This is a genomic window from Kitasatospora sp. NPDC057595, assembly GCF_042800875.1.
In the GTDB taxonomy this organism is placed as follows: Bacteria; Actinomycetota; Actinomycetes; order Streptomycetales; family Streptomycetaceae; genus Kitasatospora.
In genome coordinates, this window is sequence record NZ_JBHVGL010000004.1 from 154,015 (window position 1) to 379,820 (window position 225,806).

Here is a 225,806-nt window from a genome sequence, read left to right on the forward strand (position 1 = left end):
GCGCAGTAGCGCGGGCGCCGCCGGGGTTTTCAGGCGTGGGTGGGGAGTTCGCCGGTGTGGATGGCGGTGAGGAAGGAGTGCCAGGCGGTGGTGGTGAAGGTGAGGGTGGGGCCGTCGGGGTCCTTGCTGTCGCGGACCGGGACTATGCCGGTATGGCCGTCGGCGACTTCGACGCAGTCGCCGTCACCGTTGCTGTAGGTGCTCTTGCGCCATTGAGCACCTTGGAAGTCATGCGTCATTTGCTGTACTCCTCCGCGACCTTCCTCAACCACGAGATCGACCTCTCGGGTTGAGTCGATGAGGCCATGAGCCGATGGAATATGTCTTCATGGCGGGAAATCTCAGGCTGTTGCTCGATGTAGGTCTTCGTGGTGACCGTCTCTGAATAGACGATGCTGCCTGGGATGTCGCTGAAGGAGAGGACCGAGAACGATGAGCCCATTGCGGCATGGGCGCCCGCCGAGAACGGGAGCACCTGGACCGTGATGTTCGGGCGTTCCTCTGCCATCGCCGCAATGTGGTTCAGCTGTTCGGCCATGACGCTCTCGTCGCCGACCGGCCGTCGCATGGCGGCTTCGCCGACGATCGCCCAGAGCTGAGGTGGGTCGTGGCGATCGAGGATGGCCTGCCGCTGCATGCGGAGGGCCAGCCTCAGTTCCAGTTCCTCGGTGGACTCGGTCGGTTTCATTGAGCGCATGATGTTCCGTGCGTAGTGCTCGGTTTGAAGCAGGCCGGGAACAAGCTCGCACTGGAAGGTCGAGATTCTCGTGGCGTCTGCTTCAAACCCCACATACGCACGGAAGCGCTCCGGTAGCGCGTCGCCGTAGGCATGCCACCAGCCCTGTTGCCGGCTCTGCCTGGTGAGGCTGAGGAACTGCTTCACCTCATCGGGTGAAGTGATGCCGTAGTGGGCCAACAGCTTTGCCGCGTCGCGCTCTTGTAGGGAGACCAGGCCGCTCTCGATGCGGCTCAGCTTGGAGGCGGACCACCCCAGGGCGGCGGCCACGTCCTTCGCGCTCAAGTCCCGTTGCGCGCGCAACTTGCCAAGCTCCCCGCCGAGCCTACGCCGCAGCACGGTCGGACTGCTCACCCGTCACACTCCCTGGCTGTTCGGTTCCTTGCATAGTTTGCCACCCCTCCTGAAGCCTCAACCATGCTGGCAGCGGATGCAATTGCAGATTGGATGCGCTTGCGCGCAATCTGCCGCGAGGTGCATGCTACATCCAGTGACTCGACGGTTCTTCTGGGTGACTACCGGGCATTTCCATGCCCGTCCGGCCGTCTCCGTGGCAGCACCACGCCTTCAACTCCCTGCATCAGGAAGGTGAATCCGCCATGTCCTCCTGCCTCCCCTCCTCTCCCTCCCTCTCCTGCTGGCTCCCGCGCAGCAGGCGCTCGCCGGGCGAAGCGCGCCGGTTGCTCGAAAAGCTGCTCGACGGTGCGCCCGGGGGTGAACGCTTCCTCGAATCCGGGCGGTTGCTCGTCAGTGAGCTCGTCACCAACGCCGTTCTGCACGGCACGCCGATGGGGCGGCGGGTGCAGATCGTCCTCAGCGTCGACCGTCAACGCCTCCGCATCGAGGTGCACGACGCCCGGGGCGAGCGCGGCCCCGTGCTGCGGGCGGCCGGTGGGGAGGACGAGTCCGGGCGCGGGCTCGCGATCGTCAAGTTGCTGGCCCACCGCTGGGGTTGCTGCCCGCGCGAGGGTGGCGTGGGCAAGATCGTGTGGGTCGAGGTCGAGGTCGAGTCGCCCGTCGGGCGTGCCCGGTGACGCCGGCGCGGCTCGTCACCGTCGAGGTCGTCGGCCTGGTCCCGCCCGCGACCTACGCCCTCCTCTCCGAAGCCCTGTCCGACCTCTGGGCGGCCGTCCGCTTCCAGCCCATGAGCAGACCGCAGTGGCAGCAGCTGGAATGCTGCCTCGTCGGCCCCGGGGCCGAGCGCTTCGTCGCCGAACGCCTCGACAGCGACGGAGTGTTGGAGCTCCCGGCCGGAGAGATCCGGATCCGGCTGGGATGGGTCACTCCGTGAACTCGCCCCCCGCCGGCTCCGGGCCGGTGGCGGGGTCGCGGGTCAGCAGGTAGCGGGCGCCCGGGCCGGCGGCGGCGGCGCGGTCGGCGGCGTTGTAGAGGCCGCAGCGGGTCAGGGACAGGCAGCCGCAGCCGATGCAGCCGGTGAGCTTCGCCTTGAGCCGCTCCAACTCCGCGATCTGTTCGTCGATCCGGCTCTGCCAGGACTGCGCGACACCGTCCCACTCCGCCCCGCTCGGCGCGCGGTGCTCGGGGAGGCGGTCCAGGGCGACCTTGGCCTCGTCCAGGGACAGGCCGACCCGCTGGGCCGCCCGGACGAAGGCGATGCGGCGCAGTGTGCCGCGGGTGTAGCGGCGCTGGTTGCCGGTGGTGCGGGTGGCGTGGATCAGCCCCAGCTTCTCGTAGTACCGCAGGGCGGAGGCGGCGAGGCCGCTGCGGTCGGCGAGCTGGCCGATGGTGAGGAGGTCGTGCCGGCCGGGGGTGTGGGCGCTCATGTGTGCACTCTAGCGCTTGACTTGAAGTCGACTTCAAGTAGCAGCATCGAGGGCATGAACACGACGCCCCCCACTTCCCTCAGCTACCCCGAGCTGTCGGGTCTGATGGCCTTGATGACCGGCGACGAGAAGCACGGTCCGGCCGCCACCTCCACCCTGGACGCGCTGTGGGTGCTCTACGACCGGGTCCTGCGGGTGACCCCCGCCACCGCCGACGACCAGGACCGGGACCGCTTCCTGCTCTCCAAGGGCCACGGCCCGATGGCCTACTACGCCGTCCTCGCCGCCAAGGGCTTCCTCGACCCGGCGGTGCTCCCCAGCTTCGGCGCCTACGACTCGCCGCTCGGCCACCACCCGGACCGCCTGCTGATCCCCGGGGTGGAGATCAGCTCCGGCTCGCTCGGCCACGGCCTGCCGATCGCCGTCGGCACGGCGCTCGGCCTGCGCGCTCAGGGGCTCACCGACCCGGCGGTCTGGGTGCTGATCGGGGACGCCGAGTTCGACGAGGGTTCCAACCACGAGGCGGTGGCCTTCGCCGGCGCCTACGGGCTGGACCGGCTGCACGCCCTGGTGATCGACAACTCCTCGGCCACCCACGGCTGGCGGGGCGGCATCGCCGCGCGCTTCGCCGCCGAGGGCTGGTCGGCCGAGACGGTGGACGGCCGCGACCACGACGCGCTGTACGCCGCGTACACCGCCGCGCACCCCGGCCGGCCGCGGGTCGTGGTGGCCCGCGTCGAGCCGAAGAACTCCTGAGCCGGAAAGGGCCCGAACACCCCATGGACACCATGCGCGACCGCTTCATCGCGACCGCCTCCCGTCTGCTGGACGAGGACCCGCGCCTCGCGCTCGTCCTGGCCGACATCAGCGCCGCCGGCTTCGCCCCGGCCGCCGAGCGGCACCCGGACCGGCTGATCAACGTCGGCATCCGCGAGCAGCTGCTGATCGGCGCCACCGCCGGTCTGGCGTTCACCGGGCTGCGCCCGATCGCCCACACCTTCGCCAGCTTCCTCGTCGAGCGCCCCTTCGAGCAGGTGAAGCTCGACCTCGGCCACCAGGGCGTCGGCGCCGTACTGGTGAGCGCGGCCGGCTCGTACGACTGGCCGGCCGGCGGCCGGACCCACATGGCGCCGGGCGACGTCGCGCTGCTGGCCACCCTGCCCGACTGGACGGTGCACGTGCCCGGCCACCCGGACGAGGCCGAGCGGTTGCTGCGGCACGCGGTGGCGGACGGTGACCGCAAGGTGTACGTGCGCCTGTCCGACCACAGCAACGAGCGCGCCACCGCGATCGAGCCGGGCCGCTTCACCGTCGTGCGCAGCGGCACCCGCGGCACGGTGGTCGCGGTCGGTCCGATGCTGGACGCCGTGCTGGCCGCCACCGAGAACCTGGACGTCACCGTGCTCTACGCGGCCACCGTCCGGCCGTTCGACGCCGCCGCGCTGCGCGCCGCCACCGGGAGCGCCGCCACCGGGCGGAGCGCGGACGTGGTGCTGGTCGAGCCCTACCTGGCCGGCACCTCCGCCAACGAGGCCCACGAGGCGCTCGCCGACCGCCCGCACCGGCTGCTCGCCCTCGGCGTGCCGCGCGCCGAGCACCGCCAGTACGGATCGATCCCGGAGCATCTGGCCGCCTACGGTCTGGACGCGCACGGGCTGCGCGACCGGATCGGCGCCTTCCTCGGGTGATCCGGCGTCAAAGACGCACAATCACAACGGAGTCAGGTGCGAGTGTGATCGCTCCTTCGGAGCCGGAGTGCCCGCCGAACGCCGCCACCACCTCCCCGCCCAGCGGCAGAGCCGCGGCCGACGCCCCGAGGTTGACCGCCACCCGGTAGGGCCCCCGGTGCACCACCAGCCACCCGGCGGCCTCGTCGGCGTCGACCCGCACCGCCGCCAGATCGGGGTCGGACAGCTCCGGGCTGTCCCGCCTGAGCCGGACCAACAGCCGGTACCAGTGCAGCAGTTCGCTGTGCGGAGCGCGCCGGGGCTCGGTCCAGTCCAGGACGGAGCGCAGCACGGTGGCCGGCTCCTGCGGGTCCGGTACCGCGTCCGCCGCCCAGCCGTGCTCGGCGAACTCCCGCCGCCGGCCCCGGCGGACGGCCTCGGCGAGGTTGGGGTCGGTGTGGTCGGTGAAGTACTGCCAGGGGGTGGCCGCGCCCCACTCCTCGCCCATGAACAGCATCGGCGTGAACGGTGAGGTCAGCACCAGTGCGGCGCCGCAGGCGAGCCGGCCGGGGGAGAGGCCGGCGGAGATCCGGTCGCCCAGGGCGCGGTTGCCGATCTGGTCGTGGGTCTGCAGGTAGCCGAGCAGGCGGTCCCCGTGCGCGGGCGGGAACGGCCGGCCGTGGTGGCGGCCGCGGAAGGAGGACCAGCTGCCGTCGTGGAACCAGCCCCGGGTGAGGGCCTTGGCCACCGCGGCGAGCGGGGCGGCGGCGAAGTCCCCGTAGTAGCCCTGGGACTCGCCGGTGAGGGCGCAGTGCAGGGCGTGGTGGAAGTCGTCGCTCCACTGGGCGGCGAGCCCCTGCCCGCCGGCCTCGCGCGGGGCGGTGGTGCGCGGGTCGTTGCGGTCGGACTCGGCGATCAGGAACAGCGGCCGGTTGGTGGTCACCGCCAACCGGTCCACCGCGCGGGCGAGTTCCTCCAGGAAGTGGACGGCCCGGTCGTCGGCGAGGGCGTGCACGGCGTCCAGCCGCAGGCCGTCGATCCGGTAGTCGCGCAGCCAGGCGAGGGCGCTGCCGATCAGATAGGCGCGCACCTCGTCGGAGCCGGGCGCGTCCAGGTTGACGGCCGAGCCCCAGGGGGTGTGGTGCCGATCGGTGAAGTACGGGCCGAACATCGGCAGGTAGTTGCCGGCGGGGCCGAGGTGGTTGTGGACCACGTCGAGGACGACGCCGAGGCCCTTGCGGTGTGCGGCGTCGACGAAGCGCTTCAGTCCCTCGGGCCCGCCGTAGGGCTCGTGCACGGCCCACGGCGAGACGCCGTCGTAGCCCCAGCCGTGCTTGCCGGGGAACGGGCAGACCGGCAGCAACTCGACGAAGTCCACGCCCAGTTCGACCAGGTGGTCCAGTCGCTCGGCCGCCGCCTCGAAGGTGCCGGCCGCGGTGAAGGTGCCGATGTGCAGCTCGTACAGCACGGAGCCGGCGAGCGGGCGGCCCCGCCACCCGGTGTGGGACCAGTTGAACGCGGCGTGGTCGACCGCGCGGCTCGGCCCGTCGGGGCCGTGCGGCTGCCGGGGCGAGCGCGGGTCGGGCAGCGGCCGGCCGCCGTCCAGGACGAACGCGTAGTCCCCGGCGGGCGCCTCGCCGTGCCACCACCCGGCGCGGGCGCCGTCCCGGGCCAGCGCGTTCGGTCGGCCGTCGACGGCCACCTCGACCCGCTCGGCGGCGTACGGTGCCCAGACCTCGTACCTCATGCCGCACCCCTCCTGGTCAGCAGGGCCACCGGGAGGTCGGCCAGCAGGTCCTTCACCAGCACCGGCCCGGACGGGACGGGGCGGCCGGTCAGCGCGTCGGTCCACTCGCCCCCGGTGGGCAGGTGCAGTTCGGTGCCGCGCCAGCCGCCGTCCCGGGCGAGCCCGTACGGCAGCCGGGTGACGACGGTCACGACGTCCGGTCCGCGCCCGAAGGCGAGCAGGTGTCCGGCGGCCGGGCCGACGGCGGTGAGCGGCCGGTGGGCGCCCAGCGGACGGGTGCGGCGCAGGTGCAGGGCGGTGGTGGTGAGGTGCAGCTTCTCGCGCGCGAGGTCGCCCGCGCGGGCGGTCGCGGAGTCGGTGAGCCGGACGGCCAGCGCCCCGAGGTCGACGGCCCGCCGGTTGTCCGGGTCGACCAGGGTGTACAGCGGCTCCTCGCTGCCCTGGTAGAGGTCGGGCACGCCGGGCACGGTGAGGTGCAGCAGCGCGGCGGCCAGCGTGTTGCTGCGCGCGTACGGGGCGAGCGCGGCCACGTACCCCTCGATCCGGGGGAGCAGCCCGGGGTTGCCGAAGACGGCGTGCACCCGGTCGGCGAGGGCGCGTTCGAAGCGGACGTTCTGGGTGGTCCAGGAGGTGTGGACCTTGGCCTCCCGGGCGGCCTTGAGCACGGCGGCGACCAGCCGTTCGGGGGTGGCCGGCCAGGCGGCGACCAGGGTCTGCCAGAGCAGCCAGTCGCTGTCGGGGTCGAAGCGGGCGGCCGGTCCGTGCCCCGCCGCGGTGGACCAGGCGGCGGCCTCGGCGGCCCAGGCCTCGGGCTGCTCGGCCAGCACGGCGAGCCGGGCGCGGGCGTCGGCGCTGCGCTTGGTGTCGTGGGTGGAGAGCGCCGTCATGGTGTGCGGCCAGTGCCGTTCGACGTAGTGGCACCAGGCGTGGAAGTCCTCGGGCCGCAGCCCGGGGTGGGCGGGTTCGCCGCCGACCTCGTTGAGGCTCAGCAGCGCGTTCCACCGGTAGAAGGCGGTGTCCTCGACGCCCTTGGCGGCGACCGCGGCGGCGGTCTGGGCGAAGCGGACGGCGAACTCGTCCTGCTCGGGGCCGCGCCCGAGGGTGCCCTCGGCGAGGGCGGCGACAAAACGGTCGGTGGCGTCGGTCGGCCCGCCGTCGGAGGCGAGCGCCTCGTGCAGTTGCCGGGCGGAGGCCTCCGGCAGCGGCTCCCCGGGGCGTACGTACGGCCGGTAGGCGGGGTAGCCGGTGAGCAGCCGGCGCAGCGCGGCGCGCAGCCGCTGCGGAGGGTGGTCGGCGTGCGCGGGGTCGGCGGCGCCGAGCCGGGCGGCCAGCCGGGCCAGACGCTCCACCTCGGCGGCGAGCTCGCCCTCGGGAGCGGTCATGTCGGCCCGCCCCTGCCGGGCGGCGGCCAGCGCCGGGTGCGGGTCGGCGCAGGGTTCGCCGTCCGGCGGTGCGCCGGTGAGGAACGCCTCGTACGCCCCGGCCAGCCGGCAGGCGCCCGCGTGGTGGGTGAGCACGCCGTCGATCCGGCGCAGCGCGTCGTACCCGGTGGTGCCGGCGCACGGCCAGTCGGCGGGTAGCCGCTCCTCGCCGGTGAGGATCTTCTCGACCACGACGTAGGCGCCGCCGGTGGCCTCGGAGAGCCGTTCCAGGTAGCCGCGCGGGTCGGCGAGCCCGTCCGGGTGGTCGATCCGGAAGCCGTCCAGCACCCCCTCGCGGTGCATCCGCAGCAGTGTGCCGTGGGTGGCCTCGAACACCTCCGGGTCCTCGACCCGGACCGCGATCAGCTCGTTGACGGTGAAGAACCGCCGGTAGTTCAGCTCGGTGCGGGCCAGCCGCCACCAGGCCAGCCGGTACCACTGCCGGGCGAGCAGGTCGGGAAGCGCGAGGCGCTCGGTGCCGGGGCGCAGCGGCAGGACGTGGTCGTGGTAGCGCAGCGTGTCGCCGTCGACGGCGAGCTGGTCGAGGACGGCGCCGAGCCGGTCGCCGAGCAGCGGCAGCAGCACCCGGCCGCGCCCGGGGGCGTCGGGCGGGCCGGGCTGGGCGGTCCAGTCGATGTCGAACCAGCGGGCGTAGGGCGAGTCGGGGCCGTCCCGCAGGACCTGCCAGAGCGGGCGGTTGAGGTGCTCGGGGGCGGGCACGGCCATGTGGTTGGGCACCACGTCGGCGAGCAGCCGCAGGCCGTGCCGGTGCGCCTCGGCGGCCAGGGCGCGCAGGGCCGGCTCGCCGCCGAGCTGCTCGGCGATCCGGCCGTGGTCGACGGTGTCGTAGCCGTGGGCGGAGCCGGGCACGGGCTCCAGCAGCGGGGAGAGATGCAGGTGGGAGACGCCGAGGGCGGCCAGGTAGGGGACGGCGGCGGTGGCGTCGTGCAGGGTGAAGCCGGGCTGGAGCTGGAGCCGGTACGTGGCGGTCGGGACAGTGGTGGTGGTGGCGGTCGGGGCGCGGGTGGCGGCGGGGGTGGGGACGGAGGCGGCCGGGCGTGGCTGCGCGGGCTCGGCGGCGTGGGTCATGCCTCCATGCCTACCCGGCGGGGAGCGGGGGCAAGACCCGTTGCTGATCCGAACAGGTGAGCGGGGGTGTCGGGGCGCTCACCGGCCCGGTGCTCAGTGGCCCCGGCGCCGCCGGCTCCGCGGCACCGTGAAGTAGCCCGGACGCTGCGGTCCGCCGGCCCCGGAGCGTTCGAGCCTGAGGATCAGACCGTGCTCGGCCCTGGCGTCCGCCACCCGGGCGGCGGCGTCCGGGTCGTCCGCGTACTGGGTGATCGCGCTGTTGAACATCGTCGCGGTCGGCTCGGTGATCGGCCGGCCGGCCGGGTCGTCCCAGACCAGGGTGGTTCCCGCCGCGTACAGCCGGGGGCTGTCGCGCGGCGAGCCGTCCGGGTGGCGGCCGTCGCTCCGGTAGTACGCCAGCGCCTCGGCGACCGAACCGCGCGGGTGCGGCCGCCGGGGGTCCTGGTACAGGCCGCTGCCCCAGTCGGCGACCCCGGCCGCCTCGATCCGGCACAGCAGTTCCGGGACGTCCGGCCCGGCGGCGAAGTAGGCGGTCACGGCGAGCTGGCAGACCAGCTCCAGGCGGTGACCGGGGTCGAGCCCGAGCTCGGGCCGGAACCGCCGGTCGTCCACCTGGGTGACGACGTGGACCACCCCGTCGACCGCGCCGAGCCGCTCGATCAGGCCCTCGACTGCGGCGCGCTCGGCGGCCAGGGCGGCCTCCGCCTCCGGGGTGCGGGCGCGTGCCAGCACCCGCTGGTACGGGGGCGGGCGGCGGATCGTCGCGTCCGCGATCCGGCCGGGAACGGAGAGCAGGGTCCCGATCAGGAACTCCGTCGTGGTCAGATGATCGCCCGCCATGCCGGCCGCCCCCTCGGTCCCCGGTTCCTCCGGGGACCACCGTGGCCCGGGCGACGGCCGGTGCGCAAGATCCGCCGGTGAACCGCGACACCGTTGTTGCTCAGGCGGGACGCTGCAGCACCATCAGCGCGCGGTCGGTGAGCCACAGGGTGTCGCCGGCCTTGACCCGGGCCCCGGCGCCGGGGGCGGGCAGCCGGGGCAGGGCGGTGTCCACCACCACCTGCCACTCCTGGCCGTGTCCGGCCGGCACGGTGAACTCCAGCGGCTCGAAGTGCGCGTTGAACATCAGCAGGAAGGAGTCGTCGACGATCCGCCCGCCGCGCCGGTCCGGCTCCGAGATGGCGTAGCCGTTCAGGAACACGGTGAGCGACTTGGCGTGGCTGGCGCCCCAGTTGCGCTTGGTCATCTCCTCCCCGGCCGGGGTGAACCAGGCGATGTCGGTGAGGTCCTCGTACTCGCCGCCGCCCCCGCCCTCCCCGGCGGGCCGCCCCGGGACCGGACGGCCGTGGAAGAAGCGCCGACGCCGGAACACCGGGTGGTCGCGGCGCAGCCAGACCATCCGCTGGGTGAATTCCAGCAGCCTGGTCCGCGGCCCGTCCCCCTCCGGCCAGTGCACCCAGGTGAGCTCGTTGTCCTGGCAGTAGGTGTTGTTGTTGCCCTGCTGGGTGCGGCCGAACTCGTCGCCGTGGGACACCATCGGCACGCCCTGGGAGAGCATCAGGGTGGCGAGGAAGTTCCGCTGCTGACGCGCCCGCAGCTCCTCGACGGCCGGGTCGTCGGTGGGGCCCTCGGCGCCGCAGTTCCAGGAGCGGTTGAAGGACTCGCCGTCCCGGTTGCCCTCGCCGTTGGCCTCGTTGTGCTTCTCGTTGTAGGAGACCAGGTCGCGCAGGGTGAAGCCGTCGTGGCAGGTGACGAAGTTGATCGAGGCGATCGGGCGGCGGCCGTCGTCCTGGTAGAGGTCGGAGGAGCCGGTGAGCCGGGAGCCGAACTCGGCGAGGGTGGCGTTCTCGCCGCGCCACAGGTCGCGCACGGTGTCCCGGTACATGCCGTTCCACTCCGTCCACAGCGGGGGGAAGTTGCCGACCTGGTAGCCGCCCTCGCCGAGGTCCCAGGGCTCGGCGATCAGCTTGGCCTGGGAGACCACCGGGTCCTGCTGGACGAGGTCGAAGAACGAGGAGAGCCGGTCCACCTCGTGGAACTGCCGGGCGAGGGTGGCGGCGAGGTCGAAGCGGAAGCCGTCCACGTGCATCTCGGTGACCCAGTAGCGCAGTGAGTCCATGATCAGCTGGAGCACGTGCGGGCTGCGCATCAGCAGGCTGTTGCCGGTGCCGGTGGTGTCCTCGTAGAACCGCTGGTCCTGGGCGAGGCGGTAGTAGGAGACGTTGTCCAGGCCGCGCAGCGAGAGCGTGGGCCCGAGGTGGTTGCCCTCGGCGGTGTGGTTGTAGACGACGTCGAGGATGACCTCGATGCCGGCCGCGTGCAGCGCCTTCACCATCGACTTGAACTCCTGCACCTGCTGGCCGCGGTCGCCGGTGGAGGAGTAGGAGGAGTGCGGGGCGAAGAAGCCGACGGTGTTGTAGCCCCAGTAGTTGGCCAGCCCGAGGTCGCGCAGCCGGTGGTCGCGGACGAACTGGTGCACCGGCATCAGCTCGATCGCGGTGACCCCGAGCTTGGCGAGGTGCTCGATGACGGCGGGGTGGGCGACGCCCGCGTAGGTGCCGCGGATCTCCTCGGGGATCCCCGGGTGCAGCTTGGTCAGGCCCTTCACATGGGCCTCGTAGAGCACGGTGCGGTGGTAGTCGGTGCGCGGCGGGCGGTCGGTGCCCCAGTCGAAGTACGGGTTGATCACCACCGAGTGCATGGTGTGCGGGGCGGAGTCGAGGTCGTTGCGCCGCTCGGGGGCGCCGAAGTGGTAGCCGTAGACGGACTCGTCCCAGTCGATGTGACCGCTCATCGCCTTGGCGTACGGGTCCAGCAGCAGTTTGGCGCTGTTGTGCCGCTGGCCGAGGCCCGGGTTGTACGGTCCGTGGACGCGGAAGCCGTAGCGCTGGCCCGGTTGCACGCCGGGGAGGTAGGCGTGTCGGACGAAGGCGTCGGTCTCGCGCAGTTCGACGGCCGTCTCCGAACCGTCCTCGCCGAGCAGGCAGAGCTCGATCCGGTCGGCGCTCTCCGAGAACACCGCGAAGTTGGTGCCGGCCCCGTCGTAGGTGGCACCGAGGGGGTAGGGGGTCCCTGGCCAGACCTGCATGGTTCCTCGACTTCCTGGTCCAGAAGGAGAACTGACGGGCATTGCGGTGGTCGGGGCGGCGGACCGCGGGGCACACTTCCGCCCGGCCGGGCGGAACCGGGCGCGCGTGCCGGCCGGGCGCCGTGACGTACGGCACACAGACGGCACAGTCCGCCATACTCCCCGACGCTCTCCCCGACGGCGGGGCCATTCGCGTCGTGTTCGCCCGAACGGGTGTCCCCACGGGCCCCGGTGGCGCTGCTCCGGCGTCGCGGCTCCGCCGTGGGGCCTGCGTGCCGCACGGGGCGGGTGGGACGGGTGGGGCGGGCGGCCCGGGCGGGCCGACGCCGTGGCCCAACCGGCTGCGGGGGGTTCGCGGCGGGCAGTACCCTTGATCGTCCGGCCGTCCGGGGCTCATGGCGGTCCATCAGGCGAACCGACGGCGAACCGCCGGTGCGTGCGCCGACGGCGCGCCGTGCGGCCGACCGGCCGGACGGCAGGCAGACAGCTCCGAGCGGCCCCGGCGGCTCCCAGCAGGAACCAGGTGAGGTGGCGCATGGTGTTCCCCGCCGGCGGCCGTGGCGGTGGGCCCGGCGGCCCCGACCGGGGCAGCGCCCGCAGTGAGGCGCCGACGGTGGTCATGCGGCCCGCCCTGACCGGCGGACGCTCGCTCGTCCCGGCCCAGGGCGGACCGGTCGAGGTCCCCGCGCTCGCCTGGTCCGGCACCGAATGGGAGGACGCCTACCAGCGGGTGCGCCTCTCCGGCCGCGCCTACGTCTGGCTCAACCTGGTCGAGCAGCGGCTGCGCTCGCTCGTCGACGAGGTGCTGCACCCGATCTACGCGCCCGCCCACGGCGAGGACTGGGTCACCGCCGCGGCCGGACCGGCCGGCGAGGAGTGGGCGCACCGGGCCGGCGCCGTGCGCGAGGTCAGCCGGCGCAAGGGCTACCTGCTCGACCCGGCCGACGACGACCCGCTGGTCTTCCTCACCCTGCCGCAGCTGCGCGAGCTGATGGTCCAGCACTGGCCGTGTTTCGAGCCCTACCTGGCCGACCGCCGGGAGATCGAGCTGGCCCTCGACGAGCTGGAGGTCGCCCGGCACGTCGTCTCCCGCAACCGGGTGCTCACCGCGACCGTCCTCGCCCAGACCGAACGGGCCGCCGCGCGGCTGCTCGCCCTGTTCGACGGCGGCGCCGGCGCCGTCCCCGCGGACGTCGTCGAGTCGCTGGTGGCCGGCCGGTACGCGGACGTCGTCGCCGTCCACCCCGACCGGGTCCGGCTCCAGCGCGACCTGCCGGTCGAGGACCTGCTCGACGGCGCCCGGCGGCTGGACGCGCTCGGCATCGGCCTCGGCATGCTCTGCCAGAACTACACCGGCAAGCGGCTCGTGCGGCTCGCCACCGACGGCTGCCGGGTCCGGCTGCTCTTCCTCAACCCCGCCAGCAGCGCCGTCCGCCGCCGTGAGCGCGAGCTGGGCCTCGGGCGCGGCGAACTGGGCCGCTCGATCCAGATGAACATCCTGCACGTGCGCCGGGTCCGGGCCGCGCTGCGCGACCAGGGCGGCTTCGAGATCCGGGTGTTCGACGAGACCCCGCGCTTCACCGCCTACCTGGTCGAGGGCGTGCCGTCCGCGGCCCCGGCCCCCGGCGGCCGCCGCCAGACCCGCGACCTCGGTGTCGTCCAGCCCTATCTGCGCCGGGCCCGCGGCATGGAGTCGCCCGCCCTCGTGCTGCGCGGCGGCGCCGGACAGCAGCCGGGCGGCACGGACGCGGGGCTGCTGGAGGTCTACCGCGAGGAGTTCGAGGGCGTCTGGGCCGACTCCCGGCCGGTGTCCTGACCACTGCTCGGGGGGCGTTCGGGGGCGGCCTCAGCGTCCGGGGCCGCCCGGCCGGCCCGCCGCCGGGCGGACCATGAACACGTCGACCGGGTCCTGCCCCTCCACCGTGAAGCCGTGCCGCTCGTACAGCCGGCGGGCGGCGCTGCCCTGGAGCACCACCAGCCGGACCGCGGCCCGCGCGGCATCGGCCTCCGCGAGCACGTGCCGCAGCACGGCGGTCCCCAGCCCCCGGCCCTGGTGCGCCGCGGCGAGGTAGAAGTGCTCCAGCAGCCGCGCGCCCGGCTCGGCCGGCTCGCCCGGTTCGGCCGTCGGCCCGTCCGGCCGGACGGTGACGCAGCCCGCCAGGGCGCCGTCGACCTCGACGACCCGGGTGTACCGGGTGGAGAACGTCTCCCGCAGCCGCCGGCGCACCCGGTGCTCGTCGTAGCGGCCGAGCCGGACCAGATCGGCCCGCATCACCTCGGCCCGCAGCTCGGCGATCGGCTCGACATCGGCGGACCTGCCCGGGCGCAGGCTCCATTCGGGGGTGCTGGTCGTCGTGATGGCCACCCGGACATTGTCCCGGCCGGGCCGCCGAGAACGGGCGCCGGTGCACGGGCGTCGAGCCCCCACCGGCCGGATTGTCGGAGGGGCGGGTGATGATAGGGGCTGCTTCGCACCGGAGGACGGAAGGACACACCCCTATGAGCTGGTGGCAGCAGCCACTGGTCGGCTTCGACCTGGAGACCACGGGCACCGACCCGGCCGTGGACCGCATCGTCACGGCCGCCCTCGTGGACACCGTCGGGGACCGCCGGGTGGGTGTCACCGGATGGCTGATCGATCCGGGCGTCCCGATTCCGGTGGAGGCCGCGGCGATCCACGGGATCGGCGACGACCTGGCCCGGGCCAAGGGACGGCCGGCCAAGGAGGCGGTGGAGGAGATAGCCGCGGCGCTGTGCGAGCGGCTGGCCGCCGGGCGGCCGGTGGTCGCCTTCAATGCGCCCTTCGACCTGTCGCTGCTCGACGCCGAGCTGCGCCGGCACGGCCTGCCGTCGCTCGCCGACCGCCTCGGCGGGCCGGTCGCGCCGGTCCTCGACGCGCTGGTCATCGACCGCGCCGTGGACAAGTACCGCAAGGGCTCCCGCACCCTCCAGCGGGTCTGCGAGGTGTACGGGGTCGAGCTGACCGACGCCCACGAGGCGGGCAGTGACGCCCTGGCCGCCGTCCGGGTCGCCGTCGCCCTCGCCGAGCGCTACCCCGACCGGGTCGGGGACGTCCCGGTGACCGAGCTGCACACCCGCCAGATCGACTGGTTCCGCGCCTGGGCCGAGGACCTCCAGACCTGGCTGCGGCGCGGCAAGGACCCGGAGGCCGTCATAGACCCCCGCTGGCCCCTGCGCTGAGCCCGGTGCCCAGCAGCCGGGCCTTGGCGGCGGTGAACTCGGCGGTGTCGAGCGAGCCGTCGCGGTGCAGGGCGGCGAGGGTTTCGAGCTGGTCGCCGAGGGGGCGGGAGGTGGCCGGCAGGGCGGTGGCGAGGGCGGCGGACGGGTCGCGCGGGTCGTGGCGGACGGCCAGCTCGCCGCCGACGTTCGGCAGGGCGTACACCGGGAACGTCCCGGTGTGGACGAGCGTGTACGACCGGCCGTCCGGACCGGGGTAACGGATGTCGAGCCGCAGCCGGTGCGGGTCGGTGAGCCGGCCGCCCTGCGCGCGGTCGATCCGCTGGACACCGGTGATCCGGCCGGGGACGGTCACGCCGGTGCGGTGCAGGCGCTCGGCGAGCCGCCGGGCGCGCAGGTGGTCCGCGTTCTCGCGGCGGATCCGTCGTTCGCCGCGGACCCCCGTGACCACGGTGAGCAGCGCGAACGGCGCGGCCGCGGCGAACATCCAGGGGTGCGCCACGCCGTTCGCGGGGGCGGCGCCGAGCAGCCCGAGCGTCAGCACGCCCGCGGAGGTCGTCCCCAGCGGGAGGCGCTGCGGCTTCTCCACGGCGCGGTTCTCGGCCAGCCCGAGGGCGCCGAACAGGGCGATCAGCCACAGCAGCAGTCCGCCGGTGATGAGCAGCGCCGTGAGGCCGTCGTCGCAGGGCCGGCCGGGCTCGCAGGCGTCGGCGGTGAACGAGCGGAGGTAGCCCGTGCCGGCGCCGAAACCACCGAGCGCGGCGAACAGGCCGAGGTCGAAGGCGACGAACTTCCGGGCGCCGCTGACCCGGGGCGTGGTGGTCATTCGCGGATGCTAGTGCGGACCCTCCGTACCGGGACGGACGGTTCGCTGAACGACGGCGTCCCGAGGGGGATACGCCGGGTGGACGGAAGCGGAGCCGCCGCTCAGCACCCGGGCCTTGGCGGTGGCGAACTCGGCGGTGTCGAGCGAGCCGTCGCGGTGCAGGGCGGCGAGGCGTTCCAGGGCGGCGATCAGGTCGAGGCCCGGGGTCGGCGGGGCGTCCGGTCCGGCCGGTCCGGCGTCCGGGGCGGGGCCGGTGACCAGCGAGGCGCGGGCGTTGCCCGGGTCGGCGGGGTCGTAGCGGACCTCGGCGGCGTCGCCCCGGCGCGGGGCGTCGTAGGCGGGGAAGGCCTCGATGACGGTGGCCGTGTGCTGCTCGCCGTCGACGGTGGTGAAGGCGACGGTGATCCGCAGCTCCGGGCAGTCGTTGTAGGTGCTCCCGGTGTGGCCGAGGTCGGTGATCCGCCCGGGAACGGTGACGCCGTGACGCTCCAGGCGGTCCTCCCGCTCGGCCCGGATCCGGCTGTCCCGCTGGAACGCGCGCCAGCGGCGGGCGCCCCACCGGTCGAGCACGGCGGTGAGCAGGGCGAGCGGGAGGACGGGGACGAGCAGCCAGGGGTGGAAGGAGCCGTTGGCGAGGGCCGCGCCGAGCAGGCCGAGGGCGAGGCAGGCCAGCAGGACGCCCCGGTCGGAGGTGGCCGACGGCTCGGTGGTGGGGGCGTCGCCGTGCGCGGTGGTGGCGGTGGCCACCAGGCACAGCAGCCAGAGCAGGATGCCGCCCGCGAGGTACAGGGTGGTGCCGAGGGCGCCGCACCCCTGCTCGGGGCCGCAGGCGTGGGTCGCGAACGCGCGCACGAAACCGGTGGCGGTGAGCCATCCGGCCGTCGCGGTGAACGCCGAGACGACGACGAGTCCGACGATCCGACCGCTGCTCAGACGCGGTCCGGGGACGGTGGGCTGATCAGTGGCCATGGGGCGGAGTGTAGGGGGTCCGGCGGGCCGGATCAGTCGGCGGGGAGGTCGAACCGGTAGCCCTGGGCGGTCAACCAGGGCAGCAACTGCCGTAGCGCGGCGACGGTTTGTGTGCGGTCCCCGCCGCCGTCGTGCAGCAGGACGACGCCGCCGGGCTTGAGCTGTGCCTGGACGGCGGCGACGATGGCCGCCGTACCCGGGCGGGACCAGTCGCGCGGGTCGACCGACCAGCCCAGCGGGCGCAGGCCGTGGTCGGCGGCGATCGTCCGGTTGTCGGCGGTGAACGCGCCGCCCGGGGCGCGGAACCAGCCCACCGCGGTGCCCGGCCCGCCGGCCCGGACGATCATCTGCCGGGCGTCGGCGATCTCGTGTTCGGCCCGGTCGTGGGGGAGCGCGGCGAAGGGCTGCGGGTGGTCCACGGTGTGGTCGCAGAGCCGGTGGCCGGCGGCGAGGATCCGCTGCACGGCGGCCGGGTCGGCGGCGGCCTGCTTGCCGATCACGCAGAACGTGGCCCTGGCCCCGTACTGGGCGAGCAGGTCCAGCACCTGACCGGTGGCGGGGCCGGGGCCGTCGTCGAAGGTGAGCGCGACCGTCCGGCCGCCGGAGGCGGTGGAGTGGACGACCGCGGTGGGGACGCCGGTGGTGGGGGAGACGGCGGGCGGCGGGGCGGGCGTGGGGGTGGCGGCCGTCGGGGTGGGGGCGGGCTCCGGGGAGGCCGGGGCCGGCGCGGCGGAGGACGGGGCCGCCGTCGGGGAGGCCGGGGCCGGCGCGGCGGAGGACGGGGCGGTGGTGCTCGGCTCCGGCCGGAGCGCGCCGTTCGCCGTGCCGCAGGCGGCCAGGGCCAGCGTGGCGAGCGCCGCCGCGATGCCCCTCGCCGTCCGGCGCAGGCCGCGCCGGACGGCGGGGGAGAGGGACCGCGGGGCGGCGGGCTCCGACATGGCGGCGGCTCCTGAGGGGCAGAGGCGGTGCCGATCCTCGGTCAGGATGACTGTCCGACAAGACGCACTTCATACCGCCGTTGGTTCCCGTTCCACGGCCCGACACCCCCGCCGACCGGCGCGTTCCGGCCACCGCGACCCGGGCCGGAACCGGTCAGAACGGGTACCAGCGCACCTCCGAGGCCCCCGTCCGCAGCGAGTCCACCCGCCGCCGGAACTCGGCCAGCGCCGCCGGATTGCCCGGCGCCTGCTGCGCGACCCAGGAGGCGCTCGCCGTCTCCCGCGCCCCGCGCAGCACCGTGAAGCCGGACCACTCGCGCACGTCCCAGCCGTACGCCTCGGTGAACGCCCGGTACTCCTCGCCCGGCACGCCGTACCGGTCGTGGCTGAGCGCCAGCACCACCAGGTCGTGCTCGCGCAGGTCGTCGGCGACGAACTCCAGGTCGAGCAGGACCGGCCCGTCCGGGCCGATGTGGACGTTGCGCGGCAGCGCGTCGCCGTGGATCACACCGGTCGGCAGGTGCGGGACGAGCGCGGCCGCCTCGGCCTCGAAGGCGTCCCGGCGCCGGCGCAGGAAGTCGACGTCGGCCGGGTCGACATGGCCCTCGGCGGAGGCGAGCCAGCGCCCGACGGGTGCCAGCAGATCGCGCCGCCCGAGCGTGAACGGCGGGGCGGGCAGCCGGTGCAGCGCGTGCAGCAGCGGGGCGAGGTCGACCGGGCGGGCGGGCCGCTCGGCGGGGGCCAGCCGGTGCCAGAACGTGACGGGGTGCCCGTGGGCGAGCTGCGGTTCGACGGGGACCGCGTCGTACGGGCGGACCACCGGGACGTCGTGGCCGGCCAGCCAGTCGGCGACGGCGAGCTCGCGGCGGGCGCGCTCGTGCAGTTCCGGGCCGCGGCCGACCTTGGCGACCACGGCCGGGTCGCCGAGGTCGAAGACGGCGTTCTCGCCGAGGGCGAGCAGCCGGGCGTCGGCGGGGCCGGGCAGGCCGGCCGACTTGCAGGCGTGGGCGAGCAGCGTTCGGGCCCGCCCCTCGTCGAAGGGGAGCATGAGGGTGTCCGTTTCCTTGCATGACAGCCGGGTGTGGGTGGGCGATCATTCTGGCAAACGGCTGCCGGGCCCCGTGTCGCACGGGGCCCGGCATCGTCCGAGGTCCGAGGGTCCGAGGACCGCTGGGGAAGGTCAGACCTCGATCCGGCGGTGCCGGGCCTGGTGGGCCTGCGGCTCCGTCGCGGTCTGCGGGACCGGGGCGGCCTGGGCGGCGGCGCCGGTGCCGAGCGGCGGGACGCTCTCGCCGTGCGAGAGGGAGGGCAGCCAGCCGAGCCAGCGCGGCAGGTACCAGTTGCGCTCGCCGAGCAGGGTCATCACCGAGGGCAGCAGCACGGCGCGGATGATCGTCGCGTCGATCAGCACCGCGACCGCGAGGCCGACGCCCATCTGCTTCATGGCCTGCATGGACAGGGTGCCGAAGACCGCGAACACCGCCACCATGATCACCGCGGCGCTGGTGACCACACCGGCCGTGGAGCGGATGCCGTGGGCGATCGCGGCCCGGGTCGGCAGGCCCCGGTCCCGGCCCTCCTTGATCCGGGAGACCACGAAGACGTGGTAGTCCATCGAGAGGCCGAAGAGGATCACGAACAGGAACAGCGGCACCCAGGACTCCACCGCGCCGACGCCCTCGGTCCCGAGCAGCGAGGCCCCCACGCCGTGCTGGAAGACCAGCGTCAGCACCCCGTACGCGGCGCCGACCGACAGCAGGTTGAGCACCACGGCGGTGCCGGCGACGGCCAGCGAGCGGAACGAGGTGAGCATGAGCAGGAAGGCGAAGGCCACCACGAAGCCGAAGACCAGCGGCATCGAGCCGGTCATCTTGGCGTTGAAGTCGTACGAGCCGGCGGTGCGGCCGGTGACCGGCGCCTCGGTGCCGGGAACCTTGAGCACGGTGGCGGGCACGAGCTGCTCGCGCAGGGTCTTCAGCGCGGCGTTGCTGACCTCGTCGTTGCCGGTGCCGTTGAGCGGGATGTCGACGGTGGCGACGTTCTGCTGCCGGTGGACGGTGACGTCGACCGGTCCGTGCATCTGCCCGCCGGCCAGCGCACGGGCCTTGAGGTCGGCGATCGCGGCGGTCATCGCGGGGGAGCCGATGTCGGTCGCCTTGATCACCACGGAGGCGGGCGCCGGGCTGCCGGGGAAGGCGGCCTCGATCTTCTGCGAGACGGCGACCAGCTCGTTGCCCCTGGGCAGCTGCTGCTGGAAGGTGAGGTTGGCGGTGTGCATGGTGAGCAGCGGGGCGGACAGCCCGATCAGCACGGCCCCGGCGAGCACGGTGGCGGCCAGCGGGCGGTGCAGCACCGGGGTGAGCACGGCGTTCCAGAACCGGCCGCCGGTGGTCGCGGCGTCCGGGTGCCGGAGCCTGCCGAGGAACGGGACCCGGCCCTTGCCGACCCGGTCGCCGAGCATCGAGAGCAGGGCGGGCAGCACGGTGAGCGAGCCGAGCACGGCGGTGACGACGACCACGATGGTGGCGTAGGCCATGGCCTGGAACTCGGCGATGCCGGTGAGGAACATGCCGGCCATGGCGATCACCACGGTGACGCCGGAGACCAGCACGGCCCGGCCGCTGGTGGCGGCGGCGATCCGCAGGGAGGTCTCCAGGTCGCGCCCGGCGGCCCGCTCCTCGCGCTCGCGGCGCAGGTAGAAGAGGCAGTAGTCGACGCCGACGGCGAGGCCCACCAGCAGCATCACCGAGCTGGCGTTGTTGCTGGTGTGCAGCAGTCCGCTGCTCAGCGCGACGAGTCCGCCGGCCGCGACGAAGGCGGTGAGCGCGAGCACGACCGGCAGCACGGCGGCGACCAGCGCGCCGAAGGCGACCAGCAGGATGCCGAGGGCGAGCGGGACGGCCGTCCACTCGGCGCGGGCGAAGTCGTCGGAGAACTGCTCCTCCATCCACTTGCCGGAGCTGGCGTCACCGAGTTCGACCACGGTGAGGTCGGGGTGCTGCTTCTGGACGGCGGCGACGGCGTCGACCACGGCGGTGACGTTCTTCACCGCCTCCTCGCGCTCGCCGTTCACGGTGAGCTGGACGAGGGCCGAGTGGCCGTCGGCGGAGACCGCCTTGGTGTCGTAGGGGGAGCGGACGTCGGTGGCCTTGCCGGTGCCGTTGACCGCGGCGACGACCTGCTCGACGGCGGTGCGGAAGGCGGGGGCGTCGGTGGTCAGGCCGGTGCTCTGGACCAGCACGGTCTCGGTGGACGGCGGCTTGAGACCGGCCTGGTCGAGGATCTCGGCGGCCCGGGAGACCTGGCCGGGCATGGATTCGGCGTCGGTGACCTTGGTGCTGCCGTGCAGGCCGCCGAGGAAGGCGGCGAGGACGACGAAGAGCAACCAGCCGAAGACGGCGGTCTTTCGGTGCCGGGCGCTCCACGCGCCCATGGCGGCGGCCATGCCGAGCTTGGTCTTCACGGGTTCCCCCTGGGAATGCGGCCGGCGCCGGGATCGGTGACGGGCGTGGCCGGGTCTGCGGCGGTGTTCGTCCGCCGGGCTGTCGCCGCCGGGGTGCGGCCCGGCGTCGCAACAGACAGTAGGGAAGCCGCAGGTGATGGGGTATCCGGCTGGCGGGGGAGTCCGCCCTGTGGTTCTCCTCGGGGGCGGGGTGGGGTTTTCCCTACCCGGCAACCCTGATATCTCCTCCCAGGGATAGGGGCGCCGACTCCACCCTGAGGGGGAGTCAAATCCACCCGGAGCACGAGGTCCGGGGCGTCGTACGGGGGCGAAGATGGGTCAGGGCCGCTTTTCGCGTCCCCGAGGGGGTCGGCCTGCGGCAACGGGGTCGTGGGGAAAACTGCTTGCCGGTCGGCAAGCAAGTAGCCGTAGGATGGCCTCCTCTGAGTACTTACCTGCCGACCGGCTAGGCCCGTGCCCCCGCACCGGCCGGGGCCGATCCCGATCCGTCGCCCGGCGTCCCGTCCCCCAAGGGCTGCGGTGAACCATGCCCAGGAGGCATCACGAGCATGTTCCACCGACTAGGACAATTTGTCGTCCGTCGCGCCTGGTGGGTGATCGCCGGGTGGATCGTCGCGATGATCGCCATCGCGTTCAGCGCGCCGAAGATCACCGCCCAGACCGACGAGGCGGCGTTCCTCCCGAAGCACTACGAGTCCATCCAGGCCGCGCAGTTGCAGGAACAGGCGTTCCCGGCGAGCTTCACGCCCTCCGCGCTCGCCCTGTTCGAGCGCAACGACGGCGGCCAGCTGACGGCCGAGGACAAGGCCGCCGCGGCGAAGGTCGTCCAGGGCCTCACCGACAAGAAGATCGAGCACGTCGAGCAGATCATCCCGGTCAGCGAGCAGACGACGTCCAAGGACGGCAAGTACGCGCTGGCGCCGGTCGCGATCGACAAGGCCACCCAGAACTCGGAGAAGTTCGGCGAGGTCGCCAAGAAGGTCCGTGACGAGGGCAAGGCGCTCGCCCAGGGCACCAGCCTGAAGTTCCAGCTCGGTGGCCAGGCCGCCCAGCAGCTGGACCAGCAGGAGTCCTCCGGCGCGGCCGACGCCGTCATCGGCATCAGCAGTGTCGTGCTGGTCGCGATCATCGTCGGCCTCATCTTCCGCAGCGTGCTGGCCGGCCTCCTGCCGGTGCTGCTCTCGCTGATGATCGCCATGCCTACGGCGAACGGCCTGATCGCCTACGCCACCAAGGCCTTCGACCTGAAGTCCACCCCGGTGCTCTCGGCGATCCTGATCGTGGTGGTGCTCGGCGTCGGAACCGACTACTTCCTGTTCCTCGCCTTCCGCTACCGGGAGCGGCTGCGGGCGGGCGACACCCGACAGGAGGCCGTGGTCAACGCCGTCGCCCGGGTCGGCGAGGCCATCGCCTCCGCGGCCGGCGCGGTCACCGTCGCCTTCGCGGTGCTGATCCTCTCCAGCCTCGGCATGTTCAAGGCGCTCGGCCCGGCGCTGGCCATCGCGGTCGTCGTCACCGCCTTCGCCTCGCTCACCCTGGCTCCGGCCGTGCTCACGGTCATCCCGGCCCGCGGGGTGTTCTGGCCCGGCAAGAAGTGGATGCGGGAGCCGAGCGACGCCCGGTTCGCCGCGCTCGGCCGCGTCGTCGAGAAGCGTCCGGCCGTCGTGGCCCTCGCCTCCGGCGGCGTGCTGCTGGCCCTGACCGCCGGCGCGCTCAACTACAACGGCACCTTCGACCTCGCGGGCAGCTCGATGCCCAAGACCAAGGAGTCGATGGTCGTCCAGGACAAGCTGGTCACGGCCTTCTCGGCCGGCGCCGCCGACCCGACGCACGTCTACCTGACCAACACCGGCGGCGGCAAGCTCGACCAGGCCGCGTTCGACGGGTACGCCGCCAAGCTCGGCGCCGTTCCCGGCGTCGCCGAGGCCCAGGCGAAGCCGGAGGTCAGCAAGGACGGCGCGACCGCCGACTTCACCGTGCTGCTCAAGAACGAGCCGTCCGGCAACGAGGCGATCGACACCGTCACCAAGCTGCGCGAGGTCGCCCACGCCCAGGCGCCGTCCGGCACCGAGGCCAAGGTCGGCGGCATCACCGCGATCTACAAGGACATCAACCTGGCGATGAGCCACGACTACAAGCTGGTGTTCCCGATCGCGGGTCTGCTGATCCTGCTGATCCTGGCCCTCCAGCTGCGCAGCGTGGTCGCCCCCTGGTACCTGATGGCCTCGGTCGGCCTCGGCTTCACCGCCACCCTGGGCTCCTCGACCCTGCTGTTCCAGAACATCAAGGGCGAGCACGGCATGATGTTCATGCTGCCGATCCTCATCTACCTCTTCGTGGTGGCGATCGGCACCGACTACAACATCCTGATCATCGCCCGTCTGCGCGAGGAGGCCCGGGAGGGCCGCAACCCGCGCGAGGCGGCCCGCGAGGCGGTGCGGCACGGCGGTCCGACCGTCGCGGCGGCCGGCTTCATCCTGGCGGTGTCGTTCGCGACCTTCATGCTCGCGGGCAACATCTTCATGCTGGAGTTCGGCTTCGGCATGGCCTTCGGCATCTTCCTGGCGGCCTTCGTGATGGCGATGTTCTTCACCCCGGCGCTCACCGCGCTGGTCGGCAAGGCCGCCTGGTGGCCCGGCCACGGCGGTGACGCCGTCGGCGGCCACGGCGGTCACGGCGGCCCGACCGCCACGCCGGCGAGCCCGTACGGCGCGCACGGCCTGCCGGAGTCGGCCGGACGGCACTGAGGCCGCTCGACCGTCCAGGTGACAGCAGGGCGGCAGTAGGTGCCGCCGGGGAACGGCGCCCGCTTCGGCGGGCGCCGTTTGCCCGTTCCGCGGGGCCTGCAAACGTGATCTGTCGGGCAGAAAATCCCCGGTCAATCGGGGTGCGACCGTGCTACAGTCGACTCAGTTGCAGTTTTGGTTCCCATGAACGCTTGTGTGCGCCTGCTGGTCCCAACCAACAGGCGCATTTGTTTTGTCCGGTGTTTCAGTCTCCGGATGGGGATCGCGGCTACTTGGGGTCCACGAGGTGTGGGCTCCGATGCCCCAGTTAGAGGAGACGGTTATGGCTACCGGCACCGTGAAGTGGTTCAACAGCGAGAAGGGCTTCGGCTTCATCGAGCAGGAGACCGGCGGCCCGGACGTGTTCGCGCACTACTCGAACATCGTCGCGCAGGGCTTCCGTGAGCTCGTCGAGGGCCAGAAGGTCGAGTTCGACGTCACCCAGGGCCAGAAGGGCCCGCAGGCCGAGAACATCCGCGTCATCTGAGTCCGGCTTCCGAGCTGACTCGCGATCTCGCGTAGCGAGGGCCCGCACCGCACGGTGCGGGCCCTCGCCCATGCCGCCGAACGGCCGGGGCGGCGAACTCCTTTCCGACGGCCGACCAGCCCCTGACCGGGGCTGTGTGCTACGGACGGAGAAACCCCGTGACCACCCCTGCCCAGCCGCCCCGTGACGGCGCCCGCAAGCCCCGCAGTCGCTCCGGTGCCCCGCGCACCGGCGCGGGCCAGCGCTCCGGCTCCGCCGCGCGCTCCGGTGGCGCGCCGCGCTCCGGCGCGTCCTCCCGCCCGCCGCGTCGCAACGCGCCGCGCGTCGCCGAGCCCGCCGACTTCGCCGTCGTCGAGGGCACCCCGGCCCGCCCGCCGGCGGCGAGCTTCGCCGAGCTGGAGCTGCCCAAGGCGATCCTGTCCGCGCTGACCCGCGAGGGCGTCACCGAGCCGTTCCCGATCCAGGCCGCCACGCTGCCCGACTCGATCGCCGGCCGCGATGTGCTCGGCCGCGGCCGCACCGGCTCCGGCAAGACCCTCGCCTTCGGCCTGCCGCTGCTCGCCCGCACCGCCGGCAGGCGCGCCGACGCCCGCCACCCGCTGGCGCTGGTGCTGACGCCCACCCGCGAGCTGGCCCAGCAGGTCACCGAGGCGCTCACCCCGTACGCCACCGCCGTCAACCTGCGGATCGCCACCGTCGTCGGCGGCATGTCGATCACCCGGCAGGCCAACGCGGTGCGCCGCGGCGCCGAGGTCCTGGTCGCCACCCCCGGCCGGCTGGACGACCTGATCGGCCGCGGTGACGTCCGGCTCTCCGACGTCGCGATCACCGTGCTCGACGAGGCCGACCAGATGGCCGACATGGGCTTCCTGCCACAGGTCACCAAGCTGCTGGAGCAGGTCGCCGAGGGCGGGCAGCGGATGCTGTTCTCCGCGACCCTGGACCGCAACGTCGACCGGCTGGTCAAGCGCTTCCTGACCGACCCGGTGACCCACTCGGTCGACCCCTCGGCCGGCGCGGTCACCACCATGGACCACCACGTGCTCCAGCTGGACCCGGCCGACAAGGCGTCCACCACCGCCCACATCGCCTCCCGCGACGGGCGCGTGATCATGTTCGTGCACACCAAGCACGGCGCCGACCGGCTGGCCAAGCAGCTGCTCGCGAACGGCGTGAAGGCCGCCGCCCTGCACGGCGGCAAGTCCCAGCCGCAGCGCAACCGGGTGCTCGACCAGTTCCGGGACGGCCACGTCACCGCGCTGATCGCCACCAATGTCGCCGCCCGCGGCATCCACATCGACGGCCTCGACCTGGTCGTCAACGTCGACCCGCCGATCGACCACAAGGACTACCTGCACCGCGGCGGCCGCACCGCCCGGGCCGGCGAGTCCGGCACCGTCGTCACCCTGGTGCTGCCCGACCAGCGCCGCGAGGTGGGCCGGCTGATGACCGTGGCCGGGATCCGCCCGACCACCACCAAGATCCGCCCCGGCGACGCCGAACTCACCCGGATCACCGGCGCCCGCACCCCCAGCGGCGTGCCGGTCAGCGTGGCGGTGCCCGCCCCGGCGGTGCCCGTCGACGCGGAGGCCGGGAAGGCCGCGCCGAAGACCTCCTCCGGCCCGCGCCGGCGTTCCGGCAAGCGCTCGGGGCTGCCGACCGACGTCGACATGAACGGCAACCCGCGCCGCCCCCGGCCCAAGCAGCGCGTGGGCGGTGCGGGCGGCGGCCAGGGCGGCGGCGCGCCGCGCCAGGCGGCCGGCTTCATCGGCCGCTCCTCGGGCCGCGCGAAGCCCGGCAGCGGCTCCAAGTCCGGCTCCAACTACGGCACCGGCCGTCAGCGCCGCCAGGGCGACTGAGCGAACGGCCCCAGTGATCGGTCGACCGAGCGACCGGCCTGCTGAGCGAACGGTACGACCACGGCGCCACCCGGCGTCCGACGGCCCGGTTCACCCCGTTGCGGGGTGAACCGGGCCGGGTGCTTTCCGGCCGGATCCGCCGCGGCCCCGGCCTGCTGCCGCGTCCGACCGTCCGTTCGGGCCACACCCCGTCCGTGGACGGACGACTGGCGTGATCGTTCCCCCGCGCTGTTGACCGTGGCCAGACATCCCCCGACGCTTTCACGCGGCCCGCACAACCGTCGCACCGTCATCACGGTTCCCCCGGGCGGGCCGTCCGGTTCACCGTCCACGGAAGGACCTTCCCGATGCGTCGTACCGCCGCCCTCCTCTCCTCCGCCGCGCTGCTCGGCGCGGCCGCCTCGCTCGCCGCGCCGGCCACCGGCGCCCAGGCCCTCTCCGGGGGCTGTGGCGCCTCCGTCGCCGGCTGGAGCGCCTACGGCACCTGTTCCGGCATCGACCCGCTCCAGACCTGGTACGTCTCCGCCACCTGTCAGTGGTGGAACGCCCAGCACACCGTGCAGTTCAGCCGCGGCACCTTCAGCGGTGTGGTGGTCGGCGACGGCAGCGCGGTCGCGCCCTGCGGCGTCAACGAGACCGTGTCCTTCCCGTACATCGTCTTCGGCGCCAAGCTCCCCCCGCAGCCCGCGGGCCCGGTCGGCCAGATCACCGGCTACGCCGGCAAGTGCGTCGACGTGAAGGGCGCCAGCAGCAACGACGGCACCCCCGTCCAGATCTACGACTGCAACGGCACCAACGCCCAGCAGTGGAAGATCGGGGTGGACGGCACCATCCGCGACTTCCTCAAGTGCATGGACGTCTCCGGCGGCGGGACCGCCAACGGCACCAAGGTGCAGCTCTACACCTGCAACGGCAGCGGGGCGCAGCAGTGGCAGGTCCGGGCCGACGGCTCGATCTACAACCCGCAGTCCGGCCGCTGCCTGGACGACCTCGGCTTCTCCACCGCCAACGGCAACCAGCTGGGCATCTGGGACTGCAACGGGGCCGAGAACCAGGTCTGGCACGTCCCCGCGTGACCGGGTCGGTGGCGGCGGCGGTCGTGACCGCCGCCGCCACTGGGCCGCCGACCGGACCGACCCCCACCCCGAGGAGCCATCGCATGCGCCGTACCGCCCTGCTGTTCTCCACCGCCGTGCTCGCCGGAACCGCCGCGTTCGTGGCCCCGTCCGCCGGCGCCGCGCCGAGCGCCGCGCCGACCGCCACCTCCCAGGCCGCGACCTCCCAGGCCGCCGCTCCGGCCGCCCTGGCCGTGTCCTGCCCCATCAGCCGGACCGCCAACGGCTTCATCGCCACCTGCTCGGGCCTGGACCCGAACCAGACCTGGACCATCAACGGCGTCTGCGTGACCATCGATTCGAGCGGCTTCCCGGCCTACCGGCCCGCCTCCGGTCCCTACCGCGCCGGTGACGGCACCAACACCGCGACCTGCGTCTACGGCGGGATGCCGTCCTCCGCCAACATCTCCTGGGGCCCGGTGCCCCCGGCCGGCCCGGTCGGCCCGATCGTCGGCTACGTCGGCAAGTGCGTCGACACCCGGACCGCGGCCACCGGTTCCCCCGTGGCGATCTGGGACTGCACCCCCGGGCTGGTCGGCCAGCAGTGGAAGGTCGCGGTCGACGGCACCATCCGGACCTACGGCAAGTGCCTGGACGTCACCAACGGCGACACGGGCAACGCCACCCGGGTGCGGCTCTACGACTGCAACGGCTCCGGCGCCCAGCAGTGGCAGCCCCGCCCGGACGGCTCGATCCTCAACCCGCAGTCCGGCCGTTGCCTGGACGACCTCGGGTACTCCACCACCAACGGCAACCAGCTGGGCATCTGGGACTGCAACGGCGCCGCCAACCAGGTCTGGCAACTTCCGATCTGACGCCGGGTCAGCCCAGTGCGCCGTCGGCCAGCGCGGCCAGGCCGGCGGCGATCCGCGCCGGGGTGACGCCGCCCTCGCGCTGGTGGCGGAAGAGCTCGGGGGCGAGCGGGGCGAGCAGCTGGTCGGCCAGGACCTCCGGGTCCGGCCGGCCGGCCGCGCGCGCCAGGTGGGCGACGTGCAGCCGCCAGAAGGCGTAGGCGCCGGTCCGGTAGCGGGCCGCGCCGGTCTCGGCGCCGAGCACCAGGTGCACATGGGTCTCCAGTAGCTCGACCATCGCCGCGTAGAACGCCGCGAGCCGTTCGGCGGGGGCCGGCGCCGCGCCGGCGTCACCCGGGCCGAGCGGCGGCTCCCCGCGCAGCAGCCGTTCCTGGAGGGCGCGTTCGTGCTCGTCGAGCAGGGCGCGGGCGATCGAGGCGCGGTCCGGGTAGCGGCGGTAGAGCGTGCCGCGGCCGATGCCGGCCGCGCGGGCGATGTCGTCCATGGTGACGGCGGCTGGGTCGCCCGCGGCGAAGAGCCGTTCGGCGGCGGCGAGCACCTTGGCACGGTTCCGGGCGGCGTCGGCCCGTTCGCGGGGCGGCGGCCCGTCGGCCAGTGGGAGGTTCGTCGTCATGGGTTCCAGCCTAGGAGGCAAGTGGACACACCGTCCACTTGCCTCTACGGTTTGGGGAGCCGATAAGTGGACGACGTGTCCACTTCTATCGCGGCTCCGTCCTGCCCAGACCCGCCCCGGGGGTTCACCGTGTCCCACCTCCTGCACCTCGACAGCAGCGCGCGCACCGACTCCTTCACCCGCCGCCTCGGCGAGGCCTTCGCCGAGGCCTGGGAGGGCGGCGGGGGCGAGGTCACCCACCGCGACCTCGCCGCCGACCCCGTCCCGCCGATCCGCGAGGCCTGGACCCGGATCTGCGACACCCTGCTGCGCGAGGGCATCACCGACATCGCCCGCTACCCCGAGGCCGTCCGCACCGAGCAGGAGCACGAGGCCTGGGCGGTCGTCCGGCCGCTGCTCGACGAGCTCGTCGCGGCGGACGCCGTGCTGATCGGCGCGCCGATGTACAACTTCGGCGTCCCGGCCGCGCTGAAGGCCTGGATCGACCAGGTGACCTTCCCGAAGATGGTGCTCGCGCCGCGCAGGTTCGTGGTCGTCGCCGCCCACGGCGGCGCCTACGGACCGGGCACCCCGCGCGCGCCCTACGACCACAACGGCCGCTACCTGAGCGACTTCTTCCGCGGCCACTACGCGGTCGAGGACACCGAGGTGATCGCCGCCGAACTCGTCAACTCGCTGGTGGACCCCGCGCTGGCCGGGCGGCTCCTCCAGCACGAGGAGTCCTTCGCCGACGCGTTGTACCGGGCCGGGGAGCTGGGCGCGAAGCTGGTCGGCCACCGCGTCCCGAGGGAGGGCTGAGCGCCGTGCCGTGGATCTGGCTGCTGCTGGCCGGGGTGGTGGAGGTCGCCTGGGCGCAGTCCATCAAGCCGACCGAGGGGTTCACCCGCCTCCCGCAGACCGCCCTGTGCTTCGTCCTCATGCTGGGCGCCGTCTACCTGCTCTCCCGCGCCCTCCAGGACCTCCCGGTGGGCACCTCCTACGCGGTCTTCACCGGCATCGGCACCATCGGCACCGTCCTGACCGCCCTCGCCGTCCGCCACGAGGTCCCATCCCCCACCACCCTCGCCGGCCTCGCCCTCATCACCGCCGGCCTCCTCACCGTCCACCTCGGCACCCCCACCCCCTGACCCCGTCACGCCGGCCCCCGGCGCGACGGCGTCGACCGAGCAATGTTGGTGGAATACAATGGCTTGTCCATCACCAACATCACTCCTCGGAGGTGCGGGATGTCCGTGACACAGATCGACATCGACGAAGAGGCGCTGGAGCGCGCCATGGCACTGGCGGGAGTGCGGACCAAGAAGGAAGCCGTCAACCTCGCCCTCCGCTACTACGCCGAGCAGCGGGAACGCGCGGCGAGGATCGGCCGGCACTTCGAACGGGCCCGGCAGTGGGGAGCGGTGGAGGACGCCGAGCGGCTGCACCGGGTGGAGAAGGACGCCCGGTGATCTACCTGCTCGACACTTCGGCCCTGGTGCGCCTGCTGCGTGACCCGAAACTTCAGACCACCTGGTACGACGCGATCGACGCCGAGTCGATCGCGTCGTGTTATCCCCAGCGCGCGGAGTTCCTCTACAGCGCGCGGGACGCCCGGGAGTACGACGAGATCGCCGAGATGTTCGCCGACCTCTATCCGGACGTCACGGTCCCCAAGAGCGCCGGACGCTGGATCGACACGGTGCAGCGTCGGATGGCTCTCGCGGGCCAGCACCGCAGTGCCTCTGCGGTCGATCTCCTGATCGCGGCGACGGCGGCGCACCATGGACTCACCGTGCTGCACGACGACGCCGACTACCGGACGGTGGCCCGCCACGCGTCCGATCTCACCGAGCACAGCATTCTGGACCACGGCTGACCACGGAGCCGAGCTCCGAGAAGCTCAGGCGGTGAGGGCCGGGGTGGTCTCTGCCGCTGTGCGCGCCTCGTCGTAGCGGGTGAGGAGGAGGCGGGCGAGGTCGGGGGTGGGGGCGAGGGGGGCGGCCAGGTGGTCGGCCCCGGCCCCGGCCCCGGCGGCGGCTTCGGCGATGCGGTCGGGGAGCAGGCCGGGGGCGAGGAGGTAGGGGGAGACGGCGACCCGGTCGACGGCGGGGGTGCGGCGCAGGGTCGCGACCGCGTCGGGCACGCGCGGGCCGCCCGCGGAGGCGTAGGCGACCTCGACGGCGGCCCAGCCGCGGGTGCGGCGCCACTCGGCGGCGACCGCCCGGGTGGCGGCGTCGGCGGCCGGGTCGGAGGAGCCGGCGGCGGCGAGCACGACGCCGGTGCGGGCGCGCACGGCGGGGGAGGCGAGCGCGGGGGCGGCCTCGGTGAGTCGGCGGTCGAGCGCGCACAGCAGCAGCGGCGACGGGCCGAGCACATCGGCCACCGGCAGGTCGGCGCCGGCCGCGCGCAGGGCGGCGGGGATGTCGTGCTTGGCGTGGAAGGCCCGGTTGAGCAGCAGCGGGACGGCCACCGCCGCCGGCCCGAGCCGGTCCAGCACCTGCGGGATCCGCGGCGCGCAGTGGTCGAGGTAGGCGGTGGCGACGTCCAGGCCGGGCCGCAGCGCCCGCACCTGGGCGACCAGCGCGGCGACGGCCGCGGCGTGCCGGGGGTCGCGGCTGCCGTGGGCGATCAGCAGCAGGGCGGGGCTGCCCGCCGCCACCGGGGTGGCGGGGGCGGCGGACAGCCGTCGGTCGGTCATGCGCGGGGCCTCACTTGCCGCCGGCCAGCAGGCCGCGGTTGCGCAGGACCCGGCGCTCGACCGGGGTGAAGACGAGCAGCTCGATGGCGATGCCGACGAACAGGATGAGGATGATGCCGAGCAGGACGCCGGCCATGTCGGAGAACTCGCGCTGGTTCTCCAGGAACCGGCCGAGGCCGAGGCCCAGGTCGGGGGAGGAGGCGACGAGTTCGGCGGCCATCAGCGAGCGCCAGGAGAAGGCCCAGCCCTGCTTGAGTCCGGCCAGGTAGCCGGGCAGCGCGGCGGGCAGCAGGATGTGCCGGGCACCGGTGAGGCCGGTGGCGCCGATGGTGCGCCCGGCCCGCAGGAACAGCGGCGGGACCTGGTCGATGCCCGCGACCAGGCCGTTGGCGATGGACGGGACGGCGCCGAGCAGGATGACCGCGTACATCATCGAGTCGTTGATGCCGAGCCAGATGACGGCGGCCGGCACCCAGGCGACCGAGGGCAGCGACTGGAGGCCGGAGAGGACCGGGCCGAGCGCGGCCCGCACCGGCTTGACCCGGGCGACCAGCAGGCCGATCGGGGTGCCGATGACAAGCGCGACCAGGAAGCCGGACAGCCCGCGCCAGACGCTGGTCCAGATGATCGAGAACAGGGTGCCCTTGTACCAGAGGTCCTCGGCGGCGTGCCAGACGTCCAGCGGGCTGGGGAGCTTGTACTCGGTGGTGACGTGCAGGCTGTAGGCGCCCTGCCACAGGGCGAGCACCAGGACGACGCCGAGCAGCGGCGGCAGGACCTTCTGCCGCAGCGTCTCGGCGGTGGAGTTGCGCTGGGTGACGACCGCGTCCAGGGCGTCCAGGCCCGACCCGACGCTCGCGAAGTCGGCGACGGTGCCCGCGTGGGCCGACCCGGCCTTGGTGGTGGTGTCAGTGCTGGCCATGGCGGCGGATCTCCCCACGCAGTTCTTCGGTGATCTCGATGGACAGGTCGGCCACGCCGGAGGACTCGATCCGGCGCGGCTGGGGGAGGTCGATGTGCCACTCCCGGTTGACCCGGCCGGGGCGGGAGGAGAGCAGCACCACGCGTTGGGCCAGCCGGACGGCCTCCCGCACGTTGTGGGTGACGAAGAGCACGGCCAGCTTGCGCTCGGCCCAGATCCGGGTGATCTCGTCGTGCAGGACGTCACGGGTGATGGCGTCCAGGGCGGCGAACGGCTCGTCCATCAGCAGCACCTTGCTGCCCTGGGCGAGCGCGCGGGCCATCGCGACGCGCTGGCGCATGCCGCCGGACAGCTCGTGCACCCGCTTGTCGTAGGAGCCGTCGAGCCGGACGAGTTCGAGCAGCCGCTCGGCCTCGGGGCGGCGCTCGGGGCGGGGGACGCCGGCGAGCTTCAGGGCGAGTTCGATGTTCTTGCCGGCGGTGAGCCAGGGGAAGAGCGCGTGTTCCTGGAACATCAGCGCGGGGCGTCCTCCGGGCACCTCGATGCTGCCCGCGGTGGGCTTGTCGAGGCCGGCGACCAGGTTGAGCAGGGTGGACTTGCCGCAGCCCGAGGCGCCGAGCAGCGTGACGAACTCGCCCGGGGCGACATCGAGCGTGATGTCGTCCAGGACGTGGGTCTGCGCGCCGGGGCGGCCGAAGGACTTGTGCACGTGCGAGATCCGGACGGCGGGGGCGCCGTCACGAGTGCCGACGCCGGGGGCGTCGTCCGAGGTGGTCAGTGCCGGAGTCATTCCGGGCACCTCCTGCGTGGTGTGGTCTGGCATCTGGTGTCAGGGAGAGGACCGGGGTCCGGGCCCCCGCCCGGCCCGAGCTCGGGGCATCGAGCGGGCATCGGTACGGGCGGGGCGGGGGCCGGACCGCGGGGTTCGTGCGCGGTGGTGCGGTCCCGCGGGCGCTACTTGGCGCCGAGTCCGGCGTCCGCGACGGGGCTCTGCCCCTTCTCCTTCAGCACCTTGTTGAGCAGGGTGAGGTCGTAGATGCCGTTCAGGTTCGGCTTCTTGAGCAGGCCGGCGGTGACGGCGTTGTCGGCCTCGGTCTGCAGGGTGGCGGCCAGCGGGTCGTCCAGGAAGTCGATGTCGGCCCAGGCCGGGTCGAGGATGGCCGCGTCCAGGGCGTTGCCGGCCTCCTTCTTGATGGCCTCGTTGGCGTCGGCCTTGGCCTTGTCCGGGTTGGCCTTGATGAAGGCGTTGGTGTTCACCGAGCCGCGCAGCACGGCCTCGACCACGTCGGGGTGTTCGGCGAGGAACTTCTGCGAGACGATGATGTTGGTGATCACGAACTTCTTGTCCGGCCAGATGTCCTTCTCGTTGAGCAGGACCTTCGCGCCGAGGGTGACCAGCTTGGACGCGGTCGGCTCGGGCACCCAGGCGGCGTCGATGGAGCCCTGCTTGTAGGCGTCCGGGGTGACCTTGTTGTCGCTGCGCACCACGCTGACGTCGCCGGCGCCGGACGCGGCGTCGACCTTGAAGCCCTTGCCGGCCAGGTAGTTGAGCAGCGCCACGTCCTGGGTGTTGCCCAGCTGCGGGGTGGCGATCTTCTTGCCCTTGAGGTCGTCCAGCGAGGCGATCTTGTCCGGGTTGGCGACCAGCTTGACGCCGCCGGAGGCCGAACCGCCGACGATCTTCAGCGACTTGCCGTCGGACTTGGTGAAGCCGTTGATCGCCGGGGAGGGGCCGATCCAGCCGATGTCGATGGAGCCGGCGTTGAGCGCCTCGATCTCGGCCGGGCCCGCGTTGAAGACCTGGGGCTTGATCTGGGTGGCGCCCAGCTCCTTCTGGAATATGCCCTCCTGGAGGCCCACCAGCGGGGTGCCGTGGGTCAGGTTGGCGAAGTAGCCGATCCTCACCGTGTCGGCGGAGAGCTTGGCGCCGGAGGCGCTCGCCGAACCGGAGGCGGAATCACCGGCGGGGGCGGCGGCGTTGGTCTTCTTGTCGTCCTTGGAGCCGTAGCCGCAGGCGGAGAGCAGCGCGACGGCGGTGAGGCCGGCCACGGCGGCCGTGGCGGAGCGTCTGATCCGGCCGGCGGTGGGGCGTGCGAGGGTATGCGGAAGTGCCTGGTTCGGTGCCATGGGTGAGTCCTGTTCGCGGACGGACCGTCAGGAGCGCGGTCTCGGGAGGACGTTCGGTCAAGGTTGTGCTTGCGGCACCGCGCGGGGTGCCGGGCAAGCCGGGCCGGGGGACGCTGCTGCGCCTGCTGTGGGGAGGGACAGCGGCGGCCGGCCCGGTGACAGGGCGTTCTCAGCCCTGTCGGCCCACACATCGCGTCAGGCCGCCCTGGCCGCTGCCGAGGACGCCGCTGCCGATGCGGCCGCCTTCCTTGTCCATGCCCGAGAACGCCTCGCTGGGCATCAGACCCAGTCCTCCTCGTCGGGTTCGTTCGCGTCGGTGCTGCGTACGGTCTCGAAGGCCTCGCCCGCCATGCCGGCGGTGAGGGTGGTGCCGTCGGCCGGGTCGATCAGCAGGAACGAGCCGGTCCGGCGGTTGTCGCGGTACTCGTCGAGCGCCAGCGGCTCGGCGGTGCGCAGCACCACGTGGCCGATGTCGTTGACGTTCAGACCCTCGGCGCCGGAGCGCTGCTCCAGCGTGTCGATGTCGATCCGGTAGGTGATCTCCTTGACCAGCGCGCGCACGGTGCGGGTGGTGTGCTTGAGCAGCACCTTGTCGCCGGCCCGCAGCGGCCGCTCGTTGAGGTGGCTGACGGTGGCCTCGATGTCCTTGGTGGGGACGGGCGCGACGCCGGCCGCGATGAGGTCGCCGCGGGAGATGTCGATGTCGTCGGCGAGGCGCACGGTGACCGACTGGGGGGCCCAGGCGATGTCGGTGGCCCGGCCGAGGGCGTCGATGCCGGTGACGGTGGTGGTGTGGCCCGACGGCAGCACGGTGACGGCGTCGCCGACCCGCAGCACGCCGGAGGCCAGCTGGCCCGCGTAGCCGCGGTAGTCCGGGTGCTCCTCGGTCTGCGGGCGGATCACGTACTGGACCGGGAAGCGGGCCGGCTCGGAGCTCGGGTCGCTGCCGACCGGCACGGTCTCCAGGTGCTCCAGCAGGGTCGGGCCGCCGTACCAGTCCATGTGCGCGGACGGCTCGACGACGTTGTCCCCGGCGAGCGCGGAGATCGGGACGGCGACGACGTCCTTGACGCCGAGCGAGGCCGCGTAGGCGGTGAACTCGGCGGCGATGGCGGCGAAGACGGGCTCGGCGTAGTCGACCAGGTCCATCTTGTTGACGGCCAGCACCACGTGCGGCACCCGCAGCAGGGCGGCGACGGCGGCGTGCCGGCGGGTCTGCTCGACCACGCCGTTGCGGGCGTCGACCAGGACGACGGCCAGCTCGGCGGTGGAGGCGCCGGTGACCATGTTCCGGGTGTACTGCACGTGCCCGGGGGTGTCGGCGAGGATGAACCGCCGCCGGGGGGTGGCGAAGTAGCGGTAGGCGACGTCGATGGTGATGCCCTGCTCGCGCTCGGCGCGCAGGCCGTCGGTGAGCAGCGCGAGGTCGGGCGCCTCCTGGCCGCGGCCCAGGGAGACGCGCTCGACGGCCTCCAGCTGGTCGGCGAGCACCGACTTGGAGTCGTGCAGCAGCCGCCCGACCAGGGTGGACTTGCCGTCGTCGACGGAGCCCGCGGTGGCGAAGCGCAGCAGCGAGGTGGCGGTGCCGGTCCGGGTCGTGCCGGTCTGGGTGGTGCTCATTAGAAGTATCCCTCGCGCTTGCGGTCTTCCATCGCGGCCTCGGAGAGCTTGTCGTCGGCGCGGGTGGCGCCGCGCTCGGTGAGGCGGCTGGCGGCGATCTCGGCGATGACGGCCTGGATGGTGGTGGCGTCGGAGTCGACGGCACCGGTGCAGGACATGTCACCGACGGTGCGGTAGCGGATCAGCCGCCGTTCGACCGGCTCGTTCTCCTTGGGACCGCCCCACTCGCCGGCGGTCAGCCACATGCCGCTGCGGGCGAAGACGTCGCGCTCGTGGGCGTAGTAGATCTCCGGGAGCTCGATGTTCTCGCGCTCGATGTACTGCCAGACGTCCAGCTCGGTCCAGTTGGAGAGCGGGAAGACGCGCACGTGCTCGCCCACGGCGTGCCGGCCGTTGTAGAGCGACCACAGCTCGGGGCGCTGGCGGCGCGGGTCCCAGGCGCCGAACTCGTCGCGCAGCGAGAAGACGCGCTCCTTGGCGCGGGCCTTCTCCTCGTCGCGCCGGCCGCCGCCGAAGACCGCGTCGAAGCGGCCCTTCTCGATGGCGTCGAGCAGCGGGACGGTCTGCAGCGGGTTGCGGGTGCCGTCGGGGCGCTCGCGCAGCACGCCGCGGTCGATGAAGTCCTGCACCGAGGCGACGTGCAGGCGCAGGTTGTGCTCGGCGGCGACGCGGTCCCGGTAGGCGATGACCTCCGGGAAGTTGTGGCCGGTGTCGACGTGCAGCAGCGAGAACGGGACGGCGGCCGGCCAGAAGGCCTTGAGCGCCAGGTGCAGCATGACGATGGAGTCCTTGCCGCCCGAGAAGAGGATCACCGGGCGCTCGAACTCCCCCGCGACCTCGCGGAAGATGTGCACCGACTCGGCCTCCAGCGCGTCCAGGTGGGACAGCGCGAAGGGGTTGTCGTCGGCCTGCACCAGGCTCTGGGTCGCGGTGGTCATGCCAGGCCCCTCTCGATCAGGAAGGCGTGCAGCTCGGCGGCGGACTCGGCGACCGCGCGGCCCTGGGTCTGGAGCCGCAGCTCCGGGTTCTCGGGCGCCTCGTAGGGGTCGTCGACGCCGGTGAGGCCGGAGATCTCGCCGGCCGCCTGCTTCGCGTACAGCCCCTTGACGTCGCGCTCGGCGCACAGCTCGACCGGGGTGGCGACGTGGATCTCCAGGAAGTCGGTGCCGTGCTCGGCGTGCCGCTCGCGCACGGCGGCGCGGGAGTCGGCGTAGGGCGCGATCACCGGGGCGAGCACCTTGACGCCGTTGGCGGCGAGCTTCTCGGCGACGAAGCCGATCCGGGTGACGTTGGTGTGCCGGTCCTCGCGGCTGAAGCCGAGGCCCTTGGAGAGGAATTCGCGGATCTCGTCGCCGTCCAGGACCTCGACCTTGTGGCCCTCGGCGCGCAGCCGCTCGGCCAGGGCGAAGGCGAGCGTGGTCTTGCCCGCGCTCGGCAGCCCGGTCAGCCACACGGTGGCGCCGCGCTCGCAGGGGCCGGCCGCGCGGGCCGCCTCTGCGGCTCCGGCGGCGGCCAGGGTGTCGGCTGTGGTCACGTTGCAGTCCTTAGAACGGGAGGGTGTTGACGGTCGGTCTAGAGGTGGATGCCGCACTCGGTCTTGCCGGAGCCGGACCAGCGGCCGGCCCGGGCGTCCTCGCCCTCGCCCGGCTTGCGGGTGCAGGAGAGCGGGGAGCAGCCGACGGACGTGTAGCCCTCCCACAGCAGCGGGTTGAGCAGCACGCCGTTGGCGTTGACGTAGGCGTCCACGTCGTCCTGCGTCCAGCGGGCGATCGGGGCGATCTTGACCTTGCGGCGCCGGGCGTCCCAGGCGACCACCGGGGTGTTCGCGCGGGTCGGGGACTCGTCGCGGCGCAGCCCGGTGGCCCAGGCGTCGTAGCCGCCGAGGCCGCGGTTGAGCGGCTCGACCTTCCGCAGCGAGCAGCACAGGTCGGGGTCGCGGTCGTGCAGCCGCGGCCCGTACTGGGCGTCCTGCTCTGCCACCGTCAGTGCCGGGGTGAGCGTGATGACGTTGACCGGCATGGTCGCCGCCACCGCGTCCCGGGTGCCGATGGTCTCGGGGAAGTGGTAGCCGGTGTCCAGGAAGACCACGTCCACGCCGGGGAGGACCGAGGCGGCCAGGTGGGCGACGACCGCGTCCTCCATCGAGGAGGTGACGCAGAAGCGCTTGCCGAAGGTGTCGGCCGCCCAGCGCAGGATCTCCTGCGGGGTGGCCTCCTCCAGCTCGCGGCCGGCCCGGGTGGCCAGCTCCTCGTGGTCAGTCGTCGTGCCGGTCACTCTGGTTACCCCCGTTGGTCGGTGACAGCAGGCCGAGGAACTTCAACTGGAAGGCCCGGCGGCACCCGTGGCATTCCCAGGCCCCGTGCCCGGCCTCCGAGGGGCGCAGGTCCTCGTCCCCGCAGTACGGGCAGAAGAACGGGGCCGCACGCTCACTCACGACAGCTGCTCCTCGCTCGCCCGGGCCGCCCACTGGGCGAAGCGCTCGCCCTCGGCGCGGTCCTCCCGGTACCGGGTCAGCACCCGCTCGACGTAGTCGGGCAGGCCCTCGCTGGTGACCTTGAGGCCGCGGACCTTGCGGCCGAAGCCGGCCTCCAGGCCGAGCGCGCCGCCCAGGTGCACCTGGTAGCCCTCCACCTGGTTGCCCTGCTCGTCCGTCACCAGCTGACCCTTGAGACCGATGTCCGCGACCTGGATGCGGGCGCAGGCGTTCGGGCAGCCGTTGATGTTGATGGTCAGCGGCTCGTCGAAGTCGGGCAGCCGCTTCTCCATCTCGTCGATGAGGGTGCGGCCGCGCTCCTTGGTCTCGACGATGGCGAGCTTGCAGTACTCGATGCCGGTGCAGGCCATCGTGCCGCGGCGGAACGGCGAGGGGGTGACCCGCAGGTCCAGCGCCTCCAGGCCGGCCACCAGCGACTCGACCCGGTCCTCGGGGACGTCGAGCACGATCATCTTCTGCTCGGCGGTGGTGCGCAGCCGGTCGCTGCCGTGCGCCTCGGCGAGGTCGGCGATCTTCCCGAGCAGCGCGCCGTCGACCCGGCCGACCCGCGGCGCGAAGCCGACGTAGAAGTTGCCGTCCTTCTGCCGGTGCACGCCGACGTGGTCGCGCCAGCGGCCGGCGGGCTGCTCCGGGGCCGGGCCGTCGACCAGCTTGTACTTGAGGTACTCGTCCTCCAGCACCTGGCGGAACTTCTCGGTGCCCCAGTCGGCGACCAGGAACTTCAGCCGGGCGCGGTTGCGCAGCCGGCGGTATCCGTAGTCGCGGAAGATGCCGATGACGCCGCCGTAGACGTCGGCGACCTCGTCCAGCGGGACCCAGGCGCCGAGCCGGACGCCGAGCTTCGGGTTGGTGGACAGGCCGCCGCCGACCCAGAGGTCGAAGCCGGGGCCGTGCTCGGGGTGGACGACGCCGACGAAGGCGACGTCGTTGATCTCGTGGGCGACGTCCAGCAGCGGGGAGCCGGAGACGGCGGACTTGAACTTGCGCGGCAGGTTGGAGAAGTCCTTGTTGCCGATGAAGCGCCGCTGGATCTCCTCGATGGCGGGGGTGCCGTCGATGATCTCGTCCTCGGCGATGCCGGCCACCGGGGAGCCGAGGATGACGCGCGGGGTGTCGCCGCAGGCCTCGGTGGTGGACAGGCCGACAGCCTCCAGCTTCTGCCAGATCGCGGGGACGTCCTCGATCCGGATCCAGTGGTACTGGATGTTCTGACGGTCCGTCAGATCGGCGGTGTTGCGGCCGTACTGCTCGGAGACCTCGGCGACGGCGCGCAGCTGGGCGACCGTCAGCCGGCCGCCGTCGATGCGGACGCGGAGCATGAAGTACTCGGCGTCGAGCTCGTGCGGATCCAGGATCGCGGTCTTGCCGCCGTCGATGCCCTCCTTGCGCTGGGTGTACAGACCCCACCAGCGCATCCGGCCCCGCAGGTCGGCCGGGTCGATCGAGTCGAAGCCCCGGTGTGCGTAGATCGTCTCAATACGTGTCCGCACATTGAGACCGTCGTCGTCCTTCTTGAACTGCTCGTTGGCGTTCAGAGGAGTGAAGTGGCCCATGCCCCACTGGCCCTCGCCGCGGTGACGGGTCACCTTGCGAGCGGCGGCGGGGCGGCGCGCGGGGGCGCGGTCGGCCGGGGGCTCGGCGGTCTCGGGGGTGGTGGCCATGGTGAAGTCCTTCGGGGCAGGTGGCTCTGACGCCGGGTTGGTCGCTGGGCGTGCTCGGCGGTGCGGTACTGCTGTGACCTGCGGATTCCTCAGGGCCGGGAGAGCAGTCGCGGTGGCCGGGCGGGCGCCTGCGCATCCGCTTCGGCGGGGATGGCGGGGAAGGTGGCGCCGGGTGCGGTGGGAGACGGCGGGATCGGGCTCAGGTCACCGGACAGATGGCGCTGGACACGCGAAGGAGATCGACGTGCAGTCGACCTACTAGGGTGGTTCCGGCGCTCGGCATGGCAAGAGATTCGCACGGCGCACGACTCGCGGTCCACTAACGTCCGTATTCTGGATGCCTGAGTTTCGGATCGTGAGATGTCGGAGCGTTCCCGCCGCTCCCGCCGACGGGGGTCCCGCAGGACCCCCGAACGGCGCCCCGACCCCGGGAGATCGGTCGACGGGCCCAGGCCCGATACCGTTACCCCTGTGCAAGCAGCAGGCGAAACGACCAGGCCGAACCCCGAGCGGCCCTCCCGTCGTCGGGGCAAGGGCTCCCGGCGCAGGCGGGCGGCCAAGCAGGCCGCCTGGCGGACCACCGGCTGGGCCCTGGTCAAGGACACCACCAACACCTGTGTCGAGTACCGGGTCACCGGCCTCGCGGCGGAGGCGGCGTTCTTCACCCTGCTCTCCATCCCGCCGCTGCTGCTCTGTCTGGCCGGCACGCTCGGCTACCTGGACGACTTCGTCGAGGCCGGCACCATCGACAAGCTGAAGGCCGACATCGTCAAGGCGGCCGGCACGGTCCTCTCGGACTCCTCCATCACGCAGGTGGTCCAGCCGCTGCTGGGCCAGGTCTTCGACCAGGCCCGGCCCGACCTGATCTCGATCGGCTTCCTGCTGTCGCTGTGGTCCGGATCCCGGGCGCTCTACATCTTCATCGACACCATCACCGTGATGTACGGGCTGGACGGGCGGCGCGGCATCGTCAAGACCCGGCTGCTGTCGCTCGGCCTCTACCTCGGCGCGCTGGTGATCGGCTCGCTGGTGCTGCCGCTGCTGATGGCCGGCCCCGAACTGGTGACCAACGCCGTGCCGGAGAGCGCCTGGCTGCTCAGCGCCGCCTACTGGCCGTTCGCGATCGTGTTGCTGATCGTCTCGCTGACCACCCTGTACCACCTGGCGGTCCCGGTCTCCACGCCCTGGCGCGAGGACATCCCGGGCGCGCTGGTCGCCCTGGTGGTGCTGGTGTTCTGCAGCGTGGCGCTCCGGCTCTACCTGGTCAGCTCGATCGAGGGCCACTCGGTGTACGGCTCGCTGGCCGCGCCGGTGGCGGTACTGCTGTGGATCTTCGTGGTGGCGCTCGCGGTGCTCATCGGCGCGGCCATGAACGCGGCCATAGACCGTCGCTGGCCCACCCTGGAGACCGCCGACGCCCGCGCCGAGAACGAGCGCGCCCACGAGGCGGCGGCCGCCGCGGTGGTCCGAGAGGTGGCCGCCCGGCGCGCCGTCGAGCGGGCCCGCCGGGCGCGCGAACTCGGCCTCGCCGAGGGCGGCGACGAGGAGTACGGGGAGGACGAGGGCGAGGACGGCGACGTGCCCTCCGAGTACCCCGAGCGGTGGGCCGACGTGCTGGCCGCCGACAACGTCCGCGGCCGCCTCTCCGCCCGGGGCGGCCCGCACCACCGGCCCGTCCCGCCGCCGCCGGACAGCGACCGTCCGACCGCCCCGCCCCCCGAGTACCCGCTGCCGACCCGCCCGCCGCGCCCGCCGTGGGACGAGCGCTGAGCCGGCGATCCGCCCCGAGGGGACCCGCCCGGGGCGGAAATCCACAGGTGAAAAACCGGTTGGCAGGGTGGGGCCGGGCCGCTAGCGTGTGAGCGTCCGGTTCGGGCGGCGTAGGCGCCGCGCCGAGGAGAGAAAGCAGGAGGTGAGTCCCGTGGCCACGACTGTCATGACGGCTGCCCTGGGCAGCGCCCGCGTCCACCTCTCCCTGCCGGCCGCCGGCTGACGTAGCCACTCGCGCACGCAGCCGCAGCAGCCCGGCGGGATCGCTTTCCTCCCGAAGGGCCCACTGCGTTGTTCAACGCTGCCTCCGTTCCGTCTTCCTCTGACCTTTCCTCCCCGCTGCTCGGCTACGGCTGGACGGCCGAGCTCGACGAGCTGTTCGCGCCGCTCGCCGAAGCCGGGCTGGTCGCCGCCCGGATCGTCCGGGTCGACCGCGGCCAGTGCGACGCCGTGCTCGCCGACCCCGAGACCGGTGAGCTGCGCACCGTCCGCGCCGACACCCGACAGGTCGGCGACGCCGACATGATCAACTGCCCGTGCACCGGCGACTGGGCCGCCGTCGACCTCTCGGCCGGACTGCCCATGCCCGCGGTCGCGGCGCTGCTGCCGCGGACCACCGCGATCATCCGCAAGGTCGCCGGCAAGCGCTCCGACGGCCAGGTGCTCGCCGCCAACGTCGACACCGTGGTGGTCGCCGCCTCGCTCGCCGCCGAGCCCGACCTCGGGCGGATCGAGCGCTTCCTCGCCCTCGCCTGGGAGTCCGGCGCCGAGCCGGTGGTCGTGCTCACCAAGGCCGACCTGGTCGACGACGCCGACTTCATCCGGGCCGACGTCGAGGCCGCCGCGCCCGGCGTCACCGTGCTGGTCGTCAGCGCCGAGACCGGTGAGGGGATCGACGTGCTGCGCGCCTGCACGCCGGGCACCACCGCGGTGCTCGGGCAGTCCGGCGTCGGCAAGTCCACCCTGACCAACGTGCTCGCCGGGATCGACGTGATGGCCGTGCAGGAGGCCCGCTCCGGCGACCAGAAGGGCCGGCACACCACGACCACCCGCGAGCTCGTGCTGCTGCCCGGCGGCGGGGTGCTGATCGACACGCCCGGGCTCCGCGAGGTCGGCCTCTACGGTGGCGAGGGCGTGGCGCTGGCCTTCGCCGACATCGAGGAGCTGGCCGGGCAGTGCCGCTTCCACGACTGCAACCACGAGAGCGAGCCCGGCTGCGCGGTGCGGGCGGCGCTCGCGGACGGCTCGCTGCCGGAGCGCCGGATGGAGAGCTACCGCAAGCTCCAGCGGGAGAACGAGTGGATCGCCTCCCGCTCGGACGCCCGGTTGGCCTCGGCCCGGGTGAAGAAGTGGAAGACCATCACCAAGACGATGCGCGCGGCGGGGGGAACCGTGAAGTGGTGAACTCCGGGGTGCCGGCGGCGGGACGGGTGCCCCTCCCGCCGCCGGCGGCCCGGCGCAGACGGTGTCAGCGGAGGTCGGCCACCAGCCGGAAGCGCTCCAGGACGACGGGCGTGGTGTCGTCGACGGTGAAGGCCGGGTCGCCGAGCGAGGCGCGCAGCTCAGCGCCGTGCCAGAACCGCTCGTGCCCGGCCCGCCACTCGGCGACCGAGGCGTACCCCTCGCCCTCGTCCAGGGCGTGCCGCAGATCGACCTCGCCGAGCGGGACGACCCGGACCTCGGTGTTCTCGATCACCGCGACGATCCGCCCCGCCGAGTCGACCACCGCCCCGCGGGTGCCGGCCTGCGGCAGCGGTGCGTTCTCCCGCTCGTACTCGGTCAGCAGGCCGGTGGTGCTGGTCTTGGCGCCGGAGAGCACGGCACCGACCAGCCGGTCCCGCAGCGGTCCGGGGAAGGCGAACTCGTCGACCCGCAGCGCGGCGACCCGCGGGTCCTCCGCACCGGTGTAGGGCTGCTCGGACACGCGTGCTCCTGGGGGTCGGGGGCGGGTCGTGCGCAGGCTATCCGGCGGGAGGGCGCCCGGGCGCGCGATTTTCCGCCCGCCCGCCCGGCCGCCCGTCCGCCGCTCTCCAGGCCGCCCGCCCGGCCGGCGACCCGGTCCGCGACGCCCATGTCCGATTTCCGCCAGTCGCGGGCCACCGGGTGCCGCAGACTGGACAGCGTGATCGACGACGACATCCGGTACCGCGCCGTGGACAGCCGGGACGCCCGCTTCGACGGCGTCTTCTTCACGGCCGTCACCTCGACCGGCATCTACTGCCGGCCGAGCTGCCCGGCCGTAACCCCGAAGCGCGTCAACTGCACCTTCTACCCGAGCGCCGCCGCCGCGCAGAGCGCAGGCTTCCGGGCCTGCCGCCGCTGCCGCCCCGACTCCGTCCCCGGCTCGCCCGAGTGGAACCACCGGGCCGACCTGGTCGGCCGGGCCATGCGGCTGATCGGCGACGGCGTCGTGGACCGCGAGGGCGTGGCCGGCTTGGCCCAGCGCCTCGGCTACAGCTCCCGCCAGCTGCAGCGCCAGCTCACCGCCGAACTCGGCGCCGGCCCGATCGCGCTCGCCCGCGCCCGCCGTGCCCAGACCGCCCGGCTGCTGCTCCAGACCACCGAGCTGCCGGTCACCGACATCGCGTTCGCGGCCGGCTTCGCCTCCGTGCGGCAGTTCAACGACACCGTCCGCGTGGTCTACGACCGCACCCCCAGCGGGCTGCGCGCCGAGGTCGCGGCCGGCCGCCGCACCGCCACCCCGGCCGGCGGTCTCGCCCTTCGGCTCGCCTACCGGGGCGCCCTGGACAGCGACCACCTGATCGACTTCCTCGCCCTGCGCGCCGTGCCCGGCGTGGAGGAGGTCGTGCCCGGCGTGCGACCCGGGGTGCGCACCTACCGCCGCACCCTGGCGCTCCCGTACGGCCATGGCATCGCCGAGGTGGACGGCCTCGCCCCCGGTGAGCCGGCCACCCGCGGCTGGCTCGACTGCCGGCTGCTGCTCACCGACCTGCGCGACCTGCCGACCTCCGTCCAGCGCCTGCGCGTCCTGTTCGACCTGGACGCCGACCCGGTCGCGGTCGACGAGCAGCTCGGCGCCGACCCGCTGCTCGGCCCGCTGGTGCGGGCCCGGCCCGGGCTGCGCTCGCCGGGCCACGTCGACCCGCACGAACTGGCCGTGCGCGCCGTCCTCGGCCAGCAGATCACCGTCGGCGCGGCCCGCACGCTGGCCGGCCGGCTCGCCGAGAAGTACGGCACCGCGCTGCCCGAGCCCAGCGGGGGGCTGCGGCTGCTCTTCCCGACCGCCGCCGCGCTGGCGACCGCCGACCCGGAGGACTTCGCGATGCCGACCGCCCGGCGCCGCGCCCTCACCGGCCTGTGCGCCGCCCTCGCCGAGGGCGTCGTGCGGCTCGACGGCGGCGTCGACCGGGAGGAGGCGGCCGCGCGGCTGCTCGCCCTGCCCGGCATCGGCCCGTGGACCGTCGGCTACCTGCGGATGCGCGCCCTGGCCGACCCCGACGTCTTCCTCCCGAGCGACATCGGCGTCAAGCACGGACTGCTCCGGCTCGGCGCCCCGGGGGACCCGAAGTCCGCCGCCCTCGCGGCCGGGGCCTGGGCCCCCTGGCGCTCCTACGCCGTGCACCGCCTCTGGGCGGGCCCGGCCGTCGACCCCGGCACCGGAGTCGACCCCAGTACCGGAACGGAGAACACCGCAGCATGAGCACCACCGTCTTCACCTACATGGAGAGCCCGTTCGGCCGGCTGATGCTCAGCGGCATCGTCCCGGACGGCGGCGGCCCGGCCGGACTGGCCACCGTCACCGCCCCGGGCCAGCGGTACGCGCTCGCCGAGCCCTCCGACGACTGGGTGCACGACCCGGAGGCGCTCGCGGCGCCGGTCACCCAGCTCACCGAGTACTTCGCGGGCGAGCGCACCGCCTTCGACCTGGAGCTCGCCCCCGTCGGCACCGAGTTCCGCCGCCGGATCTGGGCCGCCCTCGACAAGATCCCCTACGGCGAGACCGTCACCTACGGGCAGCTCGCCGACCTGGCCGGCGAGTCGCCGCGCGCGGTGCGGGCGGTGGGCGGGGCGGTCGGCGCCAACCCGCTGCTGATCATCCGCCCCTGTCACCGCGTCCTCGGCGCCAACGGCGCCCTCACCGGCTTCGCCGCCGGCGTCGACCGCAAGCGCTGGCTGCTCGACCTGGAGCACGGCACCTCGCTGTTCTGACCTGCCGAACCGCTGACCTGCCAAAACCGCTGATCCGCTCAACCGCTCAACCGCTCAACCGCTCAACCGCTCAACCGCTCAACCGCTGAGCCGCCGAGCCGCTCCGCGTGCCGGGCGCTCCCGGTCAGTCCGCCGGGAGCGCCCGCAGGTCCACCCGCCAGTCGTTGCTGCGCATCCGGCGGCCGGGCGGGAACTCGAAGTCGGTCTCGCCGAGGAGGGTGAAGCCGGCCCGGCGGCACACGGCGTTGGAGGCCGGGTTGTCGACCGAGGGGAAGGCGTGCAGGTACCGGTGGCGGCCGGTACGGGCGGCGGCCTCGACGGCGGCCCGCGCCGCGACCGCGGCGATGCCCCGGCCCTGGTAGGGCGGCAGGACGTTCCAGCCCATCTCGTGGACGGTGTCGCCGCGCCAGGTGCGCTCCGCGTAGCCGACGGTGCCGACCGCCACCCCCTCCGGCTCCAGGACGACGCGGTACATGCAGCCGGTGCCGGAGGGGACGAAGTCCAGATAGCGCCGGTGCCGCACGAGCATCCGCTCCTCGTCCTCCGGGCCGCCGGTGTGCCTGCGCATCTCCGGGGTGTTGACCAGGCGCAGCAGGGCGAGGTCGGCGTCGGTCCAGGGTTCGAGGCGGAGCAGCGCGGGATCCATGACGGGACGGTAGCCGGGCGGGCGCCCGGCGGGGTACCCGATTTCCGCGGGAGGCGGATCCGCCGGTCAGCCGCCCGCGGGCTCGGCGAGCGCGCGGGCCAGGTTCTCCAGTGCCGGCAGCGCGTGCATCACGGCGTCCCGGTCGGCGGGGGAGAGGGTGTCGAGGGCGGAGGCGATCCGCCGTTCGTGGGCCCGCTGCCAGTCGTCGAGCTGGTGCCGCCCGGCCGGGGTGAGCGCGATCCGCGCGGTGCGGCGGTCCCCGGGGTCGGCCTGGCGGTCGACGAAGCCGGCATCCAGCAGCTTGCCGACCAGGCCGCTGACGGTGTTGGGGGCGAGCCGCTGGCGGGTGGCCAGTTCGCCGACCCGCAGCGGGGCGGCGGCGAGGGTCTGGAGGAGTTCGACCTGCGCCATCGGCAGGGACTCCCACGGGTAGTCGGTGCGGATGCTGCTGCGCAGCGAGCGCCGGAGCCGGGTGACCGCGTCGGTGAGCCGTCGGGCGCGCTCGATCGCCGCCGGCTCCACGGCCTGCGGATCGGCGGCGGGTTCGGGAACGGACGGTGACGACGGCATGGCCGACAGCGTAGCGCCTGGTGGGGACGGGGCCCGAACGCCGGGGACCGGTCGGGGACGACCGACCCCGTTCCGTGAGCGGCCGGTCGCATGCCGATCAGATCGTAGATAGAACATATCTGTATCCGATATATTTCGCCGTATGAACGCGGCGTCGACCCTCACCTCCCGGCTGCTCACCACCGGGCTGCTCACCGAGCGCCCGCGGCCACGCGGCATAGCCGGCTGGCGGCACGCCCACTGGCTCGCCGTCGGCACCGTCTGCCTGGGCGCCTTCCTCGGGCAGCTGACCGCCAGCGTCACCGCCCTCGTCTACCCGGCGCTCCAGCGCCACTTCGGCACGGGCTTCGCCGCCGTCGAGTGGGTCGCGCTCGCCTACCTGCTGGTCCTGGTGGCACTGCTCGCGCCGGTCGGCCGGCTGTCGGACCTGGTCGGCCGTAAGACCATGTACATCGGTGGGTTCGCCGTCTTCGGCCTCGCCTCGCTCGGCGCCGGATTCGCCGACGGCCTCGGCACGCTGGTCGCGCTCAGGGCCGTCCAGGCCGTCGGCGGCGCGATGATGCAGGCCAACAGCGTGGCGCTGGTCGCCCGGGGCGTCCCCGAGCACGCGATGCGCCGGGCGCTCGGCATCCAGGCCGCCGCCCAGGGCCTCGGCCTGGCGCTCGGGCCCAGCCTCGGCGGGCTGCTGGTGGAGCACGCCTCCTGGCGCTGGGTGTTCTGGATCAACGTGCCGGTCGCCCTGGTGGGCATCCTGGCCGGCTGGTTCCTGCTGCCCCGCACCCACCGCCCGGACGCCCGGCCGCTGAACCGGCCGCTGAACCGGCCGTTGAACCGGCCCGCGAACGAGCCGACGACCCGTCCGGTGCCCCGGCCGCGTGGGGCCGCCCGGCCCGATCCGGACGGCGGGCGCTTCGACCTGGCCGGCCTGCTGCTGCTCGCCGCCTCCACGACCGCGCTGCTGCTCGCCCTCTCCGCCGCCTCCGGCCTGCCGCTGCCCGGCTGGGCCGTGGCCGCCCTGCTGCTCGCCACCGTGCTCTGCGCGCTCGGCCTGGTCCGCCAGGAGCGCCGGGCCACCCGGCCGATCCTCGCCCCAGGTCTGGTCAACACCCCCGGCGTCCGCCCCGGCCTGGCCGTCTCGCTGATCGGCTACCTGCTGCTGTTCTGTCCGCTGGTGCTCGGTCCGGTGCTGCTCGCCGAGGCGGGCCTGCCGACCGGGCAGGTCGGCCTGGTGATCACCCTGCTCCCGGCCTCGTTCGCGGTGGCCGCGACGGCCGGCGGCGCACTGCTGCCGCGCGGCTGGTCGGACGTCGCCCGCTGCCGCTTCGGCGCGGCCCTGGCCGGCGCCGGGCTGCTGGGCTGCGTGCTGCTGCCCGTCGCGGGTGCTCCCGCGCCGGCGCCGGCGCTTCCCCTGCTGGTGGCCGGCTGGGGGCTCGGGGTGCTGCTGCCCGCCAACAACGCCCTGGTGATGCGGGCGATACCGGCCGAGTGCTCGGCGGTCGGCGGCGGCATGGTCAACATGGCCCGCAGTCTCGGGACGGCGCTCGGCACCGCGCTGCCGGTGCTGGGCGTCCACCTGGCCGGACCGGTGCTGGGCGGCCGGGCGGTGCTGCTGGCGCTGGCCGCCGTGGCGGTCCTGGCGGTGGCGCTCACCCGGCCGGTGCGGCGCCGCTGAACGAGCCGGCGGGGGCGGGCGGCGGCGGGGACGACAACGGCCGGGGCGGTGAACGGAGTTCCGTTCACCGCCCCGGCCGTGCGAGCCGCGGTGCCTCAGGAGGCGGGCACGCCCGGGGCGGCGCCGCGCTCCTTGAGCATGTCGGTCATCAGCTCGATCTCCGAGCTCTGGCCGACCACCATCGACAGCGCGAGCCGCTTCTCCGCGTCGTTGTGCGCCATGTCGACGTAGCCCTGGGCCATCTCCACGCCGCCCTTGTGGTGCTCCACCATCAGCTGCAGGTAGAGCACCTCGGCGTCCCGGCCGCTCAGCGAACGGAGCTTGGCGAGCTGCGCGTTGGTGGCCATTCCGGGCATCAGCGAGCCGTCGTGCGCCTGGTAGTCGGCGCCGTGGCCGTGGCCGCCCATCGCCGTCATCCAGGCCATCGGCTTGGCCGTGGAGTGCTGGGTGAGCCCCCACTGGTCGAGCCAGCCCATCATCATGCCGCGCTGGTTGGCCTGGGTGTTGATGATGTCGAAGGCCAGGGTGCGGGTCGGCTCGTCCGACGTCCGGTCGCGGACGATGAACGACAGGTCCACCGCCTGCTGGTGGTGGGTCGACATGTCGCGGGCGAACCCGGCCTCCGGGGAGCCGTCGGCCGGAACGCTGAGCGAGGACGTCCCGGAGGCGGAGGTGCCGCCCGCCACCAGGGCCGGCACACCGAGGGCGAGGGCGAGCGCGGCGGCCAGCGCGGCCGGCCACCAGATCCGCCGGCGCGCGGCCGCGCGGTCCGCGTCCTGCGCGGAGTGGTCGGCGCTCTCCGGGGCGTGCTCCGTGTTCTCCTCGGCGGCGGTCACATCGCGCCCATCGTGCAGGAGGCGCCGGGCTCCTGGGTCTGCTTGCCCTGGACGTACTTGGTGAAGAACTGGTTCACCCGGGGGTCGCTCGCGCTGTCCACGGTGAGCTGGGTCGACCAGGCGCTCAGGGTGATGGTGCCCTGCTCGTCCGGGTACGGGCTCATCAGCGAGTACGGGGTGGCCTTCACCTTGTCGGAGAGGACCTTGATGTCGTCCGGGGTGGCCTTGCCGTTGTAGGTCACCCAGACCGCGCCGTGCTCCAGCGAGTGGACGGCGCGCTCGTTCTCGACCGGCTGGTCGTAGACGGTGCCCATGCAGTCCAGCCAGACCGCGTTGTGGTCGCCGCCGACCGGCGGGGTCTGCGGGTAGGTGACCTTCTCCTTGACATGGTTGCGGGTCAGGTCGCCGAAGGTCTGCACGCCGTCGATCGGGGCCGCCGCGGCGGCCTCCTTGGCCTTCTTGTCCTTGTTGGCGTCGACCACGATCCAGGTGCCGGTGGCTATCGCCGCGATCACCAGCACACCGGCGACCGAACCGGCGAGGATCTTGTTGCGGCGGTCGCGGCGCTGCTCGGCGGCGCGCAGCTCGGCGATCCGGGCGCGGCGGTCGTTGCTCGCCTGCTTGGCGCTCGGCTTGTTGCTCTGGGCCTTGTTCGGCTGCGTCTGCTTGGAGGCGGAACCCATGTGGTGTCCTAGTCCCCACCGCGCATCGGGCGCGGCGGTCTGAAAGAAGTGACGGGAAGGTGCGGATCCGTCGGTCCCGCCCGCCCGGTGACACGGTGGTCGGCGGGGGAGGGCAGCGCCCGGCGGCGGGTTCCGCTCAGGACCGGTGTACTTGGAGTTCGTGCAGGTCGGGCGCGGGGTGCGGGCCGACCAGCAGCCCGGCGGGCACCACCCGGGGCTGCGCCTCGGGGGTTTCCGTCAGAGGCGCCGCCGCGGGTTGCGGTTGCGGCGGCGGGTTGGGGAGCTGGGCGTCCTGGGCGCAGTACGGGTGGCTGGAGCAGCCGTTGTTGCGGTGCGGCGGATCGCCGTCGACCGAGCACCAGGTCCAGTGCCGGTGGCTCTCCGCGCGGATCCGGTCGCCGAGGGTCTGCGGCGCGGTGGCCGGACCGGTGGCGGCGGAGCCGTGGAGTTGGGACGGGACGCCGGCCTCGACGTCGGCCGGGATCGCGGTCACGCCGGACGGGGGACCCACCGGGGGGTCGGCCGGGACGGTCACCGGGAGGCCTGGCCGTTCGGCCGTGACCGCCTTGGCGTGCGCCGTGCAGGGCAGCGCCATCAGCAGCCCGACCAGCAGCAGGATCCACAGCGTGCCCACCGGGCGGACCACGAGTGCGGCCCTCCCCGGTCGGGGGTTGCTGGGGGCCGACACGGTCATGCGCACATTTAATCAGCCGAACGAGTGAAGCGAGCCCTTTCCTCGGCCCTCATTTTCGAGGGCGGAGGCTTCCTAATGCCCCGGAAACGCCCTGGTCGGGGCGGTTCGGTCGACTGCGGGAGGAACAGAAACGAAACGGGCAGCGAAACCGGTGATCGATATCGGCCGATGTGGGTTCGGTTGTCGTCGAAACCCGGACAGCGCCCCGGCCCTTCGGGACAATGACGTCGAGCCAGCGACCAGGAGCCGCCAGATGACCAAGCAGGGTGCACCCGCGCAGCAGCACCACCGGCCGGACGACGGCTGGTGGGACACGGTCTACGCGGGCCCGGCCGGCACCCTGCCCGACACCCCGGACGCCGAGTCGGGGGAGGGCAGCGTCGACGACTGGTTCGAGACGGCGGCCGGCCTCATCGGGCAGCAGCGGAGCGCGCCCGCCGAGGAGACGACGGCGGCCGAGGAGGCGCCGGAGGCCGGTGAGGCGCCGGAGGCCGGGCCGGTGGCCCCGGCCGGCGAGGAGGTGCTGGAGCGGGACAGCATCGACGACTGGTTCGACACCGCCGCCGGTGTGATCGCCCCGCAGCCGCCGGCTGCTGAGCCGGCGGCCGCCGAGGTGCCGACCGCCGAGGTGCCGGTGGCCGAGGTGCCGGTGACCGCAGCTCCGGCGGCCGACGAGACGCGCCGCTTCCCCGCCCCCTTCTGGGCGGCGGACGCCCGGGTGCCCGAACCGCGCCCGAAGCCCGAGGCCGCGTCGGCTCCGGCGTCCGCCCCCGTCCCGGAGCCGGAACCGGAGCCGGAACCTGAGCCGGAGCCGGCCGTTGAACCGGAGCCGCCCGCCGTCGAGCCGACCGCCGCCGAGGCCGTCGAGCCCGAGCCGCCCGCCGCCGAACCGCCCGCGCCGCGCCCGGCCGCCCGGCCCGGGCGGGCCGAGGCCGCGCCCACCGTGCCGCACGTGGGCGAGCGCCCGCCCACCTACGGTCCCGAACCGACCGCCGTCCCCGAGGCCGACCCCGGCGCGCTGGGCGGCGTCGTCGCCGACACCGTGCTGGAAGGCGCCCAGTACGGCGCCACCACCCTGCGGGCGGCCTCCGTCCGCGGTGACTCCGCCCGCCACCGGGGTGAGACCCGGCGGGACTCGCTGCTGGTGACCCGGTTCGGCGAGGGAGCGGACGGCCTGCTGCTCGCCGTGCTCGGCGGCTTCGACCACTCGGGACCCACCGCCGAGGCGGTCGCCACCGCAACCGCCGAGGCCTGCCGTCAGCTCGCCGGCGCGGTCGGCCGCAGCCGCGAGAACCTGGCCGCCGACCTGCGCGACGGCGCCCGTGACCGGCTGCGCTACGGCCTCCAGCGGCTCGCGCTGAGTTCCGTCGCCCCGCTGCGGGCCCTGGCGCCGGAGAGCGCCGTTGACGACACGGACACCGCGGACGGCGAGCCGTCCCCGGCCTCGCTGCACTGCCTGCTGGTCTCGCTCGACCCGACGGCCGGCCACCGGGCGGCGTTCGGGGTCGGCCCGGGCGGCCTGTACCTGCTGCGGTCCGGTCACTGGATCGACGCCTACGCGGCCCGGCTGCTGCACCAGCCCGACGGCCAGCCGCCGGCGCCGGAGCCCCCGGCACCGGGTTCGAGCCCGTTCCGCTACCGGATGGTCCCGGCGACGCCGGGTGACATCCTGCTGCTCTGCACCCCCGGCCTGGCCCGCCCGATCGCCGACGAACCGGCGGTCGCGCACTTCCTGGCCTCCCACTGGGCCCACCCGCACCCCCCGGGCACCGTCGACTTCCTCCGCCAGGTCCAGGTCCGCGCCAAGGGCTACGCCGACGACCGCACCGCCGCCGCGATCTGGACGGAGTAGCCCCCCGGCCCCGCCCACCCCGTCCAGGTCCGTTCGGTCCGCCGGCCGTCTGTCCTTCTATCCTTGCGGCCATGACCGCCCAGCTTCCGGAAAGCTCTCCGCGCCCCCTTCCCCCGGGTGGACTCCGCGCGTCCCACGCCGACCGGGAGGCGGTGGTGGAGCTGCTGCGCGACGCGGCAGCCGAGGGGCGTATCGACCTCGACGAGCTGGACACGCGCCTGGAGGGGGCGCTGAAGGCGAAGACCCACGGTGAGCTGGCGGTCCTGACCGCCGATCTGCCCGGCCCGAAGCCCGCGGAGAGCGGACTGCCGCTGGTGCTCAAGGGCGGCATGTCCGGAGCGTCTCGCGGTCCCGGGCGCTGGGAGGTTCCCGGGCGCGTGATCGCCCACGGAGGACTCGGGGGCGTGAAGCTCGACTTCACCCGGGTCGAGTGCCGCCGCGCGGAGATCGTCGTGGAGGCGTACGGGGAGATGGCCGGTGTCACGATCGTCATCCCCGATGCCTGGGCCACGGACACCAGCGGCATGGATCCCGGCCTCGGTGGCCTCAAGGACAAGACCACGTCCGGTCGGCTCCCGGGAACCCCGCTGATCCGGCTCACCGGGTCCGGCGGCATGGCGGGAGTGGTCGTCCGCCACCCCGACCGCCGGGAACGGCGCAAGCTGCTCGGCGATCCGGCGCAGCCGTAGCCCCCGGATCCTCGCCCAGGCCTTCAGGCCGGCACGGCGCCGAGCAGGGTGCCGCAGGCGGTGGTGGCGAGGTGGTGGGCGCGGGGGCGGGTGGCGCCGGGCAGGCCGAGGGCGAGCGGGACGGCGAGGCCGTCCAGCAGGGCGCGGATCTGGATGGCGCGCTCGGCGGCGTCGCCCGGGGCGAAGCGGGCGGCGGCGGTGCCCTCCTCGATCAGCGCGACCAGGTCGGCCTGCCAGGGCGCCTCGATCTCCAGCTGCCCCTGCCGCAGTTCCTCGCTGGCGGGGGAGCGCCCCCACACCTCGACCCAGAGGATCCAGCGCGGGTCCCCCGGGCCTTCCGGGAGGTACAGCCCGGTGTACTCCGCCAGCCGCTGCCGCACGTCGCGGCCGCCGTCGGCGAGCATCGCCCGGCGGCGGGTGCCGAGCTGCTCCTCGCTCCACCGCAGGGTCTCCAGCAGCAGCTGGTCCTTGCTGCCGAAGTAGTAGAGCAGGTGCCCGGCGCTCATCTGGAGCCGGCGGCCGAGGCCGGCCATGGTGAGCTTGGCGAGCCCGTGCTCGGCGATGGCGGCGCGCGCGGTGGCGAAGACCTCCTCGCGGGGGCGGGCCGGTCGGCGCGGGCGGGCGTCGGCCATCGGTGCTGCTCCTCCGGACTCAAGGGGGCCTTCACGATACCGGCCGTGGCCGGGCGGCCACGGAGCGGGACGTCGGCCGTTTCGACGCCCCGCTCCTGCGGGTACGTACCGATCGGGGTGCCGACCGGGGGATTTCCGACCCGAGGGGGTGGCCGATGGCCACGATGATCGCCCTGTTCGCCGGTCTCGCCGTCCTGGTGACCGGCCTGACGGTGTACCTGCACCGGCGCCGCAACGGCCCGACCGAGAACCTCGACGGCCTGCTGACCGAGCAGGAGCGGCTGGCCCAGCTACGGGCCCTCCGCTCCTCCTACAGCTCGATCGCGATGCACAGCTCCCACGGACTCACCACCGACGACCTGGGGAGGTACCACCGCTAGAACCCGAGGGGGTCAGGCCTTCGGCTGCTGCTGGGTGATGCAGTGGATGCCGCCGCCGTTGGCGAAGATCTCCCGGGCGTCGACCAGCTCGACCGTGCGGCCGGGGTAGGCCTCGGCCAGGACGGCGGCGGCCTCCTGGTCGCGCGGGTCGTCGAAGGCGCACAGCACCACGGCGCCGTTGGCGACGTAGTGGTTGATGTACGAGTAGTCGACCGGCTCGCCCTCCTCGTCCAGCAGGACGGTGGGGGCGGGCAGCTCGACGACCTCCAGCGGGCGGCCCTGGGCGTCGGTGGAGGCCCGCAGGATCGCCACCAGCTCCCGGCACACCTCGTGGTCGGGGTGCGCCGGGTCCGGCTGGACGTGGGCGACGACGACGCCGGGGCGGACGAAGGAGGCGACGATGTCGATGTGGCCGCGGGTGCCGAACTCGTCGTAGTCGCGGGTGAGCCCGCGCGGCAGCCAGATCGCCTTGGTGGTGCCGAGGAAGGCGTGCAGCTCGGCCTCGACCTGCTCCTTGGTCCAGTCGGCGTTGCGGCCCTCGCCGAGCTGGACGGTCTCGGTGACGAGCACCGTGCCCTCGCCGTCGACGTGGATGCCGCCGCCCTCGTTGATCAGCCTGGAGGCGAAGCGCCGGACCTCGGTCAGCCCGGCGATGTGCTCGGCGATGTGCTGGTCCTTGTCCCAGCGGGCCCAGGACTGCGCGCCCCAGCCGTTGAAGATCCAGTCGGTGGCGGCCACCCCGCCCTTGCCGTCGACCAGGAAGGTCGGGCCGATGTCGCGCATCCAGGCGTCGTTCAGCGGCCGCTCCACGATCTCGACCGCGTCGGCGACGTACTTGCGGGCCTCCGCCGTCTCGCCGGTGTTCACGACCAGGGTGACCGGCTCGTACCGCACGATGGTGTTGGCGACGTTCGCCCAGGCCTCGCGCGCCGCGTGCAGGTGCTCGGGCGTGTCGAAGGTCGGGTTGTCGGTCGGGAAGGCCATCCAGGTGCGGTCGTGCGGGTGCCACTCGGCGGGCATCCGGTAGCCGAGCGAGGCGGGGGCGGGGGTGGTCATCGCGGCGTCCTTCGGTGGGGCGGGGGAGGGTCAGAGGAAGTAGAGGCGGCTGAGCGAGACGCTGTCGGCGGGCTCGGAGCGCAGCGGGGCGCCGTCGAGCGAGACCAGGCCGGTCTCGGTGACCTCGACGCGGCCGACCCGGGCGTTGCGCACCATGTCGCGCGGGCCGATGCCGCGGGTGCCCCGGACGCCCACGCGCCGGCGCCGGGTGGGCAGGCCGTCGGCGGGGCGGTCGAGGTACGCGCCGTCGGCGGCGGCCTGGGCGACGAAGGCGACCGAGATGTCGGCGGCGGTGGCGCCGTGCGCGCCGAACTGCGGGCCCAGCACGAGGGGCTCGCAGCGGTCGGTGGAGGCGTTGGGGTCGCCGACCACGCCGTAGGCGGGGAAGCCCGCCTTGAGGACCAGCTGCGGCTTGGCGCCGAAGTGGTCCGGGCGCCACAGCACGATGTCGGCCAGCTTGCCGATCTCGATCGAGCCGACCTCGTGGGCCAGGCCGTGGGCGATGGCGGGGTTGATGGTCAGCTTGGCGATGTAGCGCAGGACGCGCTCGTTGTCGTCCCCGCTCTCGACGGTCCCGAAGCCGCCGTCGAGCGGGCCGAGCTCGGCCTTCATCTTGCCGGCCATGGCGAAGGTGCGGCGCACGGTCTCGCCGGCCCGGCCCATGCCCTGGGCGTCGGAGGAGGTGATGCCGATGACGCCCAGGTCGTGCAGCACGTCCTCGGCGCCCATCGTGCCGGCCCGGATCCGGTCGCGGGCCATCGCGGCGTCGCCGGGCAGGTCGGTCTTGAGGTCGTGCGCGGAGACGATCATGTCGAAGTGTTCGCCCAGCGCGTCCCGGCCGAACGGCAGGGTGGGGTTGGTGGAGGAGCCGATGACGTTCGGCACGCCCGCCATCTTGAGCACGTTGGGGACGTGGCCGCCGCCGCAGCCCTCGATGTGGAAGGCGTGGATGGTCCGGCCCTCCAGCACCTTGAGGGTGTCCTCGACGGACAGGCACTCATTGAGGCCGTCGGTGTGCAGGGCGACCTGGACGTCGTACTCCTCGGCGACCCGCAGCGCGGTGTCCAGGGCGCGGGTGTGGGCGCCCATGTCCTCGTGCACCTTGAAGCCGGAGGCGCCGCCCTCGGCGAGGGCCTCGATCAGCGGGGCCTCGTCGGAGGAGGAGCCGCGGCCGAGGAAGCCGATGTTGACCGGCCAGGCGTCGAAGGCGTTGAAGGCGTGCCGCAGGGCCCACGGCGAGTTGACGCCGACGCCCCAGACCGGGCCGAACTCCTGGCCGATGATCGTGGTGACGCCGGAGGCGAGCGAGGCCTCCATGATCCGCGGCGACAGCAGGTGGACGTGGGTGTCGATGGCGCCCGCGGTGGCGATCATGCCCTCGCCGGAGACGATCGTCGTCCCGGTGCCGACGACCACGTCGACGCCGTCCATGGTGTCCGGGTTGCCGGCCCGGCCGATCGAGGCGATCCGGCCGGCGATCAGGCCGATCGAGGTCTTGCGGATGCCCTGGACGGCGTCGATCACCAGGACGTTGCTGATCACCACGTCGCAGGTGTCGCGGACGGCGGCGGGCTTGAGGTGCAGGCCGTCGCGGGCGGTCTTGCCGAAGCCGGCCAGGAACTCGTCGCCCGGGGTCTGCGAGTCGGACTCGACGCGGACGATCAGCCCGGAGTCGCCGAGCCGGATCCGGTCGCCGGCCCGGGGGCCGTGCACGGAGATGTAGTCGAGCGGGGTGATGGACGTCACGACTCGACCTCCGCGTCGTCGAAGTGGATGAGGTAACCGGTGGCGCGGGCCTTGGTCAGCGCGGCCTCCTTGGCGCCGGGGGCGTCCAGCGGGCCGTCGACCAGGCCGGCGAAGCCGATCGCGACCCGCGCGCCGCCGATCGGCACCAGGCCGACCTCGACGGTGGCACCCGGGTCGAAGCGCACCGAGGAGCCGGCCGGGATCGCCAGGTGGGTGCCGTAGGCGGCGGCGCGGTCGAAGGCCAGGCGCGGGTTGGCCTCGAAGAAGTGGAAGTGCGAGGTGACCGAGATCGGCACCCCGGAGGTGTTGTGGACGGGCAGGACCACGGTCTCCTCGACCGGGTCGTAGCCGGCGCCGTCGCCGAGCAGCGCGCCGCCGGGGGCCTCGTCGCCGAGCGAGCCGGCGCCCCGGAACGGGTCGTTGACCACGGCGAGGCGGGTGCCGTCGTCGAAGACCGCCTCCACCTGGACCACGGTGACCACGTCGGGCACGCCGGGCAGCACGTCGTCGGCGGTGAGCACGGAGCGGCCGGCCTCGATGGCCTCGGCGAGGCGCCGGCCGTCCCGGGCGGCCTCGCAGACGGTGTCGGCGATCAGCGCGGTCGCCTCGGGGATGTTGAGGCGGACGCCTCGGGCGCGGCGGGCGCGGGCCAGCTCGGCTGCTGTGAAGATCAGCAGCCGGTCCCGCTCGGTGGGGGTCAGTCGCACGGTTCCTCGCTCGCGGTCGCCGGGTGAGGGGGAAAAACGTTAGAACGGCGTTCAAACATCTCCGGTCATTGAACCCGGAGCGGTCCGCCCTGTCCAGCCTTGCCGCTCCCGCGGCGATCGGCTCGGCGGAACGCCGGGGCGGCGGCGCCGGAGACCGAAAACCGCCCGTACGCTTCGCAAACCTGTCCGGCGGGGGCAGTTGGATCACGTGAACCGCCCCGTGCCCCTTTCACCCCAGGTGATCGCCTGGGTGCTGTTCCAAATGCCGAAAGCTGGGCATGAGGATGATTGGTCAGTACCAAGTGGGCCGACCGGCCGGCGGGGGATACCGGACCGGTGACCCGGAGCGAGGGCGGGGGCAGGGGTGATGGACGGTCAGTCGCGATTCCCGCGGCAGCGAACGAGTTCGGGGGGCGCCTTCCGGGTGACCGGAACCGGCCAGGGCGCCCCGGCGGGCACCACGGGCCCCGTGAACGCGCTGGGCGTGCCCGGCGTCACCCGCCCGGGCGTACCGGCACCCGGGTGTGCGCTCAACCGCCGGCTCCACCTGGCACTGGAGGCCGCCGACCTGGTCGGCGTCGGCGCGGTCCGCCGCCGGCTGCGCGCCGCGCTCGGCGTGTGGGGCGTGCCCGAGCTGGCCGACACCGCCGAGCTGCTCACCTCCGAACTGGTCACCAACGCGTTGCAGCACACCGGCCAGGGCGCGGTCTTCGACGCGGTGCTCACCGGTGACCAGCGGCTGCGCATCGAGGTCCAGGACGGCACGGCCCGGCTGCCCGGCCGCCGCCGCGACCAGGACGCGGAGTACGCCACCTCCGGCCGCGGGCTGATGCTGGTCGAGGCGCTCGCCGACTCCTGGGGCGTGCAGCTGCGCGGCGACGGCAAGGTCACCTGGTTCGAACTGGGCATCGTCGGCGCCTGAGCCGCCGCCCGCGGACCGCGGTTCGCCGATCGCCGTCCGCGGTTCACCGATCGGCCCCCATCGCGCGCCGTTTGTCGTACGAGCACCGTTCGCTGTCGAACGATGCCCGGAAGTGAAGGCACGCGACAAGGTTTCCGGCCCGTTGCCATTGCCGCTCGGCCGAACATTGGCCAGGATGGTGGGAATGTGTGCCCACGTGCGAGAAGCGGCGGGGAAAGACCACCTCGACCGATGACCGCCCATGGGCGCGCGACCGTCGAGCACCACCCACCACCCGCCACGCGGCCCGTCCGGACGGTCGGCGCGGTCCGCCACGGCAGCGGCAGGAGCAGCATGCCCACAGAGCCCGAGTCACCGGGGCCGGCCCTTCCCGCCGGTCCGACCACGACCGGCTCCGGGCGGGCCAGACCCCCCGCGCAGGCGGTCCGGCGGCACCCGCTGCGCACCGCCCCCGGCCTGGCGGCCGGTCGGCTGGCGCCGATGCTCTCCGGTGGTCTGCCGCTCTCCCCGGGTGACTCCACACCGGACTGGCTCGAACCCGCGATGGCGGCCAACGGCATCGGCTCGTTCGACTGGGACATCCGCCGCGACGTTCTGGAGGGTGACCAGCGCGCCTGCGCCATCGTCGGCCTCGACACCGCCGAGAAGGGCCGCTTCGACCGCACCTCCGCCTCCTTCCTGGCCCTGCTCCACCCCGAGGACGCCCCCGTGGTGCGCCGCCGGGTCGAACGCGCCGTCGCCGAACTCGGCCAGTGCGGTGCCTACTACCGGACGGTCGGCCGGGGCGGTGCCACCCGGGCCGTCCGGTTCCGCGGCCGGGTCCTCGCCGACGCCTTCGGCCGCGCCTCCCGGATGGTCGGCTTCGTCTGGGACGCCACCGTCGAGCTGCACAAACGCGACCGCGCCGACCGGCTCGCCCTGCTGCGCGAGGAGCGTTCCCGCTTCATCAAGGAGGCCGCCCGCGCGCTCTCCGAGGCGGTCACCGTGCGGGACGTCGCCCGGGTCTTCACCGAGCTGCCGCTGCCCGGCCTGCCGCCGGACGGCCTGGTGCTCGCCTCCTTCGAGGCCGGCCGGGTGCAGATGCTCGGTGCCTCCGGCTACCCCACCGAGGAGCTGGCCGGCTACGACCGCTCGGTGCTGCCGCCGAGCCACCCCGCCGCCGAGGCGCTGCGCGGCCGCGCCCCGGTGTTCTGCGCCAGCCGCGAGGAGTACCGCGAGCGCTACCCGGACGTCTGGGAGCAGGCCCGCCGCACCACCCGCAGCTCCTGGGCCTTCCTGCCGCTGGTCGCCAGCGGCCGGGCGATCGGCCTCTGCGTGGTCAGCTTCGACGACGACCGCCGGCTCGACGCCGACGAGCGCACCCTGCTCTCCACCCTCGGCGGCCTGGTCGCGCAGTCCCTGGCCCGGGCCCGGCTGCACGACGCCGAGCACGAACTGGCGGCCGGCCTCCAGCGCGTCATGCTGCCGCGCACCGTGCCGTCCGTGCCGGGCGTCACCACCGCCGTCCGCTACCTGGCGGCCGGTTCCGGCCTGCAGATCGGCGGCGACTGGTACGACGTGGTGCCGCTGCCCGGCGGCCACGTCGGCCTGGTGATCGGCGACGTCCAGGGCCACGACGTGCACGCGGCCGGCATCATGGGCCAGCTGCGGATCGCGCTGCGCGCCTACGCCGCCGAGGGCCACCCGCCCGCCGCGGTGATGGCCCGGGCCTCGCGCTTCCTCGCCGACCTCGACACCGACCACTTCGCCACCTGCACCTACGCCGAGGTCAACGTCGACTACGGCGTGGTCTACGCCGTCCGGGCCGGCCACCTCGACCCGGTGGTGCGGCGCGGCGACGGCACCGCCACCACCGTCCCGGTGGCCGGCGGGCTGCCGCTCGGCATCGCCCCGGACGAGGAGTACCGGGTCACCCGGTTCAGCCTCGACCCGGGCGAGACCGTGCTGCTCTGCACCGACGGCCTGGTCGAGGCGCGCGGCATGGACCTCGACGAGGGCATCGCCCGGCTCACCGCGGTGCTCGCCGAGCCGCTCGCGAGCCCCGCCGCGAGCGGCCGCGACCCGCTGGACGAGCTCGCCGACCGGATCGCCTCGCAGGCCGCCGACTCCAGCGAGCGCGAGGACGACATAGCGCTGCTCCTGCTGCGCTGGGACGGCCCCGAGGGCGGCCTGGCCGCGCAGCAGCTGCGCCGCCGGATCGGCCAGGCCGACCTCGCCCGGATCTCGGAGGTCCGCGCCGAGCTGCGGGACGCGCTGCGCCGCTGGGGCGTGGCCGAGCTGATCGACACCGCCGAACTGCTCTCCTCCGAGCTGGTCACCAACGCCATCCGGCACACCGACCGGGACGCCATGTTCACCGCCCGCCTCTACCGGGAGCCGGTCGCGGACGGCGGCCGGGCGCGGCTGCGGGTCGAGGTGGAGGACGAGTCGGACCTCTGGCCGACCCGCCGCACCCCGGGGGAGCAGGCGTCGTCCGGGCGCGGGCTGATGCTGGTCGAGGCGCTGGCCGACGGCTGGGGCGTGGAGCCCCGGGGGACGGGCAAGCGGATGTGGTTCGAGCTCAGCGTGACGCCCGCGGACTGACGTTCGGCGGGCGCTCGACGGGCGGGCGTTCAGCGGTTCCGGGGCGTCAGCCGAACTGCTGCTCCAGGTCGTTCAGCTTCTGCTCCAGGAAGTCCAGCCGGGGCAGGGCCGCGGTGTTCTGCTCGGTCGTGAGGTCGACGGTGCGCCGCTCGGGCCCGGCCGGCAGGCCGGGCTGGGCGGCCGCGCCCCCGGCGCCGGGCCCGTCGGCGCCGGCCGCCCTGGCGGACTCCGGGCCGGACTCCAGCTGCCGGGGCGCCGCCGGGGGAGCTCCGCCGCCGCGCTGGCGCCAGACGCTGTTGGTGCGGTTGATCGCCCGGATCTCGGCCCGCTCGCGGCGCCCCGCCAGCCTGCGGCGCTCCTTCTCCCGGATCCGCTCACGCTTGTCGTTGCGGACGTCCTCGACAGCCTCGTCCAGGCTGCGGACGTTCTCCAGCAGCATCAGCGACCAGGCGGCGTAGGTCTCGCGCGGGGCGCGCAGCCAGCGGACGATCCGGATCTGCGGCAGCGGTCGGGGGACCAGCCCCTGCTCGCGCAGCGCGGCGCGGCGGGTCTGCTTGAGCGCCCGGTCGAACAGCACGGCGGCCGAGAGCGACATCCCCGCGAAGAACTGCGGCGCGCCGGCATGGCCGAAGCCGCGCGGGGCGTGCACCCAGTTGAACCAGGCCGAGGCACCGGCGAACAGCCAGACCAGCAGCCGGGAGCCGAGCGCCGCGTCGCCGTGGCTGGCCTCGCGCACCGCGAGCACCGAGCAGAACATCGCGGCCCCGTCCAGGCCGAACGGCACCAGGTACTCCCAGCCGCCGGACAGGTTGAGGTTCTGCACCCCGAAGCCGACCAGGCCGTGGAAGGAGAGCGCGGCGGCCACGGCCGCGCAGCAGAACAGCAGGGTGTAGGAGGCCCCGCCGTACAGGGACTCCTTGCGGCGGCGGCGCTCCTCGGCCCGCTCCCAGGAGTCCGCTCCGCTCCCGCCGCCGGTGCCTCCCCGGTACCGGGCCAGGGCCACCAGGAGTGCGGTGAGCAGCAGCACCGCGACGCCGGTGACGGCCCAACCCAGCGGTATGTCGGACAATTTCATCGCCTGGACCAGCCTCGCTTTCCTGCGTTTTCCCGCGCCGCGATTCCTGCGCCGTGATGGCGGGGACCATCATGGCGGATGCGCGGTCGGAGAGCGGCTGATTTCCTGTCAATGCACCGGAGCGAGGGATTTCTGTCGGGGGATAAGTCGTGCCGTCATATTGATATGAGAAAAGGGGAGCCGGGAATTCCGGACCCGTCGAAGGTCCCGGTCCGGCCCGCGTCGGCCTGCGTAGAACTCCGTCAAACCCGCGCGACGCGGGGGCAGCCCGCGCACATCGCCTCGATCCGCGCCGTGTAGACGAGGCAGCAACTGGCCCGGCACCGCTCGGACTGTTCGATGCGTGCCGGGGAGCCGGGCGCCGGAGCGGTGAACCCGGCGCCCGGTGTGAAGGGCGCGCACTCCGGCGCGCCGGGGCCGTCCGCGCCGAACAGCGCGGTGAGTTCCGTCCGTACGCGCTCCTCCTCGCCGAGCCGCCGGCCGACGTACCAGAGGCCCTCCACCACCGAGTCCGTGGCCATCGCCCAGAGCGTGCGCGGCCCGCGCCGCACCTCCGGACGGAAGGCCGTCAGCACCGGGGTGAGGAAGTCCGCGAGCGCCGCCCGGAGTTCGGCGGCCAGCGCGGTCTCGTCGGCCACCGTCCGCGCCGCCCGGACCGCCGCCGGATCGTGCGACAGGCAGACGAAGGCGTCCTGGCTGACCGTCAGTTCACCGCTGCGGCGGCGGACCGAGACATCGGCGGGCGCGAGCAGCGGCACCCGGCGCTCCAGGAACCACGGCAGGGTGAACAGCAGCGAGGCCTGCCAGACGAACCGGTGCAGCCCGATGCCGGCCGCCACGTCCGGCCGCAGCGCCCGGCCGTAGCGGGCCAGGCCCTGCCGGGCGTCGTGCGCGACCAACTCCCGCAGTGCGTCCGGGTCGGCCGTCAGCTGCGCCCCCGCGATCCAGCCCCGCCCGGAACGCGGCGGCGCACACCGCACCCGCAGCTCGGGAACCACCTCGCCGAGCCGCCGGTAGACGCCCGACCCGGGCGGCAAGGGGACCTCGGCGCCGGCCTGGTCGGGCCGGTGGACGTGTGCGGCGGCCACCGGTTCCGGGGCGGTGCGCGGGGGAGCGGTGGTGAGGGAGGGGGCGGGGCCGTGGCGGCGGGTGGTGGGGTCGGCCCGTTCGGCGGCGGGTCGGGCGCTGCTCGCGGTCATGGTCGTGCCCCTCGGGTCGACCGGGCCGACCGGACCGTCCGGTCCGTGCCCGGCCGGGGCGTGCCGTGACACCGCTGCGCCGTACGTCCGGGCCCGGCCGGCCGGGGGCCGGCGGAGCCCGGGAACGGCAAGGCTGACCCGGCCGGGTCACTGCTCGACCCGGCCAGGTTAGCCTCACCTTAGCTGATCGGCCCCTGGCTCTGCCTCTCGACGCGTCCGTCCGAGGGGGCGCCCGGCGCGCGCCCCGCACCGAGCTGGCGCGCGAGCCAGACCGGTACGCCTCCGAGGGCCTGCACCAACCGGGCCGCCTCCGCCCGCAGCCGTGTGGCCTCGGCCGGCTCGGACACCTCGGCCAGTGCCGCCAGCGCCGGCGCCACCCCCACCGTGAAGCCCAGTTGCTCGCGCAGCCGCAGCGAGGCGTCGAACCCCTCCCACGCCCGCTCGCGGTCCCCCGCCGCGAGCGCCAGCGCGGCCAGGTGCCGCCAGGTCGACGAGCGCAGCAGTTCGTCGCCCCGCTCGCCCGCGCCGTCGTGCGCCCGCCGGTAGGCGATCCAGGCCGCCGTCGGGTCGCGCAGCAGGTTCTCCGCGACCAGCCCCCGGCGGAAGTCCAGCAGTGGCCGGCCCGGTGCGTCCGGCGGCAGCAGGGCCGAGGTGCGGCCGAGCGCCGCCTGTGCCTCGTCCAGCCGGTCGCGGGCACCGAGCACGCTGGCCACGTACGCCAGGAAGCCCCGGGCGCAGGCCGCCGAGGCGCGCTGCTCGGTGGTCGCCGCGACGGCCTCGGCCAGTCGCAGCGCCTGCTCGGCCTGACCCCAGTGGGCGGCGGTGAACAGGCACTGCTCGATCAACAGTTCGGCCCTGACGAGCGCCGCTGACGGGTCGCGCTCGGCGGTCGGCCGCAACAGCTCGGCGGCCTCCCGCCAGCACGCCCGGGACCGTAACCGCCATACGGTGTCCCCCGGCTCCGGAGGCGCCGCCGGCCCCCGTGCGTCCCGGCCACTAGGGCCCCATCCGTGCTCCGACAACGCCACCTCCTTGTGTGCGCCATCCAGCAGGAAAGCGGGCCCCTCCCCACTCGTGGCATGACGCGCCACAGGCCCGCGTTGTGGCGGCAATTCAACACGGGGGCGAGCTTGTGCACCAGATCACGAGCGGAGGTTGTTGCGCTCGGCCGGGTTTTCGTCTAAACGATCAGCGGGCGGGCGGCCGGGGCCCGAACGGGCCTCAGGACGTCCAGCCGGTCTCCATCAGAGCCTCCGCGGCGCCGTTCGCGGGCTGCGGCACACCCGCCAGGTCCAGGCTGAACAGGGCGACCAGCAGCTGCTCCCCGCGCACCGTGGCCTGGTGCGAGTAGCCCGCAAGAGTGAACATCGCGGCGGCCATCTCCTCCGCGTGCAGGGTCTGCAGCCAGAGGCACTCGACCGACTTCACGTCCGCCGGCTCGGTCCAGGTGTCCACCTGGGCGACCATCCGGCTGCCCAGCAGGGTGACCCCGTCCCGCTCCTGGGCCTCCGTCAGCTCCAGGTCGTCGAAGCCCAGCCATTCCAGGTAGCGGGCCGCGGTGAACACCGCGTCCTGCGAGGTCCGCACCGGGTGCGGGCGGAACGGCGCGCGCCGCCGCCAGGGCGCCGCCGGGGTGCCCGCGCCCGTGGCGGGTGGTGCCGCGGCGGGGGCGTCCAGTGAGTGCGCGGGCCGCGTCGGGTGCGGGTGGGAGGCCCGCGGGCCGGCGGCGGTGCCCAGCGGACCGGCGGTGGAGCCGCCCAGCCGGGTCGTCCGGTCCACCGGGAGCCGCACGGTGGCTCCGCAGTTGCAGGTGAACTCGGGCTGCGGCCACTGGTCGGAGCGCCCGCAGTGCGGACAGCGCATGCTCAGCCAGGAGTCCTCCCAGGACCGGAAGCGCACCTGCACCGGCACCCCGCCGCGCAGCAGCGGCACCTTGAGCGAGGCGCCGCAGGGGCAGGGCAGTGACGGCGGTTCGTAGAGGTGCTCCCGTCGGCAGGCGGGGCAGCGGATCGCCCGGGCGCCACCCGCCGCCCCCGGGCCGCGGCCGGCCGGGTCGTGTCCGGTGAAGTCGTCGGGCAGTCCGGGCATGGCGGGCACCGTCCGTTCGAGTCGGGGGTGGGTGACGTGTCCCATGCTCCCCGAAACCCGCCGGACACGGCGCGGAATGCGGCAATCCTCAGGGAGGAATCAGGGGTGTGCGCTCGATCGATCGGCGGTGAGGAGGAGAGGACTCCCCCTCGCGTGGGAGCCGGGGCCGTTCCCGGGGCGGACCGGGGTGAACGTGTGCGGCCCGGTCCGCCCCGTGAGTCACCCCGCGCCCCAGCGGGCGAGGTCGGCCGGGGTGTCCAGGTCGTCCGGGGCGGCGACGTCGGCGCACTCGACGAGGACGAGCTCGTCCGGGTGCGCCGCCAGCAGGGCGCGCGCCCCCGCGTCGCCGTGTGCGGCGGCGAGCGCCGCGGCGAAGTACCGGGCGCCGATCAGCACCGGATGCCCGCGCCGCCCCTCGTACGCGGCGGCGGCCAGCTCCGCCCCGCCCCGGTGCGCGGCCAGCAGCCGGGCCACCGCGGCCGGGCTCACCCCCGGGGTGTCCACCAGCATCACCAGCGCGGCCGAGGAGCGGGCCGGCAGCGCGGCCAGGCCGGTGCGCAACGAGGAGCCCATGCCGCTCTCCCAGTCCGGATTGGCCACCAGACGGCAGCCCGGCAGGTGCGCCGTCGACCGCACCCGTGCCCGGTCCGCGCCCAGCACCACCGTCACCTCCCGGCAGCCGCCCGCCCGGGCCACCGCCGCCGCGTGCTCCACCAGCGGCCGGCCCCGGTAGCGGAGCAGTGCCTTCGGCCGTCCGCCCAGCCGCCGTCCGCCCCCGGCGGCCAGCACCACGGCGGCCACCGCATCGCCCTGTTCCATGCGCTCAGCGTGCCCGCCCGGGGCCGTCGCCGAACAGCCCGTCGGACGGCGGTCGGTCGCGCGCTCAGCCGCCCGCGCGGGCCGTCGGCCGGGCCGTCGGGCGGGTGAAGTGCGCGCGGTAGGCGCGTGGGGTCATGCCGACCCGCTGGAGGAGGTGGCGGCGCAGCGAGTCGGGGGTGACGAAGCCGGTGCGGGCGGCGACCCGCTCGACCGCCAGCTCGGTGGACTCCAGCAGCTCCCGGGCCTGTTCGAGGCGCTGGGTGAGCAGCCACTGCAGCGGGGTGGTCCCGGTCTCGGCCTGGAAGCGGCGGTTGAGGGTGCGCACGCTCACCCCCGCGTGCGTGGCCAGTCCGGCCAGGGTGAGCGGCTCGGCGAGCCGGGCGAGGGCCCAGGCCCGGGTGGCGGCGAGCGAGCTGCCGTCCGGGGCGGCCACCGGCGTCGGCAGGACCTGCCCCTGGCCGCCGTCGCGGACCGCCGAGACCGCCGCCAGCCGGGCCACCGCGTTGGCCACCGCCGCGCCGTGGTCGGTGCGCACCATGTGCAGGCACAGGTCGATGCCGGCGGTGAGCCCGGCCGAGGTGAGCACCGGGCCGTCGTCGACGAACAGCGCTTGCGGCAGCACCCGGACGTTGGGGAAGCGGTGCTCCAGCGCGCCCGCCTGCACCCAGTAGGTGGTGGCGCTGTGCCCGTCGAGCAGTCCGGCCTGGGCGAGCACGAAGGCGCCGGTGCAGATCGAGGCCATCCGCGCGCCCCGGCCGGCCGCGGTGCGCAGGGCCGCCAGGATCCGCTCGTCGGCGTCGGCCCGGGACGCCGATCCGGTGACGAGGACGGTGTCGGCCGTGCTGATCGCGTCCAGGCCGTGCGGGACGACGACCTGGAGGCTGCCGGTGCTCGCCACCGGGCCGGGCTCGACGGTGCAGATCCGCACCCGGTAGGCCGGGCGGCCGTCCACCTCGGCGGAGCCGAAGACGATGTCGGGGATGGTGAGGTCGAAGGCGGTGACCGGCGGCACGGCGACGACCGCGATCCGGTGGACGCCCGAGGGGGCGGGCGTGGGCGCGGACGAGGGCATGGCCAGAACCTCCGGAACCTTGGCAGCCGGAGCCCTGCCGCGCGGCGGGGCCCTGGCCGAGAGTTGATCACGGCGCCGCGCAGTCCGGCGCCGCCACCCCTCAGGCAACCAAGGAGCCTTCCATGTCCTTCCACGTCGTCACCGGCGCCGGCCCGACCGGTACCGCCACCGCCCTGCGCCTGGCCGGGGAGGGCGAGCAGGTCCGCCTGGTCACCCGGCGGGGCAGCGGTCCCGAGCACCCGGGCATCGAGCGGGTCGCCGCCGACGCCACCGACGCCGACGCCCTCACCGCGCTCGTCGAGGGCGCGCACTCGCTGATCAACTGCGCGGCCCCGCAGTACCACCGCTGGCTGACCGAGTTCCCGCCGCTCGCCGCCGCCCTGCTGGCCACCGCCGAGCGGACCGGCGCGGGCTACGTCATGCTCGGCAACGTCTACGGCTACGGACCGGTGGCCGGCCCGCTCACCGAGGACCTGCCGGCCGCTCCGACCAGCCGCAAGGGCACGCTGCGGGCGGCCCTGTGGGCGGACGCGCTGGCCGCCCACGAGGCGGGCCGGGCGCGCGTCACCGAGGTGCGGGCCAGCGACTTCGTCGGCCGCGGTGCCACGTCGCTGTTCGCCTTCACCGTGGTGCCCGCCGTGGTGGCCGGCGAGCCGGTGGGCTACCCCGCCGACCTGGACGCGGCGCACAGCTGGAGCTACGTCGGCGACGTGGCCGCCACCCTGGTCGCCGCCGCGCGCAACGAGACGTCCTGGGGCCGGGCCTGGCACGTGCCCAGCACCTCCGAGGTGTCCGCCCGCGAGCTGGCCGGGCGGCTGGCGAAGGCGGCCGGGGCGCCGGAGCCGGCGCTCACCGAGGTCTCCCGGGCGGAACTGGCCCGCTCCGGCAACGAGATCCTCGCCGAGGTGGAGGAGATGGGCTACCTGTACGACCGGCCGCTGCTGCTCGACTCGACGGTGACGCGGGAGACGCTGGCGGTGGCGGCGACCCCGCTGGAGACGGTGGTGGAGGAGAGCGTCCGCGCGCTGCGGCCCTGAGCGCGGACGCGGCGGGGCGGCGGGGCGCTCGGGCGTTCGGTGTGAGCTTCGCCATGATCGAAATGCTCCCTGTTGTGGTGGCTTGACCGCCCGCTGGGCGGCTGGTCTGCTGGTGCGCCGTCAGCCGCCCGCCCACCTGGGGAGTCCCCGTGCCCGCCCGTCGTTCCACCCTGTCCGCCGCCGCCGCCGTCCTCCTGATATCCGCCGTGGTGCTGAGCAGCTGCTCGGACGACAAGAAGTCCGGCGGCGGCGCCTCCGGCGGGGCGGCGGGTGCCGCGAGCCGGGGCACCAGTCCGCTGGAGAACCCCGACGGCACCAAGCCCGGTCTGGCGCCGCTGACTTCGGCCGCGGACCAGAAGGCGGGCCGCGAGCTGATAGCCAAGGTCGCCACCGCCGCCGCCGGTCCCAAGGACGGCTACGACCGCAATGAGTTCGGACCGGCCTGGACCGACAACGTGGACGGCATACCGGGCGGTCACAACAACTGCGACACCCGCAACGACCTGCTGGCCCGGGACGGTTCGGCGGTCGAGCGCAAGGACGGCTCGAAGTGCACGGTCACCTCGATGACCATCTACGACCCGTACACCGGCAAGACGGTCGACTGGAACAAGCAGCAGGCCTCGAAGATCCAGATCGACCATGTGATGCCGCTGTCCTACGACTGGCAGATGGGCGCCAGCAAGTGGGAGAAGCTGAAGCGGGTGCAGATCGCCAACGACCCGCTCAACCTCATCCCGGCCGACGGCTCGCAGAACGCCTCCAAGGGCGACTCCGGTCCGGCTGCCTGGCTGCCGGCCAACCCGGAGATCCGTTGCTCGTACGCGGTGCGCTTCGCGCAGGTGTCGCTGAAGTACCAGCTGCCGGTGACGGAGGCCGACAAGAAGGCGATGCTGCAGCAGTGCGGCGGCTGACGGGGGCTGAGGAGTAGCCGAGGAAACGTTTCCTCGGACGGTTCGTCGCTCTTTGTCCCGAAGCGGGCGGGACGGGCGGGGTGCGGCGGGTGGGGCACCGTCAACCGTGTGATCGTCAGGTGGTATTCGTATGCGGTGCATTCGATGATCACCCGGTTCTCGCGACGCGCCCTGCCCGCCGTCGCCGCGGCCGCCCTGCTGGCCGCCTGCGCCAGCTCGGGCGGCTCCACCGACGCGGCCTCCGGCACGCCGTCCGCCGCCGCGACCACCACGCCGTCGCCCACGGACCCGGCGACCGCCACCCCGACGCCCACCCCCATTGCCACGCCCACGCCGACCGTCAAGCCCACCGGTCAGGCGGACCCGGCCCTCCAGGCCTTCTACGGTCAGCAGCTCGCCTGGGCGGCCTGCAAGGACGACCCGAAGACCGCGAAGATCGACGAGTCGGCGGTGCAGTGCGCCACCCTCAAGGTCCCGCTGGACTACGCCGACCCGTCCGGCGGGAGCCTCGACGTCGGCGTCGCCCGGATCGGCAGCGCCAGGCCCGGCGAGCGGACCGGCTCCCTGCTGGTCAACCCGGGCGGTCCCGGCGGCAGTGGCGTCAGCATGGTCCAGCGCGGCCAGAAGGACTACGACGGCCCGCTGCGCGACCACTACGACATCGTCGGCTTCGACCCGCGTGGCAGCAGCCTCAGCTCGCCGATCAGCTGCCTGGACGACAGGACCCGTGACACCTGGCTCACCACCGACGACCTCGGCCCCGAGCACGGCAAGGTGCTCGCGGACGCCTGCCAGGCCAAGTACGGCAAGCTGCTGGAGCACATCGGCACCCGCGACACCGTCCGCGACATGGACGTGCTGCGGGCCGCGCTCGGCGACCAGAAGCTCAGCTACCTCGGGCTGTCCTACGGCACTTACATCGGCAGCGTCTACGCCGAGGAGTTCCCGGACCGCGTCGGCCGGCTCGTCCTGGACGGCGCGGTCGACCCGGCGAAGCCGCTGGTCGAGAACAACATCGAGCAGTACGGGGGCTTCGAGCGCTCGCTGCGCGCCTTCGCCGCCCACTGCGCCAAGCAGAAGCAGTGCCCGCTCGGCAAGGACCCGGACAAGGCGCCCGAGAAGCTCGCCGACTTCCTCGACGGGCTCAAGCAGAAGCCGCTCACCACCAAGGACGGGCGCGTCCTCACCTCCGCCGCGGCGTGGACCGGCGTGATCGAGGGCCTCTACGGCGACGAGAGCGGCTGGGAGGAGCTGCGGAACGTGCTGGCACAGGCCATGGTCAACGGCAAGGGCGACTACCTGTTCATGTACGCGGACGGCTACAACAAGCGCGACAAGGACGGCCACTACCCCGTTTCGGCCGACGCCTACACCGCCGTCTACTGCGCCGACGGTGCGACCGGCGTCCCGACCGGTGACGCGCTGCAGGCCGCGTACGCCGAGATGGCGTCCAAGGCTCCGCTGATCAGCCGGCGCGAGCCGGGATCCGCGCTGTTCGACCCCGACTGCCGCAGCTGGCCGTTCCGCTCGCCCGAGAAGGCGCACGCGATCACCTCGAAGGCCGCGACGCCGATCGTGGTGGTCGGCTCGACCGGCGACGCGGCCACCCCGTACGCCAACGCCGAGAAGCTCGCCGCCGAGCTCGGCAACGCCGTGCTGCTCACCCGCGAGGGCGAGGGGCACACCGGCTACGGGCGCAGCGAGTGCATCCGCACGGCCGTGAACGCCTTCCTCGTCGACGGCACGGTGCCGGCCGCCGGGACGCGCTGCGCGACCGACACCGCGAAGTGATTCCTCAGCACAGCACAACGGCGGGGCGCGGTACGGTCGTTCACCGTGCCGCGCCCCGCCGTCAGGGTCAGGACGTGGGGGACCGGGTCAGGTCGTAGAAGGTCGAGCCGCCGACGGTGCGGGCGGTGTAGTGGCTCGCCACCCACTCCTCGATCTGGGCGGTCTGCGACCCGGACGACTCGCCGTCCGGGGCACCGGGCATGCCGTTCACGCCGGTCGTGGTGGTGCTCTCGCCGCCGACCGCGCGGCGCGAGCCGCCGCCGATGAACCAGTGCACCTTGCCCTCCCGCACGTACTGCTGGAAGGCCTCCAGGCTCAGCGAGGGGTCGCTGCTGTTGAAGCCGCCGAGGGCCATCACCGGGACACCGGAGGCGAGTTGGTAGCTGGCGGCGTTCTGCGAGCCGCTGGTCGCGGCGGCCCAGCGGTAGCCGTCGGCGCCCTCCTTCAGCAGGGAGGCAGCCTCCTCGCTCACCTTGGCGCCGTTCAGCAGCCCGCCCATGCCGCCCATGCCGCCGGCCATGCCGCCCGGGAAGCCGCCGCGGGTGCGGTTGCCCCGGTTGCCGTCCTGGCCGCCGTTCTGCTGCGCGGAGCCCGGGACACCGCCTTGGCCGCCGTCCTGGCCGCCGCCCTGCTGTTGCGGGGCGCCGGGGAAGCCGGGGAGACCGCCCGTGCCCCCCGGACCGCCCGCGCCGCGCCGGCCGAAGCCGCCCGGCCCGAAGCCGCCCTCCACGGCGGGCCCGGCCAGCACGATCGAGCCCTGGTGCGGGGTGTTGACCGTCTCCACCGCGTACGCCGCCGGACCGCCCAGCGCCGCCGCCGCGCCCAGCAGGCCCGCCACCGCGGTCAGCCGTCCGGCGAGCCGCGAGGACCCGCCCGCCGCCCCGTCCGCGGCCCCGTCCGCCCGGCGCGCGAGCCGCGCGGCCAGCGGTCCGGCGACCAGCAGCGCCACCGCCGCGAGCAGCCCGCCGGCCAGGACCGTCGGCCGCAGCCACGGCAGGAAGTCCTTGCTGCGTCCGAGCAGCACGTACGCCCACACCGCCGTCACCGCGAGCGTGCCGGCCAGCATCGCCGCGTACGGCAGCCGGTGCCGGGCCCGCCACAGCCCGTCGACGCCGATGCCGACCAGCGCCGCGACCGCCGGGGCCAGCGCCACCGTGTAGTACTGGTGGAAGATCCCGGACATGAAGCTGAAGGTCAGCGCGGTGCAGAGGAGCCAGCCGCCCCACACCAGGAACGCGGTGCGCGCGGTGTCCGTCCGGGCGTGGCGGCGGGTGGCCCACAGGCCGAACAGCAGCAGGATCAGCGCGGCGGGGAGCAGCCAGGCGATCTGCCCGCCGATGTCGCCGTCGAACAGCCGGGTGATGCCGGTCGTGCCCCAGCCGCCCCCGCCGCGCATCCCGCCGGGCGGGCCCCCGGCCGTCGCGCCGCCGGGCCCGGCGCCGAACGCCGCCTCGAACCCGCCCGCCATCCGGTTGCGGCCGCCGCCGACGCTGCCGGTCTCGTTGCCGTTGAGCCGGCCGAAGCCGTTGTAGCCGAAGGTGAGCGAGAGGAAGCTGTTGTCCTGCGAGCCGCCGATGTACGGCCGCGCCGAGGCCGGGACCAGCTCGACCACCGCGACCCACCAGCCGCCCGCGAGCACCATCGCCAGCCCGCCGGCCAGCAGCTGGCGCACCCGGCGCCACAGCCCGGTCGGCGCCACCACCAGGTAGACCAGCGCGAACGCGGGCAGGACCAGGAACGCCTGCAGGGTCTTGGTGAGGAAGGCGAGTCCGAACATCACCCCGGTGAACACCAGCCACCGGGTGCCGGCCGCCTCGACGGCCCGCAGCAGCCCGTACGCGGCCAGCGTGAGCAGCAGCACCAGCAGCGCGTCCGGGTTGTTGAAGCGGAACATCAGCGCCGCCACCGGCGTCAGCGCGAACGCCACACCGGTCAGCAGCCCGGCGAGCGGCGAGAAGCGCCGGCGCACCGCCGCGTACAGCACGGCCACCGTGGCCACCGCCATCAGCGCCTGCGGGGCCAGCACCGACCAGGAGGAGAGTCCGAAGACGCGGGCCGAGAGCGCCATCGGCCAGAGCGCGAGCGGCGGCTTGTCGACGGTGATGAAGTTCCCGGCGTCCGAGGAGCCGTAGAAGAGGGCCTTCCAGCTCTGGCTGCCCGCCTGGGCGGCGGCCGAGTAGAAGGAGTTGGCCCAGCCGGAGGCGGACAGGCCCCAGAGGTAGAGGACGGCGGTGGCCGCCAGCAGCGCCAGCAGCGCGGGCCGCACCCAGCGCGGGTCGTCGGCCCGCCCGCGCCAGGTCCGGCCCGGCAGGGTGCGCAGCCGCTCGGCCCAGGAGGCCGGCCCCTTGGGACCGGTGGGCGGCGGCGGGAGCTCCGGGAACAGCGGCGGCCCGGCGGGCCGCCCGGGCGCCGGCCCCTCCGGCGTGGGGGCGGGCGGCAGCACCGGGGGCGGGTAGTCCCCGGCCTCCGGCCAGGGCTCGCCGGCCGGAGGGGTGAGGCTGGTCGTGGTCATGGGCGCTACGCTCGGGCGCCCGGGTGAGAGAACCGTGAGACGCGGGTATGAGGCGTCTGTGATCCGACCGGCGCGGTTCCGCCGCTCGGCGCTACGCGGCCTGCGGCATCGTCAGGTGCTTGCCGAGCCACTCCAGGGCGGGCGGGATCTCCCGGGTCCAGGTGTGGAAGTTGTGGCCGCCGGTGTCGAGGGTGATGGTGGAGAGCTTGGTCGGCGCCTTGAAGGAGTTGACCATGGCCTGGGTGCCCTCGTAGTTGTTCTCGTCGTAGCTGGTGGCGAGCAGCAGCGAGACCGGCTCGGCGGGCTTGTTCTTCAGCCGCCAGACCAGGTCGTTCTCCTGCTTCAGCTGGGCGTTGCCCGCGAACAGGTCGCCGGTGGTCTCGTCGATCGGCGCGGTGTAGTAGCCGGAGAGCGAGATCGCGGAGCGGTAGGCGTCCGGCTTGCGCAGCGCGAACTTGAGGGCGCAGTAGCCGCCGGTCGAGTTGCCGATCACCGCGCGGTTGGCCGGGTCGGTGCCGATCCGGTAGTTGGCGGACAGCGCCGTCGGCAGGTCGCTGGTGAAGAAGGTCTCCACCTGGGGCCCGCCGGGGATGTCCATGCACTCGGTGTCGCGGTTGCCGGAGAGCGTCGGGCGCATCAGCACCAGGACGGTCGGCGGCAGCTTGTTCTGCTCGATCGCGGTCAGCGTGGACGCCGGGTACTGCATCAGCGTGATCAGCTTCTCCGCCGAGCCCGGGTACCCGGCCAGCACCAGCGCCATCGGGAACTTGCGCTGCGCGTACTCCGGCTGGAAGTACTGCGGCGGCAGGTAGACGAAGGCGTCGCTGTTCAGCCCGCTCGCCCTGCCCCGGACCGACACCTCCTGGATCAGCCCGGAGCGGTCGCGGGCCGAGCCCTGCGCCGAGTACATGTTCTTCTCGCCGGTGACGGCCAGCGCGGCGGCCGCGTTCGGCTGGTGGTCGACCACCTCGCCGGGCTTGCCGTTGGTGCCGAGCAGGTCGCTCCAGGAGCTGTAGAAGCCGAAGTAGCCGTTGGCGATCAGCCCCATGGCGACGAGCACCGCGACCTGGGTGGCGAGGAACGCGCCGAGCCGGCCGCTCCAGGCCTTCCAGCCGCCGCCGCCGAATCTCGGCCAGAGCCACATCGTGGCGGCGAACACGCCGATCGCGATGACGGCGGCGATGATCTGGAGGGGGAGACCCGTGAGGCTGAGCACGGACCGATCGTAGTTGACGTCGGAGACCGCTCCGTGCGCTCCGTCGTACGCCCCCGCTACGCTTCGGTGCGCTGCAAATGCGCCCTGTTGACCGCGTCTTGTCGGATCGCAATCATGTCCGCGGGGACAGCAGACAGCACGGAGTGTGCATGGATCAGTACCGAAAGATCAACCGGGGGAGCGGCATGAAGTCCTTCACCAAGGCCGGCGTCGCGGTGGGCACCGCCCTGCTGCTGGCGGCCTGTTCGAGCGGTGGCTCGGGCGGCGGCTCGGGCGGCGGATCCGCCAGTGGTTCGGGCAGCGGACCGGCATCGTCCGGCCCGTCCGACGGCTTCAACACCGCCCTGCCGGCCCCGACCCGCACCGCGACACCCACCCCGACCCCGACCCCGACGCCGTACGGGCCCGTCCTGGCCGGCTACATCGACCCGGTCGGCGTCGCGCTCGGCAAGATCAACCCGTCGGCCAACCTGAACAACTTCATGATCGGCCTGCAGGAGGCGGCCGGCGCGGCCAACTCCGCGAGCAGCGGACTCGGCCTGAGCGACACCCCGGCCACCGTCGGCACCACCAAGCGCCAGCTGGTGAACGCGCTGTCGCAGCTCGCCACCGACCTGACCAAGATCCGGACCGGGATCAAGTCCAAGACCTACTGCACCACCGGCTCCGCCTACGCCCAGGTCGGCCTCTCCGAGGGACTGAAGGCGATACCGGCCTCGCTCGCCGAGATGGCGGCCGCCGGGTACACCACCAACTTCACCGTCCCGCAGACGCCGCAGCCGCAGACCCGCTCGCTGGACAACGGCGCCTTCGTCACCAAGGGCCGGCTGCGGGGCGGCGGCGAGTTCCACGTCGACAACACCGCCGGCACCGTCGACTCCGTGGTGTCGCTCTACAAGGGCGGCAAGACGGTCCACTCGCTGTACGTCGGCAAGGGCAAGGAAGCGGCGATCGAGGGCGTCGAGGACGGCGACTACGACGTCTACTTCTCCGAGGGCGTCGACTGGGACTCCTCGCTGAAGATGTTCACCCAGAGCTGCAGCTACACGAAGTTCGACGACTCGCTGTCCTACACCAGCGGCCGGAACTACGTCTCCTGGACGATCACGCTGACCGCCAAGGTCGGCGGCAACGCCAAGACCAGCGACGTGGACGAGGAGACCTTCCCGCAGCAGTAGGCGCCACCGCGTTCAACGGACGGGGCACCGCCGGACGGTCCGGCGGTGCCCCCGGGCCCGTTGGACGGCGCCCCGCCCAGGCTCGCGGATCGGCCAAATCGCCTCCGGGGGACGGACTTCGGCGACGGCCCGGACTGTCGCGCGCCTCTTGCGGGGCAAGTGTCGGTGCCGCGTGCCAGACTCCCGGCATGGCCCCTGAACCGCTCGCCACCCTGACCTTCGCCGCCTGGCGCCGTCTCGACCGCACCGCCGCCAGCCGTCTCGCCACCCAGATCGCGGGCAGCGTCGGCGGCCGGCTCGACCGCGTCGAGGAGGTCGAGCACCTGGGCGCGCCGCTGCACCGGGTGCTGGTCGAGCGCGGTGGGCGGATGTTCGCGCTGATACCGGGTGGGCGGGTCACCGTCGGCTTCGACACGGCGAGTTGGCGGCCGTCCGCCGAACTCCTGGCCAGTTACCGGGAGGAGAGCGTCAGCCAGGGCTTCGGTGACGGGGACCTGCACGCCCACCTCGCCCGGGTCCTCAGCCCGCGCCGGACCGTCACCGTGCCGACGCTGCTGATGGCCGTCGAGGGCGAACCGCTGGAGGAGGAGCCCGCCGACCTGCCGGCCGTCCTCGCCGACGAGGGCCTGCGCCTGCCCACCCCCGACGAGTGGGAGCACGGCTGCGGGGCCGGAGCGCACACCCTGTTCCGCTGGGGTGACGAGTGCCCGCTCGACCGCATCCCGTACGGCCCCGAGCCGGGCCCGCACACCGGCCCCAACGCCTTCGGCCTGCGCATCGCCCACGACACCTACAGCTCGGAGATCACCAGCGATACCGGCGCCATCTACGGCGGCGACGGCGGCGAGTCCGTCTGCGGCGGCTACGGCACCGTCCTCGCCTGGCTGCCGCTCGCCACCGCCAACCGGCACCCGGACCTCGCCGCCATGGTCTTCGACGAGGACGGCGACTACTGCACCGAAGACCTCTCCGCCCGCCCCGTCCTCGCCCTCCGCTGACGCCTCGGCGGTTACTCCTCCTCGACCCACTCCGGAATGGTCCACCGCAGCACCGTCCCGCCGTCCGCACCACGGTCCAGGGTGACGGGGTACACCCGCCCCCAGTCCCGCTCACCGTGGTGCCGGACGGCGTGGTCGCCCTGGCACCACCCGAAGCCGAGCACGGGGCAGCCGCCGACCTCGATCTCGCCGACGGTCAGCGGGCGGGTGCGGCCGGCGCACTCGAAGCGGTGGAAGTCGGTGTGCGGGTCGACGGAGGAGACCACGCCGACGCCGTACGCCGAGATCTCGGCGGCGAGCGCCGTCGCCTTCTCGACGGGCAGGTCCAGGAAGCCGTACGGACCCCGCTCGTCCCCCTCGTACTGGGGGATCCGCACCCCGCCGAACCGCTGGTACGCCTCCTCCTGGTCCCGCCCCCAGTAGCTGACGTCGGCGAGCCCGTCGGCCGGCTCCCCCTCAAGCCCGATCCAGGCGTCCAGCCCGGCCGCGTCCCCGAGCATCATCCCGCCCCGGTCCACCGGTAGGTCCCCGACCGGCACCGGCGCCTCCCGCCCCGCCGGCCACGGTACCCCGAGCTCCACCTCCAGCTCGGCGATCGCCGGCTCGTCGTCGAACGGCGACGGTGCCGTCCGCGCCCGCACCGCCAGCGCCCGCGTCCCGTCGACGGCAACCGCCACCGCCTCCGCCGGCCCCTCCAGGAGGTGCCCGCTCCCGCCTCCCCGCGCCACCGCCTCCCGCGCCCGCTCGGACAGCGGCGGCCCGATCTCGGGCCAGTGGTCCAGCCAGAGGGCCATCCCGAAGACGAGCACCCCGGAAGGCGCGGTGACGGTCCCGAGGTGCGTGAAGCTGTCGTTCATGTGTCCGATTCTGCCGCGCTCGCGCACCCGCTCGGAACTCGCCCGGCTCCGGCAGTCGCACCGGTGATCCGGCGCCTCCGGGCGGATTTCTCCACCTGACTTCTGCTCGCACCGTTGACCAATTGATGTGGTCATGGCACTTTCGTGCGGCGCGGGCGTCCGCAACCGGTCGTACGCCCCGCATCCCCCACAAGGAGAGCCATGTTCAAGAGACTTGCCGCCGCGTCCGCCGCGAGCGTCGTCATCGCGGGGGTCCTGACCTCCGTGGCGGTCGCGCCCGCGCAGGCGGTGCAGGCCGGTGACCTGACGTCGACCATCGCGCTGAGCAACTGCTCGGCCTCGCTGGTGCGTTACCCCTCCTCGGTCGACGCCGACCGGGCCCTCATGCTCACCAACGGGCACTGCCTGCCGACCATGCCGTCCGCCGGCCAGGTCATCCAGAACCAGTCCGCCAGCCGCAGCGGCACCCTGCTCAACGCCACGGGCGGCTCGCTCGGCACCGTGACGGCCGACAAGATCCTCTACGCCACGATGACCGGCACGGACGTCGCGCTCTACCAGCTCACCGACACCTTCGGGTCGATCACCTCCAAGTTCGGTGCGACGGCGCTGACCATCAGCGACACCCACCCGGTCGACGGCTCGGCGATGTTCATACCCTCCTCGTACTGGAAGCAGACCTGGAACTGCTCCGTCAACGGCTTCGTCGGCACGCTCCGCGAGGACGCCTGGACCTGGCACGACTCCCTCCGCTACAGCTCCGGCTGCAACACCACGCACGGCACCTCGGGTTCGCCGATCGTCGACGCCGCGACGAAGAAGGTCGTCGGCATCAACAACACCGGCAACGACGACGGCCAGATGTGCACGCTCAACAACCCCTGCGAGGTGGCGGCCGACGGCACCACCGCGGCCTACCAGGGGCAGAGCTACGGTCAGGAGACCTACTGGTTCACCACCTGCCTGGGCAACGGGCGCGTCATCGACCTCAACGTCAGCGGATGCCTGCTGACGAAGCCCGCGGGCAGCGGCTCCGTCTCGGTCGTCAACCCGGGCAACCAGTCGACGGCGGTGGGCGGTTCGGCGAACCTCCAGATCCAGGCGAGCGGCGGTTCGACGCCGTACACCTACACCGCCACGGGGCTGCCGGCCGGCCTGTCGATCAACGCCTCCACCGGCGTGATCAGCGGCACCCCAACTGCGGCCAGCACCTCCAACGTCACCGTGACGGCGAAGGACTCGGCCGCCAGGACGGGCAGCGCGAGCTTCACCTGGACCGTCACCGGCGGTGGCGGCGGCACCTGCACCCCGGCGCAGCTGCTCGGCAACGCGGGCTTCGAGACGGGTACCGCCGCGCCGTGGACGACCTCCAGCGGCGTGGTCGACAACTCGTCCTCGCAGGCGCCGCACGGCGGTACCTGGAAGGCGTGGCTGAACGGCTACGGCTCGACCCACACCGACACGCTGTCCCAGACGGTGAGCATCCCGGCGGGCTGCTCGGCGACGCTGAGCTTCTACCTGCACATCGACACGGCCGAGTCCGGCACGACGGCGTACGACAAGCTGGCCGTCCAGGTCAACGGCACCACGCTGAAGACCTACTCGAACGTCGACGCGGCCGCCGGCTACCAGCTGCGGACCTTCGACCTGTCGGCCTACGCGGGCCAGACGGTGACCCTCAAGTTCACCGGCACCGAGGACGTCTCGCTGCAGACCAGCTTCGTGATCGACGACACCTCGATCGCCACGAGCTGACCTGTCGGTTGACCCCTCCCGCCTGCCGCCCGGCCCCCGAGCCGGGTGGCAGGCGTGTTGTGTGGGCGCTTGCGCGGCGTAGGAAGTCGGACAGGCCGACTTCCTGCTCCCCGCGCACGCGGGTGGCACCTGCTGGTAGGTAGCCGGCCGTGGTTGGCGGCCGATCGGGATGGGTGCCGGTGTGACGTGGCGGTTCCTGCCGTGAGCGCGTTCCGCTGTGCCTGGGTTGCCCGAAGCCAGGATGGTCGGCTTTGGAGGACCGGGGAACCAGGGGTTGCCGGATCCCGCTGATCTGCGGCGTCCGGCCACCGCAGGCACCATCCGTTGCGGCGGGCCGCCGGCTCACCGCGGAGGGGGAAGTTCGCCGAGGAGGACGCGCCCGTCCACCGTCCCGAGCACGAGCCGCCCGGGCGCGGTCGCGGCGAGGGAGAGGGCCACCGTCGGGACACCGCCCACCGAGAGCGGGGCGCGCCGGCGAACAGTGCCGTCGGCCGCGTCGAGGGCGAGGATCTCGCCCGAGAGGAGGGCGGCGAACACGGTGTCGCCGGCGGAGTCGAGCGCCGTGACCGGGTGCTCCACGGGGAACACCCACCGCGGCGCGCCGTCCGGGAAACGGCGGCAGGCGACGAAGGCGGGGTCGGCCTTCGGCCCGCGGTCGACGTGGATCTCGCCGGCGTGGACCAGGGCGCCGCCCGTTCCGTCGCTCCCCGCGAGGCGGACGGCCGGGCCGCCGGTGAGACGACGGGAGCGCTTGCCGTCCCAGTCGAGCGGGAACAGCCGGCGGATCTCCGGCCTGCCGCCCTCGCGCTTCGCGGGGTCGACGGCGACGACCCACTGGTCCTTCCAGTACGTCTTCCTCCCGCCCTGGAGGAACAGTGGTTCGGGGCTGCGCCGCACCCCGAAGTACATGTTGACGGAGTCGAAGCAGCCGAGCGCCGGCCCGGCGGACCGCGTGCCGTCGGGGGCGAGCAGGGTCATCGGGGTGTTCCGCCGGTCGAGGCGGGTGTCGCGGAGGGCGAGCCGGCCGTCGAGGCCGGCGGCGAGGGCGGCGGGGAAGTCGACGTCGACGGTGTCGAGCGTGCTGCCGTCGGCGAGCGAGACCTGTTCGACGAGGCCGGGGACCTCCTCCCATCCGACGCCGTGCGCCCAGCGGCCCGGGCGGGTGACATTGACCCAGGCGGACGTCCGGTCGGGGGAGACGTGCAGTTCGCGTGCGCCCTCCGGGTCGGGCACCGACCACTGCGACTCACCGGACGGCGACCAGCTCTCCAGCTTCGTCCCCTCCAGCGCGGCCAGCACCCGCCCGTCGTCCAGCGCCTCCACCGCCCACACCTGGCGCCGCGGCGACCACGTCACGCCGTGCGCGTCGGCGAGCGCGGCGAGCGCCTCGCGGGCGGCCTGCTCGGCGCCCTCGGGGCGGCGCGACGCCCGGACGCGTGGGCCGGTGAGGTCCCGGTAGGAGATGCTGCGGGGGGCGACCCGGCGCCAGTCGTCGCGTTCGAGGACGGGGGCGAAGCCGTGGGTCTCGGGGGCGTCGTCCGCGTCATCGTCGGGCGGGGCCACGACCAGCTCCAGCGCGCGGCCGTCCTTCCGCCAGCGCACCCGGCGGACTTCCCAGTGGCCTTCGAGCACGGAGGTGGTGGTGCCGTCCTCCAGGTCGACGAGCAGGAGTTCGCCCTCGTACAGGTAGCCGCCGTCGTACGCGCCGGTGCCGACGGCGAGCAGGGGGAGGCGGGGGTGGAGGGCGAGGTCGAGCACGGGCCACCGGCTGTGGACGAGCTGCCGGCAGCGGAGGTCGTCGAGCCCGAAGACGCCGACGCGGTAGCCGTACCAGGAGCCGAGCGCGCGGCCGCCCCACTGCAGGTGGCCGACGCTTCCGCCGACGGCGACCAGCCCGCGCGCGTCGTCACGGACGAGGGCACTGGGCTTCCCGGCCTCGGCGAACGGCCCACCGCCGAGGATCCGGCGGATGTGCAGGGGCTCGTGCATGGGGCTCCTCCGGGCAGATCGTCGGAAGATCCTCGCACGTCATCGGCTGGAGCGGTCGGACGGTCGGACGATGCCGCGCTTCGGGCTCACTCGGGTACTCCGGGCCGGGTACGGGCCCGAGGTCGCCGTCGGGCTCGCGGGGACATCCACAACTCAGCGAGGGATGCGGTGGTGCCACTCCTTGGTGAAGACGACGTTGCCGGCCTCCTCCGCCCGCACCTGGGTGCGGGCGAGGAGGTGGGTGGGGTCGCAGCGGAGTTCGGCGCGGGTGTGGACGGTGACGTCCCAGCCGAGGGCGGGGCGTTCCAGGCGCACGGTGCGGTCGGTGCGGGCCAGCGCGCTGAGCGGGGTGGCGGTGAGGACGCGGTAGGCGGTGACGGTCTGTTCGGCGCGGACCAGGCCGTCGGGGTGGGTGCGGGTGCCGTCGGTGGCGGGGGAGAGCTCGGTGCGCCACTCGCGGCGGCCGATGTCGTGGACGGTGACGCGTTCGGGGTGGGCGGTGAGCGGTTCGGTGAGGTGGAGCGGCGGCGGCAGGGGAAGGGTGGGGGAGCGGAAGGTGAGGTCGTCGGCGTGCGGGGCGGGGCGGTGGACGACGGGGACGGTGAGGGTGGAGCGGGAGGGGTCGAGGGCGAAGCCGGCCGGTTCGGGGCCGGGCCAGGTCCACGGCCAGTAGGTGGAGGAGAGGGCGAGCCGCAGGCGGTGTCCGGTCGGGACGGTGGTGCCGGTCGGGGCGAGTTCCACCACGGCTTCGGCGGGGTCTTCGGCCGGGCCGGCGAGGGCGCGGATGCCGCGGGTGAGCAGGGTCGAGGTGCCGTCGGGGGCGACGGCGCACAGGCGGGCGGCGATCAGCGCGGGGCCGGCGGCCGGTTGGAGGTGCAGGGTCAGCGACGGGGTGCCGAGCAGGTCCAGTGGCTCGGGCAGCGGGCGGGAGTCGAAGCAGACCGAGCGGCCGTCCTCCTCACGCTGGTCGGGCGGCTGGTCGGCGGGGCGGCCGAGCGGGACGTAGGCGCCGGCGTCGAGGCCGGTGTGCTGCGGCGAGTGGACGTGCACCCAGCGGTCCTCGGAGGCGGTGCCGGCGGCGCGCAGCGGGCCGTCCAGGCCGTAGTGGACCTCGCGGAGCCCGGGCGGGGGCCAGGGATCGACGCCGGACCAGTGGCCGGCGCGCCAGCTGCGCAGGGCGGGGGCGGCGAGGGCGCCGGCGTCGATGTCGCGCAGCCAGTGGTCGTACCAGCGCAGCGCCTCGGGGAGGAGTTCGTCGGGCAGACCGTGCGGCCAGGGGCCGAGGACGGCGCGCACCGCGGGGGCGCCGCCGGCGGCGGCGAGGGCGAGCACGGTGGCGGCGGACGGGTCGGACCAGCCGGCGACGGCCAGGGTGGGGACGGCGGCGGCCGGCACGTCGGGGGACGGGGCGGCGAGCCAGTCGGCGAGCGGTGGTTCGAGGGCGTCGAGCCGGGCGAGCCACATCGCCCGCCAGCCGTCGCCGACGTACTGCGGGTCCGGTGGGCGGGCCGCGTCGGCGAGCCGGTCGGTGGCGCGGGTGTGGCCGTCGGCGGCGAGGACGGCGCCGCCGAGGCGGTGCGGGCCGTCGGGGCAGACGACGACCGCGGCGTGCACGGCGTCGGGGGCGAGCGCGGCCAGGCGCAGGGCGGTGTCCCCGGCGGCGCCGGTGCCGAGCAGGCCGACCCGGCCGCTGCACCAGGGTTGGGCGGCGAGCCGGCGGACGACCTCGGCGCCGTCGGCGGCCAGGGTGTCCGCGGCGGCCGGACCGTCGGCGGCCGGGGCGACGCCGCCGGAGTTGCCGTGGCCCCGCGCGTCGACCCGGACGGCGGCGTGGCCGTGGCCGGCGATCCAGGGGTGGTGGCGGGCGTCGTCGGTGGCGGTCCAGTCGGTGAGGCGGCCGGTGGAGTACTCCAGTACGACGGGGACGGGCTCGTCGGTCACCGGGCGCCAGAGGCGGGCGAACAGTTCGGTGCCGTCGGGGAGGGGGACGCGCAGGTCCTCGCGGGTGGTGCGGTAGGGGTACGAGGGCATGGCCGCTCCATCGGGTCCCGGTCGGTGCGCACCGCCGTGGCTCACGCCAGGCCGGTGCGGATCATTCCGACAGTAGGGGAGGAAGCGGGCGCGGGGGCCCCCCGGGGCCGGGCCGGGGCGGCCGGGCCCCCGGGGCGGGGGGGGGGGGCCCGGCCGGCGGAACCCCCCGCGGGGGGGGGTGGGGGGGGCGCCGGCCGCGGGGCCCCCCCCCCGGCGGGTGGTTATCTTCCCTACTTTGGGGGGGCCCGGGGGGGCGCGCGGGGGGGGGGCCGGGCGGGGCGCGCCCGGGACCGGGAGGCGGCAGGGGCCGTCAGGCCTTGCTCAGCCAGGCGGTGGCGTTGAGGGCGAGCGCGGCGTTGGTGCCGGCCGGGTCGTTCCAGCCGTTGAACAGGTTGTTGCCCGGCTGGCCGGTGCCGTCGTCGGCGGGGGAGCTGTCGCCCCAGGCGGCGACCCGGCCCGTGCCGTAGCCGCTGGTGAGGAAGAAGGCGCCGGTGTTCCCGGAGTAGCCGGTGCGGTAGACGATGCCCTTGACCTTGGGGTTGTCGGCCGGCTTGAGGGTGAAAGTGGTGCCGGAGCGCAGGATCGACCCGGTGACGGTGCCGAACGGGCCGTGCAGCACCGGGTCGGCGGCGTCGTTGACGGCGCGCGGGTTGTCGGTGGAGATGTTGGCGATGTCCACCGAGAAGCCGAACGGGTCGTTGTTGTTCACGCCGTTGTTCGTCAGCAGGTCGTTGATGATCGCCGGGGAGTCCCAGCCGTCGTTGTTGCGGTCGCTCTGGTTGTGGTCGGAGATCAGGAAGAGCCCGCCGCCGTTCTGCACGAAGCGAACGATTGCCGACTTTTCCGACGTGGACAGCCGGATGTTCGGCTCCGGCAGCACGAAGGTGTCGAAGTTGGCGAGGTCGAGCGCGGCGCCGGTGCCGTAGCTGATGGTGGAGCCGGCCGGCAGGGTCTTGAGGCTGTACTGGCCGGTCCTCTGCAGGGCGACGCCCCAGGCGGAGAGCGCGCCGGTCCAGCTCTTCTCGGTGGTGGGGTTGGCGTTCTGGGCGAGCGGGTCGGGCTGGGCGGTGGAGATGATCCAGTCGGCGTTGCCGGCGGTCTCGCCCTTGCTGTTGTCGAACAGGACGCGGTGGGGCGGCGCGGTGGTCGCGGCGGAGGCCGGGGCGGGGGCGCCGAGGGTGGCCAGACCGGTGGCGAGCAGGGCGGACGCGGCCAGCGCGGCGGCGGGTCGAAGGTTCATCATATGCCGTCCCTCCAGAGGGGGTTGGGGTTCGGGGCAGCTGAGTATCCGCGCGTAGAACGGCGCTCGCGGGGCACTCCGGGTTACCGCCACTTGTACGGTGCATGACGATCTCGGCGCGGCGGTCCCGCTCCCGGGCCGGCGGTGCCGCCGGCCCGTTCGACCGCTATCCGGTGACCAGGTTGTAATTGCGAATGACTTGCAACTATTTGCGACAAGAAGGAAAGATGGCCCAGCTCCGAGGGCCGGACAGGACCCCGGAGCCCCGACGGCCTCATGAAAGGACCCCCGATGACCGGCCCCCGCTGGCGCGATCGGCTCACCCGTGAGGAGTGGATCCGCCTCGCAGGCATGGGCGGCTTCATCCTCGCCCTGCACGTGATCGGCTGGTTCACCCTGCTCGCGCTCGTCGCGCCCGAGCACTACGACGTCGGCGGCCAGGTCTTCGGCGCCGGCATGGGCCTCACCGCGTACACCCTCGGCATGCGGCACGCCTTCGACGCCGACCACATCGCCGCCATCGACAACACCACCCGCAAGCTGATGGGCCAGGGCAAGCGGCCGCTGTCGGTCGGCTTCTGGTTCTCGCTCGGCCACTCGTCGATCGTCTTCGGCCTCTGCGCGCTGCTGGCCTTCGGCATCCGCTCGCTCGCCGGGCAGATCGAGACGGACGACTCCACCCTGCACGAGACGACCGGCCTGATCGGCGTCACCGTCTCCGGCACCTTCCTGCTCGCCCTCGGCCTGATCAACCTGGGCGCGTTCAACGGCATCCTCAAGGTCTTCCGCCGGATGCGCGAGGGCGAGTTCGACGAGGCCGAGCTGGAGGCGCAGCTGGAGAAGCGCGGCTTCATGAACCGCATCCTCGGCCGGGTGACCAAGGCCGTCACCAAGCCCTGGCACATGTACCCGGTCGGCCTGCTGTTCGGCCTGGGCTTCGACACCGCCACCGAGGTGTCGCTGCTGGTGCTGGCCGGTGGCGCGGCGGCGTTCCAGCTGCCCTGGTACGCGCTGCTGGTGCTGCCGATCCTGTTCGCCGCCGGCATGAGCCTGCTGGACACCATCGACGGCTCGTTCATGAACTTCGCCTACGAGTGGGCGTTCTCCAAGCCGGTCCGCAAGATCTACTACAACCTGACCGTCACCGGCCTGTCCGTCCTGGTCGCCCTGGTCATCGGCTCGATCGAGCTGATCGGGCTGCTCGGCGAGAAGCTCGACATCACCAGCGGGCCGGTCGCCTGGATCGGCGAGCTGAACCTGGACCTCGTCGGCTACGCCATCGTCGGCCTCTTCGTGCTCACCTGGGCGGCGGCGATCGCCTACTGGAAGTTCGGCAACGTCGAGGAGAAGTGGTCGGCCGGGCTCACCGCCGCGGCCGCCGAGAAGGGCGAGTGACGCCACCCGGCGGCCTCGGAGCCGAACGCGGGAGGCCCGCCCGACCTGGTGGTCGGGCGGGCCTCCTTCTTCAGCCGGGTGTCCGGATCAGCAGCTGGTCGTCCAGGACCGCACGCCCGGGAAGGGCAGCGAGTTCCAGCCGGCCGCGCCGATGGCGATCGCCAGGCACCGGTGGTTGTAGTACGCCTTCGAGGCCATGTGCTGCACGTAGCCGGAGTAGGCGCCCGCCGCGAGGGCGAAGCCCGCGCCGACCGGTCCGAGCAGGCCCACGCCGACCCAGATCGGGCCGTAGACGTAGTGGGCGTTGCGGCCGATCTTCCCGGTGTACGCGCGGTTGAAGTAGAAGGTGAGCTGCGCCAGGTACTTCAGGCCGCGCCAGCCGATGTGCGCCTCCAGGTGCGCCCAGAGGCGGCCCCAGGAGTAGTAGCGGGTCTTCGACCAGCTCCAGCGCCCGTCCAGGTCGAAGGAGTTCACCGGGTCGGTCGGGTAGGTGTAGGCGTTGGCGTTGCCGCCCGGGACCGGGTCGGCCTGCAGGAACCGGCCGAGGCTCGGGTCGTACAGCCGGGAGCCCATCAGGACGACGCCGCTGGCGGTGGAGGAGTCGCGCTGCTCGCCGCCGACCCAGCCGTAGCCGGTCACCGGGTCACCGAGGCTGACGCCGTACTCGTCGAAGGCCCGCACGCTCAGCGCCTGGGCCGGGTCCAGCGGCAGCTGGACGGACACGTCGCCGTGCAGGTTGGTGAGCTGCAGGACGGTGCCGTCGGTGGCGCCGGTGATGGCGCCGAGCGTGCCGCCGAGGTCGGTCACGCCGCGGGCGACCGCGCCGTTGCCGGCCTTGGACCAGCTGGGGCTGTCACAGGCGCAGCCGTAGTGGTTCAGGCTGGTGGCCGTGGTGCTCCAGGTGCCGTCGGCGGCCTGGGTCTCGGTGCTGCGGGAGGCCTGCCGGCCGGCCGCGTCCAGCGCCCAGGTGTTGCGCTGGGTGCCCGAGGTCTCGGTGCGGACCAGGTCGTTGGCGTAGTAGCCGAACTGGGCGCCCCTGGGGTGCGTCGTGGTGCGGCCGAAGGCGTCGTACCCGGCGCCCTTCAGCCGGTCGGCCGCGTCGTACTGGGAGCCCACCGTGCTGCTGGTGGAGTCGACGGTGGCCGGGTCGCAGTCCTCCTTGGTGGTGGTCAGCGCGGTCCGGTTGCTGTTCCTGTCGAAGGTGTAGGCGCGGGTGGTGCAGCCGTCCAGGGACTTGTCGGCGGCCTTGGTGAGGCGGCCGGAGGCGTCGTAGCCGAAGACCGACTCGGTGCTGGCGCCGGCGGTCAGCGTGTGTCCGGCCTGCTGGCCGTGGACGGTGAAGTCGGCGTAGTCGGCCAGGACGACGGTGCCGTCGGCGGCGGTGTAGACCTTGCCGGTGAGGGTGCCCTGGGTGTCGTAGCCGTTGGTGAGGACGTAGCCGCCGGGCAGGGTCTGCCTGGTGAGCTTGCCCTCGGAGTCGTACTCGGCGGTCATGGTGCCCGCCACCGAGTCGGTGAGCGACTGCGGCCGGCCGTAGCCGTCGTAGCCCGTGGTGGTGGTGGACGGGGCCGAGTCGGCGCGCTTGACCGGGCGGTCGGCGACGTCGTACTCGGTGGTGGTGACGCTGCCGGCGCCGTCGTCGTAGCCGATGACGCGGCCGAGCCGGTCGAAGGCCGTCCGCACGGTGGCGGTGCCGTCGGTGCTGCCGACGACCCGGCCGGTGGCGGCGTCGTAGGTGGTGGTGGTGTCCGGCACCGCGGTGCCGGTGCCGCCGGTCACCGCGACCTTGGTGGTGCGGCCGGCCGCGTCGGTGGTCGTGGTGGTGGTGCGGGTGACGCCGTTGGCGGTCTCCCGGACCACGGCCGGGCGGCCGTAGCGGTCGTACTCGGTGGTGCTGGTCGGGATCTCCGCCGGGTTGGCGCCGGCGTCGGCCGCCGCGGCGGCCGGGCCGGTGGAGCAGGGCAGGTCGGCCCACTCCGGGCGGCCGGCGCAGGCGCCGGTGCCGGTGGCGGCCCAGTAGGTGGTGACGGTGGTGCCGACGTCGGTGCCGTTCGACTTGGGCAGGGAGGTCCTGACGGCCCGGCCCTGGGCGTCGTACGCGACGGTCTTGGTGAGCTTCAGGCCCGCCGGGTCCTCGGTGGTCTGGGTGGCCAGGCCCTTGGCCCAGTCGTAGGCGGTGACGGTGGTCCGGACGTCGGCGTCGGCGGCGTAGCCGTCGACGCGCGCGCCGATGGTGGCGGTGGTGGGCTCGTTGCTGACCGCGGCGTCGGCCGGACGGCCCTCGTCGTAGGCGGTCGCGGTGTGGGTGCGGGCCGGGACCTCGTCGCCGGCCGGGCGGGCCGGGCTGGCGCCGGAGGCGGCCAGGTCGTGCTCCAGGGTGACCAGGTGCAGCGGGCCGAACTCGTCGGTCTGCCGCTCGCCGTCCGCCGAGTAGGCGGTCAGGGTGGACAGCGCCTGGGCGCGGTCGGCGGTGGTGGCCTTGTCGAGGCCGAGCGCGCGCAGCTTCGCCAGGCCCTCGGCGGAGGCGGACAGGGCGAGCGCCCGGTTCTCCGCGCCCAGCTTGCGCACCGCGTTGCCGTAGGCGTCGTACTCGGTGGTGGTGACGCCGCCCGCGGAGGCGGTGTTGACCTCGCGGCCGGAGGCGTTGGTGTACGTGATGCCCGCCTTGGCGAAGTCGCCCGAGCCGAGCAGCCGGCCGTCGTGGCTGGCCGGCGGCGCGTCGGCGGGGAAGATCGCGGTGGCGTCGGTGGGCGCGTTGGTCTGGCCCCAGGCGGCGACGTCCGCGGTGCCCAGCTTGTACGGGGCGTTGGCGCCGCTCAGCGGCACGTCGTAGACCAGGTTGGTGGCGGCGGTGCCGTTCACCACGTCGGCGCTGCCCTGCTGGAGGGACGGCCGGGAGGCGGCCAGCAGCATGCCCTCACCGGCGGTGGCGGCGTTGCCGGCCTTGCCGTAGGTGAAGGTCCAGGCGAACTCGCCGGGCGGGGTCAGGGTGATCACCCGGCCGGCCGCGTCGTAGGTGTACGCGGTCTTCAGCGCGGGGCTGATCCGCGGGTCCCACTCCTCGCGCAGGCGGGTCATGTCGTCGTAGCGGTACTCGGCGACGGCGACCGGGGTGGCCGCGGTGGCACCGGGCAGGTTGGACCAGAGCCGGACCTGCTTCACCTGGCCGGCCACGTCGCCGAGCGCGGCGGTGGTGGCGGTGGTGGCGTCGGCGTAGACGTACTCCAGGACCCGGCAGCCGTTGGCGGCGGGGTTGGCGGCGCAGGTGGAGTTGGCGACGGCCGTGGTCGGCGCGACGACGAACTTCGGGCGGGCCAGGGTCTTCCCGCCGGTCACGACCTTCTCCGAGACCACCGTGGTGGTGGAGTTGTCGGTGGCCGTCGAGGAGGTGGTGACCTGCCAGGTGGTGGCGGCCGGGTCGACCTTGGCGAAGGTCGTGGTGGCGCCGTTGGTGCTCTTCAGGGTGAAGGCGCCGGTGAGCGCGCCGGTCAGGGTGAGGGTCTCCGCACCGGGCTCGGGCTTCCAGCCGCCGCCGGTGGTGGCGGTGAAGCCGGTCTCGTGGCCGGTGGCGTCGACGACGGACACCGAGGTGGGCGAGGTCTGCCGGACGTACGCCCAGTCCGAGGAGGTGAGCTCGGCCATGGTGCCGGCGCTCCACTGCGGGCCGAAGATGGCCGCCTGGCCCTCCTGCGCGGCGCCGTTCTCGGGGTGCCGGGAGGAGAAGGTGCGGCCGGTGCTCAGGCCGAAGGCGGAGGCGTCGGTCGCGCTGAGGGTGTAGTCACCGGTGAGGGTGTTGACCCGGCCGGGGCCGACCTCGGCGTCCGGCGCGTTGCCGCCGTTGCGGTCGACGGTGATGGTGTTGGGCTCCGAGGCGTCGGTGCCGGTGCCGACGGTGAAGACCGCGCGGACGTCGACCGGGCCGTCGGTGGCCAGGGTGTCGGTGATGTTCCAGGTCAGCGGCGCGGGCTTGCCGCCGGTGACCGCGAACGGCCAGGCGGCGACGGCGCCGCCGGCGGCGGTGGTGACGTTGGCGACCGGGATGTCGGTCCAGGCGGCCGTCTCACCGCGGCGGTACTGGTAGCGCACGCCGGTCGCGGTGGTCTGGCCCTCGGCGGCCAGCGTGGTGCGGCGGGCCGGGCGCTCGCCGGCGCCGGGCGAGGCGAGGGCGGCGCCCTTGCCCGCGTTGAACACGTACGCCTTGTCCGCGGAGACGTTGCCGGCCGCGTCGCGGGTGTGCGCGGTGACGGTGTGCTGGCCGCCCTTGAAGCTGAGCACGGCGGTCACCGGCGTGCCGCTGGTCGCGACGGTCACCCAGGTGCCGCCGTCCAGCCGGTACTGGATGTCCTTCACGTCGCTGGTCGGCGGGGTGAAGGTGAAGCTGCCGGTGAAGGTGCCGGAGGCGTCCGGGGTGCCCGCCCACTGGCCGGCCGGGAAGTCGCCGGAGGAGACCGTGGTGGCCGCCGGGGCGGTGGTGTCGACCGTGAAGGTGCGGAAGCCGGACCAGGCGCTGTTGGCGGTGCCGTCCCAGGAGCGGGAGCGCCACTTGTAGGCGCCGGCCGGCAGCGCGGTGCCCGGGGTCCAGGTGAAGGTGGAGCCGGAGGCCGCCATCGCGGTGCGGCCGGACTGCAGCGCGGCGGTGCCGGCGGACGTCCAGACCTCGAAGTCCAGGGCGATGTTGCCGCCGTCGGGGTCGGTCGCCTTGGCCGACAGGGTCGGCGTGGAGTCGCCGGTCACCGCGGCGTTCGCCGGGGAGACCAGGGTGGAGACGGCCGGCGCGGTGTTGTAGGTCACCGACAGGTAGGGCGTGTTGGAGGCCGCGTTGCCGGAGTTGAACTTCTTCCAGCCGTACGGGTCGGTCTCGTCGGTGGCCCGGATGCCCAGCGTGTTGTTGGCGTTGCCGTTGCCGGCCCAGGCCTGCACCAGCGAGGTGATGTCGGTGTTGGTCCAGCCGGCGGCGCAGGAGCTGGAGTAGCCCTTGGTCGCCGTGGTGGTGGCCCACTTGCGGTTCCAGCCGGGCTGGGCCGTCCAGCGGGTGGCGGTGGTCGCCGTGCCGGTGTCCCAGACCTCCCAGCTCTTGGCGGTGCAGGACCAGGAGTGGAACTCCCACAGGTTGAGCTTGGCGGCGGTGACCTGCTTGCCGCTGATGGCGGCCATCGGGAACTGCAGGAAGGAGCGCGCCACCTGGCTGGAGCCGTTGTTGCCCAGCTTCAGCTCGGTCTGGGAGGAGACGTCGGTGCCGTAGCCCTCCTGGACGAAGGTGTCGAAGCCGACGCCGATGTTGACCGCCGGGTCGATGGTGACCGGGTAGCGGGTCTTCGGGTCGTTGAGGAACGCCGCGTCCGGGGTGAGCGTGAGGTCGACGGCGCTGCCGTTCTGGGTGACCTTCAGGGCGACCGGGGCGGTACGGGTGTGATCGCCGCTGCGCTCGTCGACCTGCGCGTCCCACATCACCGGGGCGGGCAGCTGGCCCTTCTCCTCGCCGGTCTTCGGGTCGAGGAAGGAGACCGAGTTGTCCGCGTTGTGGCGGGCCTGCAGGCCCGCCGCGTCCAGGGTCATCGTGACGGTGCCGTTGGCGCCGACCGCCGTGCGGTCCTTGAGCTCAAGGAACTGCTCGAAGCCGGTCCGGGTGGACTCGATGACGAGGTCGGTGGCGGTGAGCGCGTTCTCGTAGCGGGCCTTGGTGCCGTCCACCTCGGGGGCGGGCAGGGTGCCGCGCCAGGACAGCGACATGGCGGTGCCGTTGCCGTTGTCCAGCGAGACCAGCGGGACGGCCGGGGCCTGCCGGTCGCCCGCGGGGGCACCTGCCGCCTTGAACTTGGAGGCGGCGGCGGCCGGGGTGGCGCCGGCCAGCTTGAGGCCGAGCGGGTGGCCCTTGGCCTTGACGGAGCCGTCGGGCTGCTGGGCCAGGTTCACGTCGATCGGCTGGAGCCTGCCGGAGCCGTCCTTGTACCGGACCGGGCTGGTGGCCATGTCCAGGGTGGTGGTGCCGTCCGGGTTGATCCAGGTGGTGGTGGACTCGGTGCGCTCGCCGACCACCTCGATCCGGCGGTTCTCCAGCCGGGCCTTGAGGTGGGCGGAGGCGATGTCCGCGGCCTCGGCGGCGCCGAGCACCCGGGTGGTGTCGGGCGCGGCGGGCCTGTCCGCGCCGAGGGCGAAGGACTGGCCGCTCGTCAGGGCGACGACGGCGGCCTCGGCGGCCAGGACCACGGCGAGCGCGACCGCGGTGTTGCGCAGGACGCCGTTGCGGCGGCGTGACGCGGGGGCGGCTGGCACGCCGTCCCCGGCGCGGGGCCGGGGTGGGGTGCCGGTCGGGTGTGACATGGGGCTCCTCGACGGTCTTGGTTGAGCGGGGGTTCGTTCTCGACGGCGACATGCGCCCGTCCACGCGGGCAGGGCAGGGCAGGGCAGGGCGAGGCAGGGCAGGGCGGACCCGGAGGCCGGGCTGCCTGGAGATGCCTACGGGCATGCCCATGTCAGTAACGCGCCGGTCAAGCCGTAGGCATGAATCGGCCAAATTTGCGGGTGAGGGGAACCGTCCGAAAACCGGACGGAAGGTCAGGAAGCAGCCGGCGGAGGGCCCCGCGGCCTACGGTGGAGCCGCCACCGCGTAGCGGCGCGCGGGGCCGTCCGCCAGCGCCCGGCCGAGCAGGGCGTGCGCCCGCAGCTCGGCCGCCTCCCGGTGGGCCGCGCGGACGTACAGCACCAGGCCGACGCCTCCCGGGACGGCGCGGGCGCGCACGTGCTCCAGGCCGTCACCCGGAACCGCGCGTGCCCACAGGGCGGCCTGGACGTCGTCGGCTCCGGCCTCGCCCGTCGGCGCGGCGGAGACGTCCAGGAGGGTCAGCTGGACGGCGAACACGGAACGGTCAGTCCCAGCCGATGCCCGGGCCGCTGACCGGGCTGTCCCAGCCGATGGTCCCGGCACCCGCGGCGGTCCGGCCGGTCCCCGGCCCGTCCCAGCCGATGCCGGGGCTGTCCCAGCCGATCCCCGGCCCGTCGGCGGGGGTAGTGGCGGCGAGGGTGACGGCGGACGGAGCGGTCCGCGGGGCGGCGAAGGCGGGGGCGGCGGCGGTGGCGAGGGACAGTGCGAGAGCGGTGGCGGCGAGCAGTCGGACGGTCTTCGGCACGGCGGTTCCTGTTCTGTGCACGGTGGTTCAGGGCGTGTTCGAGAAGGGCGGAGCGTTGCGCGCAGACCGCATCCTCCCGCCGCCCGCCCCCCGTGGGGAGGGAGTGCGGCGGGCAGCATCCGGCCAGGCAGCATGCTGCAACCCCGGGCCGGCCGCCGGGGGTGGCGCCGCCCGCCCGGTTCCCTCCACGGAACAGACCGGACGGTCCGGTTCGGCTCGGCTGACCGGATCAGGCCTTGTGGGGGTGGGGCGGCCGACGGAAGGATCGGGGCTCGGCGGACCGGACGGGTATTCATTCGCTTGAGGCGATGCTGTGACGATCAGGGGTCGTTGACGTGCTGGAACTGCTGGGCCTGGACGCCACCGCGGAAGCCGTGTACCGCGAGATGCTCGCGGATCCGGAGGGCGGAGTGGCCGAACTCTGCGAACGCCTCGAACTCCCCGAACCCGAGGTCCGGGCCGCTCTCGACCGCCTCGCCGACCTCACCCTGCTACGGGCCTCCCGGGAGCGCCCGGGTGCCCTGTGGCCGGTCAGCCCGGAGCGCGGACTGGAGCTGCTGCTGCGCCGTCAGGAAGAGGAACTCGCGCGCCGACAGCAGGAGTTGGCTGTCTCCAAGGCGGCCGTGGCGCGTGCCGTCGCGGAGTACGCCACGCTCCGCTCGGCCACCCTGGTGGACGGCGGCGAGCGACTCGTCGGCCTCGACGCGATCCAGGCCAAGCTGGAGGTGCTGACCGCCCGGCTGACCACCGAGTGCCTGGGCGTGATGCCCGGCGGCGCGCAGTCCGCGGCCAGCCTGGCCGCCTCCCGCCCGCTCGACGAGGACGCCCTGCGGCGCGGCGTCAGCCTGCGCACCATCTACCAGGACAGCGTCCGCAACGACCCGGAGACCTTCGCCTACACGCAGTGGATGACGGACCTGGGCGGCCGGGTGCGCACCGCCCCGGTGCTGCCGCCGCGGATGCTGGTCTTCGACGGGACCACCGCCGTGGTGCCGATCGATCCGGAGAACACCCGGGCCGGCGCGCTGTGCACCGAGGAGCCGGGCATCGTCGCCTCGCTGGTCGCGCTGTTCGAGCAGACCTGGGAGACGGCCGCGCCGCTCGGCGGGGACCCCCGCCCCGAGGACACCGCCACCGGTCTGAGCCCCGGTGAGCGCGAACTGCTGCGGCTGCTGTCCACCGGCCTGACCGACGACGCGGCGGCCAAGCGACTCGGCGTCTCGGTGCGCACGGTGCGCCGGCAGATGGCGGCGCTGATGGAGCGCCTGGAGGCGGCGAGCCGCTTCGAGGCGGGCCTGAAGGCGGCTCAGCGAGGCTGGCTGTAGCCGGTCGCGGCGGTGACCGCGGCGGTGGTCGCGGCGGTGGTCGCGGCCGTGGCGACGATCGTCGGACGTCAGGGAGAAGTTCACTTCCGGGCTCTTGTCCGGCCATTTTCTACGCGCGTATCTTTGGGCGCTGCGGGGGTGGATCCCGGCCCCCGCACGACTTTCTACGCGGGTAGCGGGGCGGGGCGCGCGGTGCGCCCGGCCCGACCGACCCTCACCCACAGCTAGGAGTCCCGTTCCGGTGACCACCCCCACTGCTCCCCGTCCGCGTTCCCGCCGCGCCCTGCTGCGCGCGGCGATCGTCCCGGCCGGTCTCGCCGCCTCCCTGGTGCTGGCCCCCCTGCCGGCCGCCGTGGCCGCGCCCTCCGCCGACGTGCTGATCGCCGAGGTCTACGGCGGTGGCGGCAACTCGGGCGCCACCCTGAAGAACGACTTCGTCGAGCTGGCCAACAAGGGCGGCGCCGCCTTCGGCCTGGACGGCTGGAGCATCCAGTACATATCCGCCACCCCGGGCGCCGGCTCCCAGTGGGGCGTCACCCCGCTGACCGGCTCGATCGCCCCGGGCGGGCGCTACCTGGTCGCCGAGTCGGCCGGCGCGGCGGGCACCGTCGAGCTGCCCACCCCGGACGCGGCCGGCTCGCTGGCGCTCTCCGCCACCAGCGGCACCGTCGCGCTGGTCCGCGGTACCGACCCGCTGACCTGCAAGACCGCCGCCGACTGCGCCGCCGACCCGCGGGTGCGCGACCTCGTCGGCTTCGGCACCGCCGTGGTCCACGAGGGCTCGGCCTCGGTGCCCGGCGCCTCCAACACCGCCTCGGTGGCCCGCAAGGCCGGGCTGCCCGACACCGACGACAACGCGGCCGACCTCGCGGCCGGCGCCCCGACGCCGACCAACAGCCGCGGCGAGGTCGCCGAGGGCTCCACCCCGACCGGTCCGACAGAGCCGGGCACCGTGCGGATCCACGACATCCAGGGGAAGACCCGGGTGTCCGAGCGCACCGGCAAGACGGTCGCGGGCGTGCCCGGCGTCGTCACCGGCGTGCGCGCGTACGGCTCCAAGGGCTTCTGGATCCAGGACCCGAACCCGGACGCCGACCCGGCCACCAGCGAGGGCGTCTTCGTCTACACCGGCTCCGCCAACCCGACCGTCAAGGTCGGCGACTCGGTGCTGGTCACCGGCAAGGTGACGGAGTACTACCCGAACTTCAACGGCGGCTCGCAGTCGCTCACCCAGCTGACCAACCCGGCCGTCACCGTGCTCTCCTCCGGCAACCCGCTGCCGGCCCCGGTGGTCGTCGACACCCGCAACATCCCGGGCACCTACAGCCCGCAGGCCGGCGCCGACGGCACCGTCAACGGCGTCGCCCTGGACCCGGAGAAGTACACCCTCGACTTCTACGAGTCGCTGGAGGGCATGCTGGTCGAGGTCCGCGACGTGCGGGTGGTCCAGGCCACCGACAAGTACAACGAGCTGTGGGTCGCCGCCGACAAGCAGGACCAGAAGAGCAAGCGGGGCGGCCTGCTCTACGAGTCCTACGCCGAGCCGAACGTCGGCCGTCTGATGGTCCAGCAGCAGGCGCCGGTCTCCCAGCAGCCCTTCCCGGTCGCCAACGTGGGCGACGTGCTGACCGGCACCACCAGCGGCCCGCTGGACTACAACCAGTTCGGCGGCTACACCCTGGTCGCCGGCACCCTCGGCGCGCTCCAGGACAACCACCTGCAGCGCGAGGTCACCGCCCAGGCCGGCGAGCGCGAACTCACCGTCGCCACCTACAACGTGGAGAACCTGGCCGCCACCAACCCGGACGCCAAGTTCGCCGAGCTGGCCGCCGGCATCGTCACCCACCTGCGCTCGCCCGACATCGTCGCCCTGGAGGAGATCCAGGACAACAACGGTGCCAAGAACGACGGCACCGTGGACGCGAGCCAGACCGTGGCCAAGTTCATCGCCGCGATCAAGGCGGCCGGCGGCCCGGCCTACGACTGGCGCTCGGTCGACCCGCAGGACGGCAAGGACGGCGGCGAGCCCGGCGGCAACATCCGCCAGGTCTTCCTGTTCAACCCGCAGCGGGTGTCCTTCACCGACATCCCCGGCGGCACCGCCACCACCGCCGTGGACGTCGCCGGCACCGGCGCCGCCGCCTCGCTGACCGCCTCGCCCGGCCGGATCGCCCCCACCGACGAGGCGTGGACCAGCAGCCGCAAGCCGCTGGTCGGCCAGTTCTCCTTCCGTGGCAAGAAGGTCTTCGTCATCGCCAACCACTTCAACAGCAAGGGCGGCGACCAGGGCATCGACAGCCGCTTCCAGGCCCCGACCCGCTCCTCCGAGGTCCAGCGGATCAAGCAGGCCACCGTGGAGCAGGCCTTCGTGGCCAAGCTGCTGGCCGCCGACAAGGAGGCCAAGGTGGTCTCGGTCGGCGACTTCAACGACTACCAGTTCTCGCCCGCGCTGGCCGCGCTCACCAAGGACGGCGTGCTGCGCGACCTGGTGAACGAGCTGCCGGAGAAGGAGCAGTACTCGTACGTCTACCAGGGCAACTCGCAGGTGCTGGACCACATCCTGGTCAGCCCGGAGGTCGGGTACGCCAAGTACGACGTGGTGCACATCAACGCCGAGTTCGCCCAGCAGGCGAGCGACCACGACCCGCAGGTGGTCCGCATCAAGCCGTGAGGCCGCCGGGCGCACGACCGAGGGGGCGGTGACCGGGGTCCGGTCACCGCCCCCTCGGGCAGTTCCTACCGGAGGGCGGCCAGTACGGCGTCCGCCATGACCCGCTCGCCGGTCGCGTTCGGGTGGAAGGGGACGGCCGGGGAGCCGGGCAGCGCGCCCTCGATCCAGGGGGCGTCCGAGCAGACGTCGTGCCCGCGGGTCGGGGCGGCGGTGTCCACGTAGCCGGCGCCGACCGCCGCGGCAGTGGACCGCAGCATCCCGTTGAGCCGGTCGAGCACGCCGTGCAGGTACGGGACGTCGCCCGGGGCGAGCGGCTGGCGCAGCACGCAGGACGCGCCGTCGGCGGGCAGTACCGAGGGGTAACCGACCAGCAGGACGCGGGCGTTGGGGGCCTTGGCGCGCAGCTTCCGCACGGTGTCCGCGAGCCGGGGTCCGGTGGCGTCGATCCGGTCGGCGAGGTCGTCGTCGCCGTACTGCCAGGACCAGGTGGACCAGTCCCAGTAGCCGTGGTGGTAGACGTCGGTGCACGGGGTGCCGAGCGGGTTGACCACCGCGCCGGCGATGCAGGTGGCGATCACGTCGCCGATCCCGATGTCGCTGTCGCCGAGGTCGTTGCCGCCGATCCCGAGGGTGATCAGGTCGGTGTCCGGGGTCACCGCGTCGATCTGCGGGTCGTTGACCCGCAGGAAGGCGTCGTACTGGGCCTGGGTGATCGACTTGACCTTGGCGGCGGCGCAGGTGACGTCGCGGTAGGCGGCGGCGTTCAGGGCGGCGGCGACCAGGTGGCCGTAGTCGCGATCGGAGCGCAGGCAGAGACCGGCCGACTGGTTCGGGACGCCGGCGCCGGACGCGTAGGAGTCGCCGAGCGCCACGTAGCGGTGCGGGGCGGGAGTGGCGGCCTGGGCGCCGGTGGCGGTCATCGCGAGGGCGGCGCCGAGTGCGGTGGACACGAGCAGCAGGGAATTCCGGGCACGGCGGAGCACGGTTCCTCCTGGGGGAGAGAAACGGGTGGGGGACGTACCAGCCGGGCCACAGCTACTACCGACAGGTAAGTTACTGGCAGGTTTCGCCGCCGTCCATGCCGCGCGCAGACATTTCCGGAAATCCGCCAGAGGTTTCGCCGATCGGTTTCGGAGGGTGTCCCGGCGGGAATTTCGAATTTCGCTCCACGGTGTGTCGAAGTCATTTCCGAAACGGGGCGGAGCGGAATGCGCGCGACCGTCCGCCGCCGGTCTGGAGGAGCTGCCGGATGGCCATGGACGCCGACGTCGTCGTCATCGGAGCCGGACTCGCGGGCCTCGCCGCGACCGCCGAACTCGTCGACGCCGGGCGACGGGTGATCCTGCTCGACCAGGAACCCGCTTCCTCGCTCGGCGGCCAGGCGCGCTGGTCGCCCGGCGGGCTGTTCCTGGTCGGCTCGCCCGAGCAGCGCCGGCTGCGGATCCGCGACTCGCACGGCCTCGCCCGGCGGGACTGGCTCGGTTCGGCCGGCTTCGACCGGCCCGAGGACCGCTGGCCGCGCCGCTGGGCCGAGGCCTACGTCGGGTTCGCCGCGGGGGAGGAGCGGGCCTGGCTGCGCGCGCTGGGCGTGCGGTTCCTCCCGGTCGTCGGCTGGGCCGAGCGCGGCGGGCCGCTCGCCGACGGCCCCGGCAACTCGGTGCCGCGCCTCCACCTCGTCCGGGGCGCCGGCCCGGCACTGCTGGAGCCCTTCGTCCGCAAGGTCCGCGCGGCCGCCGCTCGCGGGCTGGTCGACCTGCGCTTCCGGCACCGGGTCACCGGCCTGGCCACGAGCGCGGGCGCCCTCGACACGGTGACCGGCGAGGTGCTGGTGCCGAGCGCGGCGGCGCGCGGCGAGGCCGGCTCCCGGGAGCCGGCCGGCCGCTTCGAACTGCGCGCGCAGGCCGTGATCGTCGCCTCCGGCGGCATCGGCGGCAACCTCGACCTGGTCCGCCGGGCCTGGCCGGCCCGGCTCGGCCCCCCGCCCGGGCGGCTGCTGCGCGGGGTGCCCGCGCACGTCGACGGGCTGATGCTGGGCGTCGCCGCCGGCGCCGGGGCCGCGCTGGTCAACGGCGACCGGATGTGGCACTGCGCCGAGGGCGTCACCGACCGGGACCCGGTCTGGCCCGGGCACGGCATCCGCATCCTGCCCGGCCCCTCCTCGCTCCGGCTCGACGCCCTGGGCCGCCGGCTGCCCGCCCCGCTGTTCCCCGGCTTCGACACCCTCGGCACCCTGGAGCACCTCGGAACCACCGGGTACGAGCACAGCTGGTTCGTGCTCAACCGGAGGATCGTCGGGAAGGAGTTCACCCTCTCCGGCTCGGGGCAGCGTCCCGGTCCCACCGGCGGCTCACTGCCCGCCGCGCTCCGGCGGGCCCTGCCCGGCGTCCCCGGCCCGGTGCGCACCCAGCTCGCCCACGGGCCCGACTTCGTCGTCGCGGGCAACCTGCGCGACCTCGCCCGCGCGATGAACGCCAGGGCGCGGGCCCCGCTGATCGACACCGCCGAGCTGCGCCACGTCGTCGAGGCCCGGGACCGCCGGCCGGCCGACCCCTCCGCCGAGGACCCCCAGATGACCGCCCTGCGCGGCGCCCGCCGCTACCTCGGTGACCGGCTGCTGCACACCGCCGCCCCGCACCGCATCCTCGACCCGGACGCCGCCCCGCTGATCGCCGTCCGGCTCTCGGTGCTCACCCGCACGTCGCTCGGCGGTCTGCACACCGATCTCTCGGCCCGCGCCCTGCGCCCCGACGGCTCCGTGCTCGACGGTCTCTACGCCGCCGGCGAGGCCTCCGGTTTCGGCGGCGGCGGCCTGCACGGTCACCGCTCCCTGGAGGGCACCTTCCTCGGCGGCTGCCTCTTCTCCGGCCGCATCGCGGGCCGCGCGGCCGCGCGGGCCACGGCGTGACCGCCGGGGCGGCGTCCGCGACCACGAAGCGCACCCGGACGGAGTCCTCGACGACGTTGCTGTCGCGCTCGGTCCCGCCCCGGACGCCGATCACCCGGGCGCGCGGCCGTGCTCCGCAGCGGCGGATCCGGTACGTCGTCGAGGCTTGCGCCCCGGCGAGGTACGAACTGCCGCCCACGAACGTGACGACCGCGAGCGCTACGAGGTTCACGGCCCGGAGCCTGGCCGCCGGGGCGCTCCCGCGGTCACCGCCGCTGCACTCAACTGCCGCTCTTCGGCGCGGAGTTCGCCATTCCGTTGTCGACGATGCCGAGGCGCAGGTGGTCGACGTGGTAGACCGCCTGGTCGAGCAGGGCCGCGACGTGGTCGTCGTGCAGCGAGTAGACGACCGAGCGGCCGCGGCGCTCGCCGACCACCAGGCCGAGGTTGCGCAGCAGGCGCAGCTGGTGGGAGCAGGCGGACTGCTCCATGCCGACGGCGTCGGCGAGCTCGGTGGCGGCCCGCGGCCCTTCGCGGAGCTCGGCCAGGATCAGCAGGCGCGAGGGGGTGGCGAGGGCCTGGAGGGTGCTCGCCACCTTGGCGGCGTTGGAGGCGTCCAGGCGCATCCGCGGCACGGTGTTCTCGGCGGCTGCGTGTCCCATGGGTGAATCCTACGGGGCGCGGATGCGGGGGGACGCGGGCCCGGGGGAACGGCACCCTGGCCCTCTCCCGGCGGGCCCGCCGGCCGGTGGTGCGGAACCTGGTGATCGCGGGGGCGGCCATCGCCCTGCTGGTCACCCGGGACCCGGCGGGTACGCTGCCCCTGCCGCTCGGCGTCGCCGGGCACGAGGGCTCCACCGTGATCGTCGGCCACCACGGCTTGCGGCTGCCGCGCGAACGGGGGTGGCGGCGGGCCCTGCGGAACGAGGAGGGCCGAGGACGATGAGCCGACGCGAGCGCGAGCGTGAACGGGCCGGGGGGAAGGCCGAGGGGAAGGCGGGCGGCCGCGGCCCGGCGTCCCCGGTGACCGTCACCGTCTGCCGGGGCTGCTGCTGCGGCACCCAGGAGAAGCACCCCGGTGTCGACCACGCCGGCCAGTACGAGCGGCTGCGCACCGCGGTCGGCGACACGGGCCGGGTCCGGGCCGTCAAGTGCCTGGACACCTGTGCGCACTCCAACGTCGTCGTGGTCGGCCCCTCCAGCGAGGGCCGCGCGGCCGGCGGCCGACCGGTCTGGCTCGGCTGGGTGCTCGCCGACGACATGATCGAGGAGATCGCCGAGTGGGTGCGGGCCGGCGGTCCCGGCCTCGCCGACCCGCCGGGGATGCTCGACCTCCAGCAGATCGCCGTCTCCCGCCGCGTGAGCGCGGGCCTGCCGGGCTGAGCAGGGCCCGCCCGGGAAGCGGCGGTCAGCGCCTACCATGACCTGGGCCCCCTCCGTCGGGCCCGGGTTCCGACCGGGAGGAAGACGATGACCACGGTCTGCCGCATCTGCGCGGGCACCGGCCGCACCGCCGGCCTCAGCTGCCGCACCTGCCAGGGCACCGGCACCACCGAGGTCGGCGGCGGCGGGGGCAACTGCTTCCTCTGCGACGGCACCGGCGTCTACGTCCGCTACCGGGTCGACGCCACCGGCGCCAAGCACGCCTACCGCGACGAGATCTGCCGCACCTGCGACGGCACCGGCAACCGGGCGGCGTCCCCCTGGGACGAGGCGTCCTGAGCACGGCCCTCTGACACCCCGTCGAGCCCTCGGCCCCGCGCCCCGTCCGCGGTCCCGGCCGACGGGACGCGGCAGGTGACGGTTGGTCTGTGCGGGTGCGCGCGTTTCATCATTCAGCGTACGTGGACGCGTCAACGGCGACCTCGCGCACATGGCCTGTCGGACGCTACGACCATGGCTTCCCTCAACCGACTGTTAGCGCGCGTCCGCCGAAAGGCTCTCGCCCTGGCACTGCCGTGCACCATCGCCTCGGCCCTCGTCCCCGTCCTCGCGCTCGGCCCCGGAGCCGTGTCCGCCGAGGCCGCGACGCTGCCCGGTGGCCTGGGGCCCTGCGTCCCCGGCAGTTGTCCCGAGCCCTTCCCCCCGATCAACAACGGCCCGTTCGCCGGGCGGGACAACGGGATCAACATCTTCGTCGGCTCCGACTTCCTGGTCCGCGGCCGCGCAGCCGAGGCCGAGGGCCGTGTTGTCGTCCTCAACGACTTCAACCAGTCCAAGGACCCCGGGGCCAGCTCCATCTACAACATCGGCATCGTCGGTGTGGGTTCGCGGGTCCCTCCGCCGGACGGCGCCGACTTCCTCACCACCGGTGACGACGTCGTCATCGCCCCCGGCCAGAGCCTGGTGGCCGAGGGTGGTGTGGTCCGGCACGCGGGCACGGTCACCGGCACCGTGATCGGCACCCTCGTCCAGGACCCCAACGCCATCCAGCCCTACGCCGGCCTGCGCGACCAGCTCACCGCCGCCTCCGACTGCTACGCCCGGGTCAACGGTGTGCCCCGCACCGCGACCGGCACCGCGGTGAACGCGGGATTCGAGACCCTGTTCACCGGTGACGGCGTGTCGGCGCTCCAGGTCTTCAACGTCGACTTCGACCTCACCGGCCGGGGCGGCGCCCAGCAGGGCATCACCTTCGCCAACATCCCGGCGGGCGCCACCATCCTCGTCAACCTCACCGGTGCCGCCCGGACCATCAACACCTTCAGCGGCGGCATCACCGACGACGACCCGCTGAACGCCTACCGCGAGCGTCTGCTGTGGAACTTCCCGGACGCCACCACGGTCACCCTGGCCGGCACCGGCCAGTTCCAGGGCAGCGTCCTGGTCGGCGAGCAGGCTTCGCAGACCACGGTCACCCTGCCCGGGGTCAACGGCCGCTTCTTCACCACCGGCGGGCTCATCCACACCAGCTCGCCCACCGGAGGCGGCGGCCAGGAGTTCCACGCCTACCCCTTCAACGGCGACCTGCCCGACTGCGCCGCCGCGGTGACGGGTGAGGTGCGGGTGCTGAAGACCGACTCGGTGACGGGCGCGCCGCTCGCGGGCGGCGTGTTCGAGCTCTGGGCGGAGACCAACGGGGTCCCCGGTCTCCAGGCCAGTGGCGCGAACCCGGACACCCAGCTGGGTCGGCCCTGCACCACGGGTGCGGACGGTCTGTGCAGCCGGACGGTTCCGGTCGGCACGTACTACTGGCGGGAGACCGCGGCTCCGCCGGGCTACGAGTTGCCGACGGATCCGGTGTTCGGTCCGTTGGTGCTGACGGCGGCGAACGCTGCTGAGGGCGTCCAGGTGACGGCTCCGGACGTGGCGCAGGCGCCGGTGACCGGTGAGGTGCGGGTCCTGAAGACGGACTCGGTGACGGGCCTGCCGCTCGCGGGTGGTGTGTTCGAGTTGTGGGAGGAGACGAACGGGGTTCCCGGCCTCCAGACCAGCGGTAGGAACCCCGACACTCAGGTGGGTACCACCTGCACCACCGGTGCGGACGGCATCTGCCGTCAGACGGTGCCGCTCGGTGCGTACTACTGGCGGGAGATCGCCGCTCCGCCGGGCTACGAGTTGCCGGCTGATCCGGTGTTCGGTCCGTTGGAGCTGACGGCGGCGGATGCCGCCCAGGGTGTGCAGATCACCGCCCCCGACGCGCCGCAGGCGCCGGTGACCGGTGAGGTCCGCGTTCTGAAGACGGACTCGGTGACGGGTCTGCCGCTCGCGGGTGGTGTGTTCGAGCTGTGGGAGGAGACCAACGGGGTTCCTGGTCTTCAGACCACTGGCGTGAACCCCGACACTCAGGTTGGTACGGCCTGCACCACGGGTGCGGACGGTCTGTGTAGCCGGACGGTTCCGGTCGGCACCTACTACTGGCAGGAGACGGCCGCACCTCCCGGGTACGTGCTGCCGGCCGATCCGGTGTTCGGCCCGCTGATCCTGACCCCCCAGAACGCCGCAGCGGGTGTGCAGGTGACGGCTCCCGATGTGCCGCAGGCGCCGGTGACGGGTGAGGTCCGCGTTCTGAAGACGGACTCGGTGACGGGCCTGCCGCTCGCGGGTGGTGTGTTCGAGCTGTGGGAGGAGACCAACGGGATCCCCGGTCTTCAGACCACTGGCGTGAACCCCGACACTCAGGTGGGTACCACCTGCACCACCGGCGCGGACGGCATCTGCCGTCAGACGGTGCCGCTCGGTTCCTACTACTGGCGGGAGATCGCGGCTCCGCCGGGCTACGAGTTGCCGGCTGATCCGGTGTTCGGTCCGTTGGAGCTGACGGCGGCGGATGCCGCCCAGGGTGTGCAGATCACCGCCCCCGACGCGCCGCAGGCGCCGGTGACCGGTGAGGTGCGGGTCCTGAAGACGGACTCGGTGACCGGTGCGCCGTTGGCCGGTGGTGTGTTCGAGTTGTGGGAGGAGACCAACGGGGTTCCCGGTCTTCAGACCACTGGCGTGAACCCCGACACTCAGGTTGGTACGGCCTGCACCACGGGTGCGGACGGCATCTGCCGCCGCACGGTGCCGCTCGGCACGTACTACTGGCAGGAGACGGCCGCACCTCCCGGGTACGACCTGCCGGCCGACCCGGTGTTCGGTCCGTTGGTGCTGACGGCGGCGAACGCCGCCCAGGGCGTGCAGGTGACGGCTCCGGACGTGGCGCAGGCCCCGGTGACGGGTGAGGTGCGGGTCCTGAAGACGGACTCGGTGACCGGTGCGCCGTTGGCCGGTGGTGTCTTCGAGCTGTGGGAGGAGACCAATGGCATCCCCGGTCTCCAGACCACCGGCGCGAACCCCGACACTCAGGTTGGTACGGCCTGCACCACGGGTGCGGACGGCATCTGCCGCCGCACGGTGCCGCTCGGCACGTACTACTGGCGTGAGATCGCCGCACCTCCCGGCTACGAGTTGCCGGCTGATCCGGTGTTCGGCCCCTTGGAGCTGACGGCGGCGAATGCCGCCGCAGGTGTGCAGATCACCGCCCCCGACGCGCCGCAGGCGCCGGTGACCGGTGAGGTGCGGGTCCTGAAGACGGACTCGGTGACCGGTGCGCCGTTGGCCGGTGGTGTCTTCGAGCTGTGGGAGGAGACCAACGGGATCCCCGGTCTCCAGACCACCGGCGCGAACCCCGACACTCAGGTTGGTACGGCCTGCACCACGGGTGCGGACGGTCTGTGCAGGCGCACGGTGCCGCTCGGCACGTACTACTGGCAGGAGACGGCCGCACCTCCCGGGTATGTGCTGCCGGCTCAGCCGGTGTTCGGTCCGTTGGTGCTGACGGCGGCGAACGCCGCCCAGGGCGTGCAGGTGACGGCTCCGGACGTGGCGCAGGCCCCGGTGACCGGTGAGGTCCGGGTCCAGAAGACCGACTCCGTGACCGGCAACCCGCTCGCCGGTGGTGTGTTCGAGCTGTGGGAGGAGACCAATGGGGTTCCCGGTCTTCAGACCACCGGCCCGAACCCCGACACTCAGGTGGGTACCACCTGCACCACCGGCGCGGACGGCATCTGCCGCCGCACGGTGCCGCTCGGCACGTACTACTGGCGTGAGATCGCCGCACCCCCCGGGTACGTGCTGCCGGCTCAGCCGGTGTTCGGCCCGCTGGTGCTGACCGCGGCGAACGCCGCGTCCGGCGTCCAGGTCACCGCGCCCGACGTCCCGCAGTCGGTGGTCACGGGTGAGGTGCGGGTACTGAAGAAGGACGCCGAGACCGGTGCGCCGCTCGCCGGTGGTGTCTTCGAGCTGTGGGAGGAGACCAACGGCATCCCCGGTCTCCAGACCACCGGCCCGAACCCGGACACCCAGGTGGGTAGCACCTGCACCACCGGTGCGGACGGTCTCTGCCGCCGCACGGTGGACCTCGGCATCTACTACTGGCGGGAGATCGCCGCACCTCCCGGGTACGACCTGCCGGCCGACGCGGTGTTCGGCCCGCTGGTGCTGACCGCGGCCAACGCCATGGCGGGCGTCCAGGTCACGGCCGCCGACTGCCCGTCGCCGAAGCCGCCGGGCAAGGGCTCGATCCACCTGACCAAGAAGGACAAGTGGTCGGGCGAGCCGCTGGCCGGCGCGGTGTTCGAGCTGTGGCGGGAGAGCAACGGCGTCCCCGGCCTGCAGACCGGGGGTGCCAACCCGGACACCCTGGTGAGCGGCTGCACCACCGACGCCGACGGAAGGTGCGAGTTCGACCACCTGCCGGCCGGGCAGTACTACCTGCGGGAGACCGAGGCGCCCGACGGCTACCAGCTGCCGCGCGACCCGGTCACCGGTCCGATCGAGGTGAACTGCGACGACTGCGTCCCCATCTGCCTGACCAACGAGAAGGAGAAGGACGAGGACTGCTGGTAACCGGCTGATCCGACGGACCGCCCGGAGCAGGCTCCCTGCTCCGGGCGGTCCTGTGCGGTCGTGACGACGGCCCGGGGCCCGCTCAGCCGAGCACGTGCCGCAGGCCGCCCAGCAGGTGCCCGCGGAAGGCCCGGTCCGCGTAGGCCTCGGGCGCGTGGCCGAGGGCGGTGTAGAAGGTCGGCACGCCGTCGTGCTCCCCGGACCAGGCGAGTGGATGACGGTCGGCCAGGCCCATCGACGCGCCCGTGTAGTCGGCCTCGTCCACGGTGAGCAGGACGCGGACGCCGCGATCGCGCGGGTCGGAGCGGAAGTCGTACCACTCGTCGGTCCACTCCCAGCGGGCGGGCAGGTGGGCGGTGGCCGGGTGATCGGCGTCGGCGACCCGGACCGGCGCGGTCTGGATCGCCGGGTGCCGGTCGAACCGGGCACCGACCAGTCCCTCGAACCACGGCCACTCGTACGCGGTGCTGGACGCCGCGTGCACGCCCAGCCAGCCGTGACCGGCGGTCAGGTGGGCGCGCAGGGCGTCCTGCCCGGCCTCGTCGAGCACCGGGCCGCCGGTGGAGAGGAAGACCACGGCGGCGTAGCGGCGCAGCGCGGCGGGCCGGAAGACGGCCGGGTCCTCGGTGGCGTCGACGGTGAAGCCGTGCCGCTCGCCCAGCTCGCCCAGCGCGCGGGTGCCGTCGACGACCGAGGCGTGCGGGAAGCGGAGGTTTCGACGGTAGATCAGGATCCGGGCCATGGTGGACGATCCTGCCAGCCCCGCCCGGAGCGCCAGTGTCCGGGCCCGTGGGACGCGTTTCGCCTGCGTACGGCTTTGCCGAGGCATGGTCGAACATTGGTGTTCGACTGACCGGCGCGCCCGGGCGCGTTCACCGCGTGTCCGTGTCGGGTCAACGCGTGGCTGGAAGAGTCCGGTCCATGGAAACTCCGAACATGGGCGTGCCGGTCGAGCTCGCCGAACGCATGAGCATGGCCGAGCAGCACGAGTACCTGCGGGCCCGCTTCTCCCGCCGCCGGATGCTGCGCGTCGGCGCCGTCTCGGTGGGCGCGCTGGCGGTGGGCGGTGCGTTGGGCAGCGGCACCGCCTCGGCCGCCCCGGCGACGCCTCAGCTGCTGGCCGGCGGCGCCACCGCGAGCGTCGACGGTTCGCTGGTCGCCCCGATCGGACGTCACCTCGCCTTCGGTTCCGAGCCGGACACCCAGTTCCGGGTCTCCTGGCAGGTGCCGGCCCCGGTGAAGCGGCCGTTCCTGCGCTACGGCAAGAACCCGTGGGACCTCAGCCACAAGATCGAGGCGGAGGTGCGCACCCTGCACACCCCGGCGCTCACCCCCACCGGCCAGCCGGTGGACCAGTACTACCTGCACGTGGCGCTGGAGGACCTGCACCCCGACACCACCTACTACTACGGTGTCGGCCACCAGGGCTTCGACCCGGCCTCGCAGCAGGCCATCTCCACCCTCGGCACCTTCCGCACCGCGCCCTCGCGCGAGCACCGCTGGGGCAAGGTGTACGAGCCGTTCACCTTCACCGCCTTCGGCGACCAGGGCGTCAGCGACCACGCCAAGGGCAACGACCACATCATCCTGGCCCAGAACCCGGCCTTCCACCTGCACGCCGGCGACATCTGCTACGCCGACCCGGCGGGCTCCGGCCAGGACTCCGACAAGTCGGTGTTCAACGCCACCACCTGGGACGCCTTCCTGGTGCAGACCGAGACGGTCGCCTCGAAGGTGCCGTGGATGGTCGCCTACGGCAACCACGACATGGAGGCCTGGTACTCGCCGAACGGCTACGGTGGCGAGAACGCCCGCTTCTACCTGCCGGACAACGGCCCGGACAAGCGCAGCGTCCCCGGCGTCTACTCCTTCCGCTACAAGAACGTCGGCGTCATCTCGCTGGACGCCAACGACGTCTCCTACGAGATCCCGGCCAACCTGGGCATCTCGGCGGGCAAGCAGACCCGCTGGCTGGAGCGCACCCTGAAGGACCTGCGCAACGACGAGACGATCGACTTCGTCGTGGTCTTCTTCCACCACTGCGCCTTCTCCACCACCCACCAGCACGCCTCCGAGGGCGGGGTGCGCGAGGCCTGGGTGCCGCTGTTCGAGAAGTACCGGGTCGACCTGGTGATCAACGGTCACAACCACGTGTACGAGCGCACCGACGCGATCCTCGGCAACAAGGTCTCCAAGACGGTGCCGAGCGGCGCCTCCGTCGAGCCGGCCAAGGACGGCGTGGTGTACGTGACGGCGGGCGCGGCCGGCCGCAGCCTCTACCGGTTCGACGCCCCGGACACCTACGAGGGCCACGAGAACCGCCTCGACTCGGTGGACACCTACTACTTCGCCAAGGGCGGCGGCAAGGTCACCGAGAAGGTCGAGTGGTCGCGGGTCCGCTACACCGGTTACTCCTTCATCAAGGTCGACGTGAAGCCCGCCCATCTGGGCCGGAAGTCCGAGATGACCGTCACCGCCCTGGCGGAGGACGGCACCCGGGTGGACCACTACACCATCCTCCGCGAGGTCGGCGAGGGCTGGGACGGCAACCGCGACGACGACGGCCAGGGCGGCGGCTGGGGCTGGTAACCGCCCGCACGGCAGCAGCCCTCGCAGCCCGCGAAGCCCCCGCAGGCACCGCCTGCGGGGGCTGCGTGTCGGAACCGGATCACGGTTCGCGGACGTCCCGTTCCCTGGAATCCGCGGGGGAGACGCGGCGGGGGTCAGACCTGGCGGTAGGTGGCGAGGAAGCGGCCGATGCGGTTGATGGCGGTCTCCAGGTCGTCGGCGCGGGGGAGGGTGACGAAGCGGAAGTGGTCGGGGCGGGGCCAGTTGAAGCCGGTGCCCTGGACCACGTGGATCTTCTCGCGGAGCAGGAGGTCCAGGACGAAGCGCTCGTCGTCGACGATGCGGTGGACGGCCGGGTCGAGCCTGGCGAAGGCGTAGAGGGCGCCACGCGGCTTGACGCAGCTGACGCCGGGGATCTCGTTGAGGGCGCGGAAGGCGACGTCGCGCTGTTCGGCGAGGCGGCCGCCGGGCAGGACCAGGTCGTTGATCGACTGGTGGCCGCCGAGCGCGGCCTGGACGGCGTACTGGGAGGGCACGTTGGGGCACAGCCGCATGCCGGAGAGCATGGTGAGGCCCTCCAGGTAGTCGCTCGCGTGCTGCTTGGGGCCGGAGACGACCAGCCAGCCGCTGCGGAAGCCCGCCACCCGGTAGGACTTGGAGAGGCCGTTGAAGGTGAGCGTGAGCACGTCGTCGGCCAGGGCGGCCAGGCAGTGGTGCTCGACGTCGTCGTAGAGGATCTTGTCGTAGATCTCGTCGGCCAGCACCATCAGCTGGTGGCGGCGGGCGAGGTCGAGGATGCCCTCCAGCAGTTCCTTCGGGTAGACGGCGCCGGTGGGGTTGTTGGGGTTGATGACCACGATCGCCTTGGTGCGGGCGGTGATCTTCGCGGCGATGTCGTCGAGGTCGGGGAACCAGTCCGCCCCCTCGTCGCAGAGGTAGTGCACCGCCTTGCCGCCGGCCAGCCGGACCACCGCCGTCCACAGCGGGTAGTCGGGCATCGGGACGAGCACCTCGTCGCCGTCGTCCACCAGCGCGGTGACGGCCATCTGGATCAGCTCGGAGACGCCGTTGCCGAGGTAGACGTCGTTGACGGTCACGCCGTCGACGCCGCGCTGCTGGTAGTACTGCACGACCGCACGGCGGGCCGGCAGGATGCCGCGCGAGTCGCTGTAGCCGTGTGCGCGGGGGAGGTTGCGGATGATGTCCTGGAGGATCTCCTCGGGCGCCTCGAAGCCGAACGTGGCCGGGTTGCCGGTGTTCAGCCGGAGCACGCTGTGCCCGGCCTCCTCCAGCGCGTTGGCCTGGTCGACCACCGGGCCGCGGATCTCGTAGCACACGTCATTCAGCTTGCTGGACTGCCGAAACTCCATCTGCGGCCTCCCGACCGTCACCCCGCGTCGACCCTGCTCGCTTTGTTCTACCAAGTAGGCACTTGGAAAGTCCAACCTCTTGGCTATGCTGATCCACATGTCACGCCGAAGCTACGACCAGTACTGCGCCGTCGCCCGCGCCCTGGACGCGGTGGGGGAGCGCTGGAGCCTCCTGATCGTCCGTGAACTCCTGGCCGGTCCGCGCCGCTACACCGACCTGCACGCCGACCTGCCCGGCGTCTCCACCGACATCCTCGCCGCGCGGCTCAAGCAGCTGGAGGGCGAGGGCGTCATCGAGCGGCGGCGCCTCGAACGGCCGGCCAACGCCACCGTCTACGAGCTGACCGAACGCGGCGCCGCGCTGCGGCCGGTCGTGGCGGCGCTCGGTGTCTGGGGGCTCGACGCGCTGGGGGAGCAGCGGCCGACCGATGCCGTGCGAACGCACTGGATCACCGGCGGGGTGGAGGAGCCGGCGGGGGAGCCGGCGGGGGAAACGGTGGCCGAGCCGGCGGGGGTCTGACCGGCGCGGACGAACGGTGGATCGGTGCCGCGGCCCCCCGCCGGCTCCGCCCGATCCCGCCCGATCCCGGCGCCGGCCGCGCGCGTACGATCGTCGGGCCATGGAGAACACCCAGAACACGCCCACCGCCTTCCGCAGTTACGTCGCCGTCGGGGACTCCTTCACCGAGGGCATGTGCGACGACCTGCTGCCCGACGGCCACTTCCGGGGCTGGGCCGACCGCGTCGCCGCCCGGCTCGCCGCCGACCACCCGGCCGGCGGCTTCCGGTACGCCAACCTCGCCGTCCGCGGCAAGCTCATCGGCCAGATCCACGACGAGCAGCTCGACCGGGCCGCCGCCATGGGCGCCGAGCTGGTCACCCTGGCCGGCGGGCTCAACGACGTGCTGCGCCCGCGCTGCGACGTCGCCCGGGTCGAGGAACTCCTCGGCGCCTCCGCAGCCCGGCTGCGCGCCACCGGTGCCACCGTGGTCATGTTCACCAGCACCGACCCGACCCGGCGGATGGCCGGCTCCGCCCGGCTGCTCCCGGCGATCCTGCGGATGAAGGCCTTCGTGCACGAGCTCGCCCAGGATCCGGGCATCGCCGTGGTCGACCTGTTCTCCGCACCCTGCTTCGACGACCGCCGGCTCTGGGCGGAGGACCGGCTGCACCTCTCGTCCGAGGGTCACCGCCGGGTCGCCGAGGCTGTTCTGGAAGCGCTCGGGCGCCCCGCCGGCTTCGACTGGCGCGCCCCGCTGCCGGTCGCCGCCCCGCCGACCCGCGGCGAGAAGCTGGCCGCCGACGCCCGCTGGGCCCGCACCCACCTCGGGCCGTGGATCGGCCGCCGTCTGACCGGCCGCTCCTCCGGCGACGGCCGCCCGCCCAAGCGCGCGGAGCTGCTGCCCTACGAGGGCTGAGCGGCGTACGGGCCGCCGGGCGGCGGCGGGTGCCGCGGTCTACCGGCGGCCGTCAGCCCCGGAAGAGGTTGTGGCCCACGTCCGACGGCACCTCGTCCTGGTACGGGGTGGCGTCCGGACCGGGCACCTGCTCGCCCGGGACGGACTCGGTGCCCTCCCGGTGCAGCAGGTACACGCCGTCCTCCGACCAGACCGTCCGGTAACCGTGCGCCAGCAGCAGCTCGATCCTGGCCGCCTGCTCGTGGTCGGTCCGGAACGGGAAGGACCGCTTGTCCGCCCGGATCAGCACGTACTCGCGTCCGCGCGGCTTCTCGTCGACCAGCACCACGTCCGCGCGGGCGGTCAGCCGCGGCGCCGCCTGGTTGTCGGCCTCGACGGAGGCGCCGTCCGGGACCAGCGCCGCGCCGCGCAGCAGCGCCGCCTCGCTCGCCTTCGGCTGCCAGTAGGCCGGCACGAACAGGTTCGCCACCCCGAGCGGCAGCGCGGCCGCGACGGTCAGCGCGGCGGCGGCCACACCGAGCCGTCGGGTGAGCGCCCGGTCGTGGCAGCGGCCCAGCACCTCCACCGCGGCGACCAGCAGGATCGGCCAGAGGAACGCGTCGTAGTGCCGGGCGATCGACCAGTGGTTGGGGTTGCTGGAGAGCACCCGCTCGGCGAGCAGCGGGACGGCCAGGAGCACGGTCGCCGAGCGCAGCGGGAGGAGGAACAGCGTGCCGAAGATCCACAGCAGCAGCAGCGGCTTCAGCGGGGCGTCGAAGAGCGTCGAGACGAGGCGGGTCGGGTCGGCCAGCACATGGGCGACCGCCGAGCCGCCGTCCTCGCCGAGCGCCTGGTAGTTCCAGTAGTAGCCGGGCACCCCGCCCATCGCCGGGATCAGCTCGGCGATCGCCACCGCCGAGGCGAGCGGGCCGCCGAGCAGCAGGCCCAGCCCCCAGCGGACGGCCGGTCGGCGCCGGTCGGCGTCCGTTTCCCGGCGCGCCCGCAGCAGCAGCACCAGGCCGTAGGCGCCGACGGCCAGACCCATGTCCTCCTTGGTGCAGCAGAGCAGCAGGCCGGCCAGTGCGGACGCCCAGTACTGCCGGGCCATCCCGCGCTCCAGCATCAGCAGCGTCAGCGGCACGGCGAACGCCACCTCGTGGAACCCGCCGCGCGAGGCCACCAGCAGGGGCCAGCCCAGTCCGTAGGCGAGGGCGGCCAGGTCGGTGGCGCGGCGGGCGGTGCGGGGGTCGGCGTCGGCGAAGCAGCGGTCGGTGATCCGGCGGATCAGCGGCACGCCGGCGGCGAAGCAGAGCGCCTGGCCGAGGAGCAGCGAGCGCGGGTCGTCCCAGAGCCAGTAGAGCGGTGCCATCAGCGCGATCACCGGCGAGAAGTGGTCGCCGAGGAGCGAGAAGCCGGGCGGGAACTCGTGGTGGAAGCTCTTCAGCGTGGACACCGGCAGACCGAAGTGCGCGTAGCCGCGCACGCCCTGGTCGAAGATGCCGAGGTCGAAGCCGCCGAGCTGGAGGGTGGTCCACTGCTGGAGACCGATCGCCAGGCAGACCGCGAAGCAGAGCAGGGTGAATCCGACGGTGCGGGCGCGGGGCGGGAGGCGCAGGGCGGGGGGCCGTCCGGCGGCGGGCCGCTCGGTGTCCCGGGTGCTCCCGGTGGCCGGGTGCGGCGCCACGTCGTGCCGGGACATGCCTTGGTTCCTCCGCTGGTGCTCGGTGCTCGGTGTTCTGGTGCTGCGGTGCTGCTCGTGCTCGGCCGACCACACTAACCGACGGCCGCGCGGCGGCGGTCGGTACGCTCTACAGCTGCACCGGTGCACAGCCGCACCGCCGTCGCACCGTCGTACCGGAGGAACAACAGCACCGTGAGCATCCCGAGCCTCAACCTCGTCTCCGACTGCGGGAGCTGCTTCGGGCTGTGCTGCGTCGCGCTGCCGTTCGCCGCCGGGTCCGACTTCGCCGTGAACAAGGCCGCCGGCACCGCCTGCCGCAATCTGCGGACCGACTTCACCTGTGGCATCCACGAGCGGCTGCGGGACAGCGGCTTCCCCGGCTGCACCGTGTACGACTGCTTCGGGGCCGGTCAGCAGGTCTCCCAGGTCGTCTTCGGCGGGCGCAGCTGGCGCGAGGCGCCGGAGAGCGCGGGGACCATGTTCGAGGTGTTCCCGGTGGTGCGGCAGCTGCACGAGCTGCTCTGGTACCTCACCGAGGCGCTCACCTTCGAACCGGCCCGGCCGGTGCACGACGAGCTGCGCCGGGCGCTGGAGCAGACCGAGCGGCTGGCCGGCGGCACGCCGGAGGAGATCCTCGCGGTCGACGTGCCCGCGCACCGGCAGGAGGTGGCCGAGCTGCTGCTCAGGGCCAGCGAGCTGGTCCGGGCCGGCGTTCCGCGTCGGCGCGAGCACCGGGGTGCGGACCTGTTCGGCGCCCGGCTGCGCGGCGCGGACCTGCGCGGGGCCAATCTGCGGGGCGCGCTGCTGGTCGCGGCGGACCTGGCGGGGGCGGACCTGCGGCTCGCCGACCTCGTCGGCGCGGACCTGCGGGACGCCAATCTGGCGGGCGCCGATCTCACCGAGGCGCTGTTCCTCACCCAGGCGCAGCTCAACGCCGCCCGCGGCGACGCGGCCACCCGTCTCCCGGCCACGCTGAAGCGCCCAGCCCACTGGCCCGACACGGCCGACGCCGCGGCGGCCACCGACGGCGGCAACCCGCGCGCGCCCCGCCCGCCCCGCGGGCCCCGCGGCCCCCAGGGCGGCGCCCGCTCGGGCCGGCCCCGACGCCGCTGAGCCGCCCGCCCGGCCGGGCAGAGCACTCAGCCGGCCAGGAGGTCCGGCGTACTGGGCGGGCGCTTGTGGAGCAGGGCGACGGCCGCACCGGCGAGCAGCAGCAGGGCGACGGCGGCGAGCGCGGGCGCGGAGCCGGCCGGGTGCAGCGGCCAGGCCCAGGGCCGGGGGCGGCTGTCCGGATACCAGCCCGCCGCCGAGCAGAGCAGCGGGACGGCGGCCAGCGCGGCGGCGGCCGGACGGTGGCCGACCAGGGGGTGGAACAGCAGCGCGAGGCCGAGGTAGCCGGCGATGTTGCGGGCCAGGACCACGGCGAGTGCGCCCTGCCCGGCCGCGTACGCGAGGCCGCCGCAGATCGTCCCGGTGGCCGCGAGGGCGAGCGCGAGTCCGACGTCCAGCCCGCGCAGGAACCGCGCGGCGACCGTCTCGGTCCGCAGGTCACCCCGGCCCAGCCCGTACAGCAGGAACACCGCCGGGAGCAGGGCGATGACGTGCGCGAGCAGGAAGTGCCCGGTCTGCCCGCGCAGGGCGGGCACCGGCAGCTCGCCGTCGCCGAACGGCAGGCCGACGGCGAAGGTCGCGGCGAGCACGGCCGCGAGCACCGGGACGGCGCGCGCCTTGCACCACCAGATCACCGCCCACCCCCGCCCGCGGTGGCCGTCCCGGCGTACGGGACCGGTGGGGGCGGGGTGCCGCAGTCGGCCAGTGCCGCCGCGGTGGCGCGGTACCAGGCGAGCTGGGCCTCGTCGGGCAGCCGGAGCAACTGGACGGCGCGGGCGGCGTCGGCCTCGGTGAACCGGCCGCCGACGCCGGCCGGTGGCGGGGTGCCGCCGTCCGGGCCCGCCCGGGCGGTGAGCCAGGCGGTGGCCGTGCCGGCGGCGACCGCGGCCGGGTAGGGCTCGCCGCGGCGGGCGCAGTCCGGGGCACGCGGGAGCAGAGCGCCGACCACGGCGGGGAGGACGTCCTGCGCCCGGGCGTCGGCCGGGACGCCGAGCCCCGCCTCGCCCGGTCCGGGGCGGGCGGCCGTGGTGAAGGACTCCGGGACGGTGACGCCCCGTCCGGCCAGGGTCTCGGCGACCCGCCGGACCTCGGCGCGGACCACCGCCGAGCGGGCACTGCCGAGCTCCGGCCAGAGGCAGACGCGGGGCCGGCCGCCGTCGCAGACCAGGGCGCCGGCGGGCCGGGCGCGTACCGGCTCGGGGCCGAGGTCGCGGACGGTCCAGCCGCCGACCGCGATGCCGCCCGCGGTGACCACCAGTGCGACGGCCAGGGCGAGCGGGGTGCCGCGTCGGCGGATCAGCAGCACGGCGGCCGCGCAGACCGCGCCGGAGAAGGCCAGTGAGCCGGTCACCGCCCGACCGTCCAGCACCTGGTCCACGGCGCAGCAGTCGGACAGCCCGCCGCCGACCAGGTGCCGCAGCCAGTAGCTGTCGAACGCGGCGGGGTAGGAGGTCAGCACGAAGCTGCTGACCAGCGCCAGCGGCACGGCGACCACCGGCGCCAGCACCCGGCCGACGAGCGAGCCGACCAGGGTGGCGGCGAGCAGCAGTCCGGCCCAGACGGCGAACGGACCGGGCTGCGGGAGGCCGTGCACGGTGCCGCCGGCCAGTGCGGCGGTGCCGAGGGCGACGGCCATGCCGAGCGCGCCCATCACGGCGACCGGCAGCAGCACCGGGGTGGTGATGGCCGTCGCGGAGCGGACCGGCGAGCGGCCGAACGCACCGCCCCGCTGAAGCCGTCCGCCCTCCCAGGCGCCGCCGGCCGCGCACGCCGCGCAGGCGAACGGCAGCGCGAGGCCGGCGTGTCCGGCGGCGGCGAGCCCGTAGGCCGGGGTGACAAAGGCGGTCAGCTCGTCGCCGAGCGCGACCAGCACGAAGCCGAGCAGGAACGGCAGGATCCGGGTGCCGGCCGAGATCCGCAGAACGGTGCGCAGCAGCATCGGTCACGTCTCCCGTTCGATCAGCCGCGCGTACGCGGCCTCGGCGCTCGGCGTGCGGGACCCGCCGTCGGCCCCGGAGAGTCCGCCGGGGGCCGCGCGGCCGACCGCCGCCAGGGCGTGGAACTCCTCGGTGGCGCCCTGGAACCGGACCTGCCCGCGGTCCAGCACCACCACGTGCCGGTAGGTGCCGGCGAGGTCCTCGGTCCGGTGGGTGGAGACGAGGATGCCGACCTCGCCCGTCAGTTCCTCGACCAGGGAGCGGAACACCGCGCGCTGGGTGGGGTCGAGCCCGGCGGTGGGCTCGTCCATCAGGATCAGCTCGCTGTGGTGGGCGAGGCAGCCGGCGATGCCCATCCGTCGCAGCTGGCCGCCGGAGAGCTGGTGGCCGGGCCGGTCGGCGAGCCCGGAGAGACCGACCCGGGCGAGCGCACCGGCCGAGGCCCGCCAGGCGGCGGTGCGCGACATGCCCTTCAACCAGCCGCAGTAGGCGACCTGTTCGCGCACGCTGAGCCCGGGGACGGGGGTGATCTGCTGCGGCAGCCAGGCCACCGCGCGCCGGTAGGCCGCCCGGTCGCCGTCGCCGGCCGCGGGGTTGACGCCACGCCAGGTGACCAGCCCCCGGTGCGGGCTCAACTGCGAGGCGGCGAGCGCCATGAGGGTGGACTTGCCGGCGCCGTTGGGGCCGAGCAGGACGGTGGCCGGGTTGTCGATCCGCAGATCGAGACCGGTGAACAGGAGCGCCTTGCGGCTGTACTGGAAGTCGATGCGGTGGAATTCAAGGGCCATGGCGGGGTCGACGCATTTCGCTCGGAACGGGTGCGGGGGCGCCGGCGGACGGGCGTGTCCGCCGGAACCACGGCCGGGGCGAGGGTCAAGGGGCGGCGGGTCGGGGGCCGGTGGGTCAGGGGACGAGGGGGCGGGGTCAGTACCGGGTGGTGACGGTGTCCACCCAGAGCTTGCCGCCGCTGCGCACGCCTTCGAGTACGAAGTAGTAGCTGCCGGCGCTCTGGTCGCCCCAGCCGGAGGTGCCGCAGTGGTTGGTGCGGTGGCCGTAGGCCTTGTCGGGGCCGAAGACGTCCTTGTAGAGCTGGAGGTCGGCGTCCTTGAAGTCCTCGGTGGCGGTCGCGCAGCCCTGGAAGGTGACGGAGGTGACGACGTCGTCCCGGTCGGCGTCCTCCCAGCGGCGGGACTCCGAGCCGGGCCCCCAGTTGCTGATGTAGGACGTCCAGGAGCCCTCGGCGAGCGCGGGGGCGGCACTTGAGAACCCGAGCAGTGCGGTGGCGACCAGGACGCCTCGGACGAGCGCGCGGTCGGTGCGGCGGGGGCGGCCGGCGGGGCGGGGACGGTCGGCGCGGTTCTTTGCGTGCATATTCCGTCCGATCATTTCGGTGACGCCGCCGGGCGGGCGGAGTCATGCAGGCAAAAGGAAACGAGCGGAGGTTCGACCCGAAAGGTCGCGGTCACCCGATCGGCCGAGCCGCCACGGAAATGACCTTAGCGTGCACGAACAGGCGCCCAGCACTATTTTTTTCGGCCATTCGGCCTGGTGAGGCTGAGGATCCAGGCCTTGGCAAGAGGCTGATCGACGTTTGTCGAAAATTCCCTTTCCTGGATTCTTTCGGTCGAGTATCGATCAGCCTTGCCTGTTTTTGATTCTTCGGACGATTGATTTCTTTTTCATGCGATTGTCGTTCTGGTCGGGTGCTGGCCGGTTTCCGCCGCCGCCGGGCTACGCCGTGAGCAGCCGGGTCCGCAGCCGGCCGATCAGCTCCTCGTCGACGCCCAGCCGGTCGGTGGCGTAGCCGTGGACCGAGCCGTGCGCGGCGGTCAGGTCCGCGAGCGCGAGCCGGATCACCTCCTCCGGCGCGCGCCCGAAGGCGGGCCAGCGCAGCGTGCGCCCCGGGTTGGCGGCGCGCCAGTCCTCCACCAGCCGGGCGGTGACGAGCTCGGTGAGCGCGAAGTCGGCGGCCACGTCGTCCTCGCCGACGCCGAGCAGGCTGAGCACCAGGGCGGCGATCAGTCCGGTGCGGTCCTTGCCGGCGGCGCAGTGGAAGACCACCGGCCGCTCGGCCCCGGCGATCAGCTCCAGGGCGTCGCGGATCTCCGCGACGCCGTCCTCGGCCACCTCGGCGAACCGGTCCGCCAGGTACCGCCACGGGTCGAGCCCCGGGTCGATCTCGGCCTGGTCGTACGGCCGGTGCTCGATCGACAGGTTGTGGTACGCGACGCCCTTCAGCTCCGGTATCCGCCCCCGGCGGTCGATCTCCCAGGGGTAGCGCAGATCGATCACGGTGCCGATGTCCAGGGCCCGGAACCGCTCCTGGTCGGCGGCCGAGGTGAGCCTGGCGAGCGAGGAGGAGCGGTAGAGCAGCCCCCAGCGGACCGTCCGTCCCTCGGCGGCCGGATAGCCGCCCAGATCGCGGAAGTTGTACGGGCCCTCGAAGTCCAGATGGCGTGTCATGTTCGCACCCTACTGGGCCCGTCGGGTACCCCGTCGGCCGGGCTCGGCGGCGCTGGGGCGCCGCGATCAGCGCGTCGAGCAGGCCCGGGAAGGACTCCTCGAACTCCTCGCGCCGGCCGGGGTGCCGCCTTCGCCTTCGTGGCCGTCGCCGGCCCCGGCGACGGCCACGGCGCCCGAGCCCCCGGCGGAACGGGTGCAAACCACCCATATGCATCGGTGACATGACATGACATCAGAAGTTGGTCGTGTGCGATTCATCGTTATCGAATCGATACGGGTGAGCACCACTGGGACGTGTGCGACTGGGGAGATCCTCCGGCGGGCCAGAGGGCCTGAACAGTCATGGCACCCTCTCCGAAGAGGAACTGATGTTGCGACGTTCCAAGACTCCCTCCGCAGCCGCGGACGGGACTTCCACCGCGCGCTGGAGAAGGCCGATATCGGCCGCTCTGACGCTCGGCCTGCTGGTGCAGGGCGGTGTGGCCGCCCAGGCGCTGACCGCCTCCTCGGCGTCCGCGGCGCCGAAGCCGGCGGATCCGAAGAGTCCGCAGGCGCCCGCCACGCCGACCGACGAGGCGCCCGACGAGGCCTCGGCGCTGCTGGCGGCCCGGCTCCAGGGGCACCGGATCGAGGTGACCGGGGCCCGGACGGAGTTCACCACGCTGTGGGCGAACCCGGACGGGACGCTGACCGCCGACCGGTCCACCGGGCAGATCCGGATGAAGGCCGGCAAGGACGGCAAGGACTGGGTGGAGGTCGACACCACGCTGGTGCAGACCCCCGACGGCAAGGTGGCGCCGAAGGCGCACCCCGGCGGGCTGGTGCTGGCCGGCGGCGAGGCCGGGGTGACGGTGGGCGACAGCGCGCCGGGCACCGGGGCACTCGCGAAGGGGGCGTCGGCGGCCGCCGGGGCACCGGAGTCCGGGCCCGCCGAGCGGGAGCTGGTGAAGATCGGCACCGGTGGGCAGCAGGTCGGCTTCGGCTGGCTCGGCAGGCTCCCGAAGCCGAAGCTGGAGGGCAGCCAGGCGACGTACGTCGACGCCCGCCCGGGCGTGGACCTGGTGCTGAAGGCGACCCGCACCGGCTTCGAGCAGTTCCTGATCGTGAAGGATCGTTCCGCCGTCGGGCAGACCGGCGCGGTCACCATCCCGCTGGACACCACCGGCCTGAACGTCGCCCCGCAGCAGGACGGTTCGATCCAGCTGCTGGACAGGGCGACCGGCAAGGAGGCCGTCAAGATCCCAGCCCCCGTGATGTGGGACGCGGCGCTCGACGAGGCCTCGGGCGAGCACCTCAACCGGGCCCCGGTGACGATGCAGGTGCGCGGTGAGGGCGCGGACACCGAGCTGGTGTTCACCCCGGACGCGGCGTTCCTGGCCGACGCGAAGACCCAGTACCCGGTGACCATCGACCCGGTCGTGGACATCGGCAGCACCTTCGACACCTACGTCCAGAACAACGAGAACTTCGACGCCTCCGGCTCGGACGAGCTCAAGCTGGGCAGCTACAACGGCAGCGTCAAGGCACGCTCGTACGTGACGATCCCGGGCGGGTCGTTCAACGGCAAGCAGATCATCGACGCCAAGCTGCACCTGTACAACTTCCACTCCTCCTCCTGCACCCCGAAGCAGTGGGAGGTCTGGAACGCGGGCGGCGCGGCCTGGTGGACCCGGTGGGGCAACGAGCCCCAGTGGGGCCAGATGTGGACCCGGACGTACGAGACCTACGACGTCGACGGCGGCGACGCCCACCAGTGCGCGGCTCCGGACGGGTCCGGCTGGACCAACACCGACGTCACGGAGATGATCCGGTACTTCGCGCAGTACGGTTCCAACGACTACGGCTTCATGCTGAAGGCGACGGACGAGAACAGCAGCCTCTCCTGGAAGAAGTTCGGTTCCGCCCAGAGCTCGGCCCCGCCGTACATCTCGGTCACCTACAACTCGGTCCCGCGGACCCCCGCGTCGGTCGAGATCCAGCCGTCCCAGCCGGGCACCCCGAAGTACGTCTCGGACGCCAACCCGCGCTTCCTGGCGCAGGCGGCGGACGACGACGGTGACAACGTCAAGGTCTACTTCGACCTGTGGCGCGGCGGCACCTTCATCGGCAGCATCCCCAAGGACACGCCGAGCGGTTCCTGGGCCTCCGTCAAGGCGTCCGACTTCGGGATCGCCAAGCTCGACGAGGGCGTGCAGTACTCGATCTCCTCGATGCTGGACGACGGCAAGTCCCGCTCGAACTGGGTGACCACCCCGTTCGTGGTGGACACCGTGGCGCCCGGCACGCCGTTCGTCACCTCCGCCGACTACCCGGCGGACTCGCTGTGGCACGGTGCGGCCAACCAGGCGGGTTCGTTCACCTTCACCCCGGCCGCCGGTACCGACGACCTGACCGCCTACGTCTACACCCTGGACGGCGGCACCGCGGTCACCGTCAACGCCACGGCGGCGCTGACCACGTCGATCACCCCGACCACCGAGGGCCGGCGCGTGCTCAGCGTGCAGGCCAAGGACCGCGCGGGCAATCTCTCCCCGCCCGCCGAGTACGTGTTCCACGTCGGCCAGGCCGGCATCAGCTCGCCGGTCAACGGCACCCAGGCGGCCAAGCGCGTCAAGCTGGCCGTCGACGCCCAGGCGCAGTTCAAGCGGGTGGTCTACGAGTACCGCCGCGGCCCCGGCGCCACCGAGTACACGGTGCCGCGCGTCAACCTGACCAAGGCCGACAACACCCCGGTCACCGAGGACCGGCCGCGGCTGGCGGACCTCGGCCCGCACGCCAACTGGAACGTCCTGGACACCCTCGGCAACGTCGGCGGTGTCCTCCAGGTGCGCGCCAGGCTGTTCCCCGAGGACGGCTCCGGCACCGGTTACACCACCGTCTGGAACACCCTGACCGTGGACCGCAACGCGGACGGCGCCGCGGGCGCCGACGCGGGCCCGGGCTCGGTCAACCTGCTCACCGGTGACTACAGCACCAACCGGACCGACGTCACCGCGTCCGGCATGTCCGTCACCCGCACCTCCTCCTCGCGCGGCACCGACCGCGGTTGGCAGCCGCAGGGCGAGCGCCTGACGGCCAACCAGCGGCAGGTCGGCACCGACACCAACGGGTTCTCGGCCGGCCTGGCGACGCTGTCGCGCTCCACCGCGCGCGGCCACGACAGCTCGACCGACTCGCTGCTGATCACACCGACCGGCCAGATCGACTCCTACGCGGGTGTCGGTCCGGACAACACCATGGCGCTCGGCATGAAGCCGGGCCGCACCTACCGGCTGACCGGCTGGATCTACGTGCCGGGCTCGACCGGTCTGAACCCGGACTTCGGGGATCGCGGCCTGCGGCTCGTCGGTTTTGTGAAGACCGGGGCCGGCTACGCCAAGACCACCTCGGCCAAGGCGGGCTTCACCGACGGCTGGCAGCAGCTCAGCGTCGACCTGGCCGTTCCGGCGGACGCCACCGAGGCGTTCTTCCGCCTCTACAACGGCTTCACCGCGGCGGACAAGCAGGTCTTCTTCGACGACCTGTCGATGAAGGAGATCGTCGCGCCGTTCGGTCCGCAGTGGGCCGGCGGTCCGGACGCGGGCGGCGGTTCCGACTTCCGTTCGCTGTCGTTCCCGCAGTCGGACCTGGTCGAGATCAAGGGCAACGACGACGGCACGCTGACCTTCGCCAAGGGCTCCGACGGCACGTTCTTCCCGGAGCCGGGCGCGGAGTCCTTCTCGCTCAAGGCCGTCCCGGCGACGGCGGGTTCGATCTCGCTGTCCGCCAACGGTCTGTGCCTGGAGGTGCCGAACGGCGACGCCGGCAACGGAGCGGTGCTGCAGACGGCGCCGTGCACCGGTGCCACCAACCAGCAGTGGACCCGTGACGACCAGCAGCGCATCCAGATCCTCGGCCGGTGCCTGGACAACCCCTGGGGCGCGGTCGACGACAACACCCGGATCGTGCTCTGGGACTGCAACGGCGGCACCAACCAGAAGTGGGACGTGCGCACCGACGGCCAGCTGCTGAACCAGCAGTCCGGCAAGTGCCTGGACGCCTACAACGGCGCCACCATCTGGGTCTGCTGGGCCGGTCCGAACCAGGTCTGGAACGTGCAGACCAACGCCACCACCTACGAGCTGACCGAACTGAACGGGACCAAGACGGTCTTCGCCCAGCAGGCCGGGGCGAACAGCTACCAGGTGGTCAGCGAGACCGGTCCGGGTGCCCCGTCGGCGACCCGCTACCTGTACGACATCACCGACGGCCGGGCCCTGGTCAAGCGCGTGATCCCGCCGGTCGAGCCGGGCGTGGACGACGTCAACCGGTGCTCGGTGGACCCGCTGCCGCGCGGCTGCGAGGTCATGGAGTACGAGTACGCCAAGGTGACCACCGCCACGGCCGCCGCACCCGGTGACTTCATCGACCGGGTGAAGGCCGTCAAGCTGTGGTCGTGGAACCCGGCGACCTCGAAGGAGGAGGCCGTCGAGGTCGCGCACTACGCGTACGACGACAAGGGCCGCCTCGCCGAGACCTGGGACCCGCGCCTGGCGCAGCCGCTGAAGACCACGTACGGCTACGACGACGCGGGCCGGGTCACCCGGATCACCCCGGCGGGTCAGCTGCCGTGGAACTTCGACTTCGGCAAGGCCGCGGCCGACCAGGACCCGGGGCGCCTGCTGAAGGTCCGCCGTGCCGCCCTGACGCAGGGCAGCAAGGACCAGGTCAACGGCGAGACCGCGACCAACGTCGTCTACGACGTGCCGCTGACCGTCGGCGCGGGCGGTCCGTACGACCTGTCCGGCGCGGAGGTGGCCAAGTGGGCCCAGCTGGACGCTCCGACTGACGCCACCGCCGTCTTCGATCCCGAGGACGATCCGGGCACCAACACGGCGACCGCCGTGAAGCCGGGCAAGGACGGCTACAAGCCGGCCACCGTGCACTACCTCAACGCCAACGGCCAGGAGGTCAACACCGCCACCCCGTCGGTCACTCCGGGCGGTGACATCGACACCAAGGAGTACGACCGCTACGGCCACGTCGTGCGGGCCCTGGAGGCGACCAACCGCTCGATCGCGCTCGGGACCCACCCGGACGCGGCCCGGTACGCGACCGAGCTGAACCTCCCGGCCGACTCCGCCGCCCGCGCCCGGCTGCTGGACACCCGTACCGGCTACAGCCCGGACGGCCAGGACGTCGTCGAGACGCTCGGCCCGGTCTACCGCGCCTCGCTCGCCGAGCAGGTCAACGGCCAGACCACCCCGGCCACCGTCACGGCGGAGGCCGAGAAGCTGCCGCAACTCGGCGCGAACGTGCCGGTCAAGATCGACACCGACTGCTGCGGCCTGACCTGGTCGGGCGGTGCGCACCTGAGCGTGCGGGCCACCGCGGCCGGCGGCTACGACGTGGTGCGGGTCAGCGTGCCGGAGGAGGGCGAGTACCTGCTCTCCGGTCAGCTGACCAAGTACAACGACCACGGCATCGTGCAGTTCGCGATCGACGGGCAGAACCTCGGCCAGCCGATCGACACCTACTCCGCGAACCCGGCGGTGGTCCCGTACGCGACCGGCCAGGCGATCCGGCTGGCGCGTGGTGACCACGAGCTGAAGATCACCATCACCGGCACCAACCCGGCCAGCACCGGCGAGCGCTACCACGCCGGCCTGGACACCGTGACGCTGACCAAGAGCACCGTCAACCCGACGCTCGCCGCCGGGACGTCCGTGGTGGTCCGTGACCACAACACCAGCACCTACGACGAGGGCAAGCCCGACGGCCGGGCCTACCACCTGGTCACCACCCAGACCGACGGCGCCCGGATCGACGGCTACGCCGACGACGCGGAGCTGCGGGTCACCAGGACCGGCTACGGCACCCCGATCGGCGGCACCGCCGGCTGGACGGTGAAGAAGGCGACCTCGGTGACCACCGACGCGCTGGGCGCCAAGCTCACCACCACCAGCCGGTTCGACACGCAGGGCCGCGCCGAGGAGGTGCGGGTCCCGGGCAACACCGAGGCGGACGCCGCCACGGTGAAGTCCGTGTACTACACGGCGGGCGCGAACGCCGCCGACCCGGCCTGCGCCAACCGTCCCGAGTGGGCGGGACTGCAGTGCACGAGCGGTCCGGGAGCGGCGGTGACGGGCGCGGACGCGGCGCGGATGCCGACCACGCTGCCGGTCAAGCAGACCACCCGCTACTCGCGCACCGGCCGTCCCGAGGAGGTCGTGGAGACCAACGCGGGCAAGACCCGGAAGACCGTCACCGCCTACGACACCACCGACCGGGTGGTGTCCACGGAGGTCACCGGTGACGAGGGCCTCGCGGTCCCGAAGGTGACGGTGGCGTACGACCCGGCGACGGGTGAGGCGACCACGAACTCGGCGGCGGGCAAGTCGATCACCACGGTGAAGGACGTCCTCGGCCGGGTGATCTCGTACACCGACGCGGACGGCGCGACCACCACCACGGAGTACGACAAGTTCGGCAAGCCGGTGAAGGTCACCGACCCGACCGGTACGGCCGCCTACACCTACGACCGGGCCAAGGAGCCGCGCGGTCTGCTCACCTCGGTGAGCGACAGCAAGGCCGGTGAGTTCACGGCCAAGTACAGCCCGGACGGCCAGCTCGTCGAGCAGACCTACCCGGGTGGCATCGTCCGCAAGGACACCCTGAACGCCTCCGGCAAGGCCGTCGCCCGCAGCTACACCCGGGCCTCGGACGGCAAGGTCGTCTGGGCGCAGAGCTCCGAACTCTCCACCCAGACCCAGGTCGTCAAGGACAGCAGCACCAACGGCACCAAGGCCTACGGCTACGACCGCCTCGGCCGGCTGACCAAGGCGGAGCAGTCCACGGCCGCCGCCGGCTGCACCACCCGCACCTACAGCTACGACGTCCACTACAACCGCACCGCGAAGGCGGTCTCCGGCCCGGCCGGCGACGGCACCTGCACCACCGCCGGTGCCACGACCACCGCGTCGGCGTACGACAGCGCGGACCGGATCACCGACCCGGGCTACGCCTACGACGCGTTCGGCCGCACGGTGCGGACGCCGTCCGGTACGGCCGTCGGCTACCGGGTCGACGACCTGGTGGCCTCCCAGGAGACCGCGACCACCCGGCAGACCTGGACCGTCGACCCTGGCGGCCGGATCAGCGGCAGCACCACCGCCGTCAAGCAGGCCGACGGCACCTGGGCCGGCGGCGCCGGCAAGCTCAACCACTACGGCGGCAGCGCGGACAGCCCGCGGTGGACCGTCGAGGACACCGCCACCGGCGCCTGGACCCGCAACGTCCCCGGTGTCGACGGCGACCTGTCCGCGACCGCCACCAACCAGGGCGTGGTCAGGCTCCAGCTCACCAACCTGTTCGGCTCGGTGGTGCTCGTCACCGACACCGCGCTGACCGCACCGGTGCTGCTGGACGCCGACGAGTTCGGCAACCCGGCGGCCGGCCAGGCCGCCGTCCGCTACGGCTGGCTCGGCGGCAAGCAGCGTTCCGCCGAGACGCTGGACGGCGTCGTCCTCATGGGCGTGCGCCTCTACAACCCCGCCAGCGGTCGCTTCCTGTCCGTGGACCCGGTCTACGGGGGCAGTGCCAACTCCTACGACTACGTCTACGGCGACCCGCTGGGGCAGTACGACCTCGACGGCCGCTGGTGCGCCTTCGGCAAGAACCCGAACGGTTCCTGCCGAGGGGCCAGCAAGGTCAAGGCGGCGGCGAAGTGGACCTGGGACAACCGGGGCAAGATCACCGCGGCCGCGGCCTTCACGGCCTGCACCGTCGCCAGCGCCGGCGCCTGCGCGGTGGCCGGCGGCATCGCCTTCGGTGTGTCGGCGGCGAACCGGACGTACAACTACGTGAGGGGTGGTGACTACTCGTGGAAGTCCACCGCCAAGTTCGGCGTCGGACTCGGCATGGACTTCATCGGGTACAAGCTCAAGGCCGTCCGCGCGGTGGGCATGTTCGGCAACCGCATGCTCACCCTGGGGCTGGCCATGGGCACCCGCCTCGGTCAGGCCCGGTTCTTCCGGCAGTTCATCGGATATACCTGGAGTATTTTGGGATGGTAAGATCCACTGGGCTCTTTGGACTCGTTCGGACCTCGGCCCCGTGATCGCCGGCCGCGGACCCGTCGCAGTCCGACCAGAACCGGATCGTGATCCACGCTCCTCGCGCAGAGGGTGAACACAAGGCGGGCCGGGCGCCGGAAGGCGTCCGGCCCGCACTCTTGGAGCCGGCGACACCTGATCGGGAGCGGCCGTGGAGACCGGTTCCTCCACAAGCTCGGGAAGGACGAAGACCATGTGGCTGGCGGCGACTCTGACACCTCAAGGCATGCCGGTCGGAAGTTTCCTCATCCTGCTCGCCATACTCGGCGCCTGCGTCTGGGACGCGACGCGGGTCGCGGGCGAACCGTGGTTCCGCTGGCTGCTGCCCAGCGGGGGCGCCGTGCTCATCCTCGCGATCGCCACCGGCCTGGTGCCGCTGATCGTCGTGGGTGCGGTGCTCGCGGGGGCGGGGCTGGGGCTGACCAACTACTGGCGCTGGACCAGGCGATAGGGCTGTTGCGGCCCGTCGCCGGAGGCCCTGGGTCATGATGGAGGCGTTGTGACGGGGCGTGGGGACGGACGGTTCGTCCCGGTCCGCCCCGTGCACGCCGACCGCACGGAGGCCTCCATGGAGCACCGCCCCGAACGCCCTTCGTTCCGCGCCCTCGACCGCAACCTCGCCACCTCCGCCGACCGGGCGGACTATCTGGTCGAACTCTCCAACGTCGTGCGGCGGACCGACCTCGGCGGCTCCGCGGCGCGGTCGCTGCACCGGCTGGGGCTGGTGGTGGACGCGCTGGTGCGGCTGACCGGGGACCGGGACGTCGCGGTCTACTGCGTGGCCGACCGCAGTCTGCTGGGCGGGCGGCGGGAGTTCGAGGACGCGGCGGACGGCCGGACCCTGGCGCGCTGGGTCGCCGAGGGGCTGGTGGAGGAGGTGCCGGACGCCGACGAACGGGTGCTGGAGATCGCCGGTATGACCGGGATCCAGGTGGTCACCGCCGACCACTACGACGACCACCGGATCGAGCACCCGTGGATCCAGGGCAACACCTGGCAGTTCCTGCGGCCGGAGGCGGCCGGGCGCGGCGCGGTGCGGCTGGTGCCGCTGGACATGGGGTACCGGACGGGCGCGGAGATCTCCAAGAAGATGGAGCTGTCCGCGCTGAAGAAGCAGGGACTGCTGACGGCCGCCCGCAAGCCGCTGGTCGAGGTGGTCGGACGGGCGTGGCGCTGCCCGGAGGCCCGCTGCACCCTGTACAGCCCGCACCGCGGCGGGCGGGTGATGCTGCCCCGGATGCGCCGGGGCGTGCCCACCTGCGAACTGCACGGGACGCCGCTGCTCGACGACGGGGCCCGGCCCGGTGCCGCGCAGGTCAAGGTGGTGCTGGACGGGGAGTGCGTGGCCCGGTACACGCTGGACGAGGGGTCGCGGACGGCGGTCGGCCGGGCGCCGGTGGTGGCGGAGGACGCCATCGCGCTGCTCGGCCTGCTGCCGGCCGAGCGGGCGGCCCTGGTCAGCCGACGCCACCTGGTGGTCTCGGTGCGCGGCGGCGCGGTGACCGTACGGGACGCCAGCACGTACGGCAGCCGGCTGCGCGCGGCCGGGCGGCGCGGCCACCTGGGCCCGTGGGAGCGGCTCCCACCGGGCGCCGACCGGCCGTTCCGCCCGGGCGACGAGGTCGAGTTGACACCCGGGCTGGTGCTGACCCGCAGTGGCCGCCGCTTCCCGGCCGAGCTGGCCGGGGCCTGGCAGTCGGAGTCGGCCCGCACGCCGTTGCCGCCGGGGGCCGCCGAGCCGACGCGCTTCATCTGACCGGGGCCGGGGGCGGACACCGGGGTCACGCGCTGCCGCCGTGCGCTGCCGTCGCGCGCCGGGGTCACACGCTGCGGTCCGCCAGGATCTCCCGGACGATGTGCCGGGCGTTGGCGGCCAGCGGCGGGTTGGTGGTGCGGTAGTAGGGCAGTTGGACGAGAGCCAGGGACAGCGCCCAGGCGCGGCCGCGCTCCCAGGTGGCGTCGTCGACGGCCAGGGAGCTGCGGAAGGCCGGGCGGGCGCTGGGCGGCAGCAGGCTCCAGGCGGGCAGCAGGTCGACGGTCGGGTCGCCGACACCCAGCAGGCCGAAGTCCAGGACCGCGCTCAGCCGTTGGCCGGTGACCAGCAGGTTGCCCGGCGTGAGGTCGCCGTGTACCCAGACCGCCGGACCGGTGTGCCCGGGCAGTCGCAGCGCCTTGTCCCACAGGGTGGTCGCCGTCTCGGTGTCGATCACCCCGCGCAGCCGTCCGATGGCGGCCCGGGTGGCGGCGTCACGGCCGGCCAGCGGTCCGCCGCGCAGCGCGGCGGGGGCGCCCGGGGCCGGCTCGACGCCGCGCAGCGCGGTGAGGAAGTCGGCGAGGTCGTAGGCGAGTTGGACGGGGTTGGGGATGGAACCCGGGGCCGGGTTGGCGCCGTCCAGCCAGCGCAGCACCGACCAGTTCCAGGGGTAGCCGACGGTCGGTCGGCCCTGGCCGACCGGCGCCGGGACGGGCACCGGCAGGTGCCGGGCGAGGCGGGGGAGCCAGTGCTGCTCGCGCCCGAGGTTCCCGGCGGCCCAGGCCGCCCGGGGGAGGCGGACGGCGAGTTCGGGGCCGAGCCGGAACATCGCGTTGTCGGTGGCCGTGAAGCCCGCCGGCGCCAGCGGCAGGCCCTTCCAGTGCGGGAACTGGGCGGCGAGCAGGCGCCTCACCAGGCCGGTGTCGATGGCGGGTTCGTCGTCGTGGAGACGGTCGTGCAGCGGGTCGTGCAGAGGGTCGTACGGGTGGTCGTCGTCGTGCAGGTGGTCGGGCGTCCGAGCGGCTGCGCACATGCCCGGCACTGTACGCCGGGAGGGGCCCCGCGCTCAGGTGGATTTCGAACACCAGGGTGAGAACATGAGGATTTCGCGGGGGCGTTGGGTTTCGTGGGGGGCGCTCGGGCTCGCGGCCGCGCTGGCCGGAGCCGCCGTCCTCGGCCGGGTCAACAGCGGCTCCGGCGGGCTGCTGGTGCTGCGCGACCGGCTGGACCACCCCGCGTTCCTCGGAAGGCCGGTGCTGGCGCTGTTCTTCGGCGGCGTCCTGTTCTCGCGCTGGTGGCTGCCGGTCAGGATCGTGCTCACCCGCCGTTGGCACCTCGTGTACGTCAACGGCGACCGGCAGGGCGGGCCCGAGGTCGCCCGGGACGGCCCGGACCGGATCAGGCTGGTGGAGGAGAAGGAGACCGTGCTGATCGGGCTCGGTCCGGACGGTTCCCCGGAGCGCACCGTCGACGACGGCTGCTGACCACGGCCGGAGCCCCCGGCGCGCCACGCCCGGGGTGCCGGGGGCGGGGCGGGGTGTCGGGGGTTGCTGCGAGAATGCCCGGGTACGGACAGCAACTCTGAAGAAGGTGACCGGCTTCGTGACCACGCCAGTCGAACAGGCGGCCCAGCAGGCCCAGCAGGCGATCGAGCGGAAGATCGCCGAGGAACTGGGCGTCCGCGAGGGGCAGGTGAAGTCGGCGGTCGAGCTGCTGGACGGCGGCGCGACGGTGCCGTTCGTGGCCCGCTACCGCAAGGAGGTCACCGGCTCGCTGGACGACGCGCAGCTGCGCACCCTGGAGGAGCGGCTGCGTTACCTGCGCGAGCTGGAGGAGCGGCGCACCGCCGTACTGGAGTCGATCGAGGCGCAGGGCAAGCTGGACGACGCGCTGCGCGCGCAGGTCCTGGCCGCCGACTCCAAGGCGCGGCTGGAGGACATCTACCTGCCGTTCAAGCCGAAGCGGCGCACCAAGGCGCAGATCGCCCGCGAGGCCGGTCTCGAACCGCTGGCCGACACCCTGCTCGCCGACCCGTCGCAGGACCCGGCGGCGCTGGCGGCCGGCTACCTGAACGAGTCGGTGGCCGACGCGCCGGCCGCGCTGGAGGGCGCCCGGGCGATCCTGGTCGAGCGGTTCGGCGAGGACGCCGACCTGGTCGGCTCGCTGCGCGAGCGGATGTGGACCCGCGGCCGGATGGTCGCCACCGTCCGCGAGGGCAAGGAGCAGGAGGGCGCGAAGTTCGCCGACTACTTCGACTTCGCCGAGCCGTACACCAAGCTCCCCTCGCACCGGATCCTGGCGATGCTGCGCGGCGAGAAGGAGGAGGTGCTGGACCTCGACCTGTCCCCGTACGACGGCGAGGAGGCCGGCGACCTGCCCGGCGCGAGCGACTACGAGCAGCGGATCGCCGCCCGCTTCGGCATCGCCGACCACGGCCGCCCGGCCGACAAGTGGCTCGGCGACACCGTCCGCTGGGCCTGGCGCACCCGGATCCTGGTCCGGCTCGGCATCGACCTGCGCGGCCGGCTGCGCGCGGAGGCCGAGGACGAGGCGGTCCGGGTCTTCGCCGCCAACCTGCGGGACCTGCTGCTCGCCGCCCCGGCCGGCACCCGCGCCACCATGGGCCTGGACCCGGGCTTCCGCACCGGCGTGAAGGTCGCCGTGGTGGACGCCACCGGCAAGGTGGTCGCGTACGAGACGATCTACCCGCACCAGCCGGCCAACAAGTGGGACGCCGCGCTGGCGACGCTGGCCGCGCTGGCGAAGAAGCACGACGTCGACCTGGTGGCGATCGGCAACGGCACCGCCTCCCGGGAGACCGACAAGCTCGCCGAGGACCTCATCAAGCGCCACCCGGAGCTGAAGCTCACCAAGGCGATGGTCAGCGAGGCCGGGGCCTCGGTCTACTCGGCGTCCGCCTTCGCCTCGCAGGAGCTGCCGGACCTCGACGTGTCGATCCGCGGCGCGGTCTCGATCGCCCGCCGGCTCCAGGACCCGCTGGCCGAACTGGTCAAGATCGACCCCAAGTCGATCGGCGTCGGCCAGTACCAGCACGACCTGAGCGAGGTGAAGCTCTCCCGTTCGCTGGACGCGGTGGTCGAGGACTGCGTCAACGCGGTCGGCGTGGACGTCAACACCGCCTCCGCCCCGCTGCTGACCCGGGTCTCCGGCATCACCGGCACCCTCGCGGACAACATCGTCGCCCACCGTGACGCCAATGGCCCGTTCCGCACCCGTAGGGCGCTCAAGGACGTGTCCCGGCTCGGTCCGAAGGCCTTCGAGCAGTGCGCGGGCTTCCTGCGGATCCCGGGCGGCGACGACCCGCTGGACGCCTCCAGCGTGCACCCGGAGGCGTACCCGGTGGTGCGCCGCATCCTCGCCGCGACCGGCGGGGAGCTGCGCGAGCTGATCGGCAACAGCGGGAAGCTGCGCGCCCTGCGGCCGGGCGACTTCGCCGACGACACCTTCGGCGTCCCGACCGTCACCGACATCCTCGGCGAGCTGGACAAGCCGGGCCGCGACCCGCGCCCGGCGTTCCGCACCGCGACCTTCAAGGAGGGCGTCGACAAGATCGGCGACCTGGAGGTCGGCATGGTGCTGGAGGGCGTGGTCACGAACGTGGCCGCGTTCGGCGCCTTCGTCGACGTGGGCGTGCACCAGGACGGTCTGGTGCACGTGTCGGCGCTGTCGAAGAACTTCGTCAAGGACCCGCGCGAGGTGGTGAAGCCGGGCGACATCGTGACCGTCCGGGTGACCTCGGTGGACGTGCCGCGCAAGCGGATCGGGCTCACCCTGCGGCTGGACGACGAGGTGGGGCGCGGCGGCGAGAGCGGCGGGCGCGGCGGCGACCGGCAGGCCCGTCCGCCGCGCCAGGAGCGGCGCGGCGGTCAGGGCGGCGGTCAGGGCGGCGGGCGCGGGCAGGACCGCCGCGACCGTGGTGACCGCGGTGGCTCCGGCGGCTCGGCGCCGCTGGGCAACAGCGCCATGGCGGACGCGCTGCGCCGGGCCGGGCTGGCCGGCGGCGGCGCGGCGGACGACCGCCGCGGCGACCGTCGCTCCGGGCGGCGCTGAGCATCAGAGCGGTGGCCGGTGGCCGGTGGCCGGTGGACACCCGTCCACCGGCCACCACCGCTCCTGCTCCACCGCCGCCGCCGCGCCGGCCGGCGTCACACCAGCAGCTTGTCCTTGGCCTTCTGGTACTCCTCCTCGGAGATCGCCCCGCTGGACTTGAGGTCGGCCAGCCTGGCCAGGTCGTCGACGTGGCTCCGGGCGGGCGCCCCCTCCCCGGGCTCCGTCCCCGGCGCCGGGCCCGCCGCGTCCCGGATGTACGCCTTGAACGCGGCGTCCGCCTTCTGGGCCTGTTCGAGGTCGCGTTGGCCCATGCTCTTGCCGCGCACGATGACGTAGACCAGCACGCCGATCAGCGGCAGCAGGATCACCAGGAGCAGCCAGCCGGCCTTGGCCCAGCCGCCCATGTCGTGGCTGCGGAAGATGTCCGTGATGATCTTGAAGAGCAGGAAGAACCAGAGGATCCAGAGGAACAGCTCCAGCATCGTCCAGAAGATGTTGAGCAGCGGGTAGTTGTCCATGACGGCTCCCGTCGGTGCGGGCCCGAGAGGGACCCGAGTCCCTTCGAGTCATATCACCGGATATCGGACATCGCGGCCCGCTGCTGCGCCATTCCGGTGGTCTTCCGGCCGTCCCCCGGTGTTCACCCGAGGTGGCGGGAACAATCGCGGATCAGCGCGGATGCGACCGCAGCTCGACCGCCAGCTCGATCAGCTCGCCCCACCACGCGTCGCGGCCGGTCAGCAGCAGCCGCTGCGCCTCGGTCGGCTCCGCCGCACGGACCTCGACGACCTGCTCGCCGTCGTCCGGGTTGGTCGGGACGGAGTCCACCGCGACCTCGGCCCAGCCCCAGAGCCAGGCCTTCTCGGGGTGCGGCTGCCACGGCCGGTAGGGCACCGGGTCGTCGGTCACGCAGCGGTGCGCGCCCAGCCAGACCGGCTCGCCCAGCAGCCGGGCGCCGGCCTCCTCGCGCAGCTCGCGGACCAGGCAGGAGGCCACCGACTCGCCGCTCTCGCGGGTGCCGCCGGGCAGGAACCAGTGGTCGCGCTCGTCGCGGCAGAGCACCACCCGGCCACCGTCGGTGAACCCCACCAGGTGGATGTTGGTGACCAGCTCGTCCGGCGGCAGGACGGTGGAGAACTGGGCGTCGTAGCGGCCCCAGTCCCAGTACTGCGGGGCGTGCAGGGTGGGGAAGAGCGCGGCCAGCTCGGCGGCCCGGCCGGCCTCGGCCCGGTGGGCGGCGGCCCGCTCGGCGTCGTTCCGGCCGGCTTCGTCCCGCTCGGCGTCGGCGGGGCCGGCCGGTCTTGGGATCGACGGGGCTCCGGCGCCGTTCGGTGACCCGCCGGCCCCCTCGATGGTGGTGCTGTCGGTGGTGCCGGTGGTACCCGTGGCATCCGTGGTATCGGTCATTCGGTGATCGTAGTCCCGGCCGGACGCGGCAGGGGGGCTGTCTGGTGAGCGATCGTCAACTCCGAGGTGTCGATCGCGCGCGGAACGCGCGCGGCCACCGTCTCCAGTGGCCTGCCGACCCAACTGCCCAGCGAGATCTCGGCGGTGATGCCCGGGCCGAAGCCCGCGATGAGTCCCTGGGTGCCGTCCTCGACCCCGCCCTCGTCGAACATCCGGGCCAGCGCGTCGAAGACCACGGCGCTGGCGATGTTGCCGCGCTCGGTGAGCGTGGCCCGGGAGAAGCGGAACGCGGCCGGCTCCAGGTTGAGGAAGCGGCAGAGGTCGTCCAGGATCCGCGGGCCGCCCGCGTGCACGATGTAGAAGCCGAGGCCGGAGACGTTCCAGGCGTGCTCGACGGCCAGCGCGCGCAGGGCGGGGGCGAGCATCTCCATGGTGCCGGGGACGCGTTTGTCGAGCTGGAAGTGGAACCCGGTGTCCTTGACCCCGTAGGAGATCCAGTTCTCGGTGTCCGGCACCAGGTGCGAGCCGTTGCGCTCCAGGTGGACGCCGGTACCGCCGCGGCCGCGCAGTACGACGGCGGCGATCGCGTCGCCGAACAGCCCGTTGGAGAGCAGCGAGCCGACCCCGACGTCGCTGGGCTGGTAGCAGAGCGAGCAGAACTCGCAGGCCACGATGAGCACGTTGGCGCCGGGGTAGGCGCGGCAGAAGTCGTGCGCCCGGTTGACGGCGGCGCCGCCGGCCGCGCAGCCGAGCTGGGCGATCGGCAGCTGCCGGGTGTCGGAGCGGAACCCCATGGAGTTGATCAGCCACGCCGTCAGCGAGGGCATCATGAAGCCGGTGCAGGACACGTAGAGGATGAGGTCGACGTCCCGGGCGGCGAGTTCGGCGTGGTCGAGGGCGCGCTGGACCACCTCGGGCACGCGGCGCTTGGCCTCCCGCTCGTAGACGGCGTTGCGGGCGGTGAAGCCAGGGTGCTGCAGGGTCTCCTCGATGGGCTGGACCAGGTGCCTGGTCCGTACCCCGGTGTTCTCGATCAGCCGCAGCGCGAGGCCGAGTTGCGGGTGCTCGGCGTGCAGGGCGCGGGCCAGATCGAGGGTCTGGTCGAGCGTGATGACGTGCTCGGGCACGGCGATGGCGGGGCGGCAGAGTGTGGCCATGGGGGAGGTCTCCGAACGGGCAAGTGGCCGATGGACGCGGCCGGGTACGGTGGGACGTCACCGCGGGGCGGTCGCCGGGCGGTGGTCACCGGACGGTGGTCACCAGGCGACCGGCAGGGTCCGCGGGTAGCGCCAGATCGAGCCGGTCTGCCAGTCCAGCTCGGCGGGCGGCACGGCGAGCCGCAGCCCGGGGAACCGGTTCAGCAGGGTGCCGATGGCCACCTGGAGCTCCATCCGGGCCAGGTGGGAGCCGAGGCAGTGGTGGGTGCCGTAGCCGAAGGTCATGTGGGTGGGCGCGCCGCGGTCGAGGTCCAGCTCGTCGGGCCGCTCGTACATCGCGGGGTCGCGGTTGGCGGCCAGGTAGGAGACGTGCACCGGCTCGCCGGCCTTGATCAGCACGCCGCCGAGCTCGACGTCCTCGGTGGCGACCCGGGCGATGCCCACGCCCTGGCGGAACGGGATGAAGCGCAGCAGCTCCTCCAGGGCGCGCGGCAGCAGGTCGGGCTGCGCGCGCAGCTTGGCCAGCTGCTCGGGGTGGGTGAGCAGGGTGTAGGTGATGTTGGAGAGCTCGTAGGTGCTGGTGTCGTGGCCGGTGACCAGCAGGACCATGGCCATGACGGCGAGTTCGTCGTCGTCCAGCAGCTCGTCGCCGTCGCGGGCGGTGGCGAGCGCGCTGATGAGGTCCTCGCCGGGCGAGCGGCGGCGAGCGGCGGTGAGCTCGGAGAAGTAGGCGCGCAGGGCGGCCTTGGCGTTGACCTGGCCGGCGCCGCTGCCGGGGCCCATGGACATCATCGCGACGGCGTGGCCGCGGAGTTCGGCGCGGTCCTCGGCGGGGATGTCGAGCAGCTCGCAGATGGTGGTGAGCGGCAGCCGGGCGGAGAGGTGGGCGACGAGGTCGGCGGGGGCGCCGTGCTCCTCCATCTCGTCGAAGTAGCCGTCGACGACGCGCTGGGTGTGCGGGCGCATCCGCTCCACCTGGCGGTTGGTGAAGCCCTGGGCGACCAGGCGGCGGAGCCGGTTGTGGGCCGGCGGGTCCATCAGGTTGATCGACTCGACCTGCGCGATCGGCGCGGGCGTCATCCGGGGCAGGTCACGGCCGATGCCCGCGGCGCGGCTGAACCGGCGGTCGGTGGTGACCACCCGGACGTCCTCGTAGCGGGTGGCGAGCCAGGCCTCGCCCTCGCCGTGCGGCAGACGGATCCTGGCGATCGGCTCCTCGGTCAGCAGACGCTTGAGCAGGGGGTCGAACTCCAGGCCGTCGGTGTGGTTGAAGGGGCAGTCCCACACGGGGGCGGAGGTAGTCACGGGCTGGTCCCAGGGGCCGGTTCTGCCGCCCGGACGGAGGTCGTTCGAGCGCGGACGTGCTGATGTTGCCCCATCGGGCCGCAAAAGTGGGGACACAGGCGATAGTTCCCCCTATCGAGTGATATGGAGGATTGTCATGCGATATAGGGGAGTTGGGGATGCGAGGCCCGGCGGCCGACGGGCCGGACGGGCGGAACGGTGAGCGCGTCGGCCCGCGCGCCGGCGGTCGGGTCAGCGCGCGGTGCGCGGCCCCGCGCCGTGCAGCAGGGTATCGACGATCCGGGCCGCCAGGGTGTCCGGATCGGCGTCGACGGCCGTCGTGCCGACGTCGCCGTGCAGGGCCTCGCCGATGAGCGCGTAGAAGACCCGGCGCACCCACTCCAGGTCCGCGTCCGCGGCGATCACGCCCTGCTCGCGGATCCGGCCGAGCAGTTCGAGGCAGCGGCCGGCGATCTCGCGGTGCGTCCGCGCGGCCTCCTCGCTGTGGGCGACCGCGGGCCCGAGCGCGAAGCCCCAGGCGGCCTTCACCCGCAGCACATTGGCCGTCGTCCGGTGCAGCGCGACCAGTGGCGGCGCGGTCTCCGGGTGGCCGTCCTCGATGGCTTCGGCGAGCTTGGCGGCGGCCTCGGCGGTGAGCGCGTCGATCAGGGCCTGGCGGTTGGCGAACCGGCGGTGGACGGTGGTCCGGGTGACGCCGGCGGCCTCCGCGATCTGCTCCATGGAGGCGCCCGGGGTCTGCGCGAGGACGCGTTCCGCCGCCGCGAGGATCGCGCGGATGCTGCGTTCGGCGTCGGCGCGCAGCGGGCGCCCGGACGTGTTGCTCATCGTGTGCCTCCAGCTCTGACGTACCGGGGAACGGTACAGCGGGGGAACGGGTCGCCCAATAAGTGAAACAGTGGTGTCGCACATCTATGGTTATCCGATACTCTCGTGTCACATCTTGCGAGACAAGGAGCACACTGTGCGTACGGCCACCACTGCTCTGATCACCGGCGCCTCCTCCGGCCTCGGCGCCGAGTTCGCCGCCCAGCTCGCCGCGCGCGGCCACGACCTCGTGCTGGTCGCCCGCTCCGCCGACCGCCTGCGGGACCTCGCGGAACGCCTCGGCAAGGCCCACGGCGTCACCGCCCACGTCCTCGTCCAGGACCTCTCCGAGCCCGACGCCGCCCGCCGGACGGGTGCCGAACTCGCCGAGCGCGGCCTGACGGTGGACCTGCTGGTCAACAACGCCGGCTTCGGCACCTGCGGTTCGTTCGGGACGATCGACCCGCGGAGCGACCACGACCAGCTGATGGTCAACGTCGTCGCGCTCGTCGGCCTCACCCATGAACTGCTGCCCGGCATGCTCGCGCGCGGCCGCGGCGCGGTGCTCAACGTGGCGTCCACGGCGGCCTTCCAGCCGACTCCGTACTTCGCCGTCTACGGCTCGTCGAAGAGCTTCGTGCTCAACTTCAGCCTCGCGCTGCGCCAGGAGTACCGGCGGCGCGGCATCCGCGTCCTGGCCCTGTGCCCCGGGCCCGTGGAGACCGGGTTCTTCGACGTCATCGGTACCCGGAAGGCCGCGGTCACGGGTGCGTTCACCACCCCGGAGCCGGTCGTCCGGGCCGCACTGCGGGCCCTGGACGCCGGCCGTTCCTACGTCGTCCCCGGCCCGAGCAACCAGTTCGGCGCCCACCTCGCCCCGCGCCGCCCGCGCGCTCTGGTCGCCGCGGTGGCCGAGCGGTTGTCGCGCGGTGTCCGGGACGCGATGGCGGTCTGAGGCCCGCGCGTCCCGGGCGTCAGCTCCAGTCGGCGACGCGGACCGCGCCCATCACCGAGCCGGTGGCGTTGTAGAGGACGAGCATCCGGGCGGGGTCGTCCGGCCCGGCCCAGTTCAGGTAGGCGCGGATGATGGTGCGCGTCCGGGCGTCGACGTTCTCGGGGAAGTCGGTGGCCAGGTAGGTGTTGACGTGGTCGTCCTGCTGCACGGCCCGGTTGAGCCTGGTGACGTGGCCCAGGACGGCTGTCCGCTGCTCCTCGGTGCCGTGCTGCTCGACCCACCGGGTGAAGGCGGCGGAGCCGTCCTCGGCGCCGGGCGCGGACGGCATGGCGGAGGGCGCGTGGGCGTCGCGCGCTCCACCGGGCCGGGGAGGCTCGGGCCGGCTCGCGGCCGGCCGGAACGCGACGACGATCAGCACGGTGGCCGCGACGCCCACGACGACTGCCGCCGGACGGAGCTTCATGCGATTGACCCCCTTGGTCGGAATTCCAACTGACTCTAACAGTGCGCCAGTTCAAGGATCGGTCGAGGGCGGACGGTGCGCCGGGGAGAACCGCGCGGGCGTCGGCGGCGTCCGTGCGGGCGTGATCAAATCCGTGTTGAACGGGCTACCGATGTTCTGGCCCGGACTGCTCGCCTCCCTCGTCCCGGCGGCGCTGCTCAACCGCCCGGTCGGGCGGCTGCTGCGCACGCACTGGGCGGTGGGCTTCCTCCTGCTGCTCGCCCTCGGCGTGGTGGCCACGCTGACCCTGTTGCCGGCGCACCCGCGCCCGCTCCGGGAGGACGCCTTCTGGGCGGGCGTCGTCCGGCACTGCTCGTTCGGCGGCCTCCACCTGCGGCCGCCGGGGGAGTGGTTCGGCTCGCGGCAGGCCGACCTCGCGATCCTGATGTTCGCCCCGATCGGTCTGGCCGCCGCCCTGGCCGGCTCCCGCCGCCGGGACGCCGCCGTGCTCGTCGGTGCCGCCGCGCTCCCCTTCGCCCTGGAGGCCGCCCAGTACGCCGTACCCGCCCTGGGCCGCGCCTGCGATGCCCAGGACGTTCTCGACTCCCTGCTCGGCCTGGCCCTCGGCACCCTCCTCGGCCTCCTCTCCCGCCCCGCCCTCCGCTACGCGTGAGGACCCGGGGCGGGCGCGAAAATCGCTTGACCCGGGCGTCCGGGGGAGTTGCACTGTGGCGGGCACCACGTGCGGTGGTGCCGTGACCAGGGGAGGCCGCTGTACCCATGGAGATCCGTTCCACCACCGAGCAGGACCGTGACGTCTTCGTCGAAACCCTCCTCGTCCCGTTCGGGCTGGCCCCGGACACACCGGCCGAGGACGGCGGCGGGGTCTGGTGGGCGGCCATGGAGCTGGACCGGGGCGTGCTGGCGGTGGCGGACGACGGGAAGCCGATCGGCACGGCCGGCGCGTACTCCTTCGAACTCACCCTGCCCGGTGGCGCCGTCGTCCCGGTCGCCGGGGTGACCGCCGTCGGCGTGCTGCCCACCCATAGGCGCCAGGGCGTGCTCACCGGGATGATGCGGCACCAGCTTGCGGAGCTTCGGGAGCGGGGGGAGTTCCTCTCGGTACTGCTGGCCTCCGAGGCCGTCATCTACCGCCGCTTCGGCTACGGCCCGGCGACGTACACCCGGCGGCTGACGGTGCCGCGCCACCGCTCGGACCTCGCCGCCCCGCGGGCGGGCGGCGCCGCGGACACCGGCACGGTCGAGGTGCTGCGGCGGGCCGAGTGCGTCGACCTCATGGAGGAGGTCTACGACCGGTACCGGCGCACGCAGCCCGGCGCGGTGTCGCGGCCGCACCACTGGTGGGCCCTGCGGGCGGGGCAGCCGCCCATCGCCCCGGCGCCGCGCTACGTCGCCGTCCACCGCGATGCCGACGGCGTACCGGACGGGTACGCGAGCTACTCGCGGGGCGACTACGACCACGTGACCAAGACGCTCACCCTGACCGTCGACGAGACCATAGCCGTCGACGATGCCGCCTTCACGGCCCTGGCCCGGTACGTGCTGCAACACGACCTGATGACCAAGATCGTGTTCAAGCACCTCCCGACCGATCACCCGCTGCGCTGGCAGCTCGCCGACTTCCGCGCGGGCGAGGTGACCGACGAGACGGACTGGCTCTGGGTGCGCCTGCTGGACGTCCCCCGCGCCCTGACCGCGCGCGGGTGGTTCGCCGACGGCGAGCTCGTCCTCGACGTGGCGGACGCGTTCCTCGGCGAGCACAACCGCTACCTGCTGACCGTCCGCGACGGCAAGGCCGAGTGCGTCCCGACCGACCGCGAGCCCGACCTCTCGCTCGACGTCAGCGACCTGGGGTCCATCTACCTCGGCGGCACCACCCCCAGCACCCTGATCCGCGCCGGCCACATCCGCGCCCACCACCCGGACGCCGCCGCCCTCGCCGACACCCTCTTCCGCACCGACCGCGCCCCGCACGCCCTCCACTGGTTCTGACAGGGGAAAGCCGACGGCCCGCCGCTCCGCCCTCGGAGCGGCGGGCCGTTTCTGCTTCAGGCCTCGGTGGTGGTGGCGTAGGTGAGGAAGGCCTGCCGGCTGTCGGGGGCGTCGGTGGCTGGTGGCCCCGACTTGCGGCGTATTGTACGAAATCGTACAGTTCGAAATCGTGAAATCCGAATCCGTACCATCCGACTGGTCCGCCCTGCTGGCGCTCCAGCGGGCCACCCATGCCACCCTCCAGGTGCTCGCCGCAGAACTGGTCGACCTGGACCTGACCGCCTCCGAGATCAATGCGCTGGCCAACCTTGCCGACGGCCGTGGGCGAACCGTCTCCGAACTGGGCGCGGCCGTCGGCACCCGCCCCACCACGCTGACCAGCGTGCTGGACCGGCTGGAGCGGCGCGGTCACATCACCCGAGGCACCCGCCCGGGAGACCGCCGGGCGGTGCTCATCGCACTCACCCCCTCCGGGCGGGTGGCTGCCACCACGATCCACCAGGCCATCGCCGACTTGGAACGCCGCGCGCTCGGCAACCTGCCCGACGACGCTGTTGTCGCCCTGCGCACCGCCCTGCAAGCCCTGACAGAGGTGTCCTCATGACCCTGCGCGAGCCCCGACCGCAGGTCGCCGACGCGCCCACCTTCGAAGCGTTGATGGCGGAGGCGATGGCGACCGCCGGGCGGTTCGGCCACCGCGAGCACGTCCATCTGACGTGGCTGGCCGTGCGGGAGTACGGCGTGCCCGCCGCGGTCGGTGTGGTCGGCGACGGGATCCGGCGCACCGCCCGCAACGCGGGTGCGCCCGAGAAGTACCACGCGACCATCAGCCGTGCCTGGGTGGAACTGGTCGGGCACCACGCGACCGAACCCGGCGAAGGCGACTTCACCGCGTTCGCGGACCGCCACCCCGAGCTGCTCGACAAGCAACTGCTGACCCGCTTCTACCGGCCGGCGACGCTGGCCGGCGCGCAGGCGAGGACCAGCTGGGTCGAGCCCGACCTCGCCCCGTTCCCTTGGCGGGACGGCGCTGACCGGCGGGACTCTCCGGAGGAATAGGCGCCGGGCCGTGCGGCCGGGCCGGCGCGGGACGTGCCCGCGATCGGCCCGTTCGCGACCGCCGGGCAGTGGCGCGCCGCAGGAAGTCGCCGGAACCCGGCGCGGGAGCAGGCGCTCATCGCTCGGCGGTCTCCGCCCGTACCCACTCCAGGTACGCGGGGCTCCCGGCCGCCACCGTGACGGCGACGACCTCGGGGGTGTCGTAGTCGTGGTGCTCGTCGATGAACCCGGTGAGGGCGTCGGCGAGTTCGGCGCGGGTCTTGAAGTCGATCCGCCACTCGGCCGTGTCCTGGACCTCGCCCTCCCACCAGTAGACGGACTGGATCCGGTACACCTGCGCGCAGGCCGCGAGCCGGGCCCGTACCGCGGCGGTGGCCAGGGCGCGGGCCTTCGCCTCGTCGTCGTGGGTCGTGGTCATCACAAGAAGGTCGCTGTTGTTCGTCGTCATGCCGAAAGCCTATGAGCGGCGGTAACCTACTCACTTACCCAGCGGGGGACACACCCAAGCCGTTCTGAAGTCGCCGTTTATGACACGCACCTGACGATCTGTCGGTCGGGTGCGTTCGAGGGAGTACCTATGTCCCGGAGCCGCAAGCTCCACCGCCTCAGCAACCCCGACACCGCCGAGCGCCGTGCGCAGCGCATGCTGTTCCGGCATCTGCGTGACGACACCAATGCGAACCGCGGCCGGATGGCGCGGCGGGTGCGCGAACTCCAGCTCCTGCTGGAGATGGACCCGATCGAGTTCGAGGGGCTGATCGCCCGGCTGATGGAGTCCATGGGCATGAAGGTCGAGCTCACGGCCCGGTCCAAGGACGGCGGGGTGGACGTCCGGGGCATCGACACCGACCCGTTCCGGGGCGGGAACGTGATCGTGCAGGTCAAGCGGTACCGGGACACGGTGACGCCGTCGGCGGTCCGGGACCTCTACGGCACGCTGCAGCACGACGGGGCCGCGACGAAGGCCGTGTTGGTGACGACCAGCAAGTTCGGGCCCAGCTCGCACCAGTTCGTGTCCGGCAAGCCGATCACGCTGATCAACGGCGCCGAGCTGGTCGGTCTGCTGAAGCACCACGGGTTCCACGAGATCTTCGCACCGGCCTACGAGGAGGCCGCGGGTGCCGGGGGCGAGCAGCAGCCGGCGATCGAGGTGGCCGCCGAGCCGTCCCGGCTGCTGCTGCACTGGACCGGGGAGGAGGATTACGACATCGCCGCCCTGGTCTGCCAGGGCAACCGGGCGCTCTCCGACGACCATCTCGTTTTTTACAACAACGCCTCGACGCCGGACGGTTCCGTCCGTCTGGTCACCGGCTACGACGACGCCAACGCCTGCTTGATGGTCGACTTCGAGGCGCTCCCCGCCGAGGCCGACCGGCTGGTCATCATCGCCGCCGCCGACACCGAGAACCACCCCGACGCCACCATGGCCGGGTTCGGCGGGCCGGCGCTGATCCTCGAAGCGGGCGCCGACCAGGACGCGGCGATCGTGCACCTGGCGGACGGGGCGGAGTCCAACATCGCGATGCGGCTCGGCCGCTTCGACCGTGACGACGCCGGCAACTGGGACTTCACTCCCGCCCTGGCCGGGTACCCGGGTGGCCTGCGGCAGGCGGTCGTCGCCTACGGCCTGGAGGTCGCGGACGAGGAGCCGGTGGCGTAGTTCGGCGGCCCGCGCAGGAAGTCGGCGGGTCCGACTTCCTGCGCGGCGGGCGGTCGGAACGATCGTGTGCGGCACGCTCGTTGGGCCGGGCATGGTGGTGACGGTGGCCCTGGTGGTGGCGGCGCTGGTGACCGCGCTGTTCGCGGTGGCGGCGGTCCGGAGCGGACGCCGGAGGAGGTCGCGCGCCGGGACGGTTGCGGGCGGCCTCGGTATGACGGCGGTCGAGGAACTGCACGCGTTCTTCAACGCCAACAAACGCGTTCAGATCGAACAGCGCCAGGCTCGGCTGGTCCTGCGGGACGACGAGCACGCCGGCGCCCCGCCCGGGGCGGGGGTCGACCTGGACGCGGGCGTCGCGATGGTCCGGGGCCGGGGGAAAACAGTTCGACCACGGACCAGATGATGTGTCAGGATGCGCCCCGTCTCTTTGTTCGACCGGGGGGTTCTCCTGACCATGCGTCGTTCCACTGTCTTTGCTGTCGCCGCTGCGGCGGTCTCCCTCGTCGGCCTGGTGGGCTGCAACGACGATGCGGCGCCGGCCGCGTCCGCCCCGTCGTCCGCGTCGTCGTCCGCGTCGGTGACCGGCACGCCCGAGGCCGCGCCGACCGCCACGCCGACGCCCACCGCCGTCGAGACGCCGACGTCGACGCCCACCGTCACCACAACGCCCACCGCCACCGCCACGACGGTGGGCGGGGCGATCGACCCGGAGAAGGCGCTCGCGCTGGCGGAGAAGACGCCGTACGCGGCCACCCAGGACTTCACGACCGAGGGCGGCCCGCTCAGCGCCGTCACCAAGGGCCGGGTCAACCTCAACGGGCCCGTCCGCTCCGGCCGGCTCAGCGAATCCATGAGCGCGGGCGGCGACGACGTCGTCGGCGGCGCCACCGACAGCGGCCCGACCACCGTCGTGACCGACGACGGCACCACCTACATCAAGAGCGGAAGCAGCTGGCGGAAGTCCCCGCTCGGCGACCGGATCGCCGACTACCACGGCTACGCCAAGGCGCTGCTGGACCTCGGCCGGTCCGCCCGCCAGGGGATGGAGGACTGCGAGGGCACCCCGTGCTTCCACCTCGCCGGCACCGTCGACCTGGAGCGGATGAAGGCGGTGGAGCCCGAGAGCTACAAGATCCTCAAGGGCAAGGGCGTCACGAGCTTCCACCTCGACCAGTGGATCGACGCCCAGGGGCGTACCGTCCGCTTCGACCGGAAGACCGAGCTGAAGGGCGTCCCGATGCGCATCCACGGGACCTTCCGCGAGTTCGGCCCGGTGGAGCGGATCACCGCCCCGGCGTAGCGCCTGGACGGCGGCGGGGTCACCACCGGTCCGGCGGCAGGGTCACCAGGCGGCCTCACGGTAGTCCTTGAGGAAGACGCCGGAGACGGGGGACCCGGCCTCGCCCGGATTCGAACCGACGTGTCCGCCTTGGCAAGGCGGTGCGCCTGCCTCTGCGCTGCCCCTGGGCATTGACCGGGACTGTAGTCGACCGGCGGGGAACGCGCGCGCGAATTGCGGCGGCGCCGGCGACCCCCCGGGAAAGGGGGCCGTCGGCGCCGTCCGGTGCCCGGTACTCAGCGAGTGTCAGGGCTTGTCAGGGCTCGGCGGGTGCCGGGGCTCAGCCGGCGTACTGGGCGAAGATCTTCGCGAACTCGTACGGCTGCTGCGGGATGTTGGTGCACTTGAAGAGGCCGCCGCCGGTGCAGGCGTTGGCGTCCCGGGTGGCGTCCCAGAAGGCCAGCACGCCGAGGTGGTGCTGCCGGGCGAAGGCGACCAGCTGCTGGGCGTCGGCCTGGTTGTAGATCTGGTGGTCGTCGTTCTCGCCGAGCATCGGGGTGACCCCGACCGTCGCCCACAGCTGGGCGTCGCTCTTGGCCGGGTACAGCGCCTTGAGCTGGCCGTACAGGGACTGCGCGGCCTGGACGGCGGCGTCGCCGTAGTCGGTGCCGGTGCGGTAGTAGTCCATCGCCATGACGTTGACGACGTCGACGTCCAGGCCCGCGTCCCGGGCGGAGCGGACGATGGCGATGCCCTCGGTGGTCAGGCCCTCGGGCAGGACCGGCAGGGTGAAGGAGACCTTGAGGCCGGGGTGGGCCTTCTGCAGCTTGGCGAGGGCGGCGGAGCGGCGGTCGTTGGCGACGGTGTCGGCGATCGCGGCGCCCTCGATGTCGAAGTCGACGTAGCGCAGGTCGTAGGCGTTCACCACGGCGTCGTACTCGGCGAACAGGGAGTCGACGCTGGTGCAGGCGGCGGCGAGTTCGGTGCCGCTGGCGCCGCCGAAGGAGAGCTTGACGTCGCCGCCGGCCGCGCGCAGCGCGTCGATCTGGTCCTTGGCCCAGCCGGTGCGCGGGTCGTAGGCGTTGAACCAGCTGGCCTTGCAGCCCACGGCGGTGACGAAGCCCATGGTGAAGCCCTTGAGGTTGCCGGACTTGGCCATCGCGGGCATCGACGGGGTGGGCCAGGCGCCCATGTCGATGTACGGGGCGACCGGGAGGGCGACGTTCGGCGCGGGGGTGGTCGGCCCGCCGGTCGGCGGCGTGGTGGTGGGCGGTGTGGTGGTCGGGGGCGTGGTGGTGGGCGGCGGGGTGCTCGGGTTGCCGCCGGGGCCGGTGAGCGTGACGTCGTCGGCGAGGTAGGCGCCCTGCCCGTACCAGCCGTGCAGGTAGACGTTGACGCTGGTGGTGGCCGCGCCGGTGGTGAAGGTGGAGGTCAGCTGCTGCCAGCCGGAGCCGCCGGGCGTCCAGACGGCCGGGTCGGTGACGCCGCTGCCGGTCGCGCCGAGGTACACGTACTGGCCCTGGACCCAGGCGCTCAGCGTGTACGTGGTGTTGGGCCGCACCGTGACGCTCTGGCCGCACTGCGCGGTGTCCGCGCTGGAGACCTCGCCGCGCAGCGCGTACGAGCCGCCGTGCGCGCCGGAGTCGACCACGCTGCCGGCCGTTCCGGTACAGCTCCAGGCGCCCAGCGAGCCGCTCTCGAACCCGGGGTTGCCGAGCAGGTTGCCGTCGGCGGCGCCGGCGTTCCCGGCCATCGTGGCGAGGCCGCCGCCGGCCAGGACGACGGCGGCGGTGAGGCCGAGCACCTTGGTGCGGAGGACCGGGCGGCGGTGCCGGGCAGCGGTGTCGTGGGGCGCGCGTGGCATGGGGGTGCCTCTCGGTGGACGGGGGCCGCCGCCCGGCCCGCGCGGGGGGAGGAGACGCGGGGCGGGCGGCGGTGGAGGGGTGGTCCGGTGGGGGAGTTGCGCGGTGCTGAGCATCAACCTGGACTAGACCACCTGGGCACGTCAAGAACCTCCCGTGCATCAAAGGCACGTCATGGCAAGGCTTACGCGGACCTTAAGGTTCCGCTGTGACCAAGGACTTGAATGGCAGGGACCTGCGGATCGTCTTCGTCGGCGACTCGTTCACCCAGGGCGTCGGGGACCCGGAGTTCCGGGGCTGGGTGGGCCGGGTGATGGCGGACTGCTGGGCGGATCTCGCGGCGCGGCCGGACGCGGTGACGGCGTTCAACCTGGGCGTGCGGCGCAGCACTTCGGCGGACGTGCTGGCCCGCTGCCGGGGTGAGGCGGCGGTCCGGGCGCTGCCCGGTGCGGACAACCGGCTGGTGCTGTCGGTGGGCAGCAACGACGCGGTGGAGGAGGGCGGCCGGGTGCGGGTCGCGCCGGAGGCGTGCCTGGCCAACGTGGCGGCGCTGCTGGACGGGGCGCGCGAGCGCGGCCTCGCGCCGCTGGTGGTGGGCCCGCCGCCGGTGGTCGGCGCGGGCGCGCCGCACCTGGAGCGGGTGCTGGCGCTGGCCGACGGGATCGCCGGGATCTGCGCCGGGCGCGGGGTGCCGTTCGTCGGCGTGACCCGGGAGCTGGCGGCGGACCGGGTCTGGGCGGCGGAGGCGCTGGCCGGGGACGGCGCGCACCCGGGGGCGGGCGGGTACCGGCGGCTCGCGGACCTGGTGCTGGGGGGAGGGTTCCGGGACTGGCTGGCGCGGCGTCACCCGGTGGCGGGAACGGGCTTGACCTAGAGCGCACTCGAAGGGAGAGGCTGTTCCCCGTTGAGTTGATCCGACCGCGGTCGGCGCCACGCCGGGCCGGCACCAGTGAGGAGTACCGTCATGCGCAACGCCACGCTCGGCAGCGAGGGTCCCGAGGTCGGGGTCGTCGGCCTCGGCTGCATGGGGATGACCTGGGCCTACGACGTGCACAACCGCGACGACGACAAGTCGGTGCGGGTGATCCGGCAGGCGCTGGACCTCGGCGTCACGCTGATCGACACCTCCGACATCTACGGGCCGTACACCAACGAGGAGGTGGTCGGCGCCGCGCTGGCCGGGCCGTACCGGGAGCGCGCGGTGCTGGCCACCAAGGTGGGCCTGGTGCCGGGCAACGACGAGGAGCGGGTGCTGCGCAACGGGCGGCCGGAGCACATCCGCCGGGCGATCGACGACAGCCTGCGCCGGCTCGGCACCGACCACGTCGACCTGTACCAGCTGCACCGGATCGACCCGGAGGTGCCGGTCGAGGAGTCCTGGGGCGCGCTCGCCGAGGCGGTGGCGGCCGGAAAGGCGCGGCGGATCGGTCTCTCCGAGGTGACCGTCGAGGAGATCGGGCGCGCGCAGGCCGTGCACCCGGTGGCCTCGGTGCAGAACGAGCTGTCGCTCTGGACCCGGGACTCGCTCGCCGAGGTGCTGCCCTACACCGAGGAGCAGGGGATCGCGTTCCTGCCGTTCTCCCCGCTCGGCCGGGGCTTTCTGACCGGCGGCATCGCCTCGTTCGACGAGCTGCCGGCGGACGACTTCCGCCGGCAGCTGCCGCGCTTCCAGCAGGAGGCGCTGAAGGCCAACCTGGCGCTGGTGGAGCGGGTGCGGGAGGTCGCGGCGCGGCACGGTGCGACGCCCGCGCAGGTGGCGCTCGCCTGGGTGCTGGCGCAGGGGCGGTACGTGCTGCCGATCCCGGGGACCAGGACGCCGAAGTACCTGGAGGAGAACGCGGCGGCGGCCGATCTGGTGCTCTCGCCGGCCGACCTCGCCGAGCTGGACGCGCTGCCGGCGGCGACCGGCGAGCGGTACTGACCGTCCGGACCCCGCAGGTCCTGGGGGCCCGGCACCCTCGGTACCTTCACCAGACGGCGCACGGGCCGGGCGGGTGGCGCTCCTGGATCCAGACCTGCTCGCGCCCGGTCTCGCCCGGCGCCCGGACCGGCGCGTCGACCACCCGGTCGAGCCGGAAGCCGAGCCGGCGGGCCACCGCGCCGCTGGCGGTGTTGGCCGGGTCGCAGTGGAGCTCGACCCGGCGGATCCCGGGCAGGGCGAGTGCCGCCGCGGTGACCGACCGGGCGGCGGCGGTGGCGATGCCGCGGCGGCCGTGCTCGGCGCTCACCCAGTAGCCGATCTCCAGCGCGCCCGGGCCGATCCTGCGGTGCAGGCCGAACGAGCCGATCACCCGGCCCGGTTCGGCGTCCAGGGCGGCCAGGTAGATGAAGTCGGTGCCGGCGTCCCAGGCGGCGACGCCGGCCGCGGCGAGTGCGGCGGTCCGGGCGGGGGTGGGCGCCTCGGCGGCCCACTCCATCCAGGGGCGCAGGTGCTCCAGGTTGGCCCGGACGGCGGCGTTGAGCGCGGGGGCCTGGGCCGGGGAGCGCCGCCGCAGGGTGATCCCGTCGGCCGGCCGCAGCAGTTCGGGCGGCCGGCCGGGGGCGGGCGCGCCGAGGGCCGGCACGCCGGGCGCGGAGGCGCCCCCGCGCGGCGGCGGCATGACGTGGTCCATGACGGCGATTATGTCGACGTCCTGTACCTGTCACCACCGGCCGCCGCCGCGCGCCGGCCGCGTCGGGGGCGCGTCAGAGCCGGATCAGCACCTCGTCGAGCTCCTTGCGCCGCAGGTCCGGCACGCGCGCCCCCTCGGCGGGGTAACCCACCGGAATGACGTACGCGGCCCGTTCCTCCTGCGGCCGTTCGCACACCTCGTTGAGGAACTTCATCGGGCTCGGCGTGTGGGTCAGCGTCGCCAGTCCCGCCTGGTGCAGCGAGGCGAGCAGCAGGCCGACGGCGATCCCCACCGACTCCTTGGTGTAGTACGGACGCGGCGAGTTGGGGCCCTTGTGCACCTCGAAGACGACGATCACGGCCGGCGCGTCCTCCAGGAACGGCTTGTGCCAGTCGGTGCCGATCGGCGCCAGTGCGGCCAGCCACTCCTCGGAGGCCCGGTGCGCGTAGAACTCGCGCTCCTCGGCCTCGGCGGCCTCCCGCAGCAGGCGCTTGCGCTCCGGATCGGTGATCACCACGAACCGCCAGGGCTGCACGTGCGCGCCGCTCGGCGCGGTGTTGGCGGTGCGGACGGCCCACTCGACGACGCCGTCCGGGATCGGGCGCGTCGAGTAGTCGCGGACGGTCCGGCGCTGGTCCATCACGTCGTGGAATGCCTTGCTGCGGGCCTCGGCCTCGTGGGCGGGCACGGTCATGGGGGTGAGCGGGACGGTCGGGTAGGACACGTCTGCCACCGCGCTGTCGAGCGCTGTGCTGTCAACCATGGGCGACAGCACAGCACATGACGGCGGGCCGGGGAAGAGGTCTGGACCTCCCCTCCCGGCCCGCCGCCGTCTCCCCGGCTACAGTTCGCGGACCCGGCCGCCGCCGACCTCGATCCGCCGGTTCACCGCGACGGTGTCCAGCATCCGCCGGTCGTGGGTGACCAGCAGCAGCGTGCCGGTGTACGAGCCGAGCGCCGACTCCAACTGCTCGATCGCGGGCAGGTCCAGGTGGTTGGTGGGCTCGTCCAGCACCAGCAGGTTCACCCCGCGAGCCTGGAGCAGCGCCAGCGCCGCCCTGGTGCGCTCGCCGGGGGAGAGGGTGTCCGCCGGGCGGAGCACGTGCACCGCCTTCAGGCCGAACTTGGCCAACAGGGTGCGCACCTCCTCCGGCGCGAGCTCCGGGACGGCGGCGGCGAACGCCTCCAGCAGCGGCTCCCCGCCGAGGAACAGCCCGCGGGCCTGGTCCACCTCGCCGACGACCACGCCGGAGCCCAGCGCGGCGCTGCCCCCGTCGAGTTCGAGCCGGCCCAGCAGGGCGGCCAGCAGGGTGGACTTGCCCGCGCCGTTGGCGCCGGTGATGGCCACCCGGTCCGCCCAGTCGATCTGCAGGTCGACCGGGCCGAGCGTGAAGTCGCCGCGCCGGGCGGTGGCCCCGCGCAGGGTGGCGACCACCGAGCCGGAGCGCGGCGCGGTGGCGATCTCCATCCGCAGCTCCCACTCCTTGCGCGGCTCCTCGACCACGTCGAGGCGCTCGATCATCCGCTGCGTCTGGCGGGCCTTGGCGGCCTGCTTCTCGGTGGACTCGGTGCGCATCGCACGCCCGATCTTGTCGTTGTCGCTGGACTTGCGGCGCGCGTTGCGCACGCCGTTCTCCATCCAGCCGCGCTGCATCCGGGCCCGGGCCTCCAGGCCCGCCTTGGTGTCGGCGTACTCCTCGTACTCCTCGCGGGCGTGCCGGCGGGCGGTCGCGCGCTCCTCCAGGTACGCCTCGTAGCCGCCGCCGTAGAGGTTGACCTGCCCCTGGTGCAGGTCCAGCTCCAGCACCTTGGTGACGGTGCGGGCCAGGAACTCGCGGTCGTGGCTGATCACCACGGTGCCCGCGCGCAGGCCCTTGACGAAGGCCTCCAGCCGCTCCAGGCCGTCCAGGTCGAGGTCGTTGGTGGGCTCGTCGAGCAGGAAGACGTCGTAGCGGGAGAGCAGCAGCGAGGCCAGGCCGGCCCGGGCCGCCTGGCCGCCGGACAGGGCCGTCATCGGCAGGTCCAGGGAGACCTTGAGGCCGAGCGAGTCGGCGACCTCCTCGGCCCGCTCCTCCAGGTCGGCGCCGCCGAGGTCCAGCCAGCGGTCCAGGTTCACCGCGTAGGCGTCGTCGGCGCCGGGCACGCCGTCCACCAGGCCCTGGGTGGCCTCGTCCAGCGCGGCCTGCGCGGCGGCCACCCCGGTGCGGCGGGCCAGGAAGTCGCGGACCGACTCCTCCGGGCGGCGCTCCGGCTCCTGCGGGAGGTGGCCGACGTTGGCGGTGGCCGGGCTGAGCCGCACCGAACCGCCCTCCGGGGCGTCCAGTCCGGCCAGCAGGCGCAGCAGGGTGGACTTGCCGGCTCCGTTGACGCCGACCAGGCCGATCACGTCACCGGGGGCGACGACCAGGTCCAGGCCGGAGAAGAGGGTGCGCTCGCCGTGGCCGGCGGCGAGGTCCTTGACGACGAGTGTGGCGCTCATGATGCCCCGATTCTAGGCGGGCGGGCACGGACGCCGCCGGGGGCGGCGGCACGCGGGGGTGCCGCCGCCCCCGGCGGGGAGGGCGGAGCGGGTCAGGCCGTGACCGGGGTCACTTGTTCTTCCTGGAGAAGTAGTCCAGCGCGTGCTGGGCGACGTCGTCCAGGTACGGGCCGGCCTCCCAGGTGTTGTCGAAGCCGCCGATGGAGGTGTCCGACACCAGGACCTGCCTGCCGTCCTTGGTGGTGAACCAGCCGCCGCCGCTGTCGCCGCCGGTGCCGTTGCAGCCGGTCATCAGCATGGTCGGGCGGGCCGGGTCCATCGAGCGGCGGGCCGGCTTGCCGGCCTCGCAGTGCTCCAGCTCCATGCCGTCGAAGGGCTTGCCGGCCGGGTAGCCGTAGGTGCTCACCGTGGCGATCTGCTCGCGCGGGGCGTTGAACCAGACCGGCACCGAGCCGCCGACGACCTCCTCCAGCGACTTGGCGCTGCCGTCCGGGTTGGCCACCCTGAGGATGCCGAAGTCGTACTGGCTCCACGGGCCGCCGTTCTCCGGGTCGGCCTCGGCCGTCCACTGCGGGGCGACCATGCCCGCGACGGCGCCCCACTCGCCGTACGGCTCGGCCTCGGCGAGCGAGCCCTGCTTGCCGCCGCTGACCGCGCCGGTGCTGTTGAAGGCCGGGGCGAAGGTGATGTTGGTGTGGTACTTGCCGCCCTTGCCGCCGTGCAGGCAGTGGCTGGCCGTCCAGACCAGGTTGCTCTTCCCCGGGTTGGCCGGGTCGGAGACGACGGTGCCGGAGCAGACGTAGTCCTGGTTGCCGTCCTGGAAGAACAGCTTGCCGTTGACGTGGGCCGGCTTGGCGTACGGGTGGGCGACGGGCTTCATCTCGACGAGCTTGGGCTGCGGGTCGTTCTGGCCGCCGCCGGTGCCGCCGGTGCCGCCCGTGCCGCCGGTCGCACCGCCGGTGCCGCCCGGCTGGGCGGGCGCGGCGCTGGTCGGCCGGTCCGTCGGGGCCGCCGACGTCGGCTGTGCGGTCGGTTGCGCGGTGGGCTGACCGGTGGGCTGGTTGCCCGGGCCCGGCTTGGCCGGCTTGGCCTTGAGGATCTTCTGGAGGTCCCAGAAGCCCTTGACCGCCGGGGTGATGACGTTCTGTTGGGCCCACTTGTCCCAGTCGTCGAAGCTCCACTTCTTGAGCTCGTCGGCGGTCGGCAGCTTGATCGGCGGCAGACCGCCCGGCTTGCCGGTGGAGCCCGCGGTGGCCGCGGTGGTCGCGGCGGTCTGCGCGCCGGACGGGTCGGCGACCGGGTCGCTGTTGTCCGGACCGCACGCGGTCGCGACGACCATGGTCAGCGCGACGACGGAAGCGCCCAGCGCGGCACGCGTCGCCCGGGATATCGGTGACATCTGTTCTGTTCCCCCTGTGAATGCACGCCACGGCCGCGAGTGTCGAGCGGGTGGCAGAGGAGGAGTCTGCCATGCGCCGCGGACGACCCCCGTCCCCGGACCGTTCCGGGACGCGGCCGTCACCGGATCGGCACGTGATCGGCACCGAGAAAACCGGTTGCACGCCTCGGGGGCCGTCCGTAGCGTGATGCCTGCCAGTCGCCAGAACAGGAGAAGGCCATTGATCTACTGAGGTCCCGAGACACCGCCCCCGCCGCATCGCAGCCATGTCGCTGCCCGCGGTCCGTGAGTGTGCGCGTGCCCGACCTCAGTGGTGAGCCTGCCCGGCGTCCCCCGTCCTTCTGACGACCCCGGGCCCTCCCCTCCCGGTCCCCACCCGCACCCGCGGTGTCTCCCCGTGTTGCTCCACGACCACGTCGGCGACCTTCGGGAGGCTTTCCATGGCACAACCCACCACCTCACTGCTCTGCACCGACCTCTCCTTCGAGTGGCCGGACGGCAGGCCCGTCCTCGACGGCTTCCACCTCGCCGTCGGCCCCGGCCGCACCGGGCTGATCGGGCTCAACGGCGCGGGCAAGTCCACCCTGCTGCGCCTGCTGGCGGGTGAACTCACCCCCACCTCGGGCGTCGTCAGGGCGGCCGGCGAGATCGGCTACCTGCCGCAGGGCCTCACCCTGGACACCGGCCTGCGGGTCGACGAGGCGCTCGGCGTCCGGGCCGCCCGCGAGGCCCTGCACGCCATCGAGACCGGCTCCACCGACCAGCGCCACTTCGACGCGGTCGGCGACGACTGGGACGTCGAGGAGCGCGCCCGCGCCCTGCTCGACCGGCTCGGTCTGCACCGGCTCGACCTCGACCGCACCACCGGCGAACTCTCCGGCGGCGAGGCCGTCCTGCTGCGGCTGGCCGCCCTGCTGCTGCGCCGCCCCGACGTCCTGCTGCTCGACGAGCCGACCAACAACCTGGACCGCTCCGCCCGGCAGCGGCTCTACGAGACGGTGGCCGGCTGGGGCGGTGTGATGGTGATCGTCAGCCACGACCGCGAACTGCTCCAGCACGTCGACCAGATCGCCGAACTGAGGGACGGTCAGGTCACCTGGTACGGCGGCAACTTCGCCGAGTACGAGCGCACCGTCGCCGCCCAGCAGGAGACCGCCGAGCGGCTGCTGCGCACCGCCGAGGCCGACGTCCACCGCCAGAAGCGGGACCTCGCCGAGGCCCGGATGCGGCTGGAACGCAGCGCAAGTTACGGCAGGAAGCGTTCGGTCACCCGCAACGATCCGCACATCTTCGCCGGCAAGCTCAAACGCCAGGGCCAGGAGACCGCCGGCCGGCTCCAGGGCATGCACACCGAGCGGCTGGAGGAGGCCAAGCGCAAGCTGACCGTCGCCGAGGAGGCCGTCCGGGACGACGCGGAGATCCGGATCGACCTGCCCCGCACCGCCGTGCCGGCCGGGCGCACCGTGCTCACCCTGGACAAGGTCCGGCTGCCGTACGGCATCACCGCCGACCTCGACCTGCGCGGGCCCGAGCGGATCGCCCTGATCGGCCGCAACGGCGCGGGCAAGTCCACCCTGCTGCGCACCATCGCCGGTGAACTCGCCCCGCTGGAGGGCGAGGTCGTCACCCCGGTGCCGCTGCGCCACCTCCCGCAGCGGCTCGACCTGCTCGACGACGGGCTGTCCGTCGTGGGCAACGTCAAGCTGTTCGCGCCCGGCGCGGGGGACAACGCGGTCCGGGCCCGGTTGGCCCGGTTCCTGTTCCGCGGCGGGCGGGCCGACCAGCCGGCCGGCACGCTCTCCGGCGGCGAGCGGTTCCGGGCCACCCTGGCGGCGCTGCTGCTGGCCGACCCGCCGCCGCAGCTGCTGCTGCTCGACGAGCCGACCAACAACCTCGACCTGGCCAGCGTCCGCCAGCTCACCCAGGCGCTCGCCGCCTACCAGGGGGCGCTGATCGTGGCCAGCCACGACGTGCCGTTCCTGCGCGGCCTGGGCGTCACCCGCTGGCTGGAGCTGGACGGCGCGCTGAGGGCGGTGGAGCCGATGTAGCGCCGGTCGGTGCGGCACCGCCGATGCAGCACCGGCGCTCCGGCGCGGCGGTCAGCTCGGGCCGGCCCCGGCGGTGAGCAGCCGCCGGGCCTCGGTCAGGGCGGAGTCCTTCAGCCCGGCCAGCTCCTCCGGGGTGAAGACCGGGGTGCGGACGTCCGGCGGGATGCCCGGGCCGTCGAAGGTGCTGCCGTCGCGGGTGAGGAACTTCTCGTTCGGCAGGCCGATGAGCAGGTTGTCGGAGATCAGTTTGATCATGACGTCGGAGAAGACACCCTGGGTGTTCTCGCCGATCCGTACCGGCGCCGGGCGCCGTTCGGCCATCGCCTGGGTGAAGGTCTCGCCCGCGCTCACCGTCGAGCCGGCCGTGAGCAGGGCGATCGGCCCGGTGTAGCGGGTGGCCCCGGCGGCGGGCCGGACGGTGATCGGGTCCGGGCGGGTGAAGGCGGTCGGGTCGGCCGGGTCGTTGCGCGCCACCTTGCGGTAGGCGAGGAACGGCCGGTCGGTGAGCCGGGAGGCGATCCGCAGCCCCAGCGCGTCCGATCCGCCGCCGTTCAGCCGCAGGTCGATCACCAGGCCGTTCAGCCGGTCGGGGTGGGCCAGCAGGGCGTCCAGCGCCCGGTCCAGTTCGGCCTCCTTGGCCTGGTGGGGAGCGTCGGCCACGTACCCGTCGAAGGCGCTCACCCGCAGGTAGCCGATGCCGCCCGGGAGTTCGCCGACACCCAGCCGGCCACGGCCGAAGGTCTGCTCGGGGGCGACGAGCTGGGCGGCGACCGCCCGGCCCGCCTGCTCCCGGGTCTCGTCGTCGGGATCCTGGGTGCCCGGGCGCTGTCCGCCGAAGACCAGGCCGTACCCGCCGTCGGCGCGCTTGCGCCCCAGCGCGGTGTGCGCGTCGCCGAGCGGTTCCAGGAGGCCGGCGAGGATTCCCTGGAGCGTGTCGGTGTCGGTCTGCGGGGTGATCCCTGCCCGCGCCTGCGCGCCCCTGGCCTGCCAGTCGATGCCCTTGGCGGCGAAGAAGGGGTAGTTCTCCTCGAAGTTCGCCCAGAACCGGTCGAAGACCGCGAGCGCGTCCTGCGGCGCCGGCCGCGTGCACTGGGCCGGCAGGCCGCCGGGCAGCCGGGACAGGTTCCTGGTCCCGGCGGCGGAGTCCTCCCGGTACACCGCCCGGTTGCGCCCCTGGGGAGTGAGCGTCAGCTCCGCGTACCCCTTGCCCGCCCGGCCGTAGCGAACGGCGCCGCCGGGCCCGGGCGTGCCGACCTGCGTGCCGCTCAGGAAGCCCGGGGTGCAGCTGATCCGGGTCACGTCGTAGGTGCGGAAGGTGGTCCCGTGGATCTCGATGATCGTGCTGTACCCGTCCGCCTGCCAGACGCCCTCCAGCCGGTTGACGCCCGGCCGCCCCGTCGCGCCGTCCCCGTCCGGCGCGCCGCCGACCGCCCCGACCGCCCCGGCCGCGCCCGCCGTCCCCGCCGTGAGCGCGAGCGCGACCGCCACGACGCCCGCCGCCCTGGCCATCGATGTCCTGTGTCCGATACCCATGCCGTGTCCTGTGCCTCCAGGTCCGGGCCTCCCCCGCGGAACCCCTCCGCCGCCCATGAGTTGACGGTACGGAGCGGTCCGGCCACCGCACGTCAGCCTGTGGAGCGGTCCGTACCCCGACCAGGGAGGTACACCGGCGGGGGCCGGATCCGACCGGCGGCGTACACCCGCCCGGGGCGGCCTCGGGGGCGCCGGCTCGGTGTCCAACTCCCTTGCGCTCCAGTACCATCGGCGCCATGCCAGCACTCAACATCGAGTACACGGAGCACGAGCTCGCCGCCATCCGCGAGGCGGCCGCCGCCGACGGCAAGAGCGTCAAGGCCTATGTGCACGACCTGAGTGTGCGGGAGCAGCAGCGCCGGGTGTTCGTCTCCCACGCGGTGGCGTTCTGGAACGCGCACCGCGAGGAGTTCGACCGGGAGTTCCCGGAGGACGCGCCGGCCGCCTGAGCGGGGGCGGGAGCGATGAGGGTGCCGCGATGATGCTGCTGCGGGTCGATCTGCGCTGGCTGCTCGACGTCCAGGAGCTGGCCTCGCCGGAGGACCTCAGCGTGCGGGACTACTCGGCGCTGCAGGCGGCCGTCGCCCGGCACCGGGTGAACACCGCGCAGCTGGGCCACGACGCCGATCCGGCCTGGTGCGCGGCCACCCTGATGCACACGATCGTGCTGCTGCGGCCGCTCCCGGTGCGCAACAACCTGTACGCCTGCATGACGACGGCGGCATACATGCACGCGGCCGGGGAGGGCATCGACCCGCCGTACGGGGCGCTGGTGGAGCTGGCCCGGGACATCGCCGAGGGGCGGGCGGACGTGTTCGCGGCGGCCGACCGGATCCGCGACTGGCGGATCTGAGCACCGGTCCACGCCCGCCCGCTCCACGGTCAGCCCGGCAGCACGAAGCCCGACTCGTACGCCGCGATCACCGCCTGGGTGCGGTCCCGCGCGCCCAGCTTGGCCAGCACACCGCCGACGTGGGTCTTGACCGTCTCCTGGCTGACCACGAGCTCCGCGGCGATCTCCCCGTTGTTGAGCCCGACCGCCATCAGCCGCAGCACCTCCGCCTCCCGCCCGGTCAGCCGCCCGATCGGGCCCCGGTCGGACGTCTGGCGGCCGGTCCGCGCGGTGCCCGGCCCGCCGCCCGGGGCCGCGTACCGCAGGGCCAGTTCGCGTACGGCCGCCGGGAACAGCAGCGAGTCGCCGCGCGCGATCAGCCGTACCGCCTGCACCATCTCCTCGGCCCGCGCCCGCTTCAGCAGGAATCCGGCGGCCCCCGCCCGCAGCGCGTCGTACACGTGGTCGTCGTGCTCGAAGGTGGTGACCACCAGGATCCGGGGCGGGTCGGCCATCCCGCCGACCAGCTGCTCGGTGGCCCGGATGCCGTCGATCCCCGGCATCCGGACGTCCATCAGCACCACGTCCGGCCGCAGTTCGCGCACCAGCGGCACCACCTCGGCGCCGTCGGCCGCCTCGCCGACGACGGTGAGGTCCGGCTCGGCGTCGATCACCACCCGCAGACCCGTGCGCACCAGCCGCTCGTCGTCGGCGATCACCACCCGGACCGGACCGTCGGCCGCGGCCCCCGGGGCCTCCGCGACGTTCCCGCTGTTGCTCACCGCGCCCCCGTCGCTCACCGCGCTCCCGTCGTTCACCGCGTTCCTGTCGTTCACCGTGCCCCCGTCGTTCACCGCGCTCCCGTCGTTCACCGCGCTCCTCCCACCGGCAGCCAGACGGCCAGCCGCCACGTCGTCCCGTCGTCCGCCGGCCCGGCCTCGCAGCCGCCGCGCAGCGCCGCCGCGCGTTCGCCGATCCCGCGCAGCCCGCGCCCGCCGCCGGGCCGGCTGGGTCGCGACCGCCCGAGCGGGTTGGTCAGTTCGATCTCCAGCCGCCCGCCGGCCGGGGCGACCCGCAGCCGCGCGGGCGCGGAACCGCCCGGGCCGGCGTGCCGCAGGACGTTGGTCAGGCCCTCCTGGACGATCCGGTAGGCCTCGCGGGAGAACGCGGCCGGCAGCCGGTCCAGCCCGGGGGCCAGCTCGGCGTCCACCGCCAGCCCGGTGCGGGCCAGCTGGCGCAGCAGGTCGTCCAGCCCGCCGAGGGTCGGTCCGGCGGGCCCGGCCGCGTCGCCGTCCTCCTCGCGCAGCAGCCCCAGCACCGCGTCCAGTTCGGCGACGGCGCCGCGCGCGGTCTCCTCGATGGCGGCCAGCGCCTCCGCCGCGAACTCCGGGTCGGAGCGCAGCACCCGGGCGGCGGCCGAGGCCTGGATGCCGACGGCGCTCAGCGCGTGGCCGACCGAGTCGTGCAGCTCACGGGCCAGCCGGTTGCGCTGGGCGAGCACGGCGGCCCGCCGTTCGGCGGTGGCCAGCCGCTCGTCCGGGGTCGGGCCGAGCAGGACCGGCGCCCACCGCGCCAGCAGCCCGCCCAGGCCGGCGCTGGTGCCGACGATCAGCGCCAGCAGCGCGACGCCGAGCAGCGGACCGGGCAGCCAGCCGGGCACACCCCGGTCCTCCCAGAACCGCACCGCCTTCTCGAAGCCGGTCGGGCGCAGGATCAGCACCACCGCGAACGGCGCACCGGCCAGCGTCATCCCGCTGACCACGCCGCCGAACAGCAGGTGCAGCACGAACCACGCGGCCGTCCGCCGCCGGGCCGCCCAGGACCGGGCCGGGCCGGTGACCACCTCCGCCGCCCGCCGGGGCGTGCACAGCGCCAGGGCCGCCGCGCCCTCCAGCGCCCGGACGATCGGGACCAGGGCGGTGACGGCGGCCATCGGGAGCGAGACGGCGAGCGCGGCGAAGTAGAGCAGCAGTTGCAGCAGCGAGCCCTTGCGCGGATCCAGCGCGCCCAGCGCGACCGTCGCCAGCATCCAGTACGGCATCAGCAGCGCGCCGCCGAGCACCAGGTGCACCCAGCGCAGCCGGGCCCGCCGCCCGAACAGCGCACCCGCGGCCCGCCGCAGCGCGCCACCGCTCCCGTCCGGCTCCCGACCCGCCCCCGTGATCATTTCCCAGACTCTACGTCAGCGCCGCCGGGGGCCTCGGGGATTCCGGCGGCCGGGCCGGCCGCCGCGGCCCAGGCGGTGTCCCGGACGGTGTCCCGGACGGCGCCCGCCGCGGCCCGCTCGACCAGCGCGACCGCGCCCACGGCCAGCACCAGCAGCCCGGTCACCACCTGCGCCGACTCCACCAGCGGCAGCAGCCCCGGCACCGCCTTGCGCGGGTCGGCGGGGGCCGTGACGGACGTCCCGAACGCCACCAACTGCCAGGAGCCCCAGGCGAACACCGACCCGGCCGCCGTCCACACCACCGCCAGCGGCCCGCGCAGCCGCCACCCCGGCCGGAGCCGGAACACCAGCACCAGCAGCGCCGCCACCGCGGCCACCGCCATCACGGCCGTCACCGCGTCCATGATCGCCACGCTCCGGCCGCGCTGCTCCTGCCAGGTCACCGGCAGCCCGGCGCCCCCGCCGAAGGCCCAGTACAGCCGGGCCGCCGCGACCCCGGCGGCGAGCAGCGCGGCGACGCGGGCGAAGGCCCGCTGGGTGGTCAGCGTGGGGGAGTGCGGCAGGTCGCCGATCCGGTCGCGGCGCAGCAGCCCGGCCCAGCGCTCCCGGGCGTACAGCAGGAACCCGGTGATCAGCGCCAGCCCCTGGACGGCGAAGCCGCCGTACACCACGGTGAACACCCAGCCGCTCGGCCCTTCGTCGCTTCCGGGCCTCGCGGCCTCCGGTCCGAGCACCAGCGAGGACAGCAGGAAGAGCGGCAGGGCGACCAGGATGGTGCCGAGCAGCCCGGTCGCGACCCACATCGGGAAGGCCAGCAGCCCGGCCGGCGCGCGCCGCCCCCACGGCCGGACGAACGCGAGCGCCAGGACGACGGCGATGGCGTCCATGCCGAAGGTGAGCAGGTTGAGGAGCCACAGGTCGTCCATGGCGTCGGCGTCCCCGGCCCCGACCGGGTGGCCGGTGAGCCAGAGCAGCTTGAGGGTGAGGTACGGCACGGTCGCCGCGACGGCCGTCCAGGCGGCGGCGGTCCGCACCCGGCCGACGGGGGCGGGTACGGGCGCGGCGGGTGCGGGCGGGGCGGCGGGGAGGAGCGGAAACGTCGAGGTCATGCCCCCACGCTCCCGCGCACCCGCCCACCCGCACCTCCTCCGCCGACCCGATCCGCCTCCCCCGCCGGGGGGAACCGGAGGGGAGGCGGCGGTCCTCGGGGAGGAGGGGCTGCTAGGGGATGATCGGCTCGCAGCCGATCGCCTTGCCGGCGGCGGAGAGGAACCGCGTCCGGACGGCCTCGGTGTCGGGAAGCAGGCGTTGGCTCCTGAGGGCCGGGGCGGGGCGCTCCTCGTAGTGGAAGTACGTCCTCCGGCCCTGGCAGAGGGCCACCACGTCCTCGTTCGAGCTGCCGGCCCACGAGCTCCGGCCGAACGCCGTGGAGTGCTCCCCCTCCGGGGGGGGAAGTCCACCGCCCGGGGCTCGGTGACGACGACGAACGACGCCACGGGCCTCCCGGTCGGCTTGTCGGTCACCTCGCAGGACCAGACGGGGGAGAAGGCCGTGGTGGCCTGCTGGCGGTACCAGTCCTCGTGGTCCGCTTCGGGTGCCTTGGTGACCGCCATGCCGGGCAGGCCGCAGAGGTTGTTCCAGTCGACCGGCTGCTCCGCGCCCGCCGGGGACAGCGTCCTCGGCGCGGGCGGGGTGCTGCCGCAGCTGCGGTCCTTCGCGGCGAGGCCGGCGAGCTCGACGGCGAGCCGGGCGGTACCTTGCGCGTGGTCGCCGTCCTTCCCGTCGTGGCCGGTGCCGACCGAGGCCTGCAAGCCGGCGGGGCAGCCCTCCGGAAGCAGCGCCCACGCGCCGCCCGGAGTCACCGCACCCACCGCACCGTGCTCGGCGAAGAGCCGTGCCCCGGGGCGGGATTCGGCACCTGCGCTCCGGACCGCGGAGATCCCGAAGCTGACGCTCTGCTCGGTGTCCCCGAACAGGCCGAAGCTCACCTTGGCGCTGCAGTACTGATTCCGGCCCACCGCGGTGGGCGAGTAGTCAGGGGACTTCTCCTCGCTGATCCGCCCCGGCCCCAGCGCGGCGTGCACGGCGTCGGTCGCCCGGGGCGCGGGACCGGCGAACGGCGAGGTACTGGGCGCGACCGGCCCGGTGGTGAACCCCGGGTGGACCATGTGTGGCTGCTCTTCCGTCCTCCGGATACGACGGGAGGTCAGCAGCCCCCCCGCCGGGCACGACGGTACCCGGAGGGTCTGTCGGTGTACCGACGCACCCTCCGTGGTCGAGCCCGCACGGACGCGTCACCAGGGGTGCGTCGAGGACGAGGGTCTTGTTACTGAACGGTCGCTTCCCTATCATCGCGAGTGTGACAGCTTTACTGTCAGACTTCGTCGACCCCCGGAGGGGCAGTGGCGTCCGAACGTGACGGCGTCGGGGCCGGGCGCGGCGGACCGCTGGCCGGCGTCCGGGTGGTCGAGCTCGCCGGGATCGGTCCCGGGCCGTTCGCCGCGATGCTGCTGGGCGACCTCGGCGCCGACGTCGTCCGGGTCGACCGGCCCGAACCCTCGCCGCTCGGCATCGAACCGGCGTACGACGTCGCGGGCCGCAACAAGCGCTCGGTGGTGGTCGACCTCAAGGCCCCCGGCGGTCCCGGCCTGGTGCTCGACCTGGCCGCCCGCGCGGACCTGCTGATCGAGGGCTACCGGCCCGGCGTCGCGGAGCGCCTCGGTGTCGGGCCCGAGGCCTGCCTCGCCCGCAACCCCGCGCTGGTGTACGGACGGATGACCGGCTGGGGTCAGGACGGACCGCTGGCCGCCCGGGCCGGGCACGACATCGGGTACACGGCGGTGTCGGGCGCGCTCGGCCTGGTCGCGCCTACCGCACCCGTGCCTACGCCCGCGCCCGTGCCTACGCCCGCGCCCGTGCCTACGCCCGCGCCCGTGCCCGCGCCCGCCGTGCCCGCGCCCGCCGTGCCCGTGCCCGTCGCCGACGCCCCCGAGGGGCCGCCCGCCCTCCCCGCCAACCTGCTCGGCGACTACGCCGGCGGCTCGCTCTACCTGGTCGTCGGCCTGCTCGCCGCCCTGCACCACGCCCGCGCCACCGGCGCCGGCCAGGTCGTCGACGCCGCCATCGTCGACGGCGCCGCCCACCTCACCGCCGTCCTCCAGGGCCTGCTGGCCGGCGGGCGCTGGCAGGAGCGGCGCGGCGTCAACCTGCTCGACGGCGGCGCGCCGTTCTACGCCGTCTACCCGGCCGCCGACGGCGGCCACCTCGCGGTCGGCGCCCTGGAGCCGCCGTTCTACGCCGAGTTCGCCCGGCTGCTGGAGCTGGGCCCGGACGCGCCCGGCCAGTGGGACACCGCCCGCTGGCCCGAACTGCGCGCCCGGATCGCCGCACGCTTCGCCACCCGGCCGCGCGCCGCGTGGGAGACCGTCTTCGCCGGGTCCGACGCCTGCGTGGAAGCGGTGCTGACGATGCGTCAGGCGCACGACCACCCGCACCTGGTGGCCCGGGGGACGTACGTCGAGGTGGACGGCGTGACCCAGCCCGCCCCCGCCCCGCGGTTCTCCGCCACCCCCGGCGCGCTGCGCCGCCCGCCCGGCCGGCCGGGCGCCGACACCGCCGAGGTCGCCGCCGACTGGGGCGTACCCGGCCTCGTCGCGCCGCCGACCGCCTGAACCGCCCACCCCGCCAAGGAGATTGCCGTGCAACGCGACCTCTTCACCGACGAGCACGAGGACTTCCGGGCCACCGTCCGGGCCTACCTCGCCAAGGAGGTGCTGCCGCACTACGACCGCTGGGAGAAGGCCGGCATCGTCGACCGCGAGGCCTGGCTGGCCGCCGGCCGGCAGGGCCTGCTCGGCCTCGCCGTGCCCGAGGAGTACGGCGGCGGGGGAACCGCCGACTTCCGCTACGCCGCCGTGCTGGCCGAGGAGTTCGCCCGGGCCGGGGCCTCCGGTCTGGCGCTCGGCCTGCACAACGACATCATCGGCCCCTACCTCACCTCGCTCGCCACCGAGGAGCAGAAGCGCCGCTGGCTGCCCGGCTTCTGCACCGGCGAGCTGATCACCGCCATCGCGATGACCGAGCCCGGCACCGGCTCCGACCTCCAGGGCATCCGCACCCAGGCGGTCGACCGGGGCGACCACTTCCTGCTCAACGGCGCCAAGACCTTCATCTCCAACGGCATCCTCGCCGACCTGGTGATCGTGGTCGCCCGCACCACCCCCGAGGGCGGCGCGCACGGTCTCGGCCTGCTGGTCGTCGAGCGCGGGATGCCCGGCTTCGAGCGCGGCCGCAACCTCGACAAGATCGGCCAGAAGGCCCAGGACACCGCCGAGTTGTTCTTCCAGGACGTCCGCGTCCCCAAACGGAACCTGCTCGGCGAGCCGGACCAGGGCTTCCTCTACCTGATGCGCAACCTCGCCCAGGAGCGGCTCACCATCGCCGCCGCCGCGATCGCCGGCGCCGAGCACCTGGTCGAGATCACCACCGCCTACGTCAAGCAGCGCGAGGCGTTCGGCCGGCCGCTGGCCAAGCTGCAGCACGTGCGCTTCGAGATCGCCGAACTGGCCACCGAGTGCGCCGTCACCCGCGCCTTCGTCGACCGCTGCATCACCGAGCACAACCGCTACGCGCTCACCCCGGCGGACGCCTCGATGGCCAAGTGGTGGGCCACCGAACTGCAGAAGCGCACCGCCGACCGCTGCCTCCAACTCCACGGTGGCTACGGTTACATGGCCGAGTACCCGGTGGCCCGGGCGTTCACCGACGGCCGCATCCAGACCATCTACGGCGGCACCACCGAGATCATGAAGGAGATCGTGGGCCGCTCCCTGCTCGACTGATCCCCGCCTCCGATCTCCCGTCCGTCTCCCACGGCTCTCCGGCGTCAAACCCTCTGCCCCGAAAGGCTCCCCACCGTGACCACCGAAGCGTACGTCTACGACGCGATCCGCACCCCGCGCGGCCGGGGCAAGGCCACCGGCTCCCTGCACGGCACCAAGCCGATCGACCTGGTCGTCGGCCTGATCCACGAGATCCGCCGCCGCTTCCCCGGCCTGGACCCGGCGGCGATCGACGACATCGTGCTCGGCGTGGTCAGCCCGGTCGGCGACCAGGGCTCCGACATCGCCCGGATCGCCGCCATCGCCGCCGGCCTGCCCGACACGGTCGCCGGCGTCCAGGAGAACCGCTTCTGCGCCTCCGGCCTGGAGGCCGTCAACCTGGCCGCCGCCAAGGTCCGCTCCGGCTGGGAAGACCTCGTCCTGGCCGGCGGCGTCGAGTCGATGTCGCGGGTGAAGATGGCCTCCGACGGCGGCGCCTGGTTCGCCGACCCGATGACGGCCTACGAGACCAACTTCGTGCCCCAGGGCATCGGCGCCGACCTCATCGCCACCATCGAGGGCTTCTCGCGCACCGACGTCGACGCCTTCGCCGCCGAGTCCCAGGCCCGTGCCGCCAAGGCCCAGGCCGACGGCCTGTTCGACCGCTCGGTCGTCCCGGTCCGCGACCGCAGCGGCCTGGTCGTGCTGGACCGCGACGAGTTCATCCGCCCCGGCACCACCGTCGAGACGCTGGCCGGGCTGAAGCCCTCCTTCGCCGCGATCGGCGAGGCCGGCGGCTTCGACGCCGTCGCCCTGCAGAAGTACCACTGGGTGGAGGCCATCGACCACGTCCACCACGCCGGGAACTCCTCCGGCATCGTCGACGGCGCCGCCCTGGTCGCCATCGGCAACCGGGAGACCGGCGAGCGCTACGGGCTGCGGCCGCGCGCCCGGATCGTCTCCGCCGCCGTCTCCGGCTCCGAGCCGACCATCATGCTCACCGGTCCCGCGCCCGCCACCCGCAAGGCGCTCGCCAAGGCCGGGCTGACCGCCGCCGACATCGACCTGGTCGAGATCAACGAGGCCTTCGCCGCCGTCGCCCTGCGCTTCATCCGCGAGATGGGCTTCTCCCCGGAGCAGGTGAACGTCAACGGCGGCGCGATCGCCCTCGGCCACCCGCTGGGCGCCACCGGCGCGATGCTGATCGGCACCCTCGTCGACGAGCTGGAGCGGCGCGAGCTGCGCTACGGCCTGGCCACCCTCTGCGTGGGCGGCGGCATGGGCATCGCCACCGTCGTCGAGCGCGTCTGACCCCGTCCTCCGCCCTCCTCCTCACCTCCTCCGGAGATCCGAACCCATGAGCGACACCACCACCATCCGCTGGGAGCAGGACCAGGACGGCGTGGTCACCCTCGTCCTCGACGACCCCACCCAGTCCGTCAACACCATGAACGACGCGTTCACCGCCGACTTCGAGGCCGTCGTCGCCCGGCTGGCCGGCCTCGCCGCCGACGGCGGGCTGCGCGGCGTGGTCGTCACCTCGGCCAAGAAGACCTTCTTCGCCGGCGGCGACCTGCGGATGCTCTCCGCCGCCCGCCCCGAGGACGCCGCCGCCGTCTTCGAGAAGTCGATGCGGATCAAGCGGGCCCTGCGCACCCTGGAGACGCTCGGCAGGCCGGTCGTCGCCGCCGTCAACGGCAGCGCGCTCGGCGGCGGCCTGGAACTCGCCCTCGCCTGCCACCACCGGATCGCCCTGGACACCCCCGCGAGCCGGATCGGCCTGCCCGAGGTCACCCTCGGCCTGCTCCCCGGCGGCGGCGGGATCGTCCGCACCGTCCGGCTGTTCGGCATCACCGACGCCCTGCTGAAGTTCCTGCTGCAGGGCCGCCAGTACCGCCCGGTGCAGGCCCTCGAACACGGCCTGGTGCACGAACTCGTCGACACCCCCGAGGAGTTGACTGCCCGGGCGCGGGCCTGGATCGAGGCGAACCCGGCCCCCGTCCAGCCCTGGGACGTCAAGGGCTACAAGATCCCCGGCGGCACCCCCAGCACCCCGGCCCTCGCCGCCAACCTGCCGGCCTTCCCGGCCAACCTGCGCAAGCAGCTGGCCGGCGCCCCCTACCCGGCGCCGCGCAACGTGCTCGCGGCCGCCGTCGAGAGCGCCCAGGTGGACGTCGACACCGCGATGGTGGTCGAGGCCCGCTACTTCACCGAGCTGGCCTGCGGGCAGACCAGCAAGAACATGATCCAGGCGCTCTTCTTCGACCTCCAGGCGGTCAACTCCGGTGCCGGACGGCCCGCTTCGGTGGAGAGGCGGACGGTCCGCAAGGTCGCGGTGCTCGGCGCCGGCATGATGGGCGCCGGCATCGCCCACGTCTGCGCCGAGGCCGGCATCGAGGTGCTGCTCAAGGACATCACCGTCGAGGCCGCCGAGCGCGGAAAGGCCTACTCCGAGGGCCTGTTGGCGAAGGCGGTGGCACGCGGGCGCAGGACCGGGGCGCAGCGCGACGACATCCTCGCCCGGATCACCCCCACCGCCGAGGCCGCCGACCTGGCCGGCTGCGACGTGGTGATCGAGGCGGTCTTCGAGAACCCCGAGCTGAAGCACAAGGTGTTCCAGGAGATCGAGGGTGTCGTCGCGCCGGACGCGCTGCTCTGCTCCAACACCTCCACCCTGCCGATCGGCCTGCTCGCCGAGGGCGTGGAGCGCACCGCCGACTTCATCGGCCTGCACTTCTTCTCGCCGGTCGACAAGATGCGGCTGGTGGAGATCGTCCGAGGACCGCAGACCGGGGACGAGGCGCTGGCCCGCGCCTTCGACCTGGTCCGCCGGATCGGCCGGACCCCGATCGTGGTCAACGACTCGCGCGGCTTCTTCACCTCGCGGGTGATCGGCCAGTTCATCAACGAGGGCGTCGCCATGATCGGCGAGGGCGTCGATCCCTCCAGCGTCGAGCAGGCCGCCGCGCAGGCCGGCTACCCGGCCAAGGTGCTCTCGCTGCTCGACGAACTGACCCTCACCCTGCCGCGCAGGATCCGTGACGAGTACCGGCGCGCCGTCGAGGCCGCCGGCGGCGAGTGGACCGCCCACCCGGCGGACGCGGTGGTGGACCGGATGGTCGACGAGTTCGGCCGCCCCGGCCGCAGCGGCGGCGCCGGCTTCTACGAGTACGACGAGAACGGGGTGCGCGGCCGTCTGTGGCCGGGCCTGCGCGAGCACTTCACGCGGGCGGACGCCGCCGTGCCGTTCGAGGACCTCAAGGAGCGGATGCTGTTCAGCGAGGCCCTGGACTCGGTGCGCTGCCTGGAGGAGGGGGTGCTCACCTCGGTCGCGGACGCCAACGTCGGCTCCATCCTCGGCATCGGCTTCCCGGCCTGGACCGGCGGTGTCCTCCAGTACATCAACGGCTACCCGGGCGGCTCGTCCGGCTTCGCGGCCCGTGCCCGCGAACTCGCCGCCGCTTACGGCGAGCGGTTCGCGCCGCCCGCCCTGCTGGAGCGGATCGCCGCCGAGGGCGGCACCTTCGGCGACTGAGCCCGCAGGCCCCTCACCCGGGCGGGGCGGCCCGCTGCTCCTCGGCGGCCGCCCCGCCGGACTCCTCGCCCGACTCCTCGCCCAGCTCGTTGCCGAGCTCCTCCCGCAAGGACCGCTGGAACGCCGTGACCAGCGCCTGCGCCACCATCGGCTGGATGTGATCGGTCAGCGCCTTCATCCGCTGCACGTCGTCCGGCGCCGGCTCGCTCTCCCGGTACGGCTTCCACACCGTCTCCCGGAACAGCCGCTGCAGCTCCCGCGCCGTCGCCCGGCTGTGCTCCACCACCACCGCGCGCGCCGCCACCAGCGTGTCCAGCGGGATCGGCACGTCCAGGATCCGCACCCCCAGCGGCAGCAGCCCCGGGTCCACCCGGAACACCTCCGGGTCCGCCGTCCGCTCCAGCGCCCCCATCGCGGCCAGCCGGTCCACCTGCTCCTCCGACAGCCGCCGCCCGGCCCGCCGCTCCACCTCGGCGCGGCCCGCCTCCTCCGGCACCTCCGGCGTCCACGACGCCACCAGCGCCCGGTGGATCGCCAGGTCCAGCGGCGTGGTCCCGCGCGGCAGCCGCGCCAGGTACCGCTCGATGGCGGCCAGCGTCAGCCCCTGCCGCTGCAACTCCTCGATCAGCCCCAGCCGGTCCAGGTGCTCCGCCCCGTACCACCCGACCCGCCGGGCCCCCAGCACCGGCGGCGGCAGCAGCCCCTTCGTCCCGTAGAACCGGACCGTCCGCACCGTCACCCCCGCCCGCGCCGCCAACTCGTCCACCGTCAGCCGCACCTCCACCTCCGGCCTCCCGCCTCGTAGCAGCACCACTGTGACACCAGGAGTGTGACACCGCTGTCGCACCGGGTCCACGCCCCGAACGCGGGCGGGCCCGCGCTCCGGTGGGGATCGCGGGCCCGTGGGCGGCGGGTGGGTGTCAGGCGGCGAGGTCGGGGTGGTGGCGGCGGGTGACCTCGGGGTGGGCGCGGGTGTAGCCCTTCCACTCGTTGAAGCCGAAGTCGGCGTAGAGCGGGTTGGCCGGGTCCTGGGTGGTGCCGGGGGCGTGGTGGGCGAGCGGGAAGTCCAGCGGTTCGACGTGGGCGTCGAGGCGGGGGTTGTAGAAGAACGGGACGGAGTAGCGCTCGCGGGCGCCGGGCGGGCTGACCACGCGGTGGCTGGTGGCCTTGAGGTAGCCGTCGGTGGCGACCTCCAGCAGTTCACCGAGGTTGACGACGAAGGCGCCCTCCAGCGGCGGGACGTCCAGGAAGGAGCCGTCCGGGCGCTGCACCTGGAGGCCGCCGACGGTGTCCTGGAGGAGCAGGGTGATGAAGCCGTAGTCCTTGTGCGCGCCGACTCCCTGGGCGGCGCCGTCGGGTGCGGTGCCCGGGTAGCGGACCAGCTTGAGCCGCAGGTGCGGGTGCCCGGCGAAGGCGGGGTCGTAGAAGTCGGGGCGGGCGCCGATCGCGGCGAGGAGTTCGTGCAGCAGCGTGCGGGCGACCGCGCCGAGCCGGTCGATCCAGGCCAGTGCCGCGGTGCGCAGCTCGGGGAGCGCGGCGGGCCACTGGTTGGGGCCCTCCAGCCACCAGTACGGGGGCTCGCCGGCCGCGGGCACGTGCGGGGGCAGTTCGGCGCCGATGTCGAGCTGGTCGCGCCAGTCCCGGCTGCCGCCGGTGCGCTCGTCGCCGGTGCGGGTGTAGCCGCGGTAGTGCGGGGAGTGGAGGTTGGCGACGGCGAGGCGCTCGGCCTCGGGGAGGGCGAAGAAGGCCCGCATGGCGTCGGTGAGGGCGGCCGTCTCGGCCGGGGTGATCCCGTGGCCGACGAGCTGGAAGAAGCCGACGCCGGTGGCGGCGGTCCGCAGTTCGTCGTGCAGGCGGGTGCGGCCCGCCGGGCTGCCGCCGGCGAGCGAGAGGTCGATCACCGGAAGCGCGTCGACGGGGGCTTCGAGGGTGGGCTGGTGCTGCTGCGTCATGGGTGACATCCGCTGGGTCTCGTCCCGGCCGGCTCCGGTGGTGACCGGGAACGCCGGGGACGCGCCTGGTGCGGCGGCCGTGCCCGGGGCCGGGAGGGGGGAGCGCGGCCGCTGCGGGCCGCGCTGAGGGGAGGGGTACGAGGTTCAGCCGGAGCGTCGACAGGACATGCTGGTCACGCGGAGCAGGTCCACGTGGCGGCGGCGAACGAGAAGGAGCACCTCACCAGCGTAGATCACCCGTTCGGGTGCGGGCTGCGGAGCCCGCGGAGGCGGGCGCGCGCGGGTCCCGTCCACCCGCCCGCGCCCGCCGTGCCCGCCCGGCCCCCGGCGAGGCCGTCCGGGCGGTTCAGGAGGCTCAGGCGGGCAGCGTCGCCGCGTACGCCTCGATGGCGTCCCGCTGGTACTCGGCGAGCCCCGGGGCGATCGACTCGTACGCGGCCCGCCACGGCTCGTTCTCCACGCAGGCCCGGCCCATCGCCCGGAACTCCTCCGCGGAGACCGGCTGGATCGCGGCGAGCGCCCGGTACTGCCCGGCGACCTCGGCCCGCACCGCCGCGGCGTCGACCGGCTCACCGGCGGCCATCAGCTCGGCGAGCCGGACCATCAGCGCGGTGCGCTCGCGCTGCCCCGCCTCGATCTCCTCCGCGCTCAGCTCCGCGGTGACCCGCTCGGTGGCCTCGGCCAGCTCGGGGAACGCGCGCACGCCCTCCTCGTAGTCGGCGGCCCGGACTCCCTCGAAGAGGTTCTCGGGCCGGTTGATCGCGGTCATCGGCGTACCGTCCTTCCTGGATCGCTCCAGATCGGAGATCGTGCGGGCGACCGTGGCGGCCAGCGCGTCCAGACGGTCGCGCTCGGCGAGCAGCCGGCGGTGGTGGCCGCGCAGCGCCTCCAGCTCGTCCACCCGGGTGGCCAGGATCCGGCCGATCTCGGACAGCCCCAGGCCCAGTGCCCGCAGCACGAGGATCTGCTGGAGCCGCAGCAGCTCCGACTCCCCGTAGTAGCGGTGGCCGTTGGCGCCGACCCCGGCGGGCGGCAGCAGCGCGATCTCGTCGTAGTGCCGCAACGTCCGCGCCGTCACTCCCGACATCCGCGCCACATCGGCGATCGGCCAGCCGGCCATCCCGTTCTCCCTCACGTCTCTCACCGGGGCCGGTTCCTCCGGCCCTGCCCAGGACGTTAGAGGCTGCCGCTGCGGCAGCTTCAAGTCCGGACCGCCGTCGGCCTTGACCTGAAGCGGACTTGAGATCCGACGATGGTCGGCATGAACACCGACGCGAACACCACGATCACCGCGGGCCCGGCCCGCACCGGGAACGCCCTCCTGGACGCCGGCTCCGCCGAAGCCGAGATCGCCGCCATCCAGCAGGTGGTCGCCACCGTCCAGCACGCGCAGGCCAATGAGCTGGTCGAGGAGTTCGTCGGCCTCTTCCGCGCCGACGCGATCTGGACCACCGGCCACGGCAGGCTGCTGCGCGGCCGGGAGGAGATCGCCGAGTTCACCCGCACGGTGCTGCCCGGGGCCGTCGTGGGCAGCGGCAGCACGGCCGTGTACGAGGTGGTGCACGTGTTCTTCCTCCGCCCCGACGTCGCCGCCGTCAAGGTGCGCCAGCGCTACCTCGACGGCGGCGGCGGGCAGGTCGGGGAGGAGGGCAGCCCGCTCTACGTCATGGCCAAGGAGGACGGCCGATGGCTCCTCACGGCCTGCCAGAACACCGTTGTCCGGGGATCCTGATCCCTCTTCAACGCCCCTTCAGGTAGGCGGCGGCGGTCGCGCGGAGGTGGTCGTGCAGGCCGTCGTAGGCGCGGGTGCGGCCCAGGAGGGACTTGGGGAGCTTGGCGGCCATCGTGTAGTTGGTGTCGCACACGTTGGCGGCCGGGGCCAGGCCGGCCTGGCTGACCAGCTGGTAGGCGTCCAGCAGGTCCAGGCCGAGCAGGTCGGCGCTCCAGGTGACGAGGTCGTGCTGGCTGATCCGGAAGGCGTCCTCCAGGGGCCGGGCCGAGCCGGTGGAGATCAGGTGGTGGTCGCTCTCCAGGCGGGGCCAGGCCGGGCCGCCGCCCTTGATCAGGTCGACCACCACCGTGGTGCGCATCGCCGTCTCGACGGCCGTTCCGCAGACCTCGCCCTCGCCCTGGCGGGCGTGGCCGTCGCCGATGGCGAGCAGTCCGCCGGGCACGTTGACGCCGAAGTAGGCGGTGGTGCCGGCCCGCATCTCGGGCGTGTCGAGGTTGCCGCCGTGCGCGCCCGGGGTGATCGACATCAGGGTCTCCCCGCCGGCGGGCGCGACGCCGACGGTGCCGTGCATCGGGTCCAGCGGGAGTTCGGCGGTGAAGTCGCTGTTGCGGGCCCGGAACCGGCAGACGCCGGCCGCGGTGTCCAGCTCGTACACCCAGACCCGCTCCTCCAGCGGCGCGTGCAGCATCGCGGTGGAGTGGGTGGTGGTGAGCGCGCCGAAGTGCGGGAAGGTGCTGGAGACGCCCCAGTCGCGGGCCGGGGTGATCTCCACGAAGTGCACGGCCAGGGTGTCGCCGGGCTCGGCGCCGGCCACCGCGATCGGTCCGGTGACCGGGTTGAGGTAGGGGAACTCGCAGACCGCGCTCGGCAGGTCGGCGAAGCCGCGGACCCGGCCGCCGAAGCAGTCCTCGGTGGTCAGCTCGACCACCGTGCCGGGCTGGACGGTCACCAACGGGGTGCGTCCGCCGAAGGTGTAGGCGTAGTCCTCGGGCTTGGGCGAGAGGGTGACGACGTCGGGCAGGTTCACGGGGTCTCCTTGCCGGGGGAGGAATCGGGGGTGGCGTCGGAGGCCACCGCGGCGAGGTTCGGGCGGCGGCCGGACAGCAGCAGCCCGGTCAGGACGAGTCCGCCGATCGCCAGCCAGACGAAGCCGAGGCGCTGGGCGGCGATGTCCGCGTTCACGACCACGTACGCCAGGATCGCGAAGCCGATGACGGGGGCGATGAGGTGACGCCACCAGTCGCGGCTGCGGCGGCGGAACACGTAGTGCACCACCACGGACACGTGCAGGACGAGGAAGGTGGTCAGCGCGCCGAAGTTGACCAGCGTGGAGAGCAGCGTGATGCCGTCCTCGCGCGAGGCGGTGTAGAGGCCGAGGACGAGCGAGACGCCCGCGGTCAGCAGGGTCGCGTTCACCGGGACGCGGTGGCGCGGGTGGACCTTGGCGAGGAAGGCGGGCAGCTGGCGGTCGCGGGCCATCGCGAACAGGAGTCGCGAGGTGGCCGCCTGGGCGACCAGGGAGTTGGCGAAGCCCCAGGCGACGGCGGTCGCGGCGGCGGTGACGGTGGCGAGCCAGCCGCCGGCGGCGACGCGTGCCGCGTCGTAGAAGGCGGTGCCGTCCGGGTCGCCGTCGGCGATCAGCGCGGCCGGGTCCGGGACGAGCAGCGAGGCGATCCAGGTCTGCACGATGAACAGCGAGCCGGCCAGCAGCAGCGCGGCGATCATCGACTTGCCGACGGCCTTGGCGGAGTCCTTGTTCTCCTCGGAGAGGGTGGAGATGCCGTCGAAGCCGAGGAAGCTCAGCACCGCCACCGACACCGCGCCGAAGACCAGGCTCCAGGAGAACGTCTGGGAGTTGTAGACCGGGGTGAAGTCGAAGCCGCGGCCCTTGCCGGAGGCCAGCGCGGCCAGGCCGAAGCCGATGAACACCACCAGCACGACCAGCTCGCCGATCAGCATCGCCTTGTTGACCTTCGACGTCATCTCGACGCCCAGGTAGTTGACGGCGGTGTTCAGCAGCACGAAGCCGACCAGCCACAGCCAGACCGGCACCGCCGGCACCAGCGAGTTCATCGCCACGCCGGCGATCAGGTAGAGCAGGCCGGGGACGAGCACGTAGTCCAGCAGGATCATCCAGCCGGACAGGAAGCCGACCGGAGCCGCGATGCCGCGCCCGGCGTAGGTGTACACCGAGCCGGCCATCGGGAACGCCCGGGACATCTGGGCGTAGGACAGGGCGGTGAACATCATCGCCACCATGCCGAGCACGTAGGCGAGGGCGACCATGCCGCCGGAGCCCTGGAAGACGCTGCCGAAGATGCCGAAGGGGGCGATCGGGACCATGAAGACCAGGCCGTAGACCAGCAGGTCGGTGAAGCGCAGGGAACGGCGCAGCTCCTGTTTGTAGCCGTAGCTCTCGATGCCGGTGCTGCTGCCGGTCCCGGTGCCGGTGCCGGTGGGTGAGGCGGGTGCTTCGGACATGTGGGGGCTCTCTTCCGTGACGACCCGTGGCGGGGCGACCCGAGGTGGTGGGGAGACACTAGAGCCAGTTATTTCCAAATGGAAGGGATTTGCGAATCCAGTCCACATGGCGGGCACCGCACCCGGTGGGCATCGCACCTGGTGGGAGGCGCACCTGGTGGGAGGCGCTACGGCAGGACCGTGAACCCGAGTCCGTCGGCCCGCGCCAGGTGCACCCCGTCGCGGGCCGGGCCCAGCGGCGCCCGTGCCCACGCCCGCCGCACCGCCGCGCCGTCCCCCCGCAGCAGCCGCGCCGCCGACCGTCCCAGCCCGCCGTCCGCGACCAGCTCCCCGCGCGCGGCCAGCGCCGCCAGCAGGTGCAGCCCGTCGTACAACCCGACCGCGTAGGCGTCCAGCACCGGCGCGTACGGCCCGAACACCGCCCGGTGCTGCTCCGCCAGCCGCATCCGCCGCTCCTCCGTGAGCGAGACGAACGACGGCATCACGGCGTACAGCGTGCCGGTGCCGTCCCCGCCGTACGCGAGCAGGCTGTTCTCCTCCAGCGCGACGGACAGCCGCACCAGCCGGCGGTCCAGCCCGGTGCGGCGCAGCGCCCGGTTGAACCGGACCAGGTCGGCGCCGATCAGGCTCAGCAGCAGCGCGTCCGCCCGCTCCGCGCGCAGCGCGTCCAGCAGCGGCTCCAGCGTCCGGTCCGCCGTCCCGAACGGCAGGTGCCGCTCCAGCACCACCCGCGCCCCGGCCCGGGCCACCGCCTCCCCGGCCGCCCGGTGCATGGCGTACGGCCAGATGTAGTCGTTGCCGACCAGTGCCCAGCGGCGCAGCCGGTGCCGCTCGGTGAGCCGCTCCACCACCCCGTCCAGCTGGCGCGCCGGGTCCGCCCCGGTGCAGAACACGCCCGGCAGCCGGGCCCCGCCCTCGTGCGGCGGCGTGTACACGTACGCGGTCCGCCCGGTGGTGACCGCCTCCAGCGCCCGGTGTACATCGCTGGAGTGGCAGCCGGCCACCGCGTCCACCGCCCCGGCGTCCAGCAGCAGCTCCACCTCCCGGGACACCGCCGCAGGCGTGCCGCCGCCGTCCACCAGCACCAGCTCCAGCGGCAGCCCGCGCACCCCGCCGCCGGCGTTCACCTCGTGCGCGGCGAGCAGCGCCCCGTCCAGGGCCGAGGGCCCGGTCAGGCCGAGCGTGCCGGACTGCGGCACGACCAGGCCCACCCGCAGCGCCGGCGCCTCCCGGGGGAGGTACCGCGCGTCGAGTGGCTCCAGCAGCTTCACGTCGGCGGTCATCGCTTGCGAGTATCGTCATGCCAGCCGATCCGGCCAAACGGGACCGAACGAGGACCGAACGGCCGGAACCGGCGACCGGGACCAGCGACGGGGAAAAGAGACACGGCCATGACACCACCAGCCACCACCCCCGCCACCACTCCCGAGGCCGTCTCCATCGACCAGCCGCTGCTGATCGAGCTCCTCACCGTCGCCCAGCGCCGCCTCGCCCGCGACCTCGCCGCCCGCCTGGAGGCCGAGGGCTGCACCCTCGACCAGTGGCGCGTCATGCGCGCCCTCGCCGAGGGCACCGGCCGCTCGATGGGCGAGCTCGCCCAGGCCCTGCTCATCCCGCAGGCCAGCCTCAGCCGCATCGTCGACGCCCTCACCGAGGCCGGCTGGGTCTACCGCCGCCAGGACGAGCGGGACCGCCGCCGCGTCACCGCCCACCTGTCCCGCGTCGGCCACGCCCGCCTCACCCGGCTCGACGCCCTCGCCGCCGCCCATGACGCCGCCGTCCGCACGGCCTGCGGCAGTCACGACCCCGGCCCGCTGCTGCGCCACCTCACCGGGGTGTAGCCGGTACGGCGACCGGCTACACCCCGGTGAGCCGCGGTTCAGCCGTTGTGCGTGCCCTGCTTGCCGGGCACACCGTGCTCACCCTGATCACCGTGTCCGCCGTGCTCGCCGCCCGCCGCCGCGGCGTGCGGGAACGGGCAGCCGCCGGAGGCGGACCCGGTGCCGGCCTTCTCCTCGAAGGTCCCCAGGTCGCTGATCCGATAGCCGTACGGATACCCGGGGTAGCTGCGCACCTGCCAGCCGTCCCGCCCCAGGTGCGGCCTGCGGCGCGGCGGCAGCAGCCGTACGAAGCGCCCGCGCAGCCGCATCCCCTCCCGGACGGCGCGCCGCAGCGCGGCCGGCGGGGCCGGGTAGCCGAACGCCTCGCGCAGCGGGTCGTCGAGCAGGCAGAGCGAGGAGATCCGCATCGACGGCCGCAGCGGCGCCGGGTACCAGGAGACCATCAGGCCGAGCGTGGCGTCGGAGACCGCCCGGCTGCCCGGGTCGAAGGCGAAGTGCTCGCGCTCGTAGTCGTCGAGCAGCCGCTCGAACTCCTCGTACGTCTCCGGTACGCCGCTCAGGCCCATGTGCCGGCCCAGTTCGCGGTAGTAGTTGACCGAGGCCCGGATCTCGTGCGGGGACAGCCGGCGCCAGCCGTAGTCGTCCATCCAGCGCTTGGGCGTCACCACGAAGGTGGCGAGCACGTACCGGAAGTCGTCGTTCGTGATGTCGTACCGGCGGTGCATCTGGTTCATCCGGCGGATCGCCTCGCGCCCCTGGGAGGAGTCGAAGCCGTGCTCGATCACCGCCTCCAGGATCAGCGTGGTGTCGTCGTAGCGCTTCTGGGCGCGGCCGGTGAACTCGCCGGTCCGGGCGAGCAGTCGGCCGATGCTGGGGACGGCGTAGGTGCGGTAGAGCGCGAAGCTGAGCGACTGGGTGTAGTCCCAGGGAAACTCGTACCAGCTGCTGATCCGGTAGATCTCGGTGAACTCGGTCTCCGGGTCCATGCGCTGAATCTTCTTCAGCCAGTCGTATCGCTGCACGGATCCCGACCCTAGGGGCCGTCCGGGGCCCGGTCAACGGCGGCGCTTCCCGGGGAGCCGCTCACCTTCCCCCCGGAGTTTCCGCCGGGGACGTCGGGATCGCGCGGCCCAGCGGGAGGAGGTACTGGATCGGCTCGTCGAGGTCGTCGAGCGAGAGCAACTCGTGGGCGAGGTCGTCGAAGAGCCCGCCCAGGGGCGTGGTGCCGAGGCCGAAGGCGGTGGCGGTGAGGAGGAGGTTCTGCGCCAGGTGCCCGGCCTCGACGAGGCCGAGACGCAGCGCGCGCAGGCCGTAGCGGCGCCGCAGGTGGCCGAGGTCGAGGTGGATCGCCAGGACCGCGGGCGCCTCGTCCACCATCAGCGCCTGCGGGTCCGAGGCCGGGCGGGAGAGGTAGTAGGAGAGGGCCTTGAGCTGGTCCGGTTCGGGCGCCGGACCGATCGGGCGCAGGCAGCGCAGCGTCGGGACGCAGTGGTAGGTGCCGGCCGGCAGGCCGTCGACGGCGAGGGCGAGCAGCCGTACCCGGACGGCGTGCATGCCGCCCGCGCTGGGGTAGGGGCGGTCGCCGGTGGGGCGGTTCGGCGCGCAGGCGGACCAGAGCAGGCCGCCCAGCTCGCCGGCCGTGAGCGGACCGGTCAGCCGGCCCCGGGTGGAGCGGCGGCCGAGCAGCGCGTCGGCGAGGGAGACGGCCGGCAGCGGGTCGGCGGGCAGCGGCACGTCGTGCGGGGACGGCCGCGGCGCCTCGACGGGCGGCACCTCAGGCAGCGCGGTGTCCTCGGGGCGCCCGATCTGGAACTTGCTGCGTTCCAGGTACTGGAAGTCCGGGGCGTCCGGACCCTGGGGGAAGAAGCCGAACGGCCGGTCCGTCTCCAGGAGCGTCCGGCCGGCGAGCCGGCAGACCGCGCGCTCCTCGTCCGGCCCGACCCCCAGCCGGTTGAACAGCATGTGCAGCTGCGAGGCCCACACCTGGAAGAGCTCTTGCCCGGACGCCTCCGGCGCGCCGGACCGCATCCGGGCGGCGGCCTCCACGACGTGGGCCGACCAGTCGCCGAGCCAGGGCGCGGCGGTACCGGTGTCGAGCGCCTCGCGCAGGGCCGCGGCGCGGCGGGCCAGGGTCTGCCGCTGCTGGGCGAACACCGCGTTCACCCTGCTGTGCACGGCGGCCCCGGGCAGCGGCCGGAACTCCGTCACCCAGCGCCAGGAGGCGGAGTGGCGCCGCAGCCAGCGGGCGGCGGCGAGCTCGTCCATCCCCAGGGCGTGGGCCGTGGTGTGCGCCAGGTCCAGGGCGGGCGACAGCCGGGCGCCGGGGGCCGGGCCGAGGGCGCGCAGGGCCCGGACCGCGGTGCGGGTGGAGTGGGTGAACAGCTCCTCGGCGACCGGCAGCAGCGCGGGCCCTCCGTAGCGCTCGGTCTCCGGTTCGTACGGGACGGCGGTGACCTCCCCGTGCCGGGCCGCCCACGGACCGTCCGGCGGGGTGCGGAGGGAGGCGAGCCGGGTGAACTCCTTCGCGAGGGTGTCCGCGCGCCCGGCCGTCCCCCGGAAGCGGATCCGCAGGTGCGGGCCGCCCTCGCCGTAGCGGATGAAGAACCAGCCGGGGTCCGCGTCGCGGTCCATCAGCGGCGCGAGGTCCTCGGTGACGAAGGCGTCGGTCTCGTGGGCGGGCAGCGGCAGGGCCAGGTGCAGGCTCTGCCAGGGGGCGGCCGGCGGCTGTCGGGTCGTCATCGCGTCCTTCCCGGACGGCAGGGGAGTCGGGCGGGGGAACCGGGCGGTTCGGCGGGTCAGGGGAACGGGTGCGGGTGCAGCGGCAGGTCCTCGTGGCGCAGCGGGCGCGGGGTGCGGCCGAGTCGGTGCGGGACCTCCAGCAGGCGGGGCAGGCCGTGGGTGCGCCGGTTGGCCTCGCCGAAGGTCATCGGGAGCGTCCCGGGGACGATCACCTTGGCGCAGTACAGCCCGAGCCGGTCGCGCACGCCGGGCTCGTCCTGGCGGACCACCACGACCTCCAGGCCCTCCCCGGCGAGGCGGCCGACCGTCCGGTCCAGCAGGGCCGTCAGATCGCCCACCGGCTCGGGGGCGCCGGGCCAGCGCTCCTGCCACGGCACCGGGGGCGGGCCGGTGAACAGGAAGTCCAGCCGGGGCTGCGCTTCGGGCAGGGTGTTGAGGCCGACGTGGTCGTCCAGCACGACGACCAGTTCGGGCCGCTCCAGCATCGCGCGCAGGCGCCGCCGGTCGCGGGCACTGCCGTCGGTGGTCGGGCGGCGCGGTTCGTCCTGGACGTTGGTGACCACCTCGGCGACGGCGGAGCGGATCGCCGTGCGCGGGTCGTGGTGGGCGCCGGCGGCCAGGAAGACGCGAGGCGCGTCGGGGTGCGTGCCCCGGTAGCGGCAGAGGGCGAGCACGGCCGGGACGCCGAGGTCGTTGGTGGCGTCGAGCAGGGTGAGCCGGTAGCCGAGCAGCTCGGCGCGGTCGGCGAGGTCGGCCGTCTCCGGGTCGTCGAGGGGGACGGTGACGGCGGGCAGCGGGGTGCGGGCGTACCAGGCCATCAGGAAGGCGTCGCGTTCGGCGATCTCGAACAGGCCGTACAGCGCGGCCTCCTCGGGACTGTTGCCCAGGCCGCAGCCGTTGGAGGACTCGTGCGCCACCCGGGGGCGGTCGCGGTCCGGCGGGTCCCAGTAGACGAGGTGCTCGGGGACGGCGACCGGGCGTCGGTGGGTGAGGGACCAGCCGTGCACCCAGTCGAGTTCCAGCTCCGGGGTGAAGGGGACGGTGGTGCGGTCGGGGTGGTCGCCGGGGTCGGGCAGGCCGAGCCTGACGGGGTCGAGGACGGCCTCGGGCCCGCGTGCGGCGACCAGCTCGGCGTAGGAGGCGCGCAGGGCGGTGCGGCGGCCGAGCGGGCGCATGCCCGCGAGTCGCTCCACGCCCTCGAACAGGGCCACGCGTTCGCTGGAGCGGAAGTCCGTCGAGCGTCCGTAGCCGCCGTCCTCCTCCGCCCGGCCGTCGGTGACCAGGGCGCTGGTGAGGGCGAAGGCCGAGTCCTCGGTGCGGTAGAGGCGGCGGACCGGGCCGAAGCGCTCGTCGTGCAGTTCGGCGCGCAGCCGCTCGGCGGTGGTCCGCTCGTTGGCGCCGCGCAGCACGGCGGGGTCGGGCAGCGGGCGGGGCGTGCCGGGCAGGCGGGCGGCGTCGGGGGAGTCCTCGGGGAGCGGGTGGCAGACGGCGCAGCCGCCGACGGGGCGGACCCGGTGGGTGGACCAGGTGGCGCGGTCGCCGTGGACCAGGTGGACGGTGGCGTGGGTCGGGCCGCCGACGGTGCCGCCCGGGCCGGTCCCGGTGGGGGCGTCGGTGCCGGCCGGGTCGTCGGTGCCGGACCGGTGAACGGGGTCCGCCCGGTCGTCGGCTTCGGCGAGGTCGGCGGCCAGGGCGAGCACCGCCTCGGAGAACGCCGGGGTGCCGGTGCCGGCGAGGGCCAGGGCCGGGCTCTGCCAGGGCACCCGGCCGCCGGCGCTGGCGAGCCGCTGGAACTCGGTACAGCTCAGGCAGGCGGGCGAGCCGGGGTGGAGGACGGGCCCGATGACGGTCAGCGCACCGTCCTCGCGCACCGGGACCAGCCGGACGGGGTGTGCCAGGGCGTGCCGGCTGAGCCGTTCGGCGAGGCCGAGGGTCCAGGCGGTGAGGTGGACGAGGGCGGTGCCGCTCGTGGTCGCGAGGGCCTGCTCGGGGTCGAGGACGGGTGGATCGGTGGCGGTCACCGGCGGTCTCCCACGGGCACGAGGACGGTGAAGCCGCAGCCCGCCAGGGCGTCGGCCGGTGGGTGGGCGGCGGCGGTGCGGGGCTGCCAGGGAGCGGTGCGCAGTCCGGTCAGAGCCTGCAGCGCGGTCTGCAGGTCCGCCTCGCGGTCGGCGAGTTCGGCGAGCCAGCGGGCGGTCCAGCCGCCGTCCATCCAGTCGGCGAGCGGCCGTCCGGCGGCGGCCAGCGGGGCGGCGGCGCCGTCGAACACGGTGTGGTGGACGCGGGCCGGGCCGAGGTCGCGGGCCGCCAGCCGGGTGAGGGCGCCCAGGGCGGCGACGGCGACCGCGTCGGCGGCGGTGGCCTCGACGGCCGGGCTCCCCTCCGCGGTGGCCAGGAAGGCGGAGCCGGCGAGCCGGCGGACCGTGAGGTCGGCGTTGCGGCCGAGGCGCCGGGCCAGGGCCGCCGTCCAGTGCCGGGCCTGCGGGTGCTCGCGCCACCGGGCGCCGGGCTGCGCCTCGTCAGCGGTGGAGGCCGCAGGGTCGGCGAGTTCGGCGAGGGCGGCGCGCCGCAGGGCCCGGCCGAGGGCGTGCGCGGGCCCGGCGCCGACCGTGACGCGGGGCGCGGCACCGGCCGTACCGGCGGCACCGGGATCGACGGCCGCCAGCTGGAGTTCGGCGGCCCGGACGGCAGCCGCCAGCCGGGCGAGGTCGGTCCGGGCGGCCCCGGCCACCAGCAGCCCGTCCGGCGTCCGGCAGGTCGCCAGGGCGGTGGGCAGCTGCGGAAGGTCGCCGGGGGCGGGCGCGTCGAGCACGCCGAGCAGCGGGTCGCCGAGCGCGGCGACCCGGCGCAGGGCCGCGTCGAGGTCCTCGGGCGGCTCACCCGCCGGTCCGGGCCCCGCCGCCCAGGGGCGGTGCTCGGCGTGCGGCGGGCGGGTCCCGGCGACAAGGACGGCGGGGCGGCCGGGGAGCAGCCGGGGGTTGTCCGCCGGGTCGCCCGGGTCGGGCAGACCGGCGACGGCGCACAGCAGCCGCTGGGCCGTCGCGGCGGCGAGCAGCGGCGGAAGCGTCCTCGGGGCCGGACCGTCGTGGCCCCGGGCGGAGTCGGGGTGCAGCCGCTCCGCGAGGGCGGCGAGATCGGCACGGGTGCGGGTGGGATCGGCGGGCGCGGTGACGAACCCGCCGTCCGCTCCGCACCGCAGTCCGACGGCCACCGGCGGTTCGCCCGCGACGACCAGGACCTGTCCGGCGGGCAGCGAGGCGTCGGCGACGACCGTCGGCCGCGCCCCGCCCCGGGCGAGCGCGCGTGCCACCGCGTGGGCCGTCCCGTCGTCCGGGTCCGCCGCGGCGACCACCGGGCGCGCGGCGGCGAGGGCCGTCGCCGCCGCGCCGGGGTGCTCGGCCACCGAGCCCGGCCAGGGCGGCGGTTCGGCGTCGTCGAACCGGTCGACCAGCAGACCGTGCTCGCGCAGGCGGGCGGTGACGGTGGCCAGTGCCGCCTCCAGCTTCGGGTGTCCGGCCATCGGATGCGGCTGTCCCGTCGCGGCTCCGGGCCGTCCCGCGTCCGGCTCCGGCCGCGCCGGGTCCGCGTCGGCGGGCGGACCGTCGGCGAGCCGCGCGGACAGGACCTCCCACAGCGCCGGCAGCGAGCGGCTGCCCTCCAGGGTGAGGCTGGTGCGGCGGCCGCGCAGGTGCAGCCCCTCCCGCAGCGGGGTGACCGCCACGCCGGGGCGCAACCGCGGCCGGCCGGCGGCCGGTTCGGCGGTCATGCCGCCCCCTCGGCCCGGGCGATCACCGCGCCGATGTGGTCCTGCCACCGGTGCCCGGTGAGCTCGGGCACGGTGCGCACGACGAGGTGGGCGGCCAGGTAGCGTTCCAGCGGCCGGACGTCGCAGATCGCGAAGAGCCGGTACAGGGCGTTGGTGGTGGTCCGGTAGATCAGGTAGTCGGTGCGGTTGAACAGCGTGCCGTCGGGGTCGCTGCGCGCCACCATCCGGTGGAACTCGCTGTAGCGGGTGCGCAGGCCGAAGTCCCAGCGTTCGGCGACGGCCGGGTCGCCGAGGGCGAGCGCGCGGGCCCGGTACTCCTCCCGGTGGCCGGAGAGGTCGGCCCCGGCCGCGAGCAGCCGCTCGGCCCGCTGCCAGGCCGTCGCCGACCAGTGCGCCCAGTCCCGCTCCCAGCTCCGGATGTCCCCGGCCGTGACGCGCCGGACCAGCTCCGTGACCGCCGGGCCGCCGCGCTCCCCGTGCCGGTCGAAGGCGGCGCGCAGGCGGCCGTCCGGGTCCTCGTGGACGAGGAAGTCCTCAAGGTGGGAGAGGAAGGAGTAGTGCCCGCCGGCAAGCCCGTCCGGATGGGTGCTCGCGTGCGCCGCCAGCGCCGTGACCACCAGCCGCACCCGGGCCTGCGCGGTGTCGCCGTGCTCGCCGAGGAACCGGCAGGCCGAGGTGACGGACGGCAGCCCGGCGCGCATCAACTCGTCGCGCAGCGCGGCCGGTTCGTCCCCCAGCAGGGCCCGCAGACCGGCCTGCGCGGCCGGCTCGACGGGAGCGACCCGGACGGTGTTGTCCGGTACCAGCGGGCCGTACGGCGGCGCGATCAGTTCGGCCCGCCCGGCGACGGCGGCCTCGGCGAGCAGTCGCTCCTCCGTGCGGTTGTCGACGGAGGGGTGCGCGGCCACCCACGCCCGCAGTGCCTCGGAGGACTCCTGTGCCACGGCGGCCACCCGCTCGGCCGGTCCCTCCAGCCGCAGCCGCAGGTGCGGGCCGAACCGCCAGTGCCGTTCCACGTGGGCGCGCAGCCCGCGCTCGGTCGCCCGCCGGGCCAGCGGAAGGACGGCCTCGCGCAGGGCGGGCGCCTTGGTGGGCCGGTAGTAGTACAGGATCACGTCGACGGCGGATCCGGGCGTCCGCCCGCTCGCGGGCCCGGTGACGGGTCCGGGCGGGGGCTCGGTCAGGGCTTCGGGCAGGGCTTCGGGCAGGGGGTCGGTCAGGGGGTCGGGCAGGGGTTCACGCGCGGGTTCACTCATGGGCTCGGTCATCGGGCGACTCCTCGGCGGCGCACCGGCGGTGCGGAGACGGGGCGGGCAGGGGGACGGGCGCGGTGGCGGTCCGGGCCCGGCGGTAGGTCTCCGCGACGAGTTCGACCGCCCGCGTCGGCTCGGTCTGTCCGCCGATCAGGGGCAGCGCCTCCTCCAGCACGACGCCGTGCGGGTGGCGGGCGAGCCACCGGTCCAGGTGCCGGAGGTGGAGCGGATTGCCGAGGTCGACGGGCTGGGGCTTGGACGCCCGCAGCCGGTCGAGGAGGGCGTCGACGGCCGCGCCGTCCTCGGCGGGCCGCGTCAGGGGGTGGACGAAGAGCTGATCGGGCAGGCCGAGGCGGGCGCGCCAGCGGGCGACGGCGGCGACCGGGACGCGGTCCGGGCCGGGGGGACCGGCGGGGTCGGCGGCGAGGTCGGCCCGCAGGGCGTCGACGACCCCGGCCGGGAGGAGCCAGCGGCGGCGGGCGAGGACGACGTGCCGGTGCCGCAGCCGGGGCGTGCGGGTGACGGTGCCGCCGGGCGCGGGCAGCGTCGTGCGGGGCAGCAGCGGCTGGAGGACGACGGCGCCGTTCGGGTGGTCCGCGAGCAGCGGCGCCAGCCGTTGGGGCAGCAGGGCGGGGGAGAGGAAGCCCAGGTAGAGGACGTCGAGGTACTCGCCGGTGGAGCGGAGCCGGAGCCGCAGCTGGTCGCCGTCGACGTCGTGGACGAGATCGAGGTCCGCCTCCGCGAGGGCGGACCACCGGCGGTCGGGCCCGATCTCCTCGGGGAGCAGCAGCGGGTGCAGATTGGCGTTGAAGCCGCCCACCGGCCGGATCTGGGCGGCCCGCGCGTCCGCGCCGAGGCCGTCGCGGACCTGCCGGGCGACCTCGGCCGAGGCCTGCGGCGCGGTCGCGTCGAGGAACCGGCTGGTGAAGCGGCCCCAGCCGCCGTAGATGTGGTTGACGCACAACAGGCCCTCGGACGGCTCGCGTTGGACGAACCAGGAGTAGCTGAGCGGCCGGGCCGCCGTCCAGGCGGGCAGTCGTCCGGCCAGGGCGCGCACCCGGTCGGCGGGCAGGACGACCTCGCCGTCCAGTTCGGGCAGGCCGATGAATTCCCGCCGCAGGGCGGCGATGTCATCGGGGACCGGGGCGTCGGCCCAGGCAGCGTTGATCTCGGCGCCGAACTCCCACGGCGTGGTGCAGACGCCGCCGGTGCCGTACCGGGCGACGAAGCGGTCCCGGAAGGCCGGCCGGGCCAGCTGGCCGTGGTCGAACAGCTCGGCCAGCGCGGTGAGTTCGGCGAGCACGGCCCGGTCGGCGGCGTTCAACCGGGGGTGCGGCGGGTCGGGGGTGTGGACGTCCTCGCTGAGCACGGTGACCGGCACGGTCTCCCCGGGGAGGGGCCGGCCGGCGTCGGCGAGCAGGTCGCGCCAGGCGGCGGCCAGGGCGGCGAGCACCGCCGGACGGCGTTCCGGGGGCGTGGTCGCGTAGGCGGCGGTGTCCTCGGCGAGCCGGCGCAGCGCGCGGGCCGTCGCGGCGTCCTCGGGCCAGGCCCCGAGCCAGGCGGCGAGCCGTTCTAGCGGGTCGGGGTCCTGCGGGTCGACCGGGTCGGTGGGCACCAGCAGTCCGGCGTCCAGGAGCCTTTCGACGAAGCGCGGTACCGCCGGGTCCCCGGCGGGGCGCCCCAGGGCCTCGGCGAGCCGGGCGGCGAGCCGCTCCGGCGGGTCGGGGGTCTCGGTGAGGGCGGCGAGCACCGCCAGGTACGGCCGGGCGTCGAGTTCCACCTCGTCCTCGCGCGTGACCAGGAGGCGGCCGCCGACGAACACCGGCCGCGTGCGCTGGTAGTGGGCGCGTCCGGCGTCGACGCGGGCGGCGCTGGTCATCCGGTGCGGCAGGCTGCGGGCGCGCCGGGGTTCGTCGAGCAGGCCCTGGACGAGCGCGCCGACCAGGGCCCGGTTGACCCGGACGACCGCCCGCGGAGCCGGTTCCGCCGTGTCGCGGCGCGGTTCCTCCGAGGCCCAGCCGACCGCCGTGAACCAGGACAGCGGACTGGTCTTGCAGGTCGCCCGCAGCGTGTGGCGCAGGACGGCGGCCTCCTCCTTGCGGGCCCGGCCCGACGGTCCGGCGTCCGGGTCCGCGGCGCGCACCACCGCACGCAGCAGGTCGGCGCTGCCCAGGGCGACGGCGCGCCGGAACGCGGGCTCCCGGCAGAGCCCGGCCAGGGCGGCCCGTTCCGCCGTGAGTGCCGCCGGCAGGGCCTCCGTGAGGTCGGCCAGCAGCCGGGCGCGATGCTCCCGCAGCTGCAGCCACTCGGTGAGCCGGGGGATCCGGGCTGGCAGGTCGCCGAGCCGGCCGAGCTGGGCGGCGCGCGGCGTACGGCCGTTGTGCAGGTCCCTGCGCAGCGGCAGGACGACCCGCCGGTGGAACTCCTCGTCGTGGCCGCCCCGGCTGGCGTAGAGATCGTCGCCGAGTGCGGACCGCAGGGCGGTGTCGGCGGCCTCCGCGCCGGTGAGCCGCGCCAGCAGGTCCCTGACGAGCGCGGACGGCGCGGACTGCGGGGCCCGGGCGAGCACGGTGGCGCGCACCAGCGCGTACGCCGCGGTGGACGCCCCGTCGGGGGCGGCGGCCGGCGGCGCGGGCGCCGGGACGGCCCGGAAGGGGGCACGGCTGGGCACGGCGGGCGACCTCCGGAAGCAGGTAGGGGAACCCGGCGCGTTCCGCGGCGGAACGCGCCGGGTCCTGTGATGGTTCGTCACCGCTCAGTGCCTCATGGCACCACTCACGACCGCGACGCTCAGTAGCGCGTGCCGGGCGTGAGGATGACGCTGGTGTGGGAGGACGAGTTGCAGGAGGTGGAGATCGGGCCGGCGGAAGCCCCGCCCTCCGGCAGAGCGATGCTGTCGTGCAGCGCGGTGATGGTCAGTTCGCCCAGGTCGAGGTCGTCGAGGTCGAGGTCGTCCTGCAGGTGGTCGGACATGGAGGTCTCCCGAGGAGGATCGATGGGTACCGACCCGATGGAGCGTCAGAGCGGGTCGGTGGTGCACATGGTGGGCTGGACGCACAGCGACGAGGTCTGGCAGGAGCACGAGCCGTGCGACGCGCGCCGTTCTCCCCCTGCGCGACGGTGTCGCGCAGGGGGGTGACGGTCGGCTCGCCGAGGTCGAGGTCCTGGAGACCGAGGTCGGTGGACATGTCGGACATGATGTGCTCCCCGGGCGTGCAGGACGTACCGGGCAGAGGTGCGGCCTGCGCCCGGGCGCACGTGTGCCCGAGCGGATGGTGCCGGTGTGCCTGGTGGTCCCCCGTGGGCGCCCGGCTCGGATCGGATCGATCACGCCCGGGTGCCGCCCCTTCGCCGAGTCTAGATCGCCACGCGGGCCGCCGAGAGGACGCCTCGACCACATTGGCCGGTAAGTCGCCCCGGTCCGCGGTGCCGACCGCGCGGGGCCGGGTCGCCGTGATGCCCGGTTCGTCCGCATGCGTAGGCCCCGGTGCCGGTGGCGCCGGCGGCTCGCGCGCCGGCCCGCGGCGCGGTCCGGCGGGAGGGCGGTCGACTGCCGCGCTCATGAAGAGGGCAGCTCGCCCCCCTCTGCGGCTGCCGACAGATCCCTCGCCCGGCCTTCACCCCTGTCGCCCTGCGGAGGGTCGACGTGACCGGGTCCTCGCGAAGGAGGGGTCGAACCGGACCTGTCCGGATTTGATCGGCCACCCCGGCCGCCGCGGGCCGGGTCAGTGTCTGAGTGACCGTCAAATCTCTTGATGGAAAGGCCCGATGGGGCAAAACCGGGTGGATGTCCGGGAACGGTGTGGGCGCCGCGCCCGATCGGCCGACCGCCGCGGCGAGTGGCCGATCGCCTTCCGCCCGGAGCGATCAACCGTCCGCTCAGAGCGATCAATCGACTGGGCCCGGCGCGGCTGGGCAGGTTGCCGCCATGACGACCTCCTCTCCCCCCGCCCTCCCGGACTTCTCCGGCGACGTGGCCGCCTACTACGCCGAGTACCGCCGGGGCTATCCGCCGGCCGCCCTCGACGCCCTCGCCGACACCTTCGGCCTGGACGCCCACCCCGGGATCGGGGACCTCGCGCTCGACCTCGGCTGCGGCACCGGCCAACTCGCCCTGCCGCTCGCCGCCCGGGTGCGGACCGTCATCGGCATGGACCCGGAGCCCGACATGCTCGGCCAGGCCCGGGCCGCCGCCGGGCGGGCGGGCGTGCGCAACGCCCTGTGGCTGCTCGGCACCGACGCGGACGTCCCCGCGCTCGCCGGCCTGCTGCCCGGCGGGCGCCCGCTCGGCGTCACCGTCATCGGCAACGCCCTGCACTGGATGGACCCCGGGAAGCTGTTCGGCGCCCTGCGCCCCCTCACCCGCCCGGGCGGCGGCGTTGCCGTGGTCGCCAACGGCGCGCCGGTCTGGGCCCAGGACACCGACTGGTCGCAGGCCCTGCGCGTCGCGCTGGAGGCGCACTTCGGCTTCCCGGTGACCGCCTCCTGCGGCACCGACGACGTCGAACGCGGTGGCTACGCGGCCGCGTTGGCGGCGGCCGGCTTCACGGAGGTGCGGGAGGAGGTGATCGCGTACGAGGACGCCCTGACCCCCGACCAGCTCCTGGGCACCCTCTACTCCGCGATCCCCGCCCCGTCCCTCCCGTCCCCCGCCGAGCGCCCGGCCTTCGCCGCCCGTCTGCGCGCCGCCCTCCCCGCCCCGCCGACCCCGGCCGGCTATCCGGAGCACGTCCGGGTCGCCCTGCTCACCGGCCGGATCCCGGGGTAGGGCGCCCCCGGCCCGGGCGGGAGCCGGCTCAGCCGAGCTCGTACGTGAAGGTGTACGGGACGGGGGACTCGCCGGGGTGGTAGAGGTAGCCGCCGGTGCCGCGCAGACCGGTGAGCTCGCCGGTGGCGCTGCCGGGGACCACCTCGAAGGTGCAGCGGACGGTGCCGTCCTCCTCGAAGGTGCCGCGCTCCTCCACGGTGAAGCCGCCGGTGCGGCCGTCCAGCCGGCCGGTGAGCTGCTGCAGGCCGGTGAAGGTGCCGGTCTTCTCGGTGGCGTAGAGGAAGACGTACTCGCAGACGGTCGCCGCCGCCTCGATGCCGCCGGTGAAGGCGTTGACGACGGAGGCCCGGGCCAGCCGGGGCAGGGTCTCCGCCGGGCCGATCGGGGTCTCCGTCCAGTCGGCGTAGCCGAAGCCGCCGGTGACGGTGGTGGGAGCGCTCATGGTGGTTCTCCGGATGGTGCTCGGGGCGGCGCACGGCGGTGTGCCGAGCGCTCGGTGACCACCCTGGCGCCCGTACCTGACATCTTCTGTCAGGTACGGGCGCCAGAATGGGTCCATGCGCGCCGACCGGCTCCTCGCCCTGCTCCTCCTGCTCCAGAACCGCGGCCGGATGACCGCCGGCGAACTCGCCGCCGAGCTGGAGGTGTCGGTCCGCACCGTCTACCGGGACGTCGAGGCGCTGGCCGCGTCCGGTGTGCCGGTGACCGCCGACCGGGGGCCCGACGGCGGCTACCGCCTGATGGACGGCTACCGCACCCGGCTCACCGGCCTCACCGACGCCGAGGCCGACGCGCTGTTCCTCACCGGCGCCCCCGGACCGGCCCGCGACCTCGGCCTCGGCGCCGTGCTGACCACCGCCCAGCTCAAGCTCCAGGCGGCGCTGCCCGCCGAACTCGCCGACCGCACCCGCCGCGTCCAGGACCGCTTCCACCTCGACGCGCCGGCCTGGTTCCGCGACGCCGACCCGGTCGACCACCTGGCCCCGGTCGCGCGGGCGGTCTGGGAGCAGCGGGTGCTGCGCGTCCACTACCGGCGCTGGCGCGGCGAGGTGCACCGGGAGCTGCACCCGCTGGGCCTCGTCCTCAAGGGCGGCATCTGGTACCTGGTCGCGGCTGCGGCCGGTGCCGCGGCTGCGACCGACTCCGGTGCCGACTCCGGTTCGGCCGGTGCCGGTTCCGCCGAGTCGGCCGCCCGCACCTACCGGGTCTCCCGGCTGCTCGCGGTCGAGGTCGCCGACGAGACCTTCGAGCGCCCCGCCGGCTTCGACCTGGCCGCCCACTGGGCGGAAACCGCCCGCCGGCTGACCGCCGCCCTCCACCGGCAGACCGCCCGGCTGCGGCTCTCCCCGGAGGCCCGCAGGCTGCTCCCGATGCAGTTCGGAGCCGCCGGCGCCCGGGCCCTGGCCACCGCCGGGCCGCCCGACGCCGACGGCTGGGCGGAGGTCGACCTCGCCGTCGAGAGCACGACGGTGGCCGTCGGAGACCTCCTGCGGCTGGGCCCCGAGGCCGTGGTGCTCGGCCCGCCCGACCTGCGCGAGGCCGTCGCGGCCGCCGCCACCGCCCTGGCCCGTCGCTACGCCTGAGCCTTCCGCCCCACCAGGGCAGCCTCCCGGGCGGCGCCTTCGACCCGGTCCCGGTGCCCGGCCCACCAGGCCTCGTCGCCGGGGGCCGTGTTCGCCCCGTCCCGCCGCTGGCCGGTCGCGCCGTCGACGAGTTCGCGGACGATGTCGGCGTGCCCGGCGTGCCGCTGGGTCTCGGCGGTCATGTGGACGAGGCCGTGGTGCAGCGTCACCTCGGAGCGAGCGCCCCACGGCACCCGGCCGACCGCGTCCAGCGCCAGCGCGGCGATCGTCGCGTCGGCGTGCGCGCAGGCCGCGCGGTACCCGTCGACGATCTGCTCCCGGCTCTCCTCCGGGGTCGCCCAGAAGTCGGAGTTCGGCTCGGCGTCCCCCGTGATCCACGGCCGGGGCGCGTCGAACGGCCGCCCGAAGGCCTCGCCGAAGTACATCGCCTCCGCCGCCGTCGCGTGCTTGACCAGCCCCAGCAGATTGGTGCCGGTCGGCGTCAGCGGCCGCCGGATGTCGTACTCGGAGAGCCCTTCGAGCTTCCACAGCAGGGCGTCCCGGGCGTCCTGCAGATAGATGAGCAGGTCCTTCTTGAACGCTTCGAGCGTCTTTGGTGTCTCTTCGGTCATGACGGTCAGTCTGCCGCCGCCGCTTGCGTCCTTCACCACCTTTTCCGACCGGCTCTTCCGACCGGGCCGGGACTCGGACCAGGGCTCGGATCGCCTCTCAGGCCGCGGAGTTCGTCGGCAGCAGACCGCGCTCGCCGAAGACCTTCTTGGCGACGAAGGTGGCGTTCAGGGCCTTGGGGAAGCCGCAGTACCCGGCGGAGTGCAGCAGGGCCTCGGTGATCTCGGTGGGCGTGAGGCCGACGTTGAGGGCGGCGTTGAGGTGGACCTCCAGCTGCGGCTCGCAGCCGCCGAGCGCGGTGAGCATGCCCAGGGTCACCAGCTGCCGGTCGCGCGGCGACAGTCCGGGCCGGTCGTAGATCTCGCCGAAGCCCCAGGCCACGACCTGGTGGGCGAGTTCGGGGTGGATGTCGGCGAGCGAGTCGATCACCCGCTGCCCGGCCTCGCCGTCGACGGAGGTGAGGACGGCCAGCCCCCGATCGAACCGCTCCTGTCGCGTGGTGGCGACGTCGTCGTTCCTGCTGGTGCTCATGGGAGGTTCTCCGATCGCTGGTCGTGCGTGGTGCGTCGTCCCGTCGAGGCTATGAGTTGGAGTTCACTCGAAGTCAAACCCTCCCACCCCGGCCGCGGCGGTGCCGCTCCACCGGAGCTGAGCAGCGGGAATGCCGGTGGTTATCATGCGGACGGGGGAGTTGTACGGACATGGGGGAGTCGATCGATGGACCGGGAGGCGCGGCCGGGAGGGCTGCGGTTCGAGGTACTGGGGCCCGTGCGGGGCCTGCGGGACGGGGTGGAGCTGGCGCTCGGTTCGCCGCAGCAGCAGGGGCTGCTACTGGCCCTGCTGTTCCGGGCGGGCCGGCAGGTGTCCGGCGCCCAGCTGATCGACGACCTCTGGGGCGAGGATCCGCCGGCCAGCGCCCACGGTGTCATCCGCACCTATGTGCACCGGCTGCGCCGGGTCCTCGGGCCCGACGTGCTGACCTCGCTCGGCGGCGGGTACCTGCTGGTCGCCGACCCCGAGGGCCTGGACACCGAGCGGTGCGAGGCGCGACTGGCCCGGGCGCGGACGCTGCGCGCCGAGGGGCGGCACGCCGAGGCGGCGGCCGTCCTGCGGGCGGCGCTGGAGCTGTGGCGGGGCGAGCCGATGTCCGGGGTGCCCGGCCCCTACGTGCGGCGCCAGCGCCGGGAGTGGGAGGAACGCCGGCTCGCGGTCCTGGAGGCGTGTCTGGAGGCCGAGGGCGAGGGCGGCCGGTCGGCGGAGTCGGTCGCCGAGCTGACGGCCCTGTCCGAGGAGCACCCGCTGCGCGAGCGCCTCGTCGAGCTGCTGATGCTCGCGCTGTACCGCTCCGGGCGGCAGGCGGACGCGCTGGAGGTGTACCGGGCGGCGGACCGTCGGCTGCGCACCGAGCTGGGCGTCGCCCCCGGCCCGGGGCTGCGGGAGCTGCACGGGCGGATCCTCGCGGCGGACGAGACCCTGGCGGCGCCCGCCCCGGTGGCTCCGGCCGCTCCCGCGCCCTCGGCGTCCCCGGTGGCGGCGGGGTCACCGGCCGCCTTCCCCAGGCCCGACCAACTCCCGGCAGCCGTGGCCGACTTCACCGGCCGGACGGCGGAGGTCGAGGCGGTGCGGGCCGCCCTGCGGGAGCCGGGCCGGGTGCCCGTGGCGGCGGTCGCGGGCATGGGCGGGGTCGGCAAGACCGCGCTCGCCCTGCACGTCGCGCACGGCCTCGCCGACGAGTTCCCGGACGGCCGGCTCTACCTCGACCTGCACGGCGCGGACGGCCGTCCGACCCGCCCCGAGGAGGCGCTGGCGGTCTTCCTGCGCTCCTTCGGCGTCCCCGGCGAGGCGATCCCGGCGGACCCGGCCGAACGGGCGGCCCGCTACCGGTCGTTGCTCGCCGGGCGGCGGGTCCTCGTCCTGCTCGACAACGCGCGCGACGCCGAGCAGGTCCGGCCGCTGATCCCGGGCGGCGCGGGCTGCGCCGTCCTGGTCACCAGCCGGACCCGGATCGGAGCGCTGCCCAACGCCCGCTTCACCGAACTGCCGGTGCTGCCCGCCGAGGAGGCGGTCACCCTGCTGACCCGGGTGGTCGGTGCCGAGCGGGTGGCGGCCGAGGCTCCGGCTGCCCGTGAACTCATCCGGCTCTGCGGGCAGTTGCCGCTCGCGGTGCGGATCCTCGCGGCGCGGCTGGCCTGTCGGCCCGGCTGGAGCGTCGCCCGACTGGTGGAGCAACTGGGCGGCGAGCGCTACCGCTTGGACGCGCTGCGCAGCGGGGACCTCGCCGTCGATTCCTCGTTCCGTTTCGGCTTCGACCTGCTGGACGCCGAACAGGCCCGCGCCTTCCGGCTGTTGGCCGTCCCCGAGGTGCCGGACCTGTCGGCGGCGGAGGTGGCGGCGGTCCTGGACCGGCCGGAGCCGGCGGCCGAGGCACTGGCCGAGTCCCTGGTGGACTGCTCGATGCTGGAGGTCGCGGCGAGTCCCGACCGCTACCGCTACCACGATCTGCTGCGGGCCTTCGCCCAGCGGGTCGACCGTTTCTGCCCGGGCGGCCCGCGCGATCAGACGGAGGTCGACGGCGAGCGGGCGGCCGCGCTGGCCCGGCTGGTGGGCCACCACCACGCGGGGGTCGCGGCGGCGCCCGGCTCCCCGGCGGCGCGGGCCGCGGCCCGGACCGCCGGGGACTACGTGGCCGTCGGGGCGCTGGTGCGCCAGTGCGCGGAACTCCCGGACCGCTCCCCGGGGGCGGCACCCGGCCTCGACCGGCTCGCCGAACTCCTGCTGGACGTCTGCCTGTCGGCGGACTCCGGGCGCGCCACCCGGCCGCTCGGGCACGCCGCCGGCGCCCTGCTGCGGGCCGCCCTGGAGGAGAGCGACCGAACCACCGAGGCGCGGGCGCGCCTGGTGCTCGGCCGGCTGCTGGCCGAGGTCGGCTCCGCGTCGTCGGCCCTCGCCGAGCTGCTCCGGGCCCGTGACCTGTGCACCGCGCACGGACTGCCGCAACCGCTGCTCGCGCTCACGCACGGTTCGCTCGCCGCCTGCTTCGTCCAACTCGGCCGCCCGGACGAGGCGGTGGCCGGGTTCTCGGCCGCCGTCGCGGTCTGGCAGCGGATCGGCGACCGGCGCGCCCTGGCCGCCGAACTGCTGGAACTGGCGGGCGCGTTCGCCCGGCAGGGCCGCTTCGGCGCGGCGGGCCGGGTGGTCGACCAGTCCCTGCTCATCGGCCACGACCTGGCCGACCACGAGCTGGAGGCCCGCGCCCGTGACTCGCTGGGCTCGATCGCCCACGACCTCGGCCGCCACGACCAGGCGGTCGCCCACCGGCGGGCCGCCCTCGCGCTGACCGACCCGGACGACCACCGGCGCACCGGCCGGATCCTGCTGCGGCTCGCCGAGTCGCTGCGCGCGGCCGGGCGGGGCCCGGAGGCGGCCGAGGCGGCGGAACGCGCGGTCGACGCGCTGACCCTGGACGGCGACCACCGGGGCCGCGGCCTGGCCCTGGCCGCGCTCGGCGACGCCCTGGCGGACCACCCCCCGGGCGACCCGGACCGCGCCCGCGCCTGCTGGGCCGAGGCACACGGCATCCTGGCCCCGATCGGCTCGCCGGAGGCCGAACGTCTGGCCCCGCTGCTCGGCGCCGGCCACCTTGCGGGGCCGGCCCGCCGGCGCTGGCCGTCCTGGCTCCCGGCCTGAGCCTGCGGGTAGGTGCGGCCGGGCGTTGGGGGCGGGGGCGGTTCGCCGGAGGCCGGGGGCTGGTGTCTCTGCTCGGCCTCGGCGGCCACCCGGCGGGACCTTCCTGGCTACCGGCCTGGGTCTGCGGGGGAGCGGTCGGGCGGTGGGGGCCCGATTTGCCCGGCGGAGGCGGAGCGTCCGGTGCCTCTGCTCGGCGCGGCCGTCCCCGCCCCCGGCTCGTGCGGACGGCCGGGGCCGACCGTCCGCACAGGGGCCGGTCAGGCGGCGGAGACCGTCCACACCTGGTCGGCGGTGCCCGCGCAGGTGCGGACCGTGGCGGGCACGCCGGGGCCGACGGCGGACAGGCAGCGCCGTGAGTCCCGGGCGACGGTCACCACGTAGCCCCCCGGTACCGGGAAGAACGACCAGACCTGGGTCGCGGCGGTGGCGGGGGGCGCCGGCCGGGACGCCAGCTGCGTCTGGGCGCGGGCCTCCTCCAGGTTCAGGACCTTGGAGTACTCGGTGGCGCCGTTGGAGAGGGCGTAGCCGCCCTCCGTGTACGGGGTCAGCTGCCAGACGCCGCCGGGGCCGCCGTCGTCCGAGGACAGGACCACCGGGTTGCCCGGCCGGTCGAGCGAGGCCTGGTCGTACAGCACGGCCCCGCCGTTGGACAGCCGGGCCAGCGGCGGCATCGGTTGGCCCGGCTGGGTCGGGGGCTTGATGGGCGGATCCGTCGGGATGGTGCCGGGCGGCGGCGGCGGGGGCGGCGAGGCGGTGTACGGCGGAGGGGAGGCGGTGTAGGTCGGTTTGGGCGCGTAGGTGTAGTCCGGGGCCGGGGGCACGGTCCGCGAGGGAGCGGCGGTGTAGGCGGGGACACTCGGCGGCGGTGGGGCGGCCGTGTAGACGGGGCCGCCCGGTGTCGACGGCTGTCCGGGCGCCGGTGAGGGGCCGGACGGAACGGCCGGGCCGCCCGGGGCCGGGGAACCGGCGGGGGCGTCCGGGCCCCCGGGGGCGGGCGCGGCGGCCGGAGGGTTCGCGGGGAAGCCCGGCGCCGCGCCGTCCCGGCCGGTCGGACCGCCCGGGGCACCTCCGCCGCCCACGGTCCCGCCGCCCGGTATCTCCCCACCACCGACCGCTCCGCCGCCGACGGTCCCACCCTCCGGGAGCGGTGCGCCCGGGACCACCGGCCCGGTCGGCGACGGGGCCCCGGACGCGGTCGGCGCGTCGGGGGAGGGGGACGGTGCGCCCGCCTCGGGGAGCAGGCCGACGGGGGCCGTCAGCGGTACGCCCGACACCGCCACGTCGGCCGTCCGGGAGCGGACCGGCTCCCCGGGCCGGTGCAGCACGAGGGCCGCGGTGGCGGTGGCGGCGCAGCAGAGCGCGGTCGCGCCCGCCACGAGCAGGGTCCGGCGCCGGCTGCCGAACAGCGCCGCCCGCCACCCGCCCGTGCGCCGCGGCGACGGCGCGGCAGCCCCGCCCCCGTCCCCGCCCCCCGCCGCGACCACCGGCCGCGCCGCCGATCCGGTGGACCGGAGCGCCGCCAGCGCGCCGGTCGAGCGGACCACCGCCGCCCAGGACGGCCCGCCCGCCGGGCCTTCGACCGACTCGCCGGCGAGGGCCGCGACGACGGCCGCGCCCATGGCGGCGGCGTCCGGCCAGCGCAGGGCCGGGTCCTTCGCCAGGGCCCGTTCGACCAGGGCCCGGACCGGGGCGGGGACGTCGTCCGGCAGCGGCGGCACGGGGTCGGTCAGGTGCTTGAGGATCAGTTCGAGGGCGGTCTCGCCCTCGAACGGCAGCCGTCCGGACAGGCATTCGTAGAGCACGACCCCGAGCGCGTACAGGTCCGCCGAGGCGGTGACCGTGCCGGTGGAGGCCTGTTCGGGCGCCTGGTAGGCGGCGGTGCCGAGCACCATCCCGGGCACGGTGAGCCGGGGGTCGCAGCCGGGGCGGGCGATGCCGAAGTCGGTGACGACCACCTGGCCGTCGCCGCGGATCATCAGGTTGGCCGGCTTGACGTCCCGGTGGACGATCCCGGCCTCGTGGGCGGCCTGGAGCGCGGCCAGCACCTCCAGTGCCAGGCCGAGTGACTCCGGGACGGTCAGCGGGCCCCGCCGTTCCAGCACGGCGCTCAGCGGCTCGCCCTCGATCAGCTCCATGACCAGGTAGGCGACCGGGTGGGCGGCGGGGGCCTGCGGCGCGCCCCAGGAGGGGACGTCGTCGGCGGTGCGGCCGGGCCCGAAGTCGTACACACCGACGATGCCGGGGTGCTGCACCCTGGCCATCACCCGGGCCTCGTCGTGGAACCGCTCGGCGAAGCCGGGCTCGTCCAGCAGCGCGGGTTTCAGGACCTTGACGGCGACGCGGCGGTCGAGTACCTGGTCCCGGGCGAGCCAGACGTCGCCCATCGAGCCGCCGCCGAGCCACTCGTCCAGACGGTAGCGGTCACCGAGCGTGGTGCCACGCATGATTCTCCTCGACCTCGTTTCATCGTCGCGACCGCCGCCGGGGCCGGGCGGGCCCTCGGTCGCACCGGCAGACCCTGCCAGCCGGGGATAAACGACGGCTTGGCGTGCGCACTGAAACCCCCCGCCCGGGCGCCAACATTCCGTTCAACGGACTATCGACACCCTACGTGCGGCGGGACGGTGACGCGACATCAGGTCCTGGCGGTCTCCATCCGGACGAGGGTGGGCCGCCGGTGTCGCCGCGGTCCGGCGCGCATGCGGACGCCCCCTTCCGGTTGAGCACGGAGAGTGACCGGGCGGAAGCGGACGATTCGGACTTGAATCTTTGCGAACGGATGTTCGATCCTGGGGGTGTGCCCGTTTTCGAATCTGTTTTCGAATCCACCGTCGAGCGGAAGCCCGAGCTCCGACCGGTGGCGTCGACCGCTGCCCCCGCGCGGGGGCTGCTGCCGGTGGTGCCCGCGCTGAGCGGGCTGCTGCCGGAGGGCGGGCTGCGGCGGGGCACGGCGGTGTCGGTGGCGGGTGGGGACGCCGGGCTGCTGCTGGCGCTGGCCGCCGGGGTGCGGGAGACCGAGGGCGGCTGGGCCGCGGCGGTCGGGCTGCCGGACCTCGGGCTGGCCGCGGCCGCCGGGTACGGGCTCGACCTGCGGCGGCTGCTGGTGGCCGACGACCCCGGACCGCACTGGGCCGAGGTGGTCTCCGTCCTGGCCGGCGCCGTCGAACTGATCATGCTGCGCCCGGACGGCCCGGTCCCGCCGAACCTGGCCGCCCGGCTGGCCGCCGTGCTGCGCCGCAGCGGCTGCGTGCTGCTGGTGGCCGGGCCGTGGCCGGGGGCCGGACTGCGGCTGGGCGTGCGCTCCGGGCGCTGGTTCGGGCTGGGGGACGGGCACGGGCGGCTCACCGGACGGCAGGTGGAGGTGGTGGCCGAGGGGCGCGGATCGGCGGGGCGCGGGCGGACGGCCCGGCTCTGGCTGCCGGACGCGCACGGCGCGGTGCGGACCGTGGAGGAGGCGGTCGGCGCCGGGACGGTGGACGTGGCCGTGGTGGGGGAGGACGCGGTGCCGGGGCCCGGGGCGGGCCTCGACCGTATGGCGGTGGTGTGAGATGACCGGCGGCGAGGTTGCCGGGTTCACCGGGACGGGTGGCGCGGTCACCCCCCGGGTGCTGGTGGTGTGGTGTCCGGACTGGCCGGTGGTGGCCGTCGAACGCCCGGTGGAGGGGCGGGAGGGTGAGGAGCGGGACGTCCCGGTGGCGGTGGTCGAGGGCGGCCGGGTGCTGGCCTGCTCGACGGCGGCCCGGGCGGCCGGGGTGCGGCAGGGGCAGCGGCTCAAGCTGGCCCAGCGGCTCTGCCCGGCGCTGGAGCTGCGCGACCGCGACCCGGAGGCGGAGGTCCGGCGGTTCGAGCCGGTGGTCGCGGCGGTGGAGGCGTTCACCCCCCGGGTGGAGGTGCTGCGTCCGGGGCTGTGCGCGATCCCGGTGAAGGGGCCGGCCCGCTACTTCGGCGGGGAGGAGGCCCTGGCGGCGAAGGTCCAGGGGGCGGTCACGGCCGCCCTGGCGGCGTCGGCCGAGGCCGCGGCCGACGCCGCTCAGGCGCACCCGACGCACCCGACGGACGCGGAGCGGGCCCGGAGCCATGACGGCGACGGGAACGCCGAGAGCGACGCGGAGAGCACCGGGAACGGGACCGGGAGTGGCGCCGGCCTGGCCGCGGTCGTCCCGCTGCACCCCGCCGACGCCGAACGGCCCGCCGCCCGGCGCCGCACCGCCGGGGTGGACGAGCTGCTCGCCGCCGCGCCCGCCGCCCGGGACGGCGCCCGGGGCGGCTTCGCCCGCCCGCCCGCCTACCCGCCGGCCCCCGGCCCCGGGGCCGCCTCCCCGGCCGCCGCGCCGCCGCCGCCGGGCCGGGTCGGCGTGGCCGACGGCCTGTTCGCCGCCGTGCTCGCCGCCCGCGCCGGGGTGCTGGTCCCCGCCGGGCGGACGGCGGAGTTCCTCGCGCCCTACCCGGTGGCCGCGCTCGGCGATGCCGAGCTGGCCGAACTGCTGGACCGGCTGGGCCTGCCCACGGTCGGGGCGTTCGCCGCGCTGCCCGCCGAGTCGGTGGCCGACCGCTTCGGCCCGGCCGGCGCGGTGGCGCACCGGCTGGCCCGGGGTCTCCAGCCGCGCCCGCTGGTGCCGCGCACCGAGGGGCCGGACCTCTCCGTCGAGCAGCGCTTCGACCCGCCCGAGCCGCTCGCCGAACCGCTGGTGTTCGTCGCCCGCACCCTGGCCGAGCGGCTGCACCAGCGGCTCGCCGGGGCGGGGCTGACCTGCCAGCGGGTCGCCGTCGAGGTGGAGTGCGCCGACGGCCGGACGGTCGCGCGGCTCTGGCGGCACGAGGGCCGGCTCTCGGCGGCGGCGCTCGCCGAACGCGTCCGCTGGCAGCTCCAGGCCTGGCAGGGCACCGGCACCTTCGGCCGGGGCGGCGAAGCCGGGGGACCGCACGCCCCCGAGCCGGGCGGGTTCACCGCACTGCGCCTCGTCCCCGACGACCTCACCCCCGACCAGGGCCGTCAGCTCGCCCTCTGGGGACAGGCGGTGGCGGACGACCGGGTGGAGCGCGCCGTGGCCCGGGTGCAGGCGGTGCTCGGGCACGCCGGGCTGCGCCGGATCGAGCCGGCCGGCGGCCGGGGGCCGGAGGACCAGGTGGTCAGGGTGCCGTGGGGCGAGCCGTACGACCCGGTGGCGCCCGCCGACGCGCCCTGGCCGGGGCGGGTCGGCGGGCTGCGGGACGTCTGGCCGGCCGTGGTGCACCGCGTCCCGGTGCCGGCGGCGGTGCTGGACGCGGACGGGCGGCCGGTGACGGTGGACGGCCGGGCGGGGGTGTCGGCCCGGCCGTCCACCGTGGCGGTGCGCGGGCGGGAGCTGGCGGTGGACGGCTGGACCGGTCCCTGGCCGGCGGTCGAGTACTGGTGGGACCAGGCGCGCGCCCGTCGCCGGGCCCGGTTCCAGGTGACGGTGGCGGACGGGCGGGCGCTGCTGCTCACGGTGGAGGGGGGCGCCTGGTTCGTGGAGGCCGGGTACGACTGACGGCCGGTACGACCCGAGGGGGGTAGGAGACCAGCGAGAGACCGAAGGCACCACCCCGATGGGATTCACCAGTCATCCCTCCCTCCCCTGGAGCGAACTGCACCGGCGCCTGTCCGGCAGCGGCAGCGGCAGTGGCAGTGGCGGCGACGGCGGCGACGTCGTCGTCCCACTGCGCCCGGGAGCCGGCGACGGGCCGGACGGGCCGGCCGGACGCCCCACCGGGCAGCGGCCCGCCGGACCGCCCTGGGCGGAACTGCACGTCCACTCCGCCTTCAGCTTCCTCGACGGTGCCAGCGACCCCGAGGCGCTGGTCGCCGAGGCCGCCAGGCTGGGCGTCGAGGCCCTGGCGCTCACCGACCACGACGGCCTCTACGGCGCGGTCCGGTTCGCCGAGGCGGCCCGCGGCACGGGCGTGTCCACCGTCTTCGGAGCCGAACTGACACTCCGTCATGAGCGGCGAGGCGTCGAGCACCTGCTGGTACTGGCCCGCGACCCGGAGGGCTACCGCCGCCTCTCCGCCGTCATCGGCGCGGCCCAACTCGCGGGTGGCGCCAAGGGGAACCCGGTCTACGACTTCGAGGCCCTCGCCGGCGCGCACGGCGGCCACTGGGCGGTGCTCACCGGCTGCCGCCTCGGCCGGGTGTCCGCCGCCCTGGCCGCCGCCGACGGAGGCTCCGGCCCGGGCGCCCCCGCCGCCGACCCCGAGCACCAACTCCACACCCTCACCGAGGCGTTCGGCCGCGAGAACGTCCATGTGGAGCTGATCGACCAGTGGCTTCCCGGCGACGACCTGCGCAACGACGCCCTCGCCGCGCTCGCCGCCCGGCTGCGCCTGACCACCGTCGCCTCCACCAACACCCACCACGCGAGCCCCGCCGAGGGCCGCCTCGCCCAGAGCCTGGCCGCCCTGCACGACCGCCGCACCCTCGCCGAGGCGGCGGGCTGGATCAGCGCCTCCGGCACCGCCCACCTGCGCTCCGGCCGCGAGATGGCGGCCCGGCTGGCCCGCTTCCCGGGCGTCCGCGAGGCCACCGTGGACCTCGCCCGCGCCTGCGCCTTCGACTTCGCCACCCTGGATCCGGAGCTGCCCGGCTACCCCGTCCCGCCCGGCCACACCGAGATCAGCCATCTGCGCGAACTGGTCGCCCAGGGCGGCCCGGCCCGGTTCGGGCCCGGCAATGGCCCGGCCCGCCGCCAGCTCGCCCGCGAGCTGGACGTCATCGAGGAACTCGACCTGGCCGGCTACTTCCTGATCGTCCACGACATCGTCGACTTCTGCCGCCGGGAGTCCATCTGGTGCCAGGGCCGCGGTTCGGCGGCCAACTCCGCGGTCTGCTTCGCGCTCGGGATCACCGCCGTCGACCCGGTGCACTACAAGCTGCTCTTCGAACGCTTCCTCTCCACCGCCCGCGACGGGCCGCCGGACATCGACCTGGACATCGAGAACCGCCGCCGCGAGGAGGTCATCCAGTACGTCTACCGCCGGTACGGGCGCGAGCACGCCGCCCAGGTCGCCAATGTGATCACCTACCGGCCCCGGCTGGCCCTGCGCGACGCCGCCCGGGTGCTCGGTTACCCGCAGGGACAGGTGGACGCGTTCAGCCGGCAGGCGGACTTCCGCTCGCCGCCCGGCGCGGACGCCGTCGTCCCGGCCGACGTGCTCGCGCTCGCCGGACAACTCCACGGCCTGCCGCGCCACCTGGGCATCCACTCGGGCGGCATGGTGCTCACCCGGGAGCCGATCGCCGGGATCTGCCCGGCCGAGTGGGCCCGGATGCCGGGGCGCTCCGTGCTGCAGTGGGACAAGGAGTCGGTGGCCGGCGCCGGACTGGTCAAGATCGACCTGCTCGGCCTCGGCATGCTCGCCGCGCTGCACGACACCTGCGACCTGGTCGCCCGGCACCACGGTGAGCGCTACGACCTGGCGACCATCCCGGACGACGACGCGGGTGTGTACACGATGCTGCGGCGGGCCGACACCGTCGGCGTCTTCCAGGTCGAGTCGCGGGCCCAGATGGCCACCCTGCCCCGGCTCAAGCCGGACCACTTCTACGACCTGGTTGTCGAGGTCGCGCTGATCCGGCCCGGCCCGATCCAGGGCGGCTCCGTCCACCCGTACCTGCGCCGCCGCGCCGGGGTGGAGCCGGCCGGCTGCCCGCACCCGCTGATGGAGAACGCCCTCGGCAAGACCCTCGGGGTGCCGCTGTTCCAGGAGCAGATGATGCAACTCGCCATCGACTGCGCCGGGTTCACCCCCGCCGAGGCGGACCGGCTGCGCCAGGCGATGGGTGCCAAGCGCTCGCACGAGCGGGTCGCCCGGCTGCGCGATCGACTGCTCGGCGGCATGGCCGAGCGCGGCATCCCGGAGGAGGTGGCGCAGGACGTCTACACCAAGATCGAGGCCTTCTCCAACTACGGCTTCCCGGAGAGCCACGCGATCAGCTTCGCCTACCTGGTGTACGCCAGCGCCTGGCTCAAGTACCACTACCCGGCGGCCTTCACCTGCGCCCTGCTGGCCAACCAGCCGATGGGCTTCTACTCGCCGCTCAGCCTGATCTCGGACGCCCGGCGGCACGGCGTGCGGGTGCGCGGGGTGGACGTCAACGCCAGCGGCGCCGGGCCCACCCTGGAGCCATACCGGGGGCCGACGCCCAGGCCGCCGCTGACCGCGGGCAAGCCGCAGCCCGCGATCCGGCTCGGCCTGGACACCGTGCGCGGCATCGGCACCGCGCAGGCCGAGGCCATCGCGGCCGGGCAGCCGTACGCGGACCTGGAGGACTTCGCCCGCCGCACCGGACTGCCCGCGGCGGGCCTGGAGGCGCTGGCCGCGGCGGGCGCGTTCGGCTGCTTCGGGCTCGGCCGGCGGCAGGCGCTCTGGGCGGCGGGCGCGTTCGCGGGCGTCTCGGCGGACCTCATCCCGGGCACCACGCCCGGCACCGAGGCGCCGGAGCTGCCCGCGATGACCCCGGTCGAGGAGACCATCGCCGACCTCTGGGCCACCGGGACGTCCGCGACCAGCCACCCGCTCCAGCACCTGCGCGCCCACCTGGAGCGCGGCGGCGCGCTCTCGGCCGCCGAACTCCCGGACGTGCCGCCGGGGACGGCGGTGGTGGTCGGCGGCCTGGTCACCCACCGGCAGCGGCCGCCGACGGCGGGCGGGGTGCTCTTCCTCAGCCTGGAGGACGAGACCGGCCTGATCAACGTGATCTGCGGCCGGCCGGTCTGGGAGTCCCAGCGCCGCACCGCCCTGGACCGGGCCGGGCTGCTGGTCCACGGGCACGTCGAACGGGACCGGGGTGCCACCAACCTGGTCGCCACCCGGCTGACCCCGCTGCGGATCGGGCTGTGACGGGGTGGCCCGGCCGCCGCCTTTTTGGCCTCCCAAACCCCTTGCGGGCCACGAGATATGGCGAAGCCGCCGTAATGGCGCGATGCCCGACGGCGGGCGCCCTGGAGCGGGGCCGCGGGCTGCTGCTCCTGCGCGACGGCGGGAAGTGGCCGGCGCGGCGCAGTCGTGGGGGGTGCCTGCGCCGCGCCGGAGTCCGAAGTCCATCATGTGCCGACGAACCCTGTATATCGCTGAAACGTGTGGTTTGCCGTACAACCTGGACTATTTGACGAATAGTAGGCCGAATCGGTCGAGCCGCCGGATCGTCCTGGAATCCTGCCGCTCGCAGTGCGGATTCACGCCATTGATGGGCCAATTCCGGTATGCCTGAAGGGATTTCGGCCCGGTCGGGAATGCCGGCCGGAGTGCGTGGAAGCATCTGCCATGTGAAGCGTGACATGGCACAAACTCCCAGCACCTCCTGTCCTCGAAGGAGAGAACTCCGATGAAGCGTTTCGTTGCGTTCCTCGCGGTCGGTGCCGCGCTGTCCGGGCTCGGCGTCGCGGGCGCCACCCAGGCCACCGCCCGTCCCTCGGGCACCGCCACGATCTCGTCGACGACCACCTGCGGCTACGGCATCGGGACCCAGGTGTGCCTGACGCTCGACGGCCGCGTCGCGTCCGCCACCGGCTGGGTGGGATCGGCCGGCGGCCCCCCGCAGATGGCCTCGTTCGTACTGGATCTCGGCACCACGGCCGGCCACAGCCTGGACCGCGAGAGCCTCGGCGCCGTCGTGGGGTCCCGGGGCATCACGGTCGGTCCGATCGTGAGCACCGTCCCGTGCGGCGTGGGCATCATCGCGAGCTTCATCACCACCAGGACGGGCCAGCCGGTGGCGAGCGCGACGGTCACGGTGCCGGCCGTCTGCTGAGCCGCCGCCCGGTCGGTCCACCCGTCCGGGCCGGCGTTCATGCCGCCACCGCAGGGACGAAGCCGTGCCCCGGCCCCCGTCCGCGGTCCGGTGCGCGGCCGACCCGGTGACCGGCGTACCGGCCACGGAGGTTGCCGACGGGGAACCGGCCTCCGTGGTCGGCACACCTGGTGCGAGGGCCTCGCCTACCGCGACGACCCAGCCTCCCGGCCCGTCCCGGGCGGGCCCGCGAAGGCCTGGGCGATCGGCAGCCAGGCCGTCGCCACCTCGCCGACGGCGGTCAGCCCGAGGTCGTCCCGGTGCCGGCGCCGGGTGACCAACAGGCAGAAGTCCAGGGCCGGGCCGATCACCCGGTCCGCCGCGTCGGCCGGCCCCCACGTCCACGACCCGCCGTCCGGGGCGGTCAGCTCCACCCGCACCGGGGCCTGCGGAGCGGGCAGCCCGTGCACCGTGAACGCGAACCCCAGGGTCCGCACCCCCAGGTGCGCGACGTGCCGCAGCCGCGCGGTCGGCTCCCGGACGGCGCCGAGCGCGTCCGCCACGTCCTGCCCGTGCGCCCAGGTCTCCATCAGCCGCGCGGTGGCCATCGACGCGGCCTTCATCGGCGGGCCGAGCCAGGGCAGCCGGGCGTCGGCCGGCGCCGCCGCCAGCGCGTCCGCGAGCCGCTCCCGGCCGGCCCGCCAGCGGGCCAGCAGCTTGCCCGGCTCCTCGGCCGCCCCGCGCGCCGCGCCGTCCTCCACCGGGTCGGCGCCGGCCGCCACCAGCCCGCCGAACACCCGGCGGGACTCCGTGACGAAGGCCTCCGGATCGCGGGCGGCCAGCTCCGACCAGTCGTCCGTCCAGGCCAGGTGGGCGATCTGGTGCGCCACCGTCCACCCCGGCGCGGGCGTGTCCAGGGCCCAGCCGTCCGGCTCCAGCCCGGCGACGAGCCCGTCCAGCACCCCGCTCTCGGTCCGCAGGTCGGCCAGCAGGCCGGCCAGCACGGACGAGCCCTCGGGAACCTTGGGATCCACCATGGAACTCCCCTTCGTCATGCTCGGAAACCTGGGAAACATCGGAAACCCCGGCGGTCCGCAATGGTCCGCGATGGTGACCCGCCGGTAACCTCGCGCCCGCACCCTACGCCGCCGCGTGCGCCTCCACCCGGAACTCCGCACAACTCCCCGGGACACGCACACCGAACCCGTTCGCGCCCCCTCCCCAGCGCCGCGACCGCGTGTGACAATCGCGCGATGACGACCGCCCCGACCGCGTCGAAGAGCAGCGCCGAGGCCCCGGACGACCTCGCCGACCGGGCCGCCGAACTGGTCAGGGACGCCGTGCTCGGCGACCTCGCCCGCCGGGTGGTCGCCGACTGCGGCGCCGACGTCGGCCTGGTCGGCGTGCCCGAGCCGGGTGTGGCGGCGGCCGGGGGCGAGGGCATGGTGCTGCGGCACTGGGCCGGCACCCGGGCCGAGCTGCTGCACGACCTCCCGGTGCCGGCCGGCACCGGTCTCGGCGGCCGGGCGCTGGCCGAACGGGCACCCAGCTGGGCGCCCGACTACCGCGCCGACACCACCATCTCGCACCACTACGACGCCGCGGTCATCGCCGAGGACCTCTACGCGATGCTCACCGTGCCGCTGCTGCACGGCGGCACGGTGCACGGCGTGGTGTACGCCTCGCTGCGCGCGGTGGTCCCGTTCGGGGACGTCCGGATCGCCGCCGTGGCCAGGCTCGCCGAGGCCGCCACCCGGGCCCTGGCCGGGGCCGACGCCTGGCGTGGGACGGGGGTGCCCGCGGTGGGCCCCGCCGGTGCGCGAAGACCCCGGTGCGCCCCGCTCGCCCCGCTCACCCGGCGCGAGCACGAAGTGCTCCGCTGGGCGGCGACCGGCCGGACCAACCCGGAGATCGCCGCCCAGCTCGGCCTCACCTGCAACACGGTGACCGGCTACCTGAAGAGCGCCATGCACAAGCTCGGCGTCCGCAACCGCACCGAACTCGCCGTCACCGCCCGGGAGTCCGGCCTGCTCGACTGAACCCCCGGCCTGTGACGGTCAGTTGACCTTCCGCTCCCGCCCCGACCAGTAGGGCTCGCGGAGCCGGAACTTCTGCAGCTTCCCGGTGGTGGTGCGCGGCAGCGCGTCCCGGAACTCCACCGAGGTGGGCGACTTGTAGCCGGCCAGCCGCTGCTTGCAGTGCGCGATGAGATCGGCCTCGGTGAGCTCCGCACCCGGCTTCAGCACCACCAGCGCCTTGACCGTCTCGCCCCACTTGGCGTCCGGCACGCCGATCACCGCGACCTCGGCCACCGCCGGGTGGTCGTACAGGCAGTCCTCCACCTCGATCGAGGAGACGTTCTCCCCGCCGCTGATGATGACGTCCTTCTTGCGGTCCGAGATGGTCAGGTAGCCGTCCTCCAGCACGCCGCCGTCGCCGGTGTGGAACCAGCCGTCCCGCAGCGCCTCCGCGGTGGCCTCCGGCTGCTGCCAGTAGCCGTCCAGCACGACGTTGGAGCGCACCAGCACCTCGCCCTGCTCGTCCACCCGCACCTGGTTGCCGATCGCCGGGGCGCCCGCCTGCACCAGCTTCTCCGCCCGTCGCTCGGCGGGCAGTTCGTCCCACTCGGCACGGGTGCGGTTGACCGTCACCACCGGGGAGGTCTCGGTCAGGCCGTAGATCTGCATGAACTCCCAGCCGAGCTCGGACTCCATCCGCTGCACCACCGAGGTCGGCGGCGGCGCGCCGGCCACCACCATCCGCACCCGGTCCCGGCCGGGCACCGGGCCGTCCCACTCGGCCGCCGCGTCCAGCACCATCTGCACCACCGCCGGCGCGCCGCACAGGAAGGTCACCCCGTGCCGCTCGACCCGGCGCAGGATCTCGGCGCCGTCCACCTTCCGCAGCACCACGTGCTGCGCGCCCAGCCCGGTGAGCGAGAACGGCAGGCCCCAGCCGTTGGCGTGGAACATCGGCAGGGTGTGCAGGTAGACGTCCCGGTCGCTCGCCCCGAAGTGCAGGGCCATCAGCGTCGCGTTCAGCCAGACGTTGCGGTGGGTGAGCTGAACGCCCTTGGGGCGGGCGGTGGTTCCGCTGGTGTAGTTGATGGTCGCGGTGTCGTTCTCGTCGATCGCGTAGCGGCGCGGCGCGTTCCCGAAGTCGTACAGCAGCGCGTCGCTGTCCGCCCCGATCACGAACTTGTGCTTGGCGACCACCCCGGCCAGCGGCTCGGCCAGCTCCGGGTCGACCAGCAGCACCGAGGCGCCGCTCTGCTCGACGATGTACGACACCTCCTCCGCCTTGAGGCGGAAGTTCACCGGAACCAGCACCCGGCCGTGCCCGCTCACGCCGAACAGCGAGGTCAGCAGGCGCGCCGAGTTGTGCGACACGATCGCCACCCGCTCGCCGGGGCCGACGCCGAGCCGGTCGAGACCGGCCGCCTGCGCCCGCGCCAGCCCGGCGATCCGATGGTACGTCAGATCCGTCCAGGGTTCGGCGGGTTGCACCGGCTCGTCGACGATGCCGACCCGGTCGCCGTAGACCAGCTCGGCCCGGTCGAGGAAGTCCATCACGGAGAGTGGAATCTGCATGGGGCCCACTGTCCTCCGCCCACCGCCCCCTGCACACCCCCGATCGGGGGTGTCACCCGTCCGGGTCCCGCGGCCGGCCTCAGGCCCGGGAGGCGGCGGCCTCCGCCGCGCCGATCGCCGCCGCCAGCCGGTCCCGGGTCTCGGTCTGGGCGGCGATCCGGCGCTCCAGCACCGCCAGCCGCTCCCGGGCGATCCGCAGCGCGCCGGCCGACGGCGGCCCCAGCGTCTCGCGGTCCAGGCACCCCAGGAACGGGCGGACGTCCTCCAGGGTGAACCCGGCCTCCAGCAGCGCGCGGATGTTGCGCACCCGCACCACCGCGGCCTCGCCGTACACCCGGTACCCGTTGGGCGCGCGCCCGGAACCGATCAGTCCGGCCTGCTCGTAGTGCCGCAGCGCCCGGGCGGTCGTCCCCGTGGCCCGCGCCAGTTCGCCGATCCGCACCCGCCGGCCCCCCTCGCTCCGTGGCGGCGCTCAGCCGACCACCGCGCCCCCGTCCACCGGCAAGACTACGCCGGTCACGAAGGAGGCCTGCGGCGAGGCCAGTCGGGTGATGGCCCAGGCCACCTCGGCCGCCTCGCCGATCCGGCCGAGCGGGGTGTGCGCCAGCTGCCACGCCCGCAGCGCCGCCCGGTGTTCGGGGCCGATCCCGGCATGCATGGCGATCGGCGTCTCGATCGCGCCCGGGGCCACCGCCACGACCCGGATGCCGAGCGGTGCCAGCTCCACCGCCCAGCTGCGGGTCAGCGAGTCCACCGCGGCCTTGCTCGCGGCGTAGGCCGAATTCGTCGGCCAGCCGCGCTGTCCGACGGCGGTGCTGACGTTGACGATCACGCCCCGGCTCGCGGTGAGCGCGGGCAGCGCCGCCTGGGCGAGCAGGACGGGAGCCGTCAGATTGGTGGCCAGCAGCGCGCCGACGCCCTCCCGGGTGTAGCCGCCGAGCGTCGCGTGCGGGGCGATCCCCGCGTTGTTGACCAGGACGTCCAGCCGGCCGAACCGCTCCAGTGCCGCCCGGACGACCGTCTCCGGCCCGTCCGGTGCCGTGATGTCGGCGACTGTCGGCACGATCAGCCCCGGCGCCCGCTCCGCCGTCTCCGCCAGCGGCTCCGCCCGGCGTCCGACGGCCACCACCCGGGCCCCCTGTCCGGCGAAGGCCCGTGCCGTGGCCCGCCCGATCCCCGTCCCCGCTCCGGTGACCACCACCACCCGCAGCCCCTGTTCCCCTGCCCCGGTCACCGGCTCGTCCACCCGCGTCGTCTCGTTCATGCCCGCAACCCTCCAACCCTGCCGCCGGCGTCAAGGTCAAGCGCGGTCCCGGAGCGGAGGGGTCTCCTCCGGTTGGTCCGTCGGCGTTCCGCTGCTAGGAAGGGCGGCAGGAGATCCGTCCACGGGGGAGAGGCGCACCGATGACCGACCAACGTCCCGACAGCCTGTACGACGCGATCGGGGGGCTGGACGCCCTGCGGAGGCTGAGCAACACCTTCTACCGGGGCGTGCTCGCCGATCCGCTGCTCGCGCCGGTCTTCGCCCGGTTCACGCCCACCCACATCGAGCACGTCGCCGTCTGGCTGGCCGAGGTGTTCGGCGGCCCGGACCGCTTCACCACCGACCTCGGCGGCCACCGGGAACTGCTCCGCGCCCACCTCGGCCTCGCCATCACCGAGGAGCAGCGGCTGCGCTGGATGGAGCTGATGGCCGAGGCGGTGAACGCGGAGCTGCCCGAGGACGAGCTGTTGCGCCGCCGCGTCCTGGAGTACTTCGACTGGGGCACCAGGATCGCCGAGGACGTCTCCGCCTCCCCGGTCGGCACCGACCTCGGCGAACCGGGACCCACCCCGCGCTGGGGCTGGGAGGGCCTGAAGTGACGACCGTGCCCGCCGTCGCCGCACCGCGCGCCGAGGGGCTGTCGCTGCGCCCCTTCCTGCCGCAGGACGCGCCCGCCCTGCTCGACATCCACCGCGACCCGACGCTGCGCCGCTACATCCGCAACCAGGTGACCGACCTCGACGAGGCCGCCGGCTGGCTGGAGACCCAGGACCGCGGCCGCGCCGAGGGCAGTCGCTACTCCTTCGCCGTCCTGGAACGGGGCGTGCTGGTCGCCAACGTCGTGCTCAAGCGCGGTGCGCCGGGCAGCGCCGGATCCGAGGTGGGCTACTGGACGGCCGCCGCCGCGCGCGGCCGGGGCGTGGCCCCGCGCGCGCTGGCGGCGCTCACCGGCTGGGCGTGGGAGACCTTCGCCGCCGACGGGCTGGTCCGGCTGGACCTCTTCCACGAGGGGGACAACGCCGCGTCCTGCCGGGTCGCCGAGAAGGCCGGCTACCCGCTCGAGGCGCTCGTACCGGCCGCCCCGCCGCAGTACCCGCTCGACGGCCACTGGCACAGCCGGCCCGCCGGGGCCGCCGGATAACCGGTGGACCGGGGCGCCGATCGCCGTCAGAGTGGCCGCCATGGCTTCTCTTGTGCGACATGTGACGATCGACTGCGCCGACCCCTACACCCTGGCCCTGTTCTGGGCGCAGGTGCTGGACGGCACCCTGGCCGAGGACGACAACCCCGGTGACCCGGAGGCCGTGGTCGAGTCGGCCGGCGCCTCGCTGCTCTTCATCCGGGTGCCCGACGGCAAGTCCGTCAAGAACCGCGTCCACCTGGACGTCCAGCCGCAGGACCGCACCCGGGACGAGGAGGTGGAGCGCCTCCTCGCCCTGGGTGCGACGCTGTTCGAGGACCACCGCACCCCGGACGGCAAGGGCTGGGCGACCCTCACCGACATCGAGGGAAACGAGTTCTGCGTCGAGCGCAGCGCCGCCGAGCGGATCGCCACCGAGGCCACGACCGGCTGACCCCAGGATCTACTCGACGGCCGCCCGCCAGCTCCAGGAGGTCCGGCGCGGGCGGCCGTCGAGCTCACCGCGGCCGGTGCACCAGAGCAGCACCTCCACCGGATCCCCGGCGGGCGCGTCGGGGAAGAGCCGGGCCAGCACGGCCGTGGCGAGCCGCTCCGGGGGCCGCCAGTCCAGGCCGAGCCCGAGGGCGATGTCATGGGTGTGCACCAGGGTCTCGGTGACGCCCATCGCGGCGAAGCCGGCCGGGTCGCACGGCCCGTGGTGGTACGCCCGCAGGGTGGGCGGGGCCGCGTCCAGGGCGGTGGCCAGCAGCTGCGCGCAGGCCGTGACCACGGTCAGCACCTCGGCCGGACCGGCCTCCGGGCGCACCGTCAGGTCCAGCGGCAGGTAGCGGTCGGCGGGCCGGGCGGCGAGCTGGCCGGCGTAGGCGAGCAGGTCGTGCGCGATGTGGGCGGCGGTCTCCCAGCAACTCCACTCCAGCAGTCCGGCGGGTGCCTCCCAGCGGGCGCCGCCGGCCTCGGCGGCGGGCCCCAGGACGGCCGTCAGCTCGCCGAGCGCCGCCCGGACGTCATCACCGTTCAACGGACGATCAGTCATCGGCCCACCGTCTCACCCGTTCCCGCGTGTCCGCCAGGGTGCCGCCCGCCCCGGGTGCTACTGCTGGCTCCGGATCCCCACCCGGCCGCCCTCCCGCCGCCCCGGAGAACAGGTAGGTACCCCCATGGCCAGCATCGCCGTGTTCGGCGCCAACGGCACCATCGGCAGCGCCGTCGTCGCGGAGGCCGCCGCGCGCGGCCACCGGGTGACGGCGGTCGTCCGCACCCCGTCCCGCTTCGACGCCGCGCGCTACCCGGCGGAGGTGTCCGTCGAGCGCGGCGACGTGCTGGACCCGGCGGACGTGGCCCGGGTCGCGGCCGGGCAGGACGCCCTGGTCAGCGCGGTCGGCGGCGGCGACGGCCCGGGCCACCGGGCGCTGATCGAGCCGGCCGCCCGGACGCTGGTCGAGGGGCTTCGCCGGCTCGGCGGCGAGGCGCCCAGGCTGATCTCGGTCGGCGGCGCGGGCAGCCTGGAGACCGCGCCCGGCACCCGGGTCTGGGACACCCCTGGCCTGCCGGAGGCGGTGCTGGAGATCATGCACGCGCACGGCGACGCGCTGGAGTACTACCGGACGGTCGCGGACGTGCGCTGGACGGTGCTCAGCCCGGCCGCGCAGATCGGCCCGGGGGAGCGTACCGGCGGCTACCGCACCGCGCTGGAGCAGCTGCTCACCGACGCGGCGGGGGAGAGCCGGATCTCGGTGCCGGACTACGCGGTGGCGCTGGTCGACGAGATCGAGCAGCCCGAGCACATCGGCGAGCGCTTCACCTGCTGCGCCCTCTGACCGGCGCGACCAGGCCGACCGCGCCGGCCAACCGCGCCGGCCGACCGCGCCGGCCGGGCCGTCAGCCGAGCTGGATCGAGCGCTTCGCCAGGCCCATCCAGAACCCGTCGATCACCGTGCGCTGGCCCGCCAGTTCGTCCTCCGCCGCGCCGAGCGTGACGAACAGCGGGGCGAAGTGCTCGGTGCGCGGGTGGGCGAGCCGCCCGGCCGGGGCCTTCTGCTCGAAGTCGAGCAGCGCGTCGAGGTCCTGGGCCTCCAGCGCGCGCCGGCCCCAGTCGTCGAACTCGGCCATCACCGAGGTGACCCGGCCGTCGCGGCTGAGCGCCCGCAGGTTGTGGGTGAAGAAGCCGCTGCCGACGATCAGCACGCCCTCGTCGCGCAGCGGGGCGAGCCGGCGGCCGATCTCCAGCAGCCGCTGCGGGTCCAGGGTCGGCATGGAGACCTGGAGGACCGGGATGTCCGCCTCCGGGAACATCTCCACCAGCGGGACGTACGCGCCGTGGTCGAGGCCCCGGTCGGGGATGTCCTGGACGGGCGTCCCGGGGGCGCGCAGCAGCTTGCGCACGCGCTCGGCGAGCTCCGGTGCGCCGGGGGCGGCGTACTGGACGCGGTAGTAGTGCTCGGGGAAGCCCCAGAAGTCGTAGACCAGCGGCACGGTGGTGACGGCGCCGAGCGCGAGCGGGGCCTCCTCCCAGTGCGCGGAGACCATCAGGATCGCCTTGGGGCGCGGCAGGCCGGCGGACCAGGCGGCCAGCTCACCGGGCCAGATCGGGTCGTCGGCGAGCGGCGGCGCGCCGTGCGACAGGTAGAGGGCGGGCATGCGCTCGGGGGCGGCGGTGCTCATGGCGACTGTTCTCCTCTGACCCTCGGGGGTGGTGCTCAGCGGCTGGATACGGGCTGGTAGTTCAAATTTGAACCCGACGTTTTAGACCGTACACCTTCGTTCGAATTTGAACAATAGGAGTACGATCACCCCATGCCCTCCACCTCGTCCGCACCTTCGGCGCCCCCCTCCGCCGCCTCCCCGTACGAGCCCCGGTGGCTCGACGAGGAGGAGATGGCCGCCTGGCGGAGCTTCGTCACCGCGAGCAACCTGCTCAACCGTCGCCTGGAACGCCAGCTCAAGGAGGAATCGGGCCTCTCCCACACCCAGTACGAGATCCTCGTCCACCTCTCCGCCGCCCCGGCCGGCTCGCTGCGCATGACCGAGCTGGCGGACATCCTGGTCACCTCCAAGAGCGGGCTGACCTACCAGGTCACCCAGCTGGAGAAGATGGGTCTGGTCGGCCGCCGCTCCTGTCCCAGCGATGTGCGCGGCGTCTTCGCCGAGCTCACCGAGCAGGGGAGCGAGATGCTGCGCGAGGCCGCCCCCGGCCATGTCGCCCTGGTCCGCGAACTGCTCATCGACGTGCTCACCCGGGAGCAGCTGGCCGTGCTCGCCGACGGCCTCGGCCAGGTCAGCGCCCGGCTGCGGCTCGACGACGCCCTCTGAACCCCCGGAAACCCTCGGCTACCCTCGGCAACCCTCGGTAATCCTCAGCCCTCGAACCCTCCACCCTCGTCCGCTCGGGCTGCTGCCGCCTCGGCCGCCTCCGCCGCCTTGGCGAGCAGCAGCTCCCGCTCCCGGACGTTGCGGGTGAGCCCCGCCGCCCGCTCGAACTCCGCCCGCGCCTCGGCGCCCCGCCCCAGCCGCGCCAACAGGTCGCCCCGGACGCTGGGCAGCAGGTGGTACGCGTGCAGCGCCGGCTCGGCCGCCAGCGCGTCCACCACCTCCAGCGCCACAGCCGGTCCCTCGGACATCGACAGTGCCACCGCCCGGTTCAGCTCCACCACCGGGGACGGCGTCAGCGCCATCAGCCGGCCGTAGAGCGCGGCGATGGTCGCCCAGTCGGTGTCCTCGTAGCGCGCGGCCCGGGCATGGCAGGCGGCGATCGCGGCCTGCACGGAGTACGGCCCGCCGCCCGCCCGCCCCAGGGCGGTGAGCCCGCGCCGGATCAGCAGCCGGTCCCAGCGGGCGCGGTTCTGGTCGGCGAGCAGCACCGGCTCACCGCCCGGCCCGGTGCGGGTGGCCGTCCGGGAGGCCTGGAACTCCAGCAGCGCCGCCAGCCCGTGCGCCTCCGGCTCCGCGGGCATCAGCGCGGCCAGCAGCCGGGCCAGCCGCAGCGCGTCCTCGCAGAGCGCGGGCCGCAGCAGGTCGTCCCCGGCGGTCGCCGAGTAGCCCTCGTTGAAGATCAGGTAGACGACCTCCAGCACGGAGGAGAGCCGGGCCGCCCGCTCGTCCCCGTACGGGACCTCGAACGGTATCCCGGCCTGCGCCAGCGTCCGCTTGGCGCGCACGATCCGCTGGGCCACGGTCGGCTCGGTGCTGAGGAACGCCCGGGCGATCTCGGCCGTGGTCAGCCCGCCGAGCAGCCGCAGGGTGAGCGCGATCCGGGCCGGCGCCGACAGCACCGGGTGGCAGACGGTGAAGATCAGCCGCAGCAGGTCGTCGTCGATGTCGTCCGGCCCGGACGGCTCGGGCGGCGGGACGTCCTCCAGCGCCCGCCCGACCTCGGCGAGCTTGCGCGCGTAGGTCTCCCGGCGGCGGACCAGGTCGATCGCGCGGTGCTTGGCGGTGGCCATGAGCCAGGCGCCCGGACGGTCCGGGACGCCCGACTCGGGCCACTGCTCCAGCGCGGCGACCAGCGCGTCCTGCGCCAGCTCCTCGGCGATGCCGACGTCGCGCACGATCCGGGTGACCCCCGCGATGATCCGCGCGGACTCGATCCTGAAGACGGTCTCGACCGTCCTGGCCGCCTCCACCGCCCCCGCCGTCCGCGCCGGCTCGGCCGTTCCCGCGTTGCGCTCCGTCACGATCACCCATCAGAGCAGCCGCCGCCCACCGCGGCAAACCACCGCCCCGTCGGTCACGCCTCCGGCGGCGTGGTGCCCTCGTCGAGCTGGCGCAGCTCGGCGCCGACGTGCCAGTGCGCCGGGTGCGTCTCCAGGAAGCGCCGGGTCCACTCGATCGCCTCGGCCTTGTCCTTGCACTGCATGAGCGCGTAGCCGCCCACGACCTCCTTGGTCTCGGTGAACGGGCCGTCGGTGCAGCTCACCTTCCCGCCGTCCCAGAGCAGCCGGGTGCCCTCCTTGGTGGGCAGCAGCCCGGCGGTGTCCAGCATCACCCCGGCCTTGGTGATCTCCTCGAACAGGGCGCCCATCCGCTGCTCGAAGCCGGGGTCGGAGCGGAATTCGGAGGCCTGCTGCTCGTCGATGCGGATCAGTGACAGGAAACGCGGCATGGTGGCTCACTCCTCGTCGGTGTGCGGGCGGGGCCTCTCCCCGCCTCTCACCCCTGCGTCGAACGGGCGGCGGCCGTTTCGACAGCCGGCCCGGAAATTCTTCCGGGCCTCCTCCCGGCCGGTCACCGGCTCCGTGGTTTCATGATCGAATACCCGCATGATCGGTGAACTCCTGCTCGAACTCCTGCCGGATGTCGTGACCGACTCGCTGTTCTCCCGGCGGCGCGATCGTCGCGAGCGCGCCGAGCTCGACCGGATGCACACGTCGTTCCACTTCGGCCACCCGGTGCGGTTCGAGGCCCGGGTGATCGGCAAGCTGCCCTACTGCGACCCGGCCGGCGCCTTCCTGCACGCCACCCCCACCGGCCTGCGACTGACCCGGACCCACGCGCAGGACGCGCCGGACCTGCCCGGCGGGCCGCTCCCGGTGGACGTCCTGGAGACGGTGGCCGTCCGCCCCCGCCGCTCGGGCGACCCGCGTGAGGTCCTGCGCTCCTGGCACCTCGTCGAGTGCCGCGACGGCGACGCCACCGTCCTGATCGCCTGCGAGCCCGAGCACCTGCCGTTCGTCCTCTCGCCGCTCCGCTCCACCGGTTCCCTCCCCGAGTCCACTCCGTAGCGGGGAGGATGGGGGCATGACCATCGATCACGCTTTCGCGCAGCGGTTCGCCGAGGAGTGGGTGGCGGTGTGGAACGCCCGCGACCTGGAGGGCGTCCTCGCGCACTACACCGACGACGTCGTCTTCGTCTCGCCCCGGGTCGTCAGCTTCCTCGGGGACCCGTCGGGGGAGGTGCGCGGCAAGGACGCGCTGCGGGCGTACTGGAGCAAGGCCCTGGCGCTGCTGCCCGACCTGCACTTCACCCTGGACTCGGTGCGGGTCTCGGTCGACACGATCGTGCTCGACTACCGCAACGAGCGCGGCGTGGCCGTCGCGGAGGCGCTGACCTTCCGGGACGGCCTGGTCTGCCGCGGCTTCGGGGCGTACGGGCCGGAGAGCTGACGCGGGGTCGTCGCACGGCACGGGAGGGGTGCGCGGAACGCACCCCTCCCCGTACCGCCACGGGAACCTGCGGGGCCTACCGCCCCTGCCCCGCCCCGGAGTTCTTCGCCGGCCGCAGCTCGGCCGCCAGCGGCTCCGCCTTGGCCCGCTTCACCGCCAGCGCGCGGGCCAGGTCGAAGGCCGCCACCGGATCCTCCTGCTCGCTCCACGGCCGCGCGCCGCACCACGGCCCGATCGCCCGGAACTGCTCCAGCGCGACCCCGTAGGCGTCCGCCTCGCCGGCGAAGTGCGCCAGCAGGTGCCGCAGCTGCGGCAGCCGCTCGTCGTCCGGCCGGACCTGCCGGAGCTGGGCGGCGAGGTTCTCGATGCGCCACTTGGTCTTGTCCGCCGTGATCGTGCCGGCGATGCTGCGCCGCTCCTCCAGCTCCGCGAGGGCGTGCAGGTAGATCCCGCCCAGCGGGCTCCCGGGCGGGGCCGCGTCCATGGCACGCTCCGCGAAGGCCAGCATCTGCTTGTCGGAGCCGAACCACTTCTCGCACCAGTACTGCATGGCCTGCCAGTGGCCGTCGTAGTGGTACCAGGCGCGCTTCATCAGCTCGTCCCAGGCCTCCTGGAACCGCTCCGGGGTGAACTGCGCCCCGCGTGCCGCTGTCACGATCACCACCCACGGACCCGGGTTCGCCGGGTCCAGCAGGGCCGCCCGGCGGGCCGCCTCGATCGCGGCCGGCAGCAGCTCGCGGAAGGCGTTGATCGCGTCGTCGCCGACCTCGCCGCGGTAGCCGGAGCCGCGCACCTCCCAGGCGCGGTGCACCATCAGCTTCGCCTCCAGGGTGGCGGCGTCGCAGTTGCCGGGCTCGGCGGAGCGCCAGGCGCCCAGCCAGCCGTCCCCGTCGCCGGCGATCGCGGCCAGCAGGCCCAGCCGCTCCCACCGCTCGTCCCAGTTGTCGCCCGCCTCGGCGACGTGGGCGGCCGCCGGGCGCCAGTCCCCGGCCCAGGCCGCGTCGGCGATCGCCTGCGAGCGCTTCCGCCGCTCCAGCGGGGCGGGCGGTCCGGACCGGGTCGGGTCCAGCCGCTCGCGCGGCGGCATGCCGTACGCCGCCGGGTCGAAGCCGTCCCGGGCCCACTTCAGATGGCGCTTGCGGCGGACGATCCGGTAGACGACGTAGCCCACCAGGAAGATGACGAGGATCAGCAGACGTATCACGACGGCGAATCATCCCCGGTGGGAGGTGGTGCGTGCAAAACCGAAAACGGTTCGCCGAATGCGGCGTCTCATGGAAGCATCCGCGCGTATGGGGACGATTCTGCACGGCACGCACGTCACGCTCCGCCCGGCGGTCGCCGGGGACATCCCGGCCCTGGTCGCGATCCGCCGCACCCCCGAGGTCTACGTCCGCTGGCGCGGTGGCGAGGACCTCACCGACGCCGTCACCACCGATCTCGCCGAGTCCGACACCGAGACCTTCGCCATCGAGGCCGAGGGCCGGCTCGTCGGCGCCGTCCAGTGGTACGCCAACGACGACGACGAGTACCGCCACGCCGGTCTGGACATCTACCTCGACCCGGCCTGCCACGGCCGCGGCTACGGCACCGACGCCGTGCGCACCCTGGCCCGCCACCTGGTCGGCCACCATCGCTTCCACCGGCTGGTCATCGACCCGGCGGTCGACAACCTGCCAGCGATCCGCTGCTACGAGAAGGTCGGCTTCCGCCCGGTGGGCGTGATGCGCCGGTACGAGCGCGACGCCGACGGCGGCTGGCACGACAACCTCCTGATGGACCTGCTCGCCGAGGAACTCCTCTGAGCGGCGGCGGCCGAGACGCTCGGTCGGGGCCGTTCGGCCGGGCGCGCCCGGCCGGGGCCGCTCAGTGGTCCGCGCGCAGCGGCTCGCCGGTGCGGTGGAGGTGGGCGAAGATCTCGCGGTAGGAGCGGAGCAGCCCGGTCTCGTGGTACGGGATGCCCTTCTCCGCGCAGAACCGGCGGGTGATCCGGGCGGCACGCGGGAGCGCCGGGGTCGGCATGCTGGGGAAGAGGTGGTGCTCCACCTGGTAGTTGAGGCCGCCCATCAGCGTGTCGAGGACGGGGTTGCCGCGGACGTTGCGCGAGGTCAGCACCTGGCGGCGGAGGAAGTCCAGCCGCATCTCCGGCGTCACCATCAGCATGCCCTTGTGGTTCGGCGCGAAGACGCAGCCCAGGTAGACGCCGAGCAGGGCCTGGTGGACGGCGAGGAAGGCGACCGCCTTCCCGGCCGGCAGGGCGGTGAAGACGGCCCCGAAGTAGGCCGCGAAGTGCAGGACGAGCAGGCCGCCCTCCAGCCCGGGGCGCTTCAGGTACGGGGCGCGCAGCGCCCGGAAGCTGTTGTAGCTGAGGTTGAGGCCCTCCAGCAGGAGCAGCGGGACGAACAGGAAGGCCAGTCGCCTGCCGATGAACCGGGCGACCCCGCGTGACTGCCGGGCCTGGTCCTGCGACCACACCACGATGTCGGGCGCGACGTCCGGGTCCCGGCCCTCGTGGTTGGGGTTGGCGTGGTGGCGGGTGTGCTTGTTCATCCACCAGCCGTAGCTCATGCCCATCAGCAGGTTGGCGACGATCCGCCCGCCGAACTCGCTCCCGCGACGTCCTCCGATGACCTGGCGGTGCGCCAGATCGTGGGCCAGCAGGCCGAGTTGACCGAAGATGACGGCCATCGCGGCGGCCAGAACGAGCTGCTTCCAGGTGTCGCCCAGGGCGAACAGGGCGTACCAGCCGCCCACGAACGCGGCCAGCGTGACGCCGAAGCGGACCGCGTAGTAGCCGGGGCGGCGGTCGAGCAGCCCCTCCTCGGCTATCCGGCGGGTGAGCTGGGCGAAGTCGCTGCCGTCCGGGACGCGGCGCGGGGGTGCGGCCGGGGCCGGGGGCGGAAGGGTCGTGGACTCTGGGCTCATGGCAGGAAGTCTGGTGGCCCGGTCGCCGTCCCGGAACCGGAGAAACCCCCTTCCCGAGGGGGGAGTTAACCCCCCTTCCCGGGGTGGGCCACCCCCCTGGTGCGGCGCGCCCGGGGTTGACGTCGGCGCGGGGGTTCCACCACCCTTCCACTAATCAAATAGTGAAAGGGTGGTTTGTTCATGTGGTTGCTCCGCGGGGTGCTCCGCCGCCTCCGTCGGCCCTGGGTCCTGTCCTGGGGGCTGGCCGCGCTGTTCGCGGTGCTCTACTCCTGCGTCGCCGTCAACCGGCACCGGCGCGTCCTGACCCAGGCCTACGACCTGGGGATCTTCGAGCAGGCGGTGCGCGCCTACGCGGACGGCCGGGCACCGGTCGTGCTGCTCAAGGGCCCCGGCTACCACCTGCTCGGGGACCACTTCCACCCGGTGCTGGTCACCCTCGCCCCGCTCTACCGGGCGTTCCCCGATGCCGTGACCCTGCTGCTCGCCCAGGCGGTGCTGATGGCACTGGCCGTGGTGCCGCTCAGCCGGTGGGCCCACGAGGTCGGCGGCCCGCGCCTCGCGGGCACCGTCGGCTGCCTGATCGGGCTGTCCTGGGGGATCGTCGAGGCAGTCGCCGACGACTTCCACGAGATCGCGTTCGCCGTGCCGCTGCTGGCCTTCGCGGCCACCGCGCTCGGGCGGGGGCGGTTGGTCGCGGCGGTGCTCTGGGCGCTGCCGCTGGTGCTGGTGAAGGAGGACCTCGGGCTGACCGTGGCCGCCGTCGGCGTGCTGGTCTTCCGGCGGGCCCCGCGGGGCGGCGGGATCCGGGCGCTGGGCTTCGGGGCGGCGCTCTTCGGACTCGGCGCGACGGCGCTGACCATGCTGGTGGTGCTGCCGTCGTTCAACCCCGGCGGCGACTTCGCCTACTGGGGGCAGCTGGGGGCCGGGAAGGCCGTCGGCGCGCCGTGGGAACTGGCGGGCCGGCTGGTCTGGCCGCCGCTGAAGTGGCTGCTGCTCGGGCTGGCCGCCGCGACCGCCGGGTTCCTCGGGCTGCGGTCGCCGCTGGCGCTGCTCTGCGTGCCGACCGTGGGGTGGCGGCTGATCGCCGACAACCCGCACTACTGGGGCGTGGGCTACCACTACAGCGCGGTGCTGATGCCGCTGCTGATCGCGGCCCTGGTGGACGCCCTGGAGCGGACCGGCGCCTTCGCCCGCCGGCCCGGCGCTTCCGGTCCTGCCCCCTCGGACGGGCCGCCCGCTCCCGTCGCGCCGGGCGGTGCCGCCGTTCGCCGGGCCCGGCGGGCGCTGGCCGTCGCCGTGCTGGTCGCCGTCGTGACGCTCCCGGTCTACCCGCTGCACGAGCTCGCCGCCCCCGGGGCCTGGGCCACCTCGCCCCGCCTCGCGGCGACCAGGGCGCTGCTCGCCCGGATACCCGACGGCGCCACCGTCGCCGCGTCCAACCGCCTCGCCGCGCAACTGGCCGGGCGCACCACGGTCGGCCTGGTCTGCCGAGAGCCGGTGCCGTCGTTGGCCGACGACCTGTCGGACGGTCCGCAGTGGGTGGCCGTCGACCTGGCCGACCCGAGCGTGCACGCCCCCTGCGCGATCGAGGACACCCGCCGGATGCTCGGCCGGTACGAATCGTTCGGCTACCGGCCGGTCGTGGCCGACGGCGATCTGCGACTGCTGCGTCGCCCGTAGCCGGCCAGGGCGGCCAGGGCGGCCAGAGCGGCCGGGGCGGATCGGAAGGTCCGGGGACCCCCGCTTCGACTTGACCACGACCTTGCGGTTTGCCACGATTCCACTAATAAACTAGTGAAAGGGTGATGCGGGTGTGATCGAATACCGCATCGAGCGGCGTAGCGGCGTCTCCACCTACCAGCAGATCGTGCAGCAGACCAAGCAGGCGCTGCGGCTCGGTGTGCTCCAGCCCGGGGACAAGCTGCCGACCGCGCGGGAGGTGGTCGAGCAGACCGCGATCAACCCGAACACCGTACTGAAGGCCTACCGCGAACTGGAGCGCGAGGGGCTGGTCGAGCCCCGGCCGGGGCTCGGCACCTTCGTCCGCCGGTCGCTCGCCCGGCCCGGGGCGGCCGCCGACGGGCCGCTGCGGGCCGGGCTGGTGGGGTGGGTCGACGAGGCCCGCGCGGCCGGACTCGACCGCGAGGACATCGCCGCGCTGATGGCCTCCGTACTGGAGCAGCGCTTCGAGACGGGCGTCCCGGCGGCGCCGCACGGGTCGACCGGGCCGGAGGGTCCGGCCGCAACGGACTAGGGAGGGCGGGGGGACCGCATGACGGACACGACATCCGTACCGGAGGGCGCGGCACCGGCCGAGGACCGGCCGGCCGTCGAGGCGGTGGGGCTGGGCAAGCGGTACCGGCGCGACCTGTGGGCGCTGCACGACTGCACCTTCACCGTCCCGGCCGGCCGGATCTGCGGCGTGGTCGGGGCGAACGGGGCGGGCAAGAGCACCCTGCTGACCCTGGCGGCCCGGCTGATCGAGCCGACCGAGGGCGAACTGCGGGTGTTCGGCGAGGCGTTGAGCACCCCGGAGTCGCGCGCCCGGGTCGCCTACGTCACCCAGGAGAAGCCGCTCTACCCCTCCTTCACGGTGGCGGAGACCCTGCGCATAGGGCGCGAACTCAACCCCGGGTGGGACGAGGAGACCGCTCAACGGGTCATCGACATGGGGGAGCTGCCGGGCCGTGCGCGCATCGGCGCGCTCTCCGGCGGCCAGCGCACCCGGGTCGCGCTCGCGCTCGCCCTCGGTAAGCGTGCCGAACTGCTGCTGCTCGACGAGCCGATGTCCGACCTCGATCCGCTCGCCCGCCACGAGCTGATGGGCGTGCTGATGGCCGAGGCCGCCGAACGCGGCACCACCATCCTCGTCTCCTCGCACATCCTTCCCGAACTCGACGGCGTCATCGACCACTTGCTGCTGGTCCAGGCGGGCCGGATCCGGTTGGCCGGCGACCTGGAGGAGATCCTGGACGGCCACCAGCTGCTCACCGGCGTCGCCGACGGGGCCGCCCTGCCCGCCGGTACCGCGGTGGAACGGCGGGTCCGGGGCCGCCAGGTCACCGCGCTGCTGCACACCGGTGAACCGGTCGACGGGCCGTGGGAGTCGACCCGGCCGAGCCTGGAGGAACTGCTGCTGGCCTACCTCCGCACCCCGCTCCCCACTGCCGTCACCGCCCCCGATCGCGAGGCCGTCGCATGAGCACCAGCACCCTGACCGGCCCGTCCGCCGAGGTCCGCCCCGCCGGTCCCTCCCGGGGCGCCTCCCGCGGACCGGGCGGCGTGCTCTGGCTGGCCTGGCGGCAGAGCCGGGTGGCGGTGCGGACGATGGTCATCCCGGCGCTCCTCGCCGCGCTCGTCCTGATCGCCATGCACGCCCTCATCCAGGACCGGGTCGAGACCATGCGCCGGATCGGCTGCCTCGAAACGGGGGTGTGGGACCTCACGTGTCAGGTGCAGAGCGGGCGGATCGGGATGCTGAGCTGGATGTTCATGAACATCGTGCAGCCCGCCGTCACCGCCGTCCCGGTCCTGCTCGGCATGTTCCTCGGCGGGCCCCTGCTCGCCCAGGAGTACGAGAGCGGCACCCTGCGGGTGGTGCTGGCGCAGTCCGTCACCCCGCACCGCTGGCTGGCGGCCCGGCTCGCCGTCCCGGGCGCCGTCGTGCTGCTGCTGTCCGCCGTGCTGTCGGCGCTCACCACCTGGGTGTGGCGGTCGGACATGGTGAGGGGGACGTGGAACTTCGACCCGCCGTTCCAGGGGTTCACCTATCCCGTGCTCGGCACGGTCCCGGTCGCCTGGGCGCTGTTCGGTACGGCGCTGGGGGTGCTGGTCGGCCAACTGGTGCGGCGCACCGTCATCGCGGTGCTGGTGAGCGGTGCGGCGGTGGTGCTCGCCCATGCGGTGATGCTCGCGGTACGGCCGTTCTTCTGGCCCCTGGTCGAGGAGGAGCAGGGGTACAACAACCGGCTGGGCGGCTTCGCCCAGCCGGCCAACGCCTGGCTGGTGGAGCACGGGGTGGTGCTCGCGGACGGCACCAGGCTGACGAACGCCGAATGCGCGATCTCGTCCGAGGTCTGTGCAGCCGCGCCGACCTCCTGGGGGCGGTACCACCCGGTGTCGCACTTCGTCCCGATACAGCTCGTCGAGACCGTTCTGCTGCTGGTCCTCACCGCCCTCGTGGTGACCACCGTGTTCCGCCGGCTCACCCGGGCCGGGGTCTGACCGGACCGGCGGCCGCTCGCCGTCCGATTCCGGTCTACTGTCCGCGTGCCCGGCCGACCAGACTGGGACGGTTGCACGGCCGGGCGTGTTGTCCGCCGTGACGGGAGCCCCTGAAGGCGCGGAAGGAGCACGGCGCAGCATGACCGAAGCCACGACCGACCCCACGGACAGCGCGCAGGGCGGCACGCGGGACGGCACGGCGGATGGAGCGGCGGGCACCCCGCGGATCGCCGTCATCGGCGCCGGGCCCGCCGGCCTCACCCTTGCCCGGATCCTGCGGGTCCACGGCATCGCCGCCACCGTGTACGAGCGCGAGCCCGCCCGGGACGTCCGGGGCCAGGGCGGCACCCTCGACCTGCACGGCGACACCGGCCAACGGGCCCTGCGGGAGGCGCGGTTGACCGAGGAGTTCCGGGCGAAGGCCCGGCCGGAGGGCGAGGACTTCCGGGTCGTCGACAAACACGGCACCGCGCACCCCGCCTTCGCGAGCCGCCCCGCCCCGGGCGCGGACACCGCGGACACCGTCGATGCCGCGGACGGCGGCCGGCCCGGGCGCCCCGAGATCGACCGCGGCGACCTGCGCGAGCTCCTCCTCGACTCGCTCGACCCGGCCGCCGTCCGCTGGGGCCATCGTCTCGAACGCGCCGAGCCGCTCGGCTCCGGCCGGCACCGGCTGCACTTCGCCAACGGCGCGGTGGAGACCTGCGACCTGCTCGTCGGCGCGGAGGGCGCCCACTCGCGGGTCCGCCCGCTGCTCACCTCCGCCGAACCCCACTACACCGGCGTCAGCCTGGTCGAACTCGGCATCCCCGACGCCGATCGCACCGCCCCGGGCACGGCCGCCGAGGTCGGCCACGGCAGCCTGTTCGCCTTCCACGACAACAAGGGCCTGGTCCTCCAGCGCAACAGCGACGGCCGGATCCGGATCTACGCGTTCTTCCGGTGCCCCGAGGACTGGCTGACGGAGACCGGCCTCGCCGCGCACGACCCGGACCGCACCCGGGCCGCCGTCGCCCGCCACTTCGCCGACTGGGCACCGGAGTTCCGCGCCGCGCTGGAGGCCTGCGACGACACCCTGCGCACCCAGCGGCTGGAGAAGCTGCCGGTCGGCCTGACCTGGCCGCGCCGCCCGGGCGTCACCCTGGTCGGGGACGCGGCGCACCTGATGTCGCCGTTCGCGGGCCAGGGCGTCAACCTCGCGATGTGGGACGCGGCCGAACTCGCCCTCGCGGTTGCCCCGGTGCTCGGCCGGTTCGCCGCGGAGGGCGCCGATGCCGTCGACGCGGCCGACGCCCTCGACACGGCCGTCGGCGGCTACGAGAAGGCGATGTTCGAGCGGGGCGCGTTCTGGGCCGGGATCTCCGCGTTCAACCACGACCGGGT

The 225,806-nt window shown here is 74.1% G+C and carries 190 protein-coding genes, 1 tRNA gene and 4 pseudogenes (1 of these 195 running past the window's edge); 89 read left to right on the top strand and 106 right to left on the bottom strand.

What is annotated here, in order from left to right:
* Window positions 1-29 precede the first annotated feature (29 nt).
* Both ACFU9E_RS09020 and ACFU9E_RS09025 read right to left on the bottom strand, forming a co-directional pair.
* A complete protein-coding gene (locus ACFU9E_RS09020) occupies window positions 30-239 on the bottom strand; it encodes a DUF397 domain-containing protein (RefSeq protein WP_380682183.1) in 210 nt (69 codons plus the stop codon).
* Window positions 236-1,090 (bottom strand): helix-turn-helix domain-containing protein, encoded by an 855-nt coding sequence (locus ACFU9E_RS09025; protein WP_380682182.1) that lies wholly within the window; start codon window positions 1,088-1,090, stop codon window positions 236-238. The genes ACFU9E_RS09020 and ACFU9E_RS09025 overlap by 4 nt, the downstream gene beginning before the upstream one ends.
* A 245-nt stretch (window positions 1,091-1,335) precedes the next feature.
* Between ACFU9E_RS09025 and ACFU9E_RS09030 the strand changes: the two genes are divergently transcribed.
* The gene (locus ACFU9E_RS09030; RefSeq protein WP_380682181.1) at window positions 1,336-1,770 is read left to right on the top strand and encodes an ATP-binding protein; all 435 of its coding nucleotides are present in this window, start codon (window positions 1,336-1,338) and stop codon (window positions 1,768-1,770) included.
* Window positions 1,767-2,027 (top strand): hypothetical protein, encoded by a 261-nt coding sequence (locus tag ACFU9E_RS09035; RefSeq protein ID WP_380682180.1) that lies wholly within the window; start codon window positions 1,767-1,769, stop codon window positions 2,025-2,027. Before ACFU9E_RS09030 ends, ACFU9E_RS09035 begins: the two co-directional genes overlap by 4 nt.
* Here ACFU9E_RS09035 and soxR read toward each other — a convergent pair.
* Window positions 2,017-2,520 carry a redox-sensitive transcriptional activator SoxR gene (gene soxR / locus ACFU9E_RS09040; RefSeq protein ID WP_380682179.1) on the bottom strand — a complete coding sequence of 168 codons (504 nt, stop codon included), beginning with the start codon at window positions 2,518-2,520 and terminating at the stop codon, window positions 2,017-2,019. The two genes, ACFU9E_RS09035 and soxR, sit on opposite strands and share 11 nt — an antisense overlap.
* A gap of 54 nt (window positions 2,521-2,574) precedes the next feature.
* On the opposite strand from soxR, the gene ACFU9E_RS09045 reads away from it, so the two are divergent.
* Together ACFU9E_RS09045 and ACFU9E_RS09050 are read left to right on the top strand one after the other, a co-directional pair.
* A complete protein-coding gene (locus ACFU9E_RS09045) occupies window positions 2,575-3,276 on the top strand; it encodes a transketolase (RefSeq protein WP_380682178.1) in 702 nt (233 codons plus the stop codon).
* Between the two features lie 23 nt (window positions 3,277-3,299).
* The gene (locus tag ACFU9E_RS09050; protein WP_380682177.1) at window positions 3,300-4,208 is read left to right on the top strand and encodes a transketolase family protein; all 909 of its coding nucleotides are present in this window, start codon (window positions 3,300-3,302) and stop codon (window positions 4,206-4,208) included.
* A gap of 7 nt (window positions 4,209-4,215) precedes the next feature.
* On the opposite strand, the gene treZ is transcribed toward ACFU9E_RS09050, so the two are convergent.
* From treZ to glgX, 4 genes are all read right to left on the bottom strand, one after another.
* The gene (treZ, locus tag ACFU9E_RS09055) at window positions 4,216-5,934 is read right to left on the bottom strand and encodes a malto-oligosyltrehalose trehalohydrolase (RefSeq protein WP_380682176.1); all 1,719 of its coding nucleotides are present in this window, start codon (window positions 5,932-5,934) and stop codon (window positions 4,216-4,218) included.
* Entirely contained in the window at window positions 5,931-8,444 is a 2,514-nt protein-coding gene (gene treY / locus ACFU9E_RS09060) for a malto-oligosyltrehalose synthase (protein ID WP_380682175.1), read from the bottom strand. The genes treZ and treY overlap by 4 nt, the downstream gene beginning before the upstream one ends.
* Before the next feature lie 93 nt (window positions 8,445-8,537).
* Complete coding sequence (locus ACFU9E_RS09065) at window positions 8,538-9,284, bottom strand: hypothetical protein (RefSeq protein ID WP_380682174.1); 747 nt, start codon at window positions 9,282-9,284, stop codon at window positions 8,538-8,540.
* A gap of 100 nt (window positions 9,285-9,384) precedes the next feature.
* Window positions 9,385-11,532 (bottom strand): glycogen debranching protein GlgX, encoded by a 2,148-nt coding sequence (gene glgX, locus ACFU9E_RS09070; protein WP_380682173.1) that lies wholly within the window; start codon window positions 11,530-11,532, stop codon window positions 9,385-9,387.
* Between the two features lie 535 nt (window positions 11,533-12,067).
* Here glgX and ACFU9E_RS09075 point away from each other — a divergent pair.
* A complete protein-coding gene (locus ACFU9E_RS09075; protein ID WP_380682172.1) occupies window positions 12,068-13,348 on the top strand; it encodes an SAV2148 family HEPN domain-containing protein in 1,281 nt (426 codons plus the stop codon).
* 30 nt (window positions 13,349-13,378) lie between these two features.
* On the opposite strand, the gene ACFU9E_RS09080 is transcribed toward ACFU9E_RS09075, so the two are convergent.
* Entirely contained in the window at window positions 13,379-13,897 is a 519-nt protein-coding gene (locus tag ACFU9E_RS09080; protein ID WP_380682171.1) for a GNAT family N-acetyltransferase, read from the bottom strand.
* Window positions 13,898-14,031: 134 nt separating this feature from the next.
* Between ACFU9E_RS09080 and ACFU9E_RS09085 the strand changes: the two genes are divergently transcribed.
* The gene (locus ACFU9E_RS09085; protein ID WP_380682170.1) at window positions 14,032-14,733 is read left to right on the top strand and encodes an exonuclease domain-containing protein; all 702 of its coding nucleotides are present in this window, start codon (window positions 14,032-14,034) and stop codon (window positions 14,731-14,733) included.
* On the opposite strand, the gene ACFU9E_RS09090 is transcribed toward ACFU9E_RS09085, so the two are convergent.
* From ACFU9E_RS09090 to ACFU9E_RS09110, 5 genes are all read right to left on the bottom strand, one after another.
* Complete coding sequence (locus ACFU9E_RS09090; RefSeq protein ID WP_380682169.1) at window positions 14,705-15,556, bottom strand: SHOCT domain-containing protein; 852 nt, start codon at window positions 15,554-15,556, stop codon at window positions 14,705-14,707. The genes ACFU9E_RS09085 and ACFU9E_RS09090 overlap by 29 nt on opposite strands.
* Window positions 15,557-15,565: 9 nt before the next feature.
* A complete protein-coding gene (locus tag ACFU9E_RS09095; protein WP_380682168.1) occupies window positions 15,566-16,525 on the bottom strand; it encodes a DUF3592 domain-containing protein in 960 nt (319 codons plus the stop codon).
* Between the two features lie 32 nt (window positions 16,526-16,557).
* Window positions 16,558-17,463, bottom strand: coding sequence for a polysaccharide deacetylase family protein (locus ACFU9E_RS09100; RefSeq protein WP_380682167.1), 906 nt, complete (start codon window positions 17,461-17,463; stop codon window positions 16,558-16,560).
* 154 nt (window positions 17,464-17,617) lie between these two features.
* Entirely contained in the window at window positions 17,618-18,511 is an 894-nt protein-coding gene (locus ACFU9E_RS09105) for a phosphotransferase enzyme family protein (RefSeq protein WP_380682166.1), read from the bottom strand.
* A 132-nt stretch (window positions 18,512-18,643) separates the two neighbouring features.
* Entirely contained in the window at window positions 18,644-20,908 is a 2,265-nt protein-coding gene (locus ACFU9E_RS09110) for an MMPL family transporter (protein WP_380682184.1), read from the bottom strand.
* Between the two features lie 566 nt (window positions 20,909-21,474).
* On the opposite strand from ACFU9E_RS09110, the gene ACFU9E_RS09115 reads away from it, so the two are divergent.
* From ACFU9E_RS09115 to ACFU9E_RS09135, 5 genes are all read left to right on the top strand, one after another.
* A complete protein-coding gene (locus ACFU9E_RS09115) occupies window positions 21,475-23,673 on the top strand; it encodes an MMPL family transporter (protein ID WP_380682165.1) in 2,199 nt (732 codons plus the stop codon).
* Window positions 23,674-23,995: 322 nt separating this feature from the next.
* A complete protein-coding gene (locus ACFU9E_RS09120) occupies window positions 23,996-24,199 on the top strand; it encodes a cold-shock protein (protein WP_327676217.1) in 204 nt (67 codons plus the stop codon).
* 158 nt (window positions 24,200-24,357) lie between these two features.
* Window positions 24,358-26,058 (top strand): DEAD/DEAH box helicase, encoded by a 1,701-nt coding sequence (locus ACFU9E_RS09125; protein WP_380714869.1) that lies wholly within the window; start codon window positions 24,358-24,360, stop codon window positions 26,056-26,058.
* Between the two features lie 347 nt (window positions 26,059-26,405).
* Window positions 26,406-27,134, top strand: coding sequence for a ricin-type beta-trefoil lectin domain protein (locus tag ACFU9E_RS09130; protein ID WP_380714871.1), 729 nt, complete (start codon window positions 26,406-26,408; stop codon window positions 27,132-27,134).
* An 83-nt stretch (window positions 27,135-27,217) separates the two neighbouring features.
* Window positions 27,218-27,988, top strand: a complete 771-nt coding sequence (locus tag ACFU9E_RS09135) for a ricin-type beta-trefoil lectin domain protein (RefSeq protein ID WP_380683656.1) — start codon at window positions 27,218-27,220, stop codon at window positions 27,986-27,988.
* 7 nt (window positions 27,989-27,995) lie between these two features.
* Here ACFU9E_RS09135 and ACFU9E_RS09140 read toward each other — a convergent pair whose 3' ends face one another.
* A complete protein-coding gene (locus ACFU9E_RS09140) occupies window positions 27,996-28,598 on the bottom strand; it encodes a TetR/AcrR family transcriptional regulator (protein WP_380683657.1) in 603 nt (200 codons plus the stop codon).
* A 129-nt stretch (window positions 28,599-28,727) separates the two neighbouring features.
* Between ACFU9E_RS09140 and ACFU9E_RS09145 the strand changes: the two genes are divergently transcribed.
* The 4 genes from ACFU9E_RS09145 (at window position 28,728) to ACFU9E_RS09160 (ending at window position 30,453) form a co-directional block, all read left to right on the top strand.
* Window positions 28,728-29,396 carry an FMN-dependent NADH-azoreductase gene (locus ACFU9E_RS09145; protein WP_380683659.1) on the top strand — a complete coding sequence of 223 codons (669 nt, stop codon included), beginning with the start codon at window positions 28,728-28,730 and terminating at the stop codon, window positions 29,394-29,396.
* 5 nt (window positions 29,397-29,401) lie between these two features.
* Window positions 29,402-29,725: a DMT family transporter gene (locus tag ACFU9E_RS09150; RefSeq protein WP_380683661.1), complete on the top strand. Its 324-nt coding sequence runs from the start codon at window positions 29,402-29,404 to the stop codon at window positions 29,723-29,725.
* Window positions 29,726-29,824: 99 nt separating this feature from the next.
* Window positions 29,825-30,046, top strand: coding sequence for a type II toxin-antitoxin system VapB family antitoxin (locus ACFU9E_RS09155; protein WP_380683662.1), 222 nt, complete (start codon window positions 29,825-29,827; stop codon window positions 30,044-30,046).
* Entirely contained in the window at window positions 30,043-30,453 is a 411-nt protein-coding gene (locus tag ACFU9E_RS09160; protein ID WP_380683663.1) for a PIN domain-containing protein, read from the top strand. The genes ACFU9E_RS09155 and ACFU9E_RS09160 overlap by 4 nt, the downstream gene beginning before the upstream one ends.
* A gap of 24 nt (window positions 30,454-30,477) precedes the next feature.
* Here the strand turns inward: ACFU9E_RS09160 and ACFU9E_RS09165 are convergent, their stop codons facing one another.
* From ACFU9E_RS09165 to ACFU9E_RS09215, 11 genes are all read right to left on the bottom strand, one after another.
* Window positions 30,478-31,275 (bottom strand): sirohydrochlorin chelatase, encoded by a 798-nt coding sequence (locus tag ACFU9E_RS09165; RefSeq protein WP_380683664.1) that lies wholly within the window; start codon window positions 31,273-31,275, stop codon window positions 30,478-30,480.
* 10 nt (window positions 31,276-31,285) lie between these two features.
* The gene (locus ACFU9E_RS09170) at window positions 31,286-32,197 is read right to left on the bottom strand and encodes an ABC transporter permease (protein ID WP_355364652.1); all 912 of its coding nucleotides are present in this window, start codon (window positions 32,195-32,197) and stop codon (window positions 31,286-31,288) included.
* A complete protein-coding gene (locus ACFU9E_RS09175) occupies window positions 32,184-32,987 on the bottom strand; it encodes an ABC transporter ATP-binding protein (RefSeq protein WP_355364649.1) in 804 nt (267 codons plus the stop codon). Before ACFU9E_RS09175 ends, ACFU9E_RS09170 begins: the two co-directional genes overlap by 14 nt.
* A gap of 164 nt (window positions 32,988-33,151) precedes the next feature.
* Window positions 33,152-34,324 (bottom strand): aliphatic sulfonate ABC transporter substrate-binding protein, encoded by a 1,173-nt coding sequence (locus ACFU9E_RS09180; RefSeq protein WP_380683666.1) that lies wholly within the window; start codon window positions 34,322-34,324, stop codon window positions 33,152-33,154.
* A 279-nt stretch (window positions 34,325-34,603) separates the two neighbouring features.
* Complete coding sequence (locus ACFU9E_RS09185) at window positions 34,604-35,944, bottom strand: sulfate adenylyltransferase subunit 1 (protein ID WP_380683667.1); 1,341 nt, start codon at window positions 35,942-35,944, stop codon at window positions 34,604-34,606.
* A complete protein-coding gene (gene cysD / locus ACFU9E_RS09190) occupies window positions 35,944-36,882 on the bottom strand; it encodes a sulfate adenylyltransferase subunit CysD (RefSeq protein WP_380683668.1) in 939 nt (312 codons plus the stop codon). Before cysD ends, ACFU9E_RS09185 begins: the two co-directional genes overlap by 1 nt.
* A complete protein-coding gene (gene cysC, locus ACFU9E_RS09195; protein ID WP_380683674.1) occupies window positions 36,879-37,460 on the bottom strand; it encodes an adenylyl-sulfate kinase in 582 nt (193 codons plus the stop codon). The genes cysD and cysC overlap by 4 nt, the downstream gene beginning before the upstream one ends.
* Window positions 37,461-37,516: 56 nt before the next feature.
* Window positions 37,517-38,218 (bottom strand): phosphoadenylyl-sulfate reductase, encoded by a 702-nt coding sequence (locus ACFU9E_RS09200; protein WP_380683670.1) that lies wholly within the window; start codon window positions 38,216-38,218, stop codon window positions 37,517-37,519.
* Window positions 38,199-38,378 carry a hypothetical protein gene (locus ACFU9E_RS09205; protein ID WP_350543785.1) on the bottom strand — a complete coding sequence of 60 codons (180 nt, stop codon included), beginning with the start codon at window positions 38,376-38,378 and terminating at the stop codon, window positions 38,199-38,201. The genes ACFU9E_RS09200 and ACFU9E_RS09205 overlap by 20 nt, the downstream gene beginning before the upstream one ends.
* Window positions 38,375-40,099 carry a nitrite/sulfite reductase gene (locus ACFU9E_RS09210; RefSeq protein ID WP_380683671.1) on the bottom strand — a complete coding sequence of 575 codons (1,725 nt, stop codon included), beginning with the start codon at window positions 40,097-40,099 and terminating at the stop codon, window positions 38,375-38,377. Before ACFU9E_RS09210 ends, ACFU9E_RS09205 begins: the two co-directional genes overlap by 4 nt.
* Window positions 40,100-40,298: 199 nt before the next feature.
* Window positions 40,299-40,382, bottom strand: a complete 84-nt coding sequence (locus ACFU9E_RS09215) for a putative leader peptide (RefSeq protein WP_310593185.1) — start codon at window positions 40,380-40,382, stop codon at window positions 40,299-40,301.
* 188 nt (window positions 40,383-40,570) lie between these two features.
* Between ACFU9E_RS09215 and ACFU9E_RS09220 the strand changes: the two genes are divergently transcribed.
* On the top strand, window positions 40,571-41,869 hold the full coding sequence (locus ACFU9E_RS09220; RefSeq protein ID WP_380683672.1) for a YihY/virulence factor BrkB family protein: 1,299 nt from the start codon (window positions 40,571-40,573) through the stop codon (window positions 41,867-41,869).
* A 291-nt stretch (window positions 41,870-42,160) separates the two neighbouring features.
* Window positions 42,161-43,273, top strand: coding sequence for a ribosome small subunit-dependent GTPase A (rsgA, locus tag ACFU9E_RS09225; RefSeq protein ID WP_380683673.1), 1,113 nt, complete (start codon window positions 42,161-42,163; stop codon window positions 43,271-43,273).
* A 64-nt stretch (window positions 43,274-43,337) separates the two neighbouring features.
* Here rsgA and ACFU9E_RS09230 read toward each other — a convergent pair whose 3' ends face one another.
* Window positions 43,338-43,793, bottom strand: coding sequence for an ASCH domain-containing protein (locus tag ACFU9E_RS09230; RefSeq protein ID WP_380688181.1), 456 nt, complete (start codon window positions 43,791-43,793; stop codon window positions 43,338-43,340).
* A gap of 147 nt (window positions 43,794-43,940) precedes the next feature.
* Here ACFU9E_RS09230 and ACFU9E_RS09235 point away from each other — a divergent pair, with 147 nt between their 5' ends.
* The gene (locus tag ACFU9E_RS09235) at window positions 43,941-45,530 is read left to right on the top strand and encodes a DNA-3-methyladenine glycosylase 2 family protein (RefSeq protein ID WP_380688183.1); all 1,590 of its coding nucleotides are present in this window, start codon (window positions 43,941-43,943) and stop codon (window positions 45,528-45,530) included.
* Window positions 45,527-46,039, top strand: coding sequence for a methylated-DNA--[protein]-cysteine S-methyltransferase (locus ACFU9E_RS09240; RefSeq protein ID WP_380688185.1), 513 nt, complete (start codon window positions 45,527-45,529; stop codon window positions 46,037-46,039). The genes ACFU9E_RS09235 and ACFU9E_RS09240 overlap by 4 nt, the downstream gene beginning before the upstream one ends.
* A 124-nt stretch (window positions 46,040-46,163) precedes the next feature.
* Here the strand turns inward: ACFU9E_RS09240 and ACFU9E_RS09245 are convergent, their stop codons facing one another.
* Complete coding sequence (locus ACFU9E_RS09245; protein WP_380688187.1) at window positions 46,164-46,685, bottom strand: GNAT family N-acetyltransferase; 522 nt, start codon at window positions 46,683-46,685, stop codon at window positions 46,164-46,166.
* 66 nt (window positions 46,686-46,751) lie between these two features.
* Entirely contained in the window at window positions 46,752-47,255 is a 504-nt protein-coding gene (locus ACFU9E_RS09250) for a MarR family winged helix-turn-helix transcriptional regulator (RefSeq protein ID WP_380688189.1), read from the bottom strand.
* A 142-nt stretch (window positions 47,256-47,397) separates the two neighbouring features.
* Here ACFU9E_RS09250 and ACFU9E_RS09255 point away from each other — a divergent pair, with 142 nt between their 5' ends.
* Window positions 47,398-48,927, top strand: a complete 1,530-nt coding sequence (locus ACFU9E_RS09255; RefSeq protein WP_380688191.1) for an MFS transporter — start codon at window positions 47,398-47,400, stop codon at window positions 48,925-48,927.
* A gap of 95 nt (window positions 48,928-49,022) precedes the next feature.
* Here ACFU9E_RS09255 and ACFU9E_RS09260 read toward each other — a convergent pair whose 3' ends face one another.
* The 3 genes from ACFU9E_RS09260 to ACFU9E_RS09270 all read right to left on the bottom strand — a co-directional run bounded on the left by ACFU9E_RS09260 (window position 49,023) and on the right by ACFU9E_RS09270 (window position 51,140).
* On the bottom strand, window positions 49,023-49,763 hold the full coding sequence (locus tag ACFU9E_RS09260; protein WP_380683798.1) for a DUF305 domain-containing protein: 741 nt from the start codon (window positions 49,761-49,763) through the stop codon (window positions 49,023-49,025).
* Window positions 49,760-50,446: a DUF3105 domain-containing protein gene (locus ACFU9E_RS09265; protein WP_380683797.1), complete on the bottom strand. Its 687-nt coding sequence runs from the start codon at window positions 50,444-50,446 to the stop codon at window positions 49,760-49,762. Before ACFU9E_RS09265 ends, ACFU9E_RS09260 begins: the two co-directional genes overlap by 4 nt.
* Window positions 50,447-50,582: 136 nt before the next feature.
* Window positions 50,583-51,140 (bottom strand): hypothetical protein, encoded by a 558-nt coding sequence (locus tag ACFU9E_RS09270; RefSeq protein ID WP_380683796.1) that lies wholly within the window; start codon window positions 51,138-51,140, stop codon window positions 50,583-50,585.
* Between the two features lie 253 nt (window positions 51,141-51,393).
* Here ACFU9E_RS09270 and ACFU9E_RS09275 point away from each other — a divergent pair, with 253 nt between their 5' ends.
* Together ACFU9E_RS09275 and ACFU9E_RS09280 are read left to right on the top strand one after the other, a co-directional pair.
* Window positions 51,394-52,992, top strand: a complete 1,599-nt coding sequence (locus ACFU9E_RS09275) for a protein phosphatase 2C domain-containing protein (RefSeq protein WP_380683795.1) — start codon at window positions 51,394-51,396, stop codon at window positions 52,990-52,992.
* Window positions 52,993-53,063: 71 nt separating this feature from the next.
* Window positions 53,064-53,681: a DUF1707 domain-containing protein gene (locus ACFU9E_RS09280; RefSeq protein WP_380683794.1), complete on the top strand. Its 618-nt coding sequence runs from the start codon at window positions 53,064-53,066 to the stop codon at window positions 53,679-53,681.
* 23 nt (window positions 53,682-53,704) lie between these two features.
* Here the strand turns inward: ACFU9E_RS09280 and ACFU9E_RS09285 are convergent, their stop codons facing one another.
* Window positions 53,705-54,313 (bottom strand): TetR family transcriptional regulator C-terminal domain-containing protein, encoded by a 609-nt coding sequence (locus ACFU9E_RS09285; RefSeq protein ID WP_380683793.1) that lies wholly within the window; start codon window positions 54,311-54,313, stop codon window positions 53,705-53,707.
* A gap of 155 nt (window positions 54,314-54,468) precedes the next feature.
* On the opposite strand from ACFU9E_RS09285, the gene ACFU9E_RS09290 reads away from it, so the two are divergent.
* Window positions 54,469-54,693: a hypothetical protein gene (locus tag ACFU9E_RS09290; protein WP_380683792.1), complete on the top strand. Its 225-nt coding sequence runs from the start codon at window positions 54,469-54,471 to the stop codon at window positions 54,691-54,693.
* A gap of 12 nt (window positions 54,694-54,705) precedes the next feature.
* Here ACFU9E_RS09290 and ACFU9E_RS09295 read toward each other — a convergent pair whose 3' ends face one another.
* Genes ACFU9E_RS09295 through ACFU9E_RS09305 form a run of 3 tightly spaced genes read right to left on the bottom strand, consistent with a single transcriptional unit; the run spans window position 54,706 to window position 58,202 of the window.
* Entirely contained in the window at window positions 54,706-55,749 is a 1,044-nt protein-coding gene (locus ACFU9E_RS09295) for an agmatine/peptidylarginine deiminase (RefSeq protein ID WP_380683791.1), read from the bottom strand.
* Between the two features lie 30 nt (window positions 55,750-55,779).
* Window positions 55,780-57,495, bottom strand: coding sequence for an urease subunit alpha (locus ACFU9E_RS09300; protein ID WP_380683790.1), 1,716 nt, complete (start codon window positions 57,493-57,495; stop codon window positions 55,780-55,782).
* Window positions 57,492-58,202, bottom strand: a complete 711-nt coding sequence (locus ACFU9E_RS09305; protein WP_380683789.1) for an urease subunit gamma — start codon at window positions 58,200-58,202, stop codon at window positions 57,492-57,494. Before ACFU9E_RS09305 ends, ACFU9E_RS09300 begins: the two co-directional genes overlap by 4 nt.
* Window positions 58,203-58,671: 469 nt before the next feature.
* On the opposite strand from ACFU9E_RS09305, the gene ACFU9E_RS09310 reads away from it, so the two are divergent.
* Together ACFU9E_RS09310 and ACFU9E_RS09315 are read left to right on the top strand one after the other, a co-directional pair.
* Complete coding sequence (locus tag ACFU9E_RS09310; protein WP_380683788.1) at window positions 58,672-59,124, top strand: ATP-binding protein; 453 nt, start codon at window positions 58,672-58,674, stop codon at window positions 59,122-59,124.
* Between the two features lie 333 nt (window positions 59,125-59,457).
* Window positions 59,458-61,707, top strand: a complete 2,250-nt coding sequence (locus ACFU9E_RS09315; protein WP_380683787.1) for a SpoIIE family protein phosphatase — start codon at window positions 59,458-59,460, stop codon at window positions 61,705-61,707.
* Window positions 61,708-61,753: 46 nt separating this feature from the next.
* On the opposite strand, the gene ACFU9E_RS09320 is transcribed toward ACFU9E_RS09315, so the two are convergent.
* From ACFU9E_RS09320 to ACFU9E_RS09345, 6 genes are all read right to left on the bottom strand, one after another.
* Window positions 61,754-62,782, bottom strand: coding sequence for a DUF2637 domain-containing protein (locus tag ACFU9E_RS09320; RefSeq protein WP_380683786.1), 1,029 nt, complete (start codon window positions 62,780-62,782; stop codon window positions 61,754-61,756).
* 242 nt (window positions 62,783-63,024) lie between these two features.
* The gene (locus ACFU9E_RS09325) at window positions 63,025-63,981 is read right to left on the bottom strand and encodes a (2Fe-2S)-binding protein (protein WP_380683785.1); all 957 of its coding nucleotides are present in this window, start codon (window positions 63,979-63,981) and stop codon (window positions 63,025-63,027) included.
* Between the two features lie 179 nt (window positions 63,982-64,160).
* Complete coding sequence (locus ACFU9E_RS09330) at window positions 64,161-64,880, bottom strand: hypothetical protein (RefSeq protein WP_380714873.1); 720 nt, start codon at window positions 64,878-64,880, stop codon at window positions 64,161-64,163.
* A gap of 322 nt (window positions 64,881-65,202) precedes the next feature.
* Window positions 65,203-66,069, bottom strand: coding sequence for a hypothetical protein (locus tag ACFU9E_RS09335; RefSeq protein WP_380682911.1), 867 nt, complete (start codon window positions 66,067-66,069; stop codon window positions 65,203-65,205).
* Window positions 66,070-66,288: 219 nt separating this feature from the next.
* A complete protein-coding gene (locus ACFU9E_RS09340) occupies window positions 66,289-66,888 on the bottom strand; it encodes an NTP transferase domain-containing protein (RefSeq protein ID WP_380682912.1) in 600 nt (199 codons plus the stop codon).
* A gap of 64 nt (window positions 66,889-66,952) precedes the next feature.
* The gene (locus tag ACFU9E_RS09345) at window positions 66,953-67,960 is read right to left on the bottom strand and encodes a GlxA family transcriptional regulator (protein ID WP_380682913.1); all 1,008 of its coding nucleotides are present in this window, start codon (window positions 67,958-67,960) and stop codon (window positions 66,953-66,955) included.
* Window positions 67,961-68,082: 122 nt separating this feature from the next.
* On the opposite strand from ACFU9E_RS09345, the gene ACFU9E_RS09350 reads away from it, so the two are divergent.
* From ACFU9E_RS09350 to ACFU9E_RS09360, 3 genes are all read left to right on the top strand, one after another.
* Window positions 68,083-68,997, top strand: coding sequence for an NAD-dependent epimerase/dehydratase family protein (locus ACFU9E_RS09350; protein WP_380682914.1), 915 nt, complete (start codon window positions 68,083-68,085; stop codon window positions 68,995-68,997).
* A 149-nt stretch (window positions 68,998-69,146) separates the two neighbouring features.
* Window positions 69,147-69,911: an HNH endonuclease family protein gene (locus ACFU9E_RS09355; RefSeq protein WP_380682915.1), complete on the top strand. Its 765-nt coding sequence runs from the start codon at window positions 69,147-69,149 to the stop codon at window positions 69,909-69,911.
* 144 nt (window positions 69,912-70,055) lie between these two features.
* Window positions 70,056-71,702, top strand: a complete 1,647-nt coding sequence (locus ACFU9E_RS09360) for an alpha/beta hydrolase (RefSeq protein ID WP_380682916.1) — start codon at window positions 70,056-70,058, stop codon at window positions 71,700-71,702.
* Window positions 71,703-71,769: 67 nt separating this feature from the next.
* Here ACFU9E_RS09360 and ACFU9E_RS09365 read toward each other — a convergent pair whose 3' ends face one another.
* Entirely contained in the window at window positions 71,770-74,214 is a 2,445-nt protein-coding gene (locus ACFU9E_RS09365; protein WP_380682917.1) for an ArnT family glycosyltransferase, read from the bottom strand.
* Window positions 74,215-74,305: 91 nt separating this feature from the next.
* Window positions 74,306-75,430, bottom strand: a complete 1,125-nt coding sequence (locus ACFU9E_RS09370; protein WP_380682919.1) for an alpha/beta hydrolase — start codon at window positions 75,428-75,430, stop codon at window positions 74,306-74,308.
* Window positions 75,431-75,579: 149 nt separating this feature from the next.
* Here ACFU9E_RS09370 and ACFU9E_RS09375 point away from each other — a divergent pair, with 149 nt between their 5' ends.
* Together ACFU9E_RS09375 and ACFU9E_RS09380 are read left to right on the top strand one after the other, a co-directional pair.
* On the top strand, window positions 75,580-76,608 hold the full coding sequence (locus tag ACFU9E_RS09375; RefSeq protein ID WP_380682920.1) for a hypothetical protein: 1,029 nt from the start codon (window positions 75,580-75,582) through the stop codon (window positions 76,606-76,608).
* 188 nt (window positions 76,609-76,796) lie between these two features.
* Window positions 76,797-77,606, top strand: a complete 810-nt coding sequence (locus ACFU9E_RS09380; protein WP_380682921.1) for a hypothetical protein — start codon at window positions 76,797-76,799, stop codon at window positions 77,604-77,606.
* A gap of 11 nt (window positions 77,607-77,617) precedes the next feature.
* On the opposite strand, the gene ACFU9E_RS09385 is transcribed toward ACFU9E_RS09380, so the two are convergent.
* On the bottom strand, window positions 77,618-78,463 hold the full coding sequence (locus ACFU9E_RS09385) for a hypothetical protein (RefSeq protein WP_380682922.1): 846 nt from the start codon (window positions 78,461-78,463) through the stop codon (window positions 77,618-77,620).
* Window positions 78,464-78,664: 201 nt separating this feature from the next.
* Here ACFU9E_RS09385 and ACFU9E_RS09390 point away from each other — a divergent pair.
* Window positions 78,665-79,285: pseudogene (locus ACFU9E_RS09390) on the top strand (serine protease); the annotation flags it as partial.
* A gap of 201 nt (window positions 79,286-79,486) precedes the next feature.
* A pseudogene (locus tag ACFU9E_RS09395) lies at window positions 79,487-80,218 on the top strand (putative Ig domain-containing protein); the annotation flags it as partial.
* 342 nt (window positions 80,219-80,560) lie between these two features.
* On the opposite strand, the gene ACFU9E_RS09400 reads toward ACFU9E_RS09395, so the two are convergent.
* From ACFU9E_RS09400 to ACFU9E_RS09410, 3 genes are all read right to left on the bottom strand, one after another.
* Window positions 80,561-82,207 carry a hypothetical protein gene (locus ACFU9E_RS09400; RefSeq protein WP_380682923.1) on the bottom strand — a complete coding sequence of 549 codons (1,647 nt, stop codon included), beginning with the start codon at window positions 82,205-82,207 and terminating at the stop codon, window positions 80,561-80,563.
* A 153-nt stretch (window positions 82,208-82,360) separates the two neighbouring features.
* Window positions 82,361-84,238, bottom strand: coding sequence for a CocE/NonD family hydrolase (locus tag ACFU9E_RS09405; protein ID WP_380682924.1), 1,878 nt, complete (start codon window positions 84,236-84,238; stop codon window positions 82,361-82,363).
* A 310-nt stretch (window positions 84,239-84,548) separates the two neighbouring features.
* Window positions 84,549-85,481 (bottom strand): hydrolase, encoded by a 933-nt coding sequence (locus tag ACFU9E_RS09410; RefSeq protein ID WP_380714875.1) that lies wholly within the window; start codon window positions 85,479-85,481, stop codon window positions 84,549-84,551.
* Window positions 85,482-85,769: 288 nt separating this feature from the next.
* Between ACFU9E_RS09410 and ACFU9E_RS09415 the strand changes: the two genes are divergently transcribed.
* Window positions 85,770-86,873, top strand: coding sequence for a HoxN/HupN/NixA family nickel/cobalt transporter (locus tag ACFU9E_RS09415; protein WP_380690009.1), 1,104 nt, complete (start codon window positions 85,770-85,772; stop codon window positions 86,871-86,873).
* Window positions 86,874-86,960: 87 nt separating this feature from the next.
* Here the strand turns inward: ACFU9E_RS09415 and ACFU9E_RS09420 are convergent, their stop codons facing one another.
* The 3 genes from ACFU9E_RS09420 to ACFU9E_RS09430 form a co-directional block, all read right to left on the bottom strand.
* Window positions 86,961-93,194 carry a DNRLRE domain-containing protein gene (locus ACFU9E_RS09420; protein WP_380685035.1) on the bottom strand — a complete coding sequence of 2,078 codons (6,234 nt, stop codon included), beginning with the start codon at window positions 93,192-93,194 and terminating at the stop codon, window positions 86,961-86,963.
* Between the two features lie 265 nt (window positions 93,195-93,459).
* On the bottom strand, window positions 93,460-93,732 hold the full coding sequence (locus ACFU9E_RS09425; protein ID WP_380685037.1) for a hypothetical protein: 273 nt from the start codon (window positions 93,730-93,732) through the stop codon (window positions 93,460-93,462).
* Between the two features lie 7 nt (window positions 93,733-93,739).
* Window positions 93,740-94,000 carry a hypothetical protein gene (locus tag ACFU9E_RS09430; protein WP_380685038.1) on the bottom strand — a complete coding sequence of 87 codons (261 nt, stop codon included), beginning with the start codon at window positions 93,998-94,000 and terminating at the stop codon, window positions 93,740-93,742.
* 335 nt (window positions 94,001-94,335) lie between these two features.
* Between ACFU9E_RS09430 and ACFU9E_RS09435 the strand changes: the two genes are divergently transcribed.
* Together ACFU9E_RS09435 and ACFU9E_RS09440 are read left to right on the top strand one after the other, a co-directional pair.
* A complete protein-coding gene (locus ACFU9E_RS09435) occupies window positions 94,336-95,325 on the top strand; it encodes a LuxR C-terminal-related transcriptional regulator (RefSeq protein ID WP_380685039.1) in 990 nt (329 codons plus the stop codon).
* A 241-nt stretch (window positions 95,326-95,566) separates the two neighbouring features.
* Window positions 95,567-97,996, top strand: a complete 2,430-nt coding sequence (locus ACFU9E_RS09440) for a lamin tail domain-containing protein (protein WP_380685040.1) — start codon at window positions 95,567-95,569, stop codon at window positions 97,994-97,996.
* A 65-nt stretch (window positions 97,997-98,061) separates the two neighbouring features.
* On the opposite strand, the gene ACFU9E_RS09445 is transcribed toward ACFU9E_RS09440, so the two are convergent.
* Window positions 98,062-98,946 (bottom strand): SGNH/GDSL hydrolase family protein, encoded by an 885-nt coding sequence (locus ACFU9E_RS09445; RefSeq protein ID WP_380685913.1) that lies wholly within the window; start codon window positions 98,944-98,946, stop codon window positions 98,062-98,064.
* A gap of 299 nt (window positions 98,947-99,245) precedes the next feature.
* Between ACFU9E_RS09445 and ACFU9E_RS09450 the strand changes: the two genes are divergently transcribed.
* Complete coding sequence (locus ACFU9E_RS09450; protein ID WP_380714877.1) at window positions 99,246-100,901, top strand: FAD-binding dehydrogenase; 1,656 nt, start codon at window positions 99,246-99,248, stop codon at window positions 100,899-100,901.
* A gap of 260 nt (window positions 100,902-101,161) precedes the next feature.
* Here ACFU9E_RS09450 and ACFU9E_RS09455 read toward each other — a convergent pair whose 3' ends face one another.
* Window positions 101,162-101,542 (bottom strand): ArsR/SmtB family transcription factor, encoded by a 381-nt coding sequence (locus ACFU9E_RS09455; RefSeq protein WP_380685917.1) that lies wholly within the window; start codon window positions 101,540-101,542, stop codon window positions 101,162-101,164.
* Between the two features lie 56 nt (window positions 101,543-101,598).
* Here ACFU9E_RS09455 and ACFU9E_RS09460 point away from each other — a divergent pair.
* The 4 genes and pseudogenes from ACFU9E_RS09460 to ACFU9E_RS09475 form a co-directional block, all read left to right on the top strand.
* Window positions 101,599-101,826, top strand: a pseudogene (locus ACFU9E_RS09460) (heavy metal translocating P-type ATPase); the annotation flags it as partial.
* The gene (locus tag ACFU9E_RS09465; RefSeq protein ID WP_380685919.1) at window positions 101,823-102,263 is read left to right on the top strand and encodes a (2Fe-2S) ferredoxin domain-containing protein; all 441 of its coding nucleotides are present in this window, start codon (window positions 101,823-101,825) and stop codon (window positions 102,261-102,263) included. The pseudogene ACFU9E_RS09460 and the gene ACFU9E_RS09465, both read left to right, overlap by 4 nt.
* An 87-nt stretch (window positions 102,264-102,350) precedes the next feature.
* Window positions 102,351-102,602 carry a hypothetical protein gene (locus ACFU9E_RS09470; protein WP_030302164.1) on the top strand — a complete coding sequence of 84 codons (252 nt, stop codon included), beginning with the start codon at window positions 102,351-102,353 and terminating at the stop codon, window positions 102,600-102,602.
* Between the two features lie 174 nt (window positions 102,603-102,776).
* Entirely contained in the window at window positions 102,777-107,210 is a 4,434-nt protein-coding gene (locus ACFU9E_RS09475) for a SpaA isopeptide-forming pilin-related protein (protein WP_380685921.1), read from the top strand.
* 82 nt (window positions 107,211-107,292) lie between these two features.
* Here ACFU9E_RS09475 and ACFU9E_RS09480 read toward each other — a convergent pair whose 3' ends face one another.
* Window positions 107,293-107,952 carry a ThuA domain-containing protein gene (locus ACFU9E_RS09480; protein ID WP_380682031.1) on the bottom strand — a complete coding sequence of 220 codons (660 nt, stop codon included), beginning with the start codon at window positions 107,950-107,952 and terminating at the stop codon, window positions 107,293-107,295.
* A gap of 179 nt (window positions 107,953-108,131) precedes the next feature.
* Here ACFU9E_RS09480 and ACFU9E_RS09485 point away from each other — a divergent pair, with 179 nt between their 5' ends.
* Window positions 108,132-109,799 carry a fibronectin type III domain-containing protein gene (locus tag ACFU9E_RS09485; RefSeq protein WP_380682032.1) on the top strand — a complete coding sequence of 556 codons (1,668 nt, stop codon included), beginning with the start codon at window positions 108,132-108,134 and terminating at the stop codon, window positions 109,797-109,799.
* Window positions 109,800-109,933: 134 nt separating this feature from the next.
* On the opposite strand, the gene ACFU9E_RS09490 is transcribed toward ACFU9E_RS09485, so the two are convergent.
* The gene (locus ACFU9E_RS09490; protein ID WP_380682033.1) at window positions 109,934-111,148 is read right to left on the bottom strand and encodes a pyridoxal phosphate-dependent aminotransferase; all 1,215 of its coding nucleotides are present in this window, start codon (window positions 111,146-111,148) and stop codon (window positions 109,934-109,936) included.
* Between the two features lie 97 nt (window positions 111,149-111,245).
* On the opposite strand from ACFU9E_RS09490, the pseudogene ACFU9E_RS09495 reads away from it, so the two are divergent.
* Window positions 111,246-111,596 (top strand): annotated as a pseudogene (locus tag ACFU9E_RS09495) (winged helix-turn-helix transcriptional regulator); the annotation flags it as partial.
* Window positions 111,597-111,768: 172 nt separating this feature from the next.
* Window positions 111,769-112,566: an SGNH/GDSL hydrolase family protein gene (locus ACFU9E_RS09500; RefSeq protein ID WP_380682034.1), complete on the top strand. Its 798-nt coding sequence runs from the start codon at window positions 111,769-111,771 to the stop codon at window positions 112,564-112,566.
* 52 nt (window positions 112,567-112,618) lie between these two features.
* Here ACFU9E_RS09500 and ACFU9E_RS09505 read toward each other — a convergent pair whose 3' ends face one another.
* Complete coding sequence (locus ACFU9E_RS09505) at window positions 112,619-114,244, bottom strand: DUF2079 domain-containing protein (RefSeq protein WP_380682035.1); 1,626 nt, start codon at window positions 114,242-114,244, stop codon at window positions 112,619-112,621.
* 174 nt (window positions 114,245-114,418) lie between these two features.
* On the opposite strand from ACFU9E_RS09505, the gene ACFU9E_RS09510 reads away from it, so the two are divergent.
* Window positions 114,419-115,339, top strand: coding sequence for a pentapeptide repeat-containing protein (locus ACFU9E_RS09510; protein ID WP_380682036.1), 921 nt, complete (start codon window positions 114,419-114,421; stop codon window positions 115,337-115,339).
* A gap of 26 nt (window positions 115,340-115,365) precedes the next feature.
* On the opposite strand, the gene ACFU9E_RS09515 is transcribed toward ACFU9E_RS09510, so the two are convergent.
* The 5 genes from ACFU9E_RS09515 to ACFU9E_RS09535 form a co-directional block, all read right to left on the bottom strand.
* Window positions 115,366-115,971, bottom strand: coding sequence for a hypothetical protein (locus ACFU9E_RS09515; protein WP_380682037.1), 606 nt, complete (start codon window positions 115,969-115,971; stop codon window positions 115,366-115,368).
* Window positions 115,968-117,275, bottom strand: coding sequence for a hypothetical protein (locus ACFU9E_RS09520; protein ID WP_380682038.1), 1,308 nt, complete (start codon window positions 117,273-117,275; stop codon window positions 115,968-115,970). Before ACFU9E_RS09520 ends, ACFU9E_RS09515 begins: the two co-directional genes overlap by 4 nt.
* A gap of 3 nt (window positions 117,276-117,278) precedes the next feature.
* Entirely contained in the window at window positions 117,279-118,061 is a 783-nt protein-coding gene (locus ACFU9E_RS09525; protein ID WP_380682039.1) for an ATP-binding cassette domain-containing protein, read from the bottom strand.
* Between the two features lie 136 nt (window positions 118,062-118,197).
* Window positions 118,198-118,644, bottom strand: a complete 447-nt coding sequence (locus tag ACFU9E_RS09530) for a hypothetical protein (RefSeq protein ID WP_380682040.1) — start codon at window positions 118,642-118,644, stop codon at window positions 118,198-118,200.
* Window positions 118,645-119,004: 360 nt separating this feature from the next.
* Complete coding sequence (locus ACFU9E_RS09535; RefSeq protein ID WP_380682041.1) at window positions 119,005-119,736, bottom strand: tyrosine-protein phosphatase; 732 nt, start codon at window positions 119,734-119,736, stop codon at window positions 119,005-119,007.
* Window positions 119,737-120,104: 368 nt separating this feature from the next.
* Between ACFU9E_RS09535 and ACFU9E_RS09540 the strand changes: the two genes are divergently transcribed.
* The 3 genes from ACFU9E_RS09540 (at window position 120,105) to ACFU9E_RS09550 (ending at window position 129,585) form a co-directional block, all read left to right on the top strand.
* Complete coding sequence (locus ACFU9E_RS09540; RefSeq protein ID WP_380682042.1) at window positions 120,105-127,790, top strand: ricin-type beta-trefoil lectin domain protein; 7,686 nt, start codon at window positions 120,105-120,107, stop codon at window positions 127,788-127,790.
* A 265-nt stretch (window positions 127,791-128,055) separates the two neighbouring features.
* Window positions 128,056-128,280 carry a hypothetical protein gene (locus tag ACFU9E_RS09545; RefSeq protein WP_380682043.1) on the top strand — a complete coding sequence of 75 codons (225 nt, stop codon included), beginning with the start codon at window positions 128,056-128,058 and terminating at the stop codon, window positions 128,278-128,280.
* A 117-nt stretch (window positions 128,281-128,397) separates the two neighbouring features.
* The gene (locus ACFU9E_RS09550) at window positions 128,398-129,585 is read left to right on the top strand and encodes an FHA domain-containing protein (RefSeq protein ID WP_380682044.1); all 1,188 of its coding nucleotides are present in this window, start codon (window positions 128,398-128,400) and stop codon (window positions 129,583-129,585) included.
* A 64-nt stretch (window positions 129,586-129,649) separates the two neighbouring features.
* On the opposite strand, the gene ACFU9E_RS09555 is transcribed toward ACFU9E_RS09550, so the two are convergent.
* Window positions 129,650-130,615, bottom strand: a complete 966-nt coding sequence (locus ACFU9E_RS09555; protein WP_380682045.1) for an aminoglycoside phosphotransferase family protein — start codon at window positions 130,613-130,615, stop codon at window positions 129,650-129,652.
* Between the two features lie 64 nt (window positions 130,616-130,679).
* On the opposite strand from ACFU9E_RS09555, the gene ACFU9E_RS09560 reads away from it, so the two are divergent.
* Together ACFU9E_RS09560 and ACFU9E_RS09565 are read left to right on the top strand one after the other, a co-directional pair.
* A complete protein-coding gene (locus ACFU9E_RS09560; protein ID WP_380682046.1) occupies window positions 130,680-131,066 on the top strand; it encodes a hypothetical protein in 387 nt (128 codons plus the stop codon).
* A gap of 118 nt (window positions 131,067-131,184) precedes the next feature.
* A complete protein-coding gene (locus tag ACFU9E_RS09565) occupies window positions 131,185-133,653 on the top strand; it encodes a Tex family protein (RefSeq protein ID WP_380682047.1) in 2,469 nt (822 codons plus the stop codon).
* Between the two features lie 95 nt (window positions 133,654-133,748).
* Here the strand turns inward: ACFU9E_RS09565 and ACFU9E_RS09570 are convergent, their stop codons facing one another.
* The 5 genes from ACFU9E_RS09570 to ACFU9E_RS09590 all read right to left on the bottom strand — a co-directional run bounded on the left by ACFU9E_RS09570 (window position 133,749) and on the right by ACFU9E_RS09590 (window position 138,347).
* Entirely contained in the window at window positions 133,749-134,171 is a 423-nt protein-coding gene (locus tag ACFU9E_RS09570; protein WP_380686625.1) for an SHOCT domain-containing protein, read from the bottom strand.
* A 151-nt stretch (window positions 134,172-134,322) separates the two neighbouring features.
* Window positions 134,323-135,060 carry an NUDIX domain-containing protein gene (locus ACFU9E_RS09575; RefSeq protein ID WP_380686623.1) on the bottom strand — a complete coding sequence of 246 codons (738 nt, stop codon included), beginning with the start codon at window positions 135,058-135,060 and terminating at the stop codon, window positions 134,323-134,325.
* Window positions 135,057-136,217, bottom strand: coding sequence for a type III polyketide synthase (locus ACFU9E_RS09580; protein ID WP_380686621.1), 1,161 nt, complete (start codon window positions 136,215-136,217; stop codon window positions 135,057-135,059). The genes ACFU9E_RS09575 and ACFU9E_RS09580 overlap by 4 nt, the downstream gene beginning before the upstream one ends.
* Window positions 136,218-136,316: 99 nt before the next feature.
* Entirely contained in the window at window positions 136,317-137,522 is a 1,206-nt protein-coding gene (locus ACFU9E_RS09585) for a cytochrome P450 (RefSeq protein WP_380686618.1), read from the bottom strand.
* 231 nt (window positions 137,523-137,753) lie between these two features.
* Window positions 137,754-138,347, bottom strand: coding sequence for a TetR/AcrR family transcriptional regulator (locus tag ACFU9E_RS09590; protein WP_380686616.1), 594 nt, complete (start codon window positions 138,345-138,347; stop codon window positions 137,754-137,756).
* 136 nt (window positions 138,348-138,483) lie between these two features.
* Here ACFU9E_RS09590 and ACFU9E_RS09595 point away from each other — a divergent pair, with 136 nt between their 5' ends.
* The gene (locus tag ACFU9E_RS09595) at window positions 138,484-139,281 is read left to right on the top strand and encodes an SDR family NAD(P)-dependent oxidoreductase (protein WP_380686613.1); all 798 of its coding nucleotides are present in this window, start codon (window positions 138,484-138,486) and stop codon (window positions 139,279-139,281) included.
* Between the two features lie 19 nt (window positions 139,282-139,300).
* On the opposite strand, the gene ACFU9E_RS09600 is transcribed toward ACFU9E_RS09595, so the two are convergent.
* On the bottom strand, window positions 139,301-139,744 hold the full coding sequence (locus ACFU9E_RS09600; protein WP_380686611.1) for a hypothetical protein: 444 nt from the start codon (window positions 139,742-139,744) through the stop codon (window positions 139,301-139,303).
* A 136-nt stretch (window positions 139,745-139,880) separates the two neighbouring features.
* On the opposite strand from ACFU9E_RS09600, the gene ACFU9E_RS09605 reads away from it, so the two are divergent.
* The 4 genes from ACFU9E_RS09605 (at window position 139,881) to ACFU9E_RS09620 (ending at window position 142,795) form a co-directional block, all read left to right on the top strand.
* The gene (locus ACFU9E_RS09605; protein ID WP_380686609.1) at window positions 139,881-140,396 is read left to right on the top strand and encodes a VanZ family protein; all 516 of its coding nucleotides are present in this window, start codon (window positions 139,881-139,883) and stop codon (window positions 140,394-140,396) included.
* A 107-nt stretch (window positions 140,397-140,503) separates the two neighbouring features.
* The gene (locus ACFU9E_RS09610; protein WP_380686607.1) at window positions 140,504-141,736 is read left to right on the top strand and encodes a GNAT family N-acetyltransferase; all 1,233 of its coding nucleotides are present in this window, start codon (window positions 140,504-140,506) and stop codon (window positions 141,734-141,736) included.
* 169 nt (window positions 141,737-141,905) lie between these two features.
* The gene (locus tag ACFU9E_RS09615) at window positions 141,906-142,340 is read left to right on the top strand and encodes a MarR family winged helix-turn-helix transcriptional regulator (RefSeq protein ID WP_380689912.1); all 435 of its coding nucleotides are present in this window, start codon (window positions 141,906-141,908) and stop codon (window positions 142,338-142,340) included.
* On the top strand, window positions 142,337-142,795 hold the full coding sequence (locus ACFU9E_RS09620; RefSeq protein WP_380689914.1) for a hypothetical protein: 459 nt from the start codon (window positions 142,337-142,339) through the stop codon (window positions 142,793-142,795). The genes ACFU9E_RS09615 and ACFU9E_RS09620 overlap by 4 nt, the downstream gene beginning before the upstream one ends.
* A gap of 115 nt (window positions 142,796-142,910) precedes the next feature.
* Here ACFU9E_RS09620 and cutA read toward each other — a convergent pair whose 3' ends face one another.
* Entirely contained in the window at window positions 142,911-143,243 is a 333-nt protein-coding gene (cutA, locus tag ACFU9E_RS09625) for a divalent-cation tolerance protein CutA (RefSeq protein ID WP_380689916.1), read from the bottom strand.
* 129 nt (window positions 143,244-143,372) lie between these two features.
* On the opposite strand from cutA, the gene ACFU9E_RS09630 reads away from it, so the two are divergent.
* The 3 genes from ACFU9E_RS09630 to ACFU9E_RS09640 all read left to right on the top strand — a co-directional run bounded on the left by ACFU9E_RS09630 (window position 143,373) and on the right by ACFU9E_RS09640 (window position 145,755).
* Window positions 143,373-144,455 (top strand): restriction endonuclease, encoded by a 1,083-nt coding sequence (locus tag ACFU9E_RS09630; RefSeq protein WP_380714879.1) that lies wholly within the window; start codon window positions 143,373-143,375, stop codon window positions 144,453-144,455.
* A gap of 91 nt (window positions 144,456-144,546) precedes the next feature.
* The gene (locus tag ACFU9E_RS09635; protein WP_380714881.1) at window positions 144,547-144,858 is read left to right on the top strand and encodes a DUF6191 domain-containing protein; all 312 of its coding nucleotides are present in this window, start codon (window positions 144,547-144,549) and stop codon (window positions 144,856-144,858) included.
* 51 nt (window positions 144,859-144,909) lie between these two features.
* Complete coding sequence (locus ACFU9E_RS09640) at window positions 144,910-145,755, top strand: hypothetical protein (protein WP_380686489.1); 846 nt, start codon at window positions 144,910-144,912, stop codon at window positions 145,753-145,755.
* Window positions 145,756-145,850: 95 nt separating this feature from the next.
* Here ACFU9E_RS09640 and ACFU9E_RS09645 read toward each other — a convergent pair.
* Both ACFU9E_RS09645 and ACFU9E_RS09650 read right to left on the bottom strand, forming a co-directional pair.
* Window positions 145,851-145,917, bottom strand: a tRNA-Gly gene (locus ACFU9E_RS09645).
* A 157-nt stretch (window positions 145,918-146,074) separates the two neighbouring features.
* Complete coding sequence (locus ACFU9E_RS09650) at window positions 146,075-147,598, bottom strand: carbohydrate binding domain-containing protein (protein WP_380686491.1); 1,524 nt, start codon at window positions 147,596-147,598, stop codon at window positions 146,075-146,077.
* A gap of 206 nt (window positions 147,599-147,804) precedes the next feature.
* Here ACFU9E_RS09650 and ACFU9E_RS09655 point away from each other — a divergent pair, with 206 nt between their 5' ends.
* Window positions 147,805-148,470, top strand: coding sequence for a GDSL-type esterase/lipase family protein (locus ACFU9E_RS09655; protein ID WP_380686493.1), 666 nt, complete (start codon window positions 147,805-147,807; stop codon window positions 148,468-148,470).
* Window positions 148,471-148,560: 90 nt separating this feature from the next.
* The gene (locus ACFU9E_RS09660) at window positions 148,561-149,517 is read left to right on the top strand and encodes an aldo/keto reductase (RefSeq protein WP_380686495.1); all 957 of its coding nucleotides are present in this window, start codon (window positions 148,561-148,563) and stop codon (window positions 149,515-149,517) included.
* 46 nt (window positions 149,518-149,563) lie between these two features.
* On the opposite strand, the gene ACFU9E_RS09665 is transcribed toward ACFU9E_RS09660, so the two are convergent.
* From ACFU9E_RS09665 to ACFU9E_RS09680, 4 genes are all read right to left on the bottom strand, one after another.
* Entirely contained in the window at window positions 149,564-150,208 is a 645-nt protein-coding gene (locus ACFU9E_RS09665) for a GNAT family N-acetyltransferase (RefSeq protein ID WP_380686497.1), read from the bottom strand.
* Window positions 150,209-150,281: 73 nt separating this feature from the next.
* Window positions 150,282-150,971 (bottom strand): nitroreductase family protein, encoded by a 690-nt coding sequence (locus tag ACFU9E_RS09670; RefSeq protein WP_380686499.1) that lies wholly within the window; start codon window positions 150,969-150,971, stop codon window positions 150,282-150,284.
* A gap of 78 nt (window positions 150,972-151,049) precedes the next feature.
* A complete protein-coding gene (locus tag ACFU9E_RS09675) occupies window positions 151,050-152,687 on the bottom strand; it encodes an ABC-F family ATP-binding cassette domain-containing protein (protein WP_380686501.1) in 1,638 nt (545 codons plus the stop codon).
* Between the two features lie 109 nt (window positions 152,688-152,796).
* Complete coding sequence (locus ACFU9E_RS09680; RefSeq protein WP_380681406.1) at window positions 152,797-154,086, bottom strand: hypothetical protein; 1,290 nt, start codon at window positions 154,084-154,086, stop codon at window positions 152,797-152,799.
* A 440-nt stretch (window positions 154,087-154,526) separates the two neighbouring features.
* Between ACFU9E_RS09680 and ACFU9E_RS09685 the strand changes: the two genes are divergently transcribed.
* Complete coding sequence (locus ACFU9E_RS09685) at window positions 154,527-156,134, top strand: ABC-F family ATP-binding cassette domain-containing protein (protein WP_380681408.1); 1,608 nt, start codon at window positions 154,527-154,529, stop codon at window positions 156,132-156,134.
* A 51-nt stretch (window positions 156,135-156,185) separates the two neighbouring features.
* Here ACFU9E_RS09685 and ACFU9E_RS09690 read toward each other — a convergent pair whose 3' ends face one another.
* On the bottom strand, window positions 156,186-157,667 hold the full coding sequence (locus ACFU9E_RS09690; RefSeq protein ID WP_380681410.1) for a S41 family peptidase: 1,482 nt from the start codon (window positions 157,665-157,667) through the stop codon (window positions 156,186-156,188).
* 236 nt (window positions 157,668-157,903) lie between these two features.
* On the opposite strand from ACFU9E_RS09690, the gene ACFU9E_RS09695 reads away from it, so the two are divergent.
* Both ACFU9E_RS09695 and ACFU9E_RS09700 read left to right on the top strand, forming a co-directional pair.
* Window positions 157,904-158,116, top strand: coding sequence for a hypothetical protein (locus tag ACFU9E_RS09695; protein ID WP_344322900.1), 213 nt, complete (start codon window positions 157,904-157,906; stop codon window positions 158,114-158,116).
* Between the two features lie 32 nt (window positions 158,117-158,148).
* Window positions 158,149-158,520: a toxin Doc gene (locus ACFU9E_RS09700; RefSeq protein ID WP_380681448.1), complete on the top strand. Its 372-nt coding sequence runs from the start codon at window positions 158,149-158,151 to the stop codon at window positions 158,518-158,520.
* Window positions 158,521-158,549: 29 nt separating this feature from the next.
* Here ACFU9E_RS09700 and ACFU9E_RS09705 read toward each other — a convergent pair whose 3' ends face one another.
* The 4 genes from ACFU9E_RS09705 to ACFU9E_RS09720 all read right to left on the bottom strand — a co-directional run bounded on the left by ACFU9E_RS09705 (window position 158,550) and on the right by ACFU9E_RS09720 (window position 162,046).
* On the bottom strand, window positions 158,550-159,281 hold the full coding sequence (locus ACFU9E_RS09705) for a response regulator (RefSeq protein ID WP_380681450.1): 732 nt from the start codon (window positions 159,279-159,281) through the stop codon (window positions 158,550-158,552).
* An 86-nt stretch (window positions 159,282-159,367) separates the two neighbouring features.
* Window positions 159,368-160,666, bottom strand: a complete 1,299-nt coding sequence (locus ACFU9E_RS09710; protein ID WP_380681412.1) for a histidine kinase — start codon at window positions 160,664-160,666, stop codon at window positions 159,368-159,370.
* On the bottom strand, window positions 160,663-161,775 hold the full coding sequence (locus ACFU9E_RS09715; RefSeq protein ID WP_380681414.1) for a hypothetical protein: 1,113 nt from the start codon (window positions 161,773-161,775) through the stop codon (window positions 160,663-160,665). The genes ACFU9E_RS09710 and ACFU9E_RS09715 overlap by 4 nt, the downstream gene beginning before the upstream one ends.
* Window positions 161,776-161,887: 112 nt before the next feature.
* On the bottom strand, window positions 161,888-162,046 hold the full coding sequence (locus ACFU9E_RS09720; RefSeq protein WP_380681416.1) for a hypothetical protein: 159 nt from the start codon (window positions 162,044-162,046) through the stop codon (window positions 161,888-161,890).
* Between the two features lie 1,067 nt (window positions 162,047-163,113).
* Here ACFU9E_RS09720 and ACFU9E_RS09725 point away from each other — a divergent pair.
* The 4 genes from ACFU9E_RS09725 to ACFU9E_RS09740 all read left to right on the top strand — a co-directional run bounded on the left by ACFU9E_RS09725 (window position 163,114) and on the right by ACFU9E_RS09740 (window position 169,021).
* Window positions 163,114-164,337, top strand: coding sequence for a CaiB/BaiF CoA transferase family protein (locus ACFU9E_RS09725; RefSeq protein ID WP_380681452.1), 1,224 nt, complete (start codon window positions 163,114-163,116; stop codon window positions 164,335-164,337).
* A 27-nt stretch (window positions 164,338-164,364) separates the two neighbouring features.
* The gene (locus ACFU9E_RS09730; protein ID WP_380681418.1) at window positions 164,365-165,507 is read left to right on the top strand and encodes an acyl-CoA dehydrogenase family protein; all 1,143 of its coding nucleotides are present in this window, start codon (window positions 164,365-164,367) and stop codon (window positions 165,505-165,507) included.
* A 75-nt stretch (window positions 165,508-165,582) separates the two neighbouring features.
* Window positions 165,583-166,797 carry an acetyl-CoA C-acetyltransferase gene (locus ACFU9E_RS09735; protein ID WP_355368776.1) on the top strand — a complete coding sequence of 405 codons (1,215 nt, stop codon included), beginning with the start codon at window positions 165,583-165,585 and terminating at the stop codon, window positions 166,795-166,797.
* A gap of 46 nt (window positions 166,798-166,843) precedes the next feature.
* Window positions 166,844-169,021: a 3-hydroxyacyl-CoA dehydrogenase NAD-binding domain-containing protein gene (locus ACFU9E_RS09740; RefSeq protein ID WP_380681420.1), complete on the top strand. Its 2,178-nt coding sequence runs from the start codon at window positions 166,844-166,846 to the stop codon at window positions 169,019-169,021.
* Between the two features lie 13 nt (window positions 169,022-169,034).
* Here ACFU9E_RS09740 and ACFU9E_RS09745 read toward each other — a convergent pair whose 3' ends face one another.
* From ACFU9E_RS09745 to ACFU9E_RS09755, 3 genes are all read right to left on the bottom strand, one after another.
* Window positions 169,035-169,805, bottom strand: coding sequence for a MerR family transcriptional regulator (locus tag ACFU9E_RS09745; protein WP_380681422.1), 771 nt, complete (start codon window positions 169,803-169,805; stop codon window positions 169,035-169,037).
* Between the two features lie 136 nt (window positions 169,806-169,941).
* Window positions 169,942-170,973, bottom strand: coding sequence for an isopenicillin N synthase family dioxygenase (locus ACFU9E_RS09750; RefSeq protein WP_380681424.1), 1,032 nt, complete (start codon window positions 170,971-170,973; stop codon window positions 169,942-169,944).
* A 355-nt stretch (window positions 170,974-171,328) separates the two neighbouring features.
* Window positions 171,329-172,093 (bottom strand): MerR family transcriptional regulator, encoded by a 765-nt coding sequence (locus ACFU9E_RS09755; protein WP_380681454.1) that lies wholly within the window; start codon window positions 172,091-172,093, stop codon window positions 171,329-171,331.
* Window positions 172,094-172,234: 141 nt separating this feature from the next.
* Between ACFU9E_RS09755 and ACFU9E_RS09760 the strand changes: the two genes are divergently transcribed.
* Window positions 172,235-172,705, top strand: a complete 471-nt coding sequence (locus ACFU9E_RS09760) for an SgcJ/EcaC family oxidoreductase (RefSeq protein WP_380681426.1) — start codon at window positions 172,235-172,237, stop codon at window positions 172,703-172,705.
* A 7-nt stretch (window positions 172,706-172,712) separates the two neighbouring features.
* Here ACFU9E_RS09760 and ACFU9E_RS09765 read toward each other — a convergent pair whose 3' ends face one another.
* The 3 genes from ACFU9E_RS09765 to ACFU9E_RS09775 form a co-directional block, all read right to left on the bottom strand.
* Window positions 172,713-173,732, bottom strand: coding sequence for an acetamidase/formamidase family protein (locus ACFU9E_RS09765; RefSeq protein ID WP_380681428.1), 1,020 nt, complete (start codon window positions 173,730-173,732; stop codon window positions 172,713-172,715).
* Window positions 173,729-175,186 (bottom strand): APC family permease, encoded by a 1,458-nt coding sequence (locus ACFU9E_RS09770; protein ID WP_380681430.1) that lies wholly within the window; start codon window positions 175,184-175,186, stop codon window positions 173,729-173,731. Before ACFU9E_RS09770 ends, ACFU9E_RS09765 begins: the two co-directional genes overlap by 4 nt.
* Window positions 175,187-175,353: 167 nt before the next feature.
* Window positions 175,354-176,469 (bottom strand): ABC transporter substrate-binding protein, encoded by a 1,116-nt coding sequence (locus ACFU9E_RS09775; RefSeq protein ID WP_380681432.1) that lies wholly within the window; start codon window positions 176,467-176,469, stop codon window positions 175,354-175,356.
* A 108-nt stretch (window positions 176,470-176,577) separates the two neighbouring features.
* Between ACFU9E_RS09775 and ACFU9E_RS09780 the strand changes: the two genes are divergently transcribed.
* The gene (locus tag ACFU9E_RS09780) at window positions 176,578-177,027 is read left to right on the top strand and encodes a MarR family winged helix-turn-helix transcriptional regulator (RefSeq protein WP_380681434.1); all 450 of its coding nucleotides are present in this window, start codon (window positions 176,578-176,580) and stop codon (window positions 177,025-177,027) included.
* Window positions 177,028-177,065: 38 nt separating this feature from the next.
* On the opposite strand, the gene ACFU9E_RS09785 is transcribed toward ACFU9E_RS09780, so the two are convergent.
* From ACFU9E_RS09785 to ACFU9E_RS09815, 7 genes are all read right to left on the bottom strand, one after another.
* Window positions 177,066-178,049 (bottom strand): oxygenase MpaB family protein, encoded by a 984-nt coding sequence (locus ACFU9E_RS09785; RefSeq protein WP_380681436.1) that lies wholly within the window; start codon window positions 178,047-178,049, stop codon window positions 177,066-177,068.
* A gap of 61 nt (window positions 178,050-178,110) precedes the next feature.
* On the bottom strand, window positions 178,111-179,766 hold the full coding sequence (locus tag ACFU9E_RS09790) for a thiopeptide-type bacteriocin biosynthesis protein (RefSeq protein ID WP_380681438.1): 1,656 nt from the start codon (window positions 179,764-179,766) through the stop codon (window positions 178,111-178,113).
* Between the two features lie 56 nt (window positions 179,767-179,822).
* Window positions 179,823-181,787: a TOMM precursor leader peptide-binding protein gene (locus ACFU9E_RS09795; RefSeq protein ID WP_380681440.1), complete on the bottom strand. Its 1,965-nt coding sequence runs from the start codon at window positions 181,785-181,787 to the stop codon at window positions 179,823-179,825.
* Window positions 181,784-183,532 (bottom strand): hypothetical protein, encoded by a 1,749-nt coding sequence (locus tag ACFU9E_RS09800; RefSeq protein ID WP_380681442.1) that lies wholly within the window; start codon window positions 183,530-183,532, stop codon window positions 181,784-181,786. Before ACFU9E_RS09800 ends, ACFU9E_RS09795 begins: the two co-directional genes overlap by 4 nt.
* On the bottom strand, window positions 183,529-184,800 hold the full coding sequence (locus ACFU9E_RS09805) for a lantibiotic dehydratase C-terminal domain-containing protein (protein WP_380681444.1): 1,272 nt from the start codon (window positions 184,798-184,800) through the stop codon (window positions 183,529-183,531). The genes ACFU9E_RS09800 and ACFU9E_RS09805 overlap by 4 nt, the downstream gene beginning before the upstream one ends.
* Window positions 184,781-187,456, bottom strand: a complete 2,676-nt coding sequence (locus tag ACFU9E_RS09810; protein WP_380681446.1) for a lantibiotic dehydratase — start codon at window positions 187,454-187,456, stop codon at window positions 184,781-184,783. The genes ACFU9E_RS09805 and ACFU9E_RS09810 overlap by 20 nt, the downstream gene beginning before the upstream one ends.
* Window positions 187,457-187,575: 119 nt before the next feature.
* Window positions 187,576-187,758: a thiazolylpeptide-type bacteriocin gene (locus ACFU9E_RS09815; protein ID WP_380684710.1), complete on the bottom strand. Its 183-nt coding sequence runs from the start codon at window positions 187,756-187,758 to the stop codon at window positions 187,576-187,578.
* 955 nt (window positions 187,759-188,713) lie between these two features.
* Between ACFU9E_RS09815 and ACFU9E_RS09820 the strand changes: the two genes are divergently transcribed.
* Window positions 188,714-189,553, top strand: coding sequence for a class I SAM-dependent methyltransferase (locus ACFU9E_RS09820; RefSeq protein WP_380684711.1), 840 nt, complete (start codon window positions 188,714-188,716; stop codon window positions 189,551-189,553).
* Between the two features lie 28 nt (window positions 189,554-189,581).
* On the opposite strand, the gene ACFU9E_RS09825 is transcribed toward ACFU9E_RS09820, so the two are convergent.
* The gene (locus ACFU9E_RS09825) at window positions 189,582-189,995 is read right to left on the bottom strand and encodes a DUF3224 domain-containing protein (RefSeq protein WP_380684712.1); all 414 of its coding nucleotides are present in this window, start codon (window positions 189,993-189,995) and stop codon (window positions 189,582-189,584) included.
* A 115-nt stretch (window positions 189,996-190,110) separates the two neighbouring features.
* Between ACFU9E_RS09825 and ACFU9E_RS09830 the strand changes: the two genes are divergently transcribed.
* Complete coding sequence (locus ACFU9E_RS09830) at window positions 190,111-191,136, top strand: helix-turn-helix transcriptional regulator (protein WP_380684713.1); 1,026 nt, start codon at window positions 190,111-190,113, stop codon at window positions 191,134-191,136.
* On the opposite strand, the gene ACFU9E_RS09835 is transcribed toward ACFU9E_RS09830, so the two are convergent.
* The gene (locus tag ACFU9E_RS09835) at window positions 191,127-191,747 is read right to left on the bottom strand and encodes a DinB family protein (RefSeq protein WP_380684715.1); all 621 of its coding nucleotides are present in this window, start codon (window positions 191,745-191,747) and stop codon (window positions 191,127-191,129) included. The two genes, ACFU9E_RS09830 and ACFU9E_RS09835, sit on opposite strands and share 10 nt — an antisense overlap.
* 97 nt (window positions 191,748-191,844) lie before the next feature.
* Entirely contained in the window at window positions 191,845-192,276 is a 432-nt protein-coding gene (locus ACFU9E_RS09840) for a carboxymuconolactone decarboxylase family protein (RefSeq protein WP_380684716.1), read from the bottom strand.
* A 186-nt stretch (window positions 192,277-192,462) separates the two neighbouring features.
* Between ACFU9E_RS09840 and ACFU9E_RS09845 the strand changes: the two genes are divergently transcribed.
* A complete protein-coding gene (locus ACFU9E_RS09845; protein ID WP_380684717.1) occupies window positions 192,463-195,432 on the top strand; it encodes a BTAD domain-containing putative transcriptional regulator in 2,970 nt (989 codons plus the stop codon).
* Window positions 195,433-195,689: 257 nt separating this feature from the next.
* On the opposite strand, the gene ACFU9E_RS09850 is transcribed toward ACFU9E_RS09845, so the two are convergent.
* Window positions 195,690-197,876 carry a serine/threonine protein kinase gene (locus ACFU9E_RS09850; RefSeq protein ID WP_380684718.1) on the bottom strand — a complete coding sequence of 729 codons (2,187 nt, stop codon included), beginning with the start codon at window positions 197,874-197,876 and terminating at the stop codon, window positions 195,690-195,692.
* A gap of 413 nt (window positions 197,877-198,289) precedes the next feature.
* Here ACFU9E_RS09850 and ACFU9E_RS09855 point away from each other — a divergent pair, with 413 nt between their 5' ends.
* The 4 genes from ACFU9E_RS09855 (at window position 198,290) to ACFU9E_RS09870 (ending at window position 205,201) form a co-directional block, all read left to right on the top strand.
* Entirely contained in the window at window positions 198,290-198,979 is a 690-nt protein-coding gene (locus ACFU9E_RS09855; RefSeq protein WP_380684719.1) for a hypothetical protein, read from the top strand.
* Window position 198,980: 1 nt separating this feature from the next.
* Window positions 198,981-200,942, top strand: coding sequence for a hypothetical protein (locus ACFU9E_RS09860; protein WP_380714884.1), 1,962 nt, complete (start codon window positions 198,981-198,983; stop codon window positions 200,940-200,942).
* Between the two features lie 58 nt (window positions 200,943-201,000).
* On the top strand, window positions 201,001-204,291 hold the full coding sequence (locus ACFU9E_RS09865; RefSeq protein WP_380685056.1) for an error-prone DNA polymerase: 3,291 nt from the start codon (window positions 201,001-201,003) through the stop codon (window positions 204,289-204,291).
* Between the two features lie 484 nt (window positions 204,292-204,775).
* Complete coding sequence (locus ACFU9E_RS09870) at window positions 204,776-205,201, top strand: hypothetical protein (protein WP_380685055.1); 426 nt, start codon at window positions 204,776-204,778, stop codon at window positions 205,199-205,201.
* Window positions 205,202-205,386: 185 nt separating this feature from the next.
* Here the strand turns inward: ACFU9E_RS09870 and ACFU9E_RS09875 are convergent, their stop codons facing one another.
* Complete coding sequence (locus ACFU9E_RS09875) at window positions 205,387-206,217, bottom strand: TIGR03084 family metal-binding protein (protein WP_380685054.1); 831 nt, start codon at window positions 206,215-206,217, stop codon at window positions 205,387-205,389.
* A gap of 216 nt (window positions 206,218-206,433) precedes the next feature.
* Between ACFU9E_RS09875 and ACFU9E_RS09880 the strand changes: the two genes are divergently transcribed.
* Window positions 206,434-207,219: a LuxR C-terminal-related transcriptional regulator gene (locus tag ACFU9E_RS09880; RefSeq protein WP_380685053.1), complete on the top strand. Its 786-nt coding sequence runs from the start codon at window positions 206,434-206,436 to the stop codon at window positions 207,217-207,219.
* 18 nt (window positions 207,220-207,237) lie between these two features.
* On the opposite strand, the gene ACFU9E_RS09885 is transcribed toward ACFU9E_RS09880, so the two are convergent.
* The 3 genes from ACFU9E_RS09885 to ACFU9E_RS09895 all read right to left on the bottom strand — a co-directional run bounded on the left by ACFU9E_RS09885 (window position 207,238) and on the right by ACFU9E_RS09895 (window position 210,034).
* Window positions 207,238-208,770 (bottom strand): AMP-binding protein, encoded by a 1,533-nt coding sequence (locus ACFU9E_RS09885; protein ID WP_380685052.1) that lies wholly within the window; start codon window positions 208,768-208,770, stop codon window positions 207,238-207,240.
* 79 nt (window positions 208,771-208,849) lie between these two features.
* Window positions 208,850-209,212: a MerR family transcriptional regulator gene (locus ACFU9E_RS09890; protein ID WP_380685051.1), complete on the bottom strand. Its 363-nt coding sequence runs from the start codon at window positions 209,210-209,212 to the stop codon at window positions 208,850-208,852.
* Between the two features lie 30 nt (window positions 209,213-209,242).
* The gene (locus ACFU9E_RS09895) at window positions 209,243-210,034 is read right to left on the bottom strand and encodes an SDR family NAD(P)-dependent oxidoreductase (RefSeq protein ID WP_380685049.1); all 792 of its coding nucleotides are present in this window, start codon (window positions 210,032-210,034) and stop codon (window positions 209,243-209,245) included.
* Between the two features lie 140 nt (window positions 210,035-210,174).
* Here ACFU9E_RS09895 and ACFU9E_RS09900 point away from each other — a divergent pair, with 140 nt between their 5' ends.
* The 3 genes from ACFU9E_RS09900 to ACFU9E_RS09910 are packed head-to-tail and all read left to right on the top strand — an operon-like array spanning window position 210,175 to window position 211,608.
* The gene (locus tag ACFU9E_RS09900; RefSeq protein ID WP_380685048.1) at window positions 210,175-210,633 is read left to right on the top strand and encodes a group II truncated hemoglobin; all 459 of its coding nucleotides are present in this window, start codon (window positions 210,175-210,177) and stop codon (window positions 210,631-210,633) included.
* Window positions 210,630-211,175, top strand: a complete 546-nt coding sequence (locus ACFU9E_RS09905) for a GNAT family N-acetyltransferase (protein WP_380685047.1) — start codon at window positions 210,630-210,632, stop codon at window positions 211,173-211,175. The genes ACFU9E_RS09900 and ACFU9E_RS09905 overlap by 4 nt, the downstream gene beginning before the upstream one ends.
* A 40-nt stretch (window positions 211,176-211,215) precedes the next feature.
* On the top strand, window positions 211,216-211,608 hold the full coding sequence (locus ACFU9E_RS09910; protein ID WP_380685046.1) for a VOC family protein: 393 nt from the start codon (window positions 211,216-211,218) through the stop codon (window positions 211,606-211,608).
* Between the two features lie 9 nt (window positions 211,609-211,617).
* Here the strand turns inward: ACFU9E_RS09910 and ACFU9E_RS09915 are convergent, their stop codons facing one another.
* Window positions 211,618-212,208 carry a maleylpyruvate isomerase N-terminal domain-containing protein gene (locus ACFU9E_RS09915; protein ID WP_380714886.1) on the bottom strand — a complete coding sequence of 197 codons (591 nt, stop codon included), beginning with the start codon at window positions 212,206-212,208 and terminating at the stop codon, window positions 211,618-211,620.
* A gap of 124 nt (window positions 212,209-212,332) precedes the next feature.
* On the opposite strand from ACFU9E_RS09915, the gene ACFU9E_RS09920 reads away from it, so the two are divergent.
* Window positions 212,333-212,992 (top strand): NAD(P)-dependent oxidoreductase, encoded by a 660-nt coding sequence (locus ACFU9E_RS09920; protein ID WP_380684181.1) that lies wholly within the window; start codon window positions 212,333-212,335, stop codon window positions 212,990-212,992.
* A gap of 61 nt (window positions 212,993-213,053) precedes the next feature.
* On the opposite strand, the gene ACFU9E_RS09925 is transcribed toward ACFU9E_RS09920, so the two are convergent.
* Window positions 213,054-213,836 (bottom strand): dioxygenase, encoded by a 783-nt coding sequence (locus ACFU9E_RS09925; RefSeq protein ID WP_380684180.1) that lies wholly within the window; start codon window positions 213,834-213,836, stop codon window positions 213,054-213,056.
* Window positions 213,837-213,968: 132 nt separating this feature from the next.
* On the opposite strand from ACFU9E_RS09925, the gene ACFU9E_RS09930 reads away from it, so the two are divergent.
* A complete protein-coding gene (locus ACFU9E_RS09930) occupies window positions 213,969-214,484 on the top strand; it encodes a MarR family transcriptional regulator (protein WP_355368711.1) in 516 nt (171 codons plus the stop codon).
* Between the two features lie 44 nt (window positions 214,485-214,528).
* Here the strand turns inward: ACFU9E_RS09930 and ACFU9E_RS09935 are convergent, their stop codons facing one another.
* Both ACFU9E_RS09935 and ACFU9E_RS09940 read right to left on the bottom strand, forming a co-directional pair.
* Window positions 214,529-215,794: an RNA polymerase sigma factor gene (locus tag ACFU9E_RS09935; RefSeq protein WP_380684183.1), complete on the bottom strand. Its 1,266-nt coding sequence runs from the start codon at window positions 215,792-215,794 to the stop codon at window positions 214,529-214,531.
* A gap of 104 nt (window positions 215,795-215,898) precedes the next feature.
* The gene (locus ACFU9E_RS09940) at window positions 215,899-216,273 is read right to left on the bottom strand and encodes a YciI family protein (protein WP_380684179.1); all 375 of its coding nucleotides are present in this window, start codon (window positions 216,271-216,273) and stop codon (window positions 215,899-215,901) included.
* 157 nt (window positions 216,274-216,430) lie between these two features.
* On the opposite strand from ACFU9E_RS09940, the gene ACFU9E_RS09945 reads away from it, so the two are divergent.
* The gene (locus ACFU9E_RS09945) at window positions 216,431-216,892 is read left to right on the top strand and encodes a hypothetical protein (RefSeq protein WP_380684178.1); all 462 of its coding nucleotides are present in this window, start codon (window positions 216,431-216,433) and stop codon (window positions 216,890-216,892) included.
* 16 nt (window positions 216,893-216,908) lie between these two features.
* Complete coding sequence (locus ACFU9E_RS09950) at window positions 216,909-217,274, top strand: nuclear transport factor 2 family protein (protein WP_380684177.1); 366 nt, start codon at window positions 216,909-216,911, stop codon at window positions 217,272-217,274.
* A 76-nt stretch (window positions 217,275-217,350) separates the two neighbouring features.
* On the opposite strand, the gene ACFU9E_RS09955 is transcribed toward ACFU9E_RS09950, so the two are convergent.
* Window positions 217,351-218,478: a hypothetical protein gene (locus ACFU9E_RS09955; protein ID WP_380684176.1), complete on the bottom strand. Its 1,128-nt coding sequence runs from the start codon at window positions 218,476-218,478 to the stop codon at window positions 217,351-217,353.
* Between the two features lie 88 nt (window positions 218,479-218,566).
* Here ACFU9E_RS09955 and ACFU9E_RS09960 point away from each other — a divergent pair, with 88 nt between their 5' ends.
* On the top strand, window positions 218,567-219,079 hold the full coding sequence (locus ACFU9E_RS09960; RefSeq protein ID WP_380684175.1) for a GNAT family N-acetyltransferase: 513 nt from the start codon (window positions 218,567-218,569) through the stop codon (window positions 219,077-219,079).
* Window positions 219,080-219,140: 61 nt separating this feature from the next.
* On the opposite strand, the gene ACFU9E_RS09965 is transcribed toward ACFU9E_RS09960, so the two are convergent.
* Window positions 219,141-220,199 carry a fatty acid desaturase family protein gene (locus ACFU9E_RS09965; protein WP_380684174.1) on the bottom strand — a complete coding sequence of 353 codons (1,059 nt, stop codon included), beginning with the start codon at window positions 220,197-220,199 and terminating at the stop codon, window positions 219,141-219,143.
* Window positions 220,200-220,379: 180 nt separating this feature from the next.
* On the opposite strand from ACFU9E_RS09965, the gene ACFU9E_RS09970 reads away from it, so the two are divergent.
* From ACFU9E_RS09970 to ACFU9E_RS09990, 5 genes are all read left to right on the top strand, one after another.
* Window positions 220,380-221,879: a DUF2079 domain-containing protein gene (locus ACFU9E_RS09970; protein WP_380684173.1), complete on the top strand. Its 1,500-nt coding sequence runs from the start codon at window positions 220,380-220,382 to the stop codon at window positions 221,877-221,879.
* 133 nt (window positions 221,880-222,012) lie between these two features.
* Complete coding sequence (locus ACFU9E_RS09975; RefSeq protein WP_355368697.1) at window positions 222,013-222,453, top strand: GntR family transcriptional regulator; 441 nt, start codon at window positions 222,013-222,015, stop codon at window positions 222,451-222,453.
* 18 nt (window positions 222,454-222,471) lie between these two features.
* Window positions 222,472-223,401 (top strand): ABC transporter ATP-binding protein, encoded by a 930-nt coding sequence (locus ACFU9E_RS09980; protein ID WP_380684172.1) that lies wholly within the window; start codon window positions 222,472-222,474, stop codon window positions 223,399-223,401.
* Window positions 223,398-224,423, top strand: coding sequence for an ABC transporter permease subunit (locus ACFU9E_RS09985; RefSeq protein ID WP_380684171.1), 1,026 nt, complete (start codon window positions 223,398-223,400; stop codon window positions 224,421-224,423). Before ACFU9E_RS09980 ends, ACFU9E_RS09985 begins: the two co-directional genes overlap by 4 nt.
* 139 nt (window positions 224,424-224,562) lie before the next feature.
* Window positions 224,563-225,806, top strand: partial view of an FAD-dependent oxidoreductase gene (locus ACFU9E_RS09990; RefSeq protein WP_380684170.1) — the 5' portion only. 91 nt of this gene lie beyond the right edge of the window; 1,244 of the gene's 1,335 nt are visible here — the first part of the coding sequence; its start codon is at window positions 224,563-224,565; its stop codon lies off the right edge, out of view.

Excerpts from the sequence above, each read along its gene's own strand:
- ACFU9E_RS09020 (WP_380682183.1), bottom strand. The coding sequence starts at position 239 with ATGACGCATGACTTCCAAGGTGCTCAATGGCGCAAGAGCACCTACAGC.
- ACFU9E_RS09030 (WP_380682181.1), top strand. The coding sequence starts at position 1,336 with ATGTCCTCCTGCCTCCCCTCCTCTCCCTCCCTCTCCTGCTGGCTCCCG.
- soxR (WP_380682179.1), bottom strand. The coding sequence starts at position 2,520 with ATGAGCGCCCACACCCCCGGCCGGCACGACCTCCTCACCATCGGCCAG.
- ACFU9E_RS09045 (WP_380682178.1), top strand. The coding sequence starts at position 2,575 with ATGAACACGACGCCCCCCACTTCCCTCAGCTACCCCGAGCTGTCGGGT.
- ACFU9E_RS09050 (WP_380682177.1), top strand. The coding sequence starts at position 3,300 with ATGGACACCATGCGCGACCGCTTCATCGCGACCGCCTCCCGTCTGCTG.
- treZ (WP_380682176.1), bottom strand. The coding sequence starts at position 5,934 with ATGAGGTACGAGGTCTGGGCACCGTACGCCGCCGAGCGGGTCGAGGTG.
- treY (WP_380682175.1), bottom strand. The coding sequence starts at position 8,444 with ATGACCCACGCCGCCGAGCCCGCGCAGCCACGCCCGGCCGCCTCCGTC.
- ACFU9E_RS09065 (WP_380682174.1), bottom strand. The coding sequence starts at position 9,284 with ATGGCGGGCGATCATCTGACCACGACGGAGTTCCTGATCGGGACCCTG.
- glgX (WP_380682173.1), bottom strand. The coding sequence starts at position 11,532 with ATGCAGGTCTGGCCAGGGACCCCCTACCCCCTCGGTGCCACCTACGAC.
- ACFU9E_RS09075 (WP_380682172.1), top strand. The coding sequence starts at position 12,068 with ATGGTGTTCCCCGCCGGCGGCCGTGGCGGTGGGCCCGGCGGCCCCGAC.
- ACFU9E_RS09085 (WP_380682170.1), top strand. The coding sequence starts at position 14,032 with ATGAGCTGGTGGCAGCAGCCACTGGTCGGCTTCGACCTGGAGACCACG.
- ACFU9E_RS09090 (WP_380682169.1), bottom strand. The coding sequence starts at position 15,556 with ATGACCACCACGCCCCGGGTCAGCGGCGCCCGGAAGTTCGTCGCCTTC.
- ACFU9E_RS09095 (WP_380682168.1), bottom strand. The coding sequence starts at position 16,525 with ATGGCCACTGATCAGCCCACCGTCCCCGGACCGCGTCTGAGCAGCGGT.
- ACFU9E_RS09100 (WP_380682167.1), bottom strand. The coding sequence starts at position 17,463 with ATGTCGGAGCCCGCCGCCCCGCGGTCCCTCTCCCCCGCCGTCCGGCGC.
- ACFU9E_RS09105 (WP_380682166.1), bottom strand. The coding sequence starts at position 18,511 with ATGCTCCCCTTCGACGAGGGGCGGGCCCGAACGCTGCTCGCCCACGCC.
- ACFU9E_RS09110 (WP_380682184.1), bottom strand. The coding sequence starts at position 20,908 with ATGGCCGCCGCCATGGGCGCGTGGAGCGCCCGGCACCGAAAGACCGCC.
- ACFU9E_RS09115 (WP_380682165.1), top strand. The coding sequence starts at position 21,475 with ATGTTCCACCGACTAGGACAATTTGTCGTCCGTCGCGCCTGGTGGGTG.
- ACFU9E_RS09120 (WP_327676217.1), top strand. The coding sequence starts at position 23,996 with ATGGCTACCGGCACCGTGAAGTGGTTCAACAGCGAGAAGGGCTTCGGC.
- ACFU9E_RS09130 (WP_380714871.1), top strand. The coding sequence starts at position 26,406 with ATGCGTCGTACCGCCGCCCTCCTCTCCTCCGCCGCGCTGCTCGGCGCG.
- ACFU9E_RS09135 (WP_380683656.1), top strand. The coding sequence starts at position 27,218 with ATGCGCCGTACCGCCCTGCTGTTCTCCACCGCCGTGCTCGCCGGAACC.
- ACFU9E_RS09140 (WP_380683657.1), bottom strand. The coding sequence starts at position 28,598 with ATGACGACGAACCTCCCACTGGCCGACGGGCCGCCGCCCCGCGAACGG.
- ACFU9E_RS09155 (WP_380683662.1), top strand. The coding sequence starts at position 29,825 with ATGTCCGTGACACAGATCGACATCGACGAAGAGGCGCTGGAGCGCGCC.
- ACFU9E_RS09165 (WP_380683664.1), bottom strand. The coding sequence starts at position 31,275 with ATGACCGACCGACGGCTGTCCGCCGCCCCCGCCACCCCGGTGGCGGCG.
- ACFU9E_RS09170 (WP_355364652.1), bottom strand. The coding sequence starts at position 32,197 with ATGGCCAGCACTGACACCACCACCAAGGCCGGGTCGGCCCACGCGGGC.
- ACFU9E_RS09175 (WP_355364649.1), bottom strand. The coding sequence starts at position 32,987 with ATGACTCCGGCACTGACCACCTCGGACGACGCCCCCGGCGTCGGCACT.
- ACFU9E_RS09180 (WP_380683666.1), bottom strand. The coding sequence starts at position 34,324 with ATGGCACCGAACCAGGCACTTCCGCATACCCTCGCACGCCCCACCGCC.
- ACFU9E_RS09185 (WP_380683667.1), bottom strand. The coding sequence starts at position 35,944 with ATGAGCACCACCCAGACCGGCACGACCCGGACCGGCACCGCCACCTCG.
- cysD (WP_380683668.1), bottom strand. The coding sequence starts at position 36,882 with ATGACCACCGCGACCCAGAGCCTGGTGCAGGCCGACGACAACCCCTTC.
- ACFU9E_RS09210 (WP_380683671.1), bottom strand. The coding sequence starts at position 40,099 with ATGGCCACCACCCCCGAGACCGCCGAGCCCCCGGCCGACCGCGCCCCC.
- ACFU9E_RS09215 (WP_310593185.1), bottom strand. The coding sequence starts at position 40,382 with ATGCCGAGCGCCGGAACCACCCTAGTAGGTCGACTGCACGTCGATCTC.
- ACFU9E_RS09235 (WP_380688183.1), top strand. The coding sequence starts at position 43,941 with ATGTCCGATTTCCGCCAGTCGCGGGCCACCGGGTGCCGCAGACTGGAC.
- ACFU9E_RS09240 (WP_380688185.1), top strand. The coding sequence starts at position 45,527 with ATGAGCACCACCGTCTTCACCTACATGGAGAGCCCGTTCGGCCGGCTG.
- ACFU9E_RS09245 (WP_380688187.1), bottom strand. The coding sequence starts at position 46,685 with ATGGATCCCGCGCTGCTCCGCCTCGAACCCTGGACCGACGCCGACCTC.
- ACFU9E_RS09250 (WP_380688189.1), bottom strand. The coding sequence starts at position 47,255 with ATGCCGTCGTCACCGTCCGTTCCCGAACCCGCCGCCGATCCGCAGGCC.
- ACFU9E_RS09255 (WP_380688191.1), top strand. The coding sequence starts at position 47,398 with ATGAACGCGGCGTCGACCCTCACCTCCCGGCTGCTCACCACCGGGCTG.
- ACFU9E_RS09265 (WP_380683797.1), bottom strand. The coding sequence starts at position 50,446 with ATGGGTTCCGCCTCCAAGCAGACGCAGCCGAACAAGGCCCAGAGCAAC.
- ACFU9E_RS09270 (WP_380683796.1), bottom strand. The coding sequence starts at position 51,140 with ATGACCGTGTCGGCCCCCAGCAACCCCCGACCGGGGAGGGCCGCACTC.
- ACFU9E_RS09275 (WP_380683795.1), top strand. The coding sequence starts at position 51,394 with ATGACCAAGCAGGGTGCACCCGCGCAGCAGCACCACCGGCCGGACGAC.
- ACFU9E_RS09280 (WP_380683794.1), top strand. The coding sequence starts at position 53,064 with ATGACCGCCCAGCTTCCGGAAAGCTCTCCGCGCCCCCTTCCCCCGGGT.
- ACFU9E_RS09285 (WP_380683793.1), bottom strand. The coding sequence starts at position 54,313 with ATGGCCGACGCCCGCCCGCGCCGACCGGCCCGCCCCCGCGAGGAGGTC.
- ACFU9E_RS09290 (WP_380683792.1), top strand. The coding sequence starts at position 54,469 with ATGGCCACGATGATCGCCCTGTTCGCCGGTCTCGCCGTCCTGGTGACC.
- ACFU9E_RS09295 (WP_380683791.1), bottom strand. The coding sequence starts at position 55,749 with ATGACCACCCCCGCCCCCGCCTCGCTCGGCTACCGGATGCCCGCCGAG.
- ACFU9E_RS09315 (WP_380683787.1), top strand. The coding sequence starts at position 59,458 with ATGCCCACAGAGCCCGAGTCACCGGGGCCGGCCCTTCCCGCCGGTCCG.
- ACFU9E_RS09320 (WP_380683786.1), bottom strand. The coding sequence starts at position 62,782 with ATGAAATTGTCCGACATACCGCTGGGTTGGGCCGTCACCGGCGTCGCG.
- ACFU9E_RS09325 (WP_380683785.1), bottom strand. The coding sequence starts at position 63,981 with ATGACCGCGAGCAGCGCCCGACCCGCCGCCGAACGGGCCGACCCCACC.
- ACFU9E_RS09335 (WP_380682911.1), bottom strand. The coding sequence starts at position 66,069 with ATGCCCGGACTGCCCGACGACTTCACCGGACACGACCCGGCCGGCCGC.
- ACFU9E_RS09340 (WP_380682912.1), bottom strand. The coding sequence starts at position 66,888 with ATGGAACAGGGCGATGCGGTGGCCGCCGTGGTGCTGGCCGCCGGGGGC.
- ACFU9E_RS09345 (WP_380682913.1), bottom strand. The coding sequence starts at position 67,960 with ATGCCCTCGTCCGCGCCCACGCCCGCCCCCTCGGGCGTCCACCGGATC.
- ACFU9E_RS09350 (WP_380682914.1), top strand. The coding sequence starts at position 68,083 with ATGTCCTTCCACGTCGTCACCGGCGCCGGCCCGACCGGTACCGCCACC.
- ACFU9E_RS09360 (WP_380682916.1), top strand. The coding sequence starts at position 70,056 with ATGATCACCCGGTTCTCGCGACGCGCCCTGCCCGCCGTCGCCGCGGCC.
- ACFU9E_RS09365 (WP_380682917.1), bottom strand. The coding sequence starts at position 74,214 with ATGACCACGACCAGCCTCACCCCTCCGGCCGGCGAGCCCTGGCCGGAG.
- ACFU9E_RS09375 (WP_380682920.1), top strand. The coding sequence starts at position 75,580 with ATGGATCAGTACCGAAAGATCAACCGGGGGAGCGGCATGAAGTCCTTC.
- ACFU9E_RS09380 (WP_380682921.1), top strand. The coding sequence starts at position 76,797 with ATGGCCCCTGAACCGCTCGCCACCCTGACCTTCGCCGCCTGGCGCCGT.
- ACFU9E_RS09385 (WP_380682922.1), bottom strand. The coding sequence starts at position 78,463 with ATGAACGACAGCTTCACGCACCTCGGGACCGTCACCGCGCCTTCCGGG.
- ACFU9E_RS09400 (WP_380682923.1), bottom strand. The coding sequence starts at position 82,207 with ATGCACGAGCCCCTGCACATCCGCCGGATCCTCGGCGGTGGGCCGTTC.
- ACFU9E_RS09405 (WP_380682924.1), bottom strand. The coding sequence starts at position 84,238 with ATGCCCTCGTACCCCTACCGCACCACCCGCGAGGACCTGCGCGTCCCC.
- ACFU9E_RS09410 (WP_380714875.1), bottom strand. The coding sequence starts at position 85,481 with ATGATGAACCTTCGACCCGCCGCCGCGCTGGCCGCGTCCGCCCTGCTC.
- ACFU9E_RS09415 (WP_380690009.1), top strand. The coding sequence starts at position 85,770 with ATGACCGGCCCCCGCTGGCGCGATCGGCTCACCCGTGAGGAGTGGATC.
- ACFU9E_RS09420 (WP_380685035.1), bottom strand. The coding sequence starts at position 93,194 with ATGTCACACCCGACCGGCACCCCACCCCGGCCCCGCGCCGGGGACGGC.
- ACFU9E_RS09450 (WP_380714877.1), top strand. The coding sequence starts at position 99,246 with ATGGCCATGGACGCCGACGTCGTCGTCATCGGAGCCGGACTCGCGGGC.
- ACFU9E_RS09455 (WP_380685917.1), bottom strand. The coding sequence starts at position 101,542 with ATGGGACACGCAGCCGCCGAGAACACCGTGCCGCGGATGCGCCTGGAC.
- ACFU9E_RS09465 (WP_380685919.1), top strand. The coding sequence starts at position 101,823 with ATGAGCCGACGCGAGCGCGAGCGTGAACGGGCCGGGGGGAAGGCCGAG.
- ACFU9E_RS09470 (WP_030302164.1), top strand. The coding sequence starts at position 102,351 with ATGACCACGGTCTGCCGCATCTGCGCGGGCACCGGCCGCACCGCCGGC.
- ACFU9E_RS09475 (WP_380685921.1), top strand. The coding sequence starts at position 102,777 with ATGGCTTCCCTCAACCGACTGTTAGCGCGCGTCCGCCGAAAGGCTCTC.
- ACFU9E_RS09480 (WP_380682031.1), bottom strand. The coding sequence starts at position 107,952 with ATGGCCCGGATCCTGATCTACCGTCGAAACCTCCGCTTCCCGCACGCC.
- ACFU9E_RS09485 (WP_380682032.1), top strand. The coding sequence starts at position 108,132 with ATGGAAACTCCGAACATGGGCGTGCCGGTCGAGCTCGCCGAACGCATG.
- ACFU9E_RS09490 (WP_380682033.1), bottom strand. The coding sequence starts at position 111,148 with ATGGAGTTTCGGCAGTCCAGCAAGCTGAATGACGTGTGCTACGAGATC.
- ACFU9E_RS09500 (WP_380682034.1), top strand. The coding sequence starts at position 111,769 with ATGGAGAACACCCAGAACACGCCCACCGCCTTCCGCAGTTACGTCGCC.
- ACFU9E_RS09505 (WP_380682035.1), bottom strand. The coding sequence starts at position 114,244 with ATGTCCCGGCACGACGTGGCGCCGCACCCGGCCACCGGGAGCACCCGG.
- ACFU9E_RS09520 (WP_380682038.1), bottom strand. The coding sequence starts at position 117,275 with ATGCTGCTGCGCACCGTTCTGCGGATCTCGGCCGGCACCCGGATCCTG.
- ACFU9E_RS09525 (WP_380682039.1), bottom strand. The coding sequence starts at position 118,061 with ATGGCCCTTGAATTCCACCGCATCGACTTCCAGTACAGCCGCAAGGCG.
- ACFU9E_RS09530 (WP_380682040.1), bottom strand. The coding sequence starts at position 118,644 with ATGCACGCAAAGAACCGCGCCGACCGTCCCCGCCCCGCCGGCCGCCCC.
- ACFU9E_RS09535 (WP_380682041.1), bottom strand. The coding sequence starts at position 119,736 with ATGACACGCCATCTGGACTTCGAGGGCCCGTACAACTTCCGCGATCTG.
- ACFU9E_RS09540 (WP_380682042.1), top strand. The coding sequence starts at position 120,105 with ATGTTGCGACGTTCCAAGACTCCCTCCGCAGCCGCGGACGGGACTTCC.
- ACFU9E_RS09545 (WP_380682043.1), top strand. The coding sequence starts at position 128,056 with ATGCCGGTCGGAAGTTTCCTCATCCTGCTCGCCATACTCGGCGCCTGC.
- ACFU9E_RS09550 (WP_380682044.1), top strand. The coding sequence starts at position 128,398 with ATGGAGCACCGCCCCGAACGCCCTTCGTTCCGCGCCCTCGACCGCAAC.
- ACFU9E_RS09555 (WP_380682045.1), bottom strand. The coding sequence starts at position 130,615 with ATGTGCGCAGCCGCTCGGACGCCCGACCACCTGCACGACGACGACCAC.
- ACFU9E_RS09560 (WP_380682046.1), top strand. The coding sequence starts at position 130,680 with ATGAGGATTTCGCGGGGGCGTTGGGTTTCGTGGGGGGCGCTCGGGCTC.
- ACFU9E_RS09570 (WP_380686625.1), bottom strand. The coding sequence starts at position 134,171 with ATGGACAACTACCCGCTGCTCAACATCTTCTGGACGATGCTGGAGCTG.
- ACFU9E_RS09575 (WP_380686623.1), bottom strand. The coding sequence starts at position 135,060 with ATGACCGATACCACGGATGCCACGGGTACCACCGGCACCACCGACAGC.
- ACFU9E_RS09580 (WP_380686621.1), bottom strand. The coding sequence starts at position 136,217 with ATGGCCACACTCTGCCGCCCCGCCATCGCCGTGCCCGAGCACGTCATC.
- ACFU9E_RS09590 (WP_380686616.1), bottom strand. The coding sequence starts at position 138,347 with ATGAGCAACACGTCCGGGCGCCCGCTGCGCGCCGACGCCGAACGCAGC.
- ACFU9E_RS09600 (WP_380686611.1), bottom strand. The coding sequence starts at position 139,744 with ATGAAGCTCCGTCCGGCGGCAGTCGTCGTGGGCGTCGCGGCCACCGTG.
- ACFU9E_RS09610 (WP_380686607.1), top strand. The coding sequence starts at position 140,504 with ATGGAGATCCGTTCCACCACCGAGCAGGACCGTGACGTCTTCGTCGAA.
- ACFU9E_RS09620 (WP_380689914.1), top strand. The coding sequence starts at position 142,337 with ATGACCCTGCGCGAGCCCCGACCGCAGGTCGCCGACGCGCCCACCTTC.
- cutA (WP_380689916.1), bottom strand. The coding sequence starts at position 143,243 with ATGACGACGAACAACAGCGACCTTCTTGTGATGACCACGACCCACGAC.
- ACFU9E_RS09630 (WP_380714879.1), top strand. The coding sequence starts at position 143,373 with ATGTCCCGGAGCCGCAAGCTCCACCGCCTCAGCAACCCCGACACCGCC.
- ACFU9E_RS09635 (WP_380714881.1), top strand. The coding sequence starts at position 144,547 with ATGGTGGTGACGGTGGCCCTGGTGGTGGCGGCGCTGGTGACCGCGCTG.
- ACFU9E_RS09640 (WP_380686489.1), top strand. The coding sequence starts at position 144,910 with ATGCGTCGTTCCACTGTCTTTGCTGTCGCCGCTGCGGCGGTCTCCCTC.
- ACFU9E_RS09650 (WP_380686491.1), bottom strand. The coding sequence starts at position 147,598 with ATGCCACGCGCGCCCCACGACACCGCTGCCCGGCACCGCCGCCCGGTC.
- ACFU9E_RS09660 (WP_380686495.1), top strand. The coding sequence starts at position 148,561 with ATGCGCAACGCCACGCTCGGCAGCGAGGGTCCCGAGGTCGGGGTCGTC.
- ACFU9E_RS09665 (WP_380686497.1), bottom strand. The coding sequence starts at position 150,208 with ATGGACCACGTCATGCCGCCGCCGCGCGGGGGCGCCTCCGCGCCCGGC.
- ACFU9E_RS09670 (WP_380686499.1), bottom strand. The coding sequence starts at position 150,971 with ATGGTTGACAGCACAGCGCTCGACAGCGCGGTGGCAGACGTGTCCTAC.
- ACFU9E_RS09675 (WP_380686501.1), bottom strand. The coding sequence starts at position 152,687 with ATGAGCGCCACACTCGTCGTCAAGGACCTCGCCGCCGGCCACGGCGAG.
- ACFU9E_RS09680 (WP_380681406.1), bottom strand. The coding sequence starts at position 154,086 with ATGTCACCGATATCCCGGGCGACGCGTGCCGCGCTGGGCGCTTCCGTC.
- ACFU9E_RS09685 (WP_380681408.1), top strand. The coding sequence starts at position 154,527 with ATGGCACAACCCACCACCTCACTGCTCTGCACCGACCTCTCCTTCGAG.
- ACFU9E_RS09690 (WP_380681410.1), bottom strand. The coding sequence starts at position 157,667 with ATGGGTATCGGACACAGGACATCGATGGCCAGGGCGGCGGGCGTCGTG.
- ACFU9E_RS09695 (WP_344322900.1), top strand. The coding sequence starts at position 157,904 with ATGCCAGCACTCAACATCGAGTACACGGAGCACGAGCTCGCCGCCATC.
- ACFU9E_RS09700 (WP_380681448.1), top strand. The coding sequence starts at position 158,149 with ATGCTGCTGCGGGTCGATCTGCGCTGGCTGCTCGACGTCCAGGAGCTG.
- ACFU9E_RS09710 (WP_380681412.1), bottom strand. The coding sequence starts at position 160,666 with ATGATCACGGGGGCGGGTCGGGAGCCGGACGGGAGCGGTGGCGCGCTG.
- ACFU9E_RS09715 (WP_380681414.1), bottom strand. The coding sequence starts at position 161,775 with ATGACCTCGACGTTTCCGCTCCTCCCCGCCGCCCCGCCCGCACCCGCC.
- ACFU9E_RS09740 (WP_380681420.1), top strand. The coding sequence starts at position 166,844 with ATGAGCGACACCACCACCATCCGCTGGGAGCAGGACCAGGACGGCGTG.
- ACFU9E_RS09750 (WP_380681424.1), bottom strand. The coding sequence starts at position 170,973 with ATGACGCAGCAGCACCAGCCCACCCTCGAAGCCCCCGTCGACGCGCTT.
- ACFU9E_RS09755 (WP_380681454.1), bottom strand. The coding sequence starts at position 172,093 with ATGGCCGGCTGGCCGATCGCCGATGTGGCGCGGATGTCGGGAGTGACG.
- ACFU9E_RS09760 (WP_380681426.1), top strand. The coding sequence starts at position 172,235 with ATGAACACCGACGCGAACACCACGATCACCGCGGGCCCGGCCCGCACC.
- ACFU9E_RS09770 (WP_380681430.1), bottom strand. The coding sequence starts at position 175,186 with ATGTCCGAAGCACCCGCCTCACCCACCGGCACCGGCACCGGGACCGGC.
- ACFU9E_RS09775 (WP_380681432.1), bottom strand. The coding sequence starts at position 176,469 with ATGACCGCCGACGTGAAGCTGCTGGAGCCACTCGACGCGCGGTACCTC.
- ACFU9E_RS09780 (WP_380681434.1), top strand. The coding sequence starts at position 176,578 with ATGACACCACCAGCCACCACCCCCGCCACCACTCCCGAGGCCGTCTCC.
- ACFU9E_RS09790 (WP_380681438.1), bottom strand. The coding sequence starts at position 179,766 with ATGACGACCCGACAGCCGCCGGCCGCCCCCTGGCAGAGCCTGCACCTG.
- ACFU9E_RS09800 (WP_380681442.1), bottom strand. The coding sequence starts at position 183,532 with ATGACCGCCGAACCGGCCGCCGGCCGGCCGCGGTTGCGCCCCGGCGTG.
- ACFU9E_RS09805 (WP_380681444.1), bottom strand. The coding sequence starts at position 184,800 with ATGACCGAGCCCATGAGTGAACCCGCGCGTGAACCCCTGCCCGACCCC.
- ACFU9E_RS09815 (WP_380684710.1), bottom strand. The coding sequence starts at position 187,758 with ATGTCCGACCACCTGCAGGACGACCTCGACCTCGACGACCTCGACCTG.
- ACFU9E_RS09820 (WP_380684711.1), top strand. The coding sequence starts at position 188,714 with ATGACGACCTCCTCTCCCCCCGCCCTCCCGGACTTCTCCGGCGACGTG.
- ACFU9E_RS09825 (WP_380684712.1), bottom strand. The coding sequence starts at position 189,995 with ATGAGCGCTCCCACCACCGTCACCGGCGGCTTCGGCTACGCCGACTGG.
- ACFU9E_RS09830 (WP_380684713.1), top strand. The coding sequence starts at position 190,111 with ATGCGCGCCGACCGGCTCCTCGCCCTGCTCCTCCTGCTCCAGAACCGC.
- ACFU9E_RS09835 (WP_380684715.1), bottom strand. The coding sequence starts at position 191,747 with ATGACCGAAGAGACACCAAAGACGCTCGAAGCGTTCAAGAAGGACCTG.
- ACFU9E_RS09840 (WP_380684716.1), bottom strand. The coding sequence starts at position 192,276 with ATGAGCACCAGCAGGAACGACGACGTCGCCACCACGCGACAGGAGCGG.
- ACFU9E_RS09845 (WP_380684717.1), top strand. The coding sequence starts at position 192,463 with ATGGACCGGGAGGCGCGGCCGGGAGGGCTGCGGTTCGAGGTACTGGGG.
- ACFU9E_RS09850 (WP_380684718.1), bottom strand. The coding sequence starts at position 197,876 with ATGCGTGGCACCACGCTCGGTGACCGCTACCGTCTGGACGAGTGGCTC.
- ACFU9E_RS09860 (WP_380714884.1), top strand. The coding sequence starts at position 198,981 with ATGACCGGCGGCGAGGTTGCCGGGTTCACCGGGACGGGTGGCGCGGTC.
- ACFU9E_RS09865 (WP_380685056.1), top strand. The coding sequence starts at position 201,001 with ATGGGATTCACCAGTCATCCCTCCCTCCCCTGGAGCGAACTGCACCGG.
- ACFU9E_RS09870 (WP_380685055.1), top strand. The coding sequence starts at position 204,776 with ATGAAGCGTTTCGTTGCGTTCCTCGCGGTCGGTGCCGCGCTGTCCGGG.
- ACFU9E_RS09875 (WP_380685054.1), bottom strand. The coding sequence starts at position 206,217 with ATGGTGGATCCCAAGGTTCCCGAGGGCTCGTCCGTGCTGGCCGGCCTG.
- ACFU9E_RS09880 (WP_380685053.1), top strand. The coding sequence starts at position 206,434 with ATGACGACCGCCCCGACCGCGTCGAAGAGCAGCGCCGAGGCCCCGGAC.
- ACFU9E_RS09885 (WP_380685052.1), bottom strand. The coding sequence starts at position 208,770 with ATGCAGATTCCACTCTCCGTGATGGACTTCCTCGACCGGGCCGAGCTG.
- ACFU9E_RS09895 (WP_380685049.1), bottom strand. The coding sequence starts at position 210,034 with ATGAACGAGACGACGCGGGTGGACGAGCCGGTGACCGGGGCAGGGGAA.
- ACFU9E_RS09900 (WP_380685048.1), top strand. The coding sequence starts at position 210,175 with ATGACCGACCAACGTCCCGACAGCCTGTACGACGCGATCGGGGGGCTG.
- ACFU9E_RS09910 (WP_380685046.1), top strand. The coding sequence starts at position 211,216 with ATGGCTTCTCTTGTGCGACATGTGACGATCGACTGCGCCGACCCCTAC.
- ACFU9E_RS09915 (WP_380714886.1), bottom strand. The coding sequence starts at position 212,208 with ATGACTGATCGTCCGTTGAACGGTGATGACGTCCGGGCGGCGCTCGGC.
- ACFU9E_RS09920 (WP_380684181.1), top strand. The coding sequence starts at position 212,333 with ATGGCCAGCATCGCCGTGTTCGGCGCCAACGGCACCATCGGCAGCGCC.
- ACFU9E_RS09925 (WP_380684180.1), bottom strand. The coding sequence starts at position 213,836 with ATGAGCACCGCCGCCCCCGAGCGCATGCCCGCCCTCTACCTGTCGCAC.
- ACFU9E_RS09930 (WP_355368711.1), top strand. The coding sequence starts at position 213,969 with ATGCCCTCCACCTCGTCCGCACCTTCGGCGCCCCCCTCCGCCGCCTCC.
- ACFU9E_RS09940 (WP_380684179.1), bottom strand. The coding sequence starts at position 216,273 with ATGCCGCGTTTCCTGTCACTGATCCGCATCGACGAGCAGCAGGCCTCC.
- ACFU9E_RS09945 (WP_380684178.1), top strand. The coding sequence starts at position 216,431 with ATGATCGGTGAACTCCTGCTCGAACTCCTGCCGGATGTCGTGACCGAC.
- ACFU9E_RS09950 (WP_380684177.1), top strand. The coding sequence starts at position 216,909 with ATGACCATCGATCACGCTTTCGCGCAGCGGTTCGCCGAGGAGTGGGTG.
- ACFU9E_RS09960 (WP_380684175.1), top strand. The coding sequence starts at position 218,567 with ATGGGGACGATTCTGCACGGCACGCACGTCACGCTCCGCCCGGCGGTC.
- ACFU9E_RS09965 (WP_380684174.1), bottom strand. The coding sequence starts at position 220,199 with ATGAGCCCAGAGTCCACGACCCTTCCGCCCCCGGCCCCGGCCGCACCC.
- ACFU9E_RS09970 (WP_380684173.1), top strand. The coding sequence starts at position 220,380 with ATGTGGTTGCTCCGCGGGGTGCTCCGCCGCCTCCGTCGGCCCTGGGTC.
- ACFU9E_RS09980 (WP_380684172.1), top strand. The coding sequence starts at position 222,472 with ATGACGGACACGACATCCGTACCGGAGGGCGCGGCACCGGCCGAGGAC.
- ACFU9E_RS09985 (WP_380684171.1), top strand. The coding sequence starts at position 223,398 with ATGAGCACCAGCACCCTGACCGGCCCGTCCGCCGAGGTCCGCCCCGCC.